Raw genomic sequence first — 227,142 nt, forward strand, 5'->3', positions numbered from 1 at the left:
AGTTCTTCCTGGGCAGAGAATCTGGCACAATCCATAACCCAGTGGGATCTGTGGATTGCAGAGTACACCGGAGATACAAGCGAAGAACCCAATACGGGAGTATGGCCCTCCTGGAGTTTCTGGCAATATACGGATAGTGGGAGTGTTAATGGAATATCTGGAAACGTGGATGAAGATATTTTCAATGGAAATTTGGAAACTCTTGAGGACGAATATGTTATTCACCAAGTGTCACCACAGCCACTTTATGATCATCGGGCCGCCTATGGTTATGCCTATAAGTGGTGGTCCTCGTCAAACCCGCATTATGCATTGTATTCAAATTCAAGCGATGAAAGTGCCAATTTTGTATCTCAGGCCCTCATAGCAGGTGGGCTATCTCTCTGGAAGGGTGATGATGGCTCTGGGGGCGGATTGGGTTCCAGCAGTTATGGAGCACTTCCATCATGTGAGGCACTTCACAAGAATCTGGTTGAATATCAAGATGTGGATTATGCCTATGTAACATCTCAAAATTTCTCTGTGCCTGAAGATCTGGAGGTTGGAGATGTTGTTATTTTTGGAAATGAGGACGGTGAGCACTGGAGCCATGCGGCAATTGTGGTTTACAGAAGCGGAAATGATGTTGGAATAGCCATGCATGATCCAGATGTCTGGAACGCATCTTTATCTTCGTACTTTCCATCAACGTACAGCAGAATTAGCTATTATCACATAGAAGACGGAGCGAAGAAATTAATACAGCCCTTCAAGGTCATAGCGTCTGCTTTAAACGTTCGTGTGGGTCCAAGCACATCTTATCAGATTTTGGGTACGATTAAGAAAGGTCAGGTGTATGTGGCCTACAATTATTATATGGACTCTAGCGGGCGCCGGTGGTGGGAAATCTTCTACGATGACAGGGTGGCATGGTGTGCCTCTTGGTACACTGAAAATGTATCCTACGGTGTTTTTAGAGTGGATGTTGGTACCTATCTGCATGTGCGCGGGGGGCCAGGAACGGGCTACTCGGTTTTTGGTGAGGTTTACGATGGAATGCTATTTGCAAGAATCGGCCAGGATTACAATGGAACCGAGGGAATAACGTGGTATGAGTTCTGGTGGTCTTCAACCTCATCCTGGTGTGCATCCCAGTACACGGAACAGGCATCTGCCCAAGTTCCCGAGTTTCCCACATTTCCCTTTGTGGTTATATTTTTATTTTTAATTTTGCTCTTATTCAGGAAAAAACTTAGGTAGACGCAATATTTTTATAATCTCCTCCAATTTCCAATTGAGGGCCGGTAGATCAGACCGGAAGATCGCCACATTCGCAATGTGGAGGCCGCGGGTTCAAATCCCGCCCGGTCCACTCATTTCACTCGTGGACACAGGCTTATGTTCTCCTGTCGTCGAACATCCCACCCGGTCCACTCGTTTCACTCGTGGACACGGGCTAAGTCGAAAATTGTAAATTTTCTCCTCCCACCCGGTCCATTAAACCCCTTTAAAAAAATTCTTCCTCGGATCTTGCGTGACCCGAAATGTTATTATTTGACATGGTTGATATACATTTATGGGGCTGGAGTTTATACTTGTTATACTTGTAATCCTTGCATTTTCAAGAATAGTGGGTGAGTTGTTTGAGAGGATAACTATTCCTGCGGTTATTGGTGAAGTGCTTGTTGGAATAATTCTCGGGCCCATGGTTTTGAATTGGGCATCTCCAGATATCGGAGAATTTAGGATTCTTGTGGATATTGGTCTGTTTTTCTTGGTGTTTACCTCCGGACTGGAATTCTCCATTACCCATATAAAAAAGGCCACAAACAAAGCATTACCTATCTCCTTTATGGGAAATAACATTGCATTCTTTTCTGGAATTATAATGGCTCTACTGTTGAATTATTCTCTGGAGGTTGGCATCTTCATAGGTGCGGCCTTTTCACTAACAGCTCTTCCCGTGGCTTTGAGGGTTTTAGGAGACTTGAAAAAGACAAATACGCGGTTTGGAAGGACAGTAATCACCTCGGCAATATACGATGATCTTTTCAGTATGTTTCTTCTTGGACTTGTGTTATCCCTTGGCACCAACAACCTGAATGCTTTGAATATTGTTGAAATTGTGCTAAAAATAATCTTATTCCTTGCGTTTATATGGATCATAGCTAAAATTTTCCAATGGAGATACGGGTTTTTGGCGAGGTATGTGCAGCATTACATTCGTAAGTTTAGGAGCAGGGAGGCAGAATTTGCGGTCATCGTGCTTTTTGGAATGGCTCTAGCCATTGCTGCCGAGGCATTAGGTATATCTTTCATCCTTGGAGCTTTTTACGGTGGTGTGCTTATCGGGGAGCATGTGGTTGGTGAGAGGGTTTACAGAAAAGTTAAAATTACGTTCTCTGCAGTCACATTTGGATTTTTTGCCCCAATATTCTTTGTATACACTGGGATGAATTTTTACATTCTATCAGGTACAAATTTTGTATATTTTGTTGTTATGAGTGTGCTGTTTATCTTGGTGGCTGCTGGCAGCAAAACCCTTGGTGCATACACAGGGGCTAGATTATCAAATATACCACATAAAAGTGCTCTGGGTATTGGCATTGCCCTCAATTCTCGGGGTCTTATGGAATTGATAATAGCCACCTATGGACTTGAATTGGGAATAATAAATCATAACATATTTTCGCTTCTGGCTCTGGTTAGCATAGTCACAACGATAACCTCTCCAATAGTTCTCTCCAGATACCTAAAAAAATATAGGGGTGTGGTGGAAAATTTGAAAAAATAACTCAAAGGAACCGCAGGGTGCGATCCATCATGTCATGGGCTATGTTAATTTCATCCTCTGTGATTATCAACGGTGGACGGAACCTTATTCCGCGAGCCCCGCTTTTTAGAACAAGCAGACCGTTCCTGTATGCATCGCTGAAGAATTTATCGCGCATATCTGTTGTGGCGAGATCAAAGGCATCAAATATTCCACGGCCACGCACATTGCTCACCTTATCCGGATACTTCTCCTGCAGCTCGTGGAGCATCTTGAGCATCTTCTCGCCCATCTTTGCTGCGTTATCAACAAGACCATCTTCATGGATGATTTCTATTATTCTCTTGGCCTTCACCATATCCACAATGTTTCCGCCCCATGTGGAGTTTATCCTGCTTGGCACGTGGAAAACGTTATCCTCTATCTCGTCAACCTTTGGGCCTACCATGATTCCGCAGACCTTCATCTTCTTACCAAAGGCCATGATGTCTGGCTGAACATCAAAGTGCTCATGGGCCCACCATTTGCCAGTGGCACCAACACCAGTTTGTACCTCGTCAACTATGAACATTATGTCATTCTCCTTCAAAATCTTCTCAACTGCCTTGAAATACTCCTTTCTGAAATGGTTGTCGCCACCCTCCCCTTGGATGGGCTCAATTATGAAGGCAGCGATATCCTCCTGATACTTATCGATTGCCTCCTTTATCTCTTCCAGACTCTGATTCTCCAGCTCCTTAACCTTCTCAAGATTCTCCCCTTCCAGAGGGAAGGTTATTTTGGGATTTGTCACCCTGGGCCATTCAAATTTCGGGAAATACTTGGTTTTGTTTGGATCGAATGTATTCGTAAGAGCGAGGGTGTATCCGCTTCTGCCATGGAAAGCCTCTTTGAGATGTATGACCTTCAATCTCTGCGTGTTATCCTCTTTTCCATTTGCAAGATTTTTGCGGACGCGCCAGTCAAAGGCAACCTTGAGAGCATTCTCAACAGCGAGAGCGCCACCGGATACGAAGAAGAAGTACCTGAAATATGAGGGGGTTGCATATTTGGAAAGCGTATCCACGAATTCCGCGTACTCAACAGTGTAAATGTCGCTGTTGGTTATCTTGTTTATTGCTGTTCTCTGCAATTTCTTCAGAAATTCCGGGTCAAACATGCCGGGATGGTTCATTCCCAGCGCGCTGGTGGCGAAGAACCCGAAGAAGTCAAGGTAGTACTTGCTATGCCTCGCATCGTAAAGCCACATGCCATGGCTCTTGTCAATGTCCAGAACCATATCTAAGCCGTCGGTAAGAATTCTCTCTCCTAAAACCTTGTGAACTTCCTTTGGCGATATCATAATGGGGCATGGTGGTGTGAGATATATATGTTTGGTATAGTGTGTGGAGCCACCCGCTTATAATAAAAACAAATCTTCTTTACGGGGGAAGTTGCTTTCTTTTCCAGAAAGAGATTGGTGCGGGTGCCGGGATTCGAACCCGGGTCAGGGGCTTGGGAAGCCTCCGTCCTAACCACTAGACTACACCCGCCCAAGAGGGTAATATGGAAAAGTGGATATTAAATTAACGATGATTGCACGGAAAAGCAATTAAATCTCCACTCCATGCTCCTCTGTGGATAAGAGGATATACGCCATACAGGTGGCCACTTACACGGCGCTTATGCTATCCATAACATATACCCCCAGTTTGGCAGCCAGGGCAGGGGGCAGCGCCTTTGAAATAGCCTTGATATTCTCGCTTTACAACCTTGCCTATTTTCTTTCCTCTATGATTTTCGGGCGTCTTGCCGATTTGCACGGGAGAAAGATATTCATCTCTGCAGGATTTCTTGTGGCTTCGCTGGCCTTTGTTTCCCAGTACTTCTACTGGAACTATTACTCTCTCCTTATTTTACGAGTGATGGCCGGTTTTTCTGCTGGCATATTTCCGGCAGCCACAATCTCTCTGGCCCATGACATGAGGATAAAGATGGGCAAACTATCCGCCTTCGGTGCAGCCGGATGGGCCCTTGGCTCTTATCTGGCCGGCATAGTCTCTTTATTTTTTGGGCTTAAGGCAACCTATGTGTTCTCATCCATTGTTTTCATAATTGCATATTTCATCACTTTGGGTTTGAAGGACTTGGGTGTGCGTGTTGAGAACGTTCCTCGTATACCCTTGGAGGTTATAAGGAGAAACTGGCATGTTTACCTCTCATACATATTTCGCCACTCTGCTGCAACCATGATCTGGGCATTCTGGCCACTCTTCGTTGCATCCATAGGCGGAAATTCATTCTGGCAGGCAGCCACAATGGGTGTAAACTCCACTGCACAGTTCTTCATAATGTATTTTTATGCAGATACAAAAAAGAGCACGCATCTTATTCTGTGGGGTCTTGCTCTATCATCCCTGACCTTTCTCCTATATGCCCTGATAACCAACGTCTGGGAGATGCTCCCTGTGCAGGTAATTCTCGCAACATCCTGGGCATTCCTATATGTGGGCTCTTTGAATTATCTCACATCCCGAAATCCGGAGAAAGCAACGGCCACAGGACTTCTCAACTCATCCATCGGCATATCTGCCTTTATAGGGCCACTCCTCGGTGGTGCATTTATGAGTTTTGTGGCCAATTACCGGTACCTGATGCTATTCTCCGCAACGGTTTCCCTCTTTGGGGTAATAATTTTTAAAATTGGTGAGAGGGGTTAGAGCACGAATTTCACCGCCCCACCATCTATCTGTATCGTTGCCCCTGTAATGAATCCTGCACGTTCCGAGGCGAGAAAAGAGGCAAGATAGGCAACCTCCTCTGGCTCTCCAAACCTTCCCGCGGGGACCTCTTTGATCCATGCGTTCAGTGCCTCCTCGTAGGTGATTCCACTTCTCTCTGCTCTGGCCCAGGAGAGTTCCTTCATACGCTCTGTGAAAATAGGGCCCGGGGCTATGTTGTTTATTGTGATCCCATATTTTGCCCACTGGAGCGCAAGGGTTTTTGCCATCCCAACAACCGCTAGGCGTATTGAGTTTGAGAGAATAAGATTATCTATGGGCTGTTTTACACTCATTGAGGTTATGTTTATTATTCTTCCGTACTTCTGCCTCTTCATATAGGGAGCCACCTCTCTTATAAATCGCATCGCACTCATGAATGTGAGGTTGAATGCGTTATACCAGTCATCATCGCTAAGATCTTCAAAATACCCTGCAGGCGGACCCCCTGTGTTGTTTACCAAGATATGGACGGTGCCAAATTCTTCCACGGTTTCTCTCACGACCCTTTCTATATCTTCCCTTTTTCTCACATCTCCGGGGATTGCGAGAACGCGTTTCATAATGCCTCTATCTCCCCCCTGCACAATCTCCGTGGTTATCTCCCTCATTGCGGTCATCAAATTTTCCTCATTTCTTGATACGAGCACAATTCTTGCTCCATTTTTTGCAAATTCTTTGGCAATTGCCTTACCCATTCCCTTGCTTGAGCCACAGACTATGGCAACCTTATCTTTCATTTTACCACCTCACTCAAAAAGAGTTTGAAATTTTCCTCCAAACCATACTCCTGGATGAAGTCCAAAGCATCGCCCACATCGTTTATTTTTTCCAGATCATCGTGCATATCGTTTCCCACTGAGATGGGTATCTTGTAGTTTTTCATCTCTTCAAATATTGGGTATGCGAGCCTGTAATAGGTCTCCCCAAGTTTTGTGTAGTTGTAATTTGTGTTCAGTTCCACACCTATGTTATCCGATTCAAGAACCTTCAGAAATGCGCCTATGTCGGTGGATCCAAAATTTCTGCTCAGATCGTTGTGGGCAAGAATAACGGGAGCATCTATGTCTTTGCGAATGTCCAGAAGCATCCACAGAGGGTAACCTTCCCAGAGCGAGTCCTGAACGTATTCAAAGAGTACAAGGTCAAAATCCTCAAAATCGGGAAGGGCATCCATATCCGTTCTCGGAGAGAAATCAATTTCTATGCCTATGTAAATGTCAATATCCTTCCCATATTTTTTTTGCAAACCACGGATATCCTCAACGTACATTTTCAGATATTTTTTAGGTATGGAATGTGTTTTCTTTGTGCTGTAGTGGTCGGTGAAGGCTATTTTTTCCATTTTTTTGTTTATGGCCTCTCTGACTATGATCTCTGGCGTGTAGAGGCCGTCGCTCCACGTACTGTGTATGTGGAAGTTCATCATTCAGCCATATATGGGTAAATTGTTAAAATAACTTTTCTATGGGCACAAAATCTTTATACGGGTATAATGCCTTACCTGCAACCATGGAAGGGATTGACTTGAGCAAGTACAGTCTGGAGGATTTAATCCTCTTGGGCATAAAGAGCGAAGAGGTTGCAAAGGAAGTTTATGAGAATGTGGCAAAGCAGGCAAAGAATCCGTTTCTGAAGAATAAACTCAAAGCTTTGGCGGAGGAGGAAGATAGGCATCGGGCCATACTTGTTGAACTTTACAAGGACCTTTTCAACGGCAAAGAACCCGAGCCACCGGAGAACCCGGATTTCATACCTGAGTTTCCCGAGATCAGAATATTCAGGGAGATTGGAGAAACCACGGATATTCGCAAGGTCCTTGAGGGTGCCATGCAGGCAGAGTTAAGTGCCAAGGAGTACTACGAGGGCATAGCCGAAATAGTGAAAGATGCACGCATAAAGAGAATAATGCGTTACATGGGAAAGATTGAAGAGGGCCACTACAAGATTCTCAAGCAGCAGTACGAGGAAATAGTGGAATTTGAAAGCGTAATGTACGATGAGGAGTTCATGCGCTTGGATTCCCGGTTCTGATCATTTCTCCACTTCCCACTCCTCCAATTTTATCACGGAGGATAATGTGTTTCCCCTCTTTATTTCCTCTCTTATTCTGTTTTCATGCTCCATTACATCAATGGCGCGATTCGCAATTTCTACAGCCTCCTCCTTTGGTACCACAACTATGCCACTTTCATCCCCGATTACCCAGTCCCCTGGGCGAATTCTAATGCCATTGATTGTTAGTTCTACATTGATCTCGCCAAACCCCTTGGGCTCTCCTGCGTTTGGCACTATGTGCCTTGCGAATACGGGATAATCCATCTTTTTTATTTCATCGACATCCCTTGCCGCACCGAAGATGACCACACCTTCAATACCCTTCACCTTGCAGCTCCAGGTAGCCAGCTCGCCCCAAACTGCCGTGTTTCCATCTCCCGCATCTATTACTATCACCTCTCCTGGATTCGCGTAATCAATTGCTTCCACTGCCTTTGCCCAGTCTCCATCCATTGTTTTCACGGTTACAGCGCGACCCACAACCTTGCCCCCTCCCAGCTTGATGAGGTCCCCTATGGCATTCTTGCGATGCATGGCATCGCTCAAATTTGGTGTGGATACCTTCATAAATGCATCCCTTAACTCCTCCAAGTTGTATTTTTTGTACAACTCACTCTCTATTTTTATTCCCTTGGTTATGGCCTCCTTTATTTTCCTCGTAGCCTCCTCAACATTAGGGGCCTTTATTATTGCCCCTCCAACTATGATGATCTCCGCTCCATTTTTAACCACATCTGCAGCCGTCTCGCTATTTATCCCTCCCGCAGCCGCAACGGGTATGCTCACAGCAGAGGATACTTCCTTCAGGATATCCAGGGGATTCTTGCCGAGCATCTGCTGATCAACACCCACATGCACGCATAGATAATTGGCTCCCAATTTCTCAACCTCTCTTGCCCTTTCAACGGGATTGGGATGGTTTATCAAATCAACCATTATACTTGCTCCGTACTTCCTCGCGGCCTTTATCGCGTCCTCAATGGTTGGATCATCGGCCACGGCCAGAACGGTTATTATGGATGCGCCGCTCTTGGCGGCCATCTCCACCTCAACTCGACCAACATCCATGGTTTTGAGGTCAGCCACAACGGGTTTTTTGAATCTTCTCTTCAGTTCCCGGACTGCCTGCATACCAGCACTCTTTATCAGAGGTGTGCCTGCCTCCAGCCAGTCCGCACCGCCCTGCACTGCTTCCTCTGCCGCCTTTAGGGCACGATCAAGGATCATAAAATCCAAAGCTACTTGCAGTATCGGCATAATTCACCAATGCTCTGAAAAGTTAAATAACTTGCCCTCCATTATGGAATGATGTTCATAGTTCTTGAAGGTATAGATGGAAGCGGTAAGAGTACAATAGCGAAGATGCTTGCTGATTATTTGGGGGAAAGAGGTAAGAAGGTGTATCTCACGGAAGAGCCCACGAAGACTTGGCTTGGAGAGGCGGTTAGAAGGGGCATAGAGGAGGAGAAGAATCCATACACCCAGGCGCTTCTTTTCTTCGCGGACAGGGCAGAGCATGTGATGGAAATAAAAAGAAAAATTGAAGAGGGATATGTTGTCATATCTGACAGGTATGTTTATTCCACCTATGCCTATCAGGGTGCCCAGCTTTATGGGATTTTGAGACTGGAAGATGCCATTGAGTGGTTCAACAAGGTATACGAGCCCATGCGCCTGGATCCCGATGTGGTCATACTCCTGAAAATAGATCCGGCGAGGGGACTTGGATTTGTAAATACTAGGGATTTCAGGGAGAAATTTGAGAGGGAGGAATTTTTAAACAGGGTGCAGGAGATATATGATTTGCTGGCGCAAAGCCATGGTTTCTATGTTGTGGATAGCAACAGGCAGATTGAGAAGGTTTTTGAGGATGTTGTGGGAATTTTGAATCCCCTTATGTTCAAAAATAAAATATAGGGTAAACCAATTACAAGCGTGGACCTGTACGGATACTTCTACAAACTGGTTATGCAAATTCCCCCTGGAAGGGTAAGCACATATGGAGCACTCGCAAGAGCACTGGGAGACATTAGAGCTTCCAGGGCCTGCGGAGTCATGCTCTCCCAGAACCCGGATCCTCCACGCATCCCATGTCATCGGGTTGTTATGAGCGACGGCTCTTTGGGTGGGTTCACGCACCCGGAGGGTGTGAAAAGGAAAATGGAACTTTTAAGGGGAGAGGGTGTGAAAATTGAAAATGGAAAAATCAAAAATTTTTCAGAGTTTTTCTTTGATGATTTCAGAACTGATTTCCCGCTGAAAAAGCTCAGGGAAGAGCAGAAGGCTCTTAGAGAAAAAATAGTAATTGAGGATGATTTCCATTGCGACCTAGTTGGGGGCGTTGACGTATCCTACAGCGGAAGATATGCATACGGCGCGTTGGTGATAATGAACGAGAATTTTGAGATTGTGGAGTTGGTGAAGGATAAATTTATCGTGAATTTTCCTTACATACCAACCTACCTTGCATTCCGGGAGGGGCCGATAATATCCTCTCTTGTGAAAAGATCCCGCAACAATTTCATACTTATGGTTGATGGCAACGGTATCTTACATCCCTTGGGTATTGGCCTTGCCTCGCATGTGGGAGTTTCAAACAATTTACCAACAATGGGCGTTGCAAAAAATCTCCTACTTGGGAAAGTTGAGGGGGGCAACATTTTGATTGATGGCAGGATTGTTGGAAAATATTTAAAAAGTGGAATCAAGCGTGGCATATATATTTCTCCCGGACACAGGGTATCATTAAAATCCTCAGAGTTCATTGTAAAAAAATTCCTGAAGTATAAAAATCCAGAGCCACTTAGAATCGCTCATATGATGGCAAACGAATTCAGGAGGGATAATAAATGAGAGAACTCGCTGCAGGAATGATAAAGGTCAAAAACTCCAAATTTTACGCACACCTCTACGAGATAGATTCCCTTGATGAAGTGGAGGATATTTTGAAGAGGCACAGAAGAATGTACAAGAAGGCTGTTCACCATTGCTGGGCAGCAGTTTATGAAGGAGAAGAAAGATTCAAGGATGATGGAGAGGTTGGGCATCCTGGCAAGGTTCTTCTCAGCGTGCTTAAAAAGCACAATGCAAATAGACATGCACTTGTGGTATCCCGAATTTTTGGAGGAACAAAATTGGGTGTTGGTGGTGTGGCCCGGGCATTTAGGGATGCTGGAGAGAGTGTGATGCAGTACTACGATGAAAAAAAGAAATAGTATGATGCAGATTTCCCCACATGGAAAGGAAGTACCTCTATTCTGGGCTCATATCTCCAATAATTGGTTTTCTGTTCATAGGCATAGCAATATACCTGAACTCATCGTGGTGGCGCATAACCGATAATGCCATAAGTGATCTGGGAAACATATATCATTCCTGGGTCAACTACCCCTGGGTTCTCAGCGCGGGTCTCATAATTGGAGGTCTTGGAATGACCTATTTTTCCTACGGATTGCAAAAAGAATTTGAGGGTGTTGCAAAGTGGGGAATTTATGTTTATCTCCTTGGAATGATATTTCTCACACTAATAGGTGTTTTTCCCGAGGGCACTCCACCCCACTGGTACGTTAGTTGGGCATTTTTCCTCACCGCCTCCTTTGGCATACTGGTTGGAGGTGTGGGATTCCTTCTGAGGTACAGCCGCAAAATGGGTATGTTCTCCATAGCCCTGTACGTGATTTCCTGGGTTCTTGCCGTGTGGGTACTGAGAACCTTCAAGGGGGTGGCCATAGCGGAGTTCATGGGTGCAATAACCCTGTTCATATGGTCTTACACCACCATTTTCTGGAATATGAGAAGAGAAAAATTGTAAATAGATGCAAGCGATACTCACCCATGCATCAGGACAGGATATTTGAAAATCTAAAGGAGGAAGTTGATGTTATCGTGATTTATAACAGAGGAGAACCTGTTGTGGATCTGAATTTCTTCTACGTCACAGGACTTGTGGCTGGTGGAATATTTGAAGGATCCTATGCCATAGTAACTCCGGAAAATGTCAAGGTGCTCACATCACTTCTTGAAGAGACCAGTGCAAAGAAGGGAAAAAACGAAGTTTATATATTCAGAACAGGAAAGGAGCGAGAAGAACTCCTGCGCAAGATCGTCGGGGATGCAAAGAGAATTGGATTGAATTTCGACACCCTCACCGTTCGGGATTTTGAAAAGATTAAAGAGGTTCTGGGTGAGAGGGAATACATAAACGTATCCTCTGCCATAATGGATGCCAGAAAGGTAAAGAGTGAGGAAGAGATAAATATAATGCGCGAGGCTGCCAAGATAGCCAGTGAAGTTGCCGATTCCATACCTGATTTTTTGCATGAGGGTATGCGTGAGTACGAACTTGCTGCTAAAATCGTTTATGAGATGTTAAGACGTGGTGCTGAGGACGTTGCCTTTACCACAATAGCTGCGTTTGGAGAGAACGCGGCGGAACCGCACTACACGGCAGGGGCAAGAAAACTGAAGAGGGGGGATTTCGTGCTTTGTGATTTTGGTGCAAGGTACCACAGATACAACTCGGACATAACCCGTACCTTCGTTTTTGGTAGAGCATCCGAGATGCAGAAGGATATATATTACACTGTGCTTGAAGCCCAGAGAATGGGCATTGAGTTAATAAAGGCGGGAGTGAACGGTAAAGAGGTGGATGCCAAGGTTCACGAGTTCATAGATTCCACAAAGTATAGGGGAAGGATGACCCACTCTACGGGCCATGGTCTGGGCCTTGCCGTCCATGATCATGTGGGGCTTTCGCGCATGCTGGATGTGCCCCTTAAGGATGGAATGGTTGTGACTGTTGAGCCGGGAATATACATCCCAGGATTTGGTGGGGTACGTATAGAGGATGATGTGGTTGTTCGCAAGGATGGACACGAGGTTCTCACCTCCGCCAAGAAGGAAGAGTTGATTGAAGTATCCTGAGTTTCTTCGGCGAAACTTATAATACCGAGAGGGAAATATCAAAATATGAAATACGTCAGCGAGTTTGAGGATGGGGAGAATGTAAGCACAGTTCTTGTTGTTCGCAAGAAATTCGGGCTTAGAGATTACCGTTCAAAATTTGGTAAATACTTTGTTCTTGAGGCGGGAGATAAAACGGGAAATGTTCTTATCAAGTACTGGGGAAACGATGATTCATTAACTGAGAGATTGTACGAGGATATCAAGGAAGGGGATGTTGTTGAAGTTCAGGGGACATATCAGAAGGACACTCAACCCTCCATATCTGTGGATGCCGAATACGATTACATACGCAAGATTGATAGTTATGATGTTACGAGATTCGTTCCCGCACTTGACAATGTGGAGGAGATAATGAATGATATATTTGCCTATGTGGATATGGTGGAGAGCCCACACCTTTCCAGACTTCTGGATTCTTTCTTTTCCGATGAGCAGTTTGTTGAGAAATTTAAAGAGGCTCCCCGGTCCTCCTATGAAATCTACGCTTACATTGGTGGGCTGGCAGAGCACACCCTTAATGTTACGAAAATATGTGAAAGGCTCGCGGATATTTACAAAGTGGATAGAGATTTTATGCTCGCGGCGGCACTGCTCCATGATATTGGGAAAATAGAATCCTATGAGATAGACACAACCATAAGACAGAGAGATAGTGCAAAACTTCTGGGCCACACGGTTATCGGGTTTAACCTTGTGGAATCTAAAATAAAGGAGATTGTGGATTTTCCAAGAGAGGTGCGGGATAAACTTCTCCATGCCATAATATCTCACCACTCGCCCATTGTGGACAACGTGCCCCAGAGAATAAGGACCAAGGAAGCGTACATACTTTTTTATGCGGATATGATTGACCTATCACTCAAGGAATTTGATGGGGGTGATGAAGAGTGGCAGTACTCCCGCAGAATGGGTCGGGAGATATACACTGGATAGGCGGAAAAATTCTGATTCAATACGATAGCGATGATATGGCGAGGGCCGTATTTGAGAGCATAAGAGTTGACAATTATCAGTACGTGCACTGCTCTTTAAATGGAAGTATGATATCCTGCGAAGCCCGATCTACCAGTGCTTCAAAACTTCTTCATACACTGGATGATTTGCTTGCATGCATTATCGTCGCCGAGGAGGCCTATCGTACGGTATGATCTTCGTGTATATGGGAGGGGCTACCATACCCATATAATTATTACTGAGAAAAAACCCACATAGAAATGGATAGAATATGGCAGGATGAATTGATATTGCACAGATTATGCTGATATTTTGTCAAAGATTGCCCTGTGGGAAATGGGGAATATATTATGGGTTTCGGGATTGCTGTAGTGAGCGGACATATTCAGTAAAACTTAAAAGATTAAAGGGTTTGTAGAAAACCATAAATTGTTTGCTTTTAAAATCCGGGTCTCCGGTCATTATTATTACTTTTCCTTTCTCTTTAGCAATATTTGCAAGTTCAAGTCCATTTGCGAAAGAAATGTGATAATCTATTATGTACACATCGTAATCATTTTTTTGGATTTTACTAAGCCCTTCTTCAAAATTATAGGCTCCATCAACGTCTTCTATCCCGACCCTTTTTAGCGAAATTTTAATAAGTTTTACCAATTCTCTACTATCATCAACCACCAGCACTCTCATCGGATTCAAAATTTACTTATTTGTATTTAAAGATTGTAGTGAGCATGCTCATTTCACTCTCACTTTGCTTTGAGTTTTTCCCATTTTGCTGTGAACATTATATAATTAGAGGATGCTCTCAAATCCTTAATATACGAACTGGCCTGAAAATTAAAATGGTGAGAAAAATGAACTGGAAGATTGTGTTGGGATTGGTGATAGTGGCTGGCCTCATTGGCGTTGGAATGCTCGGCATGCATACCCAGATTCACACAAACACAACTACCGTAGGAAGTTCAGGTGGAAACCCGGCCCCCAGTGGTCCACATCCAGCAGATAACTATGCTTGGAGTATAGTGTATTCCACGTCCGAAGGTCCACATCCAGCAGATAACTATGCTTGGTAATTAAAGATCTACAATGGCCACAACCTTTTTCTCTCCATTTGCGATTTTCTCATAATCCTCTATATACGCATATCCATACTTTCTCAGGTATTTTGCAGCGTCCTTTGATATTTCTATAATTGCTCTTTTGTTTCCAATCTGGGCTGCCAAATTTATGGCCCTATCAAAGAATTCCTTTCCTCTCTCTTTATCTCCAAGGTATGCATAGAAAACACCCAATGAATTATATGTGTAAGACAGATTCTCCAAATCATTTAATTTTTCAAAGATTTTAAGGGCCCTATCGAGATAGACCTTAACTTCAAAGAACTTCTCCTTGTACATATTCCAGTTTGCCATTGAAATGTACGAGTGGGCCAGGGTCCATTTATCTCCAATTTCTTCTGAAATTTTCATTGTTTTTCTGAAATATTTTTCTGCACGATCATCACAAAGGTTGTAGTAAACAAGCCCTATATTTTTATTTACCTTTGCAAGACCGGGAAGATTGCCGCAGGATTCAAAGTATTCTGCCGATTTTTCAAAAAGTATTATGGCATTTTCATAATTTTTATTAAATCCCTCTATAATCCCAAGACCATTATAGGCGTATCCCAAACTTTCAGTATCAGATTCCTGCTCTGCGAATTTTACCGCCTCAAGCATGTATTCTTTTGCATCTTCAGTGTTTCCTTTTTTCATATTGATTATTCCAAGAACATAATATGCCTGTGATATGATCTTTTTATTTTCTATTTTTGTTATTTTCTTTAACACCTCTTTAATAATTTTTGAAGCCTCTGTATATTTTCCCTTTTTACCAAGAATATCTGCGATTTTCACAGATACTTTAGCGTTGAATTCAACATCTCCTTTATGGGAAAGGGATCTTGCTTTTTTGTAGTTTTCCAAAGCCTCCTCCCACATACCAGCAAAATCATATGTATCTCCAATTATACCGTAAAGTTGCCATTCCTGCTCCTTTGTGAGATCATCGTATCTGTTTAAAATATACTGGGCAAGTTTTCTTATCTCTCCTCCCCTTTTAAAGAGATATTTTTCGTAATTTTCTTCTAAGAGCATTGTTGCTCTCATAGTTTTTCCAGCACGGGCATAATGATAAACGGCCTCGAGAACATCTTTGTCTTCGTAGTACTTTGCTGCCATAATATGATAGGCCTCTCTCTTTCTCTCTGTCAGATGCTCATATACAAAGTTTCTAATGCTTCTATGAGTTGAAAGAGTCTCATATTCCATTTCAACAAGTATATTTTTGTTTATCAGAGAATATATTGTTTGATATTCAATGTTGTTTAGGAGAAGCATACTCAGTTTGAATTTCTTTCTTAAAACGGAAATGAAACTCAAAGCTTCAGCCTCTGCCTTGTCTAAACTTTTAAGAATACCCTCAAATATAAATTTTCTTACCATTCCATAATTACCATTGCTCAATATTTTGAGTATAAGTGGATTTGCTCCATATTTTGATAGAACCTCTAAGGCATCATCCTTGGAGAATCCCTTTTGAATGAGCATTTTTAATGCATCTCTCTCATCAATCTCTCCTAATTTTATCTCTTCTACATACTCAAGTTTTGATATGGGTACAACATCCTCTATTTTGGTTCCACTCAATATTACTCTAAAATCTTTACTTGAATCCACCATATCTACAATTTTTCTTATAAAATTCTTTGAGTTCTCGTCACAGTTTTCAACATTATCGAATATAAAAATTTCATTTTTGAGAGATTCCCTGATCAATAGTAATATGTTGTTCCACTCATATTTTCTGTCCTCTGAGAATGGCAATTGTTTTAGATATCGCTCCATTTTTGGAGCACCTATTTTCGATAAAAACTTTGATATTTTATGTGCTATATTTTCCACTCCACCCCAACTCTCAATTTTTATGAATAACACATCCCTATCTTTAAGGTATTCTTTAACGAATTTTAGTAAAAGTGTGGTTTTACCAATACCTGAAATCCCGGCCATAAGGAGAATTTTCTTATTGGAATTTATCCAATTTCTCAAAATTTTTAATTCCTCCTCTCTTCCATAGAAATCTCTAAGAATTAAGTTTTCGTCAATGCTGTGATATGCGCCACCTATTTTTTTATTCAGGTATATTAAATTTAAATTTTTGTTTTTGTCAAGATTTAGGGCACACTGAATAAACGATAGATTGTATTTATCACATGCGTCCTTTAAAATCATAGGTTCTCTCTCACCCGACGGTTTTATAACCGTTATTTTAAGTTTTTTTAAGTCCCTTTTTATTTTATTTGATTCTTCCATACCTCTTTCTGTAAGAAAATATACTGTTCTTTTATTTCTTAGCCCATTCACATGCAATTTTTTAGATCTTACAAAACCCGAAACCATAAGTTTTTTGATCTCCCTTGGAACGTTATTTCTACCTATGCCAATGGCCTTGGCAATACCGTCCTGTGTAACCGATTTTGGAGCGAGAATATCATCTATATCTTTTGAATACTGAGATAAATGAAGTAATATTTTCTGCCTATTGTTGAGATACCCCCGCGTCATTCATTAACAAATAGAATGGAAATAGTATAAATTTTTTTTCATGTTTAAACAAGTAAAAATTTAATTACCTTAAAGTTATGTGTTTTTGGATGAGTAACGAAGATTATCCTGCCACAGCATTCGCCCTCACATTGATTGGGGCAATACTCTCTATGATATATGGCTTTGTTTACGTAGTAATTGGTATCTATGTAGTTGTGGGGTTCTCCATGATTGATCCGAGACTTGCTTGGTATGGAAGTGTGTGTCTCATACAGGCGGTAATAGGGGGCGTACTGGGATTCATCGGAGCCTTCATGATGAAGGATCCGGATAAGGTGCATACTGGTGGTGTGCTGGCCATAATTTCTGCGTTTCTGAGTGTTATGGGAGTATTGACTTTCTTCCTCCTCCTAATTGGTGGTATACTTGCCCTCACGTGGAAAGGGCCCGAGAAAAAGGCGGTAATTCTACCGCCCCCTCCACCGGATTAATGGGGTGATACAATATGGGTGATGAATATATGGAAAGGAAATTGAGAGACTTGGAAGATAGAGTGAACAAGATTGAGATTGACCTGCGTGTACTTGAAAAGGATGTGAAGGACATAAAGGATTATTTGAAGCAGCTTTACGGGTACATACAGATGATTGCCAATCGCTAAGATTTTATATCCTTTTTCCATCTCTTTTTATGGAACTCATTAGAAAGGGCAAGGTGAAGGAGGTATATGCAATAGACCCTCAAACCCTTCTATTCGTTTTCACGGACAACATATCCGTATTCGATAAGATAATACCTTCTAAAATTCCACACAAGGGCGAAACTCTTTGCTCCACATCTTCTTTCTGGTTTGAAAAATTAAGGTATGTTGGAATAAAAAATCATTACCTGTCCTCGCATGGTAGAGAGATGATTGTTCAGAGATTCGAAATTCTGGATAAGCCAACGAGGGAGGATGTGAATTATCTCATCCCTCTTGAGTTCATAACCAGGTACTATCTGGCAGGCTCACTTTACGATAGGATAAAGAGCGGAAAAATAAATTACAAGGAACTGGGATTTAAAAACATGCCCGAGTACGGCGCCCCCTTACCAGATCCAATTTTTGAGATAACCACAAAATTTGAGGAGTACGATCGCAAGGTCTCTGTGCAAGAGGCCATGAAAATTGGGGGACTAAGTAGAGATGAAATTGAGGAGATACATCAAATCATATTGAAAATAGATTCCATGATTGACAGGGAGGTAAGAAAAAGGGGCCTGATCCACGTGGATGGGAAGAAGGAATTCGCTCTGAACAGCGAAAGGGAAATTTTTGTGGTTGATACCTTTGGCACGATGGATGAGGATCGGTGGTGGGATAGGAAAGAGTATGAGAACGGAAATATTGTTCAGTTGAGTAAGGAGTTTGTGAGGCAGTACTACCGGGTTTCAGGATACTATGAGGCCCTGAAAAAGGCCAGGGAAGAGGGCAGGGAAGAGCCACCGATTCCTCCCTTGCCCCAAGAATTGGTGGAGCGCACATCAAAACTCTACTTGGAAATGCATGAGAGAATAACGGGAAGAAAATTAGAACTGGGCCTTTAAAACGGATATGCCCTTGTTTGTTATTTCAAGGGGGTGTATGGACATGCTGTGGTTTGTACCCCTCATTTTCAGAATTTGAATGTATCTCTTTATCACGTTATCCTCCGTGCGCATTATCAAACTTATTATTCCATCCGCTGTGTAACCCACATCTTCCGGGTACTTCTCCATGGGTTTTACCTCTCCTGTTAGAAGGGTAACACCTGACCAGTTCTTGAGCAAGGTCACCAACTCAAACAGAAACTCTCTGTAATTCTCCACAAAGTTTCCCACCACATTTATAGGGTCAATGACTATTCTCTGGGGCACATATTTTGCAATGATTTCATTTATCTTTATTATGAGTTTCATTGTGTCCATTGTGCCAAGTTCCTTACCTATGTCCTCGTATATTATTGTCTCGTCCTCGATGTACTTTGGATCGAAGAACTCGTATGGGGAGATGAATCTGAGCATCCACTCGGTTTTCTCGCTGAGCGTGGATATGTACAGCCCTCTCTCGCCCCTCTTTGCTCCTTCCACCAAGAATTGAAATGCAAAGGTTGTTTTTCCGGATCCTGCTGAACCGGCAACGAGTATCACGGAGGGTGTGGGGAATCCCCCCTCAATCAGTGGATCCAGACCATTTATTCCTGAGGGAGTTCGGCTAATAGCCATTTTTCATCACCTCTTCAAAATTTATGATCTCATATTGAAAATCATTCAGAGAGTTTATTAAATCCCCCTCCTTGGATGCATCTAGGGAAAGGATAAATGAAGCACCCGCCTTTTTTGTTGTATCTGCAAAGTAATGCACAAATTTGAATAGTGAATCCCTTGCCATGTACATTCTGGCTGTGGAGACGTTGTCAATCATAACAAACTCGAAGTTCTTTAGATTCACCGAATCCCCACTTATAAATCCCCCGATCAGGTGTCTCTCCTTTCCTGTAATTTTTATAGGGAACTTAATTTTCTTGGTTTTTGAATAGGCAAGATCCACATAGGTTATGTTTCTCTGATTTATTCCCTGTATTCCCAGAAGGTACGTGAGATAGTGGTGGGGTCTTTCAAGGGTTATAACTAGTCCCCTCTTTTTGTCTATATCTGCCAGCGCCTTTATAAGAATGAGATTGCTCTTTGTGAGGTGAAGTGGCTTGACATTAACAATCACAAAACTTTTTCCCTCCATGAAAGTGGCGAGATGCTCCGAGATAAGAGATTCTTCAAGATTCATTTTCATCCAGCCACAATCTTACCACTGTACTTTTTTATGTTTCCATTTGAGAATATGAGTTCAACAATTAGCGTGTTGTCCTCAATGTGTATGTTTGCCCGCTTTATCTTTGAACGATAGTACTTCATCTTCTTACCCTTTGGAGTGGTTCTCTCCTGAACGTGGATTAGCCCTGCATTTTCAAGCATATGCAGTCTTCTGTAGCAGGCAGCAATCGGCACGTTCAGTTCCTGACTCAGATCTATGGCGCTCTTAACATCTCTGGTTGTGGCAGCGAGGATCTTTATTGCATAGCCATCCGTTAAAATTTTAACTATCCTCTCCAGGGGAACACTATCCATATTTGAACGATGGTGGGGGATTTTAAATAATTTGCATTGTGATTATCTCAAATGAAAATCAATCGCAAAAATCTTTTGAGATTTTCACGGCATATATTTTTTAAATAATCCAGCCAAGTTGCAAATATGAATGTACTATCATACTTCCTCTTGGAAACCTCTGTCGGTAACATAATGTGGCACATTCTCCTTGGATTCTTAGCCGGTATTATAATCCTGCCAAAGAGGAGGGGCAAGATTTATGGAGCACTCATACTCTCAATCATTATGGAAGCGATCACCGATGGAGCACACCTCGTAAACAAGGATATAACACACAATATGATATTCTTCCTGCAGATTCCCCTCGCCCTAATTCTCTTTGAATATATCTTTGATGCTAAGGGGAGGCATATGCCTCTGTTTCTCACCATACTGGGGATAAATCTGACCCACTTCTTCTCGGACGCCGTTCTTGAGGGAGATAGTCTTGCCATATTTTATCCCCTGACACCGCAGTGGTACACATTTAGAACAACGGTTTACGGTATCAACGCAACACTGCTCAGCGCCATTGCCCTATTTGCCATTTTCGGGCTGCTGTACTACATAAGCAGAAAGTACTACTCCACTTCCAGTTCCTGCTCATCCCCCCAGCGGAAGGAAATTCGCAGGTACAATTTCCCCTCTTTCATAACTACGGTGGCGTCCTTTATGCGGGCTTTGTAAAGGGTAATCCATTTACCCTTCTGTGTCAATTTTCTTCCCACAGCCTCTATCAGTTTCAGACGCTCAAGTTCTCTAAGCCTTCTGTAACACACTGCTATGGGTATGCCCAGCGTATTGCTTAGGGTTATTGCATCCAGAGGCCTGTGCAACGTGGCTCTTAGAATTCTCACAGAGTATGGGTCGGAGAGATGTCGAAGCACGTCCCAGGCATAGGTGTTATCCTCTACGATTCTCATCACCCCTCACATAAGGGGTACCATCTCAACGAGCAATCTCTTTTTCTCCACCCTTGTGATTAGGGCCATCACGGAATTGGAATCCTTGATCACGGGTATACCGTCCATATTCTCCAGGTACACGTTTCTCTCAACGCCCAGATGGGTTGTATCATTTTCCACCTTGCTGGGTGTTAGAAGAATGACCCTGTGCTTCATCTTAGTGGTCTCAATTAGGCGGGGCAAATCTGTCAGTTCTCTGTACATACTCTTCAGCGCATCAATGCTTATTATTGCCAAAGAGTTACTCCCCACATGATACTCTATGATGTCTGGGGAGAGTTCAATGAGCATGTCTCTGCCTTCAAGAATTATATCTGCGTTCTCCTTGCCAAATCCTGCGATTTTCACCCTGCCTTTTGTAAACTTATCCGCATGCTTTTTGAGAGTAAATCCTGGATAGGTTATGGGGGGTACAATCAGGGTGTTCTTGTCATTTTTCTTTACCATTGTGAGAATTAGAAGTTGTATGAGCTCCACGGGGAAATTTGGAGAAATTATGAAATTAAGGGAGGATGATTTCAGGGAATCCAGGTATTTCTCAAGTTCTGCGCCATCAATACCATCCACGGAATCAAGGGAGAAGTTCTCATAGTTGAGAACTCGAAGATGCCCCCCGTGAAGGGTGTATATGTATTTTGACCTCTTAATGGGGGAGCCCCGGAGTTTCTTTATGATCATATACCTCTTCCACGATGAATCCCAGGGTTCATGGTGCAAACTTATAACCCCATCGCCCAGGTACTCTATGTTCTCGAAGGAGGAACTTTCTAAAACAAATATTATGTTTGCAAATCCCCCCTCCACAAGGTCCTTTTGCAGGGTGTAAAGAAGTTTCTCTGCAGGCACACCGTACTTCTCGCTCAAGCCATCTATGGAATCCACGCACACTAGGGCCCTCTTTGGATGAATGCTCTCCACAAAATCATAGATTTCATCTATTTCGGGCATCATTGAGCCAACTTCTATGAACGCCTCGTTCTCCAGAATTTTAGCCCTTTCCTCAATCATACCTTCTTCTATTAAACCTTCCAATTTTGATAGTTCGGCTCTGGAAATTTTCCTCTTCTTTGTTTCAACCTTTTTGTTCAGCACCTCTTTCAGCCATGGGAACTGCATGAATAGAACATCATCAGCAACCCGTGAGGATATGTAGTGAATTTCAAAATCTCCTTTAAGCTGGTTCAGAATCTCAAGAGCAAAGGTTGTTTTTCCGCTTCCCGGCTCACCCTTTATCAGCAAAGAGTGTCCTCCTCCATTTTGAAAGAATCTCACGATCTCCTCGGGGATCATTTTTAATCACTCTCCTGACCACTCTATTGCATATCTCCTTAATAAAGAATACTCCTTGTTTGTATAGGCATTATTATCAGTTATGATAATGAGGATTGCATTCTTCTCCATCACATAACTGTTTATGAGTTCTATGTTTCTGAGCACATTGATGAAATCGTTATATAGGAGGAGATACTCCACGCAGTCCACAAGAACTATGGCATTTTCATTCTCTTCAATGAACCTTATTATGCTATCCGTCAGAATGGTCAGGTTGTGGGGCTTTATTCTGTCTTTGCCCACGATATCTGTGACCCATACAACCTTAGCACCTCTGATTTTGGGAGCATTAGCAAGGTTTCTCAGTGCCATGAAGAGATTTATGTTACCTGTCATAAATTTTGGAATGATGTCGTAGATTTTTCTCTCAAACTCTCTTCGCACAATGAAGGTCTTTCCCCATTCAAAGCCGTAAGCGTAAATCATGTTTTTTGCAATCCTTTTTAACCTCAACAGTTTACTTACACTTCTCTTATCCCTGTGCGAGATGAGAATTCCCATAAAAATGGTTTTGAAATTAGCAAGGCTTTCATCAATTATTATAAAATCCCTGTTTGCATACTTTGTTATAAGAGACCTGTTAACGTGCCTAACCAGGGGTACCACGAACATATCTTCTTCCAGGATTTCAATATTCTCGCTGTGGAGTTCAGTTAGAATTATGGAGGGGTTGTATTTTTTATGAAGAGAAATTATATCCTTGTAAGGTTTAACATCATAGCATCTGAATTTGAAATCCATATTTTTCAAATGCATGGAGATTTTATTCCGCACATCGGCACTGCTGTGGAAGCAGAGTAGGTCCATATAAATCCCTATTTCCCTAAACGTATTTAATTTTTTGTACAAGGGAATCAATCAAGCACGACAAATCTCACGGAAGCATTGTCCAGATTCAGGAGTGCTATGCTCTTCGTGCCTGTCAAATATCCGCACGCTTCTCCAGGATTTATTATTCTTGTATTTCCTATTTTTCTCAGATCCCTCCTGTGGGTGTGGCCATAGAGTACAAAATTGTAGTTTCCAGATTTTGCGAAAGAATCAACGATGCTCCTTGTTCTATCAACACTGCCCCACCCGTGCAAAAGCAGGAATTTCTTTCTCTCAACATCCATCTCAAAAGGAGCCTCTGAAATTACAAAATCCAACTCCCCCGCAACTTTGGAAAGAAGCAACCTCTCCCCATCGTTGTTTCCAAAAACCCCGTAGAGTTTTAAACCTTCAAATATTCTTAGGGTGAAAGGTGCCACAAAGTCACCCAGATGGAATACGTAATCCACTTTCTCCTCCCTGAATATGGTGGCCGCCCTTTTTGCAGACTCAATATTGTCGTGGGTATCGCTTATTATCCCTATCTTCATAATCTGAAAAAGGCAAACATGCTTAATTATTTTATTGCCCTCTTTCCCTTCTCAGTGAGATAATAAATTTTTGGCCCGTGCTTTGAACACACCCTGTAAAGGGCGCAGGTTTTGCACATGAGAAGCATATCACCGCTGCGCTCCGATGAATGTAGATAACCCATCTTCTCAAGATGTTCAACCATTCCAAGGAGGGCGGAATATTCCATATTGAGTTCCTCTGCAATCTCTGCAAGAGTTTTTCCAGAATCTATGCCCCTGAGCACCTCCTTGATCATGGCTCTTTCCTCCTGAAATGCCACCGCACGAAGAACGGATAAAGCCCAAGCAGGGCGAGGAAGAACATGTAAACTTCCAGGCGGGGTGGCGTGGAGTATGGTGCGCATGACTCCCCAATGCAGAGTATGTAATAATCAAGAATATTTGCCAGAACTATGAGTGTTTGGAGCAGACCGATTCCAATGAGAAGTGAAAGGCCAACGATGTAGAAGGAGAGCCCATCGTATAGCATCTTAACCGTGTTCTTTGCTCCATACAAGATCAGAGTAGAAGCCACAATCAGGGAGAACCCTCCCATGATATCCGAAGGTGCTCTCCATAATTTTAAGCCCACGAATGATAGAATTTCAAGAATTCCCAGTACGATCGCTAATATTGAAAGTGCAGAGGAGTATATGACAGATAAAAGTACCTTTGTTTCCATTTTCAAGAGCCCACCCCCAGAAGAGAGCCGATGTTGTAAATAAGGAAGGAGAAAAGCATTGCCAGGGCAAAACCCTCAGCAATCACGAAAAGAACGAATTTTTTGCTTCTCGTTTCGTTGTATATTGTGGCAAGTGTGGCAACGCAGGGTGTGTAGAACAGGATGAATGCCAGAAGGGAATAGGCCTGAAGGGGAGTCATGGCTGCCATCATGGCTGCCTTGGTCTGATATATTGAGTAAAAAGCGGTGATCACAACCTCCTTTGCGAAAAATCCGAAGAACAGTGCTATTATGGCCTCGGGGGTGATGCCAAACGGTGCGCCCAGGGGACCCATAAATTTTGCAAATTGGCCAATGTAACTTTCAGGTCCCCCAAATTTCACCCCCCATGGCAGTGCGGCCAGGAGCCATATTATCCCTGCAGCCCCTATTATTATTGTTCCGGCCTTGCGAAGGAAACCCTCACTTTTCTCCCACATGTGAATAAGTATCCCCTTCACTGAGGGTACCCTGTATGGTGGGAGTTCCATCACGAATGGCTCTGCCCTGCCCTTGAATATCGTTTTGCTGTAAATGTAACCAAGAAGAGCCACAACGACCATGGAGAGCAGGAGGAGGGACCAGAGCACAAGTGCCTGGTGGCGCTCAAAGAATATGGATGTGAGAAATGCAAAAACCTGTATGCGTGCACCACAGGGAATTAGCGGGTTGAGTGCAATACTCAACTTTCTTTCCCTCTCATTTTTAAGTGCTCTGGTGCTCATAACGGCTGGCACATTGCAGCCAAAACCCAGCATGAGGGATATGATCCCACGCCCCTCCATTCCTATTTTCCTCATAAGTCTGTCCATCAGGAACGCCACCCTTGCAAGATAGCCCGAATCCTCCAAGATGGATAAAATGAGGAACAGGAGCATTATTATGGGTGTGAATGTGAGCACCGCGGCAAGGCCCCTGAACATTCCGTAGTTTATGAAGGAGGATGCCCAGGATGGCATGAAGGAAGCCATCCAGTTGTATGATATGTCAATGAGTCCGTTTATATGGCCGCTGGCAACATCCTTTCCGTTGAATATGAAGTCAATGGCGTCCTGAAATGGAGCGGCAACTGTGAACACAAACTCAAACGAGAGGTAAAGAATCACGAGAAATATGGGTAGCCCGAAGATCCTGTGGGCAACCACGTGGTCAATCATGTCGGTTATGGTCACGCCACCCACATTTATGGGAACGGCTACCTCGTGAAACAGACCGTGGGCAAAGGAATACCTGAAGGATGCCATCAAAGTTTCTATGTCATCCCCGTAAATGTCCTCAATTTCGTGTCTCAAATGCTCTGCAAGGTGCAGGAGATCTCTCCTTCCAAGGCTTGCAATTTTTTTGCGCACCTCCACATCGTTCTCTATCAGTTTTATTGCATGCCATCTTGGGTTATTCAAATCCAGATCCTTCAATTTTTCCTCCAAGATTCCGATTCTCCGCTCCACATCCTCGGGATAGTAAATTTTTTTCGCAGCAAAACTGCCGTGGAGGGCCTGATGCAGAAGTTCTTTAACGCCCTGTCCCTTTATTGCCACGGTGGGTACCACAGGAAGCCCCAGAAGGGACTCTATTTTGTTCACATCCAGTTTGTACTTCCTCTTTGCCTCATCAAACATGTTGAGTGCCACAACGATTCTGTTTGTGAGTTCCATGAGTTCTGTGAGGAGGTAGAAATTTCTCTCCAGATTGGTGGCATCAATCACGTCTATTACAACATCCGGTTGCTCATCAAGTATGAAATTTCTGGTTATGATTTCTTCAAGGGAGTATGCCGTGAGGGAATACGTTCCCGGCAGGTCCACAATGGTTATTTTCTCTCCCTCAAATGTCACGGTGCCCTCCTTTTTTTCCACGGTCACTCCCGGCCAGTTGCCTATGTGCTGATGCGCCCCGGTAATAGCGTTGAACAAACTCGTTTTTCCCGTATTGGGGTTCCCTGCCAGGGCTATGAGCACAGAATCACCTCACATAAATTCTGTACGCCTCTCCCCTCCCAACGTAGAACTCTCCCACATCGGTTCTCACGACCATGGGGCAGCAGGGTTTCAAAATCTCCACCATTTTGCCGGGGGATATTCCAATTCTGGCCATGTTCCTTATGAACCCCATGCCTCCATCCAGAGTGACCACTCGCACTCTCTTCCCCATGGGTATAAGATGAAGGGGTACAATTCTATCTATCTCTATATAGTCCGCCTCACTCTTCCTCAGGGATACGAAAACGCCCCTAACCTCACATTCAATTGGATCTCCAAAGGGTGAATACCGGGCAACTCTGATCACCGTGCCGGGGAGTATGCCCATGGATAGCAGCCTGCGGTGTATTGCACCGTAACCGCCAACCTTGGTAACAACGCCTGTTTCCCCGGGTTTCAGTTCACTGAGTTTCACGGGTTAAGGATAGGGAGAACATATTTAAACTTAATTAAACAGATTCGGGTAATCAAAAATAAAAGGGATCAGAGAGATTCAAACCTATCCTGCAGTTTCTTCAGCACCTTTGGAAGCGTAGTGTACTCCATGTCCTCCAGAGGGAGGCGATGTGGCTCAAATGGGCCGTGGCGGCGCATATAATCCGCTATGTATTCAGCAGTTTCCCTGGCACGATCGAAGGCGGGGTCGTCAAATAGATCCACGGGACCCACAAGTTTTCCATTGGCTACCTGGAATCCGAGGGCCGCCACTCTCGGCGGACCATCAAATCTGGTGCAGTGTGCCTGCTTTATGCTCACAGGCATCAGTGGACCGTTATGTGAGCCGCGCATCCATCCTGATACAAGGTGGGGGAATGCGAATGGCTCTAGGACCTCACCCAGAGCTGGGCACCCGCTCTGCGCTCGTACAAGTGCGACGGGATCATCCTTACCCACGTACTCTCCTGCAATCTGGTACAGTTTCTCCGTGCTAACCACGGCCACAACCTCACCCTTTACCTTGGGATTGGTCTCTGTAGCATAAACTCTTTTGATGACATACCTGCTCTTGGCTCCAATCAATGCGAGAAGGTCATACATCTCCGCGGGGGTGTGAAGCAGGACCTTCTTGTGCTCCATTATGTCCCAGACTTCAAAGGTAAAGCCATCGTGCATACTGGGATCTATCACGAGCCCGGCGGTGTTGAAAGGATCTCCAAATATGCGATATATGGGCAGGTTAAACGCTCCCGGCTCCGTTTTATCCATCATAAATGCCACTATGGGTTCGCTCTTCCTCTCTGTTATCTCCATCTCCGCTATTCCCGGCCCCATGCCGCGTATGTTTCCGCTGAACGCGTCCTTGAGCAGATCCTGGCCTGCACCGTATAGTTTGAGTTCCTTGGCAACGGCCGTTGCCTTCTCAAAAGTGTTCCAGGCGAGTTTGTGAATCTCCTCACTATCCACACCCTTGCGATGTGTCATTATGAGCTGGAGATCATCTCCCACACCTGTTACATGGAAATCCTCCAGTATGTGTTCATCCTTTGCCTTCTGCAAGGTCTCCTTTGCCGTCTCAATCAGATCCGGATGCACCGTGGAATGTCCGGGCCAGCCCCCGACATCCGCCTTTATCAAACTAATTGTTATCTTGCTCATCTTATCACCGTGCCTAAATCATCGCAACGGATTTAAAATTTGCGAATTTGGAATCTTTTATGTCTCGGGCCAGGGTTCTAATCCTGTCTTGGTGATTTTATTTCACTTAACGTTTCAGCGGCTATGCGAAGTTCGCCCGAAGGGCGAATTTGGGCAAACAAAGTTTGCCGTATAGCCGCGTGTTTCCTGAAGTTTCGGCGAGCGTTATATTTGATTACTTTTTTGTTTGTTAATTTTTTTGATATTTCTGCCTGTTCAAATAACTCCGTTATTTCTCTGTTTTCATTTTTTATTTTGTTGGTTGCTAATATTTTTTCTTCTTTATTTTCTTTTGAGCGAGCCGAAATTTGGGCGTTCGGCCACGGAAACTCCAAATATACGAAATTCGTATAACCCTCCTTATAGGTGTTATTCGGAAGTTTTATTGCGTTACAATGCATCAACGAAAATATTAACCTATGAGATAAAAATCTTACTCCGAAGAAAAGGTATGAACCGATTACGAAAACAACGCAGATTTACACCCATGTGGCAAATGGGGAGATAAACATTTAATACCCCGAGATGATTATGCTTTGGTGATAATGTGGTGAGGGTTGCAATAAACGGATTTGGGAGGATTGGCAGGCTTGTTTTTAGGATTGGGTATAAAGAGATGGACATAGTGGCAATAAACGACATAACGGACGCGAAAACTCTCGCACATCTGCTCAAATACGATACCAACTACGGGAAATTTGATGGCCAGGTGGATTACACGGAGAACAGCATAATTGTCAATGGTCGGGAAATACCAGTTTTCAGCGAGCGGGATCCGGAGAATCTTCCGTGGAAAGATCTTGGTGTTGATATCGTTGTTGAGAGCACCGGTGTTTTCCGCTCGCGGGACAAGGCTGCAAAGCACCTGAAAGCGGGGGCGAAGAAGGTAATTATAACTGCTCCTGCGAAGGGCCAGCCCGCGGATGTTACCATAGTGCTTGGAGTCAATCATGAGATGTACGATCCTGAGAGGCACGATGTGATAAGCAACGCCTCCTGTACAACGAATTGCCTTGCACCTGTGGCGAAGGTGCTTCACGAGAATTTTGGAATTGAATACGGGCTGATGACAACTGTGCATTCATACACAAATGATCAGAGAGTGCTTGATTTACCTCACAGGGATTTGAGAAGAGCAAGAGCCGCTGCTCAGAATATCATACCAACAACCACGGGTGCCGCAAAGGCCATAGGTCTTGTGCTCCCTGAGCTTGATGGAAAGATGCATGGCATATCGATCCGTGTGCCTACAAGCACGGTAAGCATTGTTGATCTTGTTGTGGAGGTTGAGAAGCCCGTTACCGAGGATGAGGTGCGCGAAGCGTTCAAACGCGCTGCTGAGGGTGAGTTAAAAGGCATATTGCAGTACGTGGATGAGCCTCTGGTATCTTCAGATTTCAAGGGCAATTCCCACAGTGCCATGTACGATGCCTCGGAGACCTACGTGCGGGGAAACCTTGTCAAGGTGCTTGCCTGGTACGATAACGAGTACGGCTACGCTGCCCGTGTGGTTGATCTCGTTAAATACATTTCAAGGTGGCTGTGAAAAGATTAATAAACCAATATGCATAGGATATTGAAGGTGATGGATTTGACAAAAAAGAAGGAAGAGAAAGAAGAGTTCACCCTGGAGGATTTGCCCGGTGTGGGGCCAACCACGGCCGAGAAGCTGCGTGATGCCGGTTATACCGATTTAATTGAACTGGCAGTGGCATCTCCGAAGGACCTTGCTGATGTTGCCGGTATAGGAGAAGGCGTGGCTCAGAAGATAATTCTCGCCGCCAGGAAGTACGCCAATGTTGGAGGCTTTGAGACGGGTGATGTTATTTACGAGCGCAGAAAGAATGTTACAAAACTCACAACGGGCTCTCCCGAATTTGACAGGCTACTTGGTGGTGGTCTTGAAACCCAGGCCATAACAGAGTTCTTCGGCGAGTTCGGCTCGGGCAAGACTCAGATCATGCATCAACTTGCCGTCAACGTTCAGTTACCCGCTGACAAGGGCGGTCTGGAGGGGCATGCCATATATATTGACACGGAAAACACTTTCAGGCCTGAAAGAATAAAGCAGATGGCAGAGGCTCTTGGACTTGATCCCATTGATTCACTCAAGAAGATACATGTGGCAAGGGCATTCAATTCAAATCACCAGATTCTCCTTGTGGATAAGGCCATGGAACTGGCAAAGGAGTATCCCGTCCGGCTTCTCATTGTGGATTCTCTGACAGCCCATTTCAGAGCGGAGTATGTTGGTAGGGGTTCTCTGGCAGAGAGACAGCAGTTGCTCAATAAGCATATGCATGATCTTCTGAAATTTGCAGATCTCAACAACGCCGTTGTGGCCGTGACAAATCAGGTGGCTGCCAATCCGGGTATGATGTTTGGAGATCCGACCCAGCCCATTGGAGGCCATATTGTTGGGCACACAGCCACTTACCGGATATACCTTCGTAAGAGCAGGGGCAACAAGAGGGTTGCAAGGCTCATAGACTCTCCCGCGTTACCCGATGGAGAGGTTGTCATAAAAATAGTTGAGGAGGGAATAAGGGACGCTTAAATGAGGTACCATCTGGTACCTTCTTTTGTATCCTCTATTTTTATTCCCATTTTTTCCAGTTGCTCCCGGATGTAATCTGCAATGTCGTAGTTCTTTCTCCTGCGTTCCTCATTCCTTACTTCAAGGAGCAGCCCTATGAGTTTTTCCTCCTTATCTCCTCCCGTACCCCTCGGCAGCAGATCAAATATATAATCCATCTCCCCAAGGAATTCAAGGGCCGCTCTTGCATCAGGACCATGGAGATCCTTTGCGTAGTTCACGAAGTTCAGGTACTCGGCCAGGGCCTCTCTGGTGTTGAAATCATCGCTCAGGGCCGAAATTATGCTTCTCTTCGCATTCCTTATTCTCATTTTCGTCTGCTCTGATGCATCTCCCCCACTGGCCGATTTTTTAAGTATTTGGTATGTGCTCCATATTTTTTCAAGAAGAGGAATGGTATCTGTGATATTCTTCTCGCTGAAATCGTAGGGTTTGCGATAATGGGAGTTCAGGTACATGAGGCGCAGCACCTCCGGCGGGTACTTCTTGAGAAAATCACGAATTAGGAACACGTTGCCTATGCTCTTGCTCATTTTTTCCTTCTCAAATCTAACCAGGCCAACATGCATCCAATACCTTGCAAAGGGCTTACCTGTTGCAGCCTCGCTCTGGGCAATCTCATTCTCATGGTGGGGAAAAATCAAATCTGCACCGCCGCCATGGATATCCAGGGTTGAACCGAGATAGGTCATGCTCATTGCACTGCACTCTATATGCCATCCAGGGCGCCCTGGACCCCAGGGAGAGGGCCAGTGGGGCTCTCCGGGCTTTGCCGCTTTCCAGAGTGCAAAATCAAGGGGGTTGCGTTTTTTATCGCTCACCTCAACCCTTGCGCCTGCTAGCATATCCTCCATTTTTCTGTGTGACAATTTGCCATAATTCTTGAATTTTTCAACAGAGAAATACACATCTCCACCACTCTCATAGGCGTATCCCTTCTCAATCAGGGTTTTTACGAGGTTTATAATCTCTTCCATGTGCCTCGTGGCCTTGGGTATAATGTTTGGACGGCGCACTCTTAAAGAGTCCATGTCTTTTAGGTACTCCTGCGCGTAGTAATGGGCCATCTCTATGGGATCCTTGCCCAGTTCATTTGCCTTGTTTATTATCTTGTCATCAACATCGGTGATGTTGGATATGAGGATAACATCGTAGCCCATGTATTCCAAGAATCTCCTGAGGACATCGAACATAATTGCGGGCCTGGCGTGGCCTATATGTGCATAATCGTAGGTTGTTGGTCCGCAAACGTAAATGCCCACCCTTCCCGGATGAAAGGGCTCAAACTTCCTTCTCTCGCCGCTGAGCGTATCGTAGATGTAAATATCCCCCATAATTTGGCATGTTTGTGTGGTATAAAATAATTAAGCTATCTGAGAACCCTGCAAAGAAATTTTATAAGCACAAAACCTTTTATTTAAGCCTTGAATGTGGATTACTTCTAAACAAAGAAAATGGAGAAAAAGGGCCTAATGGCCCACGCCAATTTCTTCCGCTATATCCTCAAGATCCAGCGAGACCAGTTTGGCCTTGGTTGGCACTCCGTCCTCGCTCCAACCCCTTGCCTGGTAGTACTCGTCCAGCATATGCTCAAGTTCCTTGGGTTTAACATAGGAGCCCGCACTCTTGCCCTTTGGTATGGGCTCATGCATTATGCGCCATGGTAGGGTATCATCCTTGCGGTCAAATCCCTCTCGGACATTGAAGGCACGGGCAACGTTGTATATGCGTTCTCCAATGACCATGAGTCCTGCGTTGCTCATTTCAAATCCCGTTACAGCATGAATCAATTCAGGGAACCCTTCAAGGAAGTACATGTGCCTTGAGAACTTGCATACACCAAGGGCATCGTACACCTGCATAAGATCCTCGTGGGTTTTCACCTCAAATCCCTTGTTCTCGGCACTCAATCTATCTATGCCATCAAATTTCCACCATCTGCCCACCAGTTCCGTGCCATACACACCGGCGGTAAGATGGCATGCACCACGATAGGATACGGCCATTGCAAGGGCCATTCCCTTTATGCCGCGGACATCGTATGCTGGCAATTCTTGGCCCTTTACATGTATGGCAAATTTATCACTTCCCTTTCCCAATCTTTCGGCGGCTCTCTTGCTTCCATCGGCCAGTAATTTGCCCAGATTTCCCTCACGGTAGGCCATTTTGCGAAGTGCTTCAGCGGCGGCCTCAACATTCCCAAATCTCAAATCCAAGCCATCAGTGTCTTCTTTTGTGAGCAATCCACGCTCGTAGGCCTCCATGGCCCAGCCGATGGTCACTCCGGCTGATATTGTATCCAGCCCGTATAGATCGCAGAGAAGATTCAGGTAGGCCACAGCCTCAGGGTCATCAATTTCAAGTTCTCCACCCAGGGAGTAAAGGGTCTCGTATTCAGGTCCATCCGTTTCCACTCCTGGCTTGTACTTTGTCAGTTTGAACACCTGGGAGCATGGCTTGGTACAGTTTGGACATGGATTTCTACCGCTTCTGAACTTTGGAACCCAGTAATATGGGTCTATGCCCAGCAACTCCCCCTCCTTGGCCCTGTCGTAGAAACTCTGGAAGTATCCCCACTGCCAGTTCCTTGTTGGGAATGTGCCACGCTCAAGATTCATCCATCTCAAAAATTCTCCGCTTCCGTAGCCCATATCGTCCTTGGTGGCCGGGTGATCCTTTATTATCTTGGCCCATTTGGCTATGAGTTTTCTCAATTTTGCAGCATCGTATGGCTCGGGCTTCTTGGTGCCCTTTACCACTATACCCTTCAACTTCTTTGAGCCAAAAACCGCGCCTATACCGTTCCTGGCTGCCTGCCTCTCCTCAAAGTCTATGCCACTTATCCTGCTTAGGTTCTCGCCCGCAGGCCCTATAACGGCGGTGCTCACCTTTCCGTACTTCTTCTTCAATTTTTCCTGCGTTTCCCTTGTATCCATACCCCAGAGGTCTTTGGCGGGCTCTATGCTCACATTCTCATCCTCAATTCTTATTATCACAGGCTCATCGCTCTTTCCCTCAATTATGAGCATCTCGTAGCCCGCCTTTTTGAGTTCCACACCCATCGGTGCTCCAACAACTGTGCGTCCGAATCCGCCAGTAAGCGGGGACTTGGAAGTGAGAGAGGTCTTGGATGCTGTTGGCACGCCAAAGGGAGTTAATAGGCCCGGGGCGATGAATATCTTGTTTTCCTCACCCAGGGGATCTGCGCCCTTTGGAACCTCCTTGTAGAGATAATAGGCGGCAATTCCAAGTCCACCCAAAAATTTCCTTGCAATCTCGGGAGGCAATTCCTCAGTTTTCGCACTCTTATCATTGAGATTTACCCTCAAAATTCTACCGTAACCGTTCATTTTATCACCGAAAATAGGCATGGAAAGAGGAAATAAAAGGTTTCGTTATGCTCATCTGAACTTTTCGAGCACCGAGTCAAATATTTCCATACCCCTTCTTATATCTTCCTCGCTTGCCGCGTAGGAGAAGCGAATGTGCTGTGTGCCAATCTTTCCGAATGCGTTTCCAGGGGTGCACAGCACACCTCTTTTCACAACCTCTTTCACTATCTCCACCGGGTCGGCGTTAAGTTCTATCCTGGGGAATATGTAAAATGCTCCCCGTGGGAAATTGGGTTTCACACCATCCATCTTTCTGAGCAAATCGTATATAAGATCCCTTCTTCTTCTGAATTTCTCAACCATCATATCTGAGTAGTACTTGCTCTTTCTGATTGCGGTTAGGGCCGCGTACTCAATTGGGCTCTGTGGACATGCCACGGAGTAGTAGTGTATCTTTCCGATCTGCTCCACATACTCCTTGGGAGCGATCAGGTATCCAAGGCGCCATCCGGTCATGGCGAACTCTTTTGAGAATGAGTTTACAAAAATGAGTTTGTCGTATCTTCCCAGGAAGGTTCTGGGTGCACCCTCGTAGATTATGTTAAAGTAAACCTCATCGGAAATTATTATCAAATCGTTATCCTCTGCAATATCTACCACCATTTTTATGTGCTCCTCGTCAATTATTCCTCCCGTTGGGTTGTTTGGATAGTTCAGAATTATGGCCTTCGTTTTCTTCGTTATCCTCTCCTGCAGGTCCTCCTGCGTGGGCATAAAATCGTTTTCCTGCAGAATTGGATAGGCCACAGGTTTTCCTCCGGCAATTATGGTATGAGGCTTGTAGAGCACGAAGCCCGGATCCGGATAAAGAACCTCGTCGCCGGGGTCTATGAGGGAGAGCATGGTTGCCAGCATACCTTCCGTGGCTCCCACAGTTATTAGGACATTCTCGGCGGTTATATCTGCATATTTTGAAAATTTCTCCGCTATAGCCTCTCTAAGTTCCGGAAATCCCTTTGAGGGACCATATTTGTTGTAACCTCTCTCCACCGCTTCCCTTATGGCATCAAGAGCTTCGGGGGGTGGCTGAAAGTCGGGCTCTCCGAGACCAAGATTGATGACCTCTCCCTGGGCCATATCAAAAATCTTTCTTATCCCAGAGAGTTCAATGCCCATAACTCTGTTTGAGAACATAGGTGCGAAAAGGAATTAAAGGAATTAAATATTTCCATTGCTAAATAATAGCACGATTAAGTTTATCTAATGGAATGTCATGCTTGCATGGTGATTCAAATGGTGTTTGAGAATGAGGTAATAAAGGAAATTCTTGAAAAGTACAGGAGAATATGGGCCATTGGCCATGCATCCTCGGTGCTTGGCTGGGATATGGAGGTTAACATGCCCAAGGAAGGGATTGTGGAAAGGAGTGTTGCTGAGGGAGAACTTGCCATACTGTCCCAGGAGTTTCTTCTCAAACCAGAATTTGTGGAACTTGTGAACCGTGCAGACTCCGTTGAGGGACTAAACGAGTACGAAAGAGGAGTCGTCAGGGTGCTGAAGAGAAGAATAAAGATTGAAAGTTCATTCCCTCCAGAGTTTGTCAAGGAATTGAGTGAGACAACAAGCAGAGCCACTGCCGTGTGGAAGGAGGCTAGGGAGAAGAACGATTATGATAAATTTGCACCCTGGCTCGATAAAATAATGGATCTTGGAAAGAGGGCGGCCGATTATCTTGGTTATGAGAGGTATCCCTATGATGCCCTGCTGGATCTCTTTGAGGAGGGTCTGACCACAGAGGATGTTGAGAGGATGTTTGATGTGGTTGAAAGGAGACTCAAACCCATTCTTGAGAGAATTTTGAGTGAGGGAAAGGTTCCAAGGGAGCATCCACTTGAGAAGTTGAAGTATGAGCGTGCCAGTATGGAGAGTGTGAACAGGGAAATTTTGAAGATGTTTGGATTTCCTCTGGGTGTACGTTCCCGCATAGATGTTTCTGCGCATCCATTTACCACGGAGTTCGGTCTGAAGGATGTGAGAATAACCACAAGGTATGAGGGAGTTGATTTTCGTCGCACGATCCTGAGCACGGTGCACGAGTTTGGCCACGCCCTTTACGAATTGCAGCAGGATGAGCGATTCATGTTCACACCCATAATAGGGGGTGTGTCCCTTGGCATTCACGAATCCCAATCCCGGTTCTGGGAAAACATCGTTGGAAGGAGCATGGAGTTTGCTGAGTTGATTTACCCTGTTCTGAATGAAAATGTGTCGGGTATAGGAGATTACACCCCAGAGGACATTTACTGGTATATGAACATAGTGCGTCTCGATTACATAAGAACGGAGGCGGATGTTGTGACCTACAATTTCCACATACTGCTTCGCTTCAAACTGGAGAAAATAATGATCAATGAGGGCATAGATGCAAAGGATCTACCTGAACTATGGAATGATGAGATGGAGAATCTTCTGGGAATAAGACCAAAGAACTATGCTGAGGGTATACTCCAGGATATACACTGGGCCCACGGCACAATAGGTTATTTCCCCACATACTCAATAGGTACAATGCTGGCGGCCCAGATTGCAGAGCACATGAGAAGGGATGTAAATATAGAGGATTCAATAAAGAATGGTGAGTTCCAGCCCATAAAGGACTGGCTCAGGGAGAAGGTTCACAGGTACGGCTCAATTTATCCGCCAAAGGAACTTTTGAGGAGAGGTCTCGGGGAGGATTTCAATCCGGAGTACTTCATAAGGTACGTTGAATCAAAGTACCTTTGATTTTTGCGAAAAATTATATACCTCCTCTTTCATACCTTTTTTAAGGAGGCTTAGAAAATGGGTTTGCTTGCTTTCATAGGTATACCGATAGTGGAGGATATAATTGCCTTTTTCATAACCCTCGTGGCAATTTTTGCACTCATAGGCATAAACGACAAACTTAGAAATTCGGGGAAATTGAGCATCAACGTATCCAGAAAGGTTATACACACATTCGCAGCACCGATTTATGTGTTCTTCTTTCCCTTTTACTCTAGCTCATGGTACTCTCCAATCATTGCGTCCATAGTGCCCCTCATTTTCGCTTTGAAATTTTTAACAATTGGGCTGGGAATATCAAGGGATGAGGCCTTTGTCAACACTATGTCCCGTTCTGGAGATCCCAAGGAGTTGCTCAGAGGGACATTCTACTACACCCTGATAATGATTTTCGTCTCCATCTTCTGGTGGACACATCCTCTTGCCCTCATATCCTTCTCTATCCTTGCCTTCGGCGATGGTTTTGCAGATATTGTTGGAAGGAATTACGGGAAGAGAAAGTTGAAGGTGCCCGCAGGAACGAAGACAATCGAGGGTTCCCTGCTTGGAATGTTCCTTATAGGGTTTACCCTAACCCTGCTCATGATTTTCCTTTACGGGTTGATGGGTGTGGGTGTTTACTCCTCTGGGAATCTCGTCTACACGTACAGCATTGGAACTGTGGCCCAGTGGTTTGTGCCCATTTTGATTCTATCCATAGTTGCCTCTGTTGTTGAATTATTCAGCCCCCATGATGTGGATAATATAATCATACCCGCATCTGTGATTGTGATGGGTATAATCTTGATCGCTCTGGGTCTCTGGCCGGGTATACACACCTTCTGGGAACCATTCTGGGGATTGTGATGCCCACCCTCCCTCTTCCAGGTCTCACTGTGATAAAACTCGGCGGCTCGGTACTCACAGATAAGTCCCGACCATATTCTTTGATGGAAGAGAGAATTAGGGAAATTGGGAAGGAACTTGGAGAGGTTTTTGAGAGGATGATAATAGTGCATGGTGTGGGCTCTTTAGGTCATCCTCCGGTTAAGGAGTACCACCTTTACAGGGGTTACGAAAGTGGGGAGGATCTGGTAAATCTTGCCCATACCCAGTCCCTCGTTTTTATTTTGAGAACCAGACTGGCAGATGCACTTAGGAACCAGGGCATACCGGCCATGATATTCCTTCCCAGCAGCGTTATTGTTGCTGAAAATGAAAAAATAAAGGAATTTTACAGCGAATCCATTGAGAAATTTTTGGATCTTGGTATGGTTCCCCTCATCGGAGGGGATATGGTCTACGACGAGGTCAGAGGTTTCTCTGTTTGTTCGGGAGACACCATCGCTCTGCATCTGGCAGCACGGTTAAATGCAAAACGCCTGATCTTTGTCTCCGATGTGAATGGAATTTACACGGAGGATCCGAAGACCAACGAGAATGCCCGATTGATAAGGGAGATAAGTTTAGATGATATACAGAACAGAGCCCAAGTATCCGGTTCTGCTGGGATAGATGTAACCTCGGGTATGAAGGGTAAAATTGAAAAACTGAAGAGTTATGCGCATCTCCTAAAAGATACGGAGATAGTATTTCTATCAATGATGAATTACGGAAATTTAATAGGATATGCGCTTGGTGAGAGTGCAGAATTTACAAGGGTGAAAATAAAAAAATAGAGGGTGTTTAAAATATTTAGAGGTACTTTATCTTGCTGGATGCCCTGAACACAAATTTCTTCTTCTCAGGAACGTTAATAACTTCCTTTGTGCGCGGATTTCTTGCCTTCCTTGCCTTCTGTACACGGCGCTCAAATATCCCAAATCCCACGAGATTTACCTTGTTTCCATTGTTTACCTGCTCGACGACCTCATCAACAAAGGCCCTTATCACTGCTCTTGCCTGCTTCTGGCTCACTCCAGTCTTCTTGGCAACAGTTTTTGCCAACTCGCTAATTCCTACCATTTTTAGTCACCCCAATGAAGGTATTGCCATTCTTGTATAAATATTTTTTTGTTAGAATTACATTGAGAAGCCGTGTAGCACGCTTTTATAAATTTATTTACATTTAATAGGTTTTCCACAAATGCCGTAAATGGCAAAGTTTTTTAATGTTGTGTGCGTAGAGATTGTGTGAATCAAAGGAAAAAATACATGCAGCGAATTGCAAGGGAAAGAATAAAAATTCTTTACGAACTGGCACAGAATGAGGCCATGAATGGTGATGAAGAACTTGCCAGAAGGTATGTGGATCATATTTTGAATTTATCTCGTAAGTACAATGTGCGCCTTCCAGGGTATATGAAAATGAGGATTTGCAAAAAATGCCACAGTTTTCTGCTACCCGGAAAAACGGCGCAGGTCAGACTTAAAAAGGGAAAGGTTGTGATAAAATGTCTCAAATGCGGAACGTACAAAAGATATCCATATAGATGATCATTCAGATATCGTTTCCAGCTGGAACAGAACGTTGTATCCCCTGAGCGTTTCGTGCACTTTATCGGCGAACCAGATTGCGTCCTTCACCGTTGCCCCATTGTCCCACTCGTATACCATATCGTATGTACCTGTTATCGGCTTGAATCCAAGAGACTGCAGTCTGCTCATGATCTCGCTGGGGTTTGCTCCTTCGCTGTTGAAGGTTATCTTCAGGTAAGTTTTCATTCCCATAACGTGGGGGAATTGCATAATCAATATTTATTAATTTTCCCTCGGATATCAGGGATAAAATCTAAATCATTGATGATTATATACTCCCAATGGTTTCATCGTTTCATCTCAAGAACCGCCTGATTCTGTTCATCCTTATGGTTATAATCACAATACTGCTGGGAAGTTTGGGCTATGTGCTCATTAAGGTTTTTGTGGAGCATCAGAGTGCAAGCCTCACCAATGCCATATACTTCAGCGTTGTCACTATATCCACCCTGGGCCATTATCCTGCAGGTGTTGACCTGCAAAGCGAGGTGGGTAAGTGGTTCACCATAATTTACCTGATCTTCGGGCTTGGCGTGATTTTCGGGGGTATTCAGGCTCTTCTTGGTCCTTGGATAGAGTTGAAGGTAAGGAGCGCGGTTCATGGTGAGAAACTGCCTGTTCCTGAAGATGCCCATGTTATAATTGCAGGATACAATGATGTGGCGGATATAATAGTGGAGGAACTGGATTTGCTGGGCATACCATTCGTGATTGTGGATGAAAATGCTCCTTCAACTTACCCTGCTGTGATTGGCAAACCCACGGAAATGGAAAATCTCATGAAAGCCAACATAAGCAGAGCCAGAGCCCTCCTCGCAATAGGGAGCAGCGAGATTAATGCTGTGACCACACTCACTGCTAGAAATATGAATGAGAGGTTGAACATAATAGCCCTTGCCGAAAACTCCGGTGTAGGGGATATACTGAAAAAGAGTGGGGCAAATTTTGTGATAAGAAAGGACGAAATAATAAGTTCCGTTATATCTCACTGGGTAAATGAGGACCTGACCCATAAATTTACTGGGGAGATATTCCAGGACACTCATATTTTGGAAAAAAGGATTGAAAGTGAAACCACTGTGATGGAAATGGGTAAGAGGATGAAGAATGCCATCATAATAGGGGTTTATAGGGGTGGTGAGTTGTTCGTAAATCCCGCCCCCCAGTTCATTCTGCACCCTGGTGATGTGGTTATACTTTTGAAGGGGGTGTCTGGATGATACTATGTGGTTACAACGATTTAACCAGGCGACTTGGGGGCACGATTATAGATGTGAAGGCCGAGGGAGAGGGGGCAATAAAGGGAGACCCATCCAGGGAAGAGGTTCTTTTGAAGGCTGGAATAGAGAGGGAAAGGGTGCTCATTGCCGCCACCGAAAGCGATGAGAAAAACATATACATAACGCTGCTTGCAAAGAAACTCAATCCGGGAATAAAGGTAGCGGTCATCGTCAGTAAGGCTGAGAATGTCAGAAAGGCCTATCAGGCAGGTGCTGATTATGCTGTACTTGAGAGTGAGATCGTTGGCAGGGAGATTTTGAGATTCCTTCTCGCCCCTCGTGTGGCCTCTTTCATAGATAGAATAATGATCTCTGGAGATCTGAGTATTGTTGGATTGAATTTGCCCGATAGGTACTCCGGCAAGAAAATAAAAGACACTGATATACGCAGGAAGATTGGAATTATTGTGGGCATAAAGAGAGGGGATAAATTTATAAAGAAACCGGGTCCAAACGAGGTGCTGAGAAAGGGTGATGTGCTCATATTCATCCTTCAGGGAAAAGAAATAAATAAAATAAAGGGAATAATGGGACAATGGATTTTACCCAAGGACTAGTGGAAACTGCCTACAAGGCGTACGAGAAGAAACTTTTGAAGATTGTGAAGGAGGGAAAGATTCCAGGGCATGTGGGTATAATTATGGATGGAAATCGTCGGTTTGCAAAGGAGCTGGGTATGAAACCCTCGGATGGGCATATGAAGGGTCGCGATAAATTGGAGGAGGTAATTGACTGGTGCAGGGAAGTTGGCATAAAAATACTCACCGTTTATGCCTTCTCCACAGAGAATTTCAGCAGAAGCCGTGAGGAAGTGCTTGAATTGATGCGCCTTTTTGTTGAGAATCTGAAGAGGGCGGCTGATGACGAGCGGGTGCATGAAAACGGGATAAGGATAAGGGTCATTGGGCAGAGGGAGATCCTTCCAGAGGATCTTCAAAGGGCCATAGATTACGCAGAGGAGAGAACGAAAAATTATGATAAGTTCTTTTTCAACATAGCCATTGCCTACGGTGGAAGGGAGGAAATAGTGAAGGCCATAAAGGAGATTGCCCAGGAGGTAAAGGAGGGCAAACTTAAAATTGAGGATATTGACGAAAACGAGGTCAGAAAGCACCTGTACACTGCAGAACTACCGGATCCTGACCTGATACTTCGCACATCTGGCGAGGAGAGAATAAGCAATTTTCTACTTTGGCAGAGCGCCTACAGTGAGTTTTACTTCGCTGACATATACTGGCCCACGTTTCGTAAGATTGACTTTCTCAGGGCTATAAGGGACTACCAGTTGAGGCAGAGGCGGTTTGGAAGGTGAGATTATGCGTCCCAGAGTAATTGTAAATGCAGCCATGAGTGTTGATGGCAAGATAGCCCTTGTTGGGGGAAGGAGAATAAAGATAAGCGATGAGGAAGATTTCAGACGAGTTCATCATCTTCGTGCCTCTGTGGATGCCATTCTCGTGGGAATAAACACGATAATCAAAGATGACCCAAAACTCACAGTCAAGGAGAAATTTGTGCCAGATGCTAAAAATCCCGTGCGCATTGTTCTTGATTCAAAGTTGCGTATTCCTGAGAATGCGAGGGTTTTAAATGATATGGCACCCACAATAATCGCCACCACAAAGGATGCACCACCAAGAGATTTGAACGCCGAGATAATAAGATGTGGATACAATCTTGTGGATCTGCATTGCCTCATGGAGGAACTCTGGAAAAGGGAAATAGGGAGTGTGATGGTTGAGGGAGGAAGCACGGTGATTTCCTCATTTCTGAGAGAGGGGCTTGTTGATGAACTCAACGTATTTGTCGGCTCCATGATCATAGGAGGAGACGCACCCACCCTTGTCTCAGGAAAGGGTGCCAGGTTTGCAGAGGAAACAATTAAATTGAAACTGCTGGAATGCAAACCCCTTGGATATGGGGTTCTCTTGCGTTATGGTGTGAATTATGAAAGTGGATAGAGATCGTGCCATCTATCTTGAAGATATAAATTCCCTGGTCATTGCGGATCTTCACATAGGCTACGAGGATGAACTTCGTGAGAGGGGAATAATCGTGCCCTCAATCTGGAGGAGTATGAAAAGAAGAATAATTACCTTGATGGAGCGCTATGGTGCGGAGCAACTAATAATATTGGGTGATGTGAAACACAGTATTTTACGCACTCCTCGGGAATTGAGTATGTTTTTTCAGGATCTTCCATACGCTATAACGGCGGTTAAGGGCAATCATGATGGGGGCATAGAGGATATGGTTGATTTTGAAATTAAACCTGCAACGGGATTTCGTATGGGTAAATACGGATTCATACATGGACACTCTTGGCCAGGAGAGGGTGTTATGACAGCAGACATCCTCTTCATGGGACATATTCATCCGGAGATGGAATTTTTTGATTCTGTAAGCAAATCCACCAAGATGCCATGCCTGTTGCGTGGAAATTTAAGTGATAGGGGCGTGGAAAAATATGGGAAGAATGTAAAAATAGTTGTGCTTCCAGCCTTCAACCCACTTGTGGGTGCTGCTATCGGTAAACCTATTGGGCCACTTTTTAGAAATAAATTGGTTGGTGAAATGGAGGTATATCTTCTCAATGGCACATATCTGGGAAAATACAATATGAATCAACCTTGAGATCTTTTGAGATTATTAGCATCTCTCCGTTTCTCATCTTTCTAAATCCGGCACCCATCTCCTCGGTAGAAATTACAATTTCACTTGAATTTTCCTTTATGAATATGGAGTAATAACTCTCCGCTTTTATGGCCAACCTGAATATGTAAAGATCTCCACCCCTATACATCACAAAATTCAGAGATGTGAATTCTTCATTTTCCACTATGCTTTTTAGCCCTTCCTCAATTTCATGGTCAAGCAGGGTGAGGAAGAAACTCTCTGTGTCTGTATCTCCTACAGCTCTCGGATGTTTATGGATATGAAGCGTTCCATTGTGCATGAATACAGCACCCCCGCGTATGAAAGGGTGAACGTTATCAATTTCCACAGGAGCCCCCGTTTTTCCCCTTTTTCTTGCGTGAAAAAATGCAACATGCCCCTTCGGTAAAGCATCTTTGAAATTCCATGCGGGCAGTGTTGTTCTGTAATAATGTTCTCCATTTTTTGAGAGTATCCAGTATCCGAAACCATCTCTGTGGGGTGCCCTCTTTCCCTCAAGGGCCTGTTTTTTCAGGAAATTAAAATATTCACGTAAATTGATATCCTCACTGGAGAGTACAGCCACGAATCTACACATTAAGGGCCTCCTCTTGCTTCTTGAATAGTTCTTTTATGCCCTTCTCTGCCAGATCCAGAAGAACGTTTAGCTCATCTCTGCTGAGTGCCCTTCTCTCAGATGTGCCCTGAATTTCTATGTATTTTCCATCCTCGTTCATTGCCACATTGAGATCCACATCGGCCTTTGAATCCTCCTCGTAGGCAAGGTCCAGCATGGGCTTTCCTTCCACAATACCAGCGCTTATGGCAGCTACCTTGTGAATTATCGGATTTTCTGCGATCTTTCCCTCCATCATCAGCCTTCTCACGGCCAGGGAGAGCGCAACAAATCCACAGGTTATGCTTGCAGTTCTTGTACCTCCATCTGCCTGTATCACATCGCAATCGATCCATATGGTTCTTGGACCGAGTTTGGTTAGGTCAACGGCTGCACGGAGGGTTCTTCCTATTATCCTCTCTATTTCTTTACTGCGCCCATTAACGTGGCCCCTATCTCGAAATATTCGCGTATCCGAGGAGCCAGGGAGCATGGAGTATTCGGCTGTGAGCCATCCTGAGTTCTGGGCCTTTAACCAATCGGGTACGCTCTCAATGACCTGTGCAGAGCAAAGAACAACGGTATCCCCCTGTCTTATGAGTGCAGAGCCGTATGGTTTTTTCTGAAAATTTGGCACAATTTCAACGGGTCTTATCTCATCAAATTTCCTGGTTCTCATCCCATGCACATGGGAATGGAGATAAATAATTTTTTGATGGCAAATATTAAATAAGAGCAAAATTATGAACATTGTGATGAAGGGCGTTGAGAAGGTGGGAGAATCGCTCAATATGGCCATAGTTTTATCCATATTTGTGGCAGGCATAAATGCGCTGTGGGGCATACTCCTGCTACCCTGGGGGCTCGTTGGCATAATTTTTGCATTTTTGGATATTTTCATAGCTTTTCTTTCAAAGAGTACCAGGGATTCTTATATGCAGGGCAACTATGTTAAAACTAGAGATGATTTGAAAATACTATGGCCATTGGGAATATTCTTCGGACTGGTATTTCTGGGAGTTTATTTTTACCTTATCTATCTCTCTGTGGATAATCTCGTGGTGAGAAGCCATCTTATACGGGATGTTGAAGAGCTGCCCATGTTCGCATCTCCAAAAATTCCACAAAAATAAAAAATTGAAGGTTATTTCACAAGATGACAGGCAACGAAGTGCTCTGGCTCCACCTCCACAAGTTCGGGCTCTTTTCTATGGCATATCTCCATGGCAAATGGACATCTTGGATGAAATCTGCATCCAGGTGGGACATCTATTGCATTTGGGATCTCTCCCTTTATTTTTACCTTCTTCTCTCTCTTTCTTCTTGCTATTGAAGGTACGGCCTCCATAAGAGCCTTTGTATATGGGTGCTGTGGGTTGTTGAGTATGTCTTTAACTCTCCCAATTTCAACGATTTTTCCGAGGTACATCACCGCGAGCCTGTCTGAAATGAGTTTTCCTATATCTATGTCGTGGGTTATGAAGAGCATGCTAAGGTTGTACTCTCTCTTGAAGTCGTTAAGCAGTTCTAGTATTGATGCTCTCATAGATGCGTCTATCATCGAAACGGCCTCATCGGCAACCACAAATTTTGGTTTGAGAACCATGGCCCTTGCTATCACGACTCTCTGTCTCTGTCCGCCGCTTAGGTGGTGTGGATATCTGTTGTAGAATTCTTCTTCCGGAGTTAGTCCTACCCTCTTTAACATTTTTAGAGCTATCTCCTTTGCCTCCTCCTTGTCTGCCAAATTGTGAATTAGAAGAGGATGAGATATTGCTTCTCCAATTTTCATCTTTGGACTTAAACTTGCATAGGGGTCCTGAAAGATTATCTGCATCTCCTTGCGTATTGGTCTCAACTCTTTTTCTGGAATGTTTGTTATATCTCTTCCCTCAAATATTATCTTTCCATCCGTTGGCTCGATAAGTCGTAATATTGTTCTTCCCGCAGTGGTTTTGCCACATCCGCTCTCTCCAATGAGACTCAGTGTCTCTCCCCTTTTTATTTTGAAGGATATTCCATCAACCGCTTTTACATATTTTTGGGGAGATTTTTTGATTATCTCAATGAAACTTCTCCTGACCGGAAAGTACTTTTTGAGATCCCTAACCTCTAATATATAATCCATTTCAATCACCATACAGATGACAGGCAACAAAATGGCCGGGTTCAACTTCCTTCATTGTGGGTTCCCTTGAATCGCAGAGCCCTTTTAGATTTTCATCATCCTTGAAAACATGGCATCTTGGATAGAACCTGCATCCTGCAGGAGGATCCCTAAGATCCGGAGGATATCCAGGTATGGATGTAATTTGTTTATCAACCCATAGATCCGGCGTACTCTGAAATAGTGCAGCGGTGTAGGGGTGCTTGGGATTATCTATTATTTGGTCCACAAATCCAAATTCTACGAGTTTTCCTGCGTACATTATTCCTATTTTTGAACTTCTCTCGGCGGCTAGGGATATATCGTGGGTTATGAAGAACACGCTTGTCCCTTCTTTTCTCAGATCTTCCAGCAAATCCATTATTGAATCCTGCACTATCACGTCAAGGGCAGTTGTGGGTTCGTCTGCAATTATAAGCTTTGAATGAAAAGCCATTGCCATAGAGATTATTATTCTCTGCCGCTGTCCACCACTTAACTGGTGGGGGTAATAATCTATTCTGTCCTCTGGAATGTTAACGCTTCTTAGAAGTTTTTTAACCCTTTCCATAGCCTCATTCTTTTCAACACCATGTTCAATCATAACCTCTGCAATTTGCTCTCCAATTTTTCTCAGGGGGTCAAGACTGGTCATTGGGTCTTGAAATATCATACTTATATCCTTTCCCCTTATGCTTCGGAGTTCTTCAGGAGACATTTTCAGTATATTCTTTCCATTGAATATGATCTCTCCGTTGACTATTTTTCCAGGATTGGGAACGAGGTTTACAAGTGCATGGGCCACCGTAGATTTTCCGCTTCCGCTCTCCCCCACAAAGGTTACCCAGTCTCCTCGCTCTATTTTAAAGGACACATTTTCAACGGCCCTAACTGTCCCGGCTATTGTAAAGTAATAAACGCTCAAGTTTCTTACATCCATAACCACGCTCTCCATGTTATCACCTCGTTCCAAGGGAAGTTCTCTCACTTAATGCCTCCCCTATTAGTGCAAAAGCCATGGCAAAAAGCATGATCATAAGGCCTGGAAACACCACGAGCCACCAGTAACCATCTAGGAGAAATGGCTGTCCCACCTTCAGATCGTAACCCCAATCTGGGGTGGGTGGTGTAACAGAGAGACCCAGAAAACTCAAACCAGCTTCAGTAAGAATTGCATCAGCAACGCTTAGGGAAAACACCACAAGGATTGTGGGTACCAGATTTGGGAGTATGTATCGGAACATTATGTCTCTGTTTCTTGCTCCCACAGCTTTTGCCCCCTCCACAAACAGTTGCTCTCTGAAACTCAGGGTTTGTCCACGAACCATGCGGAAATATGTAGGAACGTATACGAAGGATATGGCAATTGCTGTGTTCATAGGACTTGGACCCAAGGCTACGGATATTACAATGGCCAATATTATGGCCGGGAAGGCGTAAATACTATCCATTATTATGCTCAGTGTCCTATCCATTTTCCCTCGATAGTAACCTGATATGAGTCCAAGGGGTATACCTATGCTCATAGAGAGCATTGTTGCTATCGCCACAACATAGATCATTATTCTTGCTCCCCATACAATTCTTGAGAACATGTCCTGGCCTATCCTGTTTGTACCCATAGGATGTTTCCATGATGGTGGTGCAAAGGTATCGTTTGTTGATTCTGTAGGACTGTATGGTGAGATGAACGGTGCGAATATAGCCATAAAAATGATCACTAGAACTATGGTAAGACCGGTTAAAAGAAGCCCTCTTCCAGGTACCTTCTTCAAGAGAGATTTGAACGCCACATTGAATATTTTATCTGCCAACTCCATACTATCACCTTTAATATTTCACCCTGGGATCTAGAAGCGCATACACGATGTCTACTATCAAGCTTATCACGCCGATGAATATTGCAATAAAAATCACGGTGCCTTGTATCGATGTATAATCCCTATAACTTATCCTATCCATAAGAAATGTACCCATCCCTGGCCAGCTGAATGTTGTTTCTGTTAGTACTGCTCCACCCAGGAGTATGGCGAACTGAAGACCCATTAGGGTGATGACAGGGATAAAAGCATTTTTAAGAGCGTACCAAAGCACCTTTCCTCCTCTAACGCCACGGGCATGATAGGAACGTATAAAGTCCATGCTGAGAACTTCTACCATGTTATTTCTCACGAGGCGTGTGTAGGCCCCACTTAAAACTATTCCTAAGGTGAGTGCTGGAAGGATAAGATGTTTTATTGAACTGACCAAAGCCGGCCAGTTTCCTGTAAGAATACTATCAAGCACGTAGAGGCCTGTTATTGTGTGAATTTGCATACCTGGCGCTATTCTGCCAGAGGTGGGAAGGATGTGCAGGTACACGCCGAAAAAATACTGGAGCATCATGCCAAACCAAGGAATGAAGAGAGTATATACGAATATGCTATAAAGACGCATTGCAGTATCCACCTTTGTTCCCTTCATTCTAGCCCCTATAACTCCAGTTATTATCCCCAGAAGTACGCTTATTCCAAACCCCCAGATGGTCAGTTCAAGAGTTGCAGGAAATCTCTGGGCTATGAATGAGGTAACAGATTTCCCACTGGGGGATGCCAAGGTAACTCCAAAATTACCTGTGAAAACCTTTGTCAAATAATCAAAATACTGATACCACAGGGGTTTATCCAATCCTGCCATTTGTCTCAGATGCTCCAGCTGCGCAGGAGGTATATTTTTTGTACCGACAACTGCAAGTATGGGATCTCCCGGAAGAATTCTCAGAAAGAAGAACACCACGGTGTAGAGAATGAGAATCATTGGAATAATCAGAAGCGCTCTAATGACAATGTACCTACCGAGACCTCTTGATGCCATACAGAACCACCCTTTTGAGTAAGTAATAAATAAAAATAAAAAAAGTTTTTGATACAACTCACTTGAAGTATAGCAGGTTGTAGTGGAAAATCATATCTGGACCTATGATTATTCCACCTATGTCCTTGTCTGCTACGACGTACAGTTTACCCTGTATGAAAGGAATGTATGGTACATCTTGGGCAAGAATCTCCTGTGCTTTTATGTATAGTTTCTCTCTCTGGGTCTTGTTTGTGAGTTGCTGTGCCTCAGAAAGTATCTGGTTCATCTCGCTGTTGTTGTATCCAGTTCCGGCCCACCCGTTGGCATTGTCCACAGAGGATAGGAACGGTGTGGTGTAGTCATCAGGATCCAGATAATCCGGATACCAGCCGAACATATAAACTTCCATCTGCTTCTGTCTTGCGTACTGTAGGTAGGTTTGCCACTCTGCACTCTTTATTGTGACCTCAACCATTCCCGTAGCTTCCCACTGTTGCTTAAGAAGCTGGGCAATATCTGCCTCGGTATCTCCATAGTGGGAGGGTGTGTACCATAGATTTATTTTTAACTTATTTGTGGTGCTGTAACCCGCTTCTTCTAAAAGTTTTTTAGCTGCATTTAGATTGGGAGATGCTCCGTATTTCTCCTTAAACACGTCCTTGTGGGACCACATACCAATTGGTATAAGCGTGTAAAGTGGCTCCACTGTGTTGTGGAAGACCCTTTCTGCGATCTGCTGTCTGTCAATTGCGTAGGCAAGTGCCTGTCTTACGCGAACATCACTTGTTGGGCCCTTCACGGTGTTGAAGCATATGTACCTGATGTATGAACTGGGTATTTCAACCACATTGTATGACCCGCTCTTCTTCAGATTCTCAATATCTGTTGGTCTTAGGGTTCTCCATGCGATGTTTATCTCCCCGTTCTGGAGAGCCAACCTCATTGTGGTTGCATCCTTGTAGAATTTAATCACTATCTTCTCAATCTTGGGCTTTGGCCCGTAATAATTGGGGTTCGCCTGCAAATCCAGTTCCTGATCCCTGACCCATTTGGTTATATAGTATGGGCCCCAACCACCGGCAGTTTGATCACTCTGAATGTGGTTCGGATCGTATGCTCTGCTTACGGGGAAGTACGGTGGATCAGTTAGCAGTGCTAGGAAATAGGCAGTTGGATGTTTGAGAGTGAATACAACAGTGTAATCGTCGGTGGCCGTTACTTTCTTCACGAAGGATGTTACGAGCCAGGCGGGATCTCCGTTTATTCTCATAACCCTCTCAATGCTCCAAACAACATCTTGGGCTTTCAGAACAGTTCCATTGTGGTTTTTCACGTCCTTCCTCAGGTGGAAGGTCCATATGGTGGCATTTGCATTAACATTCCAGCTTTGGGCCATTGCCGGGATAATGTCTGCCGTTCCTGGTTTATAGGTTACAAGACCACCCATTATATTGTTCAGCACTTCCCACGTGTAGAAGTCGTAGGCATTGGAGGTGTCAAGATCTGAGATTTTATCTGTGACACCTATGACCAGCATCTTTTTCTGGGGGGGTGTTGGCTGGTTACTGGAAGGCTGCATGGCGTAGTACACTGCAATCCCTGCAATTATTAGAATCACTACAATTATTATTGCTATTATTCCACCCTTTTGCATATCTGCTCACCTAGGTGAATAAAACGTAAAGATTGTATTTAAAGTTTGCCACGCCTTATCACGTCAAATAAACAAAAGTTTTATATAGAAGTGCTGTATATGAGAAATTAGTAATCAACTAAAGGTTGATAACTGGAGGTGATGAAGATGATATTCGGAGACAGGGTATTCAAGGAGATGTACGACATAATGACTGAGATGGAGAGGGAACTCAACGCAATGCGCAAGGAGTACGCTCAGGACTACAAGATGCCTCTGATGGATATGTACGAAACGGATGACGAACTCGTGGTCATAATGGAACTTCCAGGGGTCAGGAAGGAGGATATAAATCTCAATGTCTCACCCACCAGTGTTGAGGTCAGCGCAGAGCTCACAGAGGAGTCAGAGGAGCAGGTTAAGAAGTACCACAAGAAGGAGAGGGTTATAAGGAGGTACTACAGGAACATAACCCTGCCGATGAAGGTATCCACCGAAAACGTGAGGGCAAAGTACGAAAACGGAATGCTGGTCATCCGCTTCAAAAAGGAGGCCGGCGAGAAGAGGAGGGTGGAAATACAATAAAATTTCCACTCTTTTTTGGAGGTGATTTAAATGAAGAATGGAAAAAATGATGGCATAGTGGTCAAGGTAGCCGAGGCCCGCTCAAGGGATGTGGGCCGTGGAATAGCCAGGATAGACCCTGTCATATTTGAGAAGATGGGTCTTATGCCTGGAGACGCCATAATAATAGAGGGAAAGAAGAAAACAGCAGCCGTTGTTATGCGAGGATATCCTGAGGATGAAGGCTCTGGGGTAATAAGAATAGATGGTTACACCAGGAGGAATGCAGGTGTTGGCATTGATGATAAGGTTAAGATAAAGAAGGCCACGGCAACTCCTGCCACTCAGGTGATATTTGCTCCCACTCAGCCCCTGCGCCTAATGGGTGGAGAGGAGTATCTCAAGAACCTACTTGAGGGACGCGTGATAACCAGGGGAGATGTTGTAACCATAAATGTGATGGGCAATTCAATAGATCTCATAGCTACAAGTGTCAAGCCTGTTAAGGAGGTTGCTTTAATTACCTCATCAACGGAGATAAAGATAAGCGAGAAACCTGCAAAGGAAAGCACAAGCGGAATTCCAACGGTTACCTACGAGGATATTGGGGGTTTGAAGGAGGAAATAAGGAAAATACGCGAAATGGTTGAACTGCCGTTGAGGCATCCTGAACTGTTTGAGAGATTGGGTATAGAGCCGCCAAAGGGCGTTTTGCTTTATGGACCTCCTGGAACAGGTAAAACACTGCTGGCAAAGGCTGTGGCCAATGAGGCAAACGCCCATTTCATATATTTAAGTGGGCCCGAGATAATGAGTAAGTACTACGGGCAGAGCGAGGAAAATCTAAGGGAGATATTCAAGGAAGCGCAGGAGAATGCTCCGAGCATAATATTCATTGATGAGATTGATAGCATTGCACCTAAGAGGGACGAGGTTAGTGGAGAAGTAGAAAGGCGAGTGGTGGCACAACTTCTCGCACTCATGGATGGCTTGGAGAGCAGGGGCAAGGTTGTAGTGATAGGGGCCACAAACAGGCCTAATGCGCTTGATCCTGCATTGCGCAGACCTGGAAGGTTTGACAGGGAAATAGAGATTGGCATACCCGATCGAAAGGCGAGGAAGGAGATTCTGGAGATACACACCCGTGGTGTACCTCTTGCCGATGATGTTGATCTTGACAAACTGGCGGATATGACACACGGGTATGTGGGTGCAGATCTCGCCGCTTTGGTCAAGGAGGCCGCCATGCGTGCCCTGCGCCGCATAATGCCCGAAATAGATATGGAGATGGAGAAAATACCGGTGGAGATTCTTGAGAAAATAGAGGTTAACTGGGACGATTTCATGGATGCCTATAGGGAGATGCAACCCAGCACCATGAGGGAGGTGCTCATAGAGAAGCCCAATGTGCACTGGGACGATATTGGAGGGCTTGAGAATGTGAAGCAGGAACTCCGTGAGGTGGTTGAGTGGCCTCTCAAGTATCGCAAGCTCTTTGCCCACATGAAGGTTAAGATACCCAAGGGAATACTGCTATACGGACCGCCCGGAACGGGTAAAACCCTGCTTGCAAAGGCAGTTGCCACGGAGAGTGAGGCAAACTTCATAAGCGTCAAGGGTCCTGAGTTCCTCAGCAAGTGGGTTGGTGAGAGCGAAAAAGCAGTGAGAGAAGTGTTCCGCAAGGCGAGACAGGCGGCGCCGGCGGTGATATTCATAGACGAAATAGACGCTGTGGCACCTGTGCGTGGTATGGATCTCGGTACGAGGGTCACGGAGCGCGTCGTGTCTCAGCTCCTGACCGAGATGGACGGTCTTGAGGAACTGCACAATGTAACCGTTATAGCGGCCACAAATCGCCCTGACATGCTGGATCCCGCACTGCTTCGCCCGGGAAGATTTGATCGCCTTATATATGTTCCAGTGCCCGATAGGGATGCGAGAAGGGAGATATTCAAAATACATCTCCGGGGCAAGCCTCTGGCTGAGGATGTGGATATTGATGCCCTTGCAGAGCGCACCGAGGGGTATACCGGTGCTGATATAGAGGCAGTGTGCAACGAGGCAACCATACTTGCACTTAGGGAATACATACAGAGCGGAAAGGATCCTGAGAATCCAAATGATGCAAGAATATCAATGAAGCACTTTGAGGAGGCCTTAAAGAGGGTAAAACCACTGAGCAAGGAGGAGAAGGAGATGTACGAGAAGATGGCCGAGAAGTTCAGGAATAGGGAATGAGAGAAAATTTTTTAAACCTGCCACCTTCTCTTTTATGGGGCCAAGAGCCAGAGGGCGGCCACGGGAAAGGGGAACCTTGGGTGCCCCTTCCTGAGGAAAGTCCCCCCTCCATCGGGCAGCCGGCCCCGTGCAAGCGGGGATCCCGAGAGGGACGGCAACGGAGCAGAAACGACACAGCCCGCGGGGCAGGATGATTCCCTGCGGATGACGTTCCCGCGGGATTTGATGAAACGGCCGACCCCGGCGGAGCAAGTTCAAACCGTCCTGGTGAGTTGCCCGACGAAGGACAGGTAGGACGCACAGTCGGATGCCGCCAGGGAGATACCGGTGGTTCCCAGTTCAATCTTACCAAGGGGAAGAGGGTTGAGGGAGAAACCGCAGGTGTCTCCCCAACAGAAGGGGGCTTACTCCTGGCACTTGGCCCCTACTTTGGCTCTTCCTTCAAGATATTTGCAATTTTTTCTATTTCCTTTTTGATTATCTCTTGCATATCTTTGCTCTCCATATCTTCTGAGGCGAAAATCATATTTTGGACAGGATTTCTCAAAGCATCCAGCATATTGTTCAGGAATTCAAATCTCTTCTCTTCTTTGATCTGGAGAATTTTCCTCTCCGTTATATCTATTAAACTTACTATCTTACCATGGCCATAATTTATGGATTTTGACAGCACCCACCTGATATGGCCACTTTTTGTTTTTATCTCTATCTCTCCCCCTCTTATGAGTTTTCTGAATATTTTTGTGGAGTTTATCTCCTGAAAACTGTAACCCAGAATTTTCAGGGCTTCCGGATTGGCGTAAATGCATTTATCCTCTTTTATGTACAGCAGGCCAATTGGCATGTTTTCCATAAGTGTATTGGAGAGTTTTTGAAGGTTCTCAATTCTTCTGCCCTGCTCTCTGACCCTTCTCCTTTCCCTAACATATCTAACACCCATGTAACCAATGGCGCTCAGCGAGATTCCAAGGATCAGAGCCAAGCCGTAGATGTAGAGTGGAATGCCTGTGGATGTTTGAGGATTGAACCATTTGTTGTAAATTTCCGTGTACTCTCCGGAGTCCTTTATTTTGTTTATTGCCATATTCAGATCATTCACGAGCCATGGCTCACTTTTTTTCACGGCGATTGCCAGAGGCATGGAAAAGGCCTGAATGTTTGTGAGAACAACATTTTTTAGATTCATCTTTGAAATGTAATATGTGCATGTGTGAATCTCATATAAAAACAGATCCACGCTATTGCTGTTGACGAGTTCCAGTCCTTCCTGAGGTGTGTTAACCTCAACGATGTAGAGGTTTCTGTGTGTTTTGTTCATCCATTCCAAGGCGAAATTCTCTGTTATATCATTTTTCACAACGGCAATTGTGTGATTGGCAATGTCATTTATACTTTGTATTGGGGCCATGGTTGCACGCTGGAAGAAATTGAAGTATATGTGCTGATAAATCTGCGTGAACAAGAAGGTTCTGTTTCTCTCCTTTGTTGGCACCATCGCCATCAGGGCATCTATTTGCCCCATCTTGAGTTTGTATATCAAAGAGTTCCAGGTGCCAGGTATGAACTCAAAGGTGATATTTGTGTATTTTTCCATGGCCTTTAGCATATCTATGTTGAACCCTGTGGGCTCGTTGTTTACCATGTAGGAGTAGGGTGGAATGTTTATATCAACCCCTATTTTAATGGCTCTTCCGGATTTCTGAGGAATGGAGAATGCCATTCCTGAGTAATACAGTGCGGAAACAAGAAATATCGCGAGAACAATCAATGCTGTTGAACGCCCCTTCATTTCAATAATAAAGTGAAGGGTGTAATATAAAATTTTCTCAACCCTTGAGTTTCTGGAGAACCACAGATGATTTTACCTTCTTCACACCGTCAATTTTTCCAATTCTCTCGGATATCAATTTTGCCAGATCCTCCCCATTTTCAGCCCAGATTTCAACAACTATCATGTTTTCTCCACTTGTCATATCCACGCACCTGACCTCCTTCATATTTTTGAGAGTTTCCGCCACCTTGTAAAATCTATCGGATTCGGTATCTATTCCAAGTATGGCCACGCATTTATAGCCGAGGGAGTGGGGATCAACACACACTGTATAACCCCTTATGACACCCTCTTTTTCTAGGTTTTTTATTCTCTTGCGAACGGCGGTATCACTTATTCCCAAAATATTTGCTATTTTTGAATAACTCATACGGGAATCCTTAAGAAGAAGTTCCACTATTTTTCTGTCTCTATCATCCATGGAATCACCGTGTGTGGGATATTACCTCAATTTATTTTAAAATCTCCCTCCGTGCCTGTTTTAAGATCTCGTGGGCAAGTTTCTCACCTATGCCTGGAATTCTGGTTAACTGCGAAACTTTAGCCTTGCGCAGTTTTTCAATTGAATTGAAACCATAATCAAACAATCTGCGCGCTCTCACACGTCCAATACCCTTTAAAGAGACTATGGGCAGCAGCTCTTCCCTGACTCCATACTTAACTCTCAATCTCAATTTTTCTACCTGATGCACGTGGGGATACTTTAGAACCCTTCCTATCTCTGCAAATGCGTATAAAAGCCAGTCTGTTATCTCCACCCTCCCATGGATATCCCCCGGACCCACATCGTACCTGCCTATAAGTCTGTCCTGAGAAACCTCATTTGTCCAGTCCATTATCATCAAAGCAGTTTTGAGTGCTCCGAAGAATGTATCCTGATCCACATCGAATTCATCAATTGCAAGATCGTGGGTGTAGGCCACGGGCAGAAGTTCGGGCAACTCGCTCTTTTTGGCCCTGATTGGAATGATGTCTGGAGTGCAGGCGATGGTGTGTAGAATGCAGAATTCGTCATAGTCCTTACTGTAACATTTTTTAAAGAATATCGCTGTGTATGGGTCAATATACAGATCCGAAACCCTCTTTCCAAGGGGAGTTGCGAGTATTAATCTCTTTCGGGTTATGAACTCGTTAGCCTCAAGAAAATTCAAAACGTGCTCAATTTTCTTATTCAGATATTTCACAGGCATTTTGAATCCGTAGAATGTTTTTGAAAAGAAATCAAACAGTTCCCCCTCCTTGTTTACCATGTCACTTGCAATAAGGGCAAGCACGTGGATTCTCAACGCTGCATCGTTTGAAAGTTGTGATTCTATATCCTCCGTCTCACCAAGAATGTACGTCTCCATGTACTCCTTGGCCCTGCTGGCGCTCCTGGCATAAATTATCCCCTCTCCGTACTTGTCATACTTCGGCCTTCCTGCGCGGCCAAGCATCTGCTTTACTTCCATTACGGGTATGTACACACTTGTAAATCCATCGTATCTTGTAACATCTCTCACTATAACCGTGCGAGAGGGTAAATTTATTCCCGCTGCCAGGGTTGGAGTGGCAACTATCACCTTTAGCCATCTGCCCTTAAACGCTCTTTCAATGACGCTTCTCTGCCTGTTGCTCAGTCCCGCATGGTGGAAGGAGACCCCGTGCCTTATCATTTTTGTGAGTCTCTCTCCGTAAATGGTGTATTCCTCCTCCTGCAGCTCCTTGGATATGTTCATAAGCGCTTCCCTATCCTCCTTGCTTAAATATTTATCAACCCTCCTCCTCAGTTTCTCTGCAAGGGATTCAGCAGATTTTCGTCGATTTACAAAGATGAGCACCTGCCCACCAAGTTCAATGCTCCTGCTTACAAGGTTCCCTATGTTTATTCCGTCATGGGGTACGTTTATTGTTTCTCCATTTTCAAATAAAAGAGTATCGTCAAAGTATACGCCCAGTTTCAAAGGAACGGGTCTGAATTCACTATAGACGTGCTCTCCTTCAAGCCAAGATGCAATTTCTTCAGAATTTTTTATTGTTGCCGAGAGCGCGATTATCTGTGCCTCATCATTTACATCCCTTATTTTTGAAATCACCATTTCCAGGGTTGGGCCGCGGGTTGGCTCTCCCATCAGATGAACCTCGTCCACTATCACCACGCCTAGGTTGTAGGCGTATTCTAGGTCATGGCGTAGGATGGAATCCATTTTCTCGCTGGTTGCAATCACAACGTCGTAATGTTTCAGGTACCCGGAAGGGCTGTCGTAATCTCCAATGGCCAGTGCAACACGCATTCCAAATCTTTCAAATCTTTTCAGCTCCTCATATTTCTCCATGGCTAGAGCCCTGAGTGGCACAATGTACACACTTTTGAGTCCCATTTTGAATGCCCTTAAAATTGCAATGTATCCAACCAGTGTTTTGCCGCTGGCAGTTGGAATTGCCACAACAAGGTTTTTCCCCTTGAAAAGTTTTTTTATTGCCTCTTCCTGGGGAGGATAGAGTTCTCTTATACCCTCCTCTTCAAAAATCTGAAGCCACTCACGTTTCAAGGGAATATCACTGATTTTCACGGTGGATTAATCCCTTATGGCTTTAATAGTTTTCCTAATGGAATATGCGGTAAATTTGCTTCGCCTTCTTTTCCCCTATACCCTCTACCTTTTTCAACTCCACAATGTTGGCCCTTGCTATTTTTTCAATGGATCCAAATTGGGCAAGCAACTTCCTCGCCATTTTCTCCCCAATATATGGTAGGGAGGATAGGGCATAGACCTTCCACTCCTCCTCACTCATGGATTTTTTGGGAGGGATACGCTCCCACCTTCTCTCAATTTCCCCATCATTCTTTCCCTCACCTTCCCTTTTTATGAGAATTCTGAAGAATTCAACAAGGGCCTCGTCACTCTCCGCGTGGAAAATAGGAATGCCATGCTTGAACTGAATTTCCATAAATGCACCCATAACATGGTTCCAGCCGAATCCTGAGAGGTGAAGTTCATCCTCTATGCTTCCATGTATGAGGAGTGCTCTTCTTAAAATTTTACAGTCCATAACCTCATCGGCAAGAAGTCTGCGCATTTGATCCCACAGTCTATTTGTTTTCATGCTGCTCAGGAAATCCCGAGCACTCTTTCTCTCTATCAGCACACCATTTTCATCGCATATAAGAAAATCTCCAACCGGGAGGTTTACCATCTCAAATTTGCCCAGCACAGATTCAAGGAGGGAAATCACGGAGTGCTCTCTGTAATCCACGAATATTCTCATAATTGTGTATGGAAAACAAAATAAAAAATTTAAGCGTAGTAGTACTCGCCCCTTTCCTTCTGTTCCCTGTCAGTGTAACTTCCCGGCTTGTTAATTCTCGGCCTTCTTGTATCTCCATCCCTTCTGAATGTTATGCCCACATTTTTCAGGAATAAATTCATTCCTTCACGCATCGTGAATGGACCTCTTCCCACGCCATGCCTCGCTGGCTCTCCTCCAAAGACCATTACGTGATCTGAGATTATGTCTATGAAATACACATCGTGATCAACAACCAGGGCGCTCTTGCCCGTGTTTTCCATTACTCTGCGAATGACCTTGGCTGCGATCATTCTCTGATTGGAATCAAGATAGGCGGAGGGCTCATCCAGAAGGTAAAGATCGGCATCTCTTCCCAGGGCCAGTGCTATTGCGAGACGCTGCATCTCGCCCCCAGATAGGGCTTGCACATCCTTGCTGTAAATGTGCCTTATGTTCAGGGGATGGAGCACCTCGGATTGGAAGAAGGAGTTGCTCATTCTGTCTTTAAGCGTGAGCATAAGGAGTTCCTCAACAGTTCCATCGTATTCTGGCTTTATGTACTGGGGCTTGTAACTCACCCTTATTTCTTCCTCTATTGCACCCCTATCCGCCTTGAGTACTCCCGCCAGGATTTTAACAAAGGTCGTTTTTCCAGTTGCATTTGGTCCCACTACACCAACAACCTGGCCGATTTTTATCTCTCCGGGCTCAACATCCAGTATGAAATCCTTGAACCTCTTCTCAATGTATGGCCATTTTACAAGGGTGGGCAGGTCCATACTCTTCTTTGGAGGATGTGCCGTGAACTCTATTTTCCATGGTCTGAACCTTATGTTTTCCTCGCGCAGGTATCCCTCAAGGAATGAGTTTATTGCATTTCTTGTGGGCCTTATTTGGGAAACCACTCCATAGGCTCCTTCGGATCCATAAAGAATATGCACCACATCCGCTATGAAATCCAGAATAGCAAGGTCATGCTCAACCACAAACACTATTTTTCTCTCCGCGAGATTTTTTATTATCCTCGCAATCCTCAGTCTCTGGTATATGTCAAGATAACTTGAAGGCTCGTCAAAGAAGTAAACATCTGCATCCTTAAGCATAGTTGCCGCTATGGCAACACTCTGCAACTCACCACCGCTCAACTTATCCACATCCCTGTTTAGCGAGTTCTCGATTTGCAGAAGGGCTGCAATTTCATCAAAATCCTCGCTAACCTTTTTCAGCAATTCCCTGACCTTCCCCTTGAAAACCTGTGGAATTTTATCAACATACTGGGGTTTCAGGGCTGTTTTTATATCCCCATCCCTTAGCTTTGAGAAATAATCGGCCATTACAGTGCCGGAGAAGTATTCAATGACATCATCCCAAGATGGATTTTTTTCATATTTTCCAAGGTTTGGTATGAGAGTTCCAGAGAGAATGTTCAAACTCGTGGTTTTTCCAACACCGTTTGGTCCAAGGATTCCCACAACCTTACCCTTTTGGATCATTGGAACCCTGTACAGGCGAAACCCATTCTCCCCATACTGGTGCACAAGGTCCTCCTGCAGTTCTTCGGGAAGTCCGATTATCTTCACCGCCTCAAAGGGGCATTTGTGAACGCATATGCCGCACCCCTCGCAGAGTTCCTCAATTATTTTTGGATATCCCTTTTCCGTTATCACAACGGTATCTATGCCCATTCGCACAGGAGGACAATAGGTCTTGCACTCATAGTTGCACTTCTTAAACTGGCATCTATCCTGCAAAACAACTGCAATATGCATATGAGCACCTCAACTGCGCATCCATATATCCTCGGGAAGTTCTTCGTAAATGTCTTCAAAATCCTCTTCCCTTTTTTCATTTTCCATTTTATAGTTCACAAGTTCGTATATCCTCTCTTTATTGAGAAGCCAGTAATGTATGCGCCACTCTCTGCCGTCCCAGAGTGTTGTTTCCTCACGCTCGGTTTTTAGAATGCCCAGATCTTCCAGAATGTAAAACGTGTCTCTGTCCTCGGGTTCCAGCATGTTGTCTATGATCCTGTCCCCGTATCCGAAGAAATTGAGAACATGCTCGGCTGTCATTCTCGCCTCCTCTATGCTCAATCTCCTCTTTGGTCTGCTCAACCCATTTTGAATTGCCATTGCCAAAAAATCCACTGTAACCACGAATTCGGCACTTTCCACGTATTCCATATCCACTTTTATCTCACTCCTGGGCGCAGCATGATATTACTAAACTTTCCTATTTAAACATTTCTGATGGGTGGGGCATAAACCCTATTTTCTTAAATTTTTCCTGAGATGCGATGTCATGGCAGGTAAGTTTAATAATGGCGAAATGTGTTGGGGTATGGGTGCTCGTATGAATGTGGCGGTTATCGGCTTGCAATTTGGCGATGAGGGTAAGGGCAAAATCGTTGACTTTCTGTCCAAGGATTTTGACATAATAGCGAGGTTTTCGGGGGGAAGCAACGCGGGTCACAGTGTTGTTCATGATGGCAAGAAGTTCAAATTGCACCTTATCCCGAGCGGTGTTTTGAGGGGGAAAATAGGGGTGCTTGGCAATGGAATGGTTGTGGATCTTGAGGCTCTTAAAGGTGAAGTCGAGATTCTGCTCTCGGAGGGAATAGAGCCAAAATTGGTAATAAGCAGCCGTGCCCATGTGGTGACATCCTTTCACAGGGAGGTTGAGGTGATGGAGGATGAGTTGATAGGTATTGGAACGACCAGGAGGGGTATAGGACCAACCTACGAGACAAAGGCAAAGCGCGTGGGTTTGCGCATGGGTGATTTGTTCTACGAGGACATGATTTTTAAAAGGCTGGAATTGATGACGAAACTCTGGGGAATTTACGATGATGAACGGGTAAGAAGAGAGGCAAGAAAATTGCATGCACTTGCCCTTGAGTTTAAGGAAAGTGTGAAAAACACAGAACTCTGGCTCAACGCTGCAATGGACTCTGGCAAATCCGTTCTTTTTGAGGGCTCCCAGGCAGTTTTACTTGATATTGATTTTGGCACGTATCCCTATGTGACCTCCTCAAATACGATTGTAGGTGGTATATGCACAGGTCTTGGAGTATCCCCTCGTAGGATTCACAGGGTGATTGGGGTTATGAAACCCTATATGACGCGTGTTGGAAGTGGACCCTTTCCCACGGAAATCTTTGGTGAGTATGCCCGTGAGTTGAGGGAAAAGGGAGGAGAGTACGGTGCAACAACGGGAAGACCGAGGCGCGTGGGCTGGCTCGATATGCCTCTTCTTCGCTACGCCACCCTTGTTGGTGCTGTTGATGAGATTGCCCTGACAAAGGTGGATGTAATCTACGGTATGAAGAATGTGCCCGTTGCATGGGAGTACAGGTGCAGTGGGGAAAATAACACATATCCTCCTTACAATTTTGAGGAATGTGAGCCCGTTTACAGAGAGTACGGTGGATGGGATAGCATAGAGGATGAGGAATTCAGAGAATTTATATCCATGATTGAGGGTGAAACCGGGGCAAGGGTTAAATTAGTATCGTACGGGGCAGACAGGGAAAATACGAGGATTATTGATTGATCTCCTCCAGAATTCTGTTTATTTCTTCACACTGTCTTTCCATATTTTTTATAAAATTTTTTATTTCTTCCAGAGCCTGGGGCGTCTTTTCCGTCACCCGTGCCCCGCTGGGTGATGCTTCTATTACTCCCTCCTGCTCAAGGAGACGGAGTGAATACCTTATTTTGTGTTCAGGCATATTCAGCATGTGTGATAATTTTATGATTCCCACTGGTTGATTTTCCATAACTGCTTTTAGCACACGAATATGTCTTTCTATCAGCTCCATTTCTGTCTCAAGTTTATAAGTTATGCTCATTTTTTCACCCCCTGAGGCATGCTAACATGTATAGAATGAGGTATAAAAAACTTGCGAGAGGCGAAACGTTTATCTTTTGTATTACCATGCAAACAACATGAACTTGGAGGATATGTACAGGATGAAAATGCCGGGAGATGTTCGCATCTCTCCGGATGGAAAGGTTGTTTCTTTTGTGGTTGGGCAGATGAACAGAAAAAAAGATGCATATATTTCTCGTATCTACCTTTATGATGGGAAATTGAGGATATTCACCAGCGGTGAAAATGATAAGATGCCCAGATTTGCCAGGAATGGTGAATTGCTAGTTTACTACAGAGCAAAGAAGAAGGGAGGGGAAATCAGGGTCTTGCCCATTGGGGGTGGGGAGTCAAAACCAATAGCCGCCCTTGAGAATGGTATTGTGGACATGAAGGTTGACGGAAACTACGTTTATTTCACAGCACCAGTGGAAAATAAGGAAAAGGATGATGTGAAGCGCATAACCAGCATACCCTTCTACTTTAACGGCAAGGGGTTCATATACAACAAGAACCTGCAGATTTTCAGGGTCAAACTCACAGGTGGAAAGGTTGAAAAGCTTACCAGCGAGAAAGGAAAGATAGGGAGTTTTGATGTTAAGGCTGGAAAAGTGGTTTACACTGTGGTGGATGATGAGAGAGAGCCATTTATGGAGCATTTGCATCTCTGGGATGGAGAAAGCAGGAGAATAAGCAAAAGAAAGGCCGGAATTGGTGCATTTCGAATTTCTCCAGATGGAAAACGCGTGGCAGTTTTTTTGAAGTTCAATGAAAGGGGTCTTGCAGAGGATATGAGGCTTCATTTTCTCTCCACTGAGGGGGGTGATTATGAACTTGCTTGTGAAGAAGGTGTATCTCTTGGTCGTTCTTTAAATTCCGATGCCAGATTTGGAGGAGGCAGTGTAATGCAGTGGCTTGATGAAAGTATTTTATTCATAGCAACCCGCAAGGGAAAGCAGGAAATAATGATTTACACGGATGGCAGGTTCTACACCTTTATTGGAGGAGAGCGCAGCATTGAATCTTTTGCCTACGCCTCAGGTACGCTGGCTTTTGTAGCGCAGAAAATAAATCGCCCGGCAGAGGTGTATGTGAAGAAGAGCACAGAGCGGCGGATTACAAATTTTAACAGAAGATTTGCAAATCTTCCAAAACCAACGCATTTCACATTCAATGCGAGTGATGGCGAGGAGATTGATGGCTGGATTCTCCTACCCGAGGGCAATGGCCCCTTTCCCGCAATTCTGGAGATTCATGGTGGTCCCAAGACCTCATACGGCCACGCGTTCATGTTTGAGTTTTACTACCTTCTATCTCATGGATTCGCGGTGATATTCACAAATCCCCGTGGCTCCTCAGGCTATGGCGAGAATTTTGCCCTGCACATCCGGGGTGCCTTTGGAGAGAGGGATTACAGGGACCTGATGGAGGCGATGGATTTCGTCCTGAAGAATTACCCAATTGATCCACAAAGGCTCTATGTCACCGGGGGCTCTTACGGAGGATTCATGACAAACTGGATTGTGGGCCATACCTCCAGATTCAGAGCGGCCGTGACGCAGCGCAGTATAAGCAATCAACTCTCCTTCTGGGGGACAAGCGACATCGGGCCATGGTTCAACAAGGATTACATAGGCGCAGGCAAGGATCTGTGGGAGGGATTTGAGGATTACTGGAACATGAGCCCGTTGAAATACGCGAAGAACATAAAAACTCCTCTCTTGATAATTCACAGCGAGGAGGATTATCGCTGTCCCGTTAGCGAAGCGTATCAGCTATTCTATGCGCTCAAGATGAATGGCGTGGATACAAAGATGGTTCTATTTCCTAAGGAAAACCATGATCTCTCCCGGAGCGGAAAGCCAAAGCACCGTGAAATCCGCCTGAGGGAGATTTTGGAATGGTTTAAAAATCACCTGGAGTGAATACGTACTCCTCACAGAACTGGGCAAAATCCCATCGGCCACCACCCATTTTTATTATTTTCCTCGTATTTTCTATATCCTTTATTCTCGTTCCTGCAATCAGGTCAATTTTTCCATCGAGCCAGGAGGGATGAACTCCTGCTGTTGGACCCACAAGGAATTTTCTGTCCTCTGTGAGAGATAAAATGGCATCTATGCTGTCGTTAACAAGGGTTGCCCCCGTTATTATTACCACATCTGCCTCTGGTATTACTTTCGCTGCAAGAGAATCAGGATAAGCATTAAATCTCAATTTTGGATTTCTTTCAAGCACCACAACATCCATTTTCTCCTTCAAATTTTTCACCAGTGGAATCATATTACCCACAACCGCTATTCTTCCCCCTGGGCAGCATTCCGGGATATGCTCCACTATGTTCCTGTACCTAACATTCTTGGGCATATCCACTTTCCATAGAATGTACTGGGAGATTGCGTTTATGGCTGCAATTCCAAGAGATTTGTTCTGCATGTTTGTTGAACTCACCATATCTCTCAAATTATTCGCCCGTGGTTCATCGGCGAATCCTCTGCTTAGATCCTCCACCGGCATATATGCAACGCCCATTTCCCTACCCTTTGGGCCTTTTACGATGGCATAGGTGTATTTCAGACCAACAGCAAAATCCTCAAACACGAGTCCCTCCTTTTTTGCAAACTCCATAGCCCTATCTGCCAGTAAATCCACAAGCATACAGGTAAATTGATTTAGATATTAAAAAGAGTGGGGCCGCCCGGATTTGAACCGGAGTCACCGGCTTTTTTGAGGGTTGCAGGAGGTAGAGGAACCCGCTGGTGGTTCCCTTCCCAAAGCCGGTAGGATAACCAAGCTACCCCACGGCCCCGTGGGTGGTGAATGAGCAAACTTGTAAATTAATTTTTTGCCCGAGATTTGGTTTGAAATTCGAACGAATAAAATTAAATATAAAACTTAAGATTACAGGGAAGACAAAAAGACTTAAGAAGGTGGTAACTTGGAAAAGGTAAGCAAAGCGAACCGGTTCGTGTATGCCTTCCTGATATTCATTGTCATATGGTGCGGATTCACATTTTCACCTGGGATCAGGCCAGAGCAGTATCTTGAAGAGTTTCTGGCAGGAATTGTGTTTTCACTAATTGCGGCGGCCTTCAGTTATGAACACCTTTCCCAGAGGGGGTTGTATAATCTCTCTCCCCACAGGGTATGGTGGTTTTTGAAGTACATTCCTGTTTTCATATGGGCTATGATAAAGGCCAACCTTGACGTTGCCTACAGGGTTCTGCATCCTGCCAGACCCATAAGGCCTGGTATAGTGAGGATAAGAACAGATATTAAGAGTCCTGTTGGAAAGCTTGCACTGGCAAATTCCATAACCCTTACCCCTGGAACAATGACCATGCAGATTGTTGACGATAAATATTACATTCACTGGATTTACGTGCATAGCGAGGATGAGAAGGAAGCTGGTGAGATGATAAAGGGGGAATTTGAGCCATACCTTAAAGAGGTGTTTGAATGAATTGCCCAATAGATTTATGTGCCATCTACATAGTGCTCATAGCCATTGCAACTTTCCTCACCATTGTGCGCTTGGTGAAGGGTCCAACAACTGCCGACAGGGCCGTGGCTCTGGATATTTTAACCAACGTCACAATAGTTTTCCTTGTTTTGCTGGGCTACTATTTCGGTAGGTTTGTGTACCTTGATGTGGCCCTTGTGTATGGAATACTTGCATTTGTGGGTGTGATTGCCCTCGCTAGGTATCTGGAGGGAGGCCTATGATCGATGTGATTATTTACATACTGAGGATCATAGGATACATTCTGATGGGCATAGGCACTTTTTTCCTGTTTCTTGCATCAATTGGCCTAATAAGGATGCCAGATGTATACAACAGGATGCAGACGGCAACAAAGGCAACAACTCTTGGTGCTCTGAGCGTACTTGTGGGGATAGGGCTTGTTGATCTCTACTGGCTTCCCAAGAGCCTCATTCTTGCGGTTTTCATAGTTCTTACAGCCCCCATAGGCGCGAGCGCTCTTGCCAGGGCGAGTTACAAGCATGGCATACCCCTGTGGGAGAATAGTGTAATTGATAAATACAAAGAGGAAAAGGAGGATGATTGAATTGATAGACATGTTCACCATAGTTTCACTAATCCTCATAATTGTGATGATAATCTCCGCCATAATTGCAGCCGAGTTAAAGGATCTGCTCTCAGCTGCGGTGGCTCTTGGAGTTATGAGTCTTGTTGTTTCAATTCTCTTTTACATGCTCCAGGCACCGGATGTTGCAATCACCGAAGCGGCCATAGGTGCGGCACTGAGTATGGCTATTGTGATATTTGCTGTTAGAAGCACGAAGAGGTGGGAAAAATGAAGAGGATACTTGCAGCAGTTCTGGCAATACTCATATTCATCGTATTTGCTCTTGCCTTTGCAAAGATACCCTTTGGTGAAAAAATGAGCACTTATCCCAACTATACCGAGCCCCTGCTTAACAGTACCTCAAACATGTCCCTGCCCCAGCACTACCTTACCTATGGAAAGAAAGAAACTGGGGCCACAAACATGGTTACTGCCATAGTGGTTGACTACAGGGGTTTTGATACCCTAGGTGAGGTAACGGTGTTATTCCTTGCAGCCACTGGTGTGGGCTCCCTGATGTACGTTGAGGATAAACAAAGGAGAAGGGTAAGAAAATCAAATGCTGTTGTTGAAACAGGCTCAAAACTTCTGTTTGGTTTCATAATTCTTTTCGGCGGATACATATTCATACATGGCCATCTTACCCCTGGAGGAGGCTTCCCAGGTGGTGCGGTTATTGCCTCGGCGTTCCTGTTACTCTACCTTGCATATCCAAAGTTCCATGCCAATCATAAGAGGCTAAACGTCTCTGAAAGCCTTGCGGGATTGACCTATGTTATTGTGGGTCTTCTCGGATTGGTTTTGGCCGGTTACTTCCTCTACAACTTCCTGCCATTCGGTATTCCCACATATCTCTTCAGCGCCGGTGTGATTCCTGTGATTTATACGGCAATAGGTGTAAAGGTGGGATCTGAACTTACAGGAATAGTTGATGCGATGATGGGGGTGAGAGAGTGACTCCCTACTACTATCTTGGCTCCCTGGCTCTCATAGCGATAGGAATATACATCGTGATTGCCAAGAGAAATCTGATCAAAATCATAATTGGTCTTGATATAATGGATACGGGGGTTAACCTCCTTCTCATCTCGGTGGGTTATGTGAAGGGAGGAACTGCCCCTATTGAGAACGTGCCTGGCCCGTACGTGGATCCTGTACCCCAGGCCCTTGTACTCACGGCCATCGTTATAGGTGTCTCTGTAATGGCCCTTGCTCTTTCAATAGCCATAGGGATATACAAAAATACGGGTACAATGGAACTTGATGAACTTCTGGAGGTGAAAAAATGATGATAAGGCCAGTTTTGCTTATCGCATTTCCCCTGTTTTTCGCATTTCTCATACCCATAATCGGCTTCTGGAGCAAAAAGGCTGTGAGGTACACAGTTTTATTTGCCACAGCGTTAAATATAATCCTTGCCTCTGTTCTTTTGTTTGAGGCTCTGAACAAACCTGTGTTTGATACGATTGGCGGATTTCAGCCCCCCATAGGTATCGTGCTCATGGTGGGGCCTCTGGGTGCTCTTATAGCACTCCTCATTAGTGGGGTTGCATTCGTAATATCAATCTACAACCTTAAGGTGGAGAAAGAGCCTATTGTGAGGTACTCAATGCTTTACCTCCTTCTTATGATGGGCTCAACTGGAATGGTTCTCACAGGAGATCTTTTCAATCTGTTCGTGTTCCTTGAGATAACCTCTATAGCCTCCTACGGTCTGGCCGCATATAACAAGGACAAGAAGGGTTATATGGGTGCGATGAAGTATGTTGTTGTTGGTTCAATAGGAAGTACGTTTGTTCTGCTTGGAATAACCCTCATCTACGCCCAGCTGAGAACTCTCAACATGCTGGATATCGCAGCGCGCCTTGGTGAGATGAGCCCCATAGTTAAGATAATGGCCTTCACATCCCTCTTTCTCGGATTTGGTGTGGAAGCGGAGATGTTTCCTCTAAACACATGGGTTCCGGATGCATACGATGGCGCTCCCAACCCAATAAGTGCAGCCTTTGCCTCCATACCTGCCAAGGCGGGCATATTTGCTCTCGCAAGGGTTATATTCACCATGTTCGGTTTTTCAAATTTCCTCTGGTTCGTGGTCATAATGGGGCTTCTCACAGTGTTCTTTGGCGAGATAATAGCCTACACGCAGAAGAATCTGAAGAAGATGCTCGCCTACTCGTCCATTGGGCAGATGGGAATGATAATAATGGGGCTGGGTATAGGAACGACCCTTGCAGTTGAGGGTGCATTTTACCAGATGCTCGCCCATGCCCTTGGAAAGGCTCTGCTGTTCATCGCTGCAGGATTTCTTATATACGCTGCCAAGAGCGATAAAATTTCGGATATGAGAGGACTGGCCAGAAATCCATTGATAGGTATACCCCTTCTTGTTGGTGTGCTTTCAATAATGGGCATGCCTCCCTTTGCAGGGTTCTACGGCAAATTCTTCATACTCATGGGTGGCTTTTCCCAGGGTTACTATGCGGTAATTGCCCTGTTCCTGGCTGCCAGTATAGTGGAGGTTGCATATTATGCTAGATTTATCAAGGTGGTGTTTGAGAAGGGAGATGCCAGCGTGAAACCGGATCCAATAACCTATGTGCCTCTTATAATCCTGGCAGTTGTGATAGTTCTGATTGGGGTATATCCAAAACCCGTGCTTAGCGTGTTGAGTCACGCGGCCGCGTTCATAGCAGGAGGTGCTTGAAATGGATGCTTGGACTTTGTTTGGTGTATTTGTACTTCTTCCCCTTGCGGGTGCGTTGATTTCCTATTTCGGCAGAAAGTACTCTCCCCTCATAGCCCTCATCTTCACAGCTGTACCTGGCGTATTTCTCTATCTCTGGTACGGTGAATGGAACGTGAGTGCATACTCTTTCACGGTGAACATAGGGGTGCAGCTCAACTTAACCTTTGATGCTACAACCTGGTTCTTCATGGTGATGATGAACACCGTGATTTTCACATCACTTCTCTTTGCGATAAGTTACAATATGAAGAATCCTGGCGGTTTTTCAACTCTCATGCTTCTGAGCTTTGCGGGTGCTAACGGGGTCTTGCTCTCCAGAGACTTCCTCAGTTTGTACATATTCTGGGAACTGATGTCATGGTCCGTGTATGTTCTCGTTCTGCGCACATCTGGTGAGTATGCCCGCATATACCTTCTGTTCGGTGTGTTATCTGCGTACTTCATATTGATGGGCATAGGCATAGTTTACTATTTTACAGGCAGTTTTCTTTATTCGTCGGCCGCATCTGGAGTCATACCTCAATATGCCTGGGCATGGATCCTCCTGTTCTTCATCCTTGGATTTGGGGTGAAGATGGCCATAGTGCCCCTCCATGTGTGGGCACCCTACGCATACTCCTCTGAACAGTCATTTGTTGCGTTTCTATCCGGTGGTTTGAGCAAACTTGGAACCTTTGGGATAATGATGAGCATGTACGCTGTGGCAGGGGTTAGTGTGCTATCCTCCTTTGGAACATTCAGGGGGATATCTCTTATGGGTTATCCCTTTGCCCTTCTGGGTGCAATAACGGCCTTCATAGGAACAATACTGGCCATATTCCAGGACGATCTGCGCAAACTGCTCGCATACTCCTCCATTGGGCAGTTGGGTTATGTTATGGTCGGTCTTGGACTTGGCACGCCCCTGGCACTTGGGGGAGCACTCTTCCATGCCTTCAATCACGCGTTCTTCAAGTCATTGCTTTTCCTGGGTGCTGGAGCGGTTATATACAGAACAGGAAAGTACAAGATAAGTGAGATGGGTGGCCTTGGATACAGAATGCCCTTCACATTCCTATTCGTGCTGCTGGCCATATTTTCCCTCGCAGGAATACCAATAACTTCAGGGTTCATATCAAAGTGGATGCTCTACGAAGCAGCCATAGCGAGGAAGTTCGTCATAATTGCCCCTCTTATGCTTATTGCCTCGGTTGGGGCTTTTCTATACTCCTTCCGCATACTTTATGGAGTCTTCCTGGGTCAACTGGATAAACCAAATGAGAATGTGAAGGAGGCTCCAGCGCCCATGCTGGCCGCCATGGGTATTCTGGCAATTCCCCTTGTTCTGTTTTCCATAGTTCCTGGCTGGATTATGGGGTGGATAAACCAGGTTCTTGTGAACATGGGTGTTGGAAAGCTGGATTACACCACATTTGCATACTACTCATCCATAGGCGGAGCAGATATGGCAGTCTTCTGGGTCGCATTCATTCTTCTGTTTATGGCTGCTTTCATCGTATTCCTCAGGAAGGCAAAGACCACAGTTGTGGTTGATCAGTACGACAACTACCTCGGTGGAGAGGCAAGAGATTATGTGCAACTTCACGCAGCCCACAACTTCTACAAGCCATTAAGGGATACCTGGGCTCCATTACTGAAATACAGCATGGATAGGGCCTATGTGAGGTTCAGCAAATTCTTCACCGAAGGATTTGAGGAGATAAAGAGAATGTATACGGGTAATCCCCAGGATTATGCCGCTTATCTTGGTATTGCATTTTTGGTATTTCTTATCGTCGGGTGGTGGTTGCTATGACTGACTGGATAGGTGTGCTCATCACGGCAGGGGTCACTGCTCTGTATCTGTTTCTGGCCATAGTTATAGGTCTTCTGTTTATGGGTATAGCCAGGAAGATAACGGCAAGGATACATAACAGGGTGGGTCCTCCAGTTTACCAGAATTTCATTGATGTTGGCAAGTTACTTGCCAAAAAGACAAATATAAAACATAACTGGATATTTGACCTGGCTCCCCTTTTTGGATTTTCAGGGGTGCTTCTGACCCTTGCATTCCTGCCAATGGGTGGCTACAGAATGCTGAGCGCGCAGGGGGATTTGATTCTTCTGCTTTACATAATGGTGATACCTGCCCTTGGCTTCGCTCTGGGTGCAGGAGCATCGGCGAATCCAAATGCGGGAGTGGGCGTCATGAGGGCCCTGACCCTTATGCTCTCCTATGAAATGCCATTTCTTCTTGTGCTTTTATCCCTAATGATTTACTACAACACCGCGTCCCTTAACGTTCTTCTTCAAAAGCAGATGGGAATGTGGGCCATTGCAGTGCTTCCTATATCCGCCCTGGCTGCGGATATGGCGCTTCAGGGTATGATGATGGAGAAACCTTTTGATATACCAATAGCCCCCCATGAAATTGCCTCGGGACCAATGGTGGAGTTCGGTGGTAATTACCTAGGTATGCTTATGCTCTACTCTGCTGGTGCTGTGGTTGTGGAAACATCTCTCTTTGTTGACCTATTCTTGGGTGGAGGTATCGTTTTGAATCTAGCCACCTACGGTATTCTTGCATACATCGTGAACTACATTGTGTGGTTCATACTTATCCTCGTTGTTTGGCTCATAGCCATATTTATAAACGCTGTGTTTCCAAGGTTCAGAATTGAGCAGGCCTTCAAGTTCTACTGGAAATGGCCAACCATAATTGCCATAATCGGGCTGGCGCAGGCGTATATAATGAGCGTGTTCCTGGGGGTGGTACCATGAATGAGAATCCCTTGCCAAACGTCATACCTGAAAAGGACTGGAAAAAGATACAGAGGATGCTCTCAAAGCGTTCACTCTGGATGATTCACTTCTGCACGGGATGTGGTGCAATGGAGATGCCTCCAACAATGACCTCAAGATACGATATGGAAAGATTTGGCATAATACCCATGGCCACCCCACGTCAGGCTGATTTGCTTCTCGTTACGGGATATGTGGCCGTTAAAACCCTTAAAAGAATAGTGCGTGTTTACGAGCAGATGCAGGATCCAAAGTATGTGATAGCCTTTGGCTCATGCCCGATAAACGGTGGAATATACTGGGATTCATACAATATCATAAAGCGCCTTGACAAGTACATACCTGTGGATCTATACATTGCGGGCTGTATGCCAAGGCCTGAAGCCATAATGGATGCATTTCTTAAACTCATGAAGGATATTGACGAGGGTAAGGCCAATGGATGGATGAGATATCGCAAATATTACGAGAAGTACAAGGCTAACCAGATGCGCGTATTCAAGAGGTGGGATGAATGAAGGCAGAGGCGATATTCAAGGAGTTGGGCTTGGAATATGAGCCTATGAAGGTCAAGGGTAATAGTGCACCAAGATTCAAGGCCAGGGTAGAGCCCGATAAACTTGAGAACATAATTTTGAAATTCAAGGAAAATGGATTTAACCACTTCGTTGCCATGAGCTGTGTGGACTGGATAAAGGATGGAAATCTTGAACTCATATACCATCTCTTCAGTTACGAGCATATGGAGGATGTATTTCTCAGCATATACCTCCCAAGGGATGCTCCGGAATTCAAGAGCCTTAGACATATATTTCCTCAACTGGAGACATACGAGAGGGAGACCCATGAGATGTTTGGCGTAAATTTTGAGGGCAATGATAGGCTTGGAAATTTCATACTTGAGGACTGGAGCGATATGCCTCCAATGCGCAAGGACTTTGATACTGTGAAGTATGCCAAGGAGCATTATGAGGATGTACCCCTCGTTGAAGAGGAGGGTGATGAGAAATGAAGGAATTTGAATTATTTGTTGGTCCTCAGCACGTTGGTGTTACGGGAAATATGATGTATCACGTCTGGGTTGATGGTGACACTGTGGTTAAGGTGGAAACCAATGTGGGATATTTGCACAGGGGTTTTGAAAAACTTATGGAGAGACGCAGTTGGCTTATGAATGTGGCTCTCATTCCAAGGATATGCGTTCCCGAGCCAGACGTGAATGAGGCAGTATATGCAATGGCCGTTGAATCGCTCATGGATTGGGACATTCCTGAGAGGGCAAAGTACATCCGTACCATTGTGCTTGAGATGGCCAGGATAAGCGGACATCTTCTCGCAATAAGTGGATATGCTGGCGCCATAGGTCTCTACACCCTGCCAAACTGGGCAATAGGTGACAGGGACTACCTCCTTGATCTCTTTGAGCAACTGACTGGAGCAAGGGTGTATCACATATTCATATTCCCTGGAGGCGTGCGCTGGGATCTGCCCGATGGATTCCTTCGCAAATTGAAAAAGGTTTTGGATTACCTTGAAGAAAGATTGAAACTCTACGATGAGGTTATGTTCCGAAACGAGATATTCTTCCGCAGGGCCATTGATGTGGGGGTGATTCCCAAGGATAAGGCAATAGAGTGGGGAGTAACGGGGCCAAATCTCAGAGCCTGCGGATATCCGTATGATGTGAGAAAGGTGGATCCCTACGCCGCCTATCCTGATCTGGAGTTTGAGATTCCCCATTATCCCAAATTTGGAGAGTTTGAAGCCTACGGGCACGGATGCGATGCCTATTCCCGTATGATTGTGAGGCGCTTGGAAATAGAACAGAGTATAAGGATTCTAAGACAGATTATAAAGAAGATACCGGAGGGACCTCACACGCTCAAACTTCCAAATCCTCTCGCCTGGAAGGTTCCTGCAGGTTATGCATTTGCCCGTGTGGAGAGTTCAAAGGGCGAATTTGGATATCTTGTTGTCAGCGATGGTGGAAAGATGCCTTACAGGGTACATGTGCGTGGCCCATCCTACACCCATGGGATAAATGTGATTGAGAAGATCTCACCCGGATTGAACATTGCTGATTTCTCGCCCACGGCATTCAGTCTTGACGTTTGCCCGCCGGATATTGAGAGGTGATAAAATGAGTATAGTTAAGCCATTTAAGGCATTAAAGCATCTTGGTAGGAAGCCGCATACCGTCAGATATCCGTATCAGAAGCATACCGATATTGAGGGACTAGAGTTACCTACCGAGAGATACAGGGGTTTTCATTCAAATAACATTGAAACCTGTATTGGCTGTCAGATGTGTGCCAAGGTCTGCCCAGCAAATGCCATTACCTATGTGAAGATTGAGAACTCTGGGAAGAAGGGATTGAAGTGGAGACCCGTTATAGATTATGGAAGATGCTGCTACTGCGGTTTCTGCACGGACATATGCCCCACAAAATCTCTGATTCTCACTCCCAGGTACGAACTTGTGACGGAGAATATTGAGGAGTTCAAGTTCATACCCACATACCAGATCAGGGAGGGAAAGGATAAGGCAATACATATGGATGAGGTTCTCTTCAAGCCAGAAGATTATGTACCTCCAGAGCCAAAGGAGGAGAAAGAGAAAACTTAATAATCTCTCAATTTTTCCCAATTTTATGAGATTGTATCCTTTCAAAAGAGGGCACAAGAAGGGCATTGATGAAATTGAGGTAATAATGAAGGAGATTTTCGGAGATGTGAGCAGGGAGAATGGACACCTTCTTGCCTCCTATGGAGCACTTGAGAAAATTGAAATTTGGATTGAAGAGGGTAAGATGGCTGCGGAGACAAAGAGCAGGAAAGTGGAGAGTTCAATTTCACAGGAAACTTTGAAGCGCTGGAACGATTTTCTTTTCAGGGTTACTGGCTATACTGCCAAGGAGAGGAAGAAGAGGATGACCAAAACATAAATAAATGGGATCAATTATCCCTATCCTGTGCCCGAGTGGGGTAGCTTGGATATCCTAGGGGCCTGCGGAAAGCCCCTTTCTTAAAAAGAAAGCGGCTTTATCTGGAAAGAAGGGGTTTGCAGGCAGCCCCGGACCCGGGTTCGAATCCCGGCTCGGGCACTGATACGTATTTTATCCATTTGTTGAAAAAATATATATCTCACTAAGCCATGATTTTGCCTGGAGTGATTAAAATGATCAGCAAAAAGCTTATGGGCATCATCTCTGTGCTTATTTTGATTGTGGCAATGGTGGCTGGCTATGTTTACTTCACTCGGGGGAGTGAGGAGATAAAACCCATGGAAATTTCACCTTCCAATTGGGATGGAAATGGAATACTTCTCAACACGGGAAGCAAGATATATCTTCTGGGGACCTCGGATAAAGGTGAGAATACAACTCTTCACATAGTGTCCATTTCCTCCAGTGGAGACATTTCATTTGGCAATACCAGTGAAATCCAAACGCTTTCAGGGCATCCAGTGTATTTCAGCAAGGTGAAACTTGGGAATAAATTCTATGTGGCAATTGCAATGAACAACGACACGAGCAGCAATACTGCCGTCACAGAGATTATTGAGCTAAGCGAGAGAGGAAAGATGCTTTCCACCCACTGGCTCAGAAATGTTCTTGTGTATTCCATCTCGGAAAACGATGGGAAATTTTACATGATGGGTTTGAATGGCAGCACGGCCACTCTACTGATGACCACTGATTTCAGGAGTTACGTTGTCATAAAATCCATTGAAAATGTTAAATTTATCATGGGCAGCTATTTCATGCAATATGGCGCGAATTTCTATCTCACATATCTGCTCTCTCTGAAAAACGATATTAATGATGACCTGTCGCTGATAAGAATATCTGGTAACAGTACCGAATGCATTTTTCACAGCAAACCCCATACTCCCATCATATATTCCTACGCATCGCAGGGAAAGCTGTATCTCTATGTACCCATGAAGAATAGCATTGAACTTTACATAATTTCCCCTGATGGAAAAAATATGGGAGAGCGTGTTGTAGCATTGCCATTCTATCATTCCACCAGTGGAATAACCTTCGGTGTTGGGCCAGAGAGAACCCTCATGTACTCAAAGGACGGTGTGCATTTCACTGGATTTTACAAGTTGGATGGTGTGCAGATAGATTATTTACAACCCACCAGTACCATTATAAATGAAAAGCTTTACATAGCCGCTCTGGTCAATGAAAGCCCGGAAATTCTGGAATTTGACCTCTCCTCCAAACTCTGATTTTTTCATTTTCCAAGGCAGTAAAGTTTGTAAGGTATGCCTGGAACTATTCTGCTCTTTCCTTTAAACATCTTCTTCACGGCATACCTCGCCACTTTATCCGGGGAGAGCATTATCCTCTCAAGCCCCTTGGTAGGCATACCTGCATTTTTGAAGAAATTGGTGCGCGTTGGACCGAGGAGAAGATGGGATATTTTTATTCCTTCAGGCAATTCTCTTTTCAAACTTCTTGTGAAATGAGCCACATAGGATTTGGATCCTGCGTAAACGCTCAATTTTTTCTGTGCTCTGCAGGCTGCCACAGAGGATATGTTCAGGATGTAGCCTCTCTTATTCACATCTATGAATTTCTTTGTGAGATGGGTCAATGCCACCACATTCAACATAAGCATATCTTCAATTTCATTCCAATTCTGCTCGGAGAGTTTTCCATAAAGCCCAAATCCAGCGTTGTTTACCAGAACATCGGGTTTGTACTCTTCAATTATCTTTCCTGCCTCCAGGTATCTTTTTGAGAGATCCATGGCGAACCATTCTCCATCAAGCGTGATGGCAGCTTTTTGTAACTTCTCCTCATCTCTCGCAATTAATATTGGCCTGTATCCCCTCTCCTTTAACTCCCTGGCTATGAAGAATCCAAGTCCACTTGAACCGCCCGTTATCAAGGCCCACATGGGCGGAAATGGGTTTAAATATATCTAAATCTTTCCACGCATATGGATCTTGAACTCAATGATGTGGACGAAAATACCCGGTTTGAGGTCAAACTTCAGATATCACTCTACAACACCGCCCTGAAGGTTTTCAGGGAAGACAGGAAGGAGGATTTTGAAAGGTATATGCTTGAAAGGGTCGAAAAGATAAAAAGAATTCTGGGTATTGAGGTGCAGAGTTTTAGAGTTCTGGAAAACGGAAACGTTATATTTGAGGTGCGGGAATGATAGTGTTTGACAACCACCTCCATCTTCAGTTCCACGGGGAGAATGTTCTTGCTGTTAAAAGATTTGAAAAGCTTGGAGGTACGCACATAAACCTCACCAATGTGCCAAACCCTAACTACAAGAAGGATGAGGATTATTATCGCAGGATTTATGAAGACACGTTCAAACTCGCAGACATGGTGCGCGCGCATACATCTGTTAAGGTGCTTGTTACCATAGGCCCGTATCCTGTGGATATGGTTGAGCTGGTTAATGATGGAAAATCTGTTGCGGAAGCGAAGGAATTTATGATTCATGGGCTTGAAATTGCAGAAGAGTTCATTGAGAGCGGCATGGCGCATGCCATCGGCGAGATTGGAAGACCGCATTTTCCCGTAAGCGATGAGATCTGGAATGCGAGCAATGAGGTAATAGGGGAGGGCATGAAAATAGCAAAAAATCTCGGTGTGCCTGTGGTTCTCCACACCGAGAGTGCCACGGAAAAAACATGGAAGGATCTGGCTTCTCTGGCAGACCGCGCAGGTTTGCAGAGGGATATGGTAATAAAGCATTACTCGCCCCCTGTAGTGGATGAGAGAAATGGGGGAATATTTCCTTCGGTGCTCGCCTCAAGAAAGAATGTGAGGGAAGCCATTTCTCAAGGTACAAGATTTCTCCTTGAGACGGATTTCATGGACGAGCCAACGAGAAAGAACGCGGTGCTGCCTATAGAATCCGTGCCTAAGAGAGCAAAGTGGATCGTGCAGGAGTACGGCAAGGAAAAATGGTGCAGAATAATGGAGAATGCAAAAAGAATTTACAAAACATTTGAGGAATGGTCTTAATATATTTGTTCCATTTTCCACCCATGAACTTCAAAGATCTCCTTGATTATGCTGGTAGGTTGAAGAGGATAAAACGCACAGGATGGGTTGTTCGGGGAATACCTGAGCCTGAGAGCATAGCAGACCATTCTTATCGTGCTGCACTTTTGGGTTATTTTCTCGCGTTGGAAAGGGGCCTTGATGCTGGAAAGGTTGCGGGTATGCTCCTCGTTCACGATATGGGCGAATCACTCATAGGTGATATCACACCCGAGGGAGAGATGTTTATGGAAAAGATTGAGGCCGAGGATAAGGCGATGAAATTTCTGGCGGATAAAATAGGGAGCAGGAAAATATATGAATTGTGGAGAGAGTTTAATTACGGAAAATCTCCGGAGGCCGAACTGGCAAGGGAGGTTGACAAGGCTGAGATGGCCTATCAGGCCCTGGAATACTCAAATATGGGATTTCCTATTTATAGGGACATGTTAAAATACCTTCCAGACTATTTGAAATGAGGGCATAGATTTTTATACATCCCTCCTCTTCACAATTTATGGACGAGGAATACTGCAAATTGCTTGAAGAGTATGTGGAGCATTTGAGCATGGCTCTGATAGTGGATATGATGAAGAGGGGAGTTTTCAAGGATAGTGCAACAGAGATTAAGTTGGAGAAAAAATTTGTGGATGAGGTAAAGAAGGAGTATGCAAATCTGGATGTTGAAGATGAGGAAGAAAGGGCTGTTGCCGCAGTTCTCAATGCTCTCTCAAATTATTATGGCAGTGATATGTACGAGGAGGAGATGCTCGCTAGAGCCAACATAATTTTGAATTTCATAGGTGATGAACTGGAAAAATAAAAATTAAAATATCTGAAAAATATTGCACCGTAGCCCCGTGGTGTAGTGAGCACCGGCAGGTGCGAACTAGCCCCGGAGCAAGCAGAGCGTAGCCCCGTGGTGTAGCGGTCAAGCATGCGGGACTTTGGTGGAGCCCCTTTGGAAAAGGTGCTCTACCCCCAAAGGGCTTCGAGGACATCCCGCGACGGGGGTTCGAATCCTCCCGGGGCTGCTACTTATTCCATTTCCTCAAAAAGCCTTTTGTAGAGTTCTTCAGGGGACTCTTCTTTCTTCTTTTGAGGTTTGCTATTCAGCACTTCCTCTATTTTGTCCTTTCTGTAAACCCAGTAGTGGATTCTCCATAGTTTACCCTTGGATATGGTAATTTCCTCCTCCATGGGCTTTACTATTTCAAGTTCTTCGAGATAGTAAAACACGTCTCTGTCCGCAGGAGTTAGCATATTGTCTATTATTCTGTCACCATAACCAAAAAAATTCACAACGTACTCTGCCAAATCCTTAATATCCTCTTCTTCCATTTTTCCCCCAAGCAATTTTTTTAGAACAGTGTACAAAATCTCATAGGTGACAATATCCATTGCAAGGGGGCATGTCCATAAAAATTATAAAATTTTCGTGAAAGGTCGAATATTTTTATACGCAGTGCCCTTTAAGGTTATGATGCCTGAGAATATTGAAAGGGTTGTGGAAATTTTAAAGGCCACGGTGCCGCCCCACCCCTACAAATCCAAGGAACCATTCAGGGTTCTAATAGCCACGGTGATTTCACAGAGAACAAAGGATGAGGTCACATATTCAGTGGCGGAAAGATTGTTTGAGAAGTATCCCGACCCATCCTCTTTAAAAAATGCGCCGGTGGATGAGATAGCACGTTTGATCTATCCAGCCGGGTTTTACAAGCAGAAGGCCAGGAAAATAAAGGAGATTGCGAGGATCATAGACGAGGAATACGATGGTGTAGTGCCTCGCACTCTGGATGAACTTCTCAAACTTCCCGGGGTGGGCAGGAAAACCGCCAACATAGTTCTCTCAAGATGCTTTGATCAGGATGTAATTGCAGTTGATGTTCATGTGCACAGGATATCAAATCGTCTCGGTTGGGTCAGTACCCGCACCCCTGAAGAAACGGAGAGGGAGTTGATGAAAATTTTACCCAAGAAATATTGGAGGGAAATAAACGAACTCCTTGTGATGTTCGGGCGCACAATATGCAGGCCAGTTGGGCCCAAATGTGATGAATGTCCCGTAAGTGATTTCTGTGATTATTTCAAAAATAAAAAGAAAAGGTAGGGGGTCAGCGTGATTACTTTCTCCTTCTCATCTCCTCTGCCTTGTTCTTTCCTATTGCAAGCATCATCTCTATCATTTTTATCACCTCCCTTTTCGGGTCTCTAAATTCCTATATATTTACCTTATATTTGAAGTGTTGTTTAGAAATTGGAAAATTTTTGGAAAAAAATACATTTAATTGGGAATTTTTAGAATAAAAAGTAACAAAAACGGAAAATTTATAAGGTTTAGATCCATTTACCCCATATGGATGATCTTGATGTGAAGATTCTGAAACTGCTTTGGGATGATGGGAGGATGCCCATATATTCAATTGCGAAGAATATCGGTATTTCAAATGGGGCGGTGTACAAGAGAATGGTGGCGATGAAGGAGAGGGGGGAATTGAATGGATTTTCCATCCTTCTCAATTCTGACAAGATCCTAAACAGCGCTGTTGTATCTATAAGGGCTAGGAAAAAGCGTGATGAGGTCATGGATATCCTCGGAAATTTGAGTGGAACCATGCATGTTGTGGCAGGTTTTGGAGGTAGGTATTACGCGGAGATATGGTACAGCGATGACTACGAATTGAAGGACAAGGTCAATTACTTGAAGCATCTAACCGGTGCCTACAGAATTGAAGTTTACAAACACAGGAAGGATGAAAATATAAAACTCTCAGATTTGGATTGGAAGATTCTTCTTGCCCTGAAGAATGATGCGAGGCGTCCATTCTCTGAAGTGGCCAAGGAGGTCAATGTCTCTTCAAAAACTGTGGCGAAAAGGTGCAGGAAATTAAGGGAAATGGATGCATGCAAGGTTTACCCCGTTGTGAACAGACCTTCTACCAAGGAGATATTCTGGTTCTCCCTGTTCATAGAGACGGATGATGTATTGTTTGAGAGCCGAATAAGGAGAATAAAAAATCTGTGGAGAACATCCACATTTGCAGAACCTTCAATGGTTTATGGGGTTTTTTACGGTCGAACCATTGAGGAGGTTGATGAAATCATGGAAACCGTTGTGGGGATGCCCGGTGTCAGGCGTGTTTTCTACGAGATAATCGTAAAGGAAAGATTTTACCCAGATTATGTGGATTACGTTGCAACAAAGATGGGATTCAGAGCAGATTGAATATTCTCCTTGAGCTCTCCTCAGTTAATTTTATTCCGAAATCTTCCAGAACCCTTTTTGCTTCCTCAAATTCAAGTTTCCAGTGGTAGTGGTATCCATCAAAGGACCTTTCAACATCTCTTTTTTTAATTCTCAATGCCCTGCTCTCAAGGGATATGGCCTCATTCCTTCTTGTGGGAATATTCTCTACGGCGCTTATGTAAGAATTAAGAAATATTTCAATCAATTTGCTGTTTTCCACCCTGTTGTTTATGGCCAGAGTGCAGCATGGATATTTTCCAAATATGGAATCAAATCTTGCGGTTTGATATCTTTCAGATAGAACCGTGAGATAAGGCTCCCATATGGCAAGTGCTTCTATCTCCCCTTTTTCAAAGGCTCTGAGCATAGACTCTGGAGAGTTAAAGTACCTTATTTGTGCGTCATCTCGTGCACCAATGTATTTTCTAAGCATATATTCCATTGTGGATAGCTCCGTGCTTCCAAAGATCCTCGGATTTTCAACCCTTTTCACAACGCCTCCTCCACCAAAACCGCATCCTGCTCTAATTTTTATGCTACGGTAAACAAGGGCAAACATACTCTGGGTGATAAGGGGCGAGCATCCCACCTCCAGGTATCCCTCTGCAAGATCCTTTGTGAGTTCAAACGCGTTTTTGTAAATCTTTATGATTATCCTGGGGCTCTTCAAATCATTTGCAGTAAGAAATATTGAGGGATATTCGATGGCCTTGAGTATGCCAACTCTTATTATTCCATGCGGGGTGTAGGGAGAGTGATTAACATACCAGACCCTGTAAGATTTTCCTGCAACCTTCTTCCTAAAGATAATCCCCTCCTTTTCGAGTCTTGAAAGCACTGTGGATACGGTGCTCTTGCTTATTCCATATATGCCTGTAAATTCTTCCTGCAGCACACCATCCTTTCCCGCTCTTTTGAGAATTTTCAGAATTCTTTCCTGCATAGACAATAATTGATTTAGAGATTTTAATTTTTGGTTAATCGCAAGATTAAAATTGAAAATCGGCATGCACCCTTGAACACATGTTCAAAGGTGATTCACATGAAAATAGGAATAATTGGTTGTGGTGCGATTGCGCACGAGATTGCAAAGCATCGCGATGATGTGGCGGCCCTTTACGATATGGACTGCAATAAATGCAAGGATTTACCCGGTTTTCTCTGCAAGGATATTGACTCCCTCATCTCCCGCTCGGATCTTATCATTGAGGCTGCATCACCCTCCGCCGTGAAGGAGTACGCTGAAAAGATAATTGAGGCTGGGAAAGATCTTTTGATTATGAGCGTTGGGGGCCTTGCAGATGATGATTTTCGTGCCAAGATTTTCAGGATGGCCAGAGAGATGGGTGTGCGCATATACCTTCCTGCAGGGGCAATAGGTGGCATAGACATAATACGGTCTGCCCGTATGGCCGGGATAAGAAAAGCAAAGATAATGAGCACCAAAAACTCAAAAACTCTGGGTGTGGATTGTAAAGAGCGGACGTTGGTGTTCAAAGGCTCTGCCAAGGAAGCAATTAAAAGGTTTCCAAAAAGTACCAATGTGACCGTGCTCCTCAGCATTGCCACGGGGGTTGATGTGGAGGTTGAGGTTTATGCCGATCCAAAGGCAGAGAGAAACACCCACGAAATTCATCTAGAGGGTGAGTTTGGGGAAGCGGTAATAAGGGTGAGCAACAACCCCAGCAAGAGCAATCCAAGGACCAGTTACCTTGCTGCACTCTCACCTCTGGAAGTGCTTGATCTAATAAATTCTCCTGTTTGGGTGGGGGTGTGAGGATGAACTATGTGGATGAGATAAAAAAATTGAAAAAAGAGATGAACGCTGTGATTCTGGCTCACAACTATCAGAGAGGTGAGGTGCAGAGGATTGCCGATTTTCTCGGAGATTCCCTTGAACTTGCGAGAAAGGCCACAAGCATAGACGCTGATTACATAGTATTTGCAGGGGTGGATTTCATGGCCGAGACTGCGGCGATTCTCAATCCGGATAAGGTGGTATTGATCCCATCAAAAACTGCCAGTTGTGAGATGGCCAGGTATCTCACTCCCGAGATTATTTTGGAGGCGAAGAGAAAATATCCTGATGCAAAGGTTGTGCTGTATGTTAACTCCACCGCAGCATGCAAGGCCCTTGCCGATATAACCTGCACCTCTGCCAATGCCGTTAAAGTTGTGAATTCCCTTGATGCAGATACCATTCTTTTTGGACCAGATGCCAATCTAGCCCATTATGTGTCTGAGAGAACGAATAAGAAGATCATTCCTCTTCCACCCAACGGACACTGCTACGTGCATACCAATCTTACGCCTGAGGTTGTGAGACGTGACGGTGTGCTAATGGTGCATCCCGAATGCCCACCAGAACTGCAGAAAGAGGCAGATGTCATCGCGAGTACCGGGGGAATGGTCAAATTTGTGGCAAAAAGTGATGCCAGGAGATTTGTGGTGGCTACCGAGCGTGATATGGTGGAGCGTCTTCGCTCGCTCTTTCCCGATAAAGAATTTGTTCCTGCTTGGGAAAATGCCATATGTCTTGGAATGAAGCAGATCACCGTGAGAAAGATTTATGAGAGTTTACGTGATAAAAAATATGTGGTGAAGGTTGATGAAAAAATAGCCGAAAGGGCGAGAATGGCTATTGAGCGTATGCTGGAGGTTTCGTGATGTTCTGGAAGATGTATCAGGAGGATACAATTTTCGGGGATGTGACCTCGTCCACAGTGATCCCCGAGAATTTGATGGCGGAGGGGCAAGTTATAGCAAGGGAGGATTGTGTTCTGGCGGGTGCAAAGTATATCAAAAAAAATTTGAAAAAGCTTGGTTTAGAAGTCTATTCCTTGGATGATGGAGCCAATGTTGATAGGGGCACAGTGGTGATGAGAATAGTGGGAAATGCGCGAGATATTTTGATGGTAGAAAGAACGCTGCTGAATATCCTTAGCAGGATGAGTGGCATTGCGACTGAAACGCGGCGTGTGGTGGAAAGGGTGCGGGAAATCAACAAGAATGTGAGAATTGCGGCAACCCGTAAAACACTATGGGGTTATCTTGATAAGGTGGCTGTGGAGATTGGGGGAGGAGACACTCATCGCTGGAACCTCGGGGATATGGTGATGATCAAGGACAATCACATAGCCCTAGTGGGTTTTGAGGAGAGCATCAGACGTGCCAAAGGTGTGAGTTTTACGAAGAAGATAGAGGTTGAGGTGGAGGATGAAGAGCATGCAATAAGAGCTGCTGAGCTTGGTGTGGACATAATAATGCTTGATAATATGGATCCCGACGATGTTTGTCGCATTGCAAAGAAACTTAGGGTATACAACGTTATAATCGAGGTATCTGGAGGCATAACCCCAGAGAATGTGGAAGAATACGCAAGATGCGATGTGGACGTGATTTCAATGGGTTATCTCACCCATTCTGCCCGCTCCTGCAATTTTTCCTTGGAAATAAAAAAATGTTGAAAGGGTTATGAGGGCGGCGGTGGTATTGCTCCAAAATCTTTCTGGCACTGGTCCTTCCTCACGATCAGATATATGATCAATCCGATGAGCCCCAGAAGAAGCACAACCAGGAACCATACTATAGGGCTATCCATGCACCTGCTCTTTGCATCCTTGTATGCCCACCAGGCCACGATGATCCAGATTATGATCCACACAAAGATGCATGCCAGGTATGTTGCAAGGATTCCCATACCGTAGAGCATCCCCATATCGCTGCTTCCCTCCCCACCATTGCCACCGTTGTTTCCTCCACTTGATCCTCCGCTCTGGGCGTTGTGATAGTACTCGGCCTCATCTGCATATGTGTTGAGCATTGAGGGATTGTTTCCCAGCGCATGCACACTTTCCACGGTAACGCTGTATTCATCACCTATGCCTGAAAGCATCTGTGCATCTATATGGTAAGTTATCTTGTTTCCAGAAATTTTTATGTCATTTGCGGGCAGGGGATTGGTGTTCTCTCCAACCTTGAACCAGCCAAGATATTGTATGTTTCCATTTGCGTTAAACCAGATGGATGCAATTTCATAATCCGTGTAGCTGTTTATTTCTATTACGTAGGCGTTCATATATCCATTTTCTGGTTGTGTGTTGATATTGCCCCTGACCTGAATCCAGAAATCCACATAGTTTCCGTTTGGTGTGGCTCCAAAGGCAACGATATCAAAATCAGGGTTCGTTGTGTCCACAGGATCACTGGCTTCAAAACTCATTGTTGCAGCACTTGCTATACCGCTCACTCCTGTCAAGACCATCATAATAATGGTCACAACCAGTATCATGCCCCATTTTTTCAAATACTTCACCCCAGAAAGTATATTGTTTGAAATTATTTATAAATTTCTAATGGTATCACGAGGATTTGAGGTAGTAGTGCCAAGAGCCATGATGCAAAATCTGAAATCCATAACTTAGAGCCACCGAGTCCATAGAATCATCGGGCAGAGATGTCAGGGCGATTATCCCAAACTGCTTCATTGCACTGTTTCCAAGGTAAAAGGCATATCCAGGGGTGTATGGAAAATATTCGGGGTCTATGATCCAAATGTCAAATCTTTTCATGGGTAGGTACATTCCTGTGGGGTGCATTGTTATGCAGTTTTTATCCTCTTCCTTGCACTTGATGGATGTGCATTTTATGCTCTCTGCCTTTATTTCCTCGATCCACTCCTCTTTCATCAAATCGCATGGAGTTATTAAGACATCCGGAGAGGATGTGGTCAAAAAACTCAGCAGGATCTTTATCTCTTCTTTCATACCCTCGTATCTTCATTGTGCATATAAAATTTTTGAAATCAGAGGCTCAGCATTAACCCTACCGTCCCGAGGCAAGAATGAACAGAAACGATGAAAATTGATATTGCAGTGATTATACGAACTCCATTGTTGGCATGGTGAATATTGATATAAGGAGAAGTGAAACCCAAAATAAAAAACTCTTGACCCTTCTTAATTTTTTACATTCTCATTTATCGGCTTAAATTCTGCCTTTCTCACTCATAGTTTTTTATTGAGAAGGTATTTATAGGGTTTTATATTTCCCACACACAAAGGTGATTGAAATGAAGTACATATACGCGTATTTCCTGAAGGAGGACATAGAGAAGTTAAACGAAGTGGCACCCACCATGGCAGAGAAGAAGAAACTGCTCGGGGGCAAGGGAGCAGGGCTTGCAGAGATGACCAGGATCGGATTACCCGTTCCACCGGGTTACACCATAACCACGGAAACCTGCATGAAGTATTTTGAGGAAAAGGGATTTCCAAAGGGGCTCTGGGAGGATGTTCTTGAAGCCACCAAGAAACTTGAAGAGCACACCGGCAAGAAATTTGGAAGTGAAGATAACCCACTTCTGGTATCTGTCCGCTCAGGTGCACCAATCAGTATGCCTGGAATGATGGATACCATTCTCAATCTCGGGCTCACGGAGAAGAGCGTTGAGGGTCTTGCCAAGCAGACCTCAAATCCCAGATTTGCTTGGGATGCTTATAGAAGACTCATACAGATGTTCGGTAATGTGGTTCTCGGGATAGAGCATAATGAGTTTGAGGAGGAACTTGAGAGGATAAAGGAGAAGTACGGAGCCAAGCAGGATGTGGATCTCACCGTGGATGCTCTTAAGGAACTGGTTGAGGCATACAAGAGGGTTTACAAGAGGCATGGCTATGAGTTTCCTCAGGACCCTTACGAGCAATTGAAAATGGCCATAAAGGCAGTTTTTGACTCCTGGAACAACGAGCGTGCCATAGTTTACAGGAAAATAAACAAGATCCCAGATGATATGGGCACTGCCGTTAATGTGGTTATGATGGTATTCGGTAACATGGGTGATGACAGCGGCACAGGTGTGGCATTCACACGCGATCCAAGAACAGGAGAGAAGCATCTTTATGGTGAGTTTTTACCCAATGCGCAGGGTGAGGATGTTGTCGCTGGAATTCGCACACCTCATGCAATAAACGAGTACAGCAAGCAGGATGCAAACCGTGATTTGCCCACGCTGGAAGAGTCTATGCCTGAAGTTTACAAGGAACTTCTGCACGTTGCCGAACTTCTTGAGAAGCACTACAAGGATATGCAGGATATTGAGTTCACCATTGAGAAGGGCAAATTGTATCTTCTGCAGACCAGAAATGGTAAGAGAACCGCAGCGGCGGCTGTACGCATAGCTGTTGAAATGGTTGATGAGGGGTTGATAACCAAGGAAGATGCCATAATGCGCGTTACTCCGGATAATGTGGATACCCTCCTGCATCCTCAGATAGATCCAAAGGCCAGGAAGGAGATAATCGCCAAGGGCCTAGCCGCAAGTCCTGGAGCAGCGGTTGGCAAGGTTGTTTTTGATCCAGATGAAGCGGTAGAGCTGGCAGAGAAGGGAGAGAGAGTTTTGCTTGTGCGTCCTGAAACAACGCCGGATGATATCCACGGCATGAATGCGGCCCAGGGCATATTAACTGCGAGAGGTGGTATGACCTCCCATGCCGCTGTGGTTGCTAGAGCCATGGGCAAGCCCGCAGTGGTGGGCTGTGAGGAACTTAGCATCAATATGCGTGAGGGGTACTTTGTGGCCAGAGGACACAGGATAAATCACGGAGATATGATCACTATTGATGGAACAACGGGCGAGGTTTATCTGGGAGAGGTGCCCCTTATTCCTCCATCCATAAGTGGAAATCTTGAGAGAATACTTGAGTGGGCAGATGAGATTCGCGTTCTAGGTGTGCGTGCAAATGCCGACACCCCTGAGCAGGCAAGAAGAGCCAGAGAATTTGGAGCGGAGGGAATTGGACTGGCAAGGACTGAGCACATGTTCTTCGGTGAGGAGCGCCTGCCCATAATGCAGGAGATGATAATGGCCCAGAGCAAGGAAGAGCGTGTGAAAGCCCTTGAAAAATTGCTGGTTATGCAGCGCAGTGACTTCATTGAATTTTTCCGCACCATGGAAGGGTTCCCTGTGATAATCCGACTCCTTGATCCCCCACTGCACGAGTTCCTGCCCAGCAGAGAGGAACTTACCGAGGAGATAAATGAACTCAAGATGAAACTTAAAGAGGCAATGAGTTTGAAGGAGATGGATTTGCTCCTATCTCAGATAAACGAGAGGAAGAGGGTACTGAACGTGGTAAACGAACTGCACGAGTTCAACCCTATGCTTGGGTTCCGCGGCTGTAGACTTGGGATAATATATCCAGAGATATACGAGATGCAGGTCCGCGCCATAATTCAGGCGGCTATTGAGGTCAAGCGCGAGGGTAAGGAAATATACCCGGAGATTATGATCCCGCTCATAGGGCATGTAAACGAGTTGAAGATCTTGAAGGAGGATCTTGAGAGGGTTGCCAGAGAGGAGATGGAGAAGGCCGGTGAGGAAATCAAATACATGTTCGGTACAATGATAGAGATACCCCGCGCAGCCTTAACTGCCGACGAGATTGCCAAGGTTGCAGAGTTCTTCTCCTTCGGTACAAACGATCTCACGCAGATGACCTTCGGATACAGCAGAGACGATGCTCAGGCAAAGTTTCTTAAGAAGTATGTGGAGATGGGAATACTGAAGGATGATCCATTCAAGAGCCTTGACTGGGATGGTGTCGGGCAGCTTGTGAAGATGGGTGTTGAGAAGGGCCGCAGCACCAATCCAGATCTTGAGGCGGGTATATGCGGTGAGCACGGTGGCGACCCCAAGAGCATTGAGTTCTTCCATATGGCTGGGCTCAACTATGTGTCCTGCTCTCCATATCGCGTGCCCATTGCAAGGCTCGCCGCAGCTCAGGCCCAGATAAAGCATCCCAGAAAGTAATTAATACCTCTTTTTTCTTCTCTTTCTGTGGAAGAGATTAGGCTTCATATTTTGCATCTCAATGAGGACGATCCTAAAAAATGTACGGCTAAAAAACTTGGGAGGTTTGGATATGCGAGACTCACATCGCAGATTTCCCGCATACCGAGAGGGAGCATAATTCTCTCACCCTACACCTCCCGTGTTTTATCCCCGGCAGACAGGCGCACTGCTGAGAGGCAGGGAATAACCGCGGTGGACTGCTCTTGGAAGAATGCCAGGGAAACGTTCTACAGGCTGCGTGGAAATTTTCGTCGTTTGCCCTATCTCGTGGCTGTAAATCCCACAAACTTCGGGCATCCTTATCAATTGAGCAGTGCTGAGGCTCTTGCCGCGTCCTTATATATAATCGGCTACAAGGAGCAGGCAAAAAAAATCATGGGAATTTTTAAGTGGGGCCCGAATTTCTTTGTGGTAAATAAAGAGCCCCTTGATCTCTACGCTCATGCTGAGAGTTGGGAGGAAGTAATTAGCTATGAAAAAGAATTTTTGGAAATAACGTAAAATTCAAGGAAAATTTAATGAAAATTGCACAAATTTTGGACCTATGTCTTTTTTAAAACTACAAAAATTTATTATTTTTTAGGAACCTTTCTCTGGCTGATGACCGATGTCAAGGACTGGGAATACTTTGCGAAACTTCAAAAGAATAATCCTCTTAAAATATACTATCCCCTTTGTGGGGGTGGCGAGGAATGCATATCAGCTTGTCCGTTTGGAGATGAGATATGGGATGTTGTGGAAATGAAAGTCTCTCTATTTGGATTCAATTACAAAATCAGAAGGAGGCCTGTGATGGCGCATCCAGAACTTTGTAAAAGGTGCAACATATGTGTAGAGGCATGTCCCACAGGAGCTCTTAGACCTGCAGGAAAGGAAGTTAAGCATCCTGGATTTGTTCTACTTTACAACACTCTGAAACTCCCATTCAAAAAGAGATATGGTATAAAATTTGTGTTTAGAGATGAACACAAAAACAAATTTTTGAAAAATAATTCAAAAGAGTCAGGGTGAAAATCTAATCACCTGCACCATACCATTAATTTCTCCTTTTTTCAGGCGTATCATCGCCTCGGGTACCTCTTCAAATTTCACCATTTCCTTCTCTATCGTTAGACCAAGTCTGTTTGCAATCTCTATGAACTCCCTGCCGTAATCCCTCCGAACCTGGTATATGGTCTTTATCTTCCTGCCCCAGAGGTTCGCGGTGTAGTTCTGGATGGTTATTGGACTCATCGTTACCGCTCCAAGCACAAGCGTTGCCGCAGGAACGGAATTCTCTAATGCTCTCTCCACAAGATTCCCGGCGGTGGGAAAGAATATGAAAGCGTCCACCTTATTTGGAAAATTCTCCCTTGCGAGATTTCCGACCCAATCAGCTCCATAATCAAGTGCAATTCTTTTATGCTCTTCGCTCCGGGTGCTGATGTACACCTCAATGCCCATGCTCTTTGCCACGCGGAGAATGTAATATGCGGTGGGCCCGAATCCCAGCATACCCAGGCGCTCGCCCTCCCTTATCTCTGAAATTCGGAATGCGTAATGACCAGTTATCCCAGGACACATTATGGGTGCGAGGTCTTCAGGGGGGAGGGAAATATTACGGAGATCAAAGGCGTAATCTTCGTGAACAAGCACATACTCAGCGAAGCCGCCATCCACATCGTAGCCCGTTCTCTTTATGTTAGGGCAGTAGTTTTCATCGCCTCGCATACAATATTTGCATTTGCCGCAGGTGGAGTTGAGCCAGGAGATACCCACACGATCCCCTTTTTTGAATCTCCTCGCCTCATCTCCCAGCGAATCCACGATGCCCACAATCTCGTGCCCCGGAATTATTGGTCTCTTGCTCAAAGGAATATCTCCCTCCGCAATGTGCAGATCAGTGCGGCAGATACCGCAGTGCGTGACCTTAACGCGGATTTCCTTGCCGCGCGGCTCGGGAATCGGCACCTCACGCATTTGCAGAGGGCCCTCTTCTATTGGTTTTTGCTCCTCAACTAGCCAGGCTTTCATAATGGGATATGGTGGTAAGAAGTAAAATGTTTTTCTGATACTTCGGCGGCACATATTTATACAGTTAAAACTAAAAGCAATGGGTGAAAATATGGATTGGTATTTCCCGTGGCTGGAAGATAAAGAGAGAATTAAGCATGCCTTAAATTTGAAGAGGCGTAGAAATTATTACAGACTTGTTGTAAGAGACGATACGAGGGAATTTTTCTTGAGAGCATATCCCACGAAGGTTGAGGCGAGGAGTGCGTTGCTTCTGTTTCAGGAGGCTGTATGGGAGGAGAGGAAAGTGCATGATTATGTTCCTCAGGTTATTGATTGGGAGGGAAATGTAATTTATGATGGTTCCCGATTTTTGCCGGACTATTCGTACGAAGTTGTGGCCATACCCGAGATAATCTACGGGATAAGGGCAGCGCTTCTTGAAAAGGAAAATAAGAAGTATCTTATGGTGACCATTATTGATGACATTTTTATCTTGCCCGTGGATTATGAGTTTCCAATTGAAAAGAAATGGATTGTGGTAGTAGCCAAAAAGGAGGATGTTGGAATCAATTTTGAAACGGTGGAAATGGACAACTGGAAGGAGGCAGAAATCTATGCTTGGGACTATGCTATGGAGTCACACTCCTGGGAGGAAATCATTGTGGTAAGCGACATTGGTGGAGTTTACGGCTCGATAGTGAGGGTCTATGAACATGCTCCTGTTCCCTGGAGAGGTCCTAAGGATCCGATTTTGGTTATGGGCGATAAGTTTGACAGGATTTACCTGAAACTGCCCAATAGGAAGCGGATCTCCACCTTCCGTGGATTCTATCTTCGCTATATGCGGGGGGCATGGTAGGATGGTGTGTAAAAGGATGAACTCTCCCACGATTCCCGGTGATGGCTCTTTTGAGCACTGGCTCCACGGTGGGCACTGGCTGATGGCAAAATCTGGAATAATGCTACCCAGCACATACCGCACTTATCCCGGGCTTGGGGACAAGAATGACAGAAGAACGGTGCTCATTGATCCCTGTTTTCAGGAAGAGGACCTGAGAATATGGCTTGAGTCTCGTGGATATCTGAATGATAGGGTGGAGAGGGCAATAGAACTTGCCAAGAAAGCACACTGGGAGCAGAGAAGAGACGATGGCTCCCCTTATCTGGAACAGCACATATATCCTGTGGCTGCAATGGTACTGAGGACTCGCGCTCTCAAGGGGAAACTCCTGGATGAATACAGGAGTACATTTTCCGAGAAACCCGCTCCGAATTTCTCGCCCCATAATTTGAAGGATATGGTAATCGTTGCCCTGCTGCATGATTCACTTGAAGATAGCTATATTGATGAGAATATCCTGAAGGAGGAATTTGGAGAGAAGGTTTACAGAATGGTGAAGATTCTAACCAAGAAAAGACCATGGGAGAAATCATACAAAATGGATGATTATACGGCAAATATAAGAAATGGTCCCCAAGAGGTCAGAATAGTGAAACTTGCTGATCGCCTCAACAACATTTTTTGTCTCCAGCACACATCTGAGGAGAAGATGAGATGGTACCTTGATGACACGCTCAGATGGTACTATCCCCTTGCTGCCGAGACGTTGGCTTATTTTCATCTCTGGTACTACAGGACGCTCAAATCCCTTGGTGTTATTTAGAGATAATCAAACCACCTCAATCTCATACTTCCTCCGCACCCTGTCAAAATCCTCACGAATGCGCCGTACTGCCTCAGGCAGAGCGTTCATAATGTCCCTTGCAGTCATCCCATCCTCACCGATTCTCTCTGCCGCAATATCCCCAGCGAGGCCATGCACAAACACGCCCATGCGCACAGCATCCTCAAATTTCAATCCCAGGCCGAACATCGCTGCTATGGTGCCTGTGAGAACATCGCCGCTGCCTGCTGTGGCCATTCCGGAATTACCTGTCATATTGATGTAAACTCTTCCATCAGGCATGGCGATTAGGGTGTGCGCGCCTTTGAGCACAAGAATTGCTCCATGTTCCATGCTGAACTCCCTCGCAACTTCAATTCTATTTTTCAGAATATCCTTAACCGATATTCCAGTTAGGCGGGCCATCTCTCCTGGATGAGGAGTCAAAACGATGTTCTCTTTACCCTCCAGTACTTCAAGATATTTACTCAACGCCGTCAATCCATCACCGTCAACCAGGATGGGTTTATTTATTTCTTTTATCAAATCCACCATGAGCTTTTGTGTTCTCTCATTTAATGATGTTCCCGGACCTATGACAACAAAATCCTCGCTTCTTGCAATCTTCAGTATTTCTTCCTTGGCAATGTAGCTTATACTTCCCTCATCCGTCTCCGGCATGGGGTGAAAAACGATCTCCCTTCCCTGGGTGCCGATAAATGGCACCACAGATTCTGCGGTGGCAAGACGAGAATACCCCCCTCCGGCTTTGAGGAAAGATAATGCCGAGAAGTATGGTGCACCGTAGTATTTCCTTGCACCTGCCACAAAAAGCACATCTCCGAATGTGCCCTTGTGCCCATCCCTTTTTCTGGGAGGTAAGGGCATGGGATCGTTTGTGAGAATATTTATCTCTTCATCCTCATAATTCTCCGGTGGAAAAGATATGTGCGAGACATACAATTTTCCGCAGTACTCAAACCCTGGATAAAGGACATTTCCTATCTTTGGCAATCCAAAGGTGACTGTGTAATCCGCTCGCACTGCAACGCCCATAACCTCGCCGGTGTTACCGTTTATCCCCGAGGGTATGTCCACCGAAAACACGAGCTTTGCAAGGCTATTTATTAGATCAATCGCCTCTGCGTACTTTCCCTCAACATTGCGCGATATTCCCGTGCCCAGTATTCCGTCAATAATGGCATCCGCTCGCTCCACCTCGTACTCAATCATCGCATTTCTGCCCTCAAATCTCTCCATAGGTATGCCTATTCTCTCCGCAATCTCGTAGTTCATCCTCGCCGCTCCCTTATATTTTGAGGGATCGCTCATAAGATAAATTTTCACATCAGCGCCGTTGGAAAATAATTTTCTGGATAAGGTGATTGCATCTCCCCCATTGTTCCCCGGCCCTGCGAAGGCCACGAATTTTTTCCCCTTCAACTCTCCAAAATGCCTCAGGATCACGAAGTACAGCGAATGCGCCGCATTTTCCATAAGCAACTTATCCTCAATTCCATACTTCTCAATGGCCCTTTTATCCAAATTATGCATCTGCTCCACGGTGCTTATTCTCATCTCACATCACCACAACAGCATGCCAAGACAAGAGATTAAACTTTTCCATAATATTTTTGTATGCGATTTTAATATTGGTAGGTGAAAATTTTACCTTTTAAAAAACTACCACGATATGCGCGAAATTTGATAATTTACTATACCATAGCTGAGCCAGGAGTAATTGGATATGTGATATTCAACGCATATCTGTTCAAACTTGGTTATTCCGTGATTTATGTGGGTGGTATTATTTCTGCATCATCATTTCTCTCCGCAGCGTTACTTCCTCTGCTTGGGTACCTCTCCGATAAGAGAATAAACGCAAAATATTACCTTATGGTTCTGGAAACCCTTGTTGGTATTAGTTTTTTGATTTACGCAGTGGCTTATAATGGTGCGTGGATATTCATGGGGCGTATTCTTTTCTCCACTGCCATGCTATTCTCATTCTCTTACAGCGTCTATGAAAGGGAGGTTTATACAGAGGAAATTATGGAAGAGATATATGTGTGGCACTGGATTCTTCCATCTCTTGGAGGAATGGTATCTTATCTTGCAGGTTTCATATATTTCTCAATTTTTCCTAATGTTCAAGCCATGCGTTTATATTATCTCCTATTTGGCACGATGTTTCCTTTTTTCGTGGTTTACATATATTTTTATCTGCCGAATCTTCCAATTTATCGGAAGAGAGAAAAATTGATCATACCAAGAAGATTTTTGAAGATACTGATAACTTTCATTCTGTTCAATCTCACCTCTTATTTTCTCTTTGGCATAGCCCTGGATAATTTGATCATCAATTATTTTGGAGCAGGTGTTGCGATAATAGTGTTTTTGTCACTTGGGGATAGCGTTCTATCCTTTTTATCCAGTATTTTAAAGGCACATATTTCGCAAGAGATCTGGCCCAGATTGCCCTACCTCTCAATAGGAGGAATGGGAATAATTGCGATTTTGCTATTCCTTCTTGACTATTTTAAATTGGCCACGATACTTCTATTTATACTCTTCTATCTTCTTATAGCTTTCCTCTACCCTCTCTGGCATATGGGCTTCAAACCCCTCCTGCAGAGTTCCATACCCAGAGAGTATAGGGGCACAATATTTTCCAGTCTCTCATCCTTAACTAGGATCATAAACATACCACTGGCCTTTATAACAGCGTTAATAATATCCATCTGGAGTGCCTTCTCACCCCTTCTCCTGGCAGGCATATTGGCCTTTTTAACACTAGTCGCATTGCATATTACAGTGGGGAAGTAATTTTTTTCGATCTTAGGGCATACGCCAAAAATCTATCTGAGAGAGATACCACGGCATAATGCTTCTATCTATCTTTCATATGCTCACTCAACATTCCTCTATTTTTCTGATCCTTTTCTTTATAAAAGATTGCATTTTCTTCGATGCAGAAGAATATTGAGAATTTATTTTCATCAGCGCAGATATCAAAAACTCTTTCCTTACAAATTTGATGGCGAGGCAATCTGCCTCATACTCAAAATACTGCCACATTAATCTGCGTAATACCAGATAAAATAGAATTGTACCCCAGAGAATTATCACTTTCAAGTTTAGTTCCGTATTGGCGGATAAATGTAAAAGAGGAAGCAGTATCACTCCGTTAACTCCTGCACCGATTGTGACATCGAATAAAAATATCTTCTTCATTACATGCCTGAGTTTGATATGTGCCAGTTCATGGGCTAATACTCCCAGAATTTCATTCTTATCAAGTATTGAAAGAATTCTTTTTGTGAAAAATATGTACTTTCCTTTCGCACCTACCTGAAATGTATTAACTACTTCAAGATCCATTATGTATATTTCTATATTTTTCACTTTCATTCTTTTCATAAGTTCATCAATTTCCCTCATACGGAGTCTCTCGATCTTTGCGGCCAATTTTTCTGCTCCGGGAAGCTCATACCAGATTGTGGAAGCGATGAGCAAAAGAAGACTGAATATTGTCACATACCTCCACGGTGCAGATAAAATCACGAAAAATAGTAAAGAAATGAAAATGAGTATGCCGATGTACAGCCAAAAAATCCTAATCCTCATTGTTTACTCCCTTCAGATATTTCACATCTCCCGTCTCCAGGAATTTTATATACCTATCTGGAAGTATGAGTGTGATTTTCTGTGCTCTTGTCATTGCTGTGTATAACATCCTTATCCTGACTGGCGGTGTTCCTTTGGCAAATTTACCCACTTTCTTTAAATATACCATATATCCGTAATAGACCACTACAAAGGAGAGTAGAAATACAGCCAGTGAAATATTGCTTAAAGTTAACCCTTCAAGTAAGGTTTGGATGCTCATCATTATCAATACAATTGCCATCAGATTAAGAAGTAGAAGATATGCAGGACTTTTAAAAACAATTGCCCACCTTATTATTCTAAGTGTTCCTCCAAACATCACGTATGCTGGAACAAATGCAATTAGCATATTTCCTGCTAATGAATATCGCGGATTGTAATATACAAAACATAACATTATCCATGCAAAAATTATAGAAAGCGAAAGGCTAATTATGAGTTCCTCAACGAATCCTTTTTTGGTGTTATCAAGCATTTTTCTTCACCTCTAAATATTTTATGTTTCCTGTTTCTAAATATTTTATGTATCTGTCTGGAAAAATTAAAGTAATTCTCTGCTTTTTTGACATTATTGATCGGAGTATTGCGTATCTTTCAGGGGGAATTTTTACCCGATACACTTTAAACTTTTTATGGAATTTAATTATAAGAAGCAATGAGAAGTATAATCCTGCGAATACGAGAAATAAAATAATATTGGCCCAACTTGGATTATTAAATAGTGATTCTCCAGTGGCTATAACCATGGCAATGCCCGGAAGATTCAGCATGTGCAACCACACATGGCTTCTGTAAACTATAGAAAGCCTTAAGATATGAAAAATATAAAAACTTAAAGGAAATAAAATTACTGCAGATATTACAATATCAAAAAACTTCATGTTCTTTTGGGTAGCTATCTCCATCAATATAAGTGCAGAACTCAAAGAAATTGTTAGTATCATCTCAATGGCAAAACCTCTTCTGGTATTGTCAAGCATTATTCTTCACCTCTTATGTATTTTACGTCTCCTGTGTCCAAGAATTTCATATATCTCTCAGGGAGAATCATTGTGAATTTTTGTTTTCTGGTTAAGATACTACGCAACATCTGTATCCTTTCAGGGGGTACTGTCTTTTTGAAAAGACCTTTTACTCTTAATGAATAAATCCACAGGGTATAAAGAATGGCACCTACGAGTATAATTATAAAAAATATCTCACTACCCCCGAATTTTAATCCTTTAGTTAAGTCTTTGAACGTATCTATTCCAATGAAAAGGAGAACTATGAAAAAGAATGAGTACATGAAGTATAAAACTACATATGCTCGAAAGACAAAAGCATATCTCATCAACCTTATGAACGGAAAATATATGAATAGAGGAACTATAAAGGCCATGAAGTAATCTCCCGCTGATATGCCTCCTGATGAACTTTTGTGCGTTAAGAGCAAAGCCAAGCCCGTCAGTATGTCTAATGTTGCTACAATAACAATCTCTTCAACGAATCCTTTTTTGGTATTCTCAAGCATTATTCTTCACCCCCAAATATTTTTTATCTCCCGTCTCTAAGAATTTTATATACCTATCTGGAAACACCAAAGTAATTCTCTCCCACATACTCATTTTCCATTTTAATTGCTGAATTCTAAGTCCGGGCGGTGACTTTTTTCTTATGGCATCTCTTTTTAAATACATAATTACAAAATAAATAAATGAGGTGAGGATGAGGCCAAAACCGATAACAAAGCCATCTAAACTTTTCACATTTCCTATCGTTGCCGCACCTATGAAAACTGCTATGAATGCGGGAAAATGCAGAAAGTAAAGGTATATGGGTGCATGGTACACTATAGCCCAGCGAATTATTCTGAGCACACTTCCAAAAATCACCAGAAGCAGAATGAAAACCACTATGTTATCGATATAAGAGTGCCCGGATGATGCTCCCGTATAATTGTAAAGAGCCATACTCCCGATTGCTAAACTAAAAGTAATTAGCAGTTCCTCCGCAAATCCGGCCCATGTGTTGTCCAGAAATCTTCTTGGCTCCATGCTACTATTGGTTATGTTTGGAAAATAAAAAAATTTTGGGATATCTGATAACAAAGTCTATTTAAATCTAAGAAAACTTCCTCTCAGTGCTTATCCTCCTCAATTCTCTCCTTCCATCTGGAATCCGTCTCAAGATTTTGCTCTATGAACGCACGGACCACATCACCCACCTTTCCATAGGCACCTGTTATCACCGCTATTTCCATATTCTGGAAGAATTCCACTGCACGATGCCCCATGCCGTAGGCAATCACCACCTCACCACCATGCTCCCTTACAAAATTTGGAAGGTCTCCAGGACCATGCTCCGCAAATGGAACCGCAATGGTTTCCACATTCTTTATCTCTCCGTTTTCAATCTTCACGAAGGTGTAGTAAGGCGCGCGGCCGAAGTGCATACTGATCTCGCTTTCCAGGCCATCTGGATCTGTGCTGGGTACTGCGATTTTCATGGTTGTGCATGCTTGGCGTATATTTTAAGTTTTTTTGAATCATCTTTCAATTATGGTGGTTTTTGCAACTTTTATGGCGTTGGGTATTGCCCTCCTGAATATGAAGCCCCCTTCCATTATGATATCCTTCAACAGATACACGGGGCGCAAATAGAATGATATGTATGCCCATTGGAGAGACTTTGTAATCTGCTCCGATGTGAAATTTTTTAGTTTCATCACAGGATCCAATGTTGTGTATTTTCTCCAGTTGAACGTAAGTATGAGATTTCTCTTTTCGAAATCTGAACTCATCACGAAAATTTTTCACGCTACTTCTTGGGACATGTCAATATGTCCTGCAAAACCCTTCATGAAAAGAAAAAATCTCTCAAGTAAAGGAGTTTCAATGCATATTCCAGCGTCCGATTCGAAATTCGATTCGAACATACATCTCGGATTTTCTCAAAACCAGAAAAACACGGTAAAAGAGTGAGCATGTAAAATCTCGAACACTCTCGAATCGAGTCCTCTTCATCCATGATGACTCAGAATTCTATGTACTCAAACCCCGTGTATGGCACGAGAGCCTTGGGGATTCTTATTCCCTTATCCTCCTGAAAATTCTCAATTATGGCCACCATTATTCTCGTTGTTGCCAGTGCCGTGCTGTTCAGGGTATGCACAAATTTCATCTCTCCCTTATGGCGGTACCTTATCTTCAACCTTCTGGATTGGTATTCAAGGCAATTTGAGCACGATACAACTTCGCGGAACTTCTGTTGGGCGGGCATCCACACCTCTATGTCATATTTCTTTGCCGCCACAGCGCCCAGTTCTCCAGAGCATATGTTTATGACCCTGTAGGGCAGTTCAAGTTTCTGAATTATCTCCTCCGCATTTCCAACGAGTTCCTCCATGAGAGAGGGCGATTCTTCCGGTTTTGAAAATATTACCTGTTCAACCTTGTAGAAGTTGTGAACGCGGAATATGCCCTTTGTATCCTTTCCATGTGCGCCCGCCTCCTTTCGGAAGCATGGAGATATGCCAACATATTTTATTGGAAGATCTTTTTCCTCCAAAATCTCCTTCATATGCATGGCTACCAGAGGATGCTCAGCCGTTGCGATCATGTAGAGATCCTCTCCATCGATCTTGTATATCATCTCCTCAAATGCCGAGAAATCAGTTACGCCCTCCATGGCTTCACGGCGAATCATCAGGGGTGGAGATACAGGCGTGTAGCCCTTTTCAACCATAATGTCAAGGGCAAATCTTATCAGGGCAAGTTCAAGGAGAACAAGTTTATTTTTGAGGTAGTAGAATCTCGCTCCCGCCACCTTGCCTGCCCGTTCAATATCCGCAAGATCATACTTGTCCAGGATATCCACATGACTCTCAGGCCTATTTTCCACAATTTCAAAATCCATGTTTGGGGCCCATCGCCTGAAATTCTCCAAGGTACCATCTAAAATCTTCGCCCTTCCCCAAACCCTCAGCACGGGAGAATTTTCCTCGTTCTCGCATACTGGAGTGTCTTCCATAAGAATATTTGGAAGGCGCATGAGGAGATAATCCCTCTTCTCCTTGTACTGCTGCACCTTCTCCTCAAGTTCTTTTATCCTTGCATTGATCTCCTTCATTCTCTCCTTCAAAGGTCCTATATCCCCGCCACTTTTCTTCATCTTTCCTATCTCCACGCTTTTTTCGTTTCTCTCATGCCTCAGGGCCTCTATCTCCTTGAGCGACTCTCTCCACATCCTGTCGTACTTCAGAATCTCATCCACCACGCCGGGATCTTCGAATCTCTTACGTAGGTGTTCTCTTATCGCATCCGGATTTGTCCTAATGATTTTTATATCAATCATCTTCCTCACCCAGAATTTTCTTTACTTCCTCATCTGGAAGTGTGAATTTTCTCACCTTCACATCACTCTCAAGAAGCATCAATGCTGCAAGATCATCGGGATAACCCTCCGCATATATTATTTCTTCAATCTCTGCGTTTATCAGCATCTTTGCGCACACAACGCATGGGTGATTTGTAACGTAAATCTTTGCTCCCTTTATGGATACGCCATGCACCGCCGCCTGGATTATGGCGTTCTGCTCCGCATGAAGTCCGCGGCATAACTCATGCCTTTCTCCGCTAGGCACCCCCAATTCTTCACGAATGCATCCCGTAACATCGCAATGTGCCAGTCCCTTTGGGGGCCCATTGTACCCCGTGGCGAGGATTCTCTTATCCTTCACTATGACCGCCCCAACCTTTCTCCTTGTGCATGTGGAGCGTGTTGCTGCAAGATATGCCATTCGCATAAAGTACTCATCCCAGGAAGGACGCATAAATCTCCATGCCTATGGGGTATTTAATATTTGATGGGAAGGTTTTAAATTTCTTAATTCATTCCCCCTGCAATGAACATAAGCCTGAAGATTCCTGCAGCATTACTTCTAATATGGCTTACCGTTTCTCTAGGTGCAATTTTGCCCACCACAACCATAAAGTTCAGCACCCCAGTATCCACGAGACCACAGCAGGTCGTGGTTTCTCCACCAACTCAGGAATCCTCAGGCCCCTCTTACTTTATGTATTTCCTGCAGGCAATTCTCTGGGGTATAGTGGCCATAGCCGTCGTGGGTGCATTTGTATACCGTCAGAGATTTCTTAAAGAGGCCCTTATGGGCGTAGTTGGTATGTTTTTAGCGCTTTTGCTGTTCGGTGCAATATATTTTCTTGCAGATAAGATCACCTTCATTCTTTACTCAAAAAGTGGTGCGATTCCCGCCCATCAGGGAAGTACGCCCTCCTACGCGGGGAATATGCTCATTCTCATTGTGCTTTCTGTTGTAATGGGTCTTATTTTTGGGTTGTTTGTGGTTATGGTTTACCGTCGCAGGGAGGTTAAGGTTGAAAAGAAGAGGATAACCACAAGGGAAGCGGTTGAAAAGGCGATTTATGAGGTTAAGATTGGCAAGGATGTCCGTGGAGCAATACTTTCTGCCTATAAGGAGATGGAGCTTCTAATGCGCACTCATGGTGTTGAGGATAAGAGCTACTACACGCCCCGTGAGTTCAGAGAATTTGCGCTCAGCACGCTCAAAATATCTCCCAAGCCTGTGGATGTGCTCACGACCCTTTTTGAAATTGCCCGGTACAGCGGTCACCATATGAGTGAGGAGCACAGAAAACTTGCCCTTAATGCCCTGGAGGAGATAAAAAATGAAACCGGAGGAAAGTAAGGTAACGAGAATGGTTATTGCGAGAAGAATGGGCTTTATGGGCATGAATCCTGAGCCAACCGGAAAGAGCAATGCATGGGTGTGGTATATTGCCATAATCCTGGCCTTCTCATTCTACGCAATAATGTCCATTGAGTTTTTCCTTCTAATTGTGCTTCTCATATCCCTGATTTACATACCATTCATCTTTGCCATAAGAAATGCTCCCAAGCCCAGAGTTGAAGAGGAGGAGCGTGTTGTTGTTGATGAGGATATTGCCCATTTCAAAGAGACCGTGAAAAAGGCTCTTGAGGGTAAGGCTGTGGCCCAGAGAGATATAGAGCTGAGGGTTCTCAACACTCTAGCCATAGATATGAGTATAAGGTACGATATTCCCGAGGTTCTTGTCAGGAGAAACCTATCCAATGAGAAATTTCTCCGAAGGTATCTGGGAGATAAAGCAAAAATAGTGGCGGAAATGTTCAGAAGAATTCACGATCTTAGGACTGCTCTGCCCAGGGACGAGTTTTTGGAAAATATAAATACCATTCTGGAGGCGATGAAATGAAGGAAAAGATGGAAAAAATTATTGATGAAGTGAAGAAGGTAATAGTTGGAAAGGATGAGGTACTGCGCGAGGTCCTCTACACCATTCTGGCCGGAGGGCACATACTCTTCGAGGACTATCCTGGTCTGGCAAAGACGCTCATAGTGAAATCCTTTGCACAGGTTCTCGGCTGTGATTTCAAGCGTGTGCAGTTCACACCCGATCTTATGCCCAGTGATATCACGGGTGCCTACATATTTGACAGAAAAACCTCCGAGTTCAAGTTTATGAAAGGACCGGTGTTTACGAATATTCTTCTTGCCGATGAAATAAACCGCTCTCCCCCCAAGACTCAGGCAGCACTTCTTGAGGCCATGCAGGAGAGGCAGGTTACAATTGAGGGAGAGACCTACAAACTTGAAGAACCATTCATAGTCATCGCAACCCAAAACCCGATAGAGTATGAGGGCACATACCCACTTCCGGAGGCACAGCTTGACAGGTTTTTGGTTAAGTTGAGCATAGGGTATCCGAGCAAGAAGGACGAGATTGAAATTCTGAAGAGGAGAATAGCATGGAGGAGAGATGAGATTCCTTTGAACAAGGTGGTTACAAGGGATGAATTGCTTGAAATGAAAAAAATGGTGGAGGATATATTCATTCAGGACGATATTCTTGATTACATAGTGCGCATAGTCCGTTCCACACGCAGCCATGTGCAGGTTGAAGTCGGGGCAAGTCCCAGAGGAAGCCTCGCCATAATGAGGCTATCCCGTGCCAGGGCGCTTGTATACGGTAGGGATTATGTGGTTCCTGATGATGTTAAGGCCGTTACACGGATCGCACTGGTGCATAGAATAATTCTCAAGCCTGAACCTTGGATCCGTGGTGTTAGACCAAGGGATGTTGTGGAGGATGTGTTAAAGAAGGTGCCTGTGCCCAAGGTGTAAAGGATGCGGACCCTCCACTACTATGCTCTTACGCTATACTTTGCCCTGCTCCTGTTTGTTGGGATAGTTCTGTTTTCTCCCTTGGCCATGTTTCTTGCCCTGCCCATACTCTGGCTTATAATATTCTCTGAAATTCTACCGTTCAAACCTGTAAAATTCAAGCGCAAATTTGAAGAGCGCAGGTTTGTGGAGGGTAATACCACAGAATTTGTTTACACTCTTAATGGAAGGGGTTATTACTTCCTTCAAGATGCCATTAACGTACTTCAGGGGTACTGCAAGGATCGATGCGTTGTAAAGAAGAAAGTGCATCTGGACAAATTCGGCAAGATAGAATTTAAGGAGGCATTGCTCTACTCTGAAGATGTTCTTGGTATAAGAAGTTACGGCAGGAAGGTCAGAGACAAGGGTGAGCTGAGGATTTATCCAAAAATAGAGTACATAAGGAAACTGAAGATAAAGCCTCGAAAAACACGCAGTATCCTGGGGGATTATCCTTCACGCCTAAAGGGGCCCGGAATGGAATTTGCGGATATAAGGGAGTATTACCCCGGGGATGATATGCGCTGGATAAACTGGAAGGCAACTGCACGTAGGAATGAACTCATGGTCAACGAGTACGAAAGTGAGCGCACAGGAGATACCGTGATACTTCTGGATGTTCGGCGCTTTATGAAGGGTGCAGAAGAATACGAAAAATTGCTCAATGCTTCTGTTCGGGCAGCAGCAACACTTGCCACGTATCTTTCACGTACAAGAAGCAGGGTGGGATTTGTCGTTCTTGGTAATACTGTGGATTGGATATACCCAACCTACGGAAAGAGAGCAATGTATTTGATTTTGGAGAGATTGCTGTACCTACGAAGTGAGAAGATAAGTCGTTTGACCTTTGATTATGGGAAGTTTATAGTTTCCAGATTTTTCCCTCCAAATTCATTTGTGATACTCATATCTCCACTGCTTTCTTGGGATATTGATGATGCCATTGTTGAACTTCTTGCCAAGGGTTACGACGTTCTCACAATATCCCCCACGCTTATAGGACATGGTGGGGATATGGCCTCAGAGATACTGCGTGCTGAGAGGGAAGTGCGTTTGAGAAGGATAAGGATGTTTGGGAGAGTGGTTGATTGGAACATAGAATATCCTCTGACTTCCATACTGAAGGTGATGAGATGAAAAAAGAATGGTACTTCTTGGGCACTTACTACGCCCTTCTTCTGGTTGTTCCCATGGGGAATCTGCGCTACATATGGCTTGTTGTTCTTGATGTTCTTGCATCTCTTGCATTCTTGTATTTATATAGGGTGGTTAAGGATGAGATCCTATTCTACGTTTACAATTTCATAGCCCTCGTTGGTATAGTTTTCGCCCTGGGAAATTACAATCCATACTCTCCCCTGACTCTCGGAGTAGCTTACACACTCATGGCCCTGTGGATGCTCCACATGACCTATGCAAGATTTGAGCCCATGTTTGGAAAAGTTCGTCTTGACACGATAGCGTACACCCTTCTAACATTTCCACTGGCCTATTTTTCAGTTTATCTCTTTCTCATATATCCCATCGGATACGGGTTCTGGGGCGTGTTCACCCTGGTGATGCTGATTGTAATTTTGATTTATGTGCTTATGCGCTCACCGAAATCTGAGAAGCGCAGCCACACCCCCTAAATGCTCTAAAATTTTTCCCGCCTCATGGGAGGTACTGATTATATGGATCTCTGCTCCCGTTTGAACTGCTAGGTTCATAAGGTCTCTGTATTTCTTGTAGTTTTTGTCTGAGATCAAAAGATGCTTCACCGCACCCATGTTGAGGTAATTTTTTACCTCTTCCTCTCCGTAGGCGTACAACCCCTCTTTCTTTATCTCCGTGAGCAACTCCTCCACTAGTTGCTCTTCCCTGGCAATTCTGTGTTGTTTGAGTATCTTGTCTAGGGCTCCTGATTTCAGAACTTCATATACGCCCCTCAGATCACCGTGGGATGCCTGGACCATGATGTAATTTTTAATGCTGCTTCCTGCAAAATTCACAAAATCCTCTTTGTAAAATCCAGGGCCGAGTATTATTAGGGGAGATTTTTCATCCCATGCATCCTTGAGTGCTGCCAGGACCTCTCCAAAGAATTCATCATCTTCGTCTCCCCTCTTTCTCAGGGTTGCAAATTCCTGTATTCCATAGGTTTTCATTATTGCAATTGTTGCAAGGCCGTGTTCAAGTCCCAGAAAATACACCATGGGCCTTTCTGAATTTTTCACTGCCTCTTCAAGAAGTTCTTTATCTTTTACGCTCCACTCTTTTATTATTGAAATTTCATCACCGAGCCCCACATTTATGGTTTGATGGGAGCCCAGATAATCCTCTGGACCTGCCACGATTATGCCTGAGATGCGAAGCCTATCTGAAAATTCCTGAAAATCAAGTTTTTTCACCCTTATTCCAACTCTGATTTTTTTCCTCTCAACCTTCTTTGATCTCTTCATATCCCCACTCGTCGTGTCCTTTCGGAACACGTAGCCGAAAACAAGATCCTCCTCTCCCAGCATCGTGCTCAGGTACCAGAGATCATCTAAATTGTCCACCCGCACCGTGATCTCTCCCCGCTCCTTCTCTTCAACCTTCATTCTCGTGCCTCCATGATTTTTCGTATTTTTCTTTCAATCTTCTCAGTGTGTGTGCCCCACCAGTAAACACGGCCGCATTTTGGGCATATGTAAAACTCATCCCTGTGATCATACACGTATTTAGGAACCTTGTCTCTCACACTCTCTTTGTTAACCGGTATTAGGGGCTCGTTGCATATGGAGCACCTTGAGAGCATGTTATCCTTGCTCAGATTGAATTTCCTTATAACAATTTTCAGTTGCTCTTCGTAATTTTCACTTTCAATGTAGAATCCGCCACTTCTCCGTGCAAGTTCTTTATCCCTTGTAAGTATTATCCTGTTCTCAATCTTGGAGATCTCAATTATCTCATCATCGCTCATTCTTCCGCTGGGATAATAGGTATCGTACCCGAGAAACCTCAAATATTTGGCGAGTTTACCGAGCATGTGGTCAGCGAGGAATTTCACAGGGAATAATTACTCACTGGATTTATTATTTTCCCGGGGTAACGTTTGGCGGGTATCTGAAGTCGCCGAAGGCGATTTGGGTGAGGGCTGAAAGCCCGAACCAGATACCCGCTTGTTATGGGACAGTCGCTCGTCAAATTGGTTTTGGTTATTTATTTAACATGCAATATGTATTTATGGAAAGAATCTTCAAGATATTCTTTCATATTCCACAATGAGATACTGATTTCAGGAAATATATAGATGTTGTATTCATTATATATTTCCTTTACAAATTTAAATGCTTGCTCTTTAATGTGCTCAAGTTTGTTTTTAAAAATGAGACTATATAGGTAAGCTAAACCATCCTGATCAAAAGAATTATTTGTTTGCTCATATAAATTTAAATAATATTTTTGGGGATAATCTACTTTATATATTCCCAGAGTTTTTTTTGGTAATTTATCAGTATGCCTAATCAAATGACTTACTGGATGTTCATTTCCAGGCTTACCATATAGCTCTTTTTCTGAAAAGTTTTTAGGCACCACACCAAATTGTTTTAAAAATGAGAGGCTCTTGTTTAAAACTTCTTTTATTTTATCTTTTGAGTAATCGTCTCTTTTGAGATCTATCGCTTGATCTTTGAAGAAAGCCCCCACACTAATCAGAGTCCATAGTATTACTTTTTCTTTGTTTGTCAGATTGGGTACTTTTTTGTACTCTCCAAAGAATTTCCGATCTAAATAAGAAACTATCCCATCAATTCCAAGTATATCTTTTTCAATGTACCATATTCCTTTTCCAGACAATATATATCTTACTGTGTCAGCATCCAAAATTTTTATGATGTATCCTTGGTTAATTAATTCGTCTCTCACGAGCTTCCCTATACCTTCTCCTTTAACAGCAGATGATTTCAGGAGCATTTCAAATCTTCTATTTGATTTCATCTCAATTAATGAAATTAATACGGATTTTTGTTTTAGTTTTTCACTCTTTTTTAATTCATCATATAATTTGTCATACATGAATTTTAACACATCTTTTGATGTGTCATTCATTCAAATCCCCCCTTGTAAAATTAGTAACTACGACTCCTCCATCATGAAAACGAGTGATTACAAAAGCAATTAATTTTCCTTTGGAATAAAGAATATTGCATCTATCTATTACTGGAGCTAAAGTCTTAGAATCTATATAACTCTCATCAAAAAGAGCAATTATTTTTCGGGGATCATCTTTATTAAGAAGGGACATAATATATGCGGCCAGCGAATGTCCCGTACCTAGATTAGTCAAATCTATGATTTTTCCACCATTTAAATATATAGTATCATTAATCATGTCTACTTTCTCCACATCATACTTTTCGTTAACATACTTGATTGTTTTAATTTTTTTACCAAGATATTTTCCTACAAGCTCATGGTATTTAATAAACCCCCACTCATCTAGATCAATTGAATTTTTGGAATGTTGTAGTGCATTATTGTACTCCGGAAATTCAACCATAAATTTCCGCTCAATCCTAGAAATAATTTTTGTGAGTTTTTCAATATTTTCTTTGTCAGATTGATATTTATGCTCTGGAAGGGATTTCATTTTCTTTAGTTGCTTTTCTTCCTTTTCTAACAGTGCTTTGAATTTTCCTATCTCTTTAAGGCTTTTTTCTATAGATTTCCTTAACTCTATTAATTTATCTTCAAAAGATGTCTCATCCAAGTCCATATAATCTTTTATGTATTCTTCCTCTTCAAATCTTTCCTTTATTGAAAAGATTAGAGATAGATCTATTTCCCCATTCTCTCCAAATCCATATTCTATACATTTTATTCCATAGTTCTCAACTTTATCCTCAATGTTCTTTAATTTCTTTTCGAGCTCTTCCAAAGAATTATCTTGATCGCCCGGATCTTTAGGAAAATCATCTTCTGTAATTCCTAATTTCTTGATATTTTTAATTATAATTGGAATTGTTTTATCTAGAATATACTCTATCGAATCTATCTCCCTTACAATCTTTTTTAACAATTCATACTCTTCTTGAATGAACTTTTTTGAGGAGTATTCTTCTTCAAGTTTTTTAATGTATTCTTCTATCGCTATATTTGTGCCAGGTAGTTCTATATTATATGAAGAAAAGTCACGTAAAACGTTAATAAGTTTCTGGATGATTTCTATCTCAATTAGTTCCTCTTGAATTATTTTTTCCCTTTCATTTAATATGTCATTTACCTTGTTTTTTAGATCCTGCAGTCTTGCTATAGCTAAAATGCGTGCATCTTCGTTGGCAGCAAGGTTTTTTGTAGCATTTGAAATACTCTTTTTTATATTTGGTATCTCTCTGATAAGATCTGGATAACCAAGATCATTTATGGTATCGATAATAACTTCTTTTGAGTTAATTACCTCATCAATTAGTTTTTTTAAATTATTTACAAAATTATTATATTTTTCTATTTTCTTTTTAGATTTTTTATCTTCTCTTTTGATATTTTTCATGCGATTTTTAATAATATCTCTCATCATGTAATTCTCTACAAAAAATTTAACCGCACGGTATTTCTGCAAATCCTCCAATAGTGCATTTTGCCCATTATATTTTTTTTCTTCTTCGGTAATCCTTTTTTTATAATCTTCAATACGTTTCTCTAATTTTTTGATCATATCTGGATCTTGCGAGTTATATATTTCCTCCTGTACCTTTTCGATATACTTTCTGAAATCCGATAAAGCTGTACCTATACTGGTGTATAGACTAACTAGTTCCTCTACTGCATTTTTAATTTTTTCTCTTGGGTTGTCAGGAATGTCATATATTAGCCTGTATTCTTTATTAAACCTTTCAGGAGAAATAGGAGTTTTCTTCCCATTTTCAAAAAGATATACTATGGGATTATCCATCTCCCTGGTCTTTTCGGAAATTAGGGTTTCATTAGGAATATTTATTTTTATTTTAAATTCGATTTTGTTTTTCTTACCGTCTATCAGTTTTTTCATATCTTTTAATAAAGTATGAGTTATATTTTCATTATTTTTCAAACCATAGAGCGCAATGGCAAGCATATTAAGTAATGTGCTTTTACCGATACTATTTGGCCCCTCTATTAATACTATATTTGGTAATTTTTTACCTATTTTTTCATTTGGTGTGAATTTTCTTATCTCATTGCCTTCATCCCTTTCTAGTACATAATCATATTCTATCATTCACTATCACCACCCTTCTCCCTTAAATACTGGAGAATTTCCTCAAGTATTTCTTCATGTTTTTTGCCACTCATCACAAGGAAAACTATTTTCCTTTCAAGTTCATCATCCAACAGTCCATTTAATAGTTCTTTTATTTCATCATTCAGTTCAATATTATGTACCACCATCTTTTTCACCTCTTTATCTCAAACACTCCTGCTAACGCTAATGGGAATTTAAATATTTTGAGATGAGGCATTCCATATATAGATCCTATAGCATATCCTTTTTTCAAAGATTCAACTTCCACCAATGAAATATCCAATCCCAGAGATTTTATAATTTTATAATTTGAGTTGAAAAATATTTTTGTGTTAATTACGCTCTCAAGTCCTCTGGGTATATCTGTTGGATTCTGAGATGAAAATATAATACCTATTTGTTTACTTCTTCCTGTTCTGCAGATGGTATCTAAATCACCTAATGCCTCTTTGGAACTATCTGTTTTATAGAATTGATGAACTTCATCTATAATTATTAATATTGGTGGGTATGCCTTTCTTTTCTCGTCTTTAGCTTTAACAATTTTATGAAGTAGGTCCCTAAGTAAGATAGAACCGAAATCTATCCCTCCTGACTCTGCCACATGAATAACGGACATCTTTCCAGGGAATAATATATCATCTACATCTAAAGTCTTAGCATCCGGATTATCAAAGAAAATGCGTGCGTTATCCAGATTATATAAAAGGTTTGTGTATGTAGAATGGTGTAGCTGAGTTTCTCCAATTTCTCCCCGCTCATTTAGTGTTTTATACATATACTTGTCATTTTTGCCTCTTTGAAAATAGGTTACAAAATCTGAAAATTTAGCCTCGGGCATATCTTTTTCAATTCTCCAACAATCCCTCCAATACCTAAAAATATTAGGTAAACTTTGAGCGCCAACATCTGAAATATTGTGAAGCAATCCAGTAAGAGCATTTGGATCTATGTCGTTTACATTAAGTGTTATCTTTTCCCCATATTCGGTCTCTACTCCCGCAGGAAGATTTGTGGTGGAAGGATAGTAAATAACAAAATTCTCTATTCCATGTGGTGAGACCCCCAAATCTTCCCATTCTTTTAGTATTTCTCCATTATTTGTTTGAGAGGGGAGATACATCTTTAATAAGTCATCTCCTTTTACATTTACGGCTAATACTGAACCCTGCATCTCTTCTACAAAATATTGCGCTAAATACTTGGCAGCTACTGTTTTTCCACTACCTGTTTTTCCACAGATTAGTATTTGATGATAATACATATCTTCTGGAAGATTCACGGTTATATATTTTCCATGCTCATCTATCAATTTCTGATTTTCCCCATATTGAACAGTAGCCAAGAAAACTTTGGGTCCCTTTTTTTCACTACCTATAGCAATATCTATTTCCTCTTGAGTAGATCTTCTTGCTATACTTTGCGGCTTTAGAAAATCTATTAACCCATCCTCACGCTTGCTTATTATTCTCACAATATCTGCGTACACAATATTTAAAGTTCTCCTATCCGCCGCCAAGGGTTTTAGATCCATATCTACAATGAGTGGAGAAGGAGCGTAGGGTGAATATTGAAAGCTCTTTGTAACTCTCAAGATAAATTTAGTCCCACCTTCTTCAACAGTAAGATAAGATCCTTTTGGAAGCATTCCTTTTATATCAGTTTTCGATATTAGTTTTATCGATCCTTTTTCCTCACCTAATACTATCCAGCTCATGGTGACCACCCAAATCTTTCTTGATTAACAGTAGGAGTTAATCTTGATGATTTAATAATCTCATCTAGGTTAAATAAGTGTAAAGTTTCTCTAGCGTATTTTTCTGCTATAGCAATAGGTCTAATTTGCGGATTTTTTACATCTCCTTGAACCAATAAGAAATAATAGATCATGTCTAAAATATCTTGGATTGTATTTTTATATTTTTCAAAAGTTAATGGATGGAACTCAACACGCAAAGGACTAGTATCAAAAGCTTTTATATAACAGAATATTCTTGCATTTCTGGGATTATTTGGATCTTCATATTTAAAGAAGGCTGTTCTCATACCTTTTCTTAGTTCAGAATATACCCAATGCATATCTGAGTTATATCTCCCTTTAAGTTGGGGTATATTATCTACGATTATACTACTTTGACTATTTTTTACTATAAAAACAGGAATTATATTTTTTGGTGTGAAAAACTCATATATAGCATTTATTACATAAACATACCAATCTCCACCAATCAGAGGGCCATCTATAAAGAGAAGAGTATTTGAATATAGATTCTCTTTTAAAAAATCTACTTTGTCCCTAACATACACTTCTTTGGAGGCATAAGGTATGTCCTCCGTAACAACAACCCCACTATTAAACATAGATTTATATTTTTTAGCTTTTGTAAAGAAATATAAAGCAATCAATGATGATGGTAGATATTCCCCTTCATACATATACACAAGTGTATGTGAAAACAAATATGCTATTCCTTCAAGGGCAGTAAATTTATTTATAGATTCATCATAAGCCGCAATTAACGGATATTTTCCTATGCATTCCATACCTTTTTTAGCATCCAATTCATATCCTACATTTACTTCCTCCAATGGATAAAACTTCATAATTTGGTTGGAAATTACATCATACTTTCCAAATCCAATATTGTGTTCTACCTCAATTATTTTTAAATTAGAAATATTACTAATAGTGTTTTTAAACTTAGGATGCAATGTTACACGTTTTAAGGGTTTAGGTATCGTCTCAATTTTTTGCTTATATTTTTTTATCATACTTACTATTCCTCCATTTCATTACTAAATGATTAATAGCGAGCGATTTCCCATAACGTTTCAGCGGCTATGCGAAGTTCGCCCGAAGGGCGAATTTGGGCAAACAAAGTTTGCCGTATAGCCGCGTGTTTCCTGAAGTTTCGGCGAGCGTTATATTTGATTACTTTTTTGTTTGTTAATTTTTTTGATATTTCTGCCTGTTCAAATAACTCCGTTATTTCTCTGTTTTCATTTTTTATTTTGTTGGTTGCTAATATTTTTCTTCTTTATTTTCTTTTGAGCGAGCCGAAATTTGGGCGTTCGGCCACGGAAACTCCAAATATACGAAATTCGTATAACCCTCCTTATAGGTGTTATTCGGAAGTTTTATTACCTTATAACCCATTGAGATGAATATGTCCTTCGAGAATAAAAATCTTACTCCAAAGGAGCGATATGAGCTGATTGGAAGACTGATTGAAGAGCTCAAACTCCGCAAATACTCTTACCGCACTGGAAAGGCGTACATAAACGTGGTGCGAAGATTTCTTCGTTCTGGTATGCAGCCGCGGGAGTTCCTGCTGAAGTATTACGGAGATAAAAGCCGTTCCTCCATTCGGCAGGCGTATTTCGCCCTGAAATTCTTCTACAAAAATGTCCTTGGCGAGAGATTTGACGAGAGCATTCCGCTGGCGAAGAAGAAGGAAAAATTGCCGGTTGTTCTCTCTCGAGAAGAGGTAAAGAGAATGATTTACGGCACGGAAAATATGAAGCATCGCCTCGTGCTGATGTTTCTCTACTACGCAGGCATGCGACTGAATGAAGTTCGCAATATCAAATGGCAGGACATAGATTTTGATAGGGAGGTAATCCACATAAAAATCGCAAAGGGTGAAAAAGAGAGGGTGGTATTTCTTCATCCTGAACTGAAGGGACATCTGGAGATGTTCGGAAAAAGGAGATATGGATATGTTTTAATTTCCCAGCGGGGGAAAAGATACTCCCCCAAGAGTATCCAGCTCATAGTGAAAAATGCGGCAAGGAGAGCGAAAATAAATAAAAATGTGACTCCTCATGTTTTAAGATACAGCTTCGCCACGCACCTGCTTGAAGGCGGCGCGGATATAAGGTACATTCAGCAATTACTTGGCCACAAATATCTGAAAACAACACAGATTTACACGCATGTGGCAAATAAAGAAATAAAAGAGTTAGCAAAATTACTCTGATTTCTCATTCCAATCAGGCACAAACTTGTACCCGTACTGGATTATTCCCGCCTTGCCATCCTCTGCTATTCTTCTGAACACGGCCCTCACGGGCATTCCAATATGAACATCCTCTGGATCAACATCCACAATCTGCCCGGTGATTCTAGGCCCTTCAGGAGTTTCTATTATTGCCATCACATAGGGCTTCTGGTACTTGTATCCAAGCACGTTCTGATGCACAATGGTGTAGGAGTAAACCTTTCCCCTGCCGCTCAGCTGGAACTCCTCCATCTTGCCCACGCTTTCGCGACCGCACTTGGGGCACACGCTACGGGGAGGGAAATAAACGGTGCCGCACACGGGGCATTTTGTACCGATGAGATTGTACCTGTACCTTCTCTCTCTCCAGAATCGTGGCACGACCATTTAGAACACCTCCAGAATGTGCACGATGCTTGAAGTCATGGTCCCGCCCACATTGTGCGCAAGACCAACCTTTGCATCAGGCACCTGTCTCTTTCCTGCTTCGTTGCGCAGTTGCTTGACAATCTCCACAACCTGCCCAACGCCAGTGGCACCCACCGGATGGCCCTTGGCCTTAAGCCCACCCGAAACGTTGTATGGCAGTTCTCCATCGTAGTACAGCTGCCCCTCCTCGGCCAGTTTCCAAGCCTCTCCCTTCTTTGCAAATCCAAGATCTTCCAGTCCCTCTATGGCTATTATGGAGAAGGCATCGTGAATCTCTACCAGATCTATATCCTTTGGCTCCTTCTTTGCCATTCTGTATGCCTTCTGACCCGCCTCAATGGTGGAAACTGATTTTATAAGAGACTCCCTCGAATGCAGGGAGATGTACTCATTGGCAAATGCAGAGGCAGATATTTTTATCGGTGAATCGGTGTACTTTCTTGCGATATCTGCCGAGGTGAGCACCAGAGCAGCGGCTCCATCACTGACTGGAGAGCAGTTCATAACACGCAGAGGCTCGGCAACGATGGGTGATTTCAGCACGGTTTCAACGGAGATCTCCCTCTGGAAGTGGGCATCCGGGTTCATGGAGCCATGCTTGTGTGCTATTACCGGGAAGAGAGCCATCTGCTCATCTGTCATTCCGAACTCGTACATATAGCGGCGAGTCATCATGGCAGCCAGCGCAGGAAACGTTGCACCAAGGAAAACCTCCCATTCTCTATCTGCGGCACCTGCAAGTATATCAGTTACCATATCTCCCTGTAAATCGGTCATCTTTTCAACACCGCCCACCAGAACAATGTCGTATAGTCCGGAGGCCACAGCCATGTAGCCCGCGTGTAATGCGGCAGCCCCACTTGCGCATGCAGATTCAATACGCAGTGCGGGCACCCGATGCTCAGCCAGTCCTGCAAAATCAGCCATAAGAGCGCCAACATGATCCTGACCAACGAAACTTCCAGCGCTCATGTTCCCTCCAAATATCGCCTGAATGTCCTCGGCTGTTATGTTTGCATCTTCAATTGCCTTCAATCCTGCCTCCACCACAAGATCTCTCAAACTTTTCTCCCAGTGCTCTCCGTACTTCGTCTCACCTGCGCCAATTATTGCCACATCTCTCATTTAATCCACCTCCACGATCATGCGTCTGAATTTCAGATACTGCGCATAATCGATGAACTTGCCCCTCTTCACCAGGTCCCATGTTTTTGGTGCTGCGTCTCGATTGAAATTCTCAATCTCATCCGTCACCGTTATGTCAAACGCATCGCTGCCTGCGCCGCTTCCAAAGGAAACGGCGAGTATTCTGTCCCCAGGCTTTGCCACGTCAAGCACAGCGCTGAGCCCTGTGGGTGTTGCACCGGAGTAGGTGTTTCCTATGTAAGGTGTGAGCAGCCCCTGCTGTATCTGCTCTTTTGTGAACCCCAGTCTCTTTCCAACGCGCATTGGAAACTTGCCATTGGGCTGGTGGAAAACCACGTAGTTGTAATCCTTGGGCTTCGTGCCCATTTTATCCATAAGCATCTTCGCTGCTGTCATCACATGTTTGAAATATGCGGGCTCACCGGTGAATCTGCCGCCATGGGATGGATACCTCTGCCCCTCCCGGCGCCAGAAATCGGGGGTATCGGTAACGAATGATACGGTGTCGTTTATTTCTGCAATAACTTCCTTTTTCCCTATTATGTATGCCGTTCCCCCTGCCGAGGCTGAATAGTCAAGTGCATCTCCCGGCTGCCCCTGGGAGGTGTCGGTGCCAATTGCAATTCCGTATTCAATCATACCGGCCTTAACCATGGCGTAGACATTCTGCATGGCAGCAGTGCCTGCTTTGCAGGCGAATTCCAGATCTGCAGCATGAGCCTTATACGCGCCCACTACCTCTGCAATTAGAGATGCAGTGGGCTTAACCGCGTAGGGATGTGATTCACTACCCACAAAAATTGCACCTATTTTCTCACCGGGAATGTTCTTCCTGCGCAGTGCATTTCGAAGAGCCTCCACGGCTATTGTGGCAGCATCCTCATCGTAGGCGGGCACACTTTTGCTCATTATGCCGAGTCCCTTCTCAGGATGCTCCGGGTTGTCACCCCATATCCTTGCTATCTCCGCAGTCTTTATCCTGTATATGGGTATGTACGAGCCATAAGTTACAATACCTACCATATTCTCACCTGCGGTGTAGAATGAAAATGGCCTATTTAACTTTTATCGTGTTTATGTTCGTTTATTGACGAATTTTTTGCTTTTTAATTCCTTGATGATATCTCTTTTGGTGTATTTTTGTCATCATAGCCCTCATGGGAGGCAAACCTTTGAATCCACATATTTGTCCAACAACACTTAAAAATGATTAAATCTTCCCGCAATTATGAAACTGCTCAAGGTGGAATCTCTCGGAGTTGCCGTGGAGGATAAGGAGATAATCAGGGATATGAATTTTGAAATGGGAAAGGGGGAAATTCATGTGATCATGGGCCCAAATGGCTCAGGTAAGAGTACCCTGGCCCTGGCTATTATGGGACATCCCTCGTACAGAATCACGAGGGGGCACATATATTTTGAGGATAAAATCATAGATTCTCTACCCGTTGATGAGCGTGCCCGTATGGGCATACTGATGGCCTTTCAGGCACCTGAGGACATTGAAGGGGTGCGAATAATTGACTATCTCACGCTCCTCCTTGAAAAGGTAAGGGGCATGGAAACCTTGGAAGCCAAGGAATTAATATTCAAAAAAGCAAGAGAGGTCTGGTTCTCAGAAGACACGCTCTCCCGTTACATTAATGTTGGATTCTCAGGTGGTGAGCGCAAGAGATTTGAGATTCTCCAGGCACTTCTTCTTGAACCCAAACTCCTCATTTTGGATGAGCCCGATAGCGGGGTGGATGTTGACTCTCTAAGCCTCGTGTCCATGAAAATCAGGGAACTATATGAAAGGGGAACTTCCGTTATGCTCATCACCCACTACGGTAGAATTCTTGAGCACATAGATCCGAGCACTGTGAAGGTGCACATAATAAAGGAGGGCCGTATAGTTATGAGTGGTGGGGAGGAACTTGTTGAGAGAATTGAAAAGGATGGATTCAAGAAGGTTTTTGAGGAGTGTGGTTGCAATGAATGATGTTCAGGATGTTAGGAGTATTATTGAGGATCAGATTGAGACTCTTCGCAAAAGGAATAGGGAGCCAGAATGGATGACAAAGTTGAGGTACAAGGGGTTGAAGGCATTCTTGGAAGCACCGCACAGCGATCCGGTAATTAAGGATCCTCTGGAATTTGTTGTTGGCGCATCGGAGGAAGTTTATCCTGAGGTGAAGAGCCTTGAAGATTTGCCACCAGAGATGCTTGCACTCTTGGATAGACTTGGCATTGCGGAGGTTGAGAAGAAATACGTTGCTGGACTTGCAGTTCAGAGTGATACGAGCATAGTGCTCAATGAATTTTTGCAGGCGTGGAGAAAGAGGGGACTCATTGTTGAGAGTATGGAGGATGCTGTACGCAACCATCCTGTCGTTAAGGATCTCTTTATGAAACTTTTCGATCCCCACGAGAGCAAGTTGGCGGCTTATCACACTGCAATATGGAACGGTGGCGTGTTTCTGCACATAAAATCAGGATTGCGTGTTCCAATGCCCCTTCATCTATTCTTTCTGATTCAGAACAGCGCAATGGCCCAGGCACCACATATAATAATCAATGCAGAGCCCCATAGCGAGTTGCATCTGATTGAGGGGTGCACATCTCCTATTCTTCTCAGACATTCCCTTCACCTGGATATGACGGAGGCGTACATAGGAGAGGGCTCAAAGATCAAACTAAGTGTGCTGCAAAACTGGCCTGAATACGTGCATACCCGCCCCATGACCCGTGCGAGAATAGGAAAAAATGCAGAGTTCATAAACACAACAGTGGGCCTTGGAACGGGGAAGAGTAATGTGGCGAATCCTGTTTACTGGATTGATGAGGGGGGTTATGCCGAACTCAACGGGATAATCCTTGGTCAGAAAGATTTTTATGTTGATTTGGGCGGAGAGATGAATCTTGAAGGTCCCGGTGCCAGAGGTATAAATGCCAGCAAGAGTGTGATAATGGATGGGAGCACTGTTATAACGAGAGGTGTAATAAGGGCCCGTGCACCAAAAACAAAGGGTCACATAAGTTGCGACGCTCTAATTCTAAATTCCAAGGCGAGAATGGAAACCTACCCCGGACTTGTATCCGAGGTGGACGATGCCGAGCTGAGCCACGAGGCGGCCATAGGGAAGATAAGGGAAGAGGAACTCTTCTACCTGATGTCAAGGGGCTTGAAGGAAGAGGAGGCAACGCAACTCATAGTAAAGGGTTTTGTTGATCCTCTGCTAAAGGATATACCATTGGAATTCGTTGTTGAGATAAGAAAGATAATCGAGATGGCGGTGAGTGGAGGAATGTAGTGAGAAAACACACCTACTTAGGGGTTTAGAAAGGGGGCTTCGCCCCCTTCTTGGCAAAGATTTTTTTACTACTTCCCTTTTTATGGCCCGTGAACATTCTTGTAATTGCGGAAAAGCGCAATGCAGCGCAGCGTATTGCAAAGATTCTATCCGGCGGAAAATTTGAAACGGTTAAGAAGGGAAGAAACGTGTATTACTCGTTCTCAATGGGTGGTGATAGGTACTTTGTTGTGCCCCTCAGAGGGCACATTCTGCAACTGGATTATCCTGAAAAGTTCAAGAGTTGGAATTTGAAGGACCTGCAGAAACTTGTGGACGAGGAGCCCGTGAAGATCGTTAAGGAGAAGGGTGTGGCTTCAACTTTAAAAAATTTGGCCAAGGATGCTGATCTGCTGATAATAGCCACAGATTACGATAGGGAAGGAGAATTGATAGGCGTGGAGGCCCTGAGCATCTCCGGTTACAGGGGTAAAGTAAAGAGGGCAAAGTTCAGCGCTTTAACCGAGCAGGAGATAAAAAATGCGTTTGAGAACCTTGTGGATGTGAATTACAATCTTGCAAGTGCAGCGGAGACAAGACAGAAGATAGACCTCGCATGGGGGGCCTCTCTAACTCGCTTTATCTCTCTTGCCTCCAGAAGAAGGGGTAAGGATTACCTATCAGTAGGGAGGGTACAAAGCCCCACTCTTGCCCTCATAGTCAAGAGGGAGAGGGAAATCGAGAGTTTTGAGCCCACTCCCTACTGGAACATAGGTGCCAAATTTCACAAGCGTAGAATATTCAGAGGGGAACATATTGCAAATCCGATATGGAAAGAGGAGGAGGCAAAGAAAATATATGAAAAGATAAAGGATTGCAATGTGGGGAAGGTTCTTGAATACGTTGAAGGAACGAAGAAGATAAGACCCCCTTCGCCGTTCAACACCACGGAGTTTCTTAGTGAGGCCACTAAACTGGGATTCTCCGCAGCAAGAGCCATGCGTATCGCAGAGGATCTCTACATGGGAGGCTACATATCTTATCCCAGAACGGATAACACTGTTTATCCCAGAAGCTTGAATATAAATGCCATACTGAAATCACTTGAAAAATCAAAGTTCTCCGAAGATGTGAAAAAACTTCAGAAGGAGCGCAGGAAGTACCCAACACGGGGCAAGAAGGAGAGCAAGGATCACCCTCCAATTGTGCCTATGCGCGGTGCAAAGCTGGATGGAGAGCGCGGTAAAATTTATGAACTCATAGTTAGAAGATTCTTTGCCACCCTTGCCCCTGATATGGAATACGAAGAGAGCACTGCAAAGATAAGCATATTGGACGAGATCTTTGTAAGCAAGGGAAGGAGAATTCTGAACGAGGGCTGGCACTATTACTATCCCTATTCCAAATTTGAAGAAATCCCTATGCCCAGATTGAAGGAGGGTGAGGAGATCAGGGTGAAGGGTGTGGAAATTGTAAGAAAGGAAACAAAGCCCCCCAGCAGATACACCCAATCCTCATTGCTCAAAGAGATGGAGAAACTGAATCTTGGTACAAAGAGCACAAGGGCCGAGATAATTCAGAAACTCTTTGATAGGGGTTATGTTAGGGGGAATCCCATAAGACCAACGGATCTTGGAAAAGCGCTGATAGATTCTCTGGAGAAGAACAAGGTTGATGTTGTAAAGCCCGATATGACCGCTAAATTGGAGAGGGATATGGACAGGATTGAAGAGGGCTCTGTGAGTGGAGATTATGTTGTGAAGGAATCAAGAGAGATGCTGAAGAGCATATTGAGATCTCTGGAGGAGAATAAGGGAGATGTTGGTAAGAGTATCAGCAGTTCAATGCGTACCGAGATTGGCGAATGTCCCGATGGAGGAAAACTCATCTACCTTGAGAGAAAGAAACTTGTTGTATGCGAGCACGGAGAGACTGCGAAGTTTTACAACCTGCCAAAAACGGGTCATGTTGAGTTTCTAAATCGAAAATGCCCGGTGTGTGGATTGCCTCTAATAAAAGTGGTTCGTAGAGGTCAGAGCCCAGAGATCCGATGCCTGGATTCAAAATGTGAGTATAACAGGAGAAAGGACGTTGTTGGCAAGTGTCCCAAATGCGGGGGAGATCTTGTGATAAGGCAATCCCGCAATGGCAAACGTTTCATTGGATGCTCAAATTATCCAAAATGCGATGTGACCTATCCCCTGCCCCAGAAGGGTCAGATAATTCCCACAGGAGAAGTATGTCCGTACTGTGGTGCTCCGTTGATTATCATAAGAAAGAAAGGGCGCAGGGACTGGAAGATCTGTCCCAATATGAACTGCGAGTACAACAGGAGGAAGAGGGATGAAGAGTGAAACTCTTGCTCAGATAAATATGATGCTCATCTTCCTTGTGGCCAACGTAATGGCCCTTCTTCTCTTTCCAGCATACACCATATACGAGGGAGGATTGGGAGAGGAGGGTAGCAATCCTTGGGTTGCAGTTTACTATCTAATCTACGTCATAGCTGTTACCCTTTTAATAGTGTTCATAGCCAAAAAGGGCAAGAAAAATCTTCTTCGGGGTATATTTTACTTTGCGATTGCCTGGGCCATGTGGTATGCAATCTTTCCACTGCTATACTACTTTTACATACCCTACTCTGACCTGATTTCATTGGCAATATCCGTGATTCTCACAATTCTCCTCATAAAAAATTCCGAGTGGTATGTTATAAACCTTGTGGGTATTCTAACCACGGTGGGTGTGGCTCTGATATTCGGATTGAGTTTGACCTTGATACCAATTATCGTTCTCCTGAGTTTATTTGCAATTTATGATGCCATTGCCGTTTACATGAGCAAGCACATGGTTGCCCTTGCAGATTCTGCCATTGAACACAAGTTGCCTGCAATGTTCGTGGTCCCTGCAAAGAAAGGTTATTCTTTCAAGAGAGCCAAGGGCAGACCTGGAAAGGGTACCCAGAGAGAGGCCTACTATATGGGATATGGGGATGTTCTCATTCCCGGAATACTCGTTGTGGCTGCTGAGAGAAATTTTGGTATGCTTGGAGGTATATTCACGCTTGTGGGTGCTCTATCTGCCATGCTCCTTCTGTTCGTGATGGTGAACACCGGAAAGCCACAGCCCGGATTGCCGTATCTCAACGCGGGTGCCCTAGCAGGATTGATAATTTATCTGCTTCTATTCTTTTTCTGATTTCTGAGCAATTTTTATATTTGCGTTAGGTATAACCTAACCGATGAGAAGAGTAGTTGTGCTCATAATTATCTTCACGTTGCTAATTTCAATTGCCTCAATCCTGCCCAATGGAAGCGCAGACAATGGGAAAAAAATAAATGTTGTGGCCACACTTGAAATTTTCTCATACTTCGCCGAGGAAATTGGAGGCTCCCGTGTAAATGTGAGTTATATTGTTCCGCAGGGTGAGGATATACATTCCTATTCTCTGACCTACGGAGATATGAAAAAATTGCAATCTGCAGATCTTATAATTTTAGCCTCCAGCCAGTTCTTTTCAATAGACAGAAACATAAGGGAGAAGGTTGAAGGTAAGGAAATCTTGGATTTTGAGGATTATCATGCCAAGCTGTATCCTCTGGGCAGTTTCAAAAGAAATGTACATGGTTACTGGCTATATCCTCCAAATGCTCTGAATATAACAAGGGCAATTGAAAAAAAATTGGAAGAAATGGATCCTGCAAGTTCCGCCTATTATGAGGATAACTTTATGAAATTTGAGAAAAATCTTGAATCTACCCTCAGAAATGTTAGAAATATGGCGAAAAATGCGGATTTGGAAAACAAAACCGCCCTCTTAACAGTTCCAGGGGCTTTTTATGTGGTTAAGTATCTTGGTATATCCATAGAGGGCACAATTGTGGAAGGCCCACATCAGTTCATAAGCGAGAAGGAGCTGAGCAGGGTGAAGAAGGATATTCAAAACGGAAAAATAAATTTCATAGTGGATGTTCAGTCACTTCAGAACTCAAGATCCGGACAGATAGCAATCCAGTTGTCCAGAGAAACAGGGGTGAAAATTGTTTATATTGACATATTCTCAACGTCAAATTACACCAATCTGCTTCTAAAGGATGCGTCCATACTCTCCTATGCCCGTTATGTGAATCGTTATGGAAATGAGAGTTGTAGTTGCGATTTTTATCTCATAACATCAATCCTGCTTTCCATAATAACGGTCGTGCTCTTTATCATAGCCTACGATTACAGAAGGGAGCTGTTAAAATAATCAAACTAATTTTTTGAATTTCAAAGCAATACCCTTACCCTGCTTTACAACCTTGCAAAGCACCCTGATTCGCTGACCTTGATACAGGGAAAGGGGAGCGTGAATAAGTGTAAGTTCTCTCCTTCCATCGCTTATAACGTATGTTCTATGAGTACTATCCATGCTCAAATAAATGCCCCTCTGGAGCGGTGATGAAGAATCCACAATTATATAATTCTTGAGTCGATCTTCTTTTATGGGATAAATCGTCTCCACAAAACCCTCTGTGATTATCCATGTGCCAATATATTTTGCAGAAATTTGAGAGAGAGGGAGAAATTTTACCCTTCTCATTTTTTGTAGGATGGAATACGCTCCAGCAGCATTCCCTCAATTTTTAGGGGTTTTAACATTTTGGCTAGTTTAACTGCTTCTTCCAGTTTGGCCTTGGAATCCGCATAGATCACATACAGTACTTCTCCCTTTTCAGTTTTCTCACTCTTTTTCCTGTTGAGCAATATTCCTGCACCCTTGTCCTTTGGGGCTCCTGCAGTTCTTGCAATCTTCACCAGCGCTTTATTTGAGACTATTGAGATGTATCCGTCTTCCGGTGAATGTATTTCTGCTTTGTATTTGCCTATGGGGACATCCTCGCTCTTTTCAATTCCCCTTGAACCCTGGGCATTGATGATTTCAAGAAACTTCTCCCTTGCCTTTCCACTTTTCAAAACATTTTTTGCCATTGCCTTTCCCTCTCCCCTCTCTGCCACATTTCCAAGTTCAAGGAGCATGCCCGCAATGTCCGTTGCCTTTTCAATGAGCGAGTTACTTACATTTTTCCCTTCAAGGGCCTGCATCGCCTCACGGGCCTCAAGGGCTGGGCCAATGGCACGGCCAATTGGCTGTCCACCGTAGGTCACGGCTGCCTCAATGGTTATGCCTAACCTCTCCCCAAGTTCTATGAAATCCATGGCGTATTTTCTTGCGGTCTTCTCGTCAGGCACTTTAGTTTCTGGACCCATTGGAATGTCAAGAACCATGTAATTTGCGCCCACAGCCTTCTTTTTTGCCATCACGCTTGCTAAAACCTGAGAATGCGGGTCGATTCCCAGTGGATATTCAACCTTCACAATCTTATCGTCTGCAGGTGCAAGATTAACCGCGCCGCCCCATGTGAGCGTGGCTCCAACCTCGTCTACTATTCTCCTTATATCCTTTACACTAAGTTTAACATTTGTAAGGACTTCCATTAGATCCGCCGTGCCTGCGGCACTGCTTATGGCCCTTGATGAGGTTTTGGGTATTTTCAATCCCATGCTGGCCGCTATGGGTACAGCTATGGGTGCATACTTATTTCCGGGTACTCCTCCTATGCTGTGAACATCAAACACTGTGTATTCAAAATCAATTGTTTCGCCTGTTTCCACCATCGCCTTTGTCATCCACTCGGTCTCATCCATGTCCATGCCACGAATCTGAATCGCCGTTACATAGGATGCCAGTTCAATGTTTGATAGACTATCATCCACAATGTCTCTCACGATCTGATATATCTCATCCTTTGTGAGTTTTTCACCGGAGATCTTTTTCTTTATATAATCCACACTCATGGGTCTCACAGTTGGAGCGATGTTCACCTTATCTCCATTTTTTACGCTTAATTTCTCACTGATCTCAACGAACATCCCTATCTCTCCCCTTTTAATCATACTTTCAGAAATGTTCACTATGGCCGTTGTGACAGTGCCCCTCCTTGTGACCTTAACCCTGTCCTGTGGGTGGAGCCCAAGTTCCTTTGCATCTTCCTCGTTCAGTATGATCTCCAATCCTCCAACCTCAACATCAATCCTCTTTACCTTCAATTCCAACGTTCATCACCTCCTTTATTATCTCATATGCAAGATATGGGGAAATTACACCCTTCTCGGTAACTATTGCATCTATGTACTCCGGTGGAGTGGCGTCAAACACTGGATTTCTGAATTTCACGCCTGGAAAATCATCAGGATTTGCAATCTCCCTGGGATCGCGCTCCTCAATCTTCACCAGTTTCCCTATTACCGTTTCCGGTGAAAATTTGTAGGTCTCAGCGCAAACAATGAAAGGCACCCTTGCCTCATGGGCTGCCAGGGCAATCTGGGATGTACCTATTTTGTTTATAACTGCGCCGTTGCTCGCTATGGTATCCGCTCCCACAACCACTATGTCCACATCCCTCATAAAATAACGAACTGCAGAGTCCACGATCATCGTAACGTCTATTCCTTCCTTCGCCAGAGCTCTTGCGGTTATGTGTCCCTGCAACCATGGCCTTGTCTCTGTGTTGAAAACTCGAATTTTCTTTCCATCCCTGTGTGCCTGAATTATGCACTGCAAAGCGGCTGATGAGTTGCAATGTGTAAGTATGGTTGCCCCATCTGGAATTCTCCCAGCCCCGTATTTTCCTATGATCTCAAGCGCTTCTTCGGATCTTTTTATGAAATCTTCCGCATTTTTTATTATGGATTTGCGCAGGTCTTCCACATTTTCCCCCTTTGCCCTGTTTACCACATAGTAAACTGCATTCTTGAGAGAAACTGCTGTGGGCCTGGTGGAGATAAGGTACTCCTTTACATTGTCAAGATCTTCGTAAAATCCCTGAATATTTCCTTCAAAATCCTCCGCAAAATATTTTAGAGCTAGGGCAGCGGCCCTACCTATACGGCCAGCCCCCCGAATCTCCATGCTCTTTATCTTTTTCCCTATATCTTCAACTCTCGCGTACATGGAATAAGGGATATGCCCCTTATTATATTTATTCCTTTTGCTCCTCTTCCATGGATTCCACTATGGCCTGGTTTGTGGATTCAATAAGCTTTTTGAACTTATCCTCTGCCTCTGTGTACCTCTTCATGGTTTCGCTGTTCATAATATCCTGCTCCAATTTCTGCAATTCCACCATATTGTCGTTTATGTTCTCCCCTGTCATCTGTTTGAGTTGAATTTCCTGGGCCTTGGTGTTGTAATCATTCAAAAGTTTCTGCGTCTCCTCATCCTCGTCAAGGGCCTTCTGTGCTTCAATAAGTTCCTTATACTCTTCAGACTCCTTCAGGGCCTTGCCCAGTTCCTTTGCCTTTTTTATTATCTCCTCATTACTCATGCCTAACCTTACACTTCATATTTAATAAAACTTTGGAAACCTATTCATCCATGCCAAGAAGATGGTAGAGGTCCTTAGCTTCGTTACCATCCCATATCTTGCGTGGTCCCTTCTTCTCGGCGGAGAGCATGAGAAACCTGTTCTTCTGTTTCAGAGGTATGATGAAGTACTCCTCGTAGTCATCTCCGTTGTAGAGCACGATTTTCACTTTGTTCTCGCTCCTTTCTCCAGTTTTCGGGTCAAGGTACTCGTATCTCACAAATTTTCCGTAATCCACAAGATTTCTCACCTCAATTTTTCCCTTCTTTGATCTTGTGAGCACATCTTCGGGATATTCCATGCTTCAAAAATAGTGGGATGGGTTAAATAATTAACTCATGGGATAATTTGGCGCCTCGCTTATTATGTTGACATCGTGGGGATGGCTCTCTTTGAGTCCCGCATTTGTGATTCTCACGAATCTTGCCCTCTTCCACAGTTCTTCAACATTTCTCGCTCCTGTGTAACCCATGCCCGATTTCACCCCTCCAACAAGCTGGAATATTACCTCCTCAACCCTGCCCTTGTAGGGAACGGCCGCTTCCACACCCTCGGGCACGAGTTTTCCCTTGCCAAGTTTTCCATAACGATCCGATATACCCTTTTGCATGGCACCTAGGGAGCCCATACCCCTATACACCTTGAATTTTCTTCCACCTATGATCATCTCCCTTCCCGGTGATTCCTCTGTTCCGGCAAGGAGACTTCCAAGCATGACTGCGCTCGCTCCTGCTGCAAGGGCCTTTACTATGTCCCCGGAATATCTTATACCTCCATCTGCTATAACAGGTACGCCGTAATCTTGGGCCACATCTGCCGTCTGACCTATGGCCTCAAGCTGAGGCACGCCTATTCCTGCCACCACCCGGGTTGTGCATATTGAACCTGGTCCTATTCCAACCCTCAAAGCATCCACGTTCAGGGCAATCAAATCCTCTGCCGCTTCCTTTGTTGCTATGTTTCCCGCTATTAGATCAACGTCCACTATTTTGCGAATCTTCTTTATGCTCTCCATTACATGCTCGTTGTGTGCGTGGGCAGTATCTATAACGATGACATCCACCTCTGCATCCAGAAGTTTTCTGGCTCGAGCCTCGTCAAACGGACCTATTGCCGCACCCACCATGAGTCGTCCCTCTGAGTCCCTGAGTGCATCAGGGTACCTCTCCCTCTTCAGTATGTCCTTGGCCGTTATGAGTCCAACGAGTTTTCCGTCCTTTACTATTGGTAATTTTTCAATGCGGTGCTCGTGCATTATTTTTATGGCCTCCTCCATGGTTATGCCTTCAGGAGCCGTGATCACGTCCCTGGTCATAACGGAAGAGACCTTTATTCGTTCGCCTCTGTAAAATCTTATGTCTCTGTTAGTCAAGATTCCAACAAGTTTATCGTTTTCCACCACAGGAAGGCCCGCTATTTTGTTCTCCCTCATCAGCCTCTCAGCCTCTTCTATTGTGGTATCTGGTGTTATTGTGTGCAGATCTCTTATGATCAAACTCTCCTCCTTCTTCACCCTTCTGACCAGTTCCACCTGCTCTTCGATTGTTATATTTCTGTGGATTACACCAAGAGCCCCTATCTCTGCGAGGGCGATTGCCATTCTATCCTCAGTGACAGTGTCCATTGGAGAACTCAAAATTGGAATCTTTGCCTTTATGTGCCGAGTTATGTGGGAGGAAACATCCACATCCTTTGGCTCAACTGGACTTCTTGAGGGTTGGAGAAGAACGTCATCAAAGGTGAGACCTATCTTTGCGTTTTTCAGCTTTTCTTCAAACATAGCCCTTATAATGAATCATCGTTTTAAATTTTTCCCCAAAAAGAAGAAAAAATTATAGGGAAATTGATCTGGTTGGTATGGCGCAGGTTTCTATGCTGTGCGTGTGCATTGTGTAGAGTTCCTGAAGCACATCTGTATTGCTTGATGGGTCTGTGTGGTGTGCCATTGTTGATGGGTTCACGTGTATTTCTATAGAGGTACTCTCTCCGCTCAGCCAATCCACAATAGCCTTAAGCAGGGCATTACTGGTGGACGAATCAGAATTCTGGACTGCTTCGAATGAGAAGGCAGTGAACACGGTTCTGTAGGTAGAGGTATTGACGAAGTCGCCAGTAACATAGCCATCGGAGGTTGAATAGAAGAGTGCGTGGCCATAGGAGCTGAGTCCAAGTTCATCGTCGTAGTTGGTGAAGGGGTAGTTTGAGAGAGATATGGAAGAGAAGCCAGCGGCGAATGTACCGGAGACACCAGCGACTGTGGAATAGCCCACATCGTTGGCCACGTAATCCACGCCGAGGTAATTGGTTATGAACGTGTTTGAGATGCTCTCATCGTAGCCGCCAGTGACTTCGTAGAGGAAGTCCTGGGAGCTCAGGTAGAGTGCTCCACCGTTGTTGAGGTAAGTTTCAAGGTTTGACTGGTCAGTGGAAGAGAGTATGTTTGACCAGGCAGATCCGGTGGTCCAGATAACCACAGGGTACTGTTCCAGGGTGCTGGCGGAAGGAGAGCCAGATGAGCTTATATCCCACACGTCGTACGAGTACCCATCAGCGTCCAGTGCATCGGTGAAGTAAGATTTGTAAGAGGATGCACCATTGTCCAGTACGAGGAGTATTTTGAGTGTGGAAGGTGATGGGCTTGGAGGTGCCTGAGGAGTAGCAGATACCTCATTGCTGGCAGGAGACTCGCCAGCAGAGTTAACGGCAGTGACATAGTAATAGTACGTCTGTCCATTTGTGACAGATGTATCGTTGTATGAGAGTGATGAAGTTTCGGTCAGGTACGATTCACCACCACTGCTGGTACCACGATATATCTTGTACTCTGTTATTGCAGCGCCACCATTGTTTGAAGGAGCCTGCCAGGAAAGCTGTACATACCCATTACCTGCGCTTGCCTGGAGGTTCTGAGGTGCAGATGGTGCTGATGTGGATGCCTGAGGAGTAGCAGATACCTCATTGCTGGCAGGGGACTCGCCAGCAGAGTTAACGGCAGTCACGTAGTAATAATACGTCTGTCCATTTGTGACAGATGTGTCAGTATAAGATAGCGTAGAACCGCTTACTTCAGCCAGATATGATTCAGAGCCGCTGCTGGTACCACGGTATATCTTGTACTCTGTGATTGCAGCACCACCATTGCTTGAAGGAGCCTGCCAAGAGAGTGAAACCTGTCCATCTCCCGCAGTAGCCTGCAGATTCTGTGGGGCACTTGGCGCTGTTGGTGAAGATGAGCCACTGCCTACTGTAAGATTCAGCTGTATGGTATTTGTGAGATTCCCCCAGTGTCCGTTTGTGTGATTGTAAGAGTATGCTTTGAGAATGAGATTGTAGGTTCCGGCAGGCGTTGATGATGAGGTTTGTATATTAACGTTAAATGACACCGATGCTCCATTTCCAGCTGGATGTACATAGTTTGTAGAATAGCTCACACTTGCCCCTGATGGCAGGCCGCTTATCTGGAAATGTCCCACATCGGTGGTCCAGTCATATGGAAACTCCACATTTATTGTGTATGTTGCGGAATCTCCTGCATTGATCGACATACTGGTTGAAGAAGAACTCAAGGTGAAACCAATATCATGAATGAAATTCCAGGCGTTTATAACTCCCCAACCAGAAACCTGATCCCAGCCTGTACCTGCGGATCCACCACCTCCAGTTGCCCCCTGGGTAACGTCAAAGTATGGGGGTGAATTGGAATACATCCCATTGTGGTAGTAATCGTATCCAAGCTTGTAGATGATGGGGTTTAGGAAACCGAGTCCATGATTTGAAATTCTGTAGTTCACTCCTACGTATGCGTCCATCATTGCCACCATACCAGCAGTAACAGGACACGCCACAGACGTACCAGCCACTGAACTCCACTGGGTACCGCTACTGCTGCTAACATAAATGAGGGTATGATTTCCCATGGCGGAAACATCCGCCGTTACTCTACCATTGTAACTCCCAATGTAGTCACTCTGCCAGGATGGTTCGGAGTATACAGAACTCACGCCACTCTGAGTTCCCCAGTGATCCCCTGCGCTATTGGTACTTGTGGTATCGTACCATACAACCTCATTACTTCTTGGATCTGCAATGTTTGTGTTGTATCCCATGGTGGCATAATCGTCAAGGGTAGTGTGATCAACGCCGTTTGGTATGGGAGTTGTTCCTCCAACGGCAAGGAATCCATAATTATCATAGGCTGCTGTTGAAGGCTCACTTGGAGAGGTGGTGTCTCCATCATCTCCACTTGAGGCCATAACGGTTACACCCATCGCCTCCAGGGCCTTAACATCGTTCATTGTTGTACTGCTCACCTGATAATCTCCACCACCCCAAGAATTACTCACAGCAACCAGAACAGGGCTGCTTTCAGCTGCGAGTGTATTCAGAATGTAATTGTACTCATTGTCCGGGAAATTGCTCTCAGAAGGCCCACCATTGCTTCCTCCAGGCCCGTAGACGCAGAATGCATCAACTCCTGGCGCAAGGGTTCCCACCATCTCAAGATCGAGCTCATTCTCCGTGGATACCTGCCCATCTGTATTGCTTCCTGGGGCCACAGTACCACTTGTCCCGTAGTAGTGCACTGTGGACATTACTCCAAGATTTTGAATCCATGTGGGTATCACATGCTGATAATAATATGTGACGGCATCTGGGTCAAATGGAGCGTATTGATTTCCGTAAGAATCTGCACCTTCCCAAAGGACGGTTGCAACCCTCAAACCTGTGGCGAAAATATGGGTGTTGCTTGCGGATCCGTCGGGTGTGTTGTTGTAAAGTTCGTAAACATGGTACATTTTGGATACATCTGCACCACTGAGGTAATCTATTCCACTTGATGCAGTGTAGTAGTGCAGTTTGAATCTGGTTGCATTATTCAAACCATTGATGCCTGAGATTATGTTTTTCAGGTCAAGTGGCACACTGGGGGAATTTATCGCTGCGAAATAATATCTGTTCAGAGACGGGTTGTTTGATTTGAAGTACCCAAACTGCACATGCAGAAGATTTCCAATCTTTTTGAAGGTATCATGGATCACTATGGCATTTCTCATGGGATAGGTGTATGCTATGTGCACATTGTTATTCTTTATCCAGTTGAGCACCTGGATATATTCCTGTATTGGGGGCGCATATCTCTCTTTGAATTCCTGATAACTCAGGTATTTCCCAAAATTGGGCGAATAAGGATTATTTACTTCCTTCAAAAACTCATTCAGATTTTCCTCGTTTCTCCAGTTTAATCCTATGGTTACCCATATCTTCTGGCTGGGATTCACATACCCTATGAAAGTTCCCTGATTCAGAATCTGAGAATTGAATCCACTGGATATGGGTACCATGTTCTCTCCGTTGGCAGAGGCTGCAAAAATTGCCACAGAAAACACGCTTAAGACCATCAATGCAGCCACTATCCATATTATTCCCATATTTTTCTTCCTGTATTTCATTCCATCTACCACCTATGCTAGGCAATCACATGCATGCGTCATGCGAAAGCCTAGCATTGCAGGGGATATGCATTACGATTATTTATCTTTTATCTTTATTTAAATACATAGATCAGGGTTCGTACAGAATGAAAGGCACATACATTTCCTCCTCGCTCAATCCTCCGTGTAACCCTCTTGCGTAGAAATTTTCGTACCATACACCTTCATGTTTTTCTGGAAGGAGAACCATATCAGGGATTCGCAATTTCAGTCTATTGTTCTCCTTTCCCGGACCCAGCAGATTTAAAAAATTCCCTCTGTCTAAAACCCTCAGATCCTCAGGTATCTGCTCCTCTCCATAGATGAACATATCCCTTGGTCCTCCTCCGGGAAGTGCGGTTTTTAATGGAATAATCCTTTTTTTCCTTATTTCTATTTGCCCGTGATCTGCTGAAACGATTATTGTTGCTCTCATATCTTTTTTTAATTTTTCAACTTCACTGAATATCCTTTTCAACATCTCCTCTGTTTCCTTTGAATTTGGTCCATAGGCATGCTGCACAGTGTCAAGGTAGTCTATGTATAGATAAATGAAATCACTCTTATCTCTTTTTATCTTCCTGAAAGCATCTGTGAGGTTTTCGTAGTCCTTTATCTCCGCACCTCTCAGCATGTGTGATGAGTAAGTGGCATGTGCGTATTCCTTTCTCATATAGGCTGAACATGTTATGCCCTTGGAACTCATCTTTTGGAATATTGTGGGTAGATGGAAAATGGGCTCAGGGCTCACGCCCAGGTGCAGAAGTGCATCATTTTCATCCGAATGCATTGGTGAAAATGGGAGCGTTTTTATGATTCCCCCGTACTCTTCGTAGTACATGTACCATTCCAGCACTGCATGCTCCCTTGGGGATAGTCCCGTGTAAAGGGTGGTCAGCGCTGCCGCGGTTGTGCTTGGAAAAACGGATGTTATTTTTTTCATAGTGGAGCCGTCTGAGTGTTTTTTGATAAGGTTGTATCCCAGTGCATCCACAAGTATGAAAACAAGGGAATTTACCTGAACATCGCCAAATCCTTCCAGTGCTAAGGGGGTGTGCAAGCCCATCATGTTAAGTATGGTGTGGGGTATGTTGTAAACCCCGTTTTTGTAGTCAGGAAACACCTGCATTTTCAATCCCTTCATACATCTTCTTCAGAGCCAAGGGCACCGTGAGGGATGATACTATCACGTACAAAATAGTTAGGGTTATGACCTGTGTTCCCAGAATATTCCCAAATATCCCAGATCCGTATGCAAGTGTGGCTATTACAAGGGCAACTTCCATTTCAGGAACCATACCGAACCCAACCCTTAAACTTTCCCTGCTTGTTAGTGAAGATATTTTTGAACCCAGAGCACAGCCAACAATCTTTCCCAGAAAAACGATGGGTATAACGGCAAGAAGTAAAAGATTGAACCCCTCTAAATTTTGAAATTCTACAAGAGTTCCAACCTTAACGAAAAATACGGGTATGAAGAGAGAGTAGGCAATCATCTTCACAGGTTCAACAATTTTCCTTTCCTCACGGGACTGGCCTATGAACAGGCCCACAAAGAAAGAGCCCGTTATGGTTGCTATGTGCGCTAGGTCAGCAAAGTAGGCAAAGAGGAACATGAATCCCAGAGAGATGGATACGAGTGCGTATCTGCCATGCAAACTTCTATCCACATATTTTAGAGCACGATCCATCAAATTGTATCTATACACCATATACAGGCCAGCAAAGAAAACCACCATACCTATCAAAATTTCTATGATCTCTCCACTTCCCAGCACGATGGTTACCAGTATTATTCCAAATATATCGTCAGCTACGGCCGCTGTCAGTACTGTATTTCCAACCTTAGTGTTTAGAATGCCCAAGTCCATCATGGTGCGCACTGTAACCCCCACGCTTGTGGCTGTGAATATTGTTGCAAAAACCATGGACTGCTGTACTGACATTTTCAGGACAAAGAATGAGAAGAGATACACAAACAAGAGTGTAAGAGTGACCCCAAGAGAACCTGCAAGAAGCCCAGATTTTCCGGATTTCTTCAAGTCTGAAAAATTAGTTTCCATCCCTGATAGAAAAAGAAGCAGCAATATTCCCGTTTCGGCAAAGAAATCAAAGGCTGGATGTTTTATATCAAAATTCAATGGAAATGAGTAGTTTCCGACTATCAGACTCTGTGGCAGGGCGAAAGCTATGGCAGAAAAAATAATGCCGATGGAAATCTCTCCAATAACGGGTGGCTGTCCCTTCCTCATGAACAGCTCGTCCATGATCTTTGCCAGTATAAGGGCCAGGGCCAGTTCAATCAGCATTTTTGTCACTCTCAATGTGTGCCACAATAAGTTCCAATATGCTCAGGTTACCTGTTACGTGAAGTCTCTCATCCACAACTGGAATTTCCTCTAATCTGTTCTTGAACATCTTTATCAGCGCATCTTCAACATCATCCTCATCTCTTACGTATACCGGTGAAAGCATTATGTCCTTGGCGGTGGGGGATGTGCTCAACAGCATTGGGAATCTATAAAGTACATACTCCTGTGGGATACTCCTGTAATAGATGTACTGAATAAGTTCCATAACCGGTATTATGCCAGTCAGAACTTCATCGTCGTTTACCACATAAACCGTACGGGTTCTGGCATCCTCTACTATTTTTTTCGCCACCTCGGCAAGTGTGCAACTCTCTTTCACGATGGAGGGTTCTGAGGTCATAAGGGATCTTATCTCTCCCACGCGTTTGGGCATGATGAATAAATGCTCTCATTCCCAATAAAATTTTCCGGTCATATGTTTTTCAGAACTTTTAGCAATCTTTCTGTGTTCTCCCAGCGCTGATCTATCCTCTGAGTTATACTCTCTATCCTTTCCACCTGCTCTATTATCTTTCCTTTCAGATCATCATCGTTCACCATACCTTCTGCCAATCCCATTATCACGGCCAGTGGATTTCTGATACCGTCCGCGAGAAGTGCAAAGTTCTGTATGTTACTCTCAAGTTCCTTGTAAGCCAGATCTCGGGCCAGATTTAAGTGTCTCTCCCTTATGGCTATGCTCAGGTTGTCTGCCATTATCTTGAGAGCCTTTACATCCTCCGAGGTGAGCTCGTAAGGCTCATTTCTCAGTAGAACCACGAGTCCTATGAAATTTTCATCTATCCCCATAGTGAGAAACAGGTAGTTTCCACCGTCTATTCTCTTTGTGTGGACCTCCTCTTTACACATATCTTCTTCAATTTCATATTTGTCTTCAAAATTCCAGTCTGCACCGTATCTGCTCACGGTTTTCAGTCCCTCCTCGCTTTTCAGAATAATCCAGGAAGCGTCAAAGTTGTCATTCTCGCATATTATTCTTGTTGCCTCTTTGAGCATCATGTCCATATTTTTTTCCCTGAGTAGCACAGAATCCATATTTATAAGGGTGCTAACCAGAGATGTGTAGCGTTGAAGGGACTCTATGAGTTTGAGACCAACCTCCTTTACAACGGTTATGTCCCTTGCAAAGTGGAGAACCCTTCTACCCTCACCCGGGATTTCCACAGGCACAACCTCAACTATGAAATCTCCAACTATGGTGTTCATCTCGTTTATGGCCCTTCTCTCACCCCTTTTCTTCATCTCCAAAAACGGGCAATCCTCAGGGGGATTGTCTGTGTTGTGAAAAATCCGATAGCATTTTTCTCCGACGATATCCTTTTTTTCCTTTCTCAGAAGTTTAAGGGTTGTTTCGTTTACATCAAGAATCGTTTGATCCTCATCGAGAATTATGATTGATTCGGGTGAATAGTTGAAAAGGTAATCCCATTTCAGTTTCCACAAATCATCTGGATTGACATACATTGGCATAGCATGCCCTCATCTTATTTTAAACCTTTCAAATGTTAAGTGTGCCAAAATGGGGGATAGTATTAAGTAGTATTAATCGCATTACTAATTATGGTTGCGGATCCGCATTCTTGGTGCATTCTTGCTCTCTTGGTTTTGATTGGCATAGTGCTGCTTGGGAGAATAATACTGAAAATAGCCCTGTGGATAATAATCATACTTGTTGTGCTCATCGTAATAGGCGGGGGTGTGGCCCTCATATTCAATATATTGAGCTCTTTGAGCATAATGCAGGTTATCCCACAACTCACTGCAATTTTTTAGGTCTGGAGCATATGGCCTGCTCATCCCCGTCGAAAAAAACCTCTCTATCCGGATATTTTTTGGCAAGTTCCATCATAATCTCGTACAACTCGCCAACGGTGATTTCCGGATGCTCCGAGAGCCTAAGATGAACTATTTTTTCCTCCATTCAATTATGAAAATATTTTGCCCTATTTATACTTAACTCAAACCCGAAACCAAAAGTTAAATCGCAAATAGACAGATGACGAAGTGCAAATTTATTATGTTTAAATGCAATCACGGAAAAAGGAGGTAATTAAAATGGAAAATTTAGACCCGATATTCAAACCAAAAAGTATAGCAATCGTCGGAGCAAGCAGGGATCCAAAGGCCATAGGACATCAATGTGTTAAGAATCTCATAGATTCTGGATATGAGGGTAAGATATACCCTGTCAATCCCAAGGCCGATGAGATTGCAGGTCTCAAATGCTATCACAGTGTAACTGAGATACCTGACGAGGTTGATATTGCCCTCATCGTTGTACCGGCAAAGTATGTTCCTGCAGTTACGGAGGAGTGTGGAAAGAAGGGAGTAAAGGGACTCGTTATCATAGCCTCAGGGTTCAGTGAGGTTGGACGTGAGGACCTTGAAAGGGAGGTTGTGGAAATAGCACACAAGTACGGAATGCGCATTCTGGGTCCTAATGTTGTGGGCATAATGAACAATCCCCTTAAGATGAACGCATCCTTTGGTCCGTATCTTCCGTATCCCGGAAAGGCAGCCATGATATCTCAGAGCGGTGCGTTGCTAATAGCCATGGATGCCCGTACCTGGGTGGATAAGGTTGGCATATCTCATATGATAAGCATTGGAAACATGGCGGATCTGGATTTTGGAGATCTTATTGAGTATTTCAACAAGGATGAGGATACAAATGTTATTTCGCTCTACATAGAGGGCGTTAAGGATGGGCGCAAGTTCCTCAATGCAGCCAAGAACTCCAAGAAGCCCATAATCGCGCTCAAGGCCGGTACTTCAAAAAGGGGTGCGGCTGCCGCAGCATCGCACACGGGAAGCCTTGCGGGAAGCACCAAAATTTACGAGGCAGCGTTCAAGCAGGGGCACATCGTATGGGCTGAGAACCTCAACGCTCTCTTCGATGAAACCATGGCTCTGGCCCTTCAGTCCCCAATGCGTGGCGACAATCTTCTCATAATAACAAATGGTGGTGGAGTGGGGGTTCTTGCAACTGATGCTGCTGAGAGATACGGAGTGCCTATAAAGGATGCCCCTGATGATCTCAAGCTGCTAATGTTCAAGCACATGCCTGAGTTTGGCAATCCAAAGAACCCTGTTGACCTCACAGGTATGGCAGACAGACCTCAATACGAGGGTTCAATAAGGGATGCCCTCAAGCACGACTGGGTTGATGGCGTGGTTGTTCTCTACTGCGAGACATCATTCACGGACCCGATGAACATAGCCGAGGGCATTTACAAGGCTTACAAGGATAGTGGTGCCAGCAAGCCAATAGCCGTGAGCCTTGTGGGTGGAGAGCGTAGTGTCAAGGCCGGAGAGTGGCTGATAGAGCATGGCATACCCTATTACGATAGCCCCCATGCAGCCGTGCGTGCTCTTGCTGCCCTGAGAACTTACGGAAGGTATCTTGAGAAGGCATCCAAGGAATTCGTGCCCTACAAGGTTGACAAGCAGAAGGTTGAGGCGATCATAGGAAAGGCAAAGGCCTGTGGAAGATCCCTGTTAACGGAGCCCGAGGCAAAGGAGGTATTTGCCGCCTATGGCCTGCCCGTGCCAAAGGGTAAGATGGCCAAGAATGTGGAGGATGCGGTGAAGATTGCCCGTGCAGTTGAGTATCCTGTGGTTATGAAGATAGTCTCGCCCAACATAGTGCACAAGAGCGATGCCGGAGGAGTGAAGGTGAACATAAAGAGCGATGATGAAGTTCGTAGAGCATTTGAGGAGATCATAGAGAACGCACAGCGCTACGATCCCCGCGCGGAAATACTGGGTGTTTATGTGCAGCATATGGAACCATGGGGCACGGAAACAATAATAGGAAGCGTCAATGACTCGCAGTTTGGACCCACAGTGATGTTCGGTCTCGGAGGCATATTCGTGGAAATTTTGAAGGATGTCACATTCCGCATAGCGCCGTTCAGCAAGGATGAGGCCCTTGACATGGTGAAGGAGATAAAAGGATACGGAATACTCCGCGGCGCTAGGGGTGAGAAGCCTAGGGATATAGAGGCCATAGCGGATGCGGTTAGCAGATTATCGCAATTGGTCTGGGACTTCAGGGATTACATAAAGGAGGTGGATGCTAATCCAGTGATTGTTTACGAGAAGGGTCTCAGCGTGGTGGATGCCAGAATAATACTGAAAACTGAGAAGAGCTCCAAGGTGACTCCCAAACCCTTGGACAAGTGCGCTTAAGCGCACACACTTTTTTTATTGATGTTTATAACCGATATATATAGCAAAGTTATACCTACTCTTGGTGATTCCATGAAAAGACAAAAAAAGTCTTTATGGAATAACCGGAATTATAGGGACTACAGTGATTACACTTATGCTACTTTCTGTGTTGATACCATTCAGCGCCTTTGCTGAAAATAATAATTTAGGAACAACGCATGGGAACGCTATATTTCTAAAGAAAGTTACCCTAGAAAGAAAGGATGTCTATGGGAATGCCGTGGACTGTGTTTTGGAGGCGTATTTCGTTTATGGGGATTACGGAGAGAATTCAATTGTTTATATATGTTTATATATAAAGAATACCTATCTCCTTCTACCGATGATTCTAATTGGTACCTTAAAAAGGCATCTTCAACGGATCCAACAACGATAATTGTATTAAGTTCTCCGTATTCTGGTGGCCATCACAATTCCGTATAGGTACCATCACACCCTCTTTGATAGAGAAAGAAGAGCAGGCAGGTACTGTAACTTATTCATTTGGTATCTCTGCAAGTGCTTCAGTTTATGCAGAAGCAGCATCTGTGACCATGTCGGCATCTTCTTATGTTACATGGAGCATCTATGTTTACTATTATAAATTCGGCTGGAGACAGCATACTGAGGATACTTCCTCATGGTATGGGGAGGTAACTGGAGATCTGGAGTTTGGTAGATCCTTCACTGGAGGAGTGGCCATGGCCTATTTAAGTTCTGGTGAACAGAGTATACATTACTCTTTCGAGGGAAAATTTCATCATGATTGCTGGTATGATCCTTTTGATGATTTTGATAGTGATATAACCCTGAATGGAGATTTTACAGTATACCTCAGTGGTGGCGGTGGTGGAGTTATTGAATAATTTTTTTACTTTTTTTCCAAAAAAAAAAATAAATATATCTACATGTATTAGGTAGGTGAGTGATTTATATGATGAGCAAGAAAACCCTCACTATAGTAATAATCCTGATACTGCTGGGTGCGGGAGCTGGTTATTACATGTACACCCACCATGGTAGTGGTTTGGTGATTCTAACTGTGGAAAGTGAAAAGAGCAGGTACTCCATGGGCGAGAACGTGAATATCATTGTAAAGGTGAAAGCAATAAATGTTGATAATTTTGAGGTTGTTGCCTCTTCAAAATATCCATGTGTTGATGGAATCTACATATTCTATTTCCCTTCCCTTAAGGAGTTAAAAAATGTAACCTCACAGATTTCACAGGGTGTCTATTATTCTATCCCTCCTGGAAGTGAATATTATGGATTAATTCATTTTGATATTACAAAGCAAAAAACTTATAGGTATCTCTGGAACGACTCAGTTTTTTATGTAGACGATGTTAATTCAGATCCGGAGAATGTACATTATTATAGGGCCCCCGCAGGTTATTACCTCTTGTACATAGAAGGCATACAAAAGTGGAAGCTCTGGGGTAATAATACTGACTTTAAGGTTGTATACAACAATATGTCCTATTTTTATCTTGGAGGTTTAAATTATACAATAAAAAATAATTTGCTACATATTAACTCCTCCAGCCCTCTTAAATTTGAAGGAAAGTTGGAAATATGGCAGTACAATGAACTTAATAATAGTGAGAGTTATTATAGAACCATATCCTTTAATTATTCGGGAATGGGTATTTCTCTGAATCTTTCCAAGTATCTTTCTCTAGGAAAGGATTATATATTATACCTTGACACACCGTATGGAAAATATAAGGTGGGATCCTATGAACCTTCTGCAGGTAAAAAATCTTAAAAAAACATACTCCAAATGGAGGCATCCGGTAAGGGCTTTAAGAGGCGTATCATTTAGCATAGAGAGGGGTGAAGTTGTGGGTCTTGTCGGTCCAAATGGAGCAGGCAAGAGTACCCTGATAAAGATAATTGTTGGTTTTCTGAGGGAAGATGGCGGCAGGGTTGAACTCAGGACAAAAAAACCGATAGGGTATGTTCAGGAGTACCCCACATTTTTTGATTCATCTGTGGAATTAAATTTAAAATACATTGCGGAACTCACTGATGTACCCGTAGAGAATGTGTATTCTCTTATTGAAAAGTTCGGGTTGCATGGAAAGGAGAAGATAAACCCTTCAAATCTTTCCAAGGGACAGCAAAAAAGGCTGGCCATAATAAGGGCCCTAATCCACAATCCTGATTTTATGGTTATGGATGAGCCATTTTCTGGTTTGGATCCGTCTATGGCGATAGGGATAAGAAAAATCATTGAAGAATTAAAAGATAAAAGGAAGACGATTTTTATATCCTCCCACAATCTTCTTTATTTAACGCCCGTATGTGATAGAGTAATTTTTATGAACCAAGGGAAGATTGTTGGCGATTATAATTTTGGAAGATCTGTTATTTTGAAAGTTATTTTTAAGGGTGAGTTGCCAGAGGATTTTAAGAAATATTCCAATGGTGAGGAGGAACTCCTAATTGAAACCAACAGAGAAAACATACCGGGAATAATAAGAGAACTGGTGAATGGGAACCTGGATATATACGAGGCGAAAATAGAGGGTTTGGACAGGATATATGAAAGAATTTATATGGGTGGTGAAGATGAAAAATGACTTTCTTACAAATATTAAATACATATTTATATTCAACAAATATTATATTTTAATATCGCTAACACTTGTATTTTTTATCAGTTTAATAGCCTCTTACGATCAGGCAAATTCCTTCAGTCAATGGTATTTCTATTATATAGCGCATTCTAAAAATATAAATTACCAGGACATAATCAATCAAATTGAAAATAGTTTCTCTATGTTTTGGTTTAATAGTATTTTTATGATATCAATATTTGTATTTCCAATAGCGAGCATTGTAACATCTAAGTATGAAGTGAATGACATGAATCAGTATGTTCTTATGTTTAATTATTCCAGAATATCCGTATTTCTCTCTTATTTGATATCATTAATTGTTATGGGGTTTTTGATAATTTTAGTTAATTGGATTATTTTTATCTTTATATTCTATTATTTAACAGGATTTTTGGAATTTTATTTCAGTTTATTCTTTTTTGCCGTTGTGACATTTATTCTTCTTCTATTTCTCGGGGGTGCAATTGGCTTTTTAATTAGAAAAACTTCATGGAGTGTTATAATATCAATTTTTCTCTTTATTTTATTATTAATGGTGAGTGCTATGGCCTATAATAATGGCATCAATTATTTAGAACATCTACACAATATAAGTAGCGTTCAGGAGTATAGAAATGCTTTTCCATTGGTGTGGAAAATTTTGGTTTTTCTAAATCCAATTTATATATTCCGTAATGTAGTGAATTTACTGCTTTATCCTCAAACCATTTCTATTTCTTCTCAGATATCCTTGGTAGATTTTCCTTCGATAATTTTTCTTTATTTAGTTTGGTATATATCTGTCATATTGGTGGGATATTTCATCTTTGTGTACAGACATCCCATAAGGAAGGTGGTGAAAAATGAGTAAGAAAGGATATATTTTTTTAATAATCATAATCGTTGGAATAGTGGTTGTTGCAGCGGCGATAAATATGCAGCAGAAGCCAAAGAGAAGAAGTCAGTTACCTCCTGAGTTCAGGCCCAGTGGAACACTTGTTGAAACCTTCAGCATATCCGGAGTTGGAGAAAAGGGATTTTATGTGAACAAAACATGGAAATACATGGAGGTTTGGATAAGTTACGATGCTTCTACTGTGAGTCCAAACAGTTCTGTGCTGCTTTACGATAGCGAGGGACATCTTCAGAATAAATTCAATATTGAATATTTAAATAAACCTGGGACTAAATTAGAGGAAAGTGCAGAAATTACTCTATATAGTCCTCCTTTAATAAAAGGGCCCTATGGAGAGTGGAAAGTGGTGTACAACCTACCCAAGGATGCTGATTTCAAAGTATCCATATACGAAACGCCTCTAAATTCAACCAAATAGTAGGCAATCTTTTTAATTCTCCTCGCCATTCCCTTTTTTATGTTTGAGAGACTCATAGCCCCTGAGAGCATAGCAGTCATAGGAGCATCACACAATCCCAAGAAAATTGGCTATGTGGTGCTTGAAAATTTAAAAAACAATGGTTATGCTGGAAGAGTTTATCCCGTAAATCCAAAGGGCGGCGAAATTTTGGGTTTCAGGGTTTACAGGGATGTGGAATCTCTGCCCGAGGATGTTGATCTGAGCGTTATAACACTTCCAGCTGAACTCACTGTAAATATTTTTGAGTCCGTGGCAAGGAAATCAAGGTTCATAATACCCATTGCTGGCGGCTTCGGAGAAACCGGGCCCAGGGGAAAGGAAATGGAGAGAAAGATACTTCAGGACGCGAGGAAACATGGGGCCAGGATTATAGGGCCAAACACGGTGGGCATATATGTTCCAAGCACAGGGGTGAACACGGCACTGGTGGTTCCTGAGCGCTCAAGATTTCCGGGGGATGGTGATATAGCCTTCATAACTCAAAGTGGAGCTCTCGGCCTTCTAACCATGGATTCCTTTGCAATGTACGATGTTGGTTTTAGGGCATTCGTAAATCTGGGCAACAGAGTTGATGTTAACGAAAACGAGCTCCTGAAGTATTTTGGTGAGGATGAGAAAAGCAGGGTGGTAATTCTTTACATCGAGAGCTTCCGCGATGGAAGGGACTTTATGCGCATTGCAAGGAAGGTGAGCAAAAATAAGCCCATTGTTGTGCTCAAGGCTGGAAGGACTAAGCGAGGGTCCAAGGCAGCGAGTTTACATACCGGGGCGTTGGGAGGCAGCGATGCCGTTGCCAACGGAGCCTTCAAGCAATGCGGAGTGATACGCGCCTACGATGAAGTTGAACTTGTCGATTATGCTCGTGCTCTTGCTTATGGAAAGCCCATAGGGGGAGAGAGAATCGCCGTTGTCACCTCTGCGGGAGGTGTTGGAGTTGTAACCACAGATTACATCGAGAGCAATGTTCGTGGTATAGGTATGAAAATGGCTGAATTGAGCGAGGAGATCAAGCGTAGAATAAAGGAAGAGGTTGTGCCCTTTGCATCGGTGGAGAATCCTGTGGATATGACTGCACAGGCAAGCGATGATGACTACGATGGTGTGCTTGCCGCTTTGAACGAGGACCCAAATGTGGATGCCATTCTCGTGTATGCCCTCTTTCAGACTCCTCTGATAAGCGAGAAACTGGTGGATATAATTACAAAATGGCACAGAGAGGGTAAGAAGCCCATTGTTGTGGGTACCATTGGGAGTGAATTTGCCATGAATATGTTTCGGAAGTTTGAGAAGAATCGCGTTCCCGTGTTTATGGGAATAGAGCGCAGTGTCAAGGCTGTGAAGGTCCTTCATGAAAGGGCCAGAATTCTGGATTATCTGGAGGGAGAGGAATGAATGAATATGATGCAAAGGAAATGCTCAAAAAATACGGAATAAAGGTGCCAAATGGTGCCCTTGTTGAAAATCTGGATGATCTGGAAAAATTGAATTTGAAATACCCCCTTGTTGCCAAGGTTGCAAGCGAGAAAATTCTTCACAAGACAGATGTTGGAGGGGTGATTCTAAACATTGGCAGCAGGGAAGAATTGAAAAATGCAGTGAAAAATCTCATGGACAAATTCCATGCTCCAGTGCTTGTGGAAGAGATGCTCCATGGGGGTGTGGAGATAATAGTTGGTGTGACAAAAGATCCATCCTTTGGCCACGTCATAATGTTCGGCCTTGGGGGCATATTCACCGAGATTCTCAGGGATGTTACATTCAGGGTTATTCCCATAGGCAGGAAGGATGCAGAGATGATGCTCTCAGAGATCAAGGGAAGAAAAATACTTGAAGGATACAGGGGAACGAAGGTTGACAGGGAATCTATTATTGAGTTGCTTCTCAGAATCTCAGAACTCGTAGAAGAGAATCCAGATATTGAGGGCATTGACCTGAATCCAGTGCTTGCAAGGGAGAAAGATTGTGTTGTGCTGGATGCCAAGATAATACGATAAATTTAAGAGCGTGTGTGAGATGCTCTATCATGCAGGAGATGAGAGTGGATGGCCTTTACGGCAGGTACTATTCTGGAGATAAAGGAACCATAGTGATGCTCCACGGCCTTCTTTCTTCCATGGGTGAGTTTGGTGATTATCCTGAGAAATTCAACTCCTCTGGCTACGCGGTCCTCATAATTGATTTTGAAGGCCATGGAAAAAGTGCAGGAAAGAGGGGATATGAGAGCATTGAGAAGAACATAAAAAACCTAGAAAAATGGATTGAGCATCTAAAGAATGGGAATCTGCTCAATAGGCCTCTGATCATAATGGGCCACAGTTTGGGAGCAGCCACAACAATATATGCGCTTGCCCGAGGAATTGGCGATATGGGTGTGGCCTTGGCTCCTCCATCCTCAATAAAGGAGGAGTTGAATGCGGGGGAGAGAATTGGATTGCCCCTGATTTATGCATTTGGAAAACTCGTTGAGAAGATAACTGGCAGAGATTATTACATAAACTATCGTGTTGATTACTCCTCTTTATTTACCGATGAGAAATTGGCCGATAGAGCAAGAAAGTTAAATTATCTGGAAAACAAACTCTGGATTGGCTCTTACAAACCACTTATGTCCGTAGATACCTTGACTCAGGCGAGGAAGGTCCACAGACCCTGCATGGTTGTTATTCCCTCCGAGGATAGGGTTGTGAAGCCGGAGAACGGGAGGAGGGTCTACGATGCACTTTCAGGTCCAAAGGAAATATATATTGCTGAGGGATACGGACATTCCATAATGCTTGCAGACAGGGGCGATGTATTTGAGAGAATTTTAAAATTCATAGAGAGGCAAAGAAATAAATAATTAGGGATATTGGAGTGTGTGGAAGAGATAAATCTGGGGGATATCACTCTTACGAGGTACTTCATGCTCTACCTTGAAGATTACGAGACCGCAGTTATGGCTGATTTTCATCTGGGCTACGAGGATGTGATGGCCCAAAAAGGAGTTTTCCTTCCCAAATTGCAATATCCCTACATCATGGACATGCTCGAAAAAATTTTTGAGAGGTACGACCCCCGAAGTTTTATTATAGATGGTGATTTAAAGCACGAATTCTCCAGAAACATGCCCCAGGAATGGAAAGAAATTGAGAGCGTAGTTGATTTCATCAGGGATAGAAGTAAACTAACTGTTGTTCGGGGAAATCACGATAATTTTCTGAGAAGCATACTGAAGCGTCGGGAAGTACCCTTGGTGGATTCCTTTGTTCTTGGAAACTATGTTTTTACCCACGGCCACAGGTATTTGGATGTACCGGAGGGGAAGACCCTCATAATGGGACATGAGCATCCATCCATAACTCTGAGAGATGAGATTTATGCATCGGCCAAGTATCCCTGTTTTCTCCTAACAAGTAAACTTATTGTTTTGCCCGCATCAAGTCTTTACGCCTACGGGACGGACATAACGAGGAATGATTACATATCACCAATACTTAGAACCACATCCCCTGATTTTGAAATATTTGTCATAGATGAGAGGGAAGGCCTCGTTGCTCTTGGAAAAATGCACGGTGAAAAATTTATTTAGTGAAAAAAACATAGGGGCATATGAAATACTCCATAGCCTCAAGGTGCATTTACTATCGCGATGGTATGTGTTATTTTCTCGCCTCTGACCCACGCCCCTGCACACTCTGCTTCAACTTTGCCTCTGCTGATCCAAAATTGAAGAGGGAACTGAAAATTGATAAGCCGGTGATAACCTTTTACGATTTGATAATGGGCGATTCCCGTTACAGGGCCCTGTTTCCCAGTTCCGGTACTTCCGTTCAGATGAGCCTTGGCTCTCTATATCCTGGGTCCAACGAATTGCCAGATGATGAGGATTAGGACCATAAAACTGAAAAACGTTGTTATGGCATCTCCCATTTTCTTCGGATTTTTTAATTTTAATTTCTCGCAGAGGTATGTGATAAAGTCCCTGAACACATAGCCCCCATCCAGAGGTACCGCTGGGAGTAGATTGGTCATTCCAAGCATGAGGTTGAGCCAGAATATCCAGTAGAGAGAGTTTACCAGTATCCAGAATCCTGTGAAAGGTGTGTTGAATAAATGCTGAAGGTTCTGTGGAAAGGGCATGAGTCCCATAAATGGCAGTGCTATGTAGGCCATGGTAGCTCTGAAGAAATCGTACGGATTTCTCACGTCTGCGTATGGATTTCCTATCAGGTTTTTGAGGTACTTGGAGTCTCCGAGCCCTATGCCAAGATATCCCGCGTTAATTCCCAGAAACCCCTTACCCCTGTACCAGGGCCTGTTAAGTTGAGGTGCGTATTTTTCAAAGTAGGCGTACTTGTCAGCTAGCACGACGGTCACGTTCATCCACCTGTTTGGGGGCTTGAACATACTTATATGTACAGGCGTTCCACTGCGCGTTTTGTTGAGAATCTTGAAAAACTCCTGCTCGTTTTTCACAACACTCCCGTTTATTGAATAGAATATCCATCCGGGTCTTATTCCTGAATCGTAGGCAGGATATCCCTTGAGGGCTGAGATCACAACTACTCCACTGTAAACGCTAATATTCTCAATTTTTCCGTTGTATATTTCAACGCTGACCTTTTTTCCGGGACTTGGAGCATTTACATTGATGAAATCTTGGATGTTATTTATGGATGTGCCGTTTATTTTCAGTATTACTGTTCCCACCGGAAGTGCATTGAAGTTGGGATTGTCCTCAAAATTTGAAGCCACATAAAATGCATTGTATTTCGGAGTTATCCCTCCCACCAGGAGTGCAATTACCACGATGATCACGGCTGCCAGGATTATGTTGGATGTGGGTCCCGCTGCGAAAACTCTCATTCTCCTCCTCTTGGAAGTTTTCATAAGTTGCTCCTCGTCCGGTTCCACGAAGGCTCCTATGGGTATTACGAACAGAAGGACCCCTATGGATTTTAATTTTAGTTTCTGGGCTACCACAAGAAATCCGTGGGAGAACTCGTGTATGACTATTGCAACAATTAGCCCCAGTATCCCGTACCACAGTGGGATCACAGGGTTTATGCCGGGTATACCTAGGGCCTTTAGGGGAGATGGTGCCTCAGATGGAGGAATTGTTGTAACCAGAAAGGCCTGCCACAGAACCAGTAGAAATACGGCCACCATAATTATGAGAGAGAGCCCAACCCCAAAATTTCCATAATAAATCCAGAATTTTGATTTTGCGAGTTTTTTTATTGTCCCGAGTCCCCTTTTTGTTTTGAGCATGAGGGCTGGTCCGTAGAGCGAGAGCGGACCCTTGATCTTTCCATATCTGTAAAGTGCGTAGAGCCCAAGAATCCAGGCTACTATGAGGACAAGTGCAAGTAGCCAGCCGTTCATCGGGATAGCATGAACTCCTTGTATTTAAATTTCCACCCGCTACCTTAAAATATCAGAATTTTTTTTTGAAACTGTGAGAATCGGTATAGCAATGGAAGATTACAAACTTGAATATGAGGTGGAGCGTGCTCTCAAGGAGGAAGGTTATAGGTTCAAGGTAGTTACGGATAATTTTGACGGTTGCGATGTAGTTCTCACCGATCATCTTGAGGGGGATATTTTTGTGCTCTGTCATGATGCGAGGGAATGCATAAGGAAATTGCAGTCAAGGTTCTATGGAAAGAAGAGATTTGAGAAGCTTATTGTCGGCATAGACCCTGGCCCCAAGCCGGGTATTGCCGTTGTCGGAGATGGAAACGTCGTTGAAGAGATCCAGTTGTCCTCTGTGGAGGAAGTGCGCACAGTTGTAAATTCAATAGAATTGGGATACGAACCCCGTGTAATGATTGTTAGGGTTGGAGATGGGGATATAACGAACAGAAACAGAATAATAAACTCCCTCTTGGATGGTTACATGGTTGAGATGGTAAATGAGGAAAACACCTCAGAATCCATATCCAACAGGAATGTTGAGGCGGCCAAGGTGATTGCATTTACCCGGGGGAAGCGGATCAGAGAGAAAATGAATATTGTGATAACGGAGGGGTACCTGCGTGAGATACAGAGAATGAGCAGAATTGAAAGCGAGGGCCTTCTCACCATATCCAAAACTCTGGCAAGGAGAGTTGCTCTTGGTGAGATCACCTTGAAAGAGGCCATTGAACTTGCGAGGGGTGGGCAATGAAGAGGGAGGAAGCCATAAGGAGGATAGATAACCTTGTTAATGTTCTGGCAGTTGAAATTCCCGATGAAATTGAGATATACGGCAGGGTTTATTCTCTGAAGGAGGATATATCCTCTCCAGAAGAAAATACGATTATAAAATATCAGTCTCTCTACAAGCAGATAATGGAGGATATACATTCAATGGAAGATGTGCCTGAGGAAATTGTTCAGAAGGCCATAATTCTCAGAAGAATCGTTCTTTTTCTAAAGGAATACGAGCATAGTGGTGATATTGAAGACAAAAAGAGATGGATAAATTTTGTAAAAAGAATGAAATGATTATTTTTTCCATTTTGGAGCAGGTCCACTTTTCTTTCCCTGTCTGCCCAAGAAGAACAGGGTGAAAAGAACGATGACCAGAATGAGAAGACCCCAACTCAGGTATGTTATGTACTCGTATGATGGAGGTGTGCCGTAATAGAAACGATACTCATAGGTTTTCTGGCCATTTGCGAAGACCACTCCGTTGTTGGATATCTTCACGGTTAGAACATGCTCTCCGCTGTACAGCCCGTGTGGAATCCATTTGTAAGTCACGTCCTTTGTTGAATTTGCCTTGATGACCTTAACCGTGGTGTTGCCTATGTATCTTCCATCCAGATAGAAGGATAGCATAGTGTTGTACAGGTCATAATTTTCAGGGTTCTTTATTTTTACATTGACATCCATGGCCCTTTTTACCTGAACTGCCAGAACCCTGGATGTGGTTGCTCCTATCTTTGTGTTGTTTATCATACCGTATGCAACGAAGTTCAAATATATTGTTTGGGGTAAGTTTGGAGCGGTTACGTTGAACACAAAGTAACCATCCTTACTTGATGTGACATACTGGTTCAGGGGCTTTGCACCTGTGAGATTGTATCCACTAATTAGGATGCCGCATCTGTAAAGCGGAAAATATCCTTCCACATATACCTTGTACTGTACCGTTTGGTTGGTGCCTATTATTGTTGGACCATCTATATGTATATTTAACTGGCTGGCATGGACACCCAAGGGTATGGTTCCCAAAAGGAGAAGAGAGATTAATATTGCAATTTGCAGTTTTTTCACTTCTTCCACCTCCAAAGTACTACGAATGCTGCAAATATGGCTATCGTGAATCCCCACAGAACGTACCATGTTGTTGATATTGTGAACGCCGTGTAATTGGACACACCAGGAGCTTGGATGTACACCTGGGTGGTACTCACAGAAACCTCCCTAAGGGGCATACTCACCGTTATGGTTTTCTGAGGCCCAACTATGGCCATCTGCACGGGTATGGAGAGTCCCGGTCTGCTCTTGGTGGCAACAAGACGGATCTCTATTGATCCCTTGCCCTTTGAAGATACGTTTAGATAATTTACCTCTCCAAGTTTACCGTATATTTCCACGTTCCAGCCCCTGAGATGAAGTTCCTCTATGTTAAGCACGTTGAAGGTGTAGTTTACCCAAGTGTTTCCATTGTTGGTTATGTCTATCTTGTATATCAGGGCATTATCGTTCCAGGAAACCAGGGTGTATTTTGCAGTAGTATTGTAGTATTTTGCAATGTTCACGTGGAAATAGGCATCTGTAAATTGAGTGTACTTTGCCCTGAGATGAACCTCATTGTCTCCCGCCTTCGCAAGGGGTACCTTCAGGCTAACGCTCACGATTTTCGTATCCCCTGGATTTAACCTGTACGTTTGAGGATTGATTACCTTCCATCCCGAGAAAGTTTCAAATTTAACTTTTTCAGGAGTATTTCCCGTGTTCTTCAGTTTCACAAGGACCCATATACTCTTGTAGGGCACGGCATATTTGTCAAAGCCCATAACGTGCACTGTGACCATATGCACGCTGTTTCTCTTGAGAGCCAGGTCCATGTATGTGTCATGGGATATACTGATTTTCTCGTTGATGGAGTATTTAACCGTCTGACCGTATTCAATGTCAGAAGAACTTGCTCTTATCGTGTAATTTCCTGAAGGCAGTATGAAATAGTAGGATCCATTTGCCATCTCGCTGAGCGTTCCGTAGGGAGTATCAAGATACACGTAGGTGGATATCGTTTTGTTCTTCATATAAACCTGGCCTGTGAGAAGGTATGCATCACTGTACTCTATGTTGAAGGTCAATTTCTCTTCCACATTTACACTCCCAATGTATGCGTACCTGTGACCTCCCATAATGTAGTATGTGTAAACTGTGTACTCTCCAGGGGTAAGTTTTACATTGTAGTATCCTGCAGAATCCGTTATGGCCGTTACATTTTTAAGTTCAGTATCCACAGGTATGAACTGCACAACCGCATTTGCTACGCCCCTTCCATTGAGTGTAACAACGCCCTGTACCTCTGCCAGAATCTTCTCTGTAGAAACATGAAGAATAACCACGGTATCCTTATTTATGAATTTGAGCACCTGTGTGAAATAGAGGTAGTAGTTTCCATAGACCATCTTCTTCACATGTATCTCAAAGAGGTACTGACCCTGAGGAAGCACGATGGTGGAATACTTCCAGGTTATATTTCCTGCTGTTGTGTTTATTTTCACAGGGAGTTGATATGAGAAATTTTCTTGGTTTATCTTTACAAAGTATCCATTTTCAAGGTTGACCTTCGTAGACATATTTTCGTTCACATTTATCTTAACAAGTGCTGCCTTTTCATATCCTCTCAGGTATACCGTGTACTCTCCCGGTGCGATATTCACACTCTTTCCCATCGTCACCAGCGTGCCATTCTTGTACCAGTAAACATTATCTGCAGGGGAGATAATGCTCACGTGGGCTATGGCCTTTATGTTGAGATTTTTGACAACTTTTACATCTCCAACATTTGCAGTCACAGATATTTTTCCGTATTCATACTTAATGTTATTTCCGGAAATTTCAAATCTATACGTACCCGGCAGAACATTTATTGAGTATGAGCCAAAAACATTTTCTATTGTGTATGTTCTGTCCTCTGAGATCAGCCTTATGGTGAGAGGCCTTGTGTTTGTTGAGTTATCCACTATAACCCTACCTGTGACGGTTACCAGATTTGGAGACATCTGAATATAAGACTTTGAATTTTCCGTATAGATCTTTACCATGTGGTATCCATAGACCTCTGCACTAAGGGTATACGTGAGTGTGGTTCCCAGGGTGAATTCTCCAGCAGGAGGTATGCTTCTGACCTCATAGTACCCCTTGCTATCTCTTAGCATAACCAGACCACTTTTTATCGTTTCATTGCTGTCCATAATCCCGTTGCCGTTCTTATCGTAGTACACGTAGCCCTTTATTGACTCTGCCTGTTGAAGGAACGGGTTTATCTCAACATCTCTGTAAAGTTTAACGATTTCTCTGCTGAAATATGGAGAGTAACTGTTGTTGAACCCTATGAACCCTATTGAATAGGTTCCCTCCGGAAGATATATGTTGAAGTACCCAGTTTGATTTACAAACCATGTTGTGAATGTGGATCCCCTGAATGCGGATATTTCTATGTCTCCCACTATTTTATCCTTGGATGTAACCTTGCCATACACCATGTAGGCCTTCTCCATACTCATTTTTATCTGCATATCTCCGTACAGGGTGACATCTCCTGCATAGGCTATCTTCTGTGCCCCATAATTTGAAAGGGAGTAAACTGTGTATATTCCTCCGGGTAATTTGAGGGAGAATCTGCCGTTTTTATCCGTCTGGAGGATGTAAACGTTGTATCCCTCAGTGCTCTTAACCTTCACAACAGCATCCCTCACTGGTTCTCCATTGTAAGTTAAATATCCTGTGAGGGTGAATCCCTGGGTGAGGGTTACATTATCGCTTATGGTTTTGTTCCAGTCTCCTACGGGGGCATCCTGAGGCTTTGAATAATAATCACCCTTGCTTGCCGTAAGCGTGTAATTATCTGGCACAACCATTACATTGAACGAACCTGTGGAATTTGTCTTTGCGGTGTACCTGGCGTAAATGCCAGTGAGTTCCACCGTTGCATTTGCCGCGGGTGTTCCATTGGAGTAGGTGACCACACCCTTAACGAATGAGGGCAGCAGTTTTATATCCTTGGTTAGATTTATTCCCGCGTGGAGAGTTACCGTATCTATCTTTTGGAACGTTTTTCCATTTATTATGAGTCCTATGTTGTAGGCGTGTGGGGGAATATCCTTAATTGAGTACTGTCCGTTCTTTATTGGGACCTCCACATGGTATCCATAGGTTGAATTTGAGAGTATGAATGTGGCGTTATTCAGTTTGATATCTCCCTGATCCAGTTTGTTATTGTGGTTCATATCGTAATACACCACACCATCAAGATTTGCAGGCTTGATCACTATGTTCTTTACTATGGTGAAATTTGGTTTAAGGCGCATTGCCTGCTCCTCGCTCACATTTATCTTTATCTGTGCCAGGATTGTTTTATCCACCATTTTTAACTTGTTGTACCCTCCGTCAGTGGAGACCACCAGGGTCATATTACCAGCCACTGAAAGTATTTTGAAGTATCCCGTGTCATTTGTGAATGTTGTATCGTGAGGTATCCCGTACTCATCAAATAGAGTCACCCTCACATGCTTCATGGGTTCCCCAGTTGCCAGTCTGATGTGTCCCTCTATAACTGCACCCTCATAGAATTTGACCATGACCACATCGTTGGGAAGAACCTGATATGCCGGGGGATTGAGCTCCACAGTGCCCTTCTTCTCCTTCAAATATTTCAGGGCCAGGTCTATGGGTATGGGCTTCCATGCCTTGGTGTGGTTTTTGTAGTCTTTGTAAGGGTTCCAGTATGCCGTCTTGTAAACCAGTTTGAAATGAGTCATATTCCACGCCTGCATTGGCTGATAACTTCCCAGATCTGGAGAGAACCCAGGAATTCCATCTCCCTTCCCAATATCCTGACCCGAATATCCTATGAACGTGCGATACAGCATTGAGTGGTAAAACATTGGTTTGTAAATTATCTTGTAACCCACTATTCTAACATTTCCGGGAATCTTGTCTAAATCGTAGGTGTTTCCATTTGAATCAACCGCCTTGAGTTGGTAGAAGTCGTAGGGTACAACTGTTCCCCCATAGTTATAGACTCTTCTGTCTCCAAGTTTTGCAGGTGCGTAGAATATGCCCGTTCTTGTGCCAGAGAATGGGAACAGTCTATAATCAACTGCAAAGTATCTTATATCCCACCCCGTGTTGTTTCGAATCGCATCGTAAATGGATAGAAGATCATGCTGAGGTAGATAGGCGAGTGTTCCCTTTATTGCCACATAGAGTGCGTTTTTTGAGGATATGTCGCTTGAATAAAGTCCGTAAATCTGGGGATTATCAACGATGATCTTCCTGTACTTATCGGGGTCATTGAGGATATCAACGATCTTTGCAGCTTTATCCTTTCCAGCGTATTTGATGAGAGCGTTCATTATTGGCTGGCTTAGTGACCCATTATTCTTGTGAAAATCTCCCTCAAGCAATCTGGCTATGAAAAGCGAGATAACCTCACTCTCGTTCTGTGCCGTTATTATCTGGGCCGCAATTTGATAACCATCCTGGAAATTATCCGCAATGGCCGGATGTTTGCCCTGTGCCACAGCTTGGAAGCCGTAATCCCACCAGGACACGAAGGCAGGTCTATCTGCCGGAGGTGTTGAATTGTCCTGCTCACTTAACCATTTCCAAGCCCGTTGCCAGGGGTATTCCGGTTTTGGAATGGAGTATCCAAATGCTCCGAGGTACCACGGAGCAGATTTGTTGTAGGTTGTCTCGTTGGGTCTCATAAAGGAGGGCATGCTGTTGTAAATCTGCTTGTCAAACTTGTCCTTTGTTTCGTAGGGGATTCCGGCGTCAACAGCACTCCACATGGTGGGGAATATGACAAGTAGAGCCACCACGAGTACAACAGTTATCTGGGAGATTTTCAGACTCTTCCTCAGGGATTTTCTCCAGGAGCCACCGTATTTTTTGAATTCCTCCATGGATTTGCGTATATCCACAAGATCTATTAGCCAGATCAGGGCAACAGCCGCGGTGAGGGCCACTGCAGGGGAGGCATTGAACATGAACCTCGCTGCGGATATGGCCATAAATATGGCTATTGCGGTATAAAGAACAATGAACACGTAGTAATCTGCTGATTTTTTTCGGAGAGATAGGAGGAGGTAAATTATTCCGGCAATTGAGAGGAGGAAAATTCCAATTCCAAAGGACATTGTCAGAACTCCCATTGTTACGGGTTGTGCCTCTGCTATGGTGGAGTACAATTTGTTATGGACAAAGTAGCCCTGACCGCTCACCAGTTTGCCCCATATGTCGGGCAGGAAAATGTTCATTATCAAGGCGAACGCACCTAGCCCACCAGCTCCTACGGTGAATACCAAGGGCCAGGGGTATTTGTTTGTTAACTCGAAATACAGCGCTGTCAGAAGTGGAATTAGTATGACGATCAATGGCACCTCGTACCAACTTTCAAGTCTGTGGGTGGCATAGTACCATGGAAACATCATCAAAAACCCGACGAGTGTGTAAATTGCTGTGAATACCAAGATGTGGAAGTTTGACCTGTTCCTGAACCTGTTTACTATGACCTGAATGAAAAGATAAATGGCGAGAATTGAAAGTGCATAGGTGTAACCCTTCCATGCAAGTCCAAGGGCTCCAAGAGAGGCCCCCGCAAGTGCACTGTATATGACTCCTTTTTTATTCTCTACGAAAAATGCTCTGAGCCCATTTTTCAACTCTTTCCCGTCAAACCAGTTCTTTATCCATTTTCTTGAAGGAGTTTCCTTCAGGGCCTTGAGGAAGAAATAAAACATCCATGTTATGAAGAATATATCAAATGCGTCCCAGTCCGCTTGGGTGGCAACGCTTCTCATTATGTATGCGGGCATAATGGAAAGGAGAAAAGCCGAAACAAGGCCAACTCTCCTGCCAAACGCTTCTCTTCCCATAAGGTACACAGGAATTAGGGTTAGTGTTCCCCATATTGCCGGGAATAGTATGAGCATAAGTACCGCTGAATGGTACGCATCCAGAAATGGATAAAATATCATGCTGGCAAGTATTATGGACCAGTGAAAGAGGGGAGGCCTGGGATTATCGAGCCCCAAGGGATAATTCAGCATGGGATCATTAAGAAGTTGATGCTTGGCTGTGAGAATGTATTTTAGAATTCTCTCATGGTAATAGGAATCCGAACCTCCAGACACCGAATATCCGTACTGTATCGATGGCCCAATTGCCCAGTAAACCCTTATGAAAAAAGCGAGGGCCATGATAAGGGCAAGGGCCACAACGACAAGCACTGTTTTTCTGTCCATATTAAATCCAAGTTTATCCCGTAGCATGCTACATCACCGTGCTGGGAGCGATATCACATTTCCTATAAAAAAGTTATTGCTATTTTCCCGTTATTTTTTGGGAAAAGTATATGTACAACCTTGCAAGGGGTAATTTTTCGCAAAAGGTTAAAATATTTTGTATATTTGCCACAGTTTATGGAACTCTGGTTCTCGGAAATGCATACAGATAACGTTAAACTTGGGTTCAGGATAAGGAGGGAGATTGAGCATGTTCGCTCTCCCTACCAGGATATTCATATTTTTGAGACGTATGACTACGGAAAGCTTCTAGTTATAGATGGCACGGTTCAACTCACGGAAAGGGATGAATTTGTGTACCACGAGATGATCGTGCACCCACCCATGCTCACCCACCCTGATCCAAAGAGGATACTCATAATTGGTGGAGGTGACGGTGGCTCAGCCAGGGAGGTCCTGAAACACGATCCTGACGAGGTTCACGTGGTTGAGATAGATGAAGAGGTTGTGAGATTATCGAGAAAACACCTTCCATTTGTTGCAAGGAGTTACGATGATCCAAGGGTTCACATTCACATAGAGGACGGAATTGAATTTGCGAAGAGGGAAAAGAATTTTGATGTTATAATAATAGATTCCACGGATCCTGTTGGCCCAGCAGAAAAACTGTTTTCTGGAGAGTTTTACAGATACCTGAGAAACACCCTGGCTCCAGGAGGAATAATTTCTCAGCAGTGCGGTACACCAGTTTACCACCCTGAGGAGGTTTGTAATGTGCATGCCCTGTTATCTAGGGAGTTCAGGTATGTGCGTCTGTATTTTGCCTATATTCCCACTTATCCATCGGGAATGTGGGCCTTTTCAATTGCCAGTGATGAGCCAATAAGGATAAGGAGAAAGATGGATTTTCCGACACGGTATTTTAACGAGGAAATTTATAGTTCATCCATGGTCCTTCCAAATTTTGTAAAGGAAAAGTGCCACCAGGAGTAATATTATGGGGATACGCAGGTCAAAATGGGAATCGGGCAAGTTAACCACCCTGCATATTGATCTTTCGTTGCCCCATAAATCTTCCACCCTTATCTCTATTTTATGTGTGCCAGAAGCAACGTTGATGGTGAATACCGGTGCTTTTCCCCTATGTACCAGATTTCCGTCAACGTAAACGTAATAGGTCAGATCTTTCCCTATGCTCTTGGATAGATCAAAGTGGATCCTGTTGCCCTGAATATTCATTTTCACAACAGGAAAGGGCTTAAACTCTCCCTTCCAGTCGTAGTTGAATATTTTTGTTAGGTAGGATACTGCTCTCTCGCTTCTTATAATAAGGGAAAATTCCCTGTTGTTCTCCATTGAAGACACGCCAAAATTCATGCTTCCCACGAGCACCTCAGAGTCTCCTATTATGAGTTTGGCATGTAGGTATCTGATGTAATGCTCCATGCCGTCAAATCTTTTTACATTCTCACCTGTATAGGGATGTTGAACAAGAGCAAGGGTTGTTTTGTTACTGATCTCCTTCCATATATCCTTTCCGATGTAAAGCGCTTCAATCTTCAGATCTCTCTGTGAATCCACAAAATTTTTGAACGAGTACGGAGCAAAATCCGGAGCTATCACCGGTTCTAGGGAAGCCGTGATGTTTATACTCTCAAACACAACCCTACGAAGTTCATATTCGTATTTGAAACTCGCATCTGTTGAGTTGAACTCCCCATCGTATATCTTTATATCCTGAACGTTCTTGTCATCATCCTTAAAGATTTTGGAGACATAATATGCAAACTCCTCATCTCTAACTATGATTCCATAGCCACGATTTCCGCAGGGTGAGAGGGCCGAGTGCCCGAAGTTCTCCGTTGATATCAATACTGCACTTCCATCCCTCACTATGAATTTGGCGTGAAGAAATCTGTATCTATCGTATATTCCATCCTTTGGGTCGTTTACCATGAAACCGATGTTTGCACCGTTCTTCCAGAGTTCATTTACGATGTATTTTTCTTCGTCACTCATGCCTCCTATGGGATTTCCATCAAGGAGAATGCTTACCCCCACACCCTCTCTTAATTTTTTAAGGAGAACGCCTTCAAATGGTAAGCTATCCATCGTGTAGGATTCAATCATAATACTCCTCTTGGCAGAATTTAAAAATCTCAGGACCTCCCTCCATTTATCTGGATAGGGAAAGATCTCTATTGATGCTTTGAACTCCCTTTTTTTGAAGTCACTCTGACCTATCACGTGATAGTTGCTCCAGTCTCTAGATGTGTTTGTATCATCCATGCCTATCCTTCTGAGAATGTGGCCCGTGCTCACGTGAACGGATGCTCCGTTCCATCCGGGTCCAGAGTATCTCGAATCACCGTAAACAAGCAGGTCTATCATTCTCGATTTGTAGAATAGTGCAACCTCGTCTCCCCTATTGGCCAGAGCAAAACGGTCAACGTAGGTAAAATTTGGATAAAATCCAAAAAATTTGAAAAAAGATGTTGAATTCTGGGCTATGTAAATTTTGGAATGCGGAGCGATACTCCCATTTAAGGGGATTCTTCCCTCAAAATCGCTGATGTAATATCCAGAGAGTTCAACTCTCTGTGAGAGGGGATTTAAAATGCAGACGTATTCCATATTTGTGCCTGGGTAGGGTGATGGACTAACTTCATAGATCAGCAGGTGCTGGTGCTCAACCGGGGCAGAATTTGCATAGGTAAGTGGGAGAATGAGGAGAACCAGAAGAATGGCTACTTTACTCTCCATTTTCTCTTCGTTTCTTCCAATCTCTCCTGGTACTTCTTGCCCAATTTGTAGGATATTTCCTCAAGTTCGCGAAGATTGTTCACGAACTCCCTCTTGCTCTCAGAATCTATATACTCCTCAAATTTCAGTCGCTTTCTGAGGGTATCGAATGTGAACCAGCCACCTGCTATCACAAATATTATGCCCAGAACCAAGAGCCAGTAGTTCCAGTTTCCCGCCCATGCGGTTAGATAGTCCATTCCCGGATCCTTCTGGATAAATTTTGTGGAGGCCAGAACCCAGTATCCGCTTGTTATGAGTAGGTATATCCCAATTACAAATAGCGCGAGGCTTATGTGCAGTATGTATTCCCTCAACTTGCTCCATGACATTGGGAGAGGATATTCTTTATTCATAAAGTATTTTCGCTTGAAAAATAAAAATTTAGAAGGAGAAACTCTCACCCGGTTTTAGGACAACCAATTTTATTCCATCTCTTTCCAGATCTTCTCGCATTTCCTCTGGATTTGCAGTTATTGGGGGCCATGTATTGTAGTGCATTGGAATCACGTACTTTGGTTTGATCCACCTTGCCGCTATGGCTGCGAGTTTCGGATCCATGGTGAACAATCCACCCACCGGGAGAAGTGCAACATCGGGTTTATAGATTTCACCTATTATCTTCATATCTCCAAAGAGGCCTGTATCTCCTGCGTGGTAAACCTTCTTTCCATTTATCTCAATTATGAATCCGGCAGGTATGCCTCCATCGTGGGTGAAATTGCTCTCCGTTATGCCAGAGGAATGAAGTGCAGGAACCATGCTCAGTTTTATTCCATCTTGCTCGTATGTGCCACTGAAATTCATTCCAATGGCATTGGCACCCTTTGATGCAATGTACTGCGCCACCTCGTAGATTGCCACAACAGGCACGTTCTTGCGCTTGGATATGAACACGGCATCTCCAAGGTGATCCCCATGCCCGTGTGTCACGGCTATGATGTCACAATCTATTTCATCAGGCTTAACGGGAGCCATATCGTTTCCCGTTATAAACGGGTCCACAAGCACTCTCTTTCCATTCTCCTCGATTAGGAATGCTGAATGTCCCAACCATGTAATCTTCATACCCATCACCTCGCCCCAAATATCTCATCATTGAATTTTAAACTTTCTCTCACGCAAGCCTCTCCGGGCAAATATTCCTTCTGGAGCAGTGGATGCATTTTCCAACCTTGTGGTGATTCCTGTGAACCTCTCCCGTTTCAAGGGCTCTTCTCATCTCTTCAACCTTTTCAAGCATAATATTTCTCAGATCCTCCTCATACTCAATTTTGTATACCACAGGTCCATATTTTAGAAGCCCATAGGGAGGAGTTTTGTAGTTCTCCTCAACGAGCACCATGTATGCTGTTAACTGCATTATGTGGGAGAACAAAGGGCCACGGGGTACGCGCCCAGTTTTGATCTCCACGGGTATGTAGTCATCGCCTTTTTTAATGAGTAAATCCGGTCTTCCCCATATCTTGTATTTTTCGCTCTTAAGAATTGGGCTCTGCTGTAGGTCGTCCACGTATATTATCTCCCCGTCTGGGAGTTTGAGTTTTTTCTTTAGTTCATTGTACTGGAACTCGCTTTTTAGGGAGATGTACAGAAAGTACGTGGCGAATATGAGCCACAGAAGGGAGAGCACCTCCATCACATATCCAAGGGCGAAGTTTGGGGGTAGAACGAAAGTCACGGCGAATATGGAGAATATCGTTGCCGCCCCTGAAGCTATGACCATAACCCTCTCCACATCCTTCCTTTCCCAGAGTAAAACGTATTTCTCAAATTTCCAGAGGAGGTATAGGGAAAATAGAAGCCATACGATGGCAAGAATCATGAATATCCTGCTTAGTATGGGGGAGGAGTAGAGAAACGATATGCCAACAAGTGCAATGAGTGTTGCTCCAATGGAGTAGTATATTGCCATGCTTTCAGAATCCTTCATTTTGGAGTAACTCTTCTTCATTTTCTTTGCCTCTTCACTTATTTCCCTGTGCTTTCTGACCCCCTCATTTTCCGTGTGCTTCTCCTTCCTGCTCAGCCACCAGCTAAGTGGGCAGTACGAATATTTCTCAATGTCTCCCGCAGAGATGTAATCCACGATGCAAATATGCACGGACATTATTTAATTCCTTCGCAAACGGAAAACGTTAATATAGTTCATTGAAATCTGAATAGGTATGGGAAAATACACGCTATTGCTTGTCTTGGGTCTCGCTTTAATTCTTTCAGCCTCAATAACCCTGGGGGCCCTTCACATTTGGGCTTCAGGTAATTCTCACAGAATTGTTATCTCTGGAATTTCGATGGAGAATATCCCCTTGAATCTTAGGGAGAGAGAGCATGTGCTCATTTCCTCGTATTCCAATTTTTCCTACGAGGTTCTGAATTCAGCGGGAGTAGTTAAAACTGCAGGGAATGCGAGCAATGCCGATATAATCCTTGATCCCGGTAATTACACTATAAAAATAGAAAATCCAAATGATTTCAAAATAAATGTATCCATAGCCATGGTTGGGGAGGCCGAACTCCAAAAATTTGCTCTGCTTAGCTACGTATCCATTGCCATATTTTTCGTAGGAGCGCTATTGACCATTATCTCCTTGGGGCTTCTTCTCTGGGAGAGAAAAAAGGAGGAAAAAATCTACACGAGGTATTAGAGCTTAAGGGCCTCGTAGCCCATCTCAAAAGCTCTCAAATTCATCTCATGGAACCTTGGAGATATTCTTTCCTTTATTGCCTCCACCAGGACATCCTTTTCAATGGGGAACTCTGGAATCCTAGCAAGGGCACCGAGCATAACTATGTTTGTTGCTATTGAATTTCCAGCCCTTCTCGCCAGTTCCGTGGCCTCAAGAGGCAAGACTTTCAGCCCTTCCATCGCGTTTAGAAGATCATCAACCTCTGGATACTTTGACTCTCCGAGGGATGCGGTTATGGGTACAATGGGTTCTGTGTTCACGATGACATAAGATCCCGTATGTGCCTTGCTGAGAACCCTGTAGGCCTCCACCGGTTCAAAGGCCACTATTATATCGGCCTCTCCCCTTCCTATCAGGGGGCTTTTTGCCTCTCCTATCTTCATCTCCGTGACCACGACTCCTCCTCTCTGGGCCATTCCGTGAACCTCGCTCATAACAACGTTTATGTTGGAGAGCAACGCTGCTTTTCCAACTATGCTTGATGCGGTGAGCACACCCTGACCGCCAACTCCTGCGAATATTATGCCCGTGCTCATCTTATCACCTTCTTCTCAATTGCATTGAATGGACATACTGTGGCACAAACTCCACAGCCATCGCAGAGGGCATCGTTTATCTTCACCTTTGGCTTTCCATTGGGAGCGAGATCATCCTTGTCCTTGTATATGGCAACACAGGCAAGCCAGTCGGAGCATATCCCGCATTGGGTGCACTTATCCTGATTTATCTCGTAGACCCACCATTCTCCCTGCTTCCTGCGTGCTGCGTCCCATAGCAGGGCGCATTCCCTCTTGGCGATTATAACCGATATTCCCTCGTGCTGTATTGCCTCTTTGAACACCTTAATTGTTTCCTTCACATCGTAGGGATCCACCGTGCGCACGAAATCTATGCCTATTCCCCGCACCAGTTTCTCAATGTCCACATAGGGTGCCTTGTTGCCCATACCGTCCATTGGCAATCCGGGATGTGGCTGATGCCCTGTCATTGCGGTGGTGCGATTGTCAAGCACAACATAAACCAAATTTGCGTTGTTGTGGTATGCGTCAATCAATCCGGGAATGGCCGCGTGGAAGAATGTGGAATCTCCAACGAAACCAATAACCTTCTGCTCCGTGGCCTTTGAAAAGCCCACCGCGGTTCCTATGCTGGAGCCCATGCACAGCAGGTAGTCGGCCATCTCGTATGGTTTCTGAATACCGAGGGTGTAGCAGCCAATGTCCGTGGTTATTATGGCGTCCTTTATTTTGAGTTGCTTAAGAGCCATCATGGCCGCGTAGTATGTGGCACGATGCGGGCATCCGGGGCATAGCACAGGTGGTCTTGATGGAAGTTCCATGGGTTTCGGCTTGTAGGCATTTCTCTTTATTTCAATTCCCAAAATTTTCTCCAGTGCGTCCTTTATTATGTCTGGGTTGTACTCGTAGGCCCTCGGGAAATAACCATTTAACTTGCCGTATATTCCCACATCAAGCCCGTGCATCTGGGCCACGAGCCTCGTTTCCTTTTCAAGATATGGCTCAAGTTCCTCCGCAATTATTATCTTTTTATGCTTCTGTATGAACTCTCTCACCAGCTCATCGGGAAATGGATGCGTGAATCCAAGTTTAAGGATGTTCGCCTTTATCCCGAGTTGATGAATGACATCGTAAACGTAATTGTAGGCCACACCGCTTGTTATTATTCCCACCTCTCCATCATTCCATTCCACCCTGTTAAGAGGTGAGGAATTTGCCATCTTTCTGGCTCTCTCAATCTTCTCAAGGAGTTCTTTATGCATTCTTCTGGAATTTGCAGGTACGGGCACATACCTGTCTGGATCCTTCTTGAAGTATCCCTTTCCCCTCTTCTCCCTCATCTCACCGTATTCAACTATGCCACGAACATGGTTCACACGGGTTGTTGTGCGGAAAAGAACGGGAAGTTTTAGGGCTTCAGATATTTCAAAGGCTTCCTTTATGAAATCCTTCATTTCTTGGGCGATGGATGGTTCTATCATTGGCATTCCCGAAATTTGAGCGTAGTACCTGTTATCCTGCTCGTTCTGAGATGAGTGCATGCTTGGGTCATCTGCCGTTAAAATCACGAGCCCGCCATTTGTGCCAAGGTATGCGGTGCTCATAAATGCATCAGCCGCCACATTAAGGCCAACATGCTTGAAGAACACCAGTGCTCGGAGTCCCGAGGCTGCTGCAGCAGCGCTCACTTCCATTGCAACTTTCTCATTTGTGGAGAACTCAAAGTATATGCCCGCCTTCTTTGCTATGTAGAAAAGAGTATTTCCTATCTCGCTTGACGGAGTACCGGGATATGTGGATGCGAAATCCAGGCCCGCTTCAAGAGCTCCTCGCACCACAGCCTCGTTTCCCAGGAGGAATTCCTTCCTACCCGGTTCATTGAGCAATATGTGCTGGAATTTCATCATTCCTCCTCCTGAGAGCAGCGCTCCTTCTTGAGCAGGGCTTTCCAGTTCTCGTTAACGTACTCCTGAATCCTCGCAATTTCCTCCTCGGTGAGATGTCTGAACCTTCCCTGTAGGCGGAGGTACTCCTTTATTGGTTTGGGATTCTTTGGCCTCACAGTTATTCTGTATTTGCCATTGACCACTTCGTAGAGAGGAAATGCATTTGTCTGCACTGCCAAGCGTGAGATTTCCACGGTTTTATCCGGACTGTGTTTCCATCCCGTTGGGCATGGGGAGAAGATCTGAATGAATTTGGGACCCTTTATCTCCTTTGCCCTCCTCAATTTTGCGATCATATCCTCAGGATACGCTATTGTTGCGGTGGCCACATAGGGGATGTGGTGGGCAACCATGATCTCAGCCACGCTCTTCTTCGGCTCCCACTTGTACATCCTTTTCTTTCCTCCAGGGGTTGTTGTGGTCCACGCACCTGGAGGTGTGGAGCCAGAGCGCTGAATACCCGTGTTCATATACGCCTCGTTATCGTACATTATGTAGAATACATCATGACCGCGCTCCATTGCTCCGCTCAGGGCTTGGAGGCCAATATCGGCCGTGCCTCCATCTCCTGCAAATCCAACAACGTTCACATCCTCCTTGCCCATGGCGTTGAGTGCCTCCCTTATGCCGGATATGGCAGCACCCGTTACCTCAAAGGCTGTGTATAGCAAAGGCACCTCAAGGGTACGGTGAGGGTAAACTCCAGGTATAACGGCCCAGCAGCAGGCAGGTATGGATAATATGGTGTTCTTTCCCAAGGCCTTGAGAACATAGCGCATTGCTATGGTTGCTCCACATCCAAGGCATGCGGTGTGCCCCGGGAGCATATATTCTTCCTCAGGTATTGTTAATTTACGCATTATGACCACCTCTCATCGCCGTGCAGTCCAACCCATTCAATTTCCCTATCCACATGTTCTTCCTTGGCAATTTTGAGCATATCATCAAATACCTTTATCAGGATGTTGGGAGTGATATCCCTTCCACCCAAACCCATAACGTAATTCTTCACGGGGACACCCGAATGTCCATAGAGGGCCGCCTTGCTCTCGGTGTAGAGATCCGCCCCGTAGCCGAAGGTGTAACTTCTGTCAACTATGCCGAGCATTTTCGTTTTCTTCGCCAGACTCCTTATTTCCTCGTAGGGGAAGGGCCTGAAGTATCTAACCCGGGCAAGGCCAACCTTCTTTCCCTTCTCCCTCATTCTATCCACTATGTCCTTGGCGGTTGAGCCTATGGTGCCAAGCACCACCATTATTGCATCTGCATCTTCTGTTCTGTACTCCTCAATGAGGGGTGCATACTCCCTGCCAAACACCTCGGCAAACTCCTCCACCGTTTTCCTTATCTCTTTCCTGGCATCGTCCATCGCACGGGCCATCTTATAGCGGAATTCCATATAGGGACCCTCGGGCATTATGAGAGAGCCGTAACCTTCTGGATTTCCGGGCTCAAGTTTGAATGCAGGATCATACTCCCCAAGGAAATCATCCACAAGTTTTTGCTCGGGTACATCCACACCCTCTGATGTGTGGCTCAGGATGAAGGCATCCTCCATGACCATCGTGGGTAGGAGAATGTGATGCTTCTCCCCTATCCTGTAGGACATTATTATCGAATCAAGAACCTCCTGGTTGTTCTCCGTGTAAATCTGAATCCAGCCCGTATCCCTCTGAGCCATGCTGTCCATCTGATCAGTCCAGACGCTCCAAGGCGGGGCCATTGCACGGTTCACAACACTCATAACTATGGGCAATCTCGCTCCCGAGGCCCATATTAGCAACTCGTGCATAAGCGTAAGACCATGGGCACTTGTTGCCGTGAATGTCCTCACCCCTGTGTTCTGTGCTGCTATGCACGCTGCCATGGCGGAATGCTCAGATTCAACGCGTATGTATCGGGCATCCATTTCACCGTTGGCTATGAAATCTGCAATCGTTTCAATTATGCTCGTCTGAGGGGTGATGGGATATGCGGCCACAACCTTGGGTCTTGATAATCTTGCGCCCCACGCGGCAGATTCATTTCCTGTAAGAATCATCTTCACCATTTCAATCCTCCTCCATCTCCTCAAGAACCATATCAATGGCCTTTACGGGGCATTCGTTGGCACATATGCCGCAGCCCTTGCAGTAATCGTAATTGATCTCCACAGTGTCAAATTTTTCCAGTGCCGCCTTGGGCGCCGGATGCTTGTCAGGCGGGGCAAAGTATATGGCGGGTTCCGGGCAGAACTTCCAGCATATGTAGCACCTTATGCACTTCTCGTAGTTTATCACGGGCCTGAAGGTTCTCCATCCACCCGTCTTGTTCTCCGTGCTCGCGACCTTTGCTATTGGTGTTGGTTCCGCGGGTAGAATTATGGGCATTCAATCACCTCCTAAATTTGTATGCTCGTAGGCCTCCTTGGCGGCCTGGGCATTATCCTCCTTCTTTACGGGAGCACCCTCGCGAATTGCGTCCATAACGGTTTCTATCTTCACGAGTCCGCTTATTCTGGCAAAGGCACCAAGAATTGCGGTATTCACAATTGGTGCGGCCTGGGAGCCTAGGCGATGTCTTATCGCTATCGTGGTTGCATCCACAGTTGCCACCTTGGGAAAATCTAGCATCTTCTTTAGTTCCTTTGGGCTCTTCATGGTATTTACGAGAACCCAGCCATCCTCTTTTATTCCCCTAAGAACATCCACAGCCTTTATGAGCGATGGGTCTAGAACTATGACGTAATCAGGGTCGTATATCTGATACTTTGCCCTTATCGGCTTATCATCCACCCTGGTGAACGCAGTCACAGGTGCACCGCGACGCTCAACACCGAAGTAGGGGAAGGAGGACACGTACTTACCCTCCATAAAGAAGGCCTTTGCCAGGATCTTTGATGCTATGACAGATCCCTGTCCACCTCTTCCGTGAAAACGTATTTCTATCATTCAATCACCATGGGGTAATCGCATTATCCTATTTATGGCCTTCTCCATTTATTATTTCCTTGACAATGTTTGGCGGGGCATCGCTTCTTATGCCCTGATGTGAGAACTGGGTGGGTGCGGCATAATACCCCATGCTCACAAGTTCTTCAATCACCCTTTTAGGTGACGGTGTTGATACGTGCAGCTCCCTGGATATTGATGGAATGTGGTAAAACAGAAAACCTCTTTCATCTGACCATATTTTTAGGTATTTTTCCAGAAGGTTTCTGGTGGGAAGCCAATCTGGAATCTTTGCATTTTTCAGAAACTCAAAATCATGCAATTCTCCCTTCCACAGAGGCCCTCCAAACTCGCAGATGCCCACCCTCTCCAATGACCTTCTTGCCCACCTAACTCCGCGAATGACCTTTACGTAGACCCTGTAAAAATGTCCGCGCCACACGCTTAACAATGGCTCAATTCCCAGGTCCGACCTGCCGGCCATTCTCGCAATGTAACCCAGAAGCACCCTCACGCCTATCTCGTGAACCAGTTCCACAGGGGCCTTCACTTTTGAAAGGTACCTCCTCTCTATTCTGCGATTTCTTCCTCCAAGGGTGGCCGTATCCGTGGCCGTTATGCCGAGAACCCTGCCCGATAGTAGGGCCATATCTATGAAGGGTACGGGAGTGCCAAAGGGGTCTATGTCCACATATCCGAATCTTCTCTGGGCCATGAGGGCATTTGCGTTGGTATTTTCAATTTTCACATCAACCTTGTTCATGTCCGCATTTTTTCTCATCACCTTCACTGCCTCTGGATTTACATCGTTCAGAGTAACCTCCATGCCTATCTCCTTTGCTATTCTTATTCCCCGCACCCCGGTTGCTGCCAGGGCATCCAGGGCATCTCTCAGGTTCAAATTGTAAAGAATGAATATGCTCGTGTCCCTGTTAAAAACCATCTCTCTGTTATAAAACACACCCCCTGCACTTCCGGGGCCTCTCTCGTTCACGTTTGGAGCGAGCACCTTGACAAGTCCTTCTTCAACTATCACTGCCTCTCCCCTTTTATGAGTTGTACTATCTTGAAGGGAAGAAGGTTGCGATTTATGGGTGTGACCTCCAGCATCCTTATGTCATCGCGGCGACGGATCTCCTGCAGGAGTGGATTTCTGGATTTCTTGTGGAGTGTCATTATGAGGTGCTTATCCATATCAAGGATCTCCCTAACCGTTTGAACGAATTTCTTGCTCTCCACTTCCATTTTTCCGATCTCATCTATGACGATAACATCCGCCTTCTCCATAGCATCTTCCAGGGCCTTTATTCCGACCTCCTCCAAAATTTTCACATCCACACCGTACTTTCCAACCCTGTGGCGAGATTCAAAATCCTTATGGGCGAAGACCTTCCTCTCCTTGCTCATCCAGTCAAGAACGTAGAATCCCGTTCTCTTTCCTCCCTCCCTAAGTTCCTCCGTGATCATACCTCCAACAACAAAGCCCTCCTCCTCCAAAATTTCAATCGTTTTTATTAGCGTCGTGGTCTTACCCACACCGGGTAATCCACTCAGGCCTATCTTACTGTACATCTTCAACACCTCTAATTTCCTTTATGTACATAAGGGGATAATCCATATCCTCCACATACTCAAGTTTGCAGACCGCAATTTTATCCTCATACTGTACCACAAGGTCAACATCGAGCATGTCCCCCGTCAGGGTCAGGTACTTGTAAAATCCGCTCTTCTTTTTTATTCTTCTTCTATCAATTCTCACCTTTGCATCCACGACAAAGGGTTGAACCTTCAAACTTGCTTCAATTGCCCTTTCAAGGGCATCCACATTTTCTAAACTGAGAGGCGTGCCCACGAATTGATGATACACGGTGCCCATCTTTATACCCGCCTCAAAGGCAGCTCTCTCCGAAGAAGAGCAGTTGAAATACCTCTTTGCCCTGTCAATTTTCATTGTGGAAGGGGTATGGCAAACACGAATATTATTGTTTCGTGCATGAATGCAAATAATTAAATATGCAATCCAAATATCGTGCTGGGGATTAAAATGGAGAAAGGAGACATAATTCGCTGGGAATTCGAGGCCTGGGTTGTTGAGAATGGAGAGGAGGTTCTGTTTGATACCACGAAGGAGGATCTTGCAAAGGAGCATGGCATTCATGATCCAAATATGAAGTACGGGCCCATGGTCTCCGTCGTGGGTGCAGGAAGATTAATAAAGGGCATAGATGAGGAGTTGCTCAAGGCCGAGGTAGGCAAGGAGTATGAGGTGACGATAGAGCCCAAGGATGCCTATGGAGAGAGGGATCCCAAACTTGTAAAGATTCATTCATACAGGGAACTTGCGAGGCAGAAGATTGAGCCAGAGGTTGGTAAAGAAGTTATAATAAACAACAAGCGTGGGAGGATAGTCACAGTCACTCCCGGAAGGGTTGTTATAGATTTCAATCATCCCCTTGCAGGTAAGACTCTCAAGTACAGATTCAAGGTTGTTGAGAAGGTTGAGGGGGATGTGGATAAGGTCCGTGCCATAATTGAGATGGATTACGGAAAGGAAGTGGACAAGTTCGGTGTGGAGATAAAGGATGAAGATATCCTCATAACCCTACCGGATGTGTGCAAGTACGATAACAACTGGAGCATAGCCAAATATGCAATTGTGGGAGACATAAGGGACTACGTTGGCAACAGGAATGTGAAGTTCATAGAGGTCTATCCAAAGAAGGAGGAACCCAAGGAAGAGGCGAAAGAGGGCGAAGAGGAGCAGGGTGAAAAGGAGAGTGCCATTATTGAAGATAGAGCAAACAAGGCGGAGATCTCCAAGGACAGGGTCATTATAAATGGTAAGGAAATAAATATGGAGGATTATGTTTACACCAACAGCGGCAGGTTCAAGGTCTCGAAATTTGCAGAGGATTTTGGCTACGAGGACACCAAGAAGGCAAGGGAATTTCTGAATAAAATATGGGAGAAGTACAAGGAAATCAATCAATAGCCATTTTCCACATTTTTCTCTATTATCTCGTGAATTTTACCATCAAGGAATTTCTTCAGCACATCTTCAATTTTCCCGGATATCCCGCTCAAAACCTTTATGCGCATGTGATTGAAAAACTCCACCAGTTGTGGAGGGATACTCTGAGCCATCAGTAACTCTCCATCATGCTCCTTTATGAACATTGGAAGGTCCCCTGGATCCAGAAAATCAAGGGGCATTTCCAAAATTTCCCATTTTATTAACTCTCCTTTCTCTAAATCCACATCTGCAAAAAGGTAGTACTTTGCCTTGAAAAGGTCCCCATGCACTTGGCTCTCCAGCCCGTTTTTCCCTTTGCAGGGAAACACAACTTTCATTTTTTCACCTCAAAATTCCACCTTTTCAACAATTCTCTCCTCATGCTCACCCACAACCTCTGCCTGTACCTCCACCAGGTGCCTTATACCCGAGGTTTCAATCTTGTTCTTTAGGAGTTCATCAACCTGAAATATGCCCGCAGAGTTTCGCATCTTTATCCTTATCTTCAATGGTTTTTCCCCTCCCTCCATAACGCTAACTTCCTTTATGGCCATGGCGGACACAGAATGTATGTTGACCTCTCCCATCTGGAACGGAATCCTTGCGCGGCCCTTCTCCATGTCAAGGGCATCTGCAATTTTCACCACTCCCGCCTCCAGTGTCAGGGGAATGATCTCTGCCCTGTGGGAAAATATGGCATGCAGGATTTCCGCCTTTACTATAGCCTTCTCCTCACCCTCGTATATGCCCTCAAGAAGCCTGTCAATTATTGGAATGGAGAGGGGTAAACTGTTCTGCTCGTGTTCGGTGCGATGTATGGCGTGTCCTATATCGTGAAGGGCCGAGGCAAGCACAACGATTATTTCCGCGTCATCGTTGGTCATATTGTAGTCCCTAACAATGTTTGGCTTCACGCCCCTCCCAACGAGGATTCTTAGCATCTTCAATGCGAGGTTGGCTACAATTTTAACATGCACCGGCCCATGATCGTTGTACCCCAGGCGATCAATGGCGATTATATTTGAAGCCTTCCAGAGCGTGTTGAGTTCCACGTCTTCCTTTATTTTCTGAAGCAGAATTTTGAGTTTTTGGTTATCTCCGCATGGTACCGAAAATTCTACCATGGGTGTACATGCGCGCATCATATTAAAAATGCCCTTTTTGCATCAAAACGCAAAGAATTTAATACATCCGGAATTTTACCTCACTGTGCACAGAGAAGGCATTTTCAGGGAGATCACGAACATGAGGCTTTTGCATCTCTCATTTGCATTTCTGCTCATAAACATGGGCTGGGGCATGGCCTGGCCGTACCTGCCAAACCTCATAAAGCTTCTGGGAGGTGGGGTTCTCGCAGTTGGCATGCTATCCATACTTTTCAATCTCGCATCGTCCTTCGGGCAGTTTTTCTGGGGGAGGAAATCCGACAGGATGGGTAAGAGAAAGATATTCGCGGTATTTGGCGTTTTCTCAAGCGGATTTTTCTTCCTCCTGATGGGCTTTGCCACCTCCGTGATCGTAGTTTTAACCCTCCGAACCCTTCAGGGATTTTTCGTGTCTGCACAAACTCCTGCGGTGAGCGCCCTGGTATCTGAAATATCCAGGGATGTGGGTAAGGGATTTGCCGTGTTTAACTCCTTCTCCAATGTGGGTTTCATGCTCGGAAACTTCGCAGGGGGTGCAATAACTTCCGCATTCCCAATTCAATATGTCTATTACTTTTCCGCATTACCCATATTCTCGGGGATGGCAATTCTCATATTCTTCCGGGAAGAAAGAAAGAACCCAGAGGATCTTCGTCTTCTGATGCGTTATGATCGTCCCGGAAGAACGGTGTTCAGGTGGAAGAATGCCAGGGAATTCATAAGGAGGAACAGGAACATTTCACTTTTCTCCGTTTCAATATTTGTGAGTATGCTCGGGTCCGGAATGGTTTACACTTTCCTTTCGCTTCTAATAGGCGATAGGTTTGGGGATGCATGGGTGGGTACCTATTTCGGTGTTGATGGTCTTGTGTCTATACCTATGATCTTGCTTTTCGGGTACATAGCCGATAAGTACGGAAGCAAACCCGTTTTGATTTACGGACTCCTTGGCTATGCGCTTACCTTCTTTCTCTATTACTCTGCCACGAGCATACCCATTCTCATTCTCGCGGCCATAGTTTCAGGAAGCAAGTGGGGCTCGTACTTCAACTCTGCCAACACATATGTGGCAAGGATGAGCACGAAGGGGGAAAGGGCCACCGCCCTTGGGCTTATGAACTCTGCTATGGCCGCAGGATGGGTTATAGGACCGCTATTTGGGACGTATCTTATCCCAGAGATGGGCCTGGCAGAGACCGTTCTTGTTGCCATATTGCCCGAGATCGTATCCCTGGCTATTGTTCTTTTCCTGAGAAACGACAGGCTCTTCCGCGATGGAATGCCTGTGGAATCATAAATTTGATATGCTTCTTGGTGCATATCCCTCTATGAAGCCATTCACCAATCTGATTCCCTTTGAAGAGGCCAGAAGAATCGTGCTGGAAAATGTCAAGCCTGTTGTGGATATTGAGGAGGTCCCACTTCTGGATGCCCTGCATCGTGTTCTCGCCGAGGACATAGTTGCCGGGATAAATGTTCCCCCATTTGCAAGGGCCGCAGAGGATGGCTATGCTGTTCGTGCGGAGGACACATTTGGAGCGGGGCAATACTCTCCCAAAGAATTGAAACTCGTGGGTGAGATAAACACGGGAGAGAGCAAGAAGATAAAAATAGGCAGGGGGGAATGCGTTAAGATAGGTACTGGAGCGATGCTCCCATCGGGAGCAGATGCCGTCGTGCGTGTTGAAGATACTGAGGAGGAAGATGGCATTGTGCGCGTTTACAGACCCGTCCATCCTGGCTTTGATGTGGCGCCTGAGGGTGAGGACATAAAAAAGGATGAGATCGTTCTTGCGAAGGGTACGTTTCTGAATCCTCCGAAGATCGGAGTCCTTGCAGCCCTGGGAATTGCCAGGGTCAGGGTTTACAGAAAGCCCAGAATTGCGGTGCTTCCATCTGGCAACGAACTCAAGATGCCTGGGGAAGAATTGGAACCTGGAAAAATCTACGATGTGAACACCTACACCATTTCTTCCGTGATAAAAGAAAACGGTGGAAAGCCTGTTATCTTTCCATTTGTGATGGATGATAGGGAGGATATAAGGAAGAAGTTGAAGGAGGCGATGCAGTACGATATGGTCGTGTTTTCCGGTGGCTCTTCCGTGGGGGACAGGGATTTGCTAATAGATGTTGTGAAGGAACATGCCCGGGTGCTCTTTCACGGTGTGCAAATCAAGCCGGGAAAGCCTACATGGTGCGCTGTGGGAGATAGGATGATATTTGGTATGCCCGGATTTCCCACCTCTTGCCTGAACGATTCATACCAGTTCCTCGCGCCAGCGGTGCGGAAGATGGCACATCTTCCTCCCAAGGAGGAGAGGCTTGTGAGGGCGAGAATGGCCAGGCGCATAACATCCACACTGGGCAGGATGCAGTTCTTCACTGTGCGTGTTGAGAATGGATATGCTTATCCGGCATACAAAACATCCGGGGCTATAACAAGCATGGCCTATTCAGATGGATACATAATCATTCCCGCAAATTCTGATCTTGTTGAGAAGGATGTGGAGGTTGAGGTACATCTCTGGGGTGATTGAATGTACCTTGGAATATGCGGCTATTCAAATTCCGGAAAGACTGCGCTCATATGCGAGATAATCGAGCATCTCAGGGATTACAGAATTGCGGTTGTGAAACACACTCCGCATGGAATAGACCTTGAGGGCAAGGACAGCGATAGGTTCAAAGAATCGGGTGCGAGGGAGGTTGTGCTTCTCAATGAAGAGAGGGTTCATTTTAAGCAAAGCGCATCTCTTTTTGAAGTTTTGAAGGAATTGGAAGGGTACGATGTGGTCCTTGTTGAGGGTTTCAAGAAATACAAATTCCTTCCCAAGGTGTGCCTTGGAGACGCCCCCTGCGAGGCCTGCGTGATGAGGGACCCAGGTTTGGATGAAATTTTGGAATACATAGAGAGGGAGGTTGAAGTGGAAAGAATAATGCGCCAGCTTCCAAACTTCAACTGCGGAGAGTGCTCGCACAGAAATTGCAGGGAGATGGCCGAGGCAATATACCGTGGCGAGGATGATTTCTCCGGATGCAGGTACTGGAATCCCGATGCTGTTATAAGTGTAAAGGTGAATGGCAGGGAGATATACATGGGTAGATTTGCCCAGGATGTTGTTGTTGGCACAATTTCTGGCCTCCTATCTTCCTTCAAGGGAGTTGGTGAGATTGAGGAGGTGGAAATAAGGTACAGAAAGAAAACTAAATGATATCGTTCAGATATTTCAGATACTCCTTGCCTTCATCTCCCAATACCTTCATAATCAATTTTTCCCTCTCCTCCATGTATTCCTCCCTGAGTATGTCAAAGCAGTACCAGTCCCATTTCCTTCCCAGGACAAATGCCGCCTTCCTTGATTTTCCGTAGAGTTTGAAACCGCAGGATTCAAGTACCCTGTGTGCCCTTTTATTGTACTCGATGCTGCATGCCTCGCATTTTTCCAGGTTTTTGTGGTAAAAGCATATCTCAAGAAGGGAGAGGGTTATAATTTTCCCCAGTCCCCTGTTCCAGTACTGCCTGTCAAGATAGGTACCTATGTTGCCCCTTGGGACATTCCCCCAGTTCTGTAGCCTTATAACTGCGGTTCCGATGGGCTCCATGCTCTCTCTCAGCAGAACAATGTAGTGCAACCTATCATCCCTCTTAATTTCCTCCTCAAAGTACCTTTCAATTTGCTCGAGACCCTTTGCATGATGGGGCGTTCCTCTGGAGTATAGCATGGTTTCAAAATCATTCTCCCACCTGTGCACGTATTCCAGATCCTTTCGCTCCCATGCTCTCATTATTATAGGGCCCAGTTGGATCATTGTTATGCATGATTTTGGTGGTATAAAAGAGTTTGCAAACATTGGTAGAATAGAGATAGAGGGCCTGACTTTCAGATTTTTCATAGGCCTCCCATATAACATGCTTGCAGATGGGAGCGGAATTCTTCCAGTTCAGTTCTCACCTTCCTCGTGCTCGGTGTGAAGAGGGTAATTTTTTATACTCCCATTCTTTTTCAATTTTCATGCACGCCATCATACTTGCAGCGGGGGAAGGCATGAGGTTAAGGCCTCTCACAACATACATGCCAAAGGTCATGCTCCCCGTGGGAAACAAGCCAATAATGGAATATGTTATAGATGCTCTTAGAGAGAATGATGTGAAGGACATAACAATTGTCGTGGGCTATCACGCGGATAAGGTAAAGCAGTACTTTGGAAATGGAGCCGATTTTGGAGTGAAAATAAAATATGCTCTGCAGAGAAAGCAGATAGGAACGGCCCATGCTCTCTACCAGGCTAAAATGGATGGAGAGTTTCTTCTTCTTTACGGGGACAATATGATAGATGCCCAATGTGTCAGGGAAATTTTGCAAAGTGGGGTTAATACAATTTTGGGTGTTAGGAGTGAAAAACCATTCAGGTACGGGATCATTGAGATGGGAAGAAGGAATATAATTAAACTTGTTGAGAAAAGGGATTATGGGGAGGCCGTTGTTTTCACAGGGTTGGGACATTTTGACTCTGAGATATTCAGGAGAATTGAGGAGATGATGCAGAGCGAGATCTACGATTTGCCAGGAGTTTTGAATGCCATGGATATAGAAGTGAAGGTATCAAATTGCGGCTGGAGAGACGCACTCTATCCCTGGGATTTGCTTGATCTAAATTCTGTGACTTTGAGTTCCAATGTTAGAAGAATAGCGGGTAAGGTTGAGGAGTCCAATATAATTGGAAATGTGGAGATAGGGAGTGGCACCAGGATTGGTGCGGGTTCCTATATCTATGGGAATGTTAAGATTGGAGAAAACTGCAACATAGGACCCAACACGGTGATCATGGGTGATACGAGCATAGGGGATGGCGTTGAGATAGGAGCATTCGGATACATTGAAAATTCAATAATAATGGGGGGCACCAAAATAGGTGTGGGTTCCGTGGTAAAGAACAGTGTGATAGGAAGGGAGGTGGCTATAGGTGATAAATTTGTTGTGCTATCTGGCAATAGAAAAAGGATCTTCGTTGATGAGATCATGAGCGTGAACGGAGGGGCAATTGTGGGAGATGGGGCCACCATAGGGGCAATTGTTGTTGTTGCAGAGGGATGCATTGTGGGGGCGGATAGTAGAATTGGAAGCATGAAATTCATTCGGAGCGATTTGGGAAATGGTGAGAGAGTGGTTTAAATGTGTGGCATTGTGGGCTACGTTGGGTTCAGAAGTGCAAGGGAGGTGCTCATAAGATCCCTAAAGAGGCTTGAGTACAGGGGCTACGATTCTGCAGGGATTGCCATAGTCAATGGGCAGCTGAATGTTGAGAAGAAGAAGGGCTACATTTCAAATTTGAAGGTTGATTTTGATGGCACGATCGGAATAGGACACACAAGATGGGCTACCCATGGAAATCCGGAGGATAGGAATGCGCATCCCTTTGTTGATTGTAGGGGTGAGATTGCAATAGTTCACAACGGGATAATTGAAAATTATGCTAGACTCAAGGGAGAGTTGATCAGCAGGGGACATGAATTCAAATCCGATACGGATAGTGAGGTTATTGCCCATCTCATTGAGGAGCATTATAAGGGTGATTTCAAGGAGGCATTTTTTAAGGCCATAAAGAATCTTGAAGGATCCTTTGCCATTGCAGCGATTCACAAAAAAGAGCGCAGGATAATGGCTGTGAAGAAGGAAAGTCCCCTTGTTGTGGGAATTGGAGACCATGAGAATTTTCTTGCCTCCGACATACCTGCATTTCTGGAATACACAAACAGGGTTATTGTGCTCAAAGATGGAGAGGTTTGTGAACTCACAGACGATTTTGCAAGGTTCTACACCATGGAGGGCAAGAGTATAAGAAAGAGAGTGGAGTATGTGAACTGGAGTGTTGAAGATGCGGAAAAATCGGGATATGAACATTTCATGCTCAAGGAGATATTCGAGCAGCCAAAGGCCCTTTACGATACCCTTACTTCCCTGGAATCGAGAAACGAGTGGCAGGTAGATTTTGGAAGGATCACAATGGTGGCATGCGGCACATCGTACCATGCGGCTCTTGTGGGAAAATATGTTATTGAGGAGATATTGCAGGTTCCTGTTGATGTTTACTATGCCTCCGAGTATCGCCACAGGCCTGAGATTGTCGAGGACTCCATGGGCATATTCATAACCCAGAGTGGGGAGACTGCAGATACAATAGCAGCTGCAAAAAAGGCGAAGGAGCTGGGATACTTTACACTCGGTATAACCAATGTGGTTGGAAGTTCCATAACAAACTATGTGGATCGGGTTCTATACACCAGTGCAGGTCCGGAAATTGGTGTGGCAGCCACCAAAACTTTCATAACCCAGATTTTAACACTCTATTATTTTGCCATAAAAATGGCCAGAATCAGGGGGAGGATATCCACAAGGAAATACCATGTTCTCAGGGAGAATCTGAGGCGGGTGCCCCATGATGTTGAGAGGACTTTGAAGATGAATGAAAGAATCATGAAGGAATCAGAGAAAATATCCCGCGCCAGAGATGTGTTCTTCATAGCCAGGGGCGTAAATTATCCTATTGCCCTTGAGGGAGCGTTGAAGATGAAGGAAATCTCCTATATCCATGCAGAGGGCTATCCTGCAGGAGAGCTCAAGCACGGTCCCCTCGCACTGATCTCCCAGGGTGTGCCTGTTATAGCCCTTGTTCCAGAGGATAAAACATATAGCAAGATGCTCTCAAATGTGAAAGAGGTAAGTGCGAGGGGGGCCTACGTCGTTGGTGTATCGCCAAGCAAGGATGTGGAAAAGTACGTGGATACTCTCCTGAAAGTCCCCGAAACGGATCCATTGCTTTCTCCCTTTGTGAATGTGGTTACTCTCCAGCTTCTGGCCTATCACACAGCCCGGATACTTGGAAGGGAAATTGACAAGCCTAGAAATCTGGCAAAAAGCGTAACTGTGGAATGATCAAAGACCTGCAAAATCTGCAAATCTAATAAAATATCTTGTCTTCTTGCCAGATTTGGTGATGAACCCCCACCGAATTAGTGTGTTTTGAAAATCTTCACATTTTCCGAATTTTTTGCAGGCGTCTTCAAAATCCCTAGAATTTGCCAGAATTTTCAAGAATGTATAGCCAGATCTTCCTAAATTATTGTTGAAATAATTCTCTAGGAAATCTTCGTTGATTTTTCTGGAAAAAATTGCTCCCTTTCTGGATAGTTTGTAGTATGTGTGATGTTTGTGTACCTCGCTTGCCCTCTTGAACCTTGCTCTTGATCTCTTTATTGCAGAGCCAGAATCCCTTTCAAGAATTCCTAGGGATATGAGGTAATTTATTGCCTCTTCAATCCTTTCAAGGTCAACCTGGGTCATTTTCATAATCATCTTTGCGTACTCAACACCTGCCCTTTTTATATGAAGAATTATGTAAATTTGAAGAGGAGTCAGTTCCATGGTGGATAATGGGAGAGTGATTTAAAATGTTTGGTTCTGCAAATTCTTTTATACCCAATATCCATTCATTCAGCATGAAATTCTCAGGCTCGTCTGGTATAAGGGCAAGGTGGAGCTCGGAGATTCTTGATATTGCCTATAAAATGGGCTTGTTCCTTGGAAATATCAGCCAATCCGTGGTGATCGCATCGGATTTTCGTGAAACATCAGATTCTCTTCTCTCCATTCTTTCAGGGGGGCTTATGGCAGGAGGAGCAGATGTTTATTATGCAGGAAAAGTTCCCACTCCCACGCTTGCCTATGCTGCAAGAAACCACGATGCGGGAGTTATGGTCACAGCATCTCACAATCCTCCAGAGTACAATGGGATCAAGTTGTGGAACCCGGATGGATCTGCCTTTACGGATGAGCAGATTTCAAATCTCGCGGGGAAAGTTGTGGAATGGAGCAGGGTTGGAAAATGGCATGTGGAAGATGCATTGAATGGGCATTATGAAGCTCTTTTGCGGGAGTTTGGGCACCTGGATTTGAAGGTGGTTATTGATTGTTCAAATGGTGCTGCAAGTGTTATCTCTCCCTTTATTTTCAGGGAGCTGGGGGCGAAGGTAACCACGCTTAACTGCCACCCTTCGGGCTTGTTTCCTGGACATCCCAGCGAGCCCAGTGAGGAAAATTTGAAAGATTTGAAGAAAATGGTACTCACCTCACATGCCGATTTGGGCATTGCCCATGATGGAGATGCCGATAGATTTGTGGCAATAACTTCCTCTGGAAGGTATCTGAGCGGGGATCACATCCTCGCCATATTTGCCAGGGTACTTGGATTTCGCAAAATAGTTGCTCCGGTGGATTCATCCATGCTCCTTGAGAATTTTGCAGAGGTTATAAGGTGCAAGGTGGGAGATGCCAATGTATCCTCTGCGATGAAGAAGTTGGGTGTGGAGTTTGGAGGTGAGAACAGCGGCACGCAGATATTTGCAAAATGGAGATACACCCCTGATGCAATATATGCAGCCTTGAAATTTGCGGAGATTACCTCGAGGGAGGATATAGATGCTGTTGTGGCCGATTTTCCCAGATACTGCACCTTGAGAAGAAACATATACTATGAAAATCGCAAGGAAATGGAAAGGAAGATAGAAGAAATAATCAAGGATTATGATGTTGAGCGTATAGATGGTTATCGTGCTACCCTTGAAGATGGATGGTTCCTCATAAGATTCTCTGGAACGGAGCCAAAGATCCGCATAACGGTGGAAATGGAAAACGAGCAAAAAGCGAGAGAGATGATGGATACAATCATTCAAGCGTTGAAACCCTGATTTTCTCTATGCTCCCGAGCAACTCTTTCTTTCTCTTCTCAGAGGCAAAACTACCCATTATGGAGTTTTTTGCGAGGTTTATTATATCCCGCTCATTTAGTTTTAGTGCCTTACTCAGTGCAAGATAATTTTCGTTAACATAACCACCAAAATACGCAGGATCATCTGAGTTTATGGTGGCAATTATGCCCGCATTCATAATATTTCTTAGCGGATAATTCTCCAAGGTACGTACAACTTTCAATTTCAGATTTGATAATGGACAGAGGGTAAAGGTCATTTTTCTCATTCCGAGTGAGCGTAAGAGCGATGGATCTTCAACGGTTCTTATACCGTGATCTATCCTGTGCACACCTAAAATCTCAATTGCCTCCCTCACATACTCTGCCGGGCCCTCTTCCCCCGCATGAGCTACCTTTAAAAGACCAAATTTTTCTGCTTTCTCAAAAACCCTCTTGAACTTTGAAGGAGGATTGCCAAGTTCTGCAGAATCTAGGCCTATAATGTGAATTACATCCAGATACGCCTCTGCCTGGTTAAGGGTATTTATGGCGTCTTTAACGGGCATGTCCCTTAGAATGGATAGAATTATCTTCCACGATATCCCGCATTTCCTCTCTCCATCCCTCAGGGCCTTGAAAATCCCTTCAATCATATTTTCAAATTTTACCCCTCTGCGCATGTGTGCCTGTGGATCGAAGGAAAGCTCCACATGCTGAACATTGTTCTCCTTTGCCCTTTTAATATAATTCCAAGTTAGTTGATAAAAATCATTCTCGTCCCTCAAGACTTTCATGCTCTGATAGTAAATGTTCAGAAAATCCTGTAGATTTTCAAAGTTATACGCCTTTTTTATCTCCTCCACCGAGTGATAGGGAATGCTCACGTTGTTCTCCTTGGATAATCTGAACATTAACTCTGGCTCAAGAGCCCCCTCCACATGTATATGGAGTTCCGCCTTTGGCAGGGTTGCTATGATCTCCTCGATCCTCTCCATGGGGATGAAGTATGGAAATCCTATAAAAATTTTAGGTTAAGATTTTATAGGTTCATGGGATTATGCAAATCATGCGTGCATTCATCCTGGCTGCTGGAGAGGGGACAAGGATGTGGCCCCTGACGGATACAAGGCCCAAACCCCTGATTCCCCTTGGAAATAAGCCAATAATTGAGCATATTTTAGACGCAATAGTGGATTCTGGTATAAGGGACATATCCATTTTAATCGGGTACGAGGGAAGGCAAATTGCCGATAGATACGGTTACGAATACAGGGGTGCGCGTATAGATTATGTGTATCAGAAGGAGCGCCGTGGTACGGGAGATGCCGTGCTTTACGCAGAAAAATACGAGGACGATAGATTTCTCATCGTAAATGGAGATCTCTATTTTGAGAAAAATGCTTTGCGGGAGATTTTGAGTTATAATAATGCACTTTTGGGTGTGCACAAGGATGATGCCTCCCAGTACGGATTGCTTTTGGGAGGAGAGAATCTGAAAGAGATAAGAGAGAAGGTTCCTGGCTCATCAGGACTGGTGAATGCGGGAGTTTACGTTTTTGAGCGTGAAATATTCGATTATTTACATAGGGTGAAATTATCACCTCGAGGAGAGATTGAATTCACAGACGCTGTGAATATGTTTGCAAAGGAGCATAAGGTGAAAATTGTGAAATACTCAGGACTATGGCTTGATATAGGTATGCCATGGCATCTTTTAGATGCCACAAGGGCTTATCTGGAAACTTTGGAATGCGGGATTGATGGTTTTGTGGAGGAGAATGTGGTGCTCAAGGGTAAGGTGTGCGTGGGAGAGGGCACAAGAATAATGAGCGGCACTTACATAGAGGGACCTGTGCTGATAGGTAAGAACTGCAAGATTGGGCCAAATGCCTACATTCGTCCATACACGGTCATAGGAAATGGGGTGCATATTGGTAACTCGTGCGAGATAAAGGCATCTGTTATTATGGATAACTCCAAGATACCACATTTCAACTATGTGGGAGACAGTATAATAGGGGAGAGGTGCAACCTTGGTGCAGGCACGAAAATTGCAAATCTGCGATTGGATGAGAAAAATATAAAAGTTCCCGTAAAGGATAAACTTGTTGACACGGGTCGCAGGAAGCTGGGTGTGATAATGGGTGATGATGTTCACACGGGCATAAATGTGAGCATAGATGTGGGCACGATGATAGGAGCGCGAACAGTCATTGGACCTGGAGCGAGGGTCAAGGGTATTGTTGGCTCAGGAAGTAGGGTTTACTGAAAATATTAATACTCCCTACCAATACTCAAATGTGCAGGGATTGCCCATCTTGTTAACCGGACTATTGATCGGGCTTTTATCCGGAATGTTTGGATTTGGAGGCAGCTCCATAAGCACGCCTCTTCTGCGTGTACTCTTTCTCATCCCACCATATTATGCCCTCGCAAGTCCACTGCCCATGACAGTGTTTTCCTCCAGTGTGGCCACTTACAGGTATTGGAGAGAGGGCCTAGTTGATTGGAGAATAGTGTTCAAACTCCTTGTATTCATGATTCCCGGCTCGATAATCGGTGCGTTTCTGACCAAATACATACCTGGCAAGTATTTGATGTTGCTTACAGCGTTATTTTTGATATACATATCCCTTCGCTTCATATTCAAGAGAGAAAAACGATCAAGGAGAGTTGAGAGTAGGGTTTTGATTTATTTTCTCGGTTTCATCATAGGCCTTCTTTCCGGCCTGCTTGCAAACGGTGGAGGCATACTGATTGTTCCAATTCTCTATATTCTGGGAGTTGATCTGAAGAGGGCCATAGGATCATCCGTGGCCCTAGTACTTCTGGGTGTGATTCCTGCTGTGGTTGTGCACGCTTATCTGGGACATATAGACTGGATGATCACACTTTTTCTATCCCTAGGTGCAATACCCGCCTCTTACATTGGTGCATCCCTTACATTGAGGTTTTCCAGAGCAAGATTGAAGGTTCTTTATGGTCTATTTTTGCTCCTGGTATCCATCTACTTCGGTATTTTCGAACTCGTTCACTGGTGAACTCTCGGCAAAATAATTTATTATTTGAAAATATTACCCCATAGAATGAGAAGTAATAACAAGCTCCATTTCTGGTCCGTGTTTGCCCTCGGAGTTGGAGGAATGGTTGGTGGAGGCATATTTGCAGTTCTCGGTCTGGCTGTAGAACTCTCTCATGGGAGTGCCCCCATTGCGTTTTTCCTTGCTGGTTTGGTTGCCCTTATCACCAGTTATTCCTATTCAAAACTGAGTGTGAGATATCCAACAAGGGGCGGCACCGTGGAATTTCTCAATCAGGCGTATGGTACTGGCATATTCACAGGTGGGTTAAACATCCTGCTTTATCTGAGTTACATAATTATGTTATCCCTTTACGCCTACGCATTTGGAAGTTACGGTGCAACATTCTTCCCTGGAAATTATGGATTCTGGAGACATGTGCTAATAACCTTCGTGATTCTTCTGTTCATGGGCATAAACATTGTTGGATCAAAGGCCGTTGGTGAGTCGGAGGAGTACATAGTCGGGATAAAACTGTCGATCTTGATATTCTTCATAATAGTTGGGTTCTGGAGCGTTAAGTTTTCAAGGTTGGCTCCAGATACCTGGGTAAATCCTGTGAATCTTGTTGCGGGCGGTATGATAATATTCCTCGCATACGAGGGATTTGAATTGATTGCCAATACCGCGGAGGATGTGGATGATGTGCATAAAACACTTCCCAAGGCATATTATGCATCGGTGGTTTTTGTAATAATACTCTACGTGCTCATAGCAATCGTTGCCGTTGGGAATCTACCTCTCAATGAATTGGTAAACGCAAGGGACTATGCCCTGGCAGAAGCAGCCAAGCCGTTTTTGGGAGATGCTGGATTTCTGCTCATAGCCATAGCCGCTCTCCTCTCCACAAGTTCGGCCATAAACGCCACCCTTTACAGCTCTGCACGTGTGAGCTACGTGATAGCCAAGGATGGTGAGCTGCCAGAAGTATTCGAAAAGAAGGTTTGGCGCAGGCCGGTTGAGGGGTTGATAATCACGGCAGTGTTAACGATAATCGTTGCAAATTTGTTTGATCTCACAAGCATATCCACCATAGGAAGCTCTGGATTTCTGATAATATTTGGCCTGGTGAATCTTGCAAATTTTAAATTGCACGAAAACACGGGTGGTAATCGGGGCATATCCATACTCGGGGCCGCATTGGCATTCTTCGCCGTGGGGATATTGTTTTTCAATGTGGCCCACAGCAATCCATACGGAGTGTTGATATTCCTTCTCATGGTGGCCCTTTCGTTCATAATTGAGGTCATGTATCGCAGGATAACCGGAAGGGAATTGAAGTATCTTCTTAGAAAACTATAGATTGAGCTTTTCCCATACAGCCACAAGTTCTGTGGAGTCAAGGTCTCCTATGACCTTTCCCTCCCCATCGACCACAGGCAGTTCCCAAATCCTGTAAAGGAACATTTTTTCAAATGCCGTTTTGAGTGTATCCTCTCCTCTCACATATATCGGTTCTCTCATTATATCCTGAGCCACCGGTTTGCCATCAAATGCAATTGGGAGTTTAAAATCCATGTATTGGGCCGGAATGTAGTTTCTGTAGAGATAGATCAGCAGGGAATCAATTGTTATTATTCCCAAAAGCTTTCCTTCATTTCCAACCACGTAGATTGTTTTCGTTTTGGGATCCTCAATCATCCTATTCGCGATATCCTTCAGGGAAGTATTCTCTCCAACAAGCGCCGGCTTTTTTGTTATTAGGTTCATTATATCCTTAACATATAGCATAATTACCACATCCTCTCATTTTAAATTAATATTTTCCGAGAAGAAGAATCTTCTCAGATCCTCTTTCAGGTTTGTGTGTGGCTCAAATCCCAGATTCCTTGCTCTGGTTATATCTGCATAGGACCTCCTTATATCCCCATCTCTGGGTTTATCGTGCATTATTGGCACATCCTTGCCACTCAACTCCTTTATCATTTCTGCAAGTTTATTTATGCTTATCTCCCTCCCTGTGGCGCAGTTGTACACACCAGTGGCCTTTTTCTCCGATACAATTTTTATGAGAGATACCACATCATGCACGTTCACAAAATCTCTGGTTTGCTCACCATCTCCATAGATTACAAGGGGCAAACCTCTCTTTGCTCGATCCACGAATATTGAAATTACTCCTGAATACGGACTTGAAGGATCCTGGCGCGGGGAGAATATGTTGAAAGGTCTTATGGATGCTACCTTTAATCCGTAGAGCTCACCGTACATCATGGCGTATGTCTCCCCCGTGAGTTTGCTCAATCCATAGGGACTCTTGGGATTCTTTGGATGCTTTTCATCTATTGGCAAATATTCCGGCTCTCCGTATATGGCGGCGGATGATATGTATATGAAATGCTCTATATCTCTCCTTCTCGCATATTCAAGAAGGTTCAGAGTGCCGATTATGTTGTTTTCAGCATCGTACTTGGGATTTTCCACACTCTTCACTACACTCACCTGAGCGGCAGCGTGGATTATCGCGCTTATTTCATAATCCTTCAGAAGAGTGATCAGATCATCTCGTATGTCCCCCACAATATCCGTGTATTTTGATGGCCTAATATCCAGCCCCACACTTTCGGGGAAGCTTTCTATCAGGTATGAGCCAAGTTGTCCCGATGAGCCTGTGATTAGGATCATAGAGGGTTATGTACATAAAGGTTTAATAAAATTCTCATCTTCTGCAAAGATTAATATATCAAGTATAGTATATGAGTCAGAATAGCTACTTTGATGAGAGATAGTTCACATCTTTATAGGTTACTCTCAATTACAGAATTTATACCATTGTTTTATATATTATTTTTCATTTATGAAGATATGCATCTCTTAGAACTAATAAACATAACCAAAAACTACAAGAATGTCAGGGCAGTAGAGAACGTTTCATTTTATATTGATAGGAGCGAGATCTTTGCTCTTTTAGGTCCCAACGGTGCAGGAAAAACCACTATCATAAGAATAATTGGTGAAGGTTTGGCTCATCAAGGAAAATTGCTTATGGAAGGAAAGAAAATAGAAAGATGGAAAATTGGATATGCTCCTCAGGAGGGGCTTTTATATAGAGATTTAACAGCTCAGGATAATATAAAATTTTATGCTCTGGTAAAAAAAGTTTCTATTAAAGAAAGTATAAAAATACTAAAAGATCTTGAGATTCCAAACAAAAAAGTTCGAGAATTGAGTGGAGGTATGCAAAGAAGACTTAGCATAGCAATAGCACTGCTTGGCAATCCTAAACTTCTAGTGCTTGATGAACCTACAGTAGGACTGGATGTTGAATCTAGGAGAGAAATATGGAAAATAATAAAGAAAAACAGAGAAGAAGGCAGAGCAATACTTCTAACTACTCACTATATGGATGAGGCAGAAAAGCTGGCAGATAGAATTGCAATAATAAATGAGGGAAGAATAATAGCCATAGACACTCCTGAAAAACTCAAGAAAATGGCTAGAATGAAAAGCTCAATAATAATAAAAGGCAATTTTAGAAAAATACCTTCTGATTTTGTAAGGGAAGAAGATAAGCTCATTAAATTTTCCCAAAACCCTAGAGAAGAGCTGCCAGAGCTTGTGAAAACACTTTCAAAATTTGGAGAAATTAAAGAGATGTTTGTTAGAGAACCTACCTTAGAAGATGTGTTTTTGAAGTTTACTGGAAGGGGGTTGGGAGAATGAGAGGCATATATGCTTTTCTCTGGAAGGGACTTAAAGAGTTCTTTTCATCAAAAGAAGCTGTGTTTTGGGTTTTTATATTTCCCATAATATTTGGTCTTTTGTTTGCTTCTGTATTTGGCACTCCAACCACACCTCAAAATATTCCTGTAGGTTATATTATATCTCAGCAAAATTCCACACTATCTCAATCCTTCATTAAAGGAATGGAAAAAGTGAGCATACAGAACCATACAGTTTTTGAGCTTCATAAATATGCAAATCTAAGTGAAGGAATAAGTGCCATTAAAGAAAGTAAAATAAAAGCTTTAATACTCTTCAATGAAAATTCTACTGATAATTCAAATAGTAGAAAAATGAACATAAAAATAGTATTTGATAAGAGAGATCTTCATGATTATCAGATTGTGAGTGGCTCTGTATTTTCTTATATCTCTTCATTTGAAAATAGGGTGAGAGATTTTCAACTAAATGTGACTGTTAGATATATCCTAGAGCATGGTAATCTGACTATCTCTGAAAGGATACTAAAATCTCATCTTGAGTCTCTTGCTAATCCAGTAAATTTGAATTTGGAGTATTATACAGGCACTTCTAATGTCACATCCAATACAAGAGTTTGGTATGCTACTGCAGCAATTGGTATAACTTTAGTATTTTCTGGAATGACCGGTACTGCTTCTTCAATATCTAGAGAAATTGAGAGAGGTACTGCAAGAAGATTGACAACTACAAAGACCAGATCTATCGAGATGCTTCTTGGAATACTTCTATACTTTTTAGTAATTCAACTCATCTCTGCATTCTTAGTGATAATTTCCTTCATAATAGTGTTTAGAGAATGGATATCATTATCTCCTCCAGTGCTGGGAATGATAATAATTGCTGCTTTGAGTACGATGGCTATAGGCTTGCTGATTTCTACATTTACAAAAACTCAAAAAGCTGCCAGTGCTGCTGCTAATGCAATAGCATGGCCCATATCCTTCATAACTGGCATATTTTTTCCCTCATTCTTACTTCCAGATTGGATGAGAGTTATTGGCGATTACTTTCCTGCAAGTGCATTACTTCGGGGAATACGAAAAATAATAATTTTCAATCAGTCCATAGGTAATTATATGCCCATGATCATTCTGGCAATAATAGTTACAATCGTACTTCTGGTAATAGGAAGCTTTACCTTTCAATGGAGAATAAAAAATATATGATTCCTATTAAAATCTCACATACTCATTAACTAACATGCTAGAGTTCTGAGTATAGATTGAATTTTAGAGAATTTCACGCATATACTTCTATATCTCAACAAGATTTTATTTACTCCTCTTTTTTACTGTTTTTTGGCCTGGGATCAAATAGCATGGTAATGCCCCCAATTACTTATAAGGATTATGCCTCACGTTTCTCATTATAAAAATACATACCAGAGACCCCACACAACAAATGCCATCCCACATAGAATTGCCTCAATTCCCAGCATTGCTAGGGTTATTTTCTTCTCTGTCATATTTCCCCAAGAGATGAACCTGTGATGAGATGCATGGGGGATTATGGGCAAGGGGGTTAATAAAGTTCTCATTTTATGAATTTTAATTGATTTCAGCCATGAGTCCACCAATTCCCTCCTGATCTTTTAAATTCCATAGAAGTTTTACTTTGTAGCCACATTTTTCAAATTTCTTTTTTAGAGATAGAAATCCGCGGTGATATTCAATAACATATCTTGGCACTTTTCTAAGCACTTTACAGGGTACCGAGAGAAGGGAATATTCACAACCTTCACAGTCAAATTTGGCAATATCTATTTTCTCTTTGGATATAACTCTGGTTACGGATATTCCCCTTATCATGTACTTATTATTTCCTTTTAATCCAACTGTTGTTGTGCCGAGATTTTCATATTTCAACTCAATTTCGCCATCTTTATCCGCTACTGCAAAATTGTAAACTTCACCATTTACTTTATTGAGTCTCAGATTCTCTCTTATTATTGGGATGTTTTCTTTCTGCGCTTCATATATAATTACTTTTCTGGCACCCCATTTTGAAAATAATACAGAAGAGTAGCCAATATAACCTCCAACATCAAGGATAACTTTATTACTATAGTCGAATACTCTATAATATTCTTCAAGGCTCTCTTTCAAGACACTTAACTGTATGGGATATGCTCCTATTTTTATATCTTCTTTCTTTACGTAAACCCTACCTTTACGTACATCAACTATTTTCCATCCACAGTGAGTTATATCTCTCAATCTCCAAAAATCGTTTTTACTTTGTAGGACAATGCCACCATCTGTATCACCCTTCATATGAATTCGTGCGGGGTGATTAAAAACAAGTGGAAGCAAGGATAGCGGTTTTTCTATATATCTAACTGAGAAGAATATTGTGCCCATCAAAGGTATCGGCCCTCTAATACCTGATTGTTCAAGCATAATTCTCACCTCCGCTTAAAATTAAAAAATTGTTGTGCCCTTAAAAATATATTGCCCCAGATTGCAGCGGTGATTAAAAAGTGTGAGTTACCATAGTGAGAATCATTCATAAGATTACTCGTTGCAAAGGTATAACTAATTTATTTCTAAAAATTTTTTCATCGGATTCCTATGCTCTTTAATCCTCTTAAGCTCAGCCTCCAAAGGTTATATTTCCAGCTCTCTATAGTTTTAGGTTTTCAATCTCAGTACTTATCCCCTTCTTTAACTCTCACGCCCAGTCCCAGTGCAATTCTATTCATAAAGTTAAAGTAGACAACTATGAGTGCAATATACACTTTCCTCCTCAGGAGGTATTTGAGATAAGAGTTCAAAAGATACCCCTCGAAACCGGAATTTTGAGGATTGGCTCAGGATCGCATAATATGTAAATGGCTCAAAGAACAGAAGATGGAAAGTGAGATTATCAGGTAAACAAACATTTCAAAGGGAGATGGAAGGATTTTACCTTTGTAGTCCAGATAATTACTGTCGTAGTTTTGCAATTAATTGTCCATATAGGCACTATAGGCAACCCATGCGAATTCATATTTTTTAGGTCCATTTATCGGGAACTCAATCATATTTCTCATCCAAATCTCTTTTTTTCTCTGCATGTCTATTTTCTTTGATTTTTTATAAGGTGCTCCGGCAACATAAGCCAAAATTTCTAGAGGCATCCAAAATAGATAATAGGTCAGGTCAGAAGATGCCCATTCTCTCACAATATTAAATCTTAGCTTTAAAGGTATTTCATTTCTAACAATGTATCTATCTCTCTCCGCAATGAATTTTCTCCAGATCATATGAATTGTGTTTTTTGCTTGTCTCTTTTCGGGTTCGTATGAAATCCAGTTCTCTCCTGTGATCAGTGGACACCATTTAAATGCATTTATCTCAATTAATCTCCACCAAAGATCAAAATCTTCATTATGTTGTAAATTTCTCCATCCACCCACTTTTTCTAAAAGATGTCTGGGATAGATCCCAGAATAAACTGCCTGCACTGCATATTTCCCGTAACCATCCCATCTCTCATAGGCTTTTATGAACTCCCACCATTGGGGATAATATACGGTATCGAGATCTACCTGAATTATGAACTCGCCCTTGGAATTTTCAAATGCAATCTGTCTGCCCCTTCCACGCTTGCACTTTTCCACTATTATCTTGAAATTGGAGAATCTTTTTTGGTACTCTTTTAGGATTTCCAGCGTACCATCTGTGGATTTGCTATCCACCACCACAATTTCAAAATCCTCTGGATTTATGTATTTCAGAATTGAATCAAGACTTGATCTTATTCTGGGAGCGTTGTTATATACAGTTGTACAGATAGAGTATTTTACCATTTTTTATTCCTCCGAGTATATCTTAAATTTAGTGTTATCAGCTTTATAACAGGGTAAATAATAAATGTTTTGTGAGAGATTATTACAAAATGAAAGGAATATTCAAAACATATAAATAATTGGGAAATATGAAGAAGATGATGCCTCATATACCTAACTCATATGTTGATAATATTAGAATTGCATTCTTTGGAGAATTGAGTCAAACTTTTACAAAAAGAGATTATGATATATTGAAAAAGCATTATTATTTAGAGGTATTACAACCACCTAAAACCAAGAAGGAATGGATGAAATATCCTAAAAGAGTTAAGGATATAGTTAAGAGAAATGATGTGGTATTTGGCTGGTTTGCAGGGTGGCACACACTACCTGCAGTTTATTATGCAAGAAAATACGGCAAAAAGTCCATTATCGTTGTGGGAGGTTACGATGCTGCTTGCGAGCCTGAGATAAATTACGGAGCATTTTCAAATTTGAAAGAGAAAATACCTGCAAAATATGTTTTAGAGCACGCAGATTTGCTTCTTGCAGTATCCCAATTTACAAAAAATGAAATAATGAAAAGAGTTGGGCCAAGGGATGTGCTCGTGGTTTATAATGGAGTGGATGTTGATAAGTTCAAGTTATCCGTGAGTAAGGATAGGAAGCTGGTAATAACAGTAGCCTCTGCGAAAAATGATTTACGGAGAATTAAGGTTAAAGGATTGGATACCTTTGTTAAGGCCGCAAAGTACCTTCCAGATACCAAATTCTTAGTTATTGGTGTGGATGGCTCTGCAAGAAAATATTTAGAAAATATAGCACCAAAAAATGTAGAGATAATTGGATATATTTCTCGTGATGAAGACCTCGTTAATTGGCTTCAGAGGGCGAAGGTGATATGCCAGCTCTCCTATTACGAGGCCTTCGGCCTTGCTCCTGCAGAGGGTATGGCCTGTGGATGTATCCCAGTGGTTACCAAAGATAAATCTGGAATGTCCGAGTTTGTGAGAGAGGTTGGATTCTATGTACCCTATGGTGATCCCAAAGCAACTGCAGATGCCATAAAAAAAGCCGTAGAAGCACCTCTGGAATGGGGTCTTAGGGCTAGGGAAATAATCGAAAAAGAGTTTTCCATAAAGAAAAGGGAAGAGATATTGATCAAAATAATTAAAAATGTTTTGTGGGAAAGGGAATCTATTTAAAATGATAGAATATTCCCACCTGATGAGCAGCAAACTCTTCAGTGATTTGGAAGTGGTAAAGTCCATGTTAGAAAGAGAGTCTTTGTTTAGCTATGTATTTAAAATACTTTTAATTTCTTTACAATTCATAAGCAGCAAAATTGCAGCAAGCTCGCCCATCTCTAAAAAAGATAAAAAGATAGTAATTTTCACGAACCTGTATTACACGGGCAATCCACGGGCGGTATATGAGAGGATGCTTGAAGATTCAAAGTTGAGGAAGAAATATGAAATTTACTGGATGGCTCCCCAGCTTTCAACCTTTTTTGAATTGAGAAAAAAGAAGTTGCCTGTGCTGTACAAGCATGGATTACTCAGTGTGAAGAAATATATGAACGCGGATCTATGGGTCCTTGCGCATAAAGGTGCTTGGAATGTACCGTTCTTCTTGCAATCAAAATACAAATCTTTGCCAAAATTACAGTTATGGCATGGTGTGGGTCCCAAAGGTATACATAACACCCAAGAAGATTATAAAATTCACAAGGGTTGGTGTGTACCTTCAGAATTTGTGAAGATGCGACATATAAAAATATGGAATGCACCTCCTAATAAACTATATGTTACCGGTGAGGCAAAAATTGATCATCTTCTTTATTTACTAAACCTTCCTAGGAGTAAGTTAGTTTCCCAAATTAAAACTAAAGTTAAGGTTAATCCAGAATACAAATTTATACTTTATGCGCCCACTTATGATGTGAAAGTATGGCCTTGGGGGAATGTGAAAAAAGGTATAGATGAATTTTGTGAAATTTTATCAGAAAAAAATGCCTATTTGTTACTTAGATTACATCCATATTATAAGCCCAGTGAAGAATTAAAGAAGATAATTCGAAAATGTAGAAATATTATTGACGTTTCAATGAGCAAATGTCCGGATACCATGCTTGTATTGGCTGTCTCGGATATCCTTATTACTGACTGGTCATCCATTTATACTGATTTTACTGTTTCCCAAAGACCTATAATATTTTTAAATGTAAAGCCTAACTATTATACCGAGCAAAGGGGAGAGTCATTAATACCACCTCATATGAGGCCAGGAATAATTGTAAATTCGAAAGAAGAGCTATTTGATGCTTTGAGGAATATTTTTGATAATAAATGGTCTTCAGATAAAAAATTAGAGATTTTGCAATTCATTAAATTGGTACATGGAAAGGTGGATGGTGAAGCATCTAGAAGGGTTATAGAGGTCATAGAAAAAATAATATGAGGACTAAAATCTTCTTTTTTTCAGAAGATAATCGATCAATTCCTTATCGCTATGTATATCCATTTCCTGCCACTCAGATTGATTTATCCATATGGGGATAATTTTCTCTCCTTTGGAGGCCATATAGTTAAACACTTCGAGCCAGAATTTTGAAAGATATTCTTCTTTTCTAACCAAATACTCTAAGGTATTTACGAACTTATTTTTTCCGGTTCCACAGAATTTTGCAATTCCGGTAGACTCGGCATCAGTTTCATTCACATCTATTTTTTTGCTTACATATTTTATAAAACCATTTTCTATTTTAACTTTCATATCATCTGCATCGTAACCATTTTTCTCATCCACTACTAAGAATATGCCATCATTGCCAGCATCGATTAATTTTTTTATCACATCTAATTTGAAGAGATTATCTCCATTAGTAACAATAACATCACCTCTGACTTTCAAACTTCCGAACCATAAGGACACCAAGTTGTTGGAGACTTTATAAAAAGGGTTATAGGCAATGTCTACAAATCCTTCATAATTCCACTCTTTAATTTTTTGCTCTACCTTCTCAGTAAGGTAGCCAGTAACCACAATTACTCTTTCAATTTCAGAGATATTTTCAAATATTTTAAGTTGTTTTTGAAGAATTGTTTCACCATCCCACAGTGGCAAAAGAATTTTTGGTGTATCAGCTGTCAAGGGCATCAACCTCTCGCCTCTTCCTGCACCTAAAATAATCGCATCCATATTATTCCCCCCAGTTTCTTAGCCATAACTCTAAACTTATTAGCATCCATATTCTCTGAATTACATAATTGTCATGTTCCATTTTAAATTTGCGGAGAATATCTTTTATCTCATCATATGAAACATATTTTGTGATCTTAGCATTTTTGTTTAGGAGTTCATCTGCATATTTTATTAATTTATCTTTCCACTCTAAAAATGGAATTGGGAATCCCATTTTCCTTCTATTTATTATTTCTTCCGGTATTTTTTCTGAGCCTAGTTTTTTAAGAATATATTTTGGAATGTCATGTTTTTCTGCTATTTCATCACTGGTTTTGGTTTGAGCTTTTATGTAATCCTCCCAAGATTTCCACGGACTCTTAAAGTGATTGGGTAAACTAAAAACGAACTCTACAAGCTCATGGTCTAAAAATGGCACTCTACTCTCCACCGCGTTAGCCATAGTAGAGTTATCCACTCTGTTTAATAGAATAGGAAGATGAGCATTCAAAAAGAAATAGGATAATTTGTGATAATCATCGTGTGCAATTTCATCTAATATGTTATTGAAAATTTCTATATATTCTTCATCTCCTTTGTGTTTTAGTATTTTTTCGACAATCTCAGGGGGCCAGTATGGGTATCTAAGTAGCAATAGATCTAGAATTGTTGTAATTACCTTTCCACCGTACCTTTCATATAACTCTGGCAATTTTTTTCTTAACTCCTCTGGAGAATTCCTCGAGTTTGTAAAAATACGCATTCTTTCCATATCGAAGGGACTTCTGAATATTCTGTTATATCCATAAAATATCTCATCCGAGCCCTCACCAGAGAGAACTACATACACGCCCATCTTACGTATATACTTGGATAATAAAAATAGTGCAACTTCATTTGGTACACCTATTGGCTCATCCTTGATTTTTGCATATTCTTCCATTCCTTTTATATAATCTTCAAAGTCTAAAGCAATATCATGGTGCTCTGCGTTGATATACTCTGCGACCTTGGTGGCATATTCTCCCTCATCAAAGGTACTACCTTTAAACCTTACAGTGAAGGTTATAACCTTATTGGATAAATCTCGCATATAGGCAGCGATAACACTGGAATCTAGGCCACCAGATAAAATAGCGCCCACCTTTACATCAGCGATCAATCTTCTTCTCACCGATTTTTTTAAAAGTTCATCAAGGGTAATGAGTGCCTCATCAAATCCCATGGTTTCATACTTAGGATTTGGCTTTAATCTCCAATATCTCCAAACTTTAATAGATCTAGATGTAAGATCAAAGACCATATTATGGCCTGGTAAGAGTTTTTTAATACTCTTAAATAAAGTTTCTTCCCCCACAACTCCCCTGAACATAAGATAATCTGAGATTTTATTTTCATTTATTTGTCTTTTTAATCCGTGTTGAAGAATTCCTTTAATTTCTGAACTAAACACAAGATTTTCCCCATCATAATGATAGTAAAGGGGTTTGATTCCAAATCTATCTCTACTCAAAAATATAGTACCTTTTTTCTTATCATAAATTGCAAATGCCCACATGCCATTTAGTTTCTCCACACATTCGTACCCCCATTCTAAATAAGCAGCTAATATAACTTCAGTATCACTATGTGTATTGAAAACGTATCCTTTGTTTTCTAATTCACTTCTTATTTCCATGAAATTGTAAATTTCCCCATTATATACTATCCATACTTCTTTCTCATCCTTCTTGTATTTCATAGGCTGATGAGCTTTTTTACTGAGGTCAATTATGGCCAATCTCACATGGCCCAAGGTAACATTTTCATCTGAGAAAATACCTTCATCATCAGGACCACGATGCTTCAGGGCATCATTCATTTTAGATATCAACTCTGTGTTTTTCCAAGTAAATCCGTTTATGCCACACATTGCTTGACAATATTAATTAGTGATATAAACTTTTGTTACCTATAAGTAGAGATTCTATAAAAAGCAGTGAGAAACTCTGTACTTCTAATTTTGTATTTTACAATATTTTTTGTGCAGTTCTCCAAAGGTCAGATTTCCAGTTCTCTATAATTTTAGGTTTTCAATCTCAGTACCTATACCCCTTCTTTAACTCTCACGCTCAGTCCCAGTACAATTCTATTCGCGAAATTAAAATGGAAAGCTATAAGCACTATATACATTTTCCTCCTCAGGAGGTATTTTAGAGTTAGAGCCGAGGGTTGCGTGGGCAGCGATAGAAGCTCTACCACTTCTTGGAAGGCTTGATATATTTGAGAAGTTCAAAATCAAATTCATGAGAAGGAGGAAAAAAATAATACTTAAACCTGTGTAGTAATGTGTTCATCTCTCTTATTTGTTTAGTTTCAACAACCATTTCCACAGAGGTACAAAATTTATCTCGCCTTTCTCTTCGTAATCCCAGGTAATTACCGTTTTGTTCTTGCAATTTAACTCCTCTCCTGCCTTCTCAAGTGCTTTTATCTCTCTTCTCTCAATTTCATCTCTTCCCGAAGCGTAGGTCACCTGAATCAATTCTTTCATTCTCTCTCTTTCCTTGAGCACAAAATCAATCTCATAATCTCTGGCTTTATAGTAGTATAGCTCCCATAGTGGATGATAATTCTTTCTCCTCAGGAGGTCTAGGAACACTATGTTTTCCATATATTTACCATAGTCATCAGAGAATTTACCCACCTGGGAGAGAGATGGGTCGCAGAGATACGCTTTTCTGGGCCAGCCCTCTCTTAGATGCACCTTTTCATTGTACCTGCGGAGAAAGAATACAGCCACAGTATCTTCAATTTTGTCCATGTAATCATATAGTGTATTCTTTCCAAACCGTGAACCGCTGCTTCTGAGTTTTTTTGCAATACTATTTATGCTAAACTCCTTTGCAAAGTTTTGAATGATATGCATCATCAGATATCTTGCAAGGGTGATGTTTTTCAGATTGTGTCGCTCAACAAAATCCCTGAATAGGATCATGTCCACATACTCTTTCAATATTCTCTCTTTATCACTTCCCATCACAATCTCTGGGAATCCCCCCGTATCAATATACTCTCGAAGAACATTTCTTATTCTACTCTCATCATCTCTGGAAATTACTCTCCCAATTTTCACTCCTCTCAATTCCATAAACTCTCTGAAACTGAGTGGTAGAAGAATGTACGAATAGGTTCTGCCCCTCAAACTTGTGGCAATTTCCCGGCTAAGAAGTTTGGAGGAAGATCCAGTGAGATATATCCTGTACTTGCCCCGATCAATGAGACTTCTGACTGCATGCTCCCATCCATGAACGTTCTGCACTTCATCAAGAAATACTCTCTCCACATTCATGCCTGTTAACTCGGTGAAGAGCCGCAGAATCTCATATATATCTTTTGCCCTTACATCCAGAAGCCTTATGTCTTCAAAATTAAGATAAAGCGTCCTGTATCTATCATCTCCAATTAACTGATAGAAATAATATGTCTTTCCCACACGTCTCGGTCCGATCACTGCCACAGCCCTATCATCTCTAATTCTGAGTTCCCTCTCCACAATATCCGGAGTTGCCCTGTTCAGCCATTCTGTAAGGTAATCACGCACTTCCTTTGAATTCATGTATTTACTATAGTGAAATTTTTACTTAAATTTTTCTTTATTGTTGAGAAAATTTTGCAAATATTATGGTGTGCTCTTCCAATGCACCTGTCAAAGATTGGGTTTCAACAACCATTTCCACAGAGGTACAAAATTTATCTCTCCCTCTTCCTCGTAATCCCAGGTGATTATCGTCTTGTTTTTGCAATTCAGTTCCTCCCCTGCTTTCTTAAGCGCTTTTATCTCTCTTCTCTCAATTTCATCTCTTCCAGAAGCATATGTCACTTGGATTAATTCTTTTATTTTCTCTCTTTCCTTGAGCACAAAATCAACTTCCCTTTGCTGATGATCCTTCCAGTAATATATTTCCATATCCCTATGCCAGTAACTCTTTCGCCGCATGAGCTCCACAGCAACAACATTTTCCATTGCTCTCCAGATATTGGCAGAGAGGTTGAAGCCCACAACCTTCGCCATTCCCGTGTCCATCGCATATACCTTCTTTGGTGCAAGCATCTGCTCTTTGAGCTTGTATGAAAAGCGTTCCACAGTAAAAGCCAGATAGGCGTTCTGAATGTAATCAAAATACTTTTTCACCGTATGGGGGCTCTTCACTCCGAGAACATTCTTGATCCTGTTGAATGATATCTCTCTGCCCGTATTGCTCATCACATACCTCCCAAGGGCTCGGAGAACATGTGGGTACTTAACCCCATACCTGCCCATTATGTCCCGCTCAACAATGTCCCTGTAATTCTCAGATAGAAACATATTTCCAAGTTTATACGCCAGAGGAAAACCTCCCCTCTCAATGTATTCCTTCAGATGATCTTTTATCTTAGCCCGAGTTGCCGTGGAGTACGCAGAGCCGTTGATCCCGTTGTACTGCAGAAATTCCCTGAAACTGAATGGGTAGAGCATGAAATCAATATGTCTGCCCGTGAGATGCGTGGCAAGCTCCCTGCCCATCAATCTTGCGTTGCTTCCAGTTATTATTACTCTCCTCCCAGTTATTATTCTCGATACGAATTTTTCCCATCCGGGGATGTTCTGAATCTCATCAAAGATTAATGTGTTCACCACACCCTTGAGGGAATAAACGGCTTCAAGCACTGTATTCAGTTCCTCTCCTTGCATAGCCAGCCGCTCATCTTCAAAGTTCACATAAGCCACATGCTCACCGTTGGCAAGCACCCACGCAAGAAAGGATTTGCCGCATCTTCTCACCCCGGTTATTACCAGCGCAACATCTGTGTTTATCATACTCTCCACCACTTCCTTGCACTCCCTTTCCACCACATTTCCCTCGGAAAATCTGCGGTGCATGTCCTCCTCCCTGTCCACAATCGCCGATTTTATCGTGTCCATGGATACCATATTGTACTGAAGATGCAAATAATTAATAAATCTTTGCATTTGAGGTGCCATGTTTCTCGAGCAAATATCACAGAGGGATGAAAATCCTATTCATAGAGGGGCAGGGTTTTTGAGCTCGGCCCCCGTGCCTTCAAGGCCTATCTTCAAAATCCTCTCTGGGCATAACTCGAAAATGTTTCTTTCTTTATCCTGGAGGATGAGCGAGCCGTTCTATTCTGTGCGGATATGCTCAAATTCATGCTCTTTGACCATATCTGGAAACTTCGTTGAATCCACGGTCACATGCTCAATGGAGAGCTTTTCGAGCATCTTTGCTATTCTCTCTCTGGTTCCGATTTTTTCACCTCCAGGTTGCACTCCAGGTCATGCTATTTAAACCCATGGGATAATGGGCATTTTCAGAGGAATGAATCTTATGTTTGAGATGATTGTGAGGACGGGTAATTTTTCTCATCTTTATGATTCTGTTCCGGGAGGTGGCCATTCGGTATGTTTTCTTGATTTATCTGATTTGCATAAGCGAGAATCTCACCAATACTCTTTATCATGGTATCATCTGACTTGGAAAGTATCTCACCCAGGCTTGGTAAAAAGTAATCAAAGAACTTCTCAGAGATATTTTTTATATCTTTGATCTTCTCATCCATCTCCCTTTTCATCTCTTCTTTTAGTGTACTCTTCATCTCAGTCATCTCATCCTCTATTTCTCTCCTCATACTCTCCATGTATTTTGGATAAATCCTGTATCCCCTCTCCTCAAGGCGATTTATGAGAATCTGAGGACTTAGATCCTTCTCCAGGGAGTCGATCTTGTTGCTAACCTTAACAATGGCCTTCGTGCTCTTTTCATTGAAATCCACAAGATTTTTCACGGTATTTCCTATGAAATTTTCCATACTGCCCATATCCTTTTCCACTTTTTCAACGCGACTCTCCGTAGTATTTAACCTCTCCTCAATATTCTGAATTTTGGAACTCAACTCGTTTATCTTTCCAGGGTCTGTAGCATTAACCCTGATTACCTGCGGCTGCTCCTTCTCCTTGGGTGGTATCTCATCCAGTTCATTCAACGCATACTTTAACTTTGCAAATTCCTTTATGTCCTCCATGAAGGAATCGTGCTCGATTACCGTTATATTTATTGGTGTGGAAACCTCTCCCGGATCCATATCCTCTGGAGAAACTGTTGCATATACCAGTCCCGTGGCACTTCTGAGATTGATCCATTCACTGAACCTTCTCATCTGGGACGGATTGAGCATGCTTAGTACGCCGTTGAGTTGTGTGCTCAACTCGTAGTTAACTGCCTTCAAATGCTTTATTTTTTCATCCTTCTTCTCTATTTCTTTCTTCAGAGCCTGGACCTTATCTTCAAGCTCCTGTATTTTGTGCACCTTCTCACTTGCCTCGGTCAGGCTCGCAAGGTACCTCGTTCCGAATTCAACGAACTTCTCGGGATCTTCCATTAGCTTACTCATTTTCCTGTGATCGATCCTGGCATTGTGCATCACAAGGAAAAATGCCTGAAAGCCCAGCCCTTCGATCACTTGAGACAACCAGAGGTGCTTTCTCTCCATGATCTCCCATTCCTTCGCATAGGACCCGTCAATCGTTGAGGCCAGGAGTGGGTATTTCATCTCCCCGTAGGCCAGGGTACTTTGCTTGCTGTAGTACGCCTTGCCGTTTATATCTCTGAGCCTTTTTACCACGTAATTCTTCAAATTCTCAAACTCGCTTTTCTTCATCCTCAACTCAACCCTCTCGCTCTCCGTTCCGTAGGGAGTGGTGAAGTAGAACCTCGCCACTCCGTTCTTCCACCTGGGCCCTGTGCTTAGGAGGTATCCTTCCTCGATCAACTCCTCAATCCTATCTGGCACGAACATTTTTATCACCCAAAATTATATATCATGCGGACTTTAATAAAACTTTCCATGCTTTGGACTCGATTCGAGGATGTTCGAGATTTTATTGACTTGCTCTTTTACCTTGTTTTTCTTGGTTTGAGAAAATTCGAGATGCTGGTTCGAATCGAATCTCGGATCGGATGCTGGAATATGCATTGAAATGCCCTTGTTTGAGAGATTTTTTTCCTTCATGAAGGGGTTTGTGGGGTATATTGGCTTGTATCAAGAAGTTGCGTGAAAAATTTTCGTGATAAGCTCGGGTTTCGGAAAGGATATCTATCCTGCAAAATCTTAATTTACAACCTGCCCATTTACATTCTAATGCTTGATCTCCTACGAGCGGATGCCTGGGCGCCCGTGATGCATCTCTTCAATCTCACTCAGAAAAAGAAGTTCAGCATATTTTTTTACTCTCTTGTTATCCTTGCATTTCTCTTGGATTTCTATGTAATACATTCATCCTTCGGGTTCTTCTCCTATACGCTAATCTTTGCTATATCTGTGATGCTCAATGAGAGAAAATTCTATAAAATTGAGAAGATTGAAATGTGGGAAGCGTTGCTTGGGCTTTTTATTATAATTTCTTCATTCACTCTTGTCACCCCTGTAAAATGGGTGTTTGTTCCCGGAACTCGTGTGTTTGGGGTGTTCAACAGCGGAGTTCTGATAATAGGATACTTTGTGATGTTTTATGGATTGAGAAAATATAGGATAATTTTTCCATTTTTAATATTCTATGGAGCCATGGTGATTCTCAACGGTACTTGGGGATTTGTTGTAAATGATTTCGCTCAGATGTATATAGCACCCATTTCCTCTCATCTAGCATATTCTTTCCTGAAGCTTCTGGGCTATCCAGTGAGCATCTCGGGCACGACCATAACCATAATAAGTCAAAGGGGCACGCCCGTCTCCGCAACCGTAGCCGGCGCATGCTCGGGAATTGAGGGTATGACGCTTTCCGCGGTAATGCTTGTTGGATTGCTTATGGGCTCAAAGATGAAGTATGTGTGGCGAGCGCTGGTGATACTCATTGCCGCTCTCACCATGTTCTTCATCAATGTACTTCGCCTCTTTCTCACATTTATGGCCGCATACTATTGGGGACACGAGGGTCTGAACCTTGCCCATGAGTGGCTAGGGAATATTCTATTTTTAGTGTTTATTATAATCTATTGGGTAGGAGTAGAGAAAATATTCGTTCTAAGGAGGAATACAAAGTGTTTAAAAGATTATTGAAATTCTTTGGAGTGGATATAGGCGAATTGAAAGCTATATCTGGAATTGCGATTGGAAATGTTATTACCCAAATACTCCGATTTATTTTCTGGTTCATTGTAGTATGGATGGTAACACCTGAGAAGTATGGATATATACGTTACGCCTTTACCATAGCCAACTTTTTTTTACTACCTGCAGCCTCTGGTTTTCCTGCAGCGATTACTAAATTTATTTCAGAGAATTTAGATGATAAGAAAAAGATGAAAATATATGCCTTCCAAACCATTTTTATTGATTTTGTGATGATTCTTATAACAACTTCTATAGCCATTGGATTTGGTATTTTTTTACCTTATAACATTCCTATTATAAGTTCTATTTTTATTTTGATAACGGGTTTATATTATTTATATATCTCTTATATTAGAGGTCTTATAGATGTCAGGAGACTTATAGGATTTGGGGTGAGTGTAAGTGCCTCAAGGGTTGTACTAATTATATTATTCTGGCTTATGAATTTACAAAGCATATTTTGGATTTTATTTGCCTACTCACTTCCATTATTCATAGGTATATTGTCTATGGAGCTTTTGAAAGAAAAAACGGTAAAGTTTGAGATTTTCCATCTTGATCGTTCTATTCTCCTTGAAATTATAATTTTTGCCGTTCCTGGGATTTTATCTACAACTCTCTGGACTATAACAGGACAAGTAGATATTGTTTTTATAAAAAGTTATTATGGATATTCAGTTGTTGGATCCTATTCATTAGCAAAAACTATAACCTCCCTTATAGGATTTGTAAACGGTGCAATTATTGTGCTTCAAATGCCAAAGGTCTCAAGTTTTAAGAAAAATCACAAATATATTTATAATTATACTAAAAAATCTTTGAAAATTGGATTTTTGGCTACATCTATATTTGCAATAATGCTGTATGTTTTTGTAAGATCTATATTTGATTACCTTTTTCCCTCCGCCTATAAAAATTCCATACCATTAATTTATATAATGATTCCAGGTATGATATTTGCTGGACTTTTTTCCATATTAGCTGCAGATTGGACTGGATATGGAAAACCCATTGAGAATGCAAAAATTATGTTTTTTGGAATGATTTTTGTAATAGGTTTAGACTTTTTACTAGTACCTCTATATGGTTCTACAGGTGCGGCTGTTGTATACACACTTTCTCAATGTTTTATATTTATATTGATGTATATTAAAACAATGAAATATTTTAGAGCATGAAAGAAATAAATTATAAATATTTATAGTACATGCTAAATTCACAAACATATGAGTGAGTATCTATGAACAAGAAAACCGTTTTTATTACCCTTATCGGTATACTGCTTATAGGTATAATGATAAGCACATCTCAGGAATTTCTCTGGGGGGTTGATACAATAGGAGGAACTGATGAGTTGCATCACTTTTCAAGGGCATATGCCATAGCGAATAGATGGGTGGATCCTTATCATGAGCCTGATAATCCCAAGTTCTTTGATTTTTATCCTGCAGGTTTTCATTTACTGTTAGGAGAGTTTATTCTTCTTTCAGGTTTTACATCAGTATATGTACTTTATATAATTTTGAAAATTTTGTACTTTTTGATCCCAGCCATTATAGTTTTTCTTATAGGAACAAAGGTTGATTGGAAAGTTGGCTTGTTATCGGTGTTTTTCCTAGCCACGTATTTTGAGATTCTGACAAGTGTTCATAATTACTATATATATGTAAGTACTCCTCAAAATTATCTGAATACAAATTTTATTACTATAACAAGTTTTTTCAGCACAATATTACTCTATTTACTATTTATTAAAGCAAGGGATAAAGAGATATTTTTGGGGAGTTTGATTACATTGTTTGGAGTTGTTCATGGAATCTCTCACATAAGCACCTATATAGGATATATATTTAATTTAACGAGCTTTTTGATCATATTTTTTATATATTTTGTTTTCAAAAAGAATTTTACACAATCCATAAAAATGGTTAAACTTCTTCTTTACACTTTCCTCTCTCTTCCTCTTTCTTTCTTTATTTATTATTTCCCTATGTACCCGGTAATTTTAAATCCCCCTTATCGATTTAAATACTTTTGGCCCCCTTTTATACCCCAAAGTTTCTTAGATTATGCACCCCATATTTTTATTATATCTTTAATTTCAATAATCATAATTCTTATCTATTTAACAAAATTTATTCATTATTCTAAATATAGAGGATATTTAAGCTTTCCTCGTATTAGTAAATATATCATTTTCATATTTGGGTTACTTTATATAATTTTATATTTAACCATTGTATACAAAGTTACTACAAATCCAAGGGATTATTCATTTTCGGGGTTCATACTTCTTGCAGGAGTTTTCCCTACTTACTTTCCTCATAGAGTATATTCTTATATTTCCTTTTTTTCTCTTATTGTTGGATTTTTGATGTTTATCCTATCTGCATTTGTTATAACTTTTTATTATAAAATTATAAATAAAACACATTATTTAAATTATATCCTTATAATGTATATAATATTTTATGTCACGTGGTTTATTTTTGCTATAATTATTCATTATTATGCAGATAGGATAATATATTTTAGATTTTTATTGCCTTTAGTGTATTCTCTCGCTATATTTCTTGTGTTATCTTTCAAAGTTTTTTCTATAGGTAAGAAAAAAATTGTTAGAAATGTGGTGGTGATTGGGATAATATTCGTTATTTTGTCTACAAATGTTGTTTCTCAAATAGCGAAAGAACCATCAATACGTGAAGAATTTGAAATTCCACGACCTATTAGGGGTTCTGTGTCCCCACCTTTAATTTATTCTTCTTTGGCAGTTGTAACTAATACATTAACTAAGCCTGGGGAATATGTTCTAGCTTCAGGGGCTACTTTGCCAGCTCTTGCCACAACTACCCATATTAAGTTACCTACCTACTCTTATTCTCTAACCTACACAGATCATAGAAATTGGAGTATCACCATAAACGCTTTGAGAGGTAAAAATATGAATATCTTCTTTGAAAGATATAATGCTAGGTATTTGATAATAGGATATGGAGATCTAACAATGGGTAGGTACCCTTGGGGTTGGCACACGGCACCTATATCCTCATATGATAAAAACCCACATTTGTTGCTGATATATGAAGGTAATGGTGGTGAAAGAATATATTTATGGATAAAATAAAATATTTTAAATTTTTATTCAACTTTAATTTTTTTATCTTCCTTGATATTTCTTTTCTTATATCATTGCGTTTTACACTTCTTGAATTTATTTCTGCCTCTTTTTAAAAATTGTATACAATATATTTCCCTCCATTTGTTTTGGAACAGGAAGATTGAAAATGCGTAATATTGTTGGCGCGATATCATATATATGCGTTTTTAATGAAGTACTTTCTTTTATTTGCTAACCATAAACAAGAAAAATGCCATTTAAATCATGAAAATTGACGGTTTCTGTAGAGAATATATTGGAAGATATTTTAGGGCTAATAAAATATTTTTTATTGGGTAAGAACATAATGATGGGTTTATTGTTTTCATAAAAACCGGTTAAATATACCTTATTAAAAATCTTCTCATTGGTATCGTCCTCTAAATCAGTTAATTCTTTTTGAAGTTCATTTATTATATCTTTATTGGGTACGTTTTTTAGATTCATATAAATCCCAAATGAAGATGCTCTAGGCACATAGAACGTAGTGGTCTCTATATCAATTTCATATCCTGTTCTTATTTTGTAGTTTTTGGCCAGCGTTTTTTTGAATATCCACCTACCTATTTTCCTTATATATTTTATTTTTAATAAATAATTTACTTTTCCGGAAATTATTAGTTCTTTTCTTTTATCAGTGAGATCAAAAACCTCTTTCATACCATTTTTAGATTTAGGTCTTACTGAGAGATATTTTTTTCTTCCAAGGCCAGGAATGTATATTAAATATGTATATTAAATATATCCGTAAAATCCATGATCAGAAAGAATGAAAATTAGAGTTTCCTTGGGTAAGTTAGAAAGAAACCATCCTATATGTTTGTCTATGTTTTTAAAGATATCCAATGCACGAATCGATAGAGGAGTTCTTTTTAGCATATCTCCAAAATATTTATGAGATATTATATCGCTGGTTATGAAATGTATGAAAAACAAATCCCATTCTTCATTTTTGAAGATATCTTTTCAGCATTCATATGTTCATTTTCAAATTTTATAAGCTCTTCAATAAGTGCCTTTCCTTCTTTACTAAAATCTGGTTTTACTCTATAGTTATGTTCCTTTACATATTTCCCAGCATATTCTGGATATGCATATAATTTTGGTGGAAAGAAATCGGGTAGAATTATACTATTGATTTTAAGTGAAGAATAAGATAAAGGTAAGCCTATTAAAATGCATCTATATCAATAATCACTTAATATTTTATAAAATGGTTGAAATTTTAAATCTTGGGTACCTGCTATTCTATTCCTTCCATTCTCAGTTATAATAAAATCATAAACACTCTGTTTCAATGGCGTTGTGCCAGTACCAAAGTAACCAAAGAAGACCATGCTGGACCAGTAATGGGGGTATTGTAGATTTTAAGTATCCATATGCTCCTCTCCCTTAATTTTGTTAATATTAGGGAGTTCACCATTTTTCACAAGAGTATCTAGCAACCTTCAGGTGCCATCATCTATTCCAATTATCACTATTTTCCTTGTTTTGTCCATCATATGGAGGATGTAGTAATATAATTTAAAAATTTTCCATAACCCAATTGTACACTGAAATGGTTTTTTCAATAGTTTTCGAAAGATTTCTCTCTTTCACTGCAATTTCTCTTGCATTTTTCCCCATCTCATCTCGAAGTTCAGGATGTTTTATTAGAGTTTCTAATGTCTTTGCTAAAACCTCTAGATTACCCTTGGGTAGTACTATTCCCCCCTCATTTTCTAACATTTTATAATTTATATTTTGATGATCTTTTACTCTTTTCACAATATTTATTACAGGGATTCCAGTAGAGAGGGCCTCAATAGTTGAAAAAGATATTGATATTGGATATACACTTTTAATAGAGTCTCCAAGGGAGGGAGTATGTATAATAGAATCAGCCACCGGGATATCAGTAAAACTATTAAATGCAATATCTGCAGCAGCGTAATATTTCGGTATGTCATAATGAGATACTGGTCCAGTAAAAATAACATTATTTTCTACAGAGAGTTCTTTTACAAGATTTCTTAATTCACTTTCTCTTATTCCAGTTCCCACTAACAAGAGATAAATGTTTTTATATTTTTTTAAAATTTTTGAAAAAGCTTTTATTATCATTTCTATCCTTCTTTCATAGGAAAAGCGACTGGTGGATATTATTACTGTTGCATCATCTGAAATGTTATACCTCTCCCGGATATCTTTCCCATTAACTGAGGGTGAAAATAATTCTACATCAACTCCATTGGGTATTAGAAAATTTTTTTTTCTGTATTTTTTAGCTAATTTGTACAATTCCGGATCCATGCCTTTTCCAACGGTAATTATTGCATTGGAATTCTTTATACCATATTTCATTTCAGAATAAATAACCTGATCTATTAAATGTTTCCCCCAACTATAGTTATAAGTGGAGTTTCTCCTCAATAAACAACCATGAACTGTATAAACCATTTTTGAAGATGAACCAAATGATTTTATTAACCCCGCATCTGAAAAGTTATTTAAATGGAAAATATCCACTCCATCAAGCTTTTTAGATAATTTTAAAATCAATATGGGTTTTTTGATATACAAAAAAAATAATTTTCCCCAAGAATGCCTATAGTATACTTTACTTTTGACACTAGTTATCACAAATCTCCCCTTTTTAAAAGATACTTTGTTCTCACCCCATGTACCTATTTTAATAAAAAAATTATCATGATGATAATCTATTATATGTCTAAGTAATTCCTGCAGATAAGTGGGTGCACCGCCAATACCATTTCTTTTAAATATCATTAATTCTTTATCTAAAAATTGCAAATCCGCAAAATTATCAATTATTCCTAATGTATATTTCATTTAAAGCCTTAAAAAAAAATACTATTAAAATTTTTCTGAAGATTTTTGATAAATCCCTATTTAACAATAATCCTTTAGTTTGGATTTAACAACTTTAGATAAATGTTTTTCAATTTTTTAATTACATTACTGCACGAGCACTCTTCAGCTAATTTTCTAGCATTAAAAGATATTTTTTTTGCCATTTCTTCATCTTTTAATATATCTTTAATGTTAATATAAAAATTTTCTATATCTCCAACTTTAGCAACAAGTCCATTGATCTTGTGATGTATTAAATATGGTATACCTCCTGCATTAGTAGTAACAATTATAAGACCATTTGAAGCAGCTTCCAATAATGCCATGGGGAATATGTCCATTTCCGAAGTGTTTAAAAAGATATCGGCTCTAGAAAACAAGACATTTAGTTTTTTCCTAGAATCAATAAAGCGTAGTAATTTTACATTATTTTCTAAACCTAATTTATGTATCATATTAATTATTTTATTTTTATAATTTATATTATCATAATTTCCAATAATTGTCAACTCCGCATTTGGAAAGATGCTAGAAATTTTGGAAAACACCAATAAGGCATCTTCTATTCTGTATTGGGGGGCCAAATGACGAGCCACTATTATTTTTGGATTTATTTTTGTTCTCAACTTGAAATTAAAATTTTCTATATCCACTATATTTGGTACTATATAAGGCCTGACGCCAGCTCTACTTATTTCATCAAGTAGATATTCTGAGAGAATAATATGTGCATCTATATATTTAGATAATATTTTTATTATTTTAAAATTTTTTTTGAAATTATTTTTGTTAAGATGATAGGTAACAACCATCTTTTTATTGAATATAAAGGCATAAATTGCAGTAATTGCTATTGGCATAATACCCCAATTATTGGATGCATGAACATGGAATATTTGAGAGTCTCTCTTTTTTAGTAGTCTAATAAATAATATTGATGGTTGTATAAATAACTTAAGCAGTTTTTTAAATATATTGTTCGGGAAATAGGGTTTAGAATTTATATCTACAGTATCAACTTCAAAAATAGGGTCTTTACGTAGGCAATTAATCATATTAGTGGCTGCTACGGAAATCCCTCCCCATTTAATTTTTAAAAGGGGGGCAACTACCGTTATCTTTATTTTATTTGAGGAATCATTAACTACCTTTTTTGTTTGAAATTTTAAAGCCATTTTCATCACCCATTGCATTTCGATATACATGAAACACATCTATAGCTATATTTTTCCAACTAAAATTCTTAGCATATTCCCTTATTTTATTACGATTCCAATCTTTTTCAAACGCTATCAATATTTTCTCTGCCAAACATTCTGGATCTGCTGGAGGGCATAGAAATCCATAATCTTCTGAAATTATAATTTCCTCACTTCCTCCGTTAATAGTTGCTACTACCGGTGTTCCAACAGCCATTGCTTCTATTTGCACAATTCCAAAGCTCTCACTCAAACTCGGAAGCACAAATAGATCTGCACTATTGTACCATAGAGATAGTTCATCGTTTGGTACAAAACCTAAAATTTTAACAAAGGAGTCCAAATCGTATTTTGTTATAGAATCCTTAAGATATTTCTCTAGTTTCCCCTTCCCCCCTATGAAACACAGAATATTTTTATTTTTTTCAACTATTCTTCTAATTGCTTGGATAAGGTAAATATGCCCCTTATATTTCTCCAACATTCCCAAACTAAAGATTATCTTTTTATCAGTTGGAAGATTTAGTAATTCTCTGGCGTATGTTTTATTAATTATTTTAAACTCTTTTAAATCCACACCATTATATATAACATGTATCTTATAAGAAAATAAATCACCATATACATTTTCTATCTCCCGTTTTTGAGCATTAGATACACATATAAAAGAGCTTACGTTTTTAAAAATATAATAAAACAATATTTTGAAGAAAGGGTTTTTTAACTTTTTTCTTATATTATATGAAGGATAATGATATGTAATAATAAAATTTACACGCCTTATTTTGCACACAATTGAAATCCAGAGCATCGTAAATAAACCACCAAAATATCCACTAGGATGCAAATGAACAACCTCATATATATTTGATATCTTAAACACTATTTTCAAAAAATTATGTAAAACTCTATTTTTAAGAGAAGTGAACTTCAAAGTGAAAGTATCTATTTTCAAATCTGAGATATGCTTTTCTAATGCACTTTTTAAATTTCTAGCATGTGTGGAAACTCCCGAGTTTCTATTGAATGGGGCCACCATTAAAATCTTCATCTAACCCCTCCAACTCTCCAAAATATCCACTATTACTTTTCCGCTTTTTCCATCTCCAAATATAATTGGAGTCTCTCTCATATAATCATATTTTTCTCCATTAAATATTTCTATTATAATGTTTAATATTTTATAAATTTCTCTACCAACCACAATATTGCTCCCAACTTTCACAGTTTCAGGTCTCTCTGTGTTATCTCTCAAAGTTAGGCATGGGATGTGTAATATATTAGCCTCCTCTTGAATACCCCCAGAATCTGTTAATACTATTTTGGCTTTGGAAAGAAGCAATAGAAAATCTAAATAACCTAAAGGCTCTATAACTCTTAAATAGGGATTTTTTATAGTTAATCCATACTCCTCAAGTCTTTTCTTGGTTCTTGGATGCATAGGAAATATGGAAGGATAATGGATTTCATTCAATATTTTAACAATTTTAATTAGATTTTCCTTTTTATCAACATTTTCCTCCCGGTGGACAGTTACGATTACATATTCTCTCTCTTTCAACCCCAACACATTTAATATATTTGATCTTTTCTTTGCTATTTCTAGGTTTTGATATACTGCATCCACAATAGTATTTCCCGTTACGAATATTCTGTTATCAGGTATTCCTTCTTTAATAAGATTTGATTTTGCTACTTCAGTAGGTGCAAATAGAAGATCTGAGAGGTGATCTACGATAATTCTGTTTATTTCCTCAGGCATTCTTCTATCAAAACTTCTGAGTCCTGCTTCCACATGACCTACAGGTATGTGTAATTTAGAGGCAGAAATACCTCCAGCTAGCACTGAATTGGTATCTCCTTCCACTAAAACAATATTTACATCTTCTCTTACCAATATCTTTTCTATCTCCTTTATCATCTCTCCAGTTTGAGATCCATGGGTATGATATTTTTCTCCTACATTGAGTTTGTATTCAGGTTCTGGAAGTTCAAGATCCTCAAAAAAAACTCTATCCATATTGTATGAATAATGTTGTCCTGTGTGAATTATAGAATATTCTATATTTCTTTTTTCTAATTCTCTTATGATGGGAGACATCTTAATTATCTCGGGTCGAGTTCCTAATATAATTCCTATCTTCATTTATTTATACCTCCCTTTCTAGTGAGGTATTATGTTTTCAATTATATCTTTTACTATATGAGATCTCAATTTGGTATTTATAAAAAAATTTTTCTTATGTTTTTCTTTTAAAATTTTTGTCTTTGAAATGACACCATAATAATAGTTTTTTTGAGATTTTAACCATTTTTCAACACTCAACTCTTTACCTTTATAGAATGAAAAAACTGTGTTGCCCAATATCCAAGCTTCTCTACTCATTGTACCTCCAGCACCAATAAATATTTTTGATTGTATTAACAAAGACTGTCCGTCGAGAGGTGTTTTGGGAATTATAATGCCATTTTTAAAAATTTTTTCATATAGTGTTTTCTGTTCAACAGTGCGCGGAAGTACAATTATATGATATTTATTTATAATCTGCTCATCAAAAACTAGGTCTTTTAATATTTCTTCTAAAGAATCTCTACCAGAGGTTTCGTATTCGGTTATTAAACCAAATGGCCTTACGACGATAATGTCTTTATTTTTTTCTAAATTGAGTTCTTTATAAATATTTTCTTTCAATTCCTCAGACAGGTATATCTGTTCTTCAATACCTCTATAAAAATAAACTTTTTTCTCTATGTGTGGAGAAATATTCCCATATATCTTTATTGCTTCGGGCATGTATATCCTATCTGCTAGAGGTAAAGTAAGCAGTAGGGCCAAAGTGGCAGCATCATTATCAATAAACATAAAAACCTTTTTACCAGCTATTTTTGCAGCTATGGGAGTTGAAATTGCTCGGGATATAACAACAGTTGGATTTGTTCTGTATATATACTTAAACATTAGAACAAATCTAATAATATTAAAAACTCCTTTTGAAATAAAACTTTTGTTTGACCTCGAGCCCACAATTTTATAGGGGAATCCCTTCTTTTTTATTAAATTTATGCATTCTTCGTTGTTTGGTATAACAAACTCTATTTCAAAACCATGCTTTTTTAACTCATTACTGATTGATTCATAAAGTTGTATGTCGGGAGGCGTGTATGCATCAAACAATATTTTAGGCATTTTTAAAAACCTCCATAATCACCTTTATATTTTTTCCCACAGAGTTTTTACCTTCTAATATGATGCAATTATGTTTTTTTGCAAATTTTACATATTCATACCTTTCTATCTTTAATTGTTGCTTTCTATAAGTATACGGATCTTCACGGTTAATTTGTCTTTTTATAGATTCTTCTTCTGAAATGTCTATAATAAAACAATAATCAGTTTTAAAATTTTCCCATATAGGACGCAGCCATTCTACATGGTACCCTAAAGCCTTTAATTTAATCTGGGTCGCACATATAAATCTATCATATATCACAACATTCCACCTCTTCCCATCGGGCTGTGTGGAGATGTAAAACAGAATATTATCCATCAGTGCTATTATAGGTTTTAATATAGCAGATAATGAAAATGGTTTTGGTTCATAGGGTTTTAACACAGTCTCACGATCTTTATCAACTACTTTCCAGTATTTCATCTTCAATTTATCCGCAAACACCCAGTAATGAAATGGTACAATTCTTACCCTATATCCTTTTTTTTCTAACTCTTCCTTAAGGCGCTTTGATAGAGTGGATTTTCCGGCGCCATCTATCCCTAGTAGAGATATTGTGAAGTTCCTCATAAATCAATCACCTTTTTTATGTGATCATAAATTAGATCTCCTATAAATTTCTCATATTTTAATGGCAGAATGATTTTATATATCTCTTTCGTTTTTATATTTTGTCTCATAATATTTATTACTCTACTCCATATATCCTTTAATGCGGTGTTTGGATTCGCATAAATATAAGCATCTAAAAGTTTTCCAAAATTGTGGCAGGGAACTTCCGAAAATGTATGAGTGGGTGAAATGTTCATTTCAATTTTTTCACTAATTTCAAGTTTTTTTAAAAAATCTTCTCTAGAAATATTGTCAATAATGAGTTTTTTATTTTGTTTTAGAGATCTTTCAATAATATATCCCATCTCCAACTTGCATCCATTATTAAAAATATTTAAATTGTACAACTTCTCATCTCTTGATAGATATTTAAACAACCTTATTTTATTTATACCGTTCACTTCTTCCCTTCCTAAATAATGCAATTTGAATTCATATGATCTAATATTAAAGGGATAGGGGAGAATTTCATTTTCTCCCAGTATAATGTTCTCATCTCCAAGGAAACCAAAACCTTTTTTGACTAAAACCATAGTAATTGTTGTTTTATACACACCCGCTCTACCAGCAAGTAGAATGCCTTTATTATTAAATCCGACACCCCCACCATGAATAAGAATTTTTCCTTTTTTAATAAAAAGTAACCATATTAGTGGTCTTAAAAATATGTTCTGAGTTGCTAATATAGGCCACAATCTTCTTAGGCCCTTGGGTTTAGGTTTTATATTTAGAATGATAGGACCCTTCATCTCCAAACCATTTATTTCCACATCATATTTATCATCCCTTAAAAATAAATAATTCCATTTTATGTAGTATTTTCCGTCCACTATGTATGTATCCTCTATTGAAGGTTTAAAATCACCCACATTTACTATAATGTCCGGTTTTTCCACGTAATCTACCTTAAAATATTCATATTCTGGATTTAGGTCCCAGAAAAAGTCTTTTTTTTCTTTATTTATCTGAAATTTAATTATATTATGTATGTTGTAGTGCTCAGTAATACACATGAAATGAAATAATGATAATTTATTAATTAAGCTTTTTGCCAACGTTTTAATACTCTGGTGTGATTTGGCTATGCAATGAGAATAGATATGCATGTTCACAGTGAGTATTCCTTTGATTCAAAAATGAAAATAAAGACCATTGCGAAAATAACCAAAAAAAGAGGGTTGGATGGAATTGCTCTGACTGATCATAACACACTGAAAGGGATTAAAAATGCAAAGGAAACATTCAGAAATTATGGATTAATGCTTATACCTGGAGTGGAGTTAAGAGTTGAGAAAACAGATTATCTCATTTACTTTATAGAGGAAGAGGCACTTTTAAAGATAAAAGAGGTGAATGATATTATAGATTATGTAAAGGAAAATAATGGGATTATTGGAGTGGCTCATCCTTATAGAAGAGGATATAATCTTCCACATAGAAACATTCTTGAGAGATTAGATGTTGTGGAGGTATTCAATGCGAGAAATACTTTTAATGAGAATGCAATGGCTGAGAATTTGGTGAAGAAACTTAATAAAACTCCAACTGCAGGGAGTGATGCTCATATATATTCGTATATTGGTTTAGGATATATAATTTGTGGAGATGACATTAAAGAATGTTTACTTAAAAATAAGGTGAGAATAGCAGGAGAGTATCCAACTAGATATATGAAGATGCATAATAAATTAAAGGCTGCACAGTATATGCCCTCCACTAAAAAAAGATATTATTTAACACACCCCTATACAGCATTTAAAAAATTACTTAAAAAATGATTACCTATATTCACCTGAAATTGTTCTTTTTCCTTTAAGATAATCTACAAAATATCTTCCAGATGTGATTAATGCTCCAATAACAGGTAGTGGGTCATCTAAATCAATATAATCATAATACGTTCCTCTAAACCTGAAAAACTCTTTGAAAACATAAGAGTTGTCCTTTCTTTCTGTTTTAAGTCTAAAATAAAAATTAAGAATATCTCCAGGAATAAGCCACCTACAAAGAACACCTGTTTTATACTCCCTTACCATATTCACATCCCCATCTACAGCAAGTTTGTATAGAAGATATGGGAAATCCACACCTGCATGATAAGCCAATGCCAATGACCCCCAGAACCTGCCATTTATTTCCATAAGCACAGGTCCTTTTTTAGTTAGTTTAAATTCAACCATTGCAACACCATGCCAGTTTAACTTTTCCAGTAATCTCTTTCCAGCATCTACCATCTCGTCATTTTTTATACTCATCCTTAATGTAGATGGTCCACCAGTAATGGGGTACTCTCTTAATCTTATATAAGAAAAATATGCTCTCATCTTTCCCTTGTTAAATAGAAATGATGTACCTGCACCCTGTCCTTCTACATATTCCTGAATTAGATAATCTTTAACATTTTTTATTTTAGAGAAGAACTTTTCTAAATCTTTATCGTTGTTAATGTAGTTTTTAGTTGTCACATATCTTGTTTTTGCACCTTTTTCTGGGTCCCAGAGGGTCTGGGATATCGGCTTTACAACTACAGGGTACTTCATATCCTTTTTAATTTTCCTTAAATCCTCTTTATCTAAAGGACGATAAGTTCGTGGTATTTTAACTCCTACAGAGTTTGCAATTTTTAATGTTTCCCATTTACTTAATGTTTTCATAAAAGTATCAAAATCCACGAATGGAAGACTAGAGTATTTTTCAATAATATTCTTATTTTTTATGATTGGCAATATTTCAAAATCGTGTACAGGTATAATAACATCATATTTTTTTGATCTAATTATTGAAAGTATATTGTTAAAAAATGCTATAGGCATTTTTTGAGGATTTGGGTATAAGAACTTATTAGTAGAATATTTTGACAGAGAAGCAGTAGATAATTTAGTGTGGTCTCCAACAGATATTTTTAATCCTTTTCTCCCTAAGGATCTCACAATTGTAAGGGTAGCTCTCCTAGAACCACCAGTAACTAATATCACTTTATATCTCCCCTTTCATATATCTCAAATCTGATATTTTAATTATATCCACATCACCTGTAATTACCAGAATATTGGATAAATTTCCCTGGGCAATATCCTTTAATTGAACAACGTTTATATCATTTTTTCTTGCCCATTCAAGGACCATGCTCAGAGCATCTGAACATATTCTTCCCCTCTCCGGATGTAACTGCAATACTGGAATCCCGCCCAGATCTTTTATAATCTCGCACATTTTCACCCATATTTTTCCAATTTTATCACCCCTGTAACCAAGGCGATCCACAAGTATCTCATCATCTGGCAAACTAACGGGAATTTCCACCAATCCATCATAATTCTCCAATTTCCAGTTTTTTATTGGTTTATAATATTTCAATATTCTCTTAACATTACCATCTACAGGAATGACATCAACAAAGAAACTTTTGGAAGAGTCATATAAAAATCGTCTTTCTCTCAATATTCCCAAGATTTCATCGTTTACACTCAGATATGGAGCTCTAAATCCGTATAACTCTATCCCAGATCGATAAAATATCTTCCTCCCAGCCACAATATGCTTTTCTATTGTCTCTTTATCAAGATTGGAATAATCCACATGCACGTATCCATGCATTGCCCATTCTATTCTCTTATTTCTCCACTCTTTTATAGTATCCACATTCCTTTCAAGAGTCATAGCAGTAATTGGAAAGGTAGAAGAGGCATTATAATCCTCCAGAATCTCAATAATTGTGTTAAATGAGGATACAAACCTGTTAAAGGAGTATCTGGAATATATCACTGCACCTCTCTTCAATGTATTTACAAATCCTTTTGTTTTGATGGTGTGTATTAAAGATGGCACAAATTGATAAATCTCTACATGTATGAATATTTTTTGCAATTTTATTAACCAAAAATAAAAAATCAAAGAATGTGAAGAATATTAGCTATTAGTATGACAATGAATGATATTGCTACCTGGATAAGATATAGAGTTACAACAACTCCTCTCTCAGTGGCATATCCTCTAATCTTTTTCTGAATGAGAATTGCAAGGTGACATGAATCGTATATTTTATCGTAGGGCATTTCAAGATGCTCTTTTTTATCCGGTATACCAAATGCTTCTACCTCTTTCATATGATCAAAAAACCTAGCTCTTATAAACAGGATAAAATCCAAGAAATAAAGAGGAAATAATAGAGCACCGAATATTTCCATATTTCCCAATATGACCAATGCACCTATTAGTGCACCCATTGGATATGTTAGCGAATCACCAGGAAAGATTTTAGCAGGATACCAGTTAAAAATCAAAAAGCCAAAGAGTGTAGCAACTCCTATGAGTGATATATAGGCAATCCAACTCTCTCTCATCATTACAGCCTGAGCAGCTAGAGTGGCAAAGATTATTATACCCAATCCTGCTTCAAGGCCATTATATCCAGCCACCATATTAATGGCATTTGATGCACCGATTATTCCAACGGGTACAATTATTAGTGCATAGACCCATAAAGGTATGTTCCACGAGCTAAAGCTATTATACTGTGGGTATATTAGAACCAATGTCATAAGAGGAAGAGCAAGAATTGAAGATAACACAACTTTTCTTCTTTGTCTTATTCCCTTTTTCCATCCAAGAATATCGTCCGTAAATCCGATAAATCCTGCCAGCACAACGGTAGATATCACAGCATATATTTCTGTGAGATGGCTCACAGAGCCAAAACATGCTTTTAAAAATAAATATAAAAACAATCCAACAGCTAATCCTATTATTACTGCAAAACCACCACCCTCTGCCACTTCAGGATGACCATATTTATTTAAGTCTTTACCAACAAGTCCAAAATACTTCGCTGCTGGGATCCATCTTTTTGTTAAATACCAAGTAAACAGAAAAGTAGCAACTAGGACTAGTGAGGATACTAGTATGTTATACATTAAAAAGGACAAATCCCGAGGGTAATATAATTTTTTCGCCGAAGTATTTTAGAAATCAAAAAGAGTTATATGCCAGAAAAGATAGAAAAATTAAATATCATACTACATCATAAAAAACAATTTCGATAAAAATAAGAATTTAAATAATCAAATTCCATATCCGCTCAAGGTGTTGTTAATGAATATGCTCAATATCGATCCAGAGCAAGTAAAGAGATTATTCGATAGTGGGGCTTTGAAAATTGCCATTTTTGGTATGGGCAAAATGGGACTACCTCTCGCCGCGGTTTTTGCAGACAGGGGAGCGAAGGTAATAGGGGTGGATATAGACAAAAATAGGGTGGACATGATAAACGCAGGAGAGAACCCCGTGCCCGAGGAGCCAGGCCTTGCAGATCTGATCAGTAAGAATGTTGATGCGGGGAGATTGCGAGCAACAACGGACGGCGTGCAGGCGGCAAAGGATGCAGATGTTATGATCATACTCGTGCCCACAATGATTGACGATCATGGCAATGTGAATCTCAATCCCGTTTACGATGTTGCCGAAAAAATAGCGAAGGGGCTTGAGAGGGGAAACATCGTGATCACTGAAGCAACCATGCCCCCCGGAACCACAGAATCACTTGTTCCTATCTTAGAGAAAAGCGGTTTGAAGTTGGGCGAGTTTGGCCTTGCTCATGCTCCAGAACGCACCATGACTGGCACGGCAATTCGCGACATAACTGGCCAGTATCCGAAGATTGTGGGTGCAAGTGATGAAAGTACGCTCAACGCAGTTTCGGCCATATACGAGGTCATCAACAAAAAGGGAGTAATAAGAATGTCATCAATAAAGGCGGCGGAAGCAGTGAAGGTTTTTGAAGGCGTGTACAGGGATGTGAATATCGCGCTTGCGAATGAGCTTGCCCTTTTCTGCGAGGAACAGAATCTTGATGCACTGGAAGTATTCAAAGCAGCAAACACACAGCCATACTGCCACATCCACATGCCCGGCGCAGGCGTGGGTGGGCACTGCATACCCGTTTATCCATGGTTCGTGATGAATCTCTCAAAGAGACACACGCGCCTCATAAGAACTGCGAGAGAGCTCAACGACGAGATGCCAGAACACATGGTTGAGCTAACATTGAAAGCCTTAAATGAGAATGGGCTATCCGCAAAGAACGCAAATATACTGGTTCTGGGGCTCACATTTAGAGGAGATGTTTATGAATTCAGAAAATCTCCAAGCATTCCGTATATAGAGAGAATAAAAGAATGGAGCGAAAATGTGTACGTGTATGATCCAGTGTGCTCTGAGAAGGATGCGGAGAGATACGGAGTGAAGTGGAAAGAGGATTTCAGGGATGTAGACATAATTGTGATAATGAACGATGCAAAGGAGTTCAAAGAGCTTAACCTTGATGATTTGGCAAAAAGTATGAGAAACAAAATCATAGTGGATGGGCGCGGAATAGTGGATAAGGAAAGGGCAAAATCTCTGGGATTTGTGTATATGGGAGTTGGTAGAAAATGAAGGTTGTTGTCATTGGTGTGGGTGTTATGGGAAAGAACCATGCTAGGGTTCTAAGTGATCTTGGACATCTAGCAGGCGTGGTGGACATGGATGAAAACGCTGCAAAAATTGTGGCTACCAGATACGGAGTTGAATGGGGCAGAAGTTTTGAAAATCTGGAGTTTGATGCTGCCGTTGTTGCTACTCCAACGATAACGCATTATGAACTTGCAAAAAAACTGATCGAAGAGGGAAAGCATGTCCTTGTTGAAAAACCATTTGTGCACAATGTATCAGAGGGTGAGGAACTCATAGATCTGGCCAGGAATAATAATGTGACTCTTGCAGTCGGTCACATAGAGAGACATAACCCCATGGTAGAGTTTGTGAAGAAAAATGTGGTTGAAAGGGATGGAATAATCTCAATAGGTGCAAAGCGTGTGAGCAGGTTTCCATCCAGGATAAGGGATGTTGGAGTTGTTATGGACTTGGGTGTGCATGATATTGATGTTTTGAGATACCTTATGGGTGATATAGTGGAGGTATATGCTCGTGGAGGTAAGATAAAGCATGATAAGTATGAGGACCATGCTTCCATACTACTTGGGTTCAGAAACGGAAAGAGTGGTTATATAGAAACAAACTGGCTCACTCCCAAGAAGATAAGAAAACTGTGGATAACCACGGAAACCTCCTATGTGGAAGGAGATTATATATCTCAAAGTGTGGAAATCTCATCTGAAAAACTTAGTGTTGATGAGTTCAACACCTACAATCTCGGTATTGATCTTAACATAAGGAGGATAAACCTGAAGAAAGAGGAACCATTGAAGCGGGAAATTACAGATTTCATAGATGCTATATCTAAGAATGTCCCTCCTCTAGTATCTGGTGAGGATGGTCTTGCGGCGGTGAAGATTGCAAAGGCAGCTCTGGAATCCATGGAACGTGGAAAGGTTGTTGAGGTGGAGTGAGGGCAAATGTTTATAATAGTCGCGAATATTGCTACGGAGTGATAATGATGGAATATTACGCACATCCAACAGCAGAAGTAAGCGAGAAGGCAAAAATAGGGAAAGGCACGAAAATCTGGCATCAAGCGCAGATACGAGAAGGAGCAATCATAGGTGAAAACTGCAATCTTGGAAAGGGAGTTTATGTGGATTTTGATGTGAAAATTGGAAACAATGTGAAGATTCAGAACTATGTATCTGTGTATCATGGTGTAGAAATAGAGGATGATGTTTTTGTGGGTCCTGCGGCAGTGTTCACAAATGACAAGCATCCCCGCGCGTGGCTATGGGACGAAACGAGGTTATGTCACACGAAAATAAGGAAGGGAGCGAGTATAGGAGCAAATGCCACCATTGTATGCGGTGTGGAGGTGGGAGAGTACGCAATGATTGCAGCGGGAGCCGTGGTGACAAAGGACGTGCCTCCTCACGCTCTCGTGATGGGCGTGCCCGCAAAGGTCGTTGGATTTGTATGCGAATGCGGAGAGAAGCTGGATGAGAATTTCAAATGTCCCGCATGTGGAAAAGAGTATCCTGAACTGAAAAAATATGCAAAAGAGGTGAAAAGATGATACCCATCGCAAAGCCATGGATAGGTGAGGAGGAGAAGAGAGAGGTTGAAAAAGTGCTGGATTCTGGCATGCTCGCCTACGGCGAGTGGGTAAAGAGATTTGAAAAAGAGTTTGCAGAATACATCGGCGTGAAGCATGCTCTGAGCACAACAAACGGCACGCAGGCACTGATCCTTGCATTAGAAGCCATCGGCGTGAGAGGAAGAGAGGTTTTAGTGCCAAGCTTCACATTCATCGCAAGTGCAACGAGCATAATTCGGGCAGGTGGAAAGCCAGTTTTTGTTGATGTGGATGAGAGGACATTCAATATAGACCCTGAAGATGTTCGGAAAAAAATCACTCCTAACACAAAGGCGATAATGCCCGTTCACCTTTATGGGCAGGCGGCAAACATGGATGAAATAATGGAAATTGCAGAAGAGAAAGATTTGTTCGTGGTGGAAGATGCGGCTCAGGCGCATGGCTCAGAGTGGAACGGAAAGAAGGTCGGAGGAATCGGGCACATTGCCGGCTTTTCATTCTATCCCACGAAAAATATGACCACGGGAGAGGGAGGAATGGTAACCACCAACGATGATGAGCTCGCTGAGAGGGTGATAATGCTCAGAAACCATGGGCAGACGCAGAGGTACATGCACGAGGAACTGGGATGGAACTTCAGAATGACAAACATAGCAGCAGCAATAGGACTCGTACAGCTCAAAAAATTGGATAAAGCTAACAGTATGAGAAGAGAGAACGCAAAATACTACGATGAAGTCCTTGAAGGTAAGGTTATCACGCCCTTTGTGGACTCGCACGCAAAACATGTTTATCACCAGTACACCATAAGAGTAAACAACAGAGAATCGCTCATTGCAGAGTTCAAAAAGGAGGGAATTGGATTTGGCATATACTACCCAATGGGCAACCACCAGCAGCCAATAATGAAGAAGCTGGGGCATACAGCAAAGCTACCGGTCACAGACCTGCTCTGCAAGGAGGTCATTTCCATACCTGTTCATCCCCTCATAAGTGAGGAAGATAGGGAGAAGGTTGCAGAGACAATAATAAACTGCGCAGATTGAACGTTGAGCATATAATAAATCACAACAAAAAGGCTATAACTCTGAGGATTATTTACGGCGTTATTCACGCTCTTGTTTGAAAAATTCACAAATAAGATGTAAGAGGTCTTCATAAAAATAGTTAAAATAAATTAAATGGTAAAACCCTTTTAATCTCCGTTCCCGTGCTCTGTGTATATTTCCTCAATACTCTTTTTATTCTTATCCATACTTCTTCATGTATTCGGCAATATATAAATATTTCTTTCGACAAAAAACGAAAATTATGTTAATTCTCTCACAATCCTCACTGCAGCCTTTCCGTCACCAAATCTATTCTGATGATTCTCTCCCTTGGGTTCAAATTCTCTAAGCATACTCAATATTTTCGCCTTATCGCTTCCAACGAGCACGTTCCAGCCGTCTTCAAGAGTTTCAACCCATTCTGTGCTCTCTCTCATGGTTATACATGGAATTTTCAACATATATGCCTCTTTTTGAACACCCCCCGAGTCTGTAAGAATCTTATTTGCATTTTTTTCCAGTACAAGCATATCAAGATATCCTACAGGCTCTATCAGTTTCACATTTTCACTTTTTTCTACAATCTCGATGAGACCGTATTTTTTCAGCGCTTTAATGGTTCTCAAATGAGCAGGGAAAACAATTCTTCCCTCATATTCCATGATTGCTGAAATAATGCTTCTGAGTTTTTCCTTAGAATCTGTATTTTCAGGCCTGTGAAGTGTCATAAGTATATATTCCTTAGGCTGAAGATTTAGCTTTTCCATAATACTTGATTTCTTTTCTGCAATTGGCAGATTACGGTAAAGAGCATCAACCATCACATCTCCAACAAGATACACCCCCTCTTTTATGCCCTCTTTCTCCAGATTCCTTACCGCAGTTTCCGTTGGTGCAAATAAGATTTTGCTTATGTGATCCGTTAGCACTCTATTTATCTCCTCAGGCATTCTCCTATCAAAGCTTCTCAACCCCGCCTCCACATGTGCCACGGGAATATGCAATTTCACAGCTGCAAGCGCACCTGCAAGAGTTGAGTTTGTATCACCGTAAACAAGCACCATGTCTGGCTTCTCGTCAATCAAAACTTTTTCAATCTTTTTCAACATCTCTCCAGTCTGATACCCATGGGTTCCAGAGCCAACACCAAGATTGTAATCTGGCTGGGGAATATTAAGTTCTTTGAAAAATATCTCATTCATCTCGTAATCGTAATGCTGTCCAGTATGAATTACTATTTCATCAAAATGCTTTCTTATCTCCTCGGATACTGGCGCCATTTTTATGAACTGCGGCCTTGCACCCACCACCGTGGCAATCTTCATATTTTTCCCTCCTGGTTACTGCTCTTTTCAATATCTTTATATAAATTTATGAGTCTATTTTTTGCGATATTCCAGTTGAAATCTGAATATGCTCTTTCTATGTTCTCTTTGAGGTCCATTTTCATAAGATTTAAGGCTGCTTTTTTTATTTCTTCCGGTGTTTGTGAGTTAAAAACTACTCCACATTTATACTTCCTCACAATCTCTCCAATTTCTCCATAGTCTAAGGTTATCATAGGTGTTCCAGTAGCAAGCGCCATAAAGAGGGAATTTGGAACACTATAATAGTTGTTTGGTATTGATGGGTCTAGTGAGTAATATATTGCATCTGAATTTTTATAAATTTCTGGTATTTTTTTGGGATCCACCTTACCTAAAAATTTGCAGTTACTACATTTATTACATAGAGTTTTTACTTCTATTTCTCTTCCTTTATATCCTCCAACGAGTATTTCAAATCTTTCATCATTACAAAATGCTTTTATCATGTCTTCCACGTGTCTGTCCCAAGTGAGAACCCCTACATATGATATTACAAATTTACCATGGTTATTGGATTGGGTTGCAACACGCTCTTTCCAGTTACCTATAATTATAACTTTTCTAGCTCCAAATTTTTTAAATCTTGACGCAAGTCTGTTACCCACGGTGATTACTGCGGTGGAATGCTTTGATATAAAAATATCTAATTTTTCAATAATTTTTTTAATTATCGGTGGTACTTCTCTGGCGATCATATCTGGATAGCTTTCATGAGAATCATATATTAGAGGAACATTTTTTATTAAGGATATTATAAACCCCAGGGGAGCGGTATCCAAGTCGTGGGCGTGTACTACATCAAAATCCATACGAAAGGCTTGAAATAAGGCATGAAGGTAAAACAAGGGCAACTTCAAAACTACATCCATTGTTCCATATCTCGCACCAGGCCCTATTCTCACAATTTTGAAATCTCTATCTTCATATTTTTCATATTTTTCCCTATTCCAAGCTATTACTGTAACATTGTGACCAGCCTTTACCAGTGTAGTAGCCTCTTTCTCTACTCTTGGATCTGGATTTAGTGGATTTGAGAGAAGCATTAGTATTCTCATTATTAAAGGTAATTAATTGAGAGTAATTAAATTATCTCCTTAAAGTAGATAGATATGAAGCAAGATAAATTATTCGAGACAATTTATTTGAATGCGGAGGGCCGGATTTGAACCGGCGAACCCCTACGGGACCAGACCCTGAATCTGGCGCCTTTGACCTAGCTCGGCAACCCCCGCTCTTAGGTGGAATGCGATCCGCCTTATTTATTTTTTCCTGAATTTGTGGGTGGACGAAGCGAAGGTTTTATAAGATTAATGTATATTCTATCCATATTAGAATCTCCGTGGGTGATGAATTTGCCTTTATTTGGTGGTAAGAAAAAAAAGGAATCGAATGTAATTCGCGATTACGAGAGAACCTTACAGGAAGCGAAGGATGCTATGAATAGGGGAGATGATGCAAGGGCTGAGGTTCTTCTCCGGCGCATAAACAGGTGGGTGACCGAGGACTTTGACAGAATTGAGAAGATGAGTGGAGAAGAGAGGCGGAAAATATCTAGGATTCTTACAGAGGCTGGAGAAAACATGCTACTCGTGAAGGATCATGATTATGCCATAAAGACTCTTGAAAAGGCAAAGATTCTTGATGATAAGAATGTCCGGGCCTGGGTGGATATAGGCAGGAACCTTCTGGAGAGAAATGTGCAGATTCCATACGCGGTGGCTTGTTTGAAAGAGGCAGTCAAGATAGATCCAAATGATGTCGAAGCACACATTCTCCTAGGAGATGCGTTCAGGATTCAGGGACAGATAAAGGATGCCATAGAGACGTACAGAAGGGCTCTGGAGCTAGATCCAAAAAATGAAGTGGTTATTTCCAAACTTCTTAAAATACAGCCTGACGATGTTGAGGTTCTCAAGAGTTATGCTGATATTTTGAAGGATAAAGGGGATGAGGAGGAACTTTTGAAGGTTTACAACAAGCTCTACTCCCTGACTAGGGATGAGAAGTACCTGGAAGCTGGTCTCGACATAGATCCCGGTAACCGGGATTTGCTTATAACCAGGGTGCGTTTCTTGATGGAGGATAACGATCTTGTTGAGGCAAATAGAATTGTGGAACAGTTGAGAAGAGATTATCCCAATGATCCTACGGTGGAGATGCTGTACGAGGAATTGAGGGGCGTGGAGAAGGAGGAGTACAAGCCAATTGCTGTGGATGAACTGTTTGGTGACCTTGGGATCGATGAAACCCTGTCTGAGATATCTGAAGTTGAGGAAATTGCGAATGTGGAAACCGAGTCACCCGGAGAGCAGGTTGTGGAAGAAAAGGAGGAGGAAAGGCCCGAGATTAACCGTGTGGATGAATTTTTGAAGTACTTTGAGGAGGACAGGAATAGGGCAAGGGAGTTACTCGGGCAGTTAACCGATGAGGAGTTTATGGAACTGATGGCCAAGGAAGTGAATTTTGATCTGGCGAATTTCATACTGGAGAATGTGAGTCTCGATAGGGGGAACATGGCACTGGAGTCCATGATAGCTCAGGAGAAGTTTGAATACGCGGAGAAAATGTTAAATGAAATTCTGAAAAGAAATTTCAAAAATGCAAAAGCGCTCTTCTACAAGGGAAAGCTCATGGCTGCAAAGGGCAATGATATGGGTGCCAGAAATTTCTTAACCATGAGCGTTAAATTTGATCCATCCATGAAGGAAATGATAAAGAACGACAAGCTGCTGCAAAAGTACGCTGGAGAGGATTGGTTCAAAAAATTGATATCATAATTTTTCCAAATTTTTTGAGTTTATTACCTCTATTCCAAGCTTTTCCAGAATGCCGATTACTTTTTTCTTCTGCTCACTTTTCAGCCCTTTTCTGTGTATGTACGCATGCCTGCAATTATCACTTTTCTCACAGGCCATTTTTACCACACTCTCATCTATGTATTCAACGGCGTAGGAGGGAATCATATGCCCGAATGATATTCTGTATTCTAGGGCAACATCTGTGATACGCGGAACGTAGTGCCCCCCTCCTATCCCAAGTGCCGGCATGTATTTTCTCTCTTCAAGTTCCAGTATGGTCTTTGCGAGGATCTCTCCAGCCTTGTCGTTGCACCACTCTTCCTCGTTGCTTCCTATCTCTATAAAGAACGTGGGCGTTTCAAGATAGGGCCCATGATGTGTCGCCTCAAAGGATACGGAGAATTCACTTAAAGTGTTATTTTTCTTCAGAATTCTCAGAGCCTGGGTCATGAGATGTGGATTCGTATGCACCACGGTATGCTCCCTCCCTCCAAACCTCGCAGGTCCCCAGTTCCCTATTGGATGCACGGTGAGGCTCTTGATCTCAGCGGCACTTCTATGCTTTGATGCAACGATTATATTGTTGAACTCTATCCCCAATCTCTCTCGTATGTGCTCATCTATGTTCTCTGCGTAGATCTTCTGAATTTTTAGGTGTACAAGGTAATATTTTTCGTTTCTGTAAACCGGGAAATTCTGGAACATTCCTATTTTTTTCCAGCCATCCATGGCAAGAAGTTTCTCTCGAATGTTAAGTGATGCAGCATCGTCCTGCGAGGTCAGTATCAAATCCATAGGCCACGCATAAGCTCAAATTATTTCAAATTTGTGCATTTAAAGGAAATCGTCTATTCTTCTCTGATGCTTCAAGTTGTAGGCTATTCTGCTCTTTGCAGGCCATCCATTCATATGCGTTCTTCTCTCCGCGTAGTTTAAGGCATATTCAAGAGTTTCAAATCTCATCGGTTTTTTGTACAATGCATGTCTCACCCCCTCCCTTATTACCCATACCCCAAGAGGAAGCCTGTAATCCGGGGTTATCTCCCTGTAAACCAGCACCTTTGCCTGTCTCCTTCTGGATTGAAGATGCTCGGCAACTGCAAGTCTTGCCGCATAATACGCTCCGGTTATGTTTGAGGCATAGCTCCTTCTACCCTCGTAGGGCTCGTAATCCTCCTCAACAACGTTGCTGTATGCGTAAATTGCCCCCTTAAGCCAGGTCTCAAGCATCTCAAATTCCCATATGCCTGGAATGAGAAATACATGGAAATCGTTGCCCATAAAGCTCTCGGTGTAGTATTCAACGTCACTCAATGGGCTGTACGTTTTTATGCTCTCCATGAGGATTTTGGAGGATATGTCGTCCACCGCAGTTATGCTCCATCTGGTGGGTACAAGCTTTCTATCCCTCCCCAATATACCCGATGCCAGAAGCCTTTGCAGATAATCAACCTCGTATCCATGTGTGTAGAGTTCTTTG

238 protein-coding genes, 6 tRNA genes and 1 other RNA gene (2 of these 245 cut by a window edge) are annotated in these 227,142 nt (G+C 42.6%); 116 read left to right on the forward strand and 129 right to left on the reverse strand.

What is annotated here, in order from left to right:
* The 3 genes from ACIM339_RS02810 to ACIM339_RS02820 all read left to right on the forward strand — a co-directional run.
* Positions 1-1,239, forward strand: partial view of a GH25 family lysozyme gene (locus ACIM339_RS02810; RefSeq protein ID WP_015283091.1) — the 3' portion only. The gene continues 537 nt to the left of window position 1, outside the view; the window shows 1,239 of its 1,776 coding nt (coding positions 538-1,776); its start codon lies beyond the left edge, outside the window; its stop codon occupies positions 1,237-1,239.
* Positions 1,240-1,277: 38 nt separating this feature from the next.
* Positions 1,278-1,351, forward strand: a tRNA-Ala gene (locus ACIM339_RS02815).
* A 204-nt stretch (positions 1,352-1,555) separates the two neighbouring features.
* A complete protein-coding gene (locus ACIM339_RS02820; RefSeq protein ID WP_015283092.1) occupies positions 1,556-2,773 on the forward strand; it encodes a cation:proton antiporter in 1,218 nt (405 codons plus the stop codon).
* A gap of 1 nt (position 2,774) precedes the next feature.
* On the opposite strand, the gene lat is transcribed toward ACIM339_RS02820, so the two are convergent.
* On the reverse strand, positions 2,775-4,094 hold the full coding sequence (gene lat / locus ACIM339_RS02825; protein ID WP_015283093.1) for an L-lysine 6-transaminase: 1,320 nt from the start codon (positions 4,092-4,094) through the stop codon (positions 2,775-2,777).
* Positions 4,095-4,209: 115 nt separating this feature from the next.
* Positions 4,210-4,284 (reverse strand) — tRNA-Gly (locus ACIM339_RS02830).
* 84 nt (positions 4,285-4,368) lie between these two features.
* Between ACIM339_RS02830 and ACIM339_RS02835 the strand changes: the two genes are divergently transcribed.
* Positions 4,369-5,451: an MFS transporter gene (locus ACIM339_RS02835; RefSeq protein WP_015283094.1), complete on the forward strand. Its 1,083-nt coding sequence runs from the start codon at positions 4,369-4,371 to the stop codon at positions 5,449-5,451.
* Here ACIM339_RS02835 and ACIM339_RS02840 read toward each other — a convergent pair.
* Both ACIM339_RS02840 and ACIM339_RS02845 read right to left on the reverse strand, forming a co-directional pair.
* Positions 5,448-6,251 (reverse strand): SDR family oxidoreductase, encoded by an 804-nt coding sequence (locus ACIM339_RS02840; protein WP_015283095.1) that lies wholly within the window; start codon positions 6,249-6,251, stop codon positions 5,448-5,450. The two genes, ACIM339_RS02835 and ACIM339_RS02840, sit on opposite strands and share 4 nt — an antisense overlap.
* The gene (locus ACIM339_RS02845; RefSeq protein ID WP_015283096.1) at positions 6,248-6,940 is read right to left on the reverse strand and encodes a PHP domain-containing protein; all 693 of its coding nucleotides are present in this window, start codon (positions 6,938-6,940) and stop codon (positions 6,248-6,250) included. Before ACIM339_RS02845 ends, ACIM339_RS02840 begins: the two co-directional genes overlap by 4 nt.
* Positions 6,941-7,023: 83 nt before the next feature.
* Between ACIM339_RS02845 and ACIM339_RS02850 the strand changes: the two genes are divergently transcribed.
* Positions 7,024-7,545: a ferritin family protein gene (locus tag ACIM339_RS02850; RefSeq protein ID WP_337954345.1), complete on the forward strand. Its 522-nt coding sequence runs from the start codon at positions 7,024-7,026 to the stop codon at positions 7,543-7,545.
* Here ACIM339_RS02850 and hxlA read toward each other — a convergent pair whose 3' ends face one another.
* Positions 7,546-8,826, reverse strand: a complete 1,281-nt coding sequence (gene hxlA, locus ACIM339_RS02855) for a 3-hexulose-6-phosphate synthase (RefSeq protein WP_015283098.1) — start codon at positions 8,824-8,826, stop codon at positions 7,546-7,548.
* Positions 8,827-8,874: 48 nt separating this feature from the next.
* Between hxlA and tmk the strand changes: the two genes are divergently transcribed.
* From tmk to ACIM339_RS02890, 7 genes are read left to right on the forward strand one after another with little or no spacing between them, the layout of a single operon-like run.
* Positions 8,875-9,486 carry a dTMP kinase gene (gene tmk, locus ACIM339_RS02860; RefSeq protein WP_337954346.1) on the forward strand — a complete coding sequence of 204 codons (612 nt, stop codon included), beginning with the start codon at positions 8,875-8,877 and terminating at the stop codon, positions 9,484-9,486.
* Between the two features lie 18 nt (positions 9,487-9,504).
* A complete protein-coding gene (locus ACIM339_RS02865; protein ID WP_015283100.1) occupies positions 9,505-10,422 on the forward strand; it encodes an endonuclease V in 918 nt (305 codons plus the stop codon).
* Positions 10,419-10,784, forward strand: a complete 366-nt coding sequence (locus ACIM339_RS02870; RefSeq protein WP_015283101.1) for a YigZ family protein — start codon at positions 10,419-10,421, stop codon at positions 10,782-10,784. The genes ACIM339_RS02865 and ACIM339_RS02870 overlap by 4 nt, the downstream gene beginning before the upstream one ends.
* Positions 10,785-10,804: 20 nt before the next feature.
* Positions 10,805-11,380, forward strand: coding sequence for a DUF998 domain-containing protein (locus tag ACIM339_RS02875; RefSeq protein WP_015283102.1), 576 nt, complete (start codon positions 10,805-10,807; stop codon positions 11,378-11,380).
* 23 nt (positions 11,381-11,403) lie between these two features.
* Positions 11,404-12,492 carry a Xaa-Pro peptidase family protein gene (locus ACIM339_RS02880; protein WP_015283103.1) on the forward strand — a complete coding sequence of 363 codons (1,089 nt, stop codon included), beginning with the start codon at positions 11,404-11,406 and terminating at the stop codon, positions 12,490-12,492.
* A gap of 45 nt (positions 12,493-12,537) precedes the next feature.
* Entirely contained in the window at positions 12,538-13,467 is a 930-nt protein-coding gene (locus ACIM339_RS02885; RefSeq protein ID WP_015283104.1) for a 3'-5' exoribonuclease YhaM family protein, read from the forward strand.
* On the forward strand, positions 13,422-13,682 hold the full coding sequence (locus tag ACIM339_RS02890) for a KEOPS complex subunit Pcc1 (protein WP_015283105.1): 261 nt from the start codon (positions 13,422-13,424) through the stop codon (positions 13,680-13,682). Before ACIM339_RS02885 ends, ACIM339_RS02890 begins: the two co-directional genes overlap by 46 nt.
* 154 nt (positions 13,683-13,836) lie before the next feature.
* Here the strand turns inward: ACIM339_RS02890 and ACIM339_RS02895 are convergent, their stop codons facing one another.
* Positions 13,837-14,175 (reverse strand): response regulator, encoded by a 339-nt coding sequence (locus ACIM339_RS02895; RefSeq protein ID WP_015283106.1) that lies wholly within the window; start codon positions 14,173-14,175, stop codon positions 13,837-13,839.
* 155 nt (positions 14,176-14,330) lie between these two features.
* Here ACIM339_RS02895 and ACIM339_RS02900 point away from each other — a divergent pair, with 155 nt between their 5' ends.
* Complete coding sequence (locus ACIM339_RS02900) at positions 14,331-14,561, forward strand: hypothetical protein (protein WP_015283107.1); 231 nt, start codon at positions 14,331-14,333, stop codon at positions 14,559-14,561.
* On the opposite strand, the gene ACIM339_RS02905 is transcribed toward ACIM339_RS02900, so the two are convergent.
* Positions 14,562-17,093 (reverse strand): AAA family ATPase, encoded by a 2,532-nt coding sequence (locus ACIM339_RS02905; RefSeq protein WP_015283108.1) that lies wholly within the window; start codon positions 17,091-17,093, stop codon positions 14,562-14,564.
* An 89-nt stretch (positions 17,094-17,182) separates the two neighbouring features.
* Here ACIM339_RS02905 and ACIM339_RS02910 point away from each other — a divergent pair, with 89 nt between their 5' ends.
* The 3 genes from ACIM339_RS02910 to purC are packed head-to-tail and all read left to right on the forward strand — an operon-like array spanning position 17,183 to position 18,662.
* Positions 17,183-17,566 (forward strand): DUF4064 domain-containing protein, encoded by a 384-nt coding sequence (locus tag ACIM339_RS02910; RefSeq protein WP_015283109.1) that lies wholly within the window; start codon positions 17,183-17,185, stop codon positions 17,564-17,566.
* A gap of 14 nt (positions 17,567-17,580) precedes the next feature.
* Positions 17,581-17,736, forward strand: a complete 156-nt coding sequence (locus ACIM339_RS07970) for a hypothetical protein (protein WP_015283110.1) — start codon at positions 17,581-17,583, stop codon at positions 17,734-17,736.
* Positions 17,737-17,765: 29 nt separating this feature from the next.
* Positions 17,766-18,662, forward strand: a complete 897-nt coding sequence (purC, locus tag ACIM339_RS02915) for a phosphoribosylaminoimidazolesuccinocarboxamide synthase (RefSeq protein WP_015283111.1) — start codon at positions 17,766-17,768, stop codon at positions 18,660-18,662.
* Here the strand turns inward: purC and ACIM339_RS02920 are convergent.
* From ACIM339_RS02920 to ACIM339_RS02930, 3 genes are read right to left on the reverse strand one after another with little or no spacing between them, the layout of a single operon-like run.
* Positions 18,645-19,319, reverse strand: coding sequence for an ATPase domain-containing protein (locus ACIM339_RS02920; protein ID WP_015283112.1), 675 nt, complete (start codon positions 19,317-19,319; stop codon positions 18,645-18,647). The genes purC and ACIM339_RS02920 overlap by 18 nt on opposite strands.
* Positions 19,309-19,878 (reverse strand): hypothetical protein, encoded by a 570-nt coding sequence (locus tag ACIM339_RS02925; protein ID WP_048103995.1) that lies wholly within the window; start codon positions 19,876-19,878, stop codon positions 19,309-19,311. The genes ACIM339_RS02920 and ACIM339_RS02925 overlap by 11 nt, the downstream gene beginning before the upstream one ends.
* A 2-nt stretch (positions 19,879-19,880) precedes the next feature.
* Positions 19,881-20,219, reverse strand: coding sequence for a winged helix-turn-helix domain-containing protein (locus tag ACIM339_RS02930; RefSeq protein WP_015283114.1), 339 nt, complete (start codon positions 20,217-20,219; stop codon positions 19,881-19,883).
* Positions 20,220-20,345: 126 nt separating this feature from the next.
* Between ACIM339_RS02930 and ACIM339_RS02935 the strand changes: the two genes are divergently transcribed.
* Positions 20,346-20,927 (forward strand): hypothetical protein, encoded by a 582-nt coding sequence (locus ACIM339_RS02935; protein ID WP_015283115.1) that lies wholly within the window; start codon positions 20,346-20,348, stop codon positions 20,925-20,927.
* Here ACIM339_RS02935 and ACIM339_RS07820 read toward each other — a convergent pair.
* The 10 genes from ACIM339_RS07820 to ACIM339_RS02980 form a co-directional block, all read right to left on the reverse strand.
* Complete coding sequence (locus tag ACIM339_RS07820) at positions 20,822-21,163, reverse strand: helix-turn-helix domain-containing protein (protein ID WP_015283116.1); 342 nt, start codon at positions 21,161-21,163, stop codon at positions 20,822-20,824. The two genes, ACIM339_RS02935 and ACIM339_RS07820, sit on opposite strands and share 106 nt — an antisense overlap.
* A 6-nt stretch (positions 21,164-21,169) precedes the next feature.
* Complete coding sequence (locus ACIM339_RS02940) at positions 21,170-22,495, reverse strand: gas vesicle protein GvpD P-loop domain-containing protein (RefSeq protein ID WP_015283117.1); 1,326 nt, start codon at positions 22,493-22,495, stop codon at positions 21,170-21,172.
* A 6-nt stretch (positions 22,496-22,501) separates the two neighbouring features.
* The gene (locus ACIM339_RS02945; RefSeq protein WP_015283118.1) at positions 22,502-23,344 is read right to left on the reverse strand and encodes a DUF835 domain-containing protein; all 843 of its coding nucleotides are present in this window, start codon (positions 23,342-23,344) and stop codon (positions 22,502-22,504) included.
* A gap of 47 nt (positions 23,345-23,391) precedes the next feature.
* Entirely contained in the window at positions 23,392-23,898 is a 507-nt protein-coding gene (locus tag ACIM339_RS02950) for a metallophosphoesterase (protein ID WP_015283119.1), read from the reverse strand.
* A gap of 26 nt (positions 23,899-23,924) precedes the next feature.
* Complete coding sequence (locus ACIM339_RS02955; protein WP_015283120.1) at positions 23,925-24,176, reverse strand: winged helix DNA-binding protein; 252 nt, start codon at positions 24,174-24,176, stop codon at positions 23,925-23,927.
* A complete protein-coding gene (locus ACIM339_RS02960; protein ID WP_015283121.1) occupies positions 24,173-24,601 on the reverse strand; it encodes a hypothetical protein in 429 nt (142 codons plus the stop codon). The genes ACIM339_RS02955 and ACIM339_RS02960 overlap by 4 nt, the downstream gene beginning before the upstream one ends.
* A gap of 2 nt (positions 24,602-24,603) precedes the next feature.
* Positions 24,604-26,598 (reverse strand): ferrous iron transport protein B, encoded by a 1,995-nt coding sequence (gene feoB / locus ACIM339_RS02965; protein WP_015283122.1) that lies wholly within the window; start codon positions 26,596-26,598, stop codon positions 24,604-24,606.
* A 4-nt stretch (positions 26,599-26,602) separates the two neighbouring features.
* Entirely contained in the window at positions 26,603-27,034 is a 432-nt protein-coding gene (locus ACIM339_RS02970; protein WP_015283123.1) for a ferrous iron transport protein A, read from the reverse strand.
* A 68-nt stretch (positions 27,035-27,102) separates the two neighbouring features.
* Complete coding sequence (gene fbp, locus ACIM339_RS02975) at positions 27,103-28,215, reverse strand: fructose-1,6-bisphosphate aldolase/phosphatase (RefSeq protein WP_015283124.1); 1,113 nt, start codon at positions 28,213-28,215, stop codon at positions 27,103-27,105.
* Positions 28,216-28,292: 77 nt separating this feature from the next.
* Positions 28,293-28,655 (reverse strand): hypothetical protein, encoded by a 363-nt coding sequence (locus ACIM339_RS02980; RefSeq protein WP_015283125.1) that lies wholly within the window; start codon positions 28,653-28,655, stop codon positions 28,293-28,295.
* Between the two features lie 146 nt (positions 28,656-28,801).
* Between ACIM339_RS02980 and gap the strand changes: the two genes are divergently transcribed.
* Both gap and radA read left to right on the forward strand, forming a co-directional pair.
* Complete coding sequence (gap, locus tag ACIM339_RS02985) at positions 28,802-29,800, forward strand: type I glyceraldehyde-3-phosphate dehydrogenase (protein WP_015283126.1); 999 nt, start codon at positions 28,802-28,804, stop codon at positions 29,798-29,800.
* Between the two features lie 39 nt (positions 29,801-29,839).
* Positions 29,840-30,811, forward strand: a complete 972-nt coding sequence (radA, locus tag ACIM339_RS02990) for a DNA repair and recombination protein RadA (protein WP_201764064.1) — start codon at positions 29,840-29,842, stop codon at positions 30,809-30,811.
* Here the strand turns inward: radA and cysS are convergent.
* The 3 genes from cysS to ACIM339_RS03005 all read right to left on the reverse strand — a co-directional run bounded on the left by cysS (position 30,808) and on the right by ACIM339_RS03005 (position 35,376).
* Entirely contained in the window at positions 30,808-32,184 is a 1,377-nt protein-coding gene (cysS, locus tag ACIM339_RS02995; protein WP_015283128.1) for a cysteine--tRNA ligase, read from the reverse strand. The genes radA and cysS overlap by 4 nt on opposite strands.
* Positions 32,185-32,319: 135 nt before the next feature.
* Positions 32,320-34,200: an aldehyde ferredoxin oxidoreductase family protein gene (locus ACIM339_RS03000; RefSeq protein ID WP_048103742.1), complete on the reverse strand. Its 1,881-nt coding sequence runs from the start codon at positions 34,198-34,200 to the stop codon at positions 32,320-32,322.
* A gap of 51 nt (positions 34,201-34,251) precedes the next feature.
* On the reverse strand, positions 34,252-35,376 hold the full coding sequence (locus ACIM339_RS03005) for a pyridoxal phosphate-dependent aminotransferase (RefSeq protein WP_015283130.1): 1,125 nt from the start codon (positions 35,374-35,376) through the stop codon (positions 34,252-34,254).
* Positions 35,377-35,469: 93 nt separating this feature from the next.
* Here ACIM339_RS03005 and ACIM339_RS03010 point away from each other — a divergent pair, with 93 nt between their 5' ends.
* From ACIM339_RS03010 to ACIM339_RS03020, 3 genes are read left to right on the forward strand one after another with little or no spacing between them, the layout of a single operon-like run.
* On the forward strand, positions 35,470-36,966 hold the full coding sequence (locus ACIM339_RS03010) for a carboxypeptidase M32 (protein ID WP_201764066.1): 1,497 nt from the start codon (positions 35,470-35,472) through the stop codon (positions 36,964-36,966).
* Between the two features lie 57 nt (positions 36,967-37,023).
* Positions 37,024-37,851 carry a diacylglycerol/polyprenol kinase family protein gene (locus ACIM339_RS03015; RefSeq protein ID WP_015283132.1) on the forward strand — a complete coding sequence of 276 codons (828 nt, stop codon included), beginning with the start codon at positions 37,024-37,026 and terminating at the stop codon, positions 37,849-37,851.
* Complete coding sequence (locus ACIM339_RS03020) at positions 37,851-38,663, forward strand: isopentenyl phosphate kinase (RefSeq protein ID WP_015283133.1); 813 nt, start codon at positions 37,851-37,853, stop codon at positions 38,661-38,663. Before ACIM339_RS03015 ends, ACIM339_RS03020 begins: the two co-directional genes overlap by 1 nt.
* A gap of 16 nt (positions 38,664-38,679) precedes the next feature.
* Here ACIM339_RS03020 and ACIM339_RS03025 read toward each other — a convergent pair whose 3' ends face one another.
* A complete protein-coding gene (locus ACIM339_RS03025; protein WP_015283134.1) occupies positions 38,680-38,949 on the reverse strand; it encodes an HU family DNA-binding protein in 270 nt (89 codons plus the stop codon).
* Between the two features lie 168 nt (positions 38,950-39,117).
* Here ACIM339_RS03025 and ACIM339_RS03030 point away from each other — a divergent pair, with 168 nt between their 5' ends.
* Positions 39,118-39,420, forward strand: a complete 303-nt coding sequence (locus ACIM339_RS03030; protein ID WP_015283135.1) for a ribonuclease P protein component 4 — start codon at positions 39,118-39,120, stop codon at positions 39,418-39,420.
* Here the strand turns inward: ACIM339_RS03030 and ACIM339_RS03035 are convergent, their stop codons facing one another.
* A complete protein-coding gene (locus tag ACIM339_RS03035) occupies positions 39,421-39,654 on the reverse strand; it encodes a hypothetical protein (RefSeq protein WP_015283136.1) in 234 nt (77 codons plus the stop codon).
* A gap of 89 nt (positions 39,655-39,743) precedes the next feature.
* Here ACIM339_RS03035 and ACIM339_RS03040 point away from each other — a divergent pair, with 89 nt between their 5' ends.
* The 5 genes from ACIM339_RS03040 to ACIM339_RS03060 are packed head-to-tail and all read left to right on the forward strand — an operon-like array spanning position 39,744 to position 43,376.
* Positions 39,744-40,682: a TrkA family potassium uptake protein gene (locus ACIM339_RS03040; RefSeq protein ID WP_015283137.1), complete on the forward strand. Its 939-nt coding sequence runs from the start codon at positions 39,744-39,746 to the stop codon at positions 40,680-40,682.
* Positions 40,679-41,299, forward strand: coding sequence for a TrkA family potassium uptake protein (locus ACIM339_RS03045; protein ID WP_015283138.1), 621 nt, complete (start codon positions 40,679-40,681; stop codon positions 41,297-41,299). The genes ACIM339_RS03040 and ACIM339_RS03045 overlap by 4 nt, the downstream gene beginning before the upstream one ends.
* On the forward strand, positions 41,278-42,054 hold the full coding sequence (uppS, locus tag ACIM339_RS03050; protein ID WP_015283139.1) for a polyprenyl diphosphate synthase: 777 nt from the start codon (positions 41,278-41,280) through the stop codon (positions 42,052-42,054). Before ACIM339_RS03045 ends, uppS begins: the two co-directional genes overlap by 22 nt.
* 4 nt (positions 42,055-42,058) lie before the next feature.
* The gene (locus tag ACIM339_RS03055; protein ID WP_015283140.1) at positions 42,059-42,703 is read left to right on the forward strand and encodes a 2,5-diamino-6-(ribosylamino)-4(3H)-pyrimidinone 5'-phosphate reductase; all 645 of its coding nucleotides are present in this window, start codon (positions 42,059-42,061) and stop codon (positions 42,701-42,703) included.
* Entirely contained in the window at positions 42,690-43,376 is a 687-nt protein-coding gene (locus tag ACIM339_RS03060; RefSeq protein WP_015283141.1) for a metallophosphoesterase, read from the forward strand. Before ACIM339_RS03055 ends, ACIM339_RS03060 begins: the two co-directional genes overlap by 14 nt.
* Here ACIM339_RS03060 and ACIM339_RS03065 read toward each other — a convergent pair.
* Together ACIM339_RS03065 and rph are read right to left on the reverse strand one after the other, a co-directional pair.
* Positions 43,333-43,995 carry a class II glutamine amidotransferase gene (locus ACIM339_RS03065; protein ID WP_015283142.1) on the reverse strand — a complete coding sequence of 221 codons (663 nt, stop codon included), beginning with the start codon at positions 43,993-43,995 and terminating at the stop codon, positions 43,333-43,335. The two genes, ACIM339_RS03060 and ACIM339_RS03065, sit on opposite strands and share 44 nt — an antisense overlap.
* Positions 43,988-44,692 (reverse strand): ribonuclease PH, encoded by a 705-nt coding sequence (gene rph / locus ACIM339_RS03070; protein ID WP_015283143.1) that lies wholly within the window; start codon positions 44,690-44,692, stop codon positions 43,988-43,990. Before rph ends, ACIM339_RS03065 begins: the two co-directional genes overlap by 8 nt.
* Positions 44,693-44,756: 64 nt before the next feature.
* Here rph and ACIM339_RS03075 point away from each other — a divergent pair, with 64 nt between their 5' ends.
* Positions 44,757-45,146, forward strand: a complete 390-nt coding sequence (locus tag ACIM339_RS03075) for a hypothetical protein (RefSeq protein ID WP_015283144.1) — start codon at positions 44,757-44,759, stop codon at positions 45,144-45,146.
* A gap of 11 nt (positions 45,147-45,157) precedes the next feature.
* On the opposite strand, the gene ACIM339_RS03080 is transcribed toward ACIM339_RS03075, so the two are convergent.
* Genes ACIM339_RS03080 through ACIM339_RS03100 form a run of 5 tightly spaced genes read right to left on the reverse strand, consistent with a single transcriptional unit; the run spans position 45,158 to position 50,648 of the window.
* On the reverse strand, positions 45,158-46,141 hold the full coding sequence (locus ACIM339_RS03080) for an ABC transporter ATP-binding protein (protein ID WP_048104001.1): 984 nt from the start codon (positions 46,139-46,141) through the stop codon (positions 45,158-45,160).
* A 1-nt stretch (position 46,142) separates the two neighbouring features.
* Positions 46,143-47,114: an ABC transporter ATP-binding protein gene (locus tag ACIM339_RS03085; protein WP_015283146.1), complete on the reverse strand. Its 972-nt coding sequence runs from the start codon at positions 47,112-47,114 to the stop codon at positions 46,143-46,145.
* Between the two features lie 4 nt (positions 47,115-47,118).
* Positions 47,119-47,979, reverse strand: coding sequence for an ABC transporter permease (locus ACIM339_RS03090; RefSeq protein WP_015283147.1), 861 nt, complete (start codon positions 47,977-47,979; stop codon positions 47,119-47,121).
* Between the two features lie 10 nt (positions 47,980-47,989).
* Positions 47,990-49,012: an ABC transporter permease gene (locus ACIM339_RS03095; protein WP_015283148.1), complete on the reverse strand. Its 1,023-nt coding sequence runs from the start codon at positions 49,010-49,012 to the stop codon at positions 47,990-47,992.
* A gap of 58 nt (positions 49,013-49,070) precedes the next feature.
* Positions 49,071-50,648 carry an ABC transporter substrate-binding protein gene (locus ACIM339_RS03100; RefSeq protein WP_015283149.1) on the reverse strand — a complete coding sequence of 526 codons (1,578 nt, stop codon included), beginning with the start codon at positions 50,646-50,648 and terminating at the stop codon, positions 49,071-49,073.
* Positions 50,649-50,795: 147 nt separating this feature from the next.
* Here ACIM339_RS03100 and ACIM339_RS03105 point away from each other — a divergent pair, with 147 nt between their 5' ends.
* From ACIM339_RS03105 to rnpB, 3 genes are all read left to right on the forward strand, one after another.
* A complete protein-coding gene (locus tag ACIM339_RS03105) occupies positions 50,796-51,212 on the forward strand; it encodes an Hsp20/alpha crystallin family protein (RefSeq protein ID WP_015283150.1) in 417 nt (138 codons plus the stop codon).
* A 30-nt stretch (positions 51,213-51,242) separates the two neighbouring features.
* Positions 51,243-53,429 (forward strand): CDC48 family AAA ATPase, encoded by a 2,187-nt coding sequence (locus ACIM339_RS03110; protein WP_015283151.1) that lies wholly within the window; start codon positions 51,243-51,245, stop codon positions 53,427-53,429.
* A 42-nt stretch (positions 53,430-53,471) separates the two neighbouring features.
* Positions 53,472-53,848: RNase P RNA component (gene rnpB, locus ACIM339_RS07780), an RNA gene on the forward strand.
* 5 nt (positions 53,849-53,853) lie between these two features.
* Here the strand turns inward: rnpB and ACIM339_RS03115 are convergent.
* From ACIM339_RS03115 to ACIM339_RS03140, 6 genes are read right to left on the reverse strand one after another with little or no spacing between them, the layout of a single operon-like run.
* Positions 53,854-55,218 carry a transporter substrate-binding domain-containing protein gene (locus tag ACIM339_RS03115; protein ID WP_015283152.1) on the reverse strand — a complete coding sequence of 455 codons (1,365 nt, stop codon included), beginning with the start codon at positions 55,216-55,218 and terminating at the stop codon, positions 53,854-53,856.
* A gap of 37 nt (positions 55,219-55,255) precedes the next feature.
* Positions 55,256-55,681 carry an Lrp/AsnC family transcriptional regulator gene (locus ACIM339_RS03120; RefSeq protein WP_015283153.1) on the reverse strand — a complete coding sequence of 142 codons (426 nt, stop codon included), beginning with the start codon at positions 55,679-55,681 and terminating at the stop codon, positions 55,256-55,258.
* A gap of 31 nt (positions 55,682-55,712) precedes the next feature.
* Positions 55,713-57,812 (reverse strand): DEAD/DEAH box helicase, encoded by a 2,100-nt coding sequence (locus tag ACIM339_RS03125; protein ID WP_015283154.1) that lies wholly within the window; start codon positions 57,810-57,812, stop codon positions 55,713-55,715.
* Between the two features lie 34 nt (positions 57,813-57,846).
* On the reverse strand, positions 57,847-58,509 hold the full coding sequence (locus tag ACIM339_RS03130; RefSeq protein WP_015283155.1) for an ERCC4 domain-containing protein: 663 nt from the start codon (positions 58,507-58,509) through the stop codon (positions 57,847-57,849).
* Positions 58,510-58,538: 29 nt separating this feature from the next.
* A complete protein-coding gene (locus ACIM339_RS03135) occupies positions 58,539-60,299 on the reverse strand; it encodes a ribosome biogenesis/translation initiation ATPase RLI (RefSeq protein ID WP_015283156.1) in 1,761 nt (586 codons plus the stop codon).
* Between the two features lie 9 nt (positions 60,300-60,308).
* Positions 60,309-60,713 carry a DUF6015 family protein gene (locus tag ACIM339_RS03140; protein ID WP_015283157.1) on the reverse strand — a complete coding sequence of 135 codons (405 nt, stop codon included), beginning with the start codon at positions 60,711-60,713 and terminating at the stop codon, positions 60,309-60,311.
* A 169-nt stretch (positions 60,714-60,882) separates the two neighbouring features.
* Here ACIM339_RS03140 and ACIM339_RS03145 point away from each other — a divergent pair, with 169 nt between their 5' ends.
* On the forward strand, positions 60,883-62,082 hold the full coding sequence (locus ACIM339_RS03145) for an adenylosuccinate synthase (RefSeq protein ID WP_048104003.1): 1,200 nt from the start codon (positions 60,883-60,885) through the stop codon (positions 62,080-62,082).
* Here ACIM339_RS03145 and ACIM339_RS03150 read toward each other — a convergent pair.
* Positions 62,072-62,380: a hypothetical protein gene (locus ACIM339_RS03150; RefSeq protein WP_015283159.1), complete on the reverse strand. Its 309-nt coding sequence runs from the start codon at positions 62,378-62,380 to the stop codon at positions 62,072-62,074. The genes ACIM339_RS03145 and ACIM339_RS03150 overlap by 11 nt on opposite strands.
* A gap of 97 nt (positions 62,381-62,477) precedes the next feature.
* On the opposite strand from ACIM339_RS03150, the gene ACIM339_RS03155 reads away from it, so the two are divergent.
* A complete protein-coding gene (locus ACIM339_RS03155; protein ID WP_015283160.1) occupies positions 62,478-64,325 on the forward strand; it encodes a S9 family peptidase in 1,848 nt (615 codons plus the stop codon).
* Here the strand turns inward: ACIM339_RS03155 and ACIM339_RS03160 are convergent.
* Both ACIM339_RS03160 and ACIM339_RS03165 read right to left on the reverse strand, forming a co-directional pair.
* Entirely contained in the window at positions 64,306-65,058 is a 753-nt protein-coding gene (locus ACIM339_RS03160; RefSeq protein ID WP_015283161.1) for a Rossmann-like domain-containing protein, read from the reverse strand. The two genes, ACIM339_RS03155 and ACIM339_RS03160, sit on opposite strands and share 20 nt — an antisense overlap.
* A 31-nt stretch (positions 65,059-65,089) precedes the next feature.
* A tRNA-Pro gene (locus ACIM339_RS03165) sits at positions 65,090-65,209 on the reverse strand.
* Between the two features lie 129 nt (positions 65,210-65,338).
* On the opposite strand from ACIM339_RS03165, the gene ACIM339_RS03170 reads away from it, so the two are divergent.
* The 16 genes from ACIM339_RS03170 (at position 65,339) to ACIM339_RS03245 (ending at position 76,261) form a co-directional block, all read left to right on the forward strand.
* Entirely contained in the window at positions 65,339-65,863 is a 525-nt protein-coding gene (locus ACIM339_RS03170; RefSeq protein WP_015283162.1) for a Na+/H+ antiporter subunit E, read from the forward strand.
* The gene (locus tag ACIM339_RS03175; RefSeq protein ID WP_015283163.1) at positions 65,860-66,126 is read left to right on the forward strand and encodes a monovalent cation/H+ antiporter complex subunit F; all 267 of its coding nucleotides are present in this window, start codon (positions 65,860-65,862) and stop codon (positions 66,124-66,126) included. Before ACIM339_RS03170 ends, ACIM339_RS03175 begins: the two co-directional genes overlap by 4 nt.
* Positions 66,123-66,470, forward strand: coding sequence for a monovalent cation/H(+) antiporter subunit G (gene mnhG / locus ACIM339_RS03180; RefSeq protein WP_015283164.1), 348 nt, complete (start codon positions 66,123-66,125; stop codon positions 66,468-66,470). The genes ACIM339_RS03175 and mnhG overlap by 4 nt, the downstream gene beginning before the upstream one ends.
* Positions 66,471-66,474: 4 nt before the next feature.
* Positions 66,475-66,723: a DUF4040 domain-containing protein gene (locus ACIM339_RS03185; RefSeq protein WP_394295537.1), complete on the forward strand. Its 249-nt coding sequence runs from the start codon at positions 66,475-66,477 to the stop codon at positions 66,721-66,723.
* Positions 66,720-67,448 (forward strand): Na(+)/H(+) antiporter subunit B, encoded by a 729-nt coding sequence (locus tag ACIM339_RS03190; RefSeq protein WP_015283166.1) that lies wholly within the window; start codon positions 66,720-66,722, stop codon positions 67,446-67,448. The genes ACIM339_RS03185 and ACIM339_RS03190 overlap by 4 nt, the downstream gene beginning before the upstream one ends.
* Positions 67,445-67,780, forward strand: a complete 336-nt coding sequence (locus ACIM339_RS03195) for a sodium:proton antiporter (protein WP_015283167.1) — start codon at positions 67,445-67,447, stop codon at positions 67,778-67,780. The genes ACIM339_RS03190 and ACIM339_RS03195 overlap by 4 nt, the downstream gene beginning before the upstream one ends.
* Positions 67,777-69,198, forward strand: coding sequence for a proton-conducting transporter membrane subunit (locus ACIM339_RS03200; RefSeq protein WP_015283168.1), 1,422 nt, complete (start codon positions 67,777-67,779; stop codon positions 69,196-69,198). Before ACIM339_RS03195 ends, ACIM339_RS03200 begins: the two co-directional genes overlap by 4 nt.
* A gap of 1 nt (position 69,199) precedes the next feature.
* Positions 69,200-71,035 (forward strand): proton-conducting transporter membrane subunit, encoded by a 1,836-nt coding sequence (locus ACIM339_RS03205; protein ID WP_015283169.1) that lies wholly within the window; start codon positions 69,200-69,202, stop codon positions 71,033-71,035.
* A complete protein-coding gene (locus ACIM339_RS03210; RefSeq protein WP_015283170.1) occupies positions 71,032-72,000 on the forward strand; it encodes a respiratory chain complex I subunit 1 family protein in 969 nt (322 codons plus the stop codon). The genes ACIM339_RS03205 and ACIM339_RS03210 overlap by 4 nt, the downstream gene beginning before the upstream one ends.
* Positions 71,997-72,539, forward strand: a complete 543-nt coding sequence (locus ACIM339_RS03215; protein WP_015283171.1) for an NADH-quinone oxidoreductase subunit B family protein — start codon at positions 71,997-71,999, stop codon at positions 72,537-72,539. The genes ACIM339_RS03210 and ACIM339_RS03215 overlap by 4 nt, the downstream gene beginning before the upstream one ends.
* Positions 72,536-73,033 carry an NADH-quinone oxidoreductase subunit C gene (locus ACIM339_RS03220; RefSeq protein ID WP_015283172.1) on the forward strand — a complete coding sequence of 166 codons (498 nt, stop codon included), beginning with the start codon at positions 72,536-72,538 and terminating at the stop codon, positions 73,031-73,033. Before ACIM339_RS03215 ends, ACIM339_RS03220 begins: the two co-directional genes overlap by 4 nt.
* Complete coding sequence (locus ACIM339_RS03225; RefSeq protein ID WP_015283173.1) at positions 73,030-74,157, forward strand: NADH-quinone oxidoreductase subunit D; 1,128 nt, start codon at positions 73,030-73,032, stop codon at positions 74,155-74,157. Before ACIM339_RS03220 ends, ACIM339_RS03225 begins: the two co-directional genes overlap by 4 nt.
* A gap of 4 nt (positions 74,158-74,161) precedes the next feature.
* Positions 74,162-74,647, forward strand: a complete 486-nt coding sequence (locus ACIM339_RS03230) for a 4Fe-4S binding protein (protein ID WP_015283174.1) — start codon at positions 74,162-74,164, stop codon at positions 74,645-74,647.
* Between the two features lie 25 nt (positions 74,648-74,672).
* Positions 74,673-74,966 (forward strand): DUF5611 family protein, encoded by a 294-nt coding sequence (locus ACIM339_RS03235; RefSeq protein ID WP_015283175.1) that lies wholly within the window; start codon positions 74,673-74,675, stop codon positions 74,964-74,966.
* A 29-nt stretch (positions 74,967-74,995) separates the two neighbouring features.
* A tRNA-Arg gene (locus ACIM339_RS03240) sits at positions 74,996-75,125 on the forward strand.
* A 74-nt stretch (positions 75,126-75,199) separates the two neighbouring features.
* Positions 75,200-76,261, forward strand: a complete 1,062-nt coding sequence (locus ACIM339_RS03245; RefSeq protein ID WP_048103751.1) for a hypothetical protein — start codon at positions 75,200-75,202, stop codon at positions 76,259-76,261.
* A gap of 5 nt (positions 76,262-76,266) precedes the next feature.
* Here ACIM339_RS03245 and ACIM339_RS03250 read toward each other — a convergent pair whose 3' ends face one another.
* The gene (locus tag ACIM339_RS03250) at positions 76,267-76,935 is read right to left on the reverse strand and encodes an SDR family oxidoreductase (RefSeq protein ID WP_015283177.1); all 669 of its coding nucleotides are present in this window, start codon (positions 76,933-76,935) and stop codon (positions 76,267-76,269) included.
* Between the two features lie 42 nt (positions 76,936-76,977).
* Between ACIM339_RS03250 and ACIM339_RS03255 the strand changes: the two genes are divergently transcribed.
* The 5 genes from ACIM339_RS03255 to ACIM339_RS03275 all read left to right on the forward strand — a co-directional run bounded on the left by ACIM339_RS03255 (position 76,978) and on the right by ACIM339_RS03275 (position 79,078).
* Positions 76,978-77,202, forward strand: a complete 225-nt coding sequence (locus ACIM339_RS03255) for a hypothetical protein (protein ID WP_015283178.1) — start codon at positions 76,978-76,980, stop codon at positions 77,200-77,202.
* Positions 77,199-78,026, forward strand: coding sequence for a TatD family hydrolase (locus ACIM339_RS03260; RefSeq protein WP_015283179.1), 828 nt, complete (start codon positions 77,199-77,201; stop codon positions 78,024-78,026). Before ACIM339_RS03255 ends, ACIM339_RS03260 begins: the two co-directional genes overlap by 4 nt.
* 23 nt (positions 78,027-78,049) lie before the next feature.
* Complete coding sequence (locus ACIM339_RS03265) at positions 78,050-78,523, forward strand: HD domain-containing protein (RefSeq protein WP_048104008.1); 474 nt, start codon at positions 78,050-78,052, stop codon at positions 78,521-78,523.
* A gap of 38 nt (positions 78,524-78,561) precedes the next feature.
* Positions 78,562-78,867: a hypothetical protein gene (locus ACIM339_RS03270; protein WP_015283181.1), complete on the forward strand. Its 306-nt coding sequence runs from the start codon at positions 78,562-78,564 to the stop codon at positions 78,865-78,867.
* 90 nt (positions 78,868-78,957) lie between these two features.
* Positions 78,958-79,078: transfer RNA gene (locus tag ACIM339_RS03275), tRNA-Gln, on the forward strand.
* A 4-nt stretch (positions 79,079-79,082) separates the two neighbouring features.
* Here the strand turns inward: ACIM339_RS03275 and ACIM339_RS03280 are convergent.
* Positions 79,083-79,445 (reverse strand): DUF6015 family protein, encoded by a 363-nt coding sequence (locus tag ACIM339_RS03280; protein ID WP_015283182.1) that lies wholly within the window; start codon positions 79,443-79,445, stop codon positions 79,083-79,085.
* Positions 79,446-79,527: 82 nt separating this feature from the next.
* Between ACIM339_RS03280 and nth the strand changes: the two genes are divergently transcribed.
* Both nth and ACIM339_RS03290 read left to right on the forward strand, forming a co-directional pair.
* Positions 79,528-80,157 (forward strand): endonuclease III, encoded by a 630-nt coding sequence (nth, locus tag ACIM339_RS03285; RefSeq protein ID WP_015283183.1) that lies wholly within the window; start codon positions 79,528-79,530, stop codon positions 80,155-80,157.
* 246 nt (positions 80,158-80,403) lie between these two features.
* Positions 80,404-81,273, forward strand: a complete 870-nt coding sequence (locus ACIM339_RS03290; RefSeq protein ID WP_015283184.1) for an AsnC family transcriptional regulator — start codon at positions 80,404-80,406, stop codon at positions 81,271-81,273.
* Here ACIM339_RS03290 and ACIM339_RS03295 read toward each other — a convergent pair.
* On the reverse strand, positions 81,260-82,237 hold the full coding sequence (locus tag ACIM339_RS03295) for a transcriptional regulator (protein WP_015283185.1): 978 nt from the start codon (positions 82,235-82,237) through the stop codon (positions 81,260-81,262). The genes ACIM339_RS03290 and ACIM339_RS03295 overlap by 14 nt on opposite strands.
* 99 nt (positions 82,238-82,336) lie before the next feature.
* On the opposite strand from ACIM339_RS03295, the gene nadX reads away from it, so the two are divergent.
* Genes nadX through nadC form a run of 3 tightly spaced genes read left to right on the forward strand, consistent with a single transcriptional unit; the run spans position 82,337 to position 84,761 of the window.
* Positions 82,337-83,071 (forward strand): aspartate dehydrogenase, encoded by a 735-nt coding sequence (gene nadX, locus ACIM339_RS03300; RefSeq protein ID WP_015283186.1) that lies wholly within the window; start codon positions 82,337-82,339, stop codon positions 83,069-83,071.
* Between the two features lie 2 nt (positions 83,072-83,073).
* The gene (gene nadA / locus ACIM339_RS03305; RefSeq protein WP_015283187.1) at positions 83,074-83,961 is read left to right on the forward strand and encodes a quinolinate synthase NadA; all 888 of its coding nucleotides are present in this window, start codon (positions 83,074-83,076) and stop codon (positions 83,959-83,961) included.
* Positions 83,961-84,761, forward strand: a complete 801-nt coding sequence (gene nadC / locus ACIM339_RS03310) for a carboxylating nicotinate-nucleotide diphosphorylase (protein WP_015283188.1) — start codon at positions 83,961-83,963, stop codon at positions 84,759-84,761. The genes nadA and nadC overlap by 1 nt, the downstream gene beginning before the upstream one ends.
* 5 nt (positions 84,762-84,766) lie before the next feature.
* Here the strand turns inward: nadC and ACIM339_RS07735 are convergent, their stop codons facing one another.
* Entirely contained in the window at positions 84,767-85,600 is an 834-nt protein-coding gene (locus ACIM339_RS07735) for a hypothetical protein (protein WP_052309855.1), read from the reverse strand.
* 55 nt (positions 85,601-85,655) lie between these two features.
* The gene (locus tag ACIM339_RS03320) at positions 85,656-86,060 is read right to left on the reverse strand and encodes a hypothetical protein (protein WP_015283190.1); all 405 of its coding nucleotides are present in this window, start codon (positions 86,058-86,060) and stop codon (positions 85,656-85,658) included.
* A gap of 305 nt (positions 86,061-86,365) precedes the next feature.
* Between ACIM339_RS03320 and ppdK the strand changes: the two genes are divergently transcribed.
* The 3 genes from ppdK (at position 86,366) to ACIM339_RS03335 (ending at position 90,157) form a co-directional block, all read left to right on the forward strand.
* Complete coding sequence (ppdK, locus tag ACIM339_RS03325; protein ID WP_015283191.1) at positions 86,366-89,104, forward strand: pyruvate, phosphate dikinase; 2,739 nt, start codon at positions 86,366-86,368, stop codon at positions 89,102-89,104.
* 27 nt (positions 89,105-89,131) lie between these two features.
* Complete coding sequence (locus ACIM339_RS03330; RefSeq protein WP_015283192.1) at positions 89,132-89,647, forward strand: DUF367 family protein; 516 nt, start codon at positions 89,132-89,134, stop codon at positions 89,645-89,647.
* 99 nt (positions 89,648-89,746) lie between these two features.
* On the forward strand, positions 89,747-90,157 hold the full coding sequence (locus ACIM339_RS03335; RefSeq protein WP_015283193.1) for a ferredoxin family protein: 411 nt from the start codon (positions 89,747-89,749) through the stop codon (positions 90,155-90,157).
* Here the strand turns inward: ACIM339_RS03335 and ACIM339_RS03340 are convergent.
* Complete coding sequence (locus ACIM339_RS03340) at positions 90,149-91,159, reverse strand: alcohol dehydrogenase catalytic domain-containing protein (RefSeq protein WP_015283194.1); 1,011 nt, start codon at positions 91,157-91,159, stop codon at positions 90,149-90,151. The two genes, ACIM339_RS03335 and ACIM339_RS03340, sit on opposite strands and share 9 nt — an antisense overlap.
* A gap of 91 nt (positions 91,160-91,250) precedes the next feature.
* Between ACIM339_RS03340 and ACIM339_RS03345 the strand changes: the two genes are divergently transcribed.
* Both ACIM339_RS03345 and ACIM339_RS03350 read left to right on the forward strand, forming a co-directional pair.
* Positions 91,251-92,000, forward strand: coding sequence for a hypothetical protein (locus ACIM339_RS03345; RefSeq protein WP_015283195.1), 750 nt, complete (start codon positions 91,251-91,253; stop codon positions 91,998-92,000).
* Between the two features lies 1 nt (position 92,001).
* Entirely contained in the window at positions 92,002-92,805 is an 804-nt protein-coding gene (locus ACIM339_RS03350) for an HD domain-containing protein (protein ID WP_015283196.1), read from the forward strand.
* A gap of 6 nt (positions 92,806-92,811) precedes the next feature.
* On the opposite strand, the gene ACIM339_RS03355 is transcribed toward ACIM339_RS03350, so the two are convergent.
* On the reverse strand, positions 92,812-94,383 hold the full coding sequence (locus tag ACIM339_RS03355) for a bifunctional ADP-dependent NAD(P)H-hydrate dehydratase/NAD(P)H-hydrate epimerase (protein WP_015283197.1): 1,572 nt from the start codon (positions 94,381-94,383) through the stop codon (positions 92,812-92,814).
* A gap of 126 nt (positions 94,384-94,509) precedes the next feature.
* Between ACIM339_RS03355 and ACIM339_RS03360 the strand changes: the two genes are divergently transcribed.
* Positions 94,510-95,631, forward strand: coding sequence for an MFS transporter (locus ACIM339_RS03360; protein WP_337954347.1), 1,122 nt, complete (start codon positions 94,510-94,512; stop codon positions 95,629-95,631).
* An 87-nt stretch (positions 95,632-95,718) separates the two neighbouring features.
* Here ACIM339_RS03360 and ACIM339_RS03365 read toward each other — a convergent pair whose 3' ends face one another.
* The 9 genes from ACIM339_RS03365 to ACIM339_RS03405 all read right to left on the reverse strand — a co-directional run bounded on the left by ACIM339_RS03365 (position 95,719) and on the right by ACIM339_RS03405 (position 101,287).
* Positions 95,719-96,432 carry a M48 family metallopeptidase gene (locus ACIM339_RS03365; protein ID WP_015283199.1) on the reverse strand — a complete coding sequence of 238 codons (714 nt, stop codon included), beginning with the start codon at positions 96,430-96,432 and terminating at the stop codon, positions 95,719-95,721.
* Positions 96,422-96,949, reverse strand: coding sequence for a hypothetical protein (locus ACIM339_RS03370; RefSeq protein WP_015283200.1), 528 nt, complete (start codon positions 96,947-96,949; stop codon positions 96,422-96,424). Before ACIM339_RS03370 ends, ACIM339_RS03365 begins: the two co-directional genes overlap by 11 nt.
* Positions 96,942-97,454, reverse strand: a complete 513-nt coding sequence (locus ACIM339_RS03375; RefSeq protein ID WP_015283201.1) for a hypothetical protein — start codon at positions 97,452-97,454, stop codon at positions 96,942-96,944. Before ACIM339_RS03375 ends, ACIM339_RS03370 begins: the two co-directional genes overlap by 8 nt.
* A complete protein-coding gene (locus tag ACIM339_RS03380) occupies positions 97,454-97,987 on the reverse strand; it encodes a hypothetical protein (RefSeq protein WP_015283202.1) in 534 nt (177 codons plus the stop codon). The genes ACIM339_RS03375 and ACIM339_RS03380 overlap by 1 nt, the downstream gene beginning before the upstream one ends.
* The gene (locus ACIM339_RS03385) at positions 97,980-98,510 is read right to left on the reverse strand and encodes a hypothetical protein (protein WP_015283203.1); all 531 of its coding nucleotides are present in this window, start codon (positions 98,508-98,510) and stop codon (positions 97,980-97,982) included. Before ACIM339_RS03385 ends, ACIM339_RS03380 begins: the two co-directional genes overlap by 8 nt.
* Before the next feature lie 83 nt (positions 98,511-98,593).
* Positions 98,594-98,962, reverse strand: a complete 369-nt coding sequence (locus tag ACIM339_RS03390; protein ID WP_015283204.1) for a NifB/NifX family molybdenum-iron cluster-binding protein — start codon at positions 98,960-98,962, stop codon at positions 98,594-98,596.
* Positions 98,963-99,001: 39 nt separating this feature from the next.
* A complete protein-coding gene (locus ACIM339_RS03395) occupies positions 99,002-99,256 on the reverse strand; it encodes a hypothetical protein (RefSeq protein ID WP_048103758.1) in 255 nt (84 codons plus the stop codon).
* Between the two features lie 233 nt (positions 99,257-99,489).
* Positions 99,490-100,809, reverse strand: coding sequence for a serine--tRNA ligase (serS, locus tag ACIM339_RS03400; protein ID WP_015283205.1), 1,320 nt, complete (start codon positions 100,807-100,809; stop codon positions 99,490-99,492).
* A complete protein-coding gene (locus ACIM339_RS03405; protein ID WP_015283206.1) occupies positions 100,802-101,287 on the reverse strand; it encodes a cytidine/deoxycytidylate deaminase family protein in 486 nt (161 codons plus the stop codon). Before ACIM339_RS03405 ends, serS begins: the two co-directional genes overlap by 8 nt.
* 72 nt (positions 101,288-101,359) lie before the next feature.
* On the opposite strand from ACIM339_RS03405, the gene ACIM339_RS03410 reads away from it, so the two are divergent.
* From ACIM339_RS03410 to ACIM339_RS03430, 5 genes are read left to right on the forward strand one after another with little or no spacing between them, the layout of a single operon-like run.
* Positions 101,360-102,184 carry a DUF4129 domain-containing protein gene (locus ACIM339_RS03410; protein ID WP_015283207.1) on the forward strand — a complete coding sequence of 275 codons (825 nt, stop codon included), beginning with the start codon at positions 101,360-101,362 and terminating at the stop codon, positions 102,182-102,184.
* Positions 102,165-102,731 carry a hypothetical protein gene (locus ACIM339_RS03415; protein ID WP_015283208.1) on the forward strand — a complete coding sequence of 189 codons (567 nt, stop codon included), beginning with the start codon at positions 102,165-102,167 and terminating at the stop codon, positions 102,729-102,731. The genes ACIM339_RS03410 and ACIM339_RS03415 overlap by 20 nt, the downstream gene beginning before the upstream one ends.
* Positions 102,728-103,660 (forward strand): MoxR family ATPase, encoded by a 933-nt coding sequence (locus ACIM339_RS03420; protein WP_015283209.1) that lies wholly within the window; start codon positions 102,728-102,730, stop codon positions 103,658-103,660. The genes ACIM339_RS03415 and ACIM339_RS03420 overlap by 4 nt, the downstream gene beginning before the upstream one ends.
* Before the next feature lie 3 nt (positions 103,661-103,663).
* A complete protein-coding gene (locus ACIM339_RS03425) occupies positions 103,664-104,839 on the forward strand; it encodes a DUF58 domain-containing protein (RefSeq protein WP_015283210.1) in 1,176 nt (391 codons plus the stop codon).
* Positions 104,836-105,333 (forward strand): hypothetical protein, encoded by a 498-nt coding sequence (locus ACIM339_RS03430; protein ID WP_015283211.1) that lies wholly within the window; start codon positions 104,836-104,838, stop codon positions 105,331-105,333. The genes ACIM339_RS03425 and ACIM339_RS03430 overlap by 4 nt, the downstream gene beginning before the upstream one ends.
* Here ACIM339_RS03430 and ACIM339_RS03435 read toward each other — a convergent pair.
* From ACIM339_RS03435 to ACIM339_RS03460, 7 genes are all read right to left on the reverse strand, one after another.
* The gene (locus tag ACIM339_RS03435) at positions 105,298-106,284 is read right to left on the reverse strand and encodes an mRNA surveillance protein pelota (RefSeq protein WP_015283212.1); all 987 of its coding nucleotides are present in this window, start codon (positions 106,282-106,284) and stop codon (positions 105,298-105,300) included. The genes ACIM339_RS03430 and ACIM339_RS03435 overlap by 36 nt on opposite strands.
* The gene (locus ACIM339_RS03440) at positions 106,281-106,733 is read right to left on the reverse strand and encodes a Mut7-C RNAse domain-containing protein (protein WP_083872009.1); all 453 of its coding nucleotides are present in this window, start codon (positions 106,731-106,733) and stop codon (positions 106,281-106,283) included. Before ACIM339_RS03440 ends, ACIM339_RS03435 begins: the two co-directional genes overlap by 4 nt.
* Before the next feature lie 152 nt (positions 106,734-106,885).
* Complete coding sequence (locus ACIM339_RS03445; RefSeq protein WP_015283214.1) at positions 106,886-107,776, reverse strand: hypothetical protein; 891 nt, start codon at positions 107,774-107,776, stop codon at positions 106,886-106,888.
* Positions 107,769-109,925: an AAA family ATPase gene (locus ACIM339_RS03450; protein WP_015283215.1), complete on the reverse strand. Its 2,157-nt coding sequence runs from the start codon at positions 109,923-109,925 to the stop codon at positions 107,769-107,771. Before ACIM339_RS03450 ends, ACIM339_RS03445 begins: the two co-directional genes overlap by 8 nt.
* On the reverse strand, positions 109,922-110,095 hold the full coding sequence (locus ACIM339_RS07915) for a hypothetical protein (protein ID WP_015283216.1): 174 nt from the start codon (positions 110,093-110,095) through the stop codon (positions 109,922-109,924). The genes ACIM339_RS03450 and ACIM339_RS07915 overlap by 4 nt, the downstream gene beginning before the upstream one ends.
* Positions 110,096-110,100: 5 nt before the next feature.
* The gene (locus tag ACIM339_RS03455) at positions 110,101-111,666 is read right to left on the reverse strand and encodes an ATP-binding protein (RefSeq protein WP_015283217.1); all 1,566 of its coding nucleotides are present in this window, start codon (positions 111,664-111,666) and stop codon (positions 110,101-110,103) included.
* Positions 111,663-112,721 carry a DNA double-strand break repair nuclease NurA gene (locus ACIM339_RS03460; protein WP_015283218.1) on the reverse strand — a complete coding sequence of 353 codons (1,059 nt, stop codon included), beginning with the start codon at positions 112,719-112,721 and terminating at the stop codon, positions 111,663-111,665. The genes ACIM339_RS03455 and ACIM339_RS03460 overlap by 4 nt, the downstream gene beginning before the upstream one ends.
* 395 nt (positions 112,722-113,116) lie before the next feature.
* Here ACIM339_RS03460 and ACIM339_RS03465 point away from each other — a divergent pair, with 395 nt between their 5' ends.
* Positions 113,117-113,929, forward strand: coding sequence for a tyrosine-type recombinase/integrase (locus ACIM339_RS03465; protein ID WP_015283219.1), 813 nt, complete (start codon positions 113,117-113,119; stop codon positions 113,927-113,929).
* On the opposite strand, the gene ACIM339_RS03470 is transcribed toward ACIM339_RS03465, so the two are convergent.
* The 3 genes from ACIM339_RS03470 to ACIM339_RS03480 are packed head-to-tail and all read right to left on the reverse strand — an operon-like array spanning position 113,921 to position 116,548.
* Entirely contained in the window at positions 113,921-114,337 is a 417-nt protein-coding gene (locus tag ACIM339_RS03470; RefSeq protein ID WP_015283220.1) for a Zn-ribbon domain-containing OB-fold protein, read from the reverse strand. The two genes, ACIM339_RS03465 and ACIM339_RS03470, sit on opposite strands and share 9 nt — an antisense overlap.
* Entirely contained in the window at positions 114,338-115,504 is a 1,167-nt protein-coding gene (locus ACIM339_RS03475; protein ID WP_015283221.1) for a thiolase domain-containing protein, read from the reverse strand.
* Positions 115,505-116,548: a hydroxymethylglutaryl-CoA synthase gene (locus ACIM339_RS03480; protein WP_015283222.1), complete on the reverse strand. Its 1,044-nt coding sequence runs from the start codon at positions 116,546-116,548 to the stop codon at positions 115,505-115,507.
* A 211-nt stretch (positions 116,549-116,759) separates the two neighbouring features.
* On the opposite strand from ACIM339_RS03480, the gene sufC reads away from it, so the two are divergent.
* The 5 genes from sufC (at position 116,760) to ACIM339_RS03505 (ending at position 123,046) form a co-directional block, all read left to right on the forward strand.
* Entirely contained in the window at positions 116,760-117,506 is a 747-nt protein-coding gene (gene sufC, locus ACIM339_RS03485; protein ID WP_048104012.1) for a Fe-S cluster assembly ATPase SufC, read from the forward strand.
* On the forward strand, positions 117,499-118,818 hold the full coding sequence (locus ACIM339_RS03490; protein WP_015283224.1) for a SufD family Fe-S cluster assembly protein: 1,320 nt from the start codon (positions 117,499-117,501) through the stop codon (positions 118,816-118,818). Before sufC ends, ACIM339_RS03490 begins: the two co-directional genes overlap by 8 nt.
* An 89-nt stretch (positions 118,819-118,907) precedes the next feature.
* Positions 118,908-121,151: a DNA topoisomerase I gene (locus ACIM339_RS03495; protein WP_015283225.1), complete on the forward strand. Its 2,244-nt coding sequence runs from the start codon at positions 118,908-118,910 to the stop codon at positions 121,149-121,151.
* A complete protein-coding gene (locus tag ACIM339_RS03500; RefSeq protein WP_015283226.1) occupies positions 121,141-121,995 on the forward strand; it encodes a presenilin family intramembrane aspartyl protease PSH in 855 nt (284 codons plus the stop codon). The genes ACIM339_RS03495 and ACIM339_RS03500 overlap by 11 nt, the downstream gene beginning before the upstream one ends.
* A gap of 43 nt (positions 121,996-122,038) precedes the next feature.
* On the forward strand, positions 122,039-123,046 hold the full coding sequence (locus ACIM339_RS03505) for a metal ABC transporter substrate-binding protein (RefSeq protein WP_015283227.1): 1,008 nt from the start codon (positions 122,039-122,041) through the stop codon (positions 123,044-123,046).
* On the opposite strand, the gene ACIM339_RS03510 is transcribed toward ACIM339_RS03505, so the two are convergent.
* The 11 genes from ACIM339_RS03510 to ACIM339_RS03560 all read right to left on the reverse strand — a co-directional run bounded on the left by ACIM339_RS03510 (position 123,047) and on the right by ACIM339_RS03560 (position 135,510).
* A complete protein-coding gene (locus ACIM339_RS03510) occupies positions 123,047-123,379 on the reverse strand; it encodes a hypothetical protein (protein ID WP_015283228.1) in 333 nt (110 codons plus the stop codon).
* Positions 123,376-124,893, reverse strand: coding sequence for an AMP phosphorylase (locus tag ACIM339_RS03515; protein ID WP_015283229.1), 1,518 nt, complete (start codon positions 124,891-124,893; stop codon positions 123,376-123,378). Before ACIM339_RS03515 ends, ACIM339_RS03510 begins: the two co-directional genes overlap by 4 nt.
* On the reverse strand, positions 124,868-125,791 hold the full coding sequence (locus tag ACIM339_RS03520) for a ribose 1,5-bisphosphate isomerase (protein ID WP_015283230.1): 924 nt from the start codon (positions 125,789-125,791) through the stop codon (positions 124,868-124,870). Before ACIM339_RS03520 ends, ACIM339_RS03515 begins: the two co-directional genes overlap by 26 nt.
* Before the next feature lie 28 nt (positions 125,792-125,819).
* A complete protein-coding gene (locus tag ACIM339_RS03525; protein WP_015283231.1) occupies positions 125,820-126,164 on the reverse strand; it encodes a YlbF family regulator in 345 nt (114 codons plus the stop codon).
* A 40-nt stretch (positions 126,165-126,204) separates the two neighbouring features.
* Positions 126,205-126,504: a hypothetical protein gene (locus tag ACIM339_RS03530; RefSeq protein WP_015283232.1), complete on the reverse strand. Its 300-nt coding sequence runs from the start codon at positions 126,502-126,504 to the stop codon at positions 126,205-126,207.
* A gap of 30 nt (positions 126,505-126,534) precedes the next feature.
* The gene (guaB, locus tag ACIM339_RS03535) at positions 126,535-127,983 is read right to left on the reverse strand and encodes an IMP dehydrogenase (protein WP_015283233.1); all 1,449 of its coding nucleotides are present in this window, start codon (positions 127,981-127,983) and stop codon (positions 126,535-126,537) included.
* A 52-nt stretch (positions 127,984-128,035) separates the two neighbouring features.
* Positions 128,036-131,653, reverse strand: coding sequence for a protease pro-enzyme activation domain-containing protein (locus ACIM339_RS07740; RefSeq protein WP_015283234.1), 3,618 nt, complete (start codon positions 131,651-131,653; stop codon positions 128,036-128,038).
* A 112-nt stretch (positions 131,654-131,765) separates the two neighbouring features.
* Positions 131,766-132,818, reverse strand: a complete 1,053-nt coding sequence (locus ACIM339_RS03545) for a nucleotide pyrophosphatase/phosphodiesterase family protein (protein ID WP_337954348.1) — start codon at positions 132,816-132,818, stop codon at positions 131,766-131,768.
* The gene (locus ACIM339_RS03550; RefSeq protein WP_015283236.1) at positions 132,787-133,983 is read right to left on the reverse strand and encodes a cation:proton antiporter; all 1,197 of its coding nucleotides are present in this window, start codon (positions 133,981-133,983) and stop codon (positions 132,787-132,789) included. The genes ACIM339_RS03545 and ACIM339_RS03550 overlap by 32 nt, the downstream gene beginning before the upstream one ends.
* A complete protein-coding gene (locus ACIM339_RS03555) occupies positions 133,973-134,419 on the reverse strand; it encodes a CBS domain-containing protein (RefSeq protein ID WP_015283237.1) in 447 nt (148 codons plus the stop codon). Before ACIM339_RS03555 ends, ACIM339_RS03550 begins: the two co-directional genes overlap by 11 nt.
* A gap of 38 nt (positions 134,420-134,457) precedes the next feature.
* The gene (locus ACIM339_RS03560) at positions 134,458-135,510 is read right to left on the reverse strand and encodes a PAS domain-containing protein (RefSeq protein ID WP_048103761.1); all 1,053 of its coding nucleotides are present in this window, start codon (positions 135,508-135,510) and stop codon (positions 134,458-134,460) included.
* A gap of 96 nt (positions 135,511-135,606) precedes the next feature.
* Here ACIM339_RS03560 and ACIM339_RS03565 point away from each other — a divergent pair, with 96 nt between their 5' ends.
* Positions 135,607-135,819, forward strand: a complete 213-nt coding sequence (locus ACIM339_RS03565) for a hypothetical protein (protein ID WP_015283239.1) — start codon at positions 135,607-135,609, stop codon at positions 135,817-135,819.
* Here the strand turns inward: ACIM339_RS03565 and ACIM339_RS07975 are convergent.
* Positions 135,803-135,967: a hypothetical protein gene (locus tag ACIM339_RS07975; RefSeq protein WP_015283240.1), complete on the reverse strand. Its 165-nt coding sequence runs from the start codon at positions 135,965-135,967 to the stop codon at positions 135,803-135,805. The two genes, ACIM339_RS03565 and ACIM339_RS07975, sit on opposite strands and share 17 nt — an antisense overlap.
* A 134-nt stretch (positions 135,968-136,101) precedes the next feature.
* On the opposite strand from ACIM339_RS07975, the gene ACIM339_RS03570 reads away from it, so the two are divergent.
* The 10 genes from ACIM339_RS03570 to ACIM339_RS03625 all read left to right on the forward strand — a co-directional run bounded on the left by ACIM339_RS03570 (position 136,102) and on the right by ACIM339_RS03625 (position 146,107).
* Positions 136,102-138,237, forward strand: a complete 2,136-nt coding sequence (locus ACIM339_RS03570; RefSeq protein WP_015283241.1) for an acetate--CoA ligase family protein — start codon at positions 136,102-136,104, stop codon at positions 138,235-138,237.
* 482 nt (positions 138,238-138,719) lie between these two features.
* Entirely contained in the window at positions 138,720-139,124 is a 405-nt protein-coding gene (locus ACIM339_RS03580) for a hypothetical protein (protein ID WP_048103763.1), read from the forward strand.
* Positions 139,125-139,195: 71 nt separating this feature from the next.
* Complete coding sequence (locus ACIM339_RS03585; protein WP_162007680.1) at positions 139,196-140,026, forward strand: hypothetical protein; 831 nt, start codon at positions 139,196-139,198, stop codon at positions 140,024-140,026.
* Complete coding sequence (locus ACIM339_RS03590; RefSeq protein WP_052309856.1) at positions 139,998-140,843, forward strand: ABC transporter ATP-binding protein; 846 nt, start codon at positions 139,998-140,000, stop codon at positions 140,841-140,843. Before ACIM339_RS03585 ends, ACIM339_RS03590 begins: the two co-directional genes overlap by 29 nt.
* An 881-nt stretch (positions 140,844-141,724) precedes the next feature.
* Positions 141,725-142,195 carry a hypothetical protein gene (locus ACIM339_RS03600; RefSeq protein ID WP_015283247.1) on the forward strand — a complete coding sequence of 157 codons (471 nt, stop codon included), beginning with the start codon at positions 141,725-141,727 and terminating at the stop codon, positions 142,193-142,195.
* Positions 142,196-142,234: 39 nt separating this feature from the next.
* Positions 142,235-143,629: an acetate--CoA ligase family protein gene (locus ACIM339_RS03605; protein WP_015283248.1), complete on the forward strand. Its 1,395-nt coding sequence runs from the start codon at positions 142,235-142,237 to the stop codon at positions 143,627-143,629.
* The gene (locus ACIM339_RS03610) at positions 143,626-144,231 is read left to right on the forward strand and encodes an acetate--CoA ligase family protein (RefSeq protein WP_015283249.1); all 606 of its coding nucleotides are present in this window, start codon (positions 143,626-143,628) and stop codon (positions 144,229-144,231) included. The genes ACIM339_RS03605 and ACIM339_RS03610 overlap by 4 nt, the downstream gene beginning before the upstream one ends.
* A 29-nt stretch (positions 144,232-144,260) precedes the next feature.
* Positions 144,261-145,076, forward strand: a complete 816-nt coding sequence (locus tag ACIM339_RS03615) for an alpha/beta hydrolase (RefSeq protein ID WP_015283250.1) — start codon at positions 144,261-144,263, stop codon at positions 145,074-145,076.
* An 18-nt stretch (positions 145,077-145,094) separates the two neighbouring features.
* The gene (locus ACIM339_RS03620) at positions 145,095-145,805 is read left to right on the forward strand and encodes a metallophosphoesterase (protein WP_015283251.1); all 711 of its coding nucleotides are present in this window, start codon (positions 145,095-145,097) and stop codon (positions 145,803-145,805) included.
* Positions 145,806-145,825: 20 nt separating this feature from the next.
* Positions 145,826-146,107 carry a hypothetical protein gene (locus tag ACIM339_RS03625; protein ID WP_015283252.1) on the forward strand — a complete coding sequence of 94 codons (282 nt, stop codon included), beginning with the start codon at positions 145,826-145,828 and terminating at the stop codon, positions 146,105-146,107.
* On the opposite strand, the gene ACIM339_RS03630 is transcribed toward ACIM339_RS03625, so the two are convergent.
* Complete coding sequence (locus tag ACIM339_RS03630) at positions 146,066-147,601, reverse strand: site-2 protease family protein (RefSeq protein ID WP_015283253.1); 1,536 nt, start codon at positions 147,599-147,601, stop codon at positions 146,066-146,068. The two genes, ACIM339_RS03625 and ACIM339_RS03630, sit on opposite strands and share 42 nt — an antisense overlap.
* A 91-nt stretch (positions 147,602-147,692) precedes the next feature.
* On the opposite strand from ACIM339_RS03630, the gene ACIM339_RS03635 reads away from it, so the two are divergent.
* A complete protein-coding gene (locus ACIM339_RS03635) occupies positions 147,693-148,385 on the forward strand; it encodes a hypothetical protein (protein ID WP_015283254.1) in 693 nt (230 codons plus the stop codon).
* A complete protein-coding gene (locus ACIM339_RS03640) occupies positions 148,382-148,705 on the forward strand; it encodes a hypothetical protein (RefSeq protein WP_015283255.1) in 324 nt (107 codons plus the stop codon). Before ACIM339_RS03635 ends, ACIM339_RS03640 begins: the two co-directional genes overlap by 4 nt.
* Here the strand turns inward: ACIM339_RS03640 and ACIM339_RS03645 are convergent, their stop codons facing one another.
* Both ACIM339_RS03645 and ACIM339_RS03650 read right to left on the reverse strand, forming a co-directional pair.
* A complete protein-coding gene (locus ACIM339_RS03645) occupies positions 148,706-149,479 on the reverse strand; it encodes a CARDB domain-containing protein (protein ID WP_015283256.1) in 774 nt (257 codons plus the stop codon).
* Complete coding sequence (locus ACIM339_RS03650; RefSeq protein ID WP_015283257.1) at positions 149,476-155,721, reverse strand: carboxypeptidase regulatory-like domain-containing protein; 6,246 nt, start codon at positions 155,719-155,721, stop codon at positions 149,476-149,478. Before ACIM339_RS03650 ends, ACIM339_RS03645 begins: the two co-directional genes overlap by 4 nt.
* 150 nt (positions 155,722-155,871) lie before the next feature.
* On the opposite strand from ACIM339_RS03650, the gene speE reads away from it, so the two are divergent.
* Complete coding sequence (speE, locus tag ACIM339_RS03655; RefSeq protein ID WP_015283259.1) at positions 155,872-156,687, forward strand: polyamine aminopropyltransferase; 816 nt, start codon at positions 155,872-155,874, stop codon at positions 156,685-156,687.
* On the opposite strand, the gene ACIM339_RS03660 is transcribed toward speE, so the two are convergent.
* Genes ACIM339_RS03660 through cas4 form a run of 4 tightly spaced genes read right to left on the reverse strand, consistent with a single transcriptional unit; the run spans position 156,637 to position 160,606 of the window.
* Complete coding sequence (locus ACIM339_RS03660; RefSeq protein WP_015283260.1) at positions 156,637-158,457, reverse strand: phospholipase D-like domain-containing protein; 1,821 nt, start codon at positions 158,455-158,457, stop codon at positions 156,637-156,639. The genes speE and ACIM339_RS03660 overlap by 51 nt on opposite strands.
* Complete coding sequence (locus ACIM339_RS03665; RefSeq protein WP_337954349.1) at positions 158,442-158,852, reverse strand: DUF3198 domain-containing protein; 411 nt, start codon at positions 158,850-158,852, stop codon at positions 158,442-158,444. The genes ACIM339_RS03660 and ACIM339_RS03665 overlap by 16 nt, the downstream gene beginning before the upstream one ends.
* A 28-nt stretch (positions 158,853-158,880) precedes the next feature.
* On the reverse strand, positions 158,881-159,564 hold the full coding sequence (locus tag ACIM339_RS03670; protein ID WP_015283262.1) for a metal-dependent hydrolase: 684 nt from the start codon (positions 159,562-159,564) through the stop codon (positions 158,881-158,883).
* 49 nt (positions 159,565-159,613) lie between these two features.
* Positions 159,614-160,606 carry a CRISPR-associated protein Cas4 gene (cas4, locus tag ACIM339_RS03675; protein WP_015283263.1) on the reverse strand — a complete coding sequence of 331 codons (993 nt, stop codon included), beginning with the start codon at positions 160,604-160,606 and terminating at the stop codon, positions 159,614-159,616.
* Between the two features lie 58 nt (positions 160,607-160,664).
* Between cas4 and ACIM339_RS03680 the strand changes: the two genes are divergently transcribed.
* The gene (locus ACIM339_RS03680) at positions 160,665-161,144 is read left to right on the forward strand and encodes a hypothetical protein (RefSeq protein WP_015283264.1); all 480 of its coding nucleotides are present in this window, start codon (positions 160,665-160,667) and stop codon (positions 161,142-161,144) included.
* Here ACIM339_RS03680 and iorB read toward each other — a convergent pair.
* The 9 genes from iorB to ACIM339_RS03725 are packed head-to-tail and all read right to left on the reverse strand — an operon-like array spanning position 161,141 to position 168,531.
* Entirely contained in the window at positions 161,141-161,722 is a 582-nt protein-coding gene (gene iorB, locus ACIM339_RS03685; protein WP_015283265.1) for an indolepyruvate ferredoxin oxidoreductase subunit beta, read from the reverse strand. The two genes, ACIM339_RS03680 and iorB, sit on opposite strands and share 4 nt — an antisense overlap.
* The gene (iorA, locus tag ACIM339_RS03690; RefSeq protein WP_015283266.1) at positions 161,719-163,608 is read right to left on the reverse strand and encodes an indolepyruvate ferredoxin oxidoreductase subunit alpha; all 1,890 of its coding nucleotides are present in this window, start codon (positions 163,606-163,608) and stop codon (positions 161,719-161,721) included. Before iorA ends, iorB begins: the two co-directional genes overlap by 4 nt.
* Entirely contained in the window at positions 163,608-164,510 is a 903-nt protein-coding gene (gene porB, locus ACIM339_RS03695) for a pyruvate synthase subunit PorB (RefSeq protein WP_015283267.1), read from the reverse strand. Before porB ends, iorA begins: the two co-directional genes overlap by 1 nt.
* A complete protein-coding gene (gene porA / locus ACIM339_RS03700) occupies positions 164,510-165,700 on the reverse strand; it encodes a 2-oxoacid:ferredoxin oxidoreductase subunit alpha (RefSeq protein WP_015283268.1) in 1,191 nt (396 codons plus the stop codon). The genes porB and porA overlap by 1 nt, the downstream gene beginning before the upstream one ends.
* 1 nt (position 165,701) lies before the next feature.
* The gene (locus ACIM339_RS03705) at positions 165,702-166,019 is read right to left on the reverse strand and encodes a 4Fe-4S binding protein (RefSeq protein WP_015283269.1); all 318 of its coding nucleotides are present in this window, start codon (positions 166,017-166,019) and stop codon (positions 165,702-165,704) included.
* Complete coding sequence (locus ACIM339_RS03710) at positions 166,020-166,580, reverse strand: pyruvate ferredoxin oxidoreductase subunit gamma (RefSeq protein WP_015283270.1); 561 nt, start codon at positions 166,578-166,580, stop codon at positions 166,020-166,022.
* Between the two features lie 28 nt (positions 166,581-166,608).
* A complete protein-coding gene (locus tag ACIM339_RS03715) occupies positions 166,609-167,616 on the reverse strand; it encodes a methyltransferase (protein ID WP_015283271.1) in 1,008 nt (335 codons plus the stop codon).
* Complete coding sequence (locus ACIM339_RS03720; protein ID WP_015283272.1) at positions 167,613-168,152, reverse strand: NTPase; 540 nt, start codon at positions 168,150-168,152, stop codon at positions 167,613-167,615. The genes ACIM339_RS03715 and ACIM339_RS03720 overlap by 4 nt, the downstream gene beginning before the upstream one ends.
* A complete protein-coding gene (locus ACIM339_RS03725) occupies positions 168,142-168,531 on the reverse strand; it encodes a dihydroneopterin aldolase family protein (RefSeq protein ID WP_015283273.1) in 390 nt (129 codons plus the stop codon). Before ACIM339_RS03725 ends, ACIM339_RS03720 begins: the two co-directional genes overlap by 11 nt.
* 93 nt (positions 168,532-168,624) lie before the next feature.
* Here ACIM339_RS03725 and ACIM339_RS03730 point away from each other — a divergent pair, with 93 nt between their 5' ends.
* Positions 168,625-169,572, forward strand: a complete 948-nt coding sequence (locus ACIM339_RS03730) for a peptidylprolyl isomerase (RefSeq protein WP_015283274.1) — start codon at positions 168,625-168,627, stop codon at positions 169,570-169,572.
* On the opposite strand, the gene ACIM339_RS03735 is transcribed toward ACIM339_RS03730, so the two are convergent.
* Together ACIM339_RS03735 and ACIM339_RS03740 are read right to left on the reverse strand one after the other, a co-directional pair.
* Entirely contained in the window at positions 169,566-169,931 is a 366-nt protein-coding gene (locus ACIM339_RS03735) for a NifB/NifX family molybdenum-iron cluster-binding protein (protein WP_015283275.1), read from the reverse strand. The two genes, ACIM339_RS03730 and ACIM339_RS03735, sit on opposite strands and share 7 nt — an antisense overlap.
* A gap of 9 nt (positions 169,932-169,940) precedes the next feature.
* On the reverse strand, positions 169,941-170,717 hold the full coding sequence (locus tag ACIM339_RS03740; protein ID WP_015283276.1) for an HD domain-containing protein: 777 nt from the start codon (positions 170,715-170,717) through the stop codon (positions 169,941-169,943).
* A gap of 85 nt (positions 170,718-170,802) precedes the next feature.
* Between ACIM339_RS03740 and ACIM339_RS03745 the strand changes: the two genes are divergently transcribed.
* The 3 genes from ACIM339_RS03745 to mobB are packed head-to-tail and all read left to right on the forward strand — an operon-like array spanning position 170,803 to position 173,950.
* Complete coding sequence (locus tag ACIM339_RS03745; RefSeq protein ID WP_337954350.1) at positions 170,803-172,035, forward strand: MFS transporter; 1,233 nt, start codon at positions 170,803-170,805, stop codon at positions 172,033-172,035.
* Positions 172,036-172,066: 31 nt separating this feature from the next.
* Entirely contained in the window at positions 172,067-173,275 is a 1,209-nt protein-coding gene (gene glp / locus ACIM339_RS03750; RefSeq protein WP_015283278.1) for a gephyrin-like molybdotransferase Glp, read from the forward strand.
* Positions 173,276-173,950 (forward strand): molybdopterin-guanine dinucleotide biosynthesis protein B, encoded by a 675-nt coding sequence (gene mobB, locus ACIM339_RS03755; protein WP_015283279.1) that lies wholly within the window; start codon positions 173,276-173,278, stop codon positions 173,948-173,950. It abuts the gene before it with no gap.
* On the opposite strand, the gene ACIM339_RS03760 is transcribed toward mobB, so the two are convergent.
* Complete coding sequence (locus tag ACIM339_RS03760; protein WP_015283280.1) at positions 173,943-174,548, reverse strand: GNAT family N-acetyltransferase; 606 nt, start codon at positions 174,546-174,548, stop codon at positions 173,943-173,945. The two genes, mobB and ACIM339_RS03760, sit on opposite strands and share 8 nt — an antisense overlap.
* A gap of 4 nt (positions 174,549-174,552) precedes the next feature.
* On the opposite strand from ACIM339_RS03760, the gene ACIM339_RS07920 reads away from it, so the two are divergent.
* From ACIM339_RS07920 to glmS, 3 genes are read left to right on the forward strand one after another with little or no spacing between them, the layout of a single operon-like run.
* On the forward strand, positions 174,553-174,711 hold the full coding sequence (locus ACIM339_RS07920; protein WP_015283281.1) for a hypothetical protein: 159 nt from the start codon (positions 174,553-174,555) through the stop codon (positions 174,709-174,711).
* Between the two features lie 40 nt (positions 174,712-174,751).
* Positions 174,752-175,912, forward strand: a complete 1,161-nt coding sequence (locus ACIM339_RS03765; RefSeq protein ID WP_015283282.1) for a sugar phosphate nucleotidyltransferase — start codon at positions 174,752-174,754, stop codon at positions 175,910-175,912.
* Entirely contained in the window at positions 175,913-177,673 is a 1,761-nt protein-coding gene (gene glmS, locus ACIM339_RS03770) for a glutamine--fructose-6-phosphate transaminase (isomerizing) (RefSeq protein ID WP_015283283.1), read from the forward strand.
* On the opposite strand, the gene ACIM339_RS03775 is transcribed toward glmS, so the two are convergent.
* A complete protein-coding gene (locus ACIM339_RS03775) occupies positions 177,674-178,162 on the reverse strand; it encodes a DUF2250 domain-containing protein (protein WP_015283284.1) in 489 nt (162 codons plus the stop codon).
* Positions 178,163-178,236: 74 nt separating this feature from the next.
* Between ACIM339_RS03775 and ACIM339_RS03780 the strand changes: the two genes are divergently transcribed.
* Positions 178,237-179,484, forward strand: a complete 1,248-nt coding sequence (locus ACIM339_RS03780) for a phosphopentomutase/phosphoglucosamine mutase (protein ID WP_015283285.1) — start codon at positions 178,237-178,239, stop codon at positions 179,482-179,484.
* Here the strand turns inward: ACIM339_RS03780 and ACIM339_RS03785 are convergent.
* Positions 179,462-180,472 (reverse strand): adenosine deaminase, encoded by a 1,011-nt coding sequence (locus tag ACIM339_RS03785; RefSeq protein ID WP_394295538.1) that lies wholly within the window; start codon positions 180,470-180,472, stop codon positions 179,462-179,464. The genes ACIM339_RS03780 and ACIM339_RS03785 overlap by 23 nt on opposite strands.
* Positions 180,473-180,552: 80 nt before the next feature.
* Between ACIM339_RS03785 and glmU the strand changes: the two genes are divergently transcribed.
* The 3 genes from glmU to ACIM339_RS03800 are packed head-to-tail and all read left to right on the forward strand — an operon-like array spanning position 180,553 to position 183,868.
* The gene (gene glmU / locus ACIM339_RS03790) at positions 180,553-181,755 is read left to right on the forward strand and encodes a bifunctional sugar-1-phosphate nucleotidylyltransferase/acetyltransferase (RefSeq protein ID WP_015283287.1); all 1,203 of its coding nucleotides are present in this window, start codon (positions 180,553-180,555) and stop codon (positions 181,753-181,755) included.
* Between the two features lie 31 nt (positions 181,756-181,786).
* Positions 181,787-182,527, forward strand: a complete 741-nt coding sequence (locus ACIM339_RS03795; protein WP_015283288.1) for a sulfite exporter TauE/SafE family protein — start codon at positions 181,787-181,789, stop codon at positions 182,525-182,527.
* Positions 182,528-182,572: 45 nt separating this feature from the next.
* Positions 182,573-183,868, forward strand: a complete 1,296-nt coding sequence (locus tag ACIM339_RS03800) for an APC family permease (protein WP_015283289.1) — start codon at positions 182,573-182,575, stop codon at positions 183,866-183,868.
* Here ACIM339_RS03800 and ACIM339_RS03805 read toward each other — a convergent pair.
* Together ACIM339_RS03805 and ACIM339_RS03810 are read right to left on the reverse strand one after the other, a co-directional pair.
* Positions 183,863-184,297: a CBS domain-containing protein gene (locus ACIM339_RS03805; protein WP_015283290.1), complete on the reverse strand. Its 435-nt coding sequence runs from the start codon at positions 184,295-184,297 to the stop codon at positions 183,863-183,865. The two genes, ACIM339_RS03800 and ACIM339_RS03805, sit on opposite strands and share 6 nt — an antisense overlap.
* Before the next feature lie 15 nt (positions 184,298-184,312).
* Positions 184,313-185,191, reverse strand: a complete 879-nt coding sequence (locus ACIM339_RS03810; protein ID WP_015283291.1) for a GDP-mannose 4,6-dehydratase — start codon at positions 185,189-185,191, stop codon at positions 184,313-184,315.
* Positions 185,192-185,284: 93 nt separating this feature from the next.
* Here ACIM339_RS03810 and ACIM339_RS03815 point away from each other — a divergent pair, with 93 nt between their 5' ends.
* On the forward strand, positions 185,285-186,229 hold the full coding sequence (locus ACIM339_RS03815) for an ABC transporter ATP-binding protein (RefSeq protein ID WP_337954351.1): 945 nt from the start codon (positions 185,285-185,287) through the stop codon (positions 186,227-186,229).
* Positions 186,226-187,437 carry an ABC transporter permease gene (locus tag ACIM339_RS03820; protein ID WP_015283293.1) on the forward strand — a complete coding sequence of 404 codons (1,212 nt, stop codon included), beginning with the start codon at positions 186,226-186,228 and terminating at the stop codon, positions 187,435-187,437. The genes ACIM339_RS03815 and ACIM339_RS03820 overlap by 4 nt, the downstream gene beginning before the upstream one ends.
* Before the next feature lie 200 nt (positions 187,438-187,637).
* Here the strand turns inward: ACIM339_RS03820 and ACIM339_RS07925 are convergent, their stop codons facing one another.
* From ACIM339_RS07925 to ACIM339_RS03830, 4 genes are all read right to left on the reverse strand, one after another.
* Positions 187,638-187,787 carry a hypothetical protein gene (locus tag ACIM339_RS07925; RefSeq protein ID WP_162007681.1) on the reverse strand — a complete coding sequence of 50 codons (150 nt, stop codon included), beginning with the start codon at positions 187,785-187,787 and terminating at the stop codon, positions 187,638-187,640.
* A gap of 31 nt (positions 187,788-187,818) precedes the next feature.
* The gene (locus ACIM339_RS03825; protein ID WP_015283294.1) at positions 187,819-188,670 is read right to left on the reverse strand and encodes an FkbM family methyltransferase; all 852 of its coding nucleotides are present in this window, start codon (positions 188,668-188,670) and stop codon (positions 187,819-187,821) included.
* A gap of 245 nt (positions 188,671-188,915) precedes the next feature.
* Positions 188,916-189,044, reverse strand: coding sequence for a hypothetical protein (locus ACIM339_RS08070; protein WP_337954352.1), 129 nt, complete (start codon positions 189,042-189,044; stop codon positions 188,916-188,918).
* A gap of 171 nt (positions 189,045-189,215) precedes the next feature.
* Positions 189,216-190,061, reverse strand: a complete 846-nt coding sequence (locus tag ACIM339_RS03830; protein WP_015283295.1) for a glycosyltransferase family 2 protein — start codon at positions 190,059-190,061, stop codon at positions 189,216-189,218.
* A gap of 128 nt (positions 190,062-190,189) precedes the next feature.
* On the opposite strand from ACIM339_RS03830, the gene ACIM339_RS03835 reads away from it, so the two are divergent.
* Positions 190,190-191,248, forward strand: coding sequence for a glycosyltransferase family 4 protein (locus ACIM339_RS03835; protein WP_015283296.1), 1,059 nt, complete (start codon positions 190,190-190,192; stop codon positions 191,246-191,248).
* 22 nt (positions 191,249-191,270) lie between these two features.
* Complete coding sequence (locus ACIM339_RS03840) at positions 191,271-192,503, forward strand: CDP-glycerol glycerophosphotransferase family protein (RefSeq protein ID WP_162007682.1); 1,233 nt, start codon at positions 191,271-191,273, stop codon at positions 192,501-192,503.
* A 3-nt stretch (positions 192,504-192,506) separates the two neighbouring features.
* Here the strand turns inward: ACIM339_RS03840 and ACIM339_RS03845 are convergent, their stop codons facing one another.
* From ACIM339_RS03845 to ACIM339_RS03865, 6 genes are all read right to left on the reverse strand, one after another.
* Positions 192,507-193,244, reverse strand: coding sequence for a sugar phosphate nucleotidyltransferase (locus tag ACIM339_RS03845; protein ID WP_015283298.1), 738 nt, complete (start codon positions 193,242-193,244; stop codon positions 192,507-192,509).
* 1 nt (position 193,245) lies between these two features.
* Entirely contained in the window at positions 193,246-195,138 is a 1,893-nt protein-coding gene (gene asnB, locus ACIM339_RS03850) for an asparagine synthase (glutamine-hydrolyzing) (protein WP_015283299.1), read from the reverse strand.
* A 429-nt stretch (positions 195,139-195,567) separates the two neighbouring features.
* Entirely contained in the window at positions 195,568-196,824 is a 1,257-nt protein-coding gene (locus tag ACIM339_RS03855) for an ATP-binding protein (protein WP_015283300.1), read from the reverse strand.
* Between the two features lie 90 nt (positions 196,825-196,914).
* Positions 196,915-198,180 carry an ATP-binding protein gene (locus ACIM339_RS03860; RefSeq protein ID WP_015283301.1) on the reverse strand — a complete coding sequence of 422 codons (1,266 nt, stop codon included), beginning with the start codon at positions 198,178-198,180 and terminating at the stop codon, positions 196,915-196,917.
* A gap of 210 nt (positions 198,181-198,390) precedes the next feature.
* On the reverse strand, positions 198,391-198,537 hold the full coding sequence (locus ACIM339_RS08075; RefSeq protein WP_337954353.1) for a hypothetical protein: 147 nt from the start codon (positions 198,535-198,537) through the stop codon (positions 198,391-198,393).
* A 56-nt stretch (positions 198,538-198,593) separates the two neighbouring features.
* On the reverse strand, positions 198,594-200,063 hold the full coding sequence (locus ACIM339_RS03865; protein ID WP_015283302.1) for a hypothetical protein: 1,470 nt from the start codon (positions 200,061-200,063) through the stop codon (positions 198,594-198,596).
* Between the two features lie 342 nt (positions 200,064-200,405).
* Between ACIM339_RS03865 and ACIM339_RS03870 the strand changes: the two genes are divergently transcribed.
* From ACIM339_RS03870 to ACIM339_RS03880, 3 genes are all read left to right on the forward strand, one after another.
* On the forward strand, positions 200,406-201,323 hold the full coding sequence (locus ACIM339_RS03870) for an archaeosortase/exosortase family protein (RefSeq protein ID WP_015283303.1): 918 nt from the start codon (positions 200,406-200,408) through the stop codon (positions 201,321-201,323).
* Positions 201,324-201,334: 11 nt separating this feature from the next.
* Positions 201,335-202,555 carry an oligosaccharide flippase family protein gene (locus tag ACIM339_RS03875; RefSeq protein ID WP_162007683.1) on the forward strand — a complete coding sequence of 407 codons (1,221 nt, stop codon included), beginning with the start codon at positions 201,335-201,337 and terminating at the stop codon, positions 202,553-202,555.
* A 62-nt stretch (positions 202,556-202,617) separates the two neighbouring features.
* A complete protein-coding gene (locus tag ACIM339_RS03880; RefSeq protein WP_015283305.1) occupies positions 202,618-204,504 on the forward strand; it encodes a hypothetical protein in 1,887 nt (628 codons plus the stop codon).
* Positions 204,505-204,729: 225 nt separating this feature from the next.
* Here the strand turns inward: ACIM339_RS03880 and ACIM339_RS03885 are convergent, their stop codons facing one another.
* The 9 genes from ACIM339_RS03885 to ACIM339_RS03920 form a co-directional block, all read right to left on the reverse strand.
* Positions 204,730-205,197 (reverse strand): hypothetical protein, encoded by a 468-nt coding sequence (locus ACIM339_RS03885; protein ID WP_015283306.1) that lies wholly within the window; start codon positions 205,195-205,197, stop codon positions 204,730-204,732.
* A gap of 75 nt (positions 205,198-205,272) precedes the next feature.
* A complete protein-coding gene (locus tag ACIM339_RS08100) occupies positions 205,273-205,497 on the reverse strand; it encodes an alkaline phosphatase family protein (protein WP_083872013.1) in 225 nt (74 codons plus the stop codon).
* Between the two features lie 564 nt (positions 205,498-206,061).
* Complete coding sequence (locus ACIM339_RS03890) at positions 206,062-207,369, reverse strand: glycosyltransferase family 4 protein (protein WP_015283307.1); 1,308 nt, start codon at positions 207,367-207,369, stop codon at positions 206,062-206,064.
* 74 nt (positions 207,370-207,443) lie between these two features.
* On the reverse strand, positions 207,444-208,583 hold the full coding sequence (locus tag ACIM339_RS03895; protein ID WP_015283308.1) for a glycosyltransferase family 4 protein: 1,140 nt from the start codon (positions 208,581-208,583) through the stop codon (positions 207,444-207,446).
* A complete protein-coding gene (locus ACIM339_RS03900; protein WP_015283309.1) occupies positions 208,531-209,640 on the reverse strand; it encodes a glycosyltransferase family 4 protein in 1,110 nt (369 codons plus the stop codon). The genes ACIM339_RS03895 and ACIM339_RS03900 overlap by 53 nt, the downstream gene beginning before the upstream one ends.
* On the reverse strand, positions 209,641-210,735 hold the full coding sequence (gene wecB / locus ACIM339_RS03905) for a non-hydrolyzing UDP-N-acetylglucosamine 2-epimerase (protein ID WP_015283310.1): 1,095 nt from the start codon (positions 210,733-210,735) through the stop codon (positions 209,641-209,643).
* Positions 210,736-210,753: 18 nt separating this feature from the next.
* On the reverse strand, positions 210,754-211,776 hold the full coding sequence (locus tag ACIM339_RS07745; RefSeq protein WP_015283311.1) for a DUF354 domain-containing protein: 1,023 nt from the start codon (positions 211,774-211,776) through the stop codon (positions 210,754-210,756).
* A complete protein-coding gene (locus ACIM339_RS03915) occupies positions 211,769-212,389 on the reverse strand; it encodes a P-loop NTPase fold protein (RefSeq protein ID WP_015283312.1) in 621 nt (206 codons plus the stop codon). Before ACIM339_RS03915 ends, ACIM339_RS07745 begins: the two co-directional genes overlap by 8 nt.
* Positions 212,386-213,444, reverse strand: a complete 1,059-nt coding sequence (locus ACIM339_RS03920) for a hypothetical protein (protein ID WP_015283313.1) — start codon at positions 213,442-213,444, stop codon at positions 212,386-212,388. Before ACIM339_RS03920 ends, ACIM339_RS03915 begins: the two co-directional genes overlap by 4 nt.
* 75 nt (positions 213,445-213,519) lie before the next feature.
* Here ACIM339_RS03920 and ACIM339_RS03925 point away from each other — a divergent pair, with 75 nt between their 5' ends.
* A complete protein-coding gene (locus ACIM339_RS03925; protein WP_048103767.1) occupies positions 213,520-214,209 on the forward strand; it encodes a PHP domain-containing protein in 690 nt (229 codons plus the stop codon).
* On the opposite strand, the gene ACIM339_RS03930 is transcribed toward ACIM339_RS03925, so the two are convergent.
* The 3 genes from ACIM339_RS03930 to ACIM339_RS03940 all read right to left on the reverse strand — a co-directional run bounded on the left by ACIM339_RS03930 (position 214,210) and on the right by ACIM339_RS03940 (position 217,344).
* Positions 214,210-215,406, reverse strand: a complete 1,197-nt coding sequence (locus ACIM339_RS03930) for an ATP-grasp domain-containing protein (RefSeq protein WP_015283315.1) — start codon at positions 215,404-215,406, stop codon at positions 214,210-214,212.
* Position 215,407: 1 nt separating this feature from the next.
* Entirely contained in the window at positions 215,408-216,196 is a 789-nt protein-coding gene (locus ACIM339_RS03935) for a polysaccharide deacetylase family protein (RefSeq protein ID WP_162007685.1), read from the reverse strand.
* A 125-nt stretch (positions 216,197-216,321) separates the two neighbouring features.
* On the reverse strand, positions 216,322-217,344 hold the full coding sequence (locus tag ACIM339_RS03940; protein ID WP_015283317.1) for a glycosyltransferase 4 family protein: 1,023 nt from the start codon (positions 217,342-217,344) through the stop codon (positions 216,322-216,324).
* 178 nt (positions 217,345-217,522) lie between these two features.
* On the opposite strand from ACIM339_RS03940, the gene ACIM339_RS03945 reads away from it, so the two are divergent.
* Genes ACIM339_RS03945 through ACIM339_RS03960 form a run of 4 tightly spaced genes read left to right on the forward strand, consistent with a single transcriptional unit; the run spans position 217,523 to position 221,494 of the window.
* Complete coding sequence (locus ACIM339_RS03945) at positions 217,523-218,863, forward strand: nucleotide sugar dehydrogenase (RefSeq protein ID WP_015283318.1); 1,341 nt, start codon at positions 217,523-217,525, stop codon at positions 218,861-218,863.
* Positions 218,860-219,816, forward strand: a complete 957-nt coding sequence (locus ACIM339_RS03950; protein ID WP_015283319.1) for a Gfo/Idh/MocA family protein — start codon at positions 218,860-218,862, stop codon at positions 219,814-219,816. The genes ACIM339_RS03945 and ACIM339_RS03950 overlap by 4 nt, the downstream gene beginning before the upstream one ends.
* Positions 219,817-219,860: 44 nt before the next feature.
* Positions 219,861-220,427, forward strand: coding sequence for an acyltransferase (locus tag ACIM339_RS03955; protein ID WP_015283320.1), 567 nt, complete (start codon positions 219,861-219,863; stop codon positions 220,425-220,427).
* The gene (locus tag ACIM339_RS03960) at positions 220,424-221,494 is read left to right on the forward strand and encodes a DegT/DnrJ/EryC1/StrS aminotransferase family protein (RefSeq protein ID WP_015283321.1); all 1,071 of its coding nucleotides are present in this window, start codon (positions 220,424-220,426) and stop codon (positions 221,492-221,494) included. The genes ACIM339_RS03955 and ACIM339_RS03960 overlap by 4 nt, the downstream gene beginning before the upstream one ends.
* Positions 221,495-221,757: 263 nt before the next feature.
* Here ACIM339_RS03960 and wecB (ACIM339_RS03965) read toward each other — a convergent pair whose 3' ends face one another.
* From wecB (ACIM339_RS03965) to ACIM339_RS03975, 3 genes are all read right to left on the reverse strand, one after another.
* The gene (gene wecB, locus ACIM339_RS03965) at positions 221,758-222,822 is read right to left on the reverse strand and encodes a non-hydrolyzing UDP-N-acetylglucosamine 2-epimerase (protein ID WP_015283322.1); all 1,065 of its coding nucleotides are present in this window, start codon (positions 222,820-222,822) and stop codon (positions 221,758-221,760) included.
* Positions 222,819-223,919 carry a glycosyltransferase gene (locus ACIM339_RS07750; RefSeq protein WP_052309857.1) on the reverse strand — a complete coding sequence of 367 codons (1,101 nt, stop codon included), beginning with the start codon at positions 223,917-223,919 and terminating at the stop codon, positions 222,819-222,821. The genes wecB (ACIM339_RS03965) and ACIM339_RS07750 overlap by 4 nt, the downstream gene beginning before the upstream one ends.
* Positions 223,920-224,011: 92 nt before the next feature.
* Positions 224,012-224,096, reverse strand: a tRNA-Leu gene (locus ACIM339_RS03975).
* A gap of 114 nt (positions 224,097-224,210) precedes the next feature.
* On the opposite strand from ACIM339_RS03975, the gene ACIM339_RS03980 reads away from it, so the two are divergent.
* Entirely contained in the window at positions 224,211-225,641 is a 1,431-nt protein-coding gene (locus tag ACIM339_RS03980) for a tetratricopeptide repeat protein (protein WP_015283324.1), read from the forward strand.
* Here ACIM339_RS03980 and ACIM339_RS03985 read toward each other — a convergent pair.
* Together ACIM339_RS03985 and ACIM339_RS03990 are read right to left on the reverse strand one after the other, a co-directional pair.
* Positions 225,636-226,457: a D-aminoacyl-tRNA deacylase gene (locus ACIM339_RS03985; RefSeq protein WP_015283325.1), complete on the reverse strand. Its 822-nt coding sequence runs from the start codon at positions 226,455-226,457 to the stop codon at positions 225,636-225,638. The genes ACIM339_RS03980 and ACIM339_RS03985 overlap by 6 nt on opposite strands.
* A gap of 39 nt (positions 226,458-226,496) precedes the next feature.
* Positions 226,497-227,142, reverse strand: partial view of an Nre family DNA repair protein gene (locus ACIM339_RS03990; RefSeq protein WP_015283326.1) — the 3' portion only. It continues 533 nt past the right edge of the window; 646 of the gene's 1,179 nt are visible here — the last part of the coding sequence; the start codon falls outside the window, past its right edge — the gene reads right to left on this strand; its stop codon occupies positions 226,497-226,499.

This window comes from Aciduliprofundum sp. MAR08-339, from assembly GCF_000327505.1.
GTDB lineage: Archaea > Thermoplasmatota > Thermoplasmata > Thermoplasmatales > Aciduliprofundaceae > Aciduliprofundum.

Excerpts from the sequence above, each read along its gene's own strand:
- ACIM339_RS02820 (WP_015283092.1), top strand. The coding sequence starts at position 1,556 with ATGGGGCTGGAGTTTATACTTGTTATACTTGTAATCCTTGCATTTTCA.
- lat (WP_015283093.1), bottom strand. The coding sequence starts at position 4,094 with ATGATATCGCCAAAGGAAGTTCACAAGGTTTTAGGAGAGAGAATTCTT.
- ACIM339_RS02840 (WP_015283095.1), bottom strand. The coding sequence starts at position 6,251 with ATGAAAGATAAGGTTGCCATAGTCTGTGGCTCAAGCAAGGGAATGGGT.
- ACIM339_RS02845 (WP_015283096.1), bottom strand. The coding sequence starts at position 6,940 with ATGATGAACTTCCACATACACAGTACGTGGAGCGACGGCCTCTACACG.
- ACIM339_RS02850 (WP_337954345.1), top strand. The coding sequence starts at position 7,024 with ATGGAAGGGATTGACTTGAGCAAGTACAGTCTGGAGGATTTAATCCTC.
- hxlA (WP_015283098.1), bottom strand. The coding sequence starts at position 8,826 with ATGCCGATACTGCAAGTAGCTTTGGATTTTATGATCCTTGATCGTGCC.
- tmk (WP_337954346.1), top strand. The coding sequence starts at position 8,875 with ATGATGTTCATAGTTCTTGAAGGTATAGATGGAAGCGGTAAGAGTACA.
- ACIM339_RS02870 (WP_015283101.1), top strand. The coding sequence starts at position 10,419 with ATGAGAGAACTCGCTGCAGGAATGATAAAGGTCAAAAACTCCAAATTT.
- ACIM339_RS02875 (WP_015283102.1), top strand. The coding sequence starts at position 10,805 with ATGGAAAGGAAGTACCTCTATTCTGGGCTCATATCTCCAATAATTGGT.
- ACIM339_RS02880 (WP_015283103.1), top strand. The coding sequence starts at position 11,404 with ATGCATCAGGACAGGATATTTGAAAATCTAAAGGAGGAAGTTGATGTT.
- ACIM339_RS02885 (WP_015283104.1), top strand. The coding sequence starts at position 12,538 with ATGAAATACGTCAGCGAGTTTGAGGATGGGGAGAATGTAAGCACAGTT.
- ACIM339_RS02895 (WP_015283106.1), bottom strand. The coding sequence starts at position 14,175 with ATGAGAGTGCTGGTGGTTGATGATAGTAGAGAATTGGTAAAACTTATT.
- ACIM339_RS02900 (WP_015283107.1), top strand. The coding sequence starts at position 14,331 with ATGGTGAGAAAAATGAACTGGAAGATTGTGTTGGGATTGGTGATAGTG.
- ACIM339_RS02905 (WP_015283108.1), bottom strand. The coding sequence starts at position 17,093 with ATGACGCGGGGGTATCTCAACAATAGGCAGAAAATATTACTTCATTTA.
- ACIM339_RS02910 (WP_015283109.1), top strand. The coding sequence starts at position 17,183 with ATGAGTAACGAAGATTATCCTGCCACAGCATTCGCCCTCACATTGATT.
- ACIM339_RS07970 (WP_015283110.1), top strand. The coding sequence starts at position 17,581 with ATGGGTGATGAATATATGGAAAGGAAATTGAGAGACTTGGAAGATAGA.
- purC (WP_015283111.1), top strand. The coding sequence starts at position 17,766 with ATGGAACTCATTAGAAAGGGCAAGGTGAAGGAGGTATATGCAATAGAC.
- ACIM339_RS02920 (WP_015283112.1), bottom strand. The coding sequence starts at position 19,319 with ATGGCTATTAGCCGAACTCCCTCAGGAATAAATGGTCTGGATCCACTG.
- ACIM339_RS02925 (WP_048103995.1), bottom strand. The coding sequence starts at position 19,878 with ATGAATCTTGAAGAATCTCTTATCTCGGAGCATCTCGCCACTTTCATG.
- ACIM339_RS02930 (WP_015283114.1), bottom strand. The coding sequence starts at position 20,219 with ATGGATAGTGTTCCCCTGGAGAGGATAGTTAAAATTTTAACGGATGGC.
- ACIM339_RS02935 (WP_015283115.1), top strand. The coding sequence starts at position 20,346 with ATGAATGTACTATCATACTTCCTCTTGGAAACCTCTGTCGGTAACATA.
- ACIM339_RS07820 (WP_015283116.1), bottom strand. The coding sequence starts at position 21,163 with ATGAGAATCGTAGAGGATAACACCTATGCCTGGGACGTGCTTCGACAT.
- ACIM339_RS02940 (WP_015283117.1), bottom strand. The coding sequence starts at position 22,495 with ATGATCCCCGAGGAGATCGTGAGATTCTTTCAAAATGGAGGAGGACAC.
- ACIM339_RS02945 (WP_015283118.1), bottom strand. The coding sequence starts at position 23,344 with ATGGACCTACTCTGCTTCCACAGCAGTGCCGATGTGCGGAATAAAATC.
- ACIM339_RS02950 (WP_015283119.1), bottom strand. The coding sequence starts at position 23,898 with ATGAAGATAGGGATAATAAGCGATACCCACGACAATATTGAGTCTGCA.
- ACIM339_RS02955 (WP_015283120.1), bottom strand. The coding sequence starts at position 24,176 with ATGATCAAGGAGGTGCTCAGGGGCATAGATTCTGGAAAAACTCTTGCA.
- ACIM339_RS02960 (WP_015283121.1), bottom strand. The coding sequence starts at position 24,601 with ATGGAAACAAAGGTACTTTTATCTGTCATATACTCCTCTGCACTTTCA.
- fbp (WP_015283124.1), bottom strand. The coding sequence starts at position 28,215 with ATGAGCAAGATAACAATTAGTTTGATAAAGGCGGATGTCGGGGGCTGG.
- ACIM339_RS02980 (WP_015283125.1), bottom strand. The coding sequence starts at position 28,655 with ATGCATTGTAACGCAATAAAACTTCCGAATAACACCTATAAGGAGGGT.
- radA (WP_201764064.1), top strand. The coding sequence starts at position 29,840 with ATGGATTTGACAAAAAAGAAGGAAGAGAAAGAAGAGTTCACCCTGGAG.
- cysS (WP_015283128.1), bottom strand. The coding sequence starts at position 32,184 with ATGGGGGATATTTACATCTACGATACGCTCAGCGGCGAGAGAAGGAAG.
- ACIM339_RS03000 (WP_048103742.1), bottom strand. The coding sequence starts at position 34,200 with ATGAACGGTTACGGTAGAATTTTGAGGGTAAATCTCAATGATAAGAGT.
- ACIM339_RS03005 (WP_015283130.1), bottom strand. The coding sequence starts at position 35,376 with ATGTTCTCAAACAGAGTTATGGGCATTGAACTCTCTGGGATAAGAAAG.
- ACIM339_RS03015 (WP_015283132.1), top strand. The coding sequence starts at position 37,024 with ATGGGTTTGCTTGCTTTCATAGGTATACCGATAGTGGAGGATATAATT.
- ACIM339_RS03020 (WP_015283133.1), top strand. The coding sequence starts at position 37,851 with ATGCCCACCCTCCCTCTTCCAGGTCTCACTGTGATAAAACTCGGCGGC.
- ACIM339_RS03025 (WP_015283134.1), bottom strand. The coding sequence starts at position 38,949 with ATGGTAGGAATTAGCGAGTTGGCAAAAACTGTTGCCAAGAAGACTGGA.
- ACIM339_RS03035 (WP_015283136.1), bottom strand. The coding sequence starts at position 39,654 with ATGGGAATGAAAACTTACCTGAAGATAACCTTCAACAGCGAAGGAGCA.
- ACIM339_RS03040 (WP_015283137.1), top strand. The coding sequence starts at position 39,744 with ATGGTTTCATCGTTTCATCTCAAGAACCGCCTGATTCTGTTCATCCTT.
- ACIM339_RS03045 (WP_015283138.1), top strand. The coding sequence starts at position 40,679 with ATGATACTATGTGGTTACAACGATTTAACCAGGCGACTTGGGGGCACG.
- uppS (WP_015283139.1), top strand. The coding sequence starts at position 41,278 with ATGGATTTTACCCAAGGACTAGTGGAAACTGCCTACAAGGCGTACGAG.
- ACIM339_RS03055 (WP_015283140.1), top strand. The coding sequence starts at position 42,059 with ATGCGTCCCAGAGTAATTGTAAATGCAGCCATGAGTGTTGATGGCAAG.
- ACIM339_RS03060 (WP_015283141.1), top strand. The coding sequence starts at position 42,690 with ATGAAAGTGGATAGAGATCGTGCCATCTATCTTGAAGATATAAATTCC.
- ACIM339_RS03065 (WP_015283142.1), bottom strand. The coding sequence starts at position 43,995 with ATGTGTAGATTCGTGGCTGTACTCTCCAGTGAGGATATCAATTTACGT.
- rph (WP_015283143.1), bottom strand. The coding sequence starts at position 44,692 with ATGAGAACCAGGAAATTTGATGAGATAAGACCCGTTGAAATTGTGCCA.
- ACIM339_RS03075 (WP_015283144.1), top strand. The coding sequence starts at position 44,757 with ATGAACATTGTGATGAAGGGCGTTGAGAAGGTGGGAGAATCGCTCAAT.
- ACIM339_RS03080 (WP_048104001.1), bottom strand. The coding sequence starts at position 46,141 with ATGGATTATATATTAGAGGTTAGGGATCTCAAAAAGTACTTTCCGGTC.
- ACIM339_RS03085 (WP_015283146.1), bottom strand. The coding sequence starts at position 47,114 with ATGGAGAGCGTGGTTATGGATGTAAGAAACTTGAGCGTTTATTACTTT.
- ACIM339_RS03090 (WP_015283147.1), bottom strand. The coding sequence starts at position 47,979 with ATGGAGTTGGCAGATAAAATATTCAATGTGGCGTTCAAATCTCTCTTG.
- ACIM339_RS03095 (WP_015283148.1), bottom strand. The coding sequence starts at position 49,012 with ATGGCATCAAGAGGTCTCGGTAGGTACATTGTCATTAGAGCGCTTCTG.
- ACIM339_RS03100 (WP_015283149.1), bottom strand. The coding sequence starts at position 50,648 with ATGCAAAAGGGTGGAATAATAGCAATAATAATTGTAGTGATTCTAATA.
- ACIM339_RS03105 (WP_015283150.1), top strand. The coding sequence starts at position 50,796 with ATGATATTCGGAGACAGGGTATTCAAGGAGATGTACGACATAATGACT.
- ACIM339_RS03110 (WP_015283151.1), top strand. The coding sequence starts at position 51,243 with ATGAAGAATGGAAAAAATGATGGCATAGTGGTCAAGGTAGCCGAGGCC.
- ACIM339_RS03115 (WP_015283152.1), bottom strand. The coding sequence starts at position 55,218 with ATGAAGGGGCGTTCAACAGCATTGATTGTTCTCGCGATATTTCTTGTT.
- ACIM339_RS03120 (WP_015283153.1), bottom strand. The coding sequence starts at position 55,681 with ATGGATGATAGAGACAGAAAAATAGTGGAACTTCTTCTTAAGGATTCC.
- ACIM339_RS03130 (WP_015283155.1), bottom strand. The coding sequence starts at position 58,509 with ATGAGAATATTCGTGGATTACAGAGAGCACTCCGTGATTTCCCTCCTT.
- ACIM339_RS03135 (WP_015283156.1), bottom strand. The coding sequence starts at position 60,299 with ATGCATATTGCAGTTGTTTTGCAGGATAGATGCCAGTTTAAGAAGTGC.
- ACIM339_RS03140 (WP_015283157.1), bottom strand. The coding sequence starts at position 60,713 with ATGGAATACGTGGAAAGTGCCGAATTCGTGGTTACAGTGGATTTTTTG.
- ACIM339_RS03145 (WP_048104003.1), top strand. The coding sequence starts at position 60,883 with ATGAATGTGGCGGTTATCGGCTTGCAATTTGGCGATGAGGGTAAGGGC.
- ACIM339_RS03150 (WP_015283159.1), bottom strand. The coding sequence starts at position 62,380 with ATGAGCATAACTTATAAACTTGAGACAGAAATGGAGCTGATAGAAAGA.
- ACIM339_RS03155 (WP_015283160.1), top strand. The coding sequence starts at position 62,478 with ATGAACTTGGAGGATATGTACAGGATGAAAATGCCGGGAGATGTTCGC.
- ACIM339_RS03160 (WP_015283161.1), bottom strand. The coding sequence starts at position 65,058 with ATGCTTGTGGATTTACTGGCAGATAGGGCTATGGAGTTTGCAAAAAAG.
- ACIM339_RS03175 (WP_015283163.1), top strand. The coding sequence starts at position 65,860 with ATGAATTGCCCAATAGATTTATGTGCCATCTACATAGTGCTCATAGCC.
- mnhG (WP_015283164.1), top strand. The coding sequence starts at position 66,123 with ATGATCGATGTGATTATTTACATACTGAGGATCATAGGATACATTCTG.
- ACIM339_RS03190 (WP_015283166.1), top strand. The coding sequence starts at position 66,720 with ATGAAGAGGATACTTGCAGCAGTTCTGGCAATACTCATATTCATCGTA.
- ACIM339_RS03200 (WP_015283168.1), top strand. The coding sequence starts at position 67,777 with ATGATGATAAGGCCAGTTTTGCTTATCGCATTTCCCCTGTTTTTCGCA.
- ACIM339_RS03205 (WP_015283169.1), top strand. The coding sequence starts at position 69,200 with ATGGATGCTTGGACTTTGTTTGGTGTATTTGTACTTCTTCCCCTTGCG.
- ACIM339_RS03210 (WP_015283170.1), top strand. The coding sequence starts at position 71,032 with ATGACTGACTGGATAGGTGTGCTCATCACGGCAGGGGTCACTGCTCTG.
- ACIM339_RS03215 (WP_015283171.1), top strand. The coding sequence starts at position 71,997 with ATGAATGAGAATCCCTTGCCAAACGTCATACCTGAAAAGGACTGGAAA.
- ACIM339_RS03220 (WP_015283172.1), top strand. The coding sequence starts at position 72,536 with ATGAAGGCAGAGGCGATATTCAAGGAGTTGGGCTTGGAATATGAGCCT.
- ACIM339_RS03225 (WP_015283173.1), top strand. The coding sequence starts at position 73,030 with ATGAAGGAATTTGAATTATTTGTTGGTCCTCAGCACGTTGGTGTTACG.
- ACIM339_RS03230 (WP_015283174.1), top strand. The coding sequence starts at position 74,162 with ATGAGTATAGTTAAGCCATTTAAGGCATTAAAGCATCTTGGTAGGAAG.
- ACIM339_RS03235 (WP_015283175.1), top strand. The coding sequence starts at position 74,673 with ATGAGATTGTATCCTTTCAAAAGAGGGCACAAGAAGGGCATTGATGAA.
- ACIM339_RS03245 (WP_048103751.1), top strand. The coding sequence starts at position 75,200 with ATGATCAGCAAAAAGCTTATGGGCATCATCTCTGTGCTTATTTTGATT.
- ACIM339_RS03250 (WP_015283177.1), bottom strand. The coding sequence starts at position 76,935 with ATGTGGGCCTTGATAACGGGCGGTTCAAGTGGACTTGGATTCTTCATA.
- ACIM339_RS03255 (WP_015283178.1), top strand. The coding sequence starts at position 76,978 with ATGGATCTTGAACTCAATGATGTGGACGAAAATACCCGGTTTGAGGTC.
- ACIM339_RS03260 (WP_015283179.1), top strand. The coding sequence starts at position 77,199 with ATGATAGTGTTTGACAACCACCTCCATCTTCAGTTCCACGGGGAGAAT.
- ACIM339_RS03265 (WP_048104008.1), top strand. The coding sequence starts at position 78,050 with ATGAACTTCAAAGATCTCCTTGATTATGCTGGTAGGTTGAAGAGGATA.
- ACIM339_RS03270 (WP_015283181.1), top strand. The coding sequence starts at position 78,562 with ATGGACGAGGAATACTGCAAATTGCTTGAAGAGTATGTGGAGCATTTG.
- ACIM339_RS03280 (WP_015283182.1), bottom strand. The coding sequence starts at position 79,445 with ATGGATATTGTCACCTATGAGATTTTGTACACTGTTCTAAAAAAATTG.
- nth (WP_015283183.1), top strand. The coding sequence starts at position 79,528 with ATGCCTGAGAATATTGAAAGGGTTGTGGAAATTTTAAAGGCCACGGTG.
- ACIM339_RS03290 (WP_015283184.1), top strand. The coding sequence starts at position 80,404 with ATGGATGATCTTGATGTGAAGATTCTGAAACTGCTTTGGGATGATGGG.
- ACIM339_RS03295 (WP_015283185.1), bottom strand. The coding sequence starts at position 82,237 with ATGCAGGAAAGAATTCTGAAAATTCTCAAAAGAGCGGGAAAGGATGGT.
- nadX (WP_015283186.1), top strand. The coding sequence starts at position 82,337 with ATGAAAATAGGAATAATTGGTTGTGGTGCGATTGCGCACGAGATTGCA.
- nadA (WP_015283187.1), top strand. The coding sequence starts at position 83,074 with ATGAACTATGTGGATGAGATAAAAAAATTGAAAAAAGAGATGAACGCT.
- nadC (WP_015283188.1), top strand. The coding sequence starts at position 83,961 with ATGTTCTGGAAGATGTATCAGGAGGATACAATTTTCGGGGATGTGACC.
- ACIM339_RS03320 (WP_015283190.1), bottom strand. The coding sequence starts at position 86,060 with ATGAAAGAAGAGATAAAGATCCTGCTGAGTTTTTTGACCACATCCTCT.
- ppdK (WP_015283191.1), top strand. The coding sequence starts at position 86,366 with ATGAAGTACATATACGCGTATTTCCTGAAGGAGGACATAGAGAAGTTA.
- ACIM339_RS03335 (WP_015283193.1), top strand. The coding sequence starts at position 89,747 with ATGACCGATGTCAAGGACTGGGAATACTTTGCGAAACTTCAAAAGAAT.
- ACIM339_RS03340 (WP_015283194.1), bottom strand. The coding sequence starts at position 91,159 with ATGAAAGCCTGGCTAGTTGAGGAGCAAAAACCAATAGAAGAGGGCCCT.
- ACIM339_RS03345 (WP_015283195.1), top strand. The coding sequence starts at position 91,251 with ATGGATTGGTATTTCCCGTGGCTGGAAGATAAAGAGAGAATTAAGCAT.
- ACIM339_RS03350 (WP_015283196.1), top strand. The coding sequence starts at position 92,002 with ATGGTGTGTAAAAGGATGAACTCTCCCACGATTCCCGGTGATGGCTCT.
- ACIM339_RS03355 (WP_015283197.1), bottom strand. The coding sequence starts at position 94,383 with ATGAGAATAAGCACCGTGGAGCAGATGCATAATTTGGATAAAAGGGCC.
- ACIM339_RS03365 (WP_015283199.1), bottom strand. The coding sequence starts at position 96,432 with ATGAGGATTAGGATTTTTTGGCTGTACATCGGCATACTCATTTTCATT.
- ACIM339_RS03370 (WP_015283200.1), bottom strand. The coding sequence starts at position 96,949 with ATGCTTGATAACACCAAAAAAGGATTCGTTGAGGAACTCATAATTAGC.
- ACIM339_RS03375 (WP_015283201.1), bottom strand. The coding sequence starts at position 97,454 with ATGCTTGACAATACCAGAAGAGGTTTTGCCATTGAGATGATACTAACA.
- ACIM339_RS03380 (WP_015283202.1), bottom strand. The coding sequence starts at position 97,987 with ATGCTTGAGAATACCAAAAAAGGATTCGTTGAAGAGATTGTTATTGTA.
- ACIM339_RS03385 (WP_015283203.1), bottom strand. The coding sequence starts at position 98,510 with ATGGAGCCAAGAAGATTTCTGGACAACACATGGGCCGGATTTGCGGAG.
- ACIM339_RS03390 (WP_015283204.1), bottom strand. The coding sequence starts at position 98,962 with ATGAAAATCGCAGTACCCAGCACAGATCCAGATGGCCTGGAAAGCGAG.
- ACIM339_RS03395 (WP_048103758.1), bottom strand. The coding sequence starts at position 99,256 with ATGAGTTCAGATTTCGAAAAGAGAAATCTCATACTTACGTTCAACTGG.
- serS (WP_015283205.1), bottom strand. The coding sequence starts at position 100,809 with ATGATTGATATAAAAATCATTAGGACAAATCCGGATGCGATAAGAGAA.
- ACIM339_RS03405 (WP_015283206.1), bottom strand. The coding sequence starts at position 101,287 with ATGCGTCCTTCCTGGGATGAGTACTTTATGCGAATGGCATATCTTGCA.
- ACIM339_RS03410 (WP_015283207.1), top strand. The coding sequence starts at position 101,360 with ATGAACATAAGCCTGAAGATTCCTGCAGCATTACTTCTAATATGGCTT.
- ACIM339_RS03415 (WP_015283208.1), top strand. The coding sequence starts at position 102,165 with ATGAAACCGGAGGAAAGTAAGGTAACGAGAATGGTTATTGCGAGAAGA.
- ACIM339_RS03420 (WP_015283209.1), top strand. The coding sequence starts at position 102,728 with ATGAAGGAAAAGATGGAAAAAATTATTGATGAAGTGAAGAAGGTAATA.
- ACIM339_RS03425 (WP_015283210.1), top strand. The coding sequence starts at position 103,664 with ATGCGGACCCTCCACTACTATGCTCTTACGCTATACTTTGCCCTGCTC.
- ACIM339_RS03430 (WP_015283211.1), top strand. The coding sequence starts at position 104,836 with ATGAAAAAAGAATGGTACTTCTTGGGCACTTACTACGCCCTTCTTCTG.
- ACIM339_RS03435 (WP_015283212.1), bottom strand. The coding sequence starts at position 106,284 with ATGAAGGTTGAAGAGAAGGAGCGGGGAGAGATCACGGTGCGGGTGGAC.
- ACIM339_RS03445 (WP_015283214.1), bottom strand. The coding sequence starts at position 107,776 with ATGAATGACACATCAAAAGATGTGTTAAAATTCATGTATGACAAATTA.
- ACIM339_RS03450 (WP_015283215.1), bottom strand. The coding sequence starts at position 109,925 with ATGATAGAATATGATTATGTACTAGAAAGGGATGAAGGCAATGAGATA.
- ACIM339_RS07915 (WP_015283216.1), bottom strand. The coding sequence starts at position 110,095 with ATGGTGGTACATAATATTGAACTGAATGATGAAATAAAAGAACTATTA.
- ACIM339_RS03455 (WP_015283217.1), bottom strand. The coding sequence starts at position 111,666 with ATGAGCTGGATAGTATTAGGTGAGGAAAAAGGATCGATAAAACTAATA.
- ACIM339_RS03460 (WP_015283218.1), bottom strand. The coding sequence starts at position 112,721 with ATGATAAAAAAATATAAGCAAAAAATTGAGACGATACCTAAACCCTTA.
- ACIM339_RS03465 (WP_015283219.1), top strand. The coding sequence starts at position 113,117 with ATGTCCTTCGAGAATAAAAATCTTACTCCAAAGGAGCGATATGAGCTG.
- ACIM339_RS03470 (WP_015283220.1), bottom strand. The coding sequence starts at position 114,337 with ATGGTCGTGCCACGATTCTGGAGAGAGAGAAGGTACAGGTACAATCTC.
- ACIM339_RS03475 (WP_015283221.1), bottom strand. The coding sequence starts at position 115,504 with ATGAGAGATGTGGCAATAATTGGCGCAGGTGAGACGAAGTACGGAGAG.
- ACIM339_RS03480 (WP_015283222.1), bottom strand. The coding sequence starts at position 116,548 with ATGGTAGGTATTGTAACTTATGGCTCGTACATACCCATATACAGGATA.
- ACIM339_RS03490 (WP_015283224.1), top strand. The coding sequence starts at position 117,499 with ATGAATGATGTTCAGGATGTTAGGAGTATTATTGAGGATCAGATTGAG.
- ACIM339_RS03500 (WP_015283226.1), top strand. The coding sequence starts at position 121,141 with ATGAAGAGTGAAACTCTTGCTCAGATAAATATGATGCTCATCTTCCTT.
- ACIM339_RS03505 (WP_015283227.1), top strand. The coding sequence starts at position 122,039 with ATGAGAAGAGTAGTTGTGCTCATAATTATCTTCACGTTGCTAATTTCA.
- ACIM339_RS03510 (WP_015283228.1), bottom strand. The coding sequence starts at position 123,379 with ATGAGAAGGGTAAAATTTCTCCCTCTCTCTCAAATTTCTGCAAAATAT.
- ACIM339_RS03520 (WP_015283230.1), bottom strand. The coding sequence starts at position 125,791 with ATGTACGCGAGAGTTGAAGATATAGGGAAAAAGATAAAGAGCATGGAG.
- ACIM339_RS03525 (WP_015283231.1), bottom strand. The coding sequence starts at position 126,164 with ATGAGTAATGAGGAGATAATAAAAAAGGCAAAGGAACTGGGCAAGGCC.
- ACIM339_RS03530 (WP_015283232.1), bottom strand. The coding sequence starts at position 126,504 with ATGGAATATCCCGAAGATGTGCTCACAAGATCAAAGAAGGGAAAAATT.
- guaB (WP_015283233.1), bottom strand. The coding sequence starts at position 127,983 with ATGTTTGAAGAAAAGCTGAAAAACGCAAAGATAGGTCTCACCTTTGAT.
- ACIM339_RS07740 (WP_015283234.1), bottom strand. The coding sequence starts at position 131,653 with ATGAAATACAGGAAGAAAAATATGGGAATAATATGGATAGTGGCTGCA.
- ACIM339_RS03545 (WP_337954348.1), bottom strand. The coding sequence starts at position 132,818 with ATGAAGGGATTGAAAATGCAGGTGTTTCCTGACTACAAAAACGGGGTT.
- ACIM339_RS03550 (WP_015283236.1), bottom strand. The coding sequence starts at position 133,983 with ATGCTGATTGAACTGGCCCTGGCCCTTATACTGGCAAAGATCATGGAC.
- ACIM339_RS03555 (WP_015283237.1), bottom strand. The coding sequence starts at position 134,419 with ATGCCCAAACGCGTGGGAGAGATAAGATCCCTTATGACCTCAGAACCC.
- ACIM339_RS03560 (WP_048103761.1), bottom strand. The coding sequence starts at position 135,510 with ATGTATGTCAATCCAGATGATTTGTGGAAACTGAAATGGGATTACCTT.
- ACIM339_RS03565 (WP_015283239.1), top strand. The coding sequence starts at position 135,607 with ATGGTTGCGGATCCGCATTCTTGGTGCATTCTTGCTCTCTTGGTTTTG.
- ACIM339_RS07975 (WP_015283240.1), bottom strand. The coding sequence starts at position 135,967 with ATGGAGGAAAAAATAGTTCATCTTAGGCTCTCGGAGCATCCGGAAATC.
- ACIM339_RS03570 (WP_015283241.1), top strand. The coding sequence starts at position 136,102 with ATGGAAAATTTAGACCCGATATTCAAACCAAAAAGTATAGCAATCGTC.
- ACIM339_RS03585 (WP_162007680.1), top strand. The coding sequence starts at position 139,196 with ATGAGCAAGAAAACCCTCACTATAGTAATAATCCTGATACTGCTGGGT.
- ACIM339_RS03590 (WP_052309856.1), top strand. The coding sequence starts at position 139,998 with ATGAACCTTCTGCAGGTAAAAAATCTTAAAAAAACATACTCCAAATGG.
- ACIM339_RS03600 (WP_015283247.1), top strand. The coding sequence starts at position 141,725 with ATGAGTAAGAAAGGATATATTTTTTTAATAATCATAATCGTTGGAATA.
- ACIM339_RS03605 (WP_015283248.1), top strand. The coding sequence starts at position 142,235 with ATGTTTGAGAGACTCATAGCCCCTGAGAGCATAGCAGTCATAGGAGCA.
- ACIM339_RS03610 (WP_015283249.1), top strand. The coding sequence starts at position 143,626 with ATGAATGAATATGATGCAAAGGAAATGCTCAAAAAATACGGAATAAAG.
- ACIM339_RS03615 (WP_015283250.1), top strand. The coding sequence starts at position 144,261 with ATGCAGGAGATGAGAGTGGATGGCCTTTACGGCAGGTACTATTCTGGA.
- ACIM339_RS03625 (WP_015283252.1), top strand. The coding sequence starts at position 145,826 with ATGAAATACTCCATAGCCTCAAGGTGCATTTACTATCGCGATGGTATG.
- ACIM339_RS03630 (WP_015283253.1), bottom strand. The coding sequence starts at position 147,601 with ATGAACGGCTGGCTACTTGCACTTGTCCTCATAGTAGCCTGGATTCTT.
- ACIM339_RS03635 (WP_015283254.1), top strand. The coding sequence starts at position 147,693 with ATGGAAGATTACAAACTTGAATATGAGGTGGAGCGTGCTCTCAAGGAG.
- ACIM339_RS03640 (WP_015283255.1), top strand. The coding sequence starts at position 148,382 with ATGAAGAGGGAGGAAGCCATAAGGAGGATAGATAACCTTGTTAATGTT.
- ACIM339_RS03650 (WP_015283257.1), bottom strand. The coding sequence starts at position 155,721 with ATGCTACGGGATAAACTTGGATTTAATATGGACAGAAAAACAGTGCTT.
- speE (WP_015283259.1), top strand. The coding sequence starts at position 155,872 with ATGGAACTCTGGTTCTCGGAAATGCATACAGATAACGTTAAACTTGGG.
- ACIM339_RS03660 (WP_015283260.1), bottom strand. The coding sequence starts at position 158,457 with ATGGAGAGTAAAGTAGCCATTCTTCTGGTTCTCCTCATTCTCCCACTT.
- ACIM339_RS03665 (WP_337954349.1), bottom strand. The coding sequence starts at position 158,852 with ATGAATAAAGAATATCCTCTCCCAATGTCATGGAGCAAGTTGAGGGAA.
- ACIM339_RS03670 (WP_015283262.1), bottom strand. The coding sequence starts at position 159,564 with ATGAAGATTACATGGTTGGGACATTCAGCATTCCTAATCGAGGAGAAT.
- cas4 (WP_015283263.1), bottom strand. The coding sequence starts at position 160,606 with ATGTCCGTGCATATTTGCATCGTGGATTACATCTCTGCGGGAGACATT.
- ACIM339_RS03680 (WP_015283264.1), top strand. The coding sequence starts at position 160,665 with ATGGGAAAATACACGCTATTGCTTGTCTTGGGTCTCGCTTTAATTCTT.
- iorB (WP_015283265.1), bottom strand. The coding sequence starts at position 161,722 with ATGAGCACGGGCATAATATTCGCAGGAGTTGGCGGTCAGGGTGTGCTC.
- iorA (WP_015283266.1), bottom strand. The coding sequence starts at position 163,608 with ATGAAATTCCAGCACATATTGCTCAATGAACCGGGTAGGAAGGAATTC.
- porB (WP_015283267.1), bottom strand. The coding sequence starts at position 164,510 with ATGCGTAAATTAACAATACCTGAGGAAGAATATATGCTCCCGGGGCAC.
- porA (WP_015283268.1), bottom strand. The coding sequence starts at position 165,700 with ATGGTGAAGATGATTCTTACAGGAAATGAATCTGCCGCGTGGGGCGCA.
- ACIM339_RS03705 (WP_015283269.1), bottom strand. The coding sequence starts at position 166,019 with ATGCCCATAATTCTACCCGCGGAACCAACACCAATAGCAAAGGTCGCG.
- ACIM339_RS03710 (WP_015283270.1), bottom strand. The coding sequence starts at position 166,580 with ATGATAGAAATACGTTTTCACGGAAGAGGTGGACAGGGATCTGTCATA.
- ACIM339_RS03720 (WP_015283272.1), bottom strand. The coding sequence starts at position 168,152 with ATGTACAGTAAGATAGGCCTGAGTGGATTACCCGGTGTGGGTAAGACC.
- ACIM339_RS03725 (WP_015283273.1), bottom strand. The coding sequence starts at position 168,531 with ATGAAAATTGACAGGGCAAAGAGGTATTTCAACTGCTCTTCTTCGGAG.
- ACIM339_RS03730 (WP_015283274.1), top strand. The coding sequence starts at position 168,625 with ATGGAGAAAGGAGACATAATTCGCTGGGAATTCGAGGCCTGGGTTGTT.
- ACIM339_RS03735 (WP_015283275.1), bottom strand. The coding sequence starts at position 169,931 with ATGAAAGTTGTGTTTCCCTGCAAAGGGAAAAACGGGCTGGAGAGCCAA.
- ACIM339_RS03740 (WP_015283276.1), bottom strand. The coding sequence starts at position 170,717 with ATGGTAGAATTTTCGGTACCATGCGGAGATAACCAAAAACTCAAAATT.
- glp (WP_015283278.1), top strand. The coding sequence starts at position 172,067 with ATGAAGCCATTCACCAATCTGATTCCCTTTGAAGAGGCCAGAAGAATC.
- mobB (WP_015283279.1), top strand. The coding sequence starts at position 173,276 with ATGTACCTTGGAATATGCGGCTATTCAAATTCCGGAAAGACTGCGCTC.
- ACIM339_RS03760 (WP_015283280.1), bottom strand. The coding sequence starts at position 174,548 with ATGATCCAACTGGGCCCTATAATAATGAGAGCATGGGAGCGAAAGGAT.
- ACIM339_RS07920 (WP_015283281.1), top strand. The coding sequence starts at position 174,553 with ATGCATGATTTTGGTGGTATAAAAGAGTTTGCAAACATTGGTAGAATA.
- ACIM339_RS03765 (WP_015283282.1), top strand. The coding sequence starts at position 174,752 with ATGCACGCCATCATACTTGCAGCGGGGGAAGGCATGAGGTTAAGGCCT.
- glmS (WP_015283283.1), top strand. The coding sequence starts at position 175,913 with ATGTGTGGCATTGTGGGCTACGTTGGGTTCAGAAGTGCAAGGGAGGTG.
- ACIM339_RS03775 (WP_015283284.1), bottom strand. The coding sequence starts at position 178,162 with ATGGAACTGACTCCTCTTCAAATTTACATAATTCTTCATATAAAAAGG.
- ACIM339_RS03780 (WP_015283285.1), top strand. The coding sequence starts at position 178,237 with ATGAAATTCTCAGGCTCGTCTGGTATAAGGGCAAGGTGGAGCTCGGAG.
- glmU (WP_015283287.1), top strand. The coding sequence starts at position 180,553 with ATGCGTGCATTCATCCTGGCTGCTGGAGAGGGGACAAGGATGTGGCCC.
- ACIM339_RS03800 (WP_015283289.1), top strand. The coding sequence starts at position 182,573 with ATGAGAAGTAATAACAAGCTCCATTTCTGGTCCGTGTTTGCCCTCGGA.
- ACIM339_RS03805 (WP_015283290.1), bottom strand. The coding sequence starts at position 184,297 with ATGCTATATGTTAAGGATATAATGAACCTAATAACAAAAAAGCCGGCG.
- ACIM339_RS03810 (WP_015283291.1), bottom strand. The coding sequence starts at position 185,191 with ATGATCCTAATCACAGGCTCATCGGGACAACTTGGCTCATACCTGATA.
- ACIM339_RS03815 (WP_337954351.1), top strand. The coding sequence starts at position 185,285 with ATGAGAGATAGTTCACATCTTTATAGGTTACTCTCAATTACAGAATTT.
- ACIM339_RS03820 (WP_015283293.1), top strand. The coding sequence starts at position 186,226 with ATGAGAGGCATATATGCTTTTCTCTGGAAGGGACTTAAAGAGTTCTTT.
- ACIM339_RS03825 (WP_015283294.1), bottom strand. The coding sequence starts at position 188,670 with ATGCTTGAACAATCAGGTATTAGAGGGCCGATACCTTTGATGGGCACA.
- ACIM339_RS03830 (WP_015283295.1), bottom strand. The coding sequence starts at position 190,061 with ATGGTAAAATACTCTATCTGTACAACTGTATATAACAACGCTCCCAGA.
- ACIM339_RS03835 (WP_015283296.1), top strand. The coding sequence starts at position 190,190 with ATGAAGAAGATGATGCCTCATATACCTAACTCATATGTTGATAATATT.
- ACIM339_RS03840 (WP_162007682.1), top strand. The coding sequence starts at position 191,271 with ATGAGCAGCAAACTCTTCAGTGATTTGGAAGTGGTAAAGTCCATGTTA.
- ACIM339_RS03845 (WP_015283298.1), bottom strand. The coding sequence starts at position 193,244 with ATGGATGCGATTATTTTAGGTGCAGGAAGAGGCGAGAGGTTGATGCCC.
- asnB (WP_015283299.1), bottom strand. The coding sequence starts at position 195,138 with ATGTGTGGCATAAACGGATTTACTTGGAAAAACACAGAGTTGATATCT.
- ACIM339_RS03855 (WP_015283300.1), bottom strand. The coding sequence starts at position 196,824 with ATGAATTCAAAGGAAGTGCGTGATTACCTTACAGAATGGCTGAACAGG.
- ACIM339_RS03860 (WP_015283301.1), bottom strand. The coding sequence starts at position 198,180 with ATGGTATCCATGGACACGATAAAATCGGCGATTGTGGACAGGGAGGAG.
- ACIM339_RS03865 (WP_015283302.1), bottom strand. The coding sequence starts at position 200,063 with ATGTTCGTGCCAGATAGGATTGAGGAGTTGATCGAGGAAGGATACCTC.
- ACIM339_RS03870 (WP_015283303.1), top strand. The coding sequence starts at position 200,406 with ATGCTTGATCTCCTACGAGCGGATGCCTGGGCGCCCGTGATGCATCTC.
- ACIM339_RS03880 (WP_015283305.1), top strand. The coding sequence starts at position 202,618 with ATGAACAAGAAAACCGTTTTTATTACCCTTATCGGTATACTGCTTATA.
- ACIM339_RS03885 (WP_015283306.1), bottom strand. The coding sequence starts at position 205,197 with ATGAAAGAGGTTTTTGATCTCACTGATAAAAGAAAAGAACTAATAATT.
- ACIM339_RS03890 (WP_015283307.1), bottom strand. The coding sequence starts at position 207,369 with ATGAAATATACATTAGGAATAATTGATAATTTTGCGGATTTGCAATTT.
- ACIM339_RS03895 (WP_015283308.1), bottom strand. The coding sequence starts at position 208,583 with ATGCAATGGGTGATGAAAATGGCTTTAAAATTTCAAACAAAAAAGGTA.
- ACIM339_RS03900 (WP_015283309.1), bottom strand. The coding sequence starts at position 209,640 with ATGAAGATTTTAATGGTGGCCCCATTCAATAGAAACTCGGGAGTTTCC.
- wecB (WP_015283310.1), bottom strand. The coding sequence starts at position 210,735 with ATGAAGATAGGAATTATATTAGGAACTCGACCCGAGATAATTAAGATG.
- ACIM339_RS07745 (WP_015283311.1), bottom strand. The coding sequence starts at position 211,776 with ATGCCTAAAATATTGTTTGATGCATACACGCCTCCCGACATACAACTT.
- ACIM339_RS03915 (WP_015283312.1), bottom strand. The coding sequence starts at position 212,389 with ATGAGGAACTTCACAATATCTCTACTAGGGATAGATGGCGCCGGAAAA.
- ACIM339_RS03920 (WP_015283313.1), bottom strand. The coding sequence starts at position 213,444 with ATGTGTATTACTGAGCACTACAACATACATAATATAATTAAATTTCAG.
- ACIM339_RS03925 (WP_048103767.1), top strand. The coding sequence starts at position 213,520 with ATGAGAATAGATATGCATGTTCACAGTGAGTATTCCTTTGATTCAAAA.
- ACIM339_RS03940 (WP_015283317.1), bottom strand. The coding sequence starts at position 217,344 with ATGTATAACATACTAGTATCCTCACTAGTCCTAGTTGCTACTTTTCTG.
- ACIM339_RS03945 (WP_015283318.1), top strand. The coding sequence starts at position 217,523 with ATGAATATGCTCAATATCGATCCAGAGCAAGTAAAGAGATTATTCGAT.
- ACIM339_RS03950 (WP_015283319.1), top strand. The coding sequence starts at position 218,860 with ATGAAGGTTGTTGTCATTGGTGTGGGTGTTATGGGAAAGAACCATGCT.
- ACIM339_RS03955 (WP_015283320.1), top strand. The coding sequence starts at position 219,861 with ATGATGGAATATTACGCACATCCAACAGCAGAAGTAAGCGAGAAGGCA.
- ACIM339_RS03960 (WP_015283321.1), top strand. The coding sequence starts at position 220,424 with ATGATACCCATCGCAAAGCCATGGATAGGTGAGGAGGAGAAGAGAGAG.
- wecB (WP_015283322.1), bottom strand. The coding sequence starts at position 222,822 with ATGAAGATTGCCACGGTGGTGGGTGCAAGGCCGCAGTTCATAAAAATG.
- ACIM339_RS07750 (WP_052309857.1), bottom strand. The coding sequence starts at position 223,919 with ATGAGAATACTAATGCTTCTCTCAAATCCACTAAATCCAGATCCAAGA.
- ACIM339_RS03980 (WP_015283324.1), top strand. The coding sequence starts at position 224,211 with ATGAATTTGCCTTTATTTGGTGGTAAGAAAAAAAAGGAATCGAATGTA.
- ACIM339_RS03985 (WP_015283325.1), bottom strand. The coding sequence starts at position 226,457 with ATGGATTTGATACTGACCTCGCAGGACGATGCTGCATCACTTAACATT.